Origin of the sequence: Leisingera sp. NJS204, from assembly GCF_004123675.1 — a bacterium.
GTDB lineage: Bacteria > Pseudomonadota > Alphaproteobacteria > Rhodobacterales > Rhodobacteraceae > Leisingera.
Window position 1 is genome coordinate 657,107 of record NZ_CP035417.1, and the last position, 222,376, is coordinate 879,482.

Annotated in this window: 228 protein-coding genes, 1 other RNA gene, 5 pseudogenes and 1 riboswitch (2 of these 235 cut by a window edge); of the genes and pseudogenes, 121 read left to right on the forward strand and 113 right to left on the reverse strand. The window is 62.6% G+C overall.

The genetic code is table 11. From position 1 onward, the window contains the following. A protein-coding gene (locus ETW24_RS03300) for a hybrid sensor histidine kinase/response regulator (RefSeq protein ID WP_129369733.1) crosses the window boundary here: on the forward strand, positions 1–110 show its 3' end. The gene continues 2,038 nt to the left of window position 1, outside the view; the window shows 110 of its 2,148 coding nt (coding positions 2,039–2,148); its start codon lies off the left edge, out of view; the stop codon is at positions 108–110. A 159-nt stretch (positions 111–269) separates the two neighbouring features. On the opposite strand, the gene ETW24_RS03305 is transcribed toward ETW24_RS03300, so the two are convergent. After that, positions 270–1,166 carry a LysR substrate-binding domain-containing protein gene (locus ETW24_RS03305; protein WP_129369734.1) on the reverse strand — a complete coding sequence of 299 codons (897 nt, stop codon included), beginning with the start codon at positions 1,164–1,166 and terminating at the stop codon, positions 270–272. Positions 1,167–1,305: 139 nt separating this feature from the next. Here ETW24_RS03305 and ETW24_RS03310 point away from each other — a divergent pair, with 139 nt between their 5' ends. Together ETW24_RS03310 and ltaE are read left to right on the forward strand one after the other, a co-directional pair. After that, positions 1,306–1,983 (forward strand): hypothetical protein, encoded by a 678-nt coding sequence (locus ETW24_RS03310; protein WP_129369735.1) that lies wholly within the window; start codon positions 1,306–1,308, stop codon positions 1,981–1,983. Beyond that, positions 1,980–3,029 carry a low-specificity L-threonine aldolase gene (gene ltaE / locus ETW24_RS03315; RefSeq protein ID WP_129369736.1) on the forward strand — a complete coding sequence of 350 codons (1,050 nt, stop codon included), beginning with the start codon at positions 1,980–1,982 and terminating at the stop codon, positions 3,027–3,029. Before ETW24_RS03310 ends, ltaE begins: the two co-directional genes overlap by 4 nt. Before the next feature lie 82 nt (positions 3,030–3,111). Here the strand turns inward: ltaE and recR are convergent, their stop codons facing one another. After that, positions 3,112–3,711 carry a recombination mediator RecR gene (gene recR / locus ETW24_RS03320; protein WP_129369737.1) on the reverse strand — a complete coding sequence of 200 codons (600 nt, stop codon included), beginning with the start codon at positions 3,709–3,711 and terminating at the stop codon, positions 3,112–3,114. A 183-nt stretch (positions 3,712–3,894) separates the two neighbouring features. Here recR and ETW24_RS03325 point away from each other — a divergent pair, with 183 nt between their 5' ends. After that, a complete protein-coding gene (locus ETW24_RS03325) occupies positions 3,895–4,386 on the forward strand; it encodes a GNAT family N-acetyltransferase (protein ID WP_129369738.1) in 492 nt (163 codons plus the stop codon). Positions 4,387–4,448: 62 nt separating this feature from the next. Here ETW24_RS03325 and ETW24_RS03330 read toward each other — a convergent pair whose 3' ends face one another. Both ETW24_RS03330 and ETW24_RS03335 read right to left on the reverse strand, forming a co-directional pair. Then, positions 4,449–4,793, reverse strand: a complete 345-nt coding sequence (locus ETW24_RS03330) for a YbaB/EbfC family nucleoid-associated protein (RefSeq protein ID WP_024088825.1) — start codon at positions 4,791–4,793, stop codon at positions 4,449–4,451. Between the two features lie 192 nt (positions 4,794–4,985). Next, entirely contained in the window at positions 4,986–6,794 is a 1,809-nt protein-coding gene (locus ETW24_RS03335; RefSeq protein ID WP_129369739.1) for a DNA polymerase III subunit gamma/tau, read from the reverse strand. Positions 6,795–6,988: 194 nt separating this feature from the next. On the opposite strand from ETW24_RS03335, the gene ETW24_RS03340 reads away from it, so the two are divergent. Further along, a complete protein-coding gene (locus ETW24_RS03340; RefSeq protein WP_129369740.1) occupies positions 6,989–7,519 on the forward strand; it encodes a protein-tyrosine phosphatase family protein in 531 nt (176 codons plus the stop codon). A 79-nt stretch (positions 7,520–7,598) separates the two neighbouring features. Here the strand turns inward: ETW24_RS03340 and ETW24_RS03345 are convergent, their stop codons facing one another. Together ETW24_RS03345 and ETW24_RS03350 are read right to left on the reverse strand one after the other, a co-directional pair. Next, positions 7,599–8,003 (reverse strand): hypothetical protein, encoded by a 405-nt coding sequence (locus tag ETW24_RS03345; RefSeq protein WP_129369741.1) that lies wholly within the window; start codon positions 8,001–8,003, stop codon positions 7,599–7,601. 110 nt (positions 8,004–8,113) lie between these two features. Continuing rightward, positions 8,114–8,336, reverse strand: a riboswitch (cobalamin riboswitch). Positions 8,337–8,354: 18 nt separating this feature from the next. Further along, positions 8,355–8,945 (reverse strand): TetR/AcrR family transcriptional regulator, encoded by a 591-nt coding sequence (locus ETW24_RS03350; RefSeq protein ID WP_129369742.1) that lies wholly within the window; start codon positions 8,943–8,945, stop codon positions 8,355–8,357. An 84-nt stretch (positions 8,946–9,029) separates the two neighbouring features. On the opposite strand from ETW24_RS03350, the gene ETW24_RS03355 reads away from it, so the two are divergent. Continuing rightward, positions 9,030–9,908 carry an alpha/beta hydrolase family protein gene (locus tag ETW24_RS03355; protein ID WP_129369743.1) on the forward strand — a complete coding sequence of 293 codons (879 nt, stop codon included), beginning with the start codon at positions 9,030–9,032 and terminating at the stop codon, positions 9,906–9,908. Between the two features lie 24 nt (positions 9,909–9,932). Here ETW24_RS03355 and ETW24_RS03360 read toward each other — a convergent pair whose 3' ends face one another. Genes ETW24_RS03360 through ETW24_RS03370 form a run of 3 tightly spaced genes read right to left on the reverse strand, consistent with a single transcriptional unit; the run spans position 9,933 to position 11,701 of the window. Next, entirely contained in the window at positions 9,933–10,400 is a 468-nt protein-coding gene (locus ETW24_RS03360) for an SRPBCC family protein (RefSeq protein ID WP_129369744.1), read from the reverse strand. A 57-nt stretch (positions 10,401–10,457) separates the two neighbouring features. After that, positions 10,458–11,441 (reverse strand): NAD(+) diphosphatase, encoded by a 984-nt coding sequence (gene nudC, locus ETW24_RS03365; protein WP_129369745.1) that lies wholly within the window; start codon positions 11,439–11,441, stop codon positions 10,458–10,460. Then, positions 11,438–11,701: a hypothetical protein gene (locus ETW24_RS03370; RefSeq protein WP_129369746.1), complete on the reverse strand. Its 264-nt coding sequence runs from the start codon at positions 11,699–11,701 to the stop codon at positions 11,438–11,440. Before ETW24_RS03370 ends, nudC begins: the two co-directional genes overlap by 4 nt. Before the next feature lie 75 nt (positions 11,702–11,776). Here ETW24_RS03370 and ETW24_RS03375 point away from each other — a divergent pair, with 75 nt between their 5' ends. Continuing rightward, entirely contained in the window at positions 11,777–13,636 is a 1,860-nt protein-coding gene (locus tag ETW24_RS03375) for a 5'-nucleotidase C-terminal domain-containing protein (RefSeq protein ID WP_164982680.1), read from the forward strand. 64 nt (positions 13,637–13,700) lie between these two features. Beyond that, an RNA gene (ffs, locus tag ETW24_RS03380) (signal recognition particle sRNA small type) lies at positions 13,701–13,799 on the forward strand. A 193-nt stretch (positions 13,800–13,992) separates the two neighbouring features. Here the strand turns inward: ffs and ETW24_RS03385 are convergent. Next, positions 13,993–14,826, reverse strand: coding sequence for a prephenate dehydratase (locus ETW24_RS03385; protein WP_129369747.1), 834 nt, complete (start codon positions 14,824–14,826; stop codon positions 13,993–13,995). A gap of 119 nt (positions 14,827–14,945) precedes the next feature. On the opposite strand from ETW24_RS03385, the gene ETW24_RS03390 reads away from it, so the two are divergent. Continuing rightward, positions 14,946–15,452 (forward strand): c-type cytochrome, encoded by a 507-nt coding sequence (locus ETW24_RS03390; protein ID WP_129369748.1) that lies wholly within the window; start codon positions 14,946–14,948, stop codon positions 15,450–15,452. 85 nt (positions 15,453–15,537) lie between these two features. On the opposite strand, the gene ETW24_RS03395 is transcribed toward ETW24_RS03390, so the two are convergent. After that, positions 15,538–15,774 (reverse strand): putative hemolysin, encoded by a 237-nt coding sequence (locus ETW24_RS03395; protein ID WP_129369749.1) that lies wholly within the window; start codon positions 15,772–15,774, stop codon positions 15,538–15,540. A gap of 217 nt (positions 15,775–15,991) precedes the next feature. Between ETW24_RS03395 and ETW24_RS03400 the strand changes: the two genes are divergently transcribed. From ETW24_RS03400 to ETW24_RS03415, 4 genes are all read left to right on the forward strand, one after another. Then, positions 15,992–17,917, forward strand: coding sequence for an extracellular solute-binding protein (locus ETW24_RS03400; protein ID WP_129369750.1), 1,926 nt, complete (start codon positions 15,992–15,994; stop codon positions 17,915–17,917). A 9-nt stretch (positions 17,918–17,926) separates the two neighbouring features. Further along, positions 17,927–19,012 carry a microcin C ABC transporter permease YejB gene (locus ETW24_RS03405; protein ID WP_129369751.1) on the forward strand — a complete coding sequence of 362 codons (1,086 nt, stop codon included), beginning with the start codon at positions 17,927–17,929 and terminating at the stop codon, positions 19,010–19,012. A gap of 3 nt (positions 19,013–19,015) precedes the next feature. After that, positions 19,016–20,122 (forward strand): ABC transporter permease, encoded by a 1,107-nt coding sequence (locus tag ETW24_RS03410; protein ID WP_129369752.1) that lies wholly within the window; start codon positions 19,016–19,018, stop codon positions 20,120–20,122. Positions 20,123–20,225: 103 nt separating this feature from the next. Further along, on the forward strand, positions 20,226–21,818 hold the full coding sequence (locus tag ETW24_RS03415) for an ABC transporter ATP-binding protein (RefSeq protein WP_129369753.1): 1,593 nt from the start codon (positions 20,226–20,228) through the stop codon (positions 21,816–21,818). A gap of 319 nt (positions 21,819–22,137) precedes the next feature. On the opposite strand, the gene hemN is transcribed toward ETW24_RS03415, so the two are convergent. Next, positions 22,138–23,493 carry an oxygen-independent coproporphyrinogen III oxidase gene (gene hemN / locus ETW24_RS03420; protein WP_129369754.1) on the reverse strand — a complete coding sequence of 452 codons (1,356 nt, stop codon included), beginning with the start codon at positions 23,491–23,493 and terminating at the stop codon, positions 22,138–22,140. Positions 23,494–23,554: 61 nt separating this feature from the next. On the opposite strand from hemN, the gene fnrL reads away from it, so the two are divergent. From fnrL to ETW24_RS03440, 3 genes are all read left to right on the forward strand, one after another. Next, on the forward strand, positions 23,555–24,295 hold the full coding sequence (gene fnrL, locus ETW24_RS03425; RefSeq protein ID WP_129369755.1) for a transcriptional regulator FnrL: 741 nt from the start codon (positions 23,555–23,557) through the stop codon (positions 24,293–24,295). A gap of 131 nt (positions 24,296–24,426) precedes the next feature. Then, entirely contained in the window at positions 24,427–24,636 is a 210-nt protein-coding gene (locus ETW24_RS03435; protein WP_129369756.1) for a hypothetical protein, read from the forward strand. A 362-nt stretch (positions 24,637–24,998) separates the two neighbouring features. After that, on the forward strand, positions 24,999–25,256 hold the full coding sequence (locus ETW24_RS03440) for a GlsB/YeaQ/YmgE family stress response membrane protein (protein ID WP_129369757.1): 258 nt from the start codon (positions 24,999–25,001) through the stop codon (positions 25,254–25,256). A gap of 82 nt (positions 25,257–25,338) precedes the next feature. Here the strand turns inward: ETW24_RS03440 and ETW24_RS03445 are convergent, their stop codons facing one another. Then, complete coding sequence (locus tag ETW24_RS03445; protein ID WP_129369758.1) at positions 25,339–26,178, reverse strand: universal stress protein; 840 nt, start codon at positions 26,176–26,178, stop codon at positions 25,339–25,341. A gap of 204 nt (positions 26,179–26,382) precedes the next feature. Between ETW24_RS03445 and ccoN the strand changes: the two genes are divergently transcribed. From ccoN to ETW24_RS03470, 5 genes are all read left to right on the forward strand, one after another. Beyond that, complete coding sequence (ccoN, locus tag ETW24_RS03450; RefSeq protein ID WP_129369759.1) at positions 26,383–27,993, forward strand: cytochrome-c oxidase, cbb3-type subunit I; 1,611 nt, start codon at positions 26,383–26,385, stop codon at positions 27,991–27,993. 14 nt (positions 27,994–28,007) lie between these two features. Then, entirely contained in the window at positions 28,008–28,736 is a 729-nt protein-coding gene (ccoO, locus tag ETW24_RS03455; RefSeq protein ID WP_129369760.1) for a cytochrome-c oxidase, cbb3-type subunit II, read from the forward strand. Positions 28,737–28,746: 10 nt separating this feature from the next. Further along, the gene (locus tag ETW24_RS03460; protein WP_129369761.1) at positions 28,747–28,959 is read left to right on the forward strand and encodes a cbb3-type cytochrome oxidase subunit 3; all 213 of its coding nucleotides are present in this window, start codon (positions 28,747–28,749) and stop codon (positions 28,957–28,959) included. Further along, positions 28,956–29,825 (forward strand): cytochrome-c oxidase, cbb3-type subunit III, encoded by an 870-nt coding sequence (gene ccoP / locus ETW24_RS03465; RefSeq protein WP_129369762.1) that lies wholly within the window; start codon positions 28,956–28,958, stop codon positions 29,823–29,825. Before ETW24_RS03460 ends, ccoP begins: the two co-directional genes overlap by 4 nt. A gap of 256 nt (positions 29,826–30,081) precedes the next feature. After that, positions 30,082–30,618, forward strand: coding sequence for a DUF4274 domain-containing protein (locus ETW24_RS03470; RefSeq protein WP_129369763.1), 537 nt, complete (start codon positions 30,082–30,084; stop codon positions 30,616–30,618). A 134-nt stretch (positions 30,619–30,752) separates the two neighbouring features. Here the strand turns inward: ETW24_RS03470 and ETW24_RS03475 are convergent, their stop codons facing one another. Both ETW24_RS03475 and ETW24_RS03480 read right to left on the reverse strand, forming a co-directional pair. Beyond that, positions 30,753–31,445 carry a DUF2270 domain-containing protein gene (locus ETW24_RS03475; RefSeq protein ID WP_129369764.1) on the reverse strand — a complete coding sequence of 231 codons (693 nt, stop codon included), beginning with the start codon at positions 31,443–31,445 and terminating at the stop codon, positions 30,753–30,755. A gap of 262 nt (positions 31,446–31,707) precedes the next feature. After that, positions 31,708–31,887, reverse strand: coding sequence for a hypothetical protein (locus ETW24_RS03480; protein ID WP_129369765.1), 180 nt, complete (start codon positions 31,885–31,887; stop codon positions 31,708–31,710). A gap of 98 nt (positions 31,888–31,985) precedes the next feature. On the opposite strand from ETW24_RS03480, the gene ETW24_RS03485 reads away from it, so the two are divergent. The 5 genes from ETW24_RS03485 to ccoS all read left to right on the forward strand — a co-directional run bounded on the left by ETW24_RS03485 (position 31,986) and on the right by ccoS (position 37,369). After that, complete coding sequence (locus ETW24_RS03485; protein WP_129369766.1) at positions 31,986–32,864, forward strand: LysR family transcriptional regulator; 879 nt, start codon at positions 31,986–31,988, stop codon at positions 32,862–32,864. Positions 32,865–33,095: 231 nt separating this feature from the next. Beyond that, a complete protein-coding gene (ccoG, locus tag ETW24_RS03490) occupies positions 33,096–34,529 on the forward strand; it encodes a cytochrome c oxidase accessory protein CcoG (protein WP_129369767.1) in 1,434 nt (477 codons plus the stop codon). A 3-nt stretch (positions 34,530–34,532) separates the two neighbouring features. Continuing rightward, positions 34,533–34,997 carry a FixH family protein gene (locus tag ETW24_RS03495; protein WP_129369768.1) on the forward strand — a complete coding sequence of 155 codons (465 nt, stop codon included), beginning with the start codon at positions 34,533–34,535 and terminating at the stop codon, positions 34,995–34,997. 5 nt (positions 34,998–35,002) lie between these two features. Next, on the forward strand, positions 35,003–37,180 hold the full coding sequence (locus ETW24_RS03500; RefSeq protein ID WP_129369769.1) for a heavy metal translocating P-type ATPase: 2,178 nt from the start codon (positions 35,003–35,005) through the stop codon (positions 37,178–37,180). 30 nt (positions 37,181–37,210) lie between these two features. Next, positions 37,211–37,369: a cbb3-type cytochrome oxidase assembly protein CcoS gene (gene ccoS / locus ETW24_RS03505; RefSeq protein WP_027257996.1), complete on the forward strand. Its 159-nt coding sequence runs from the start codon at positions 37,211–37,213 to the stop codon at positions 37,367–37,369. Positions 37,370–37,615: 246 nt separating this feature from the next. On the opposite strand, the gene ETW24_RS03510 is transcribed toward ccoS, so the two are convergent. The 3 genes from ETW24_RS03510 to ETW24_RS03520 all read right to left on the reverse strand — a co-directional run bounded on the left by ETW24_RS03510 (position 37,616) and on the right by ETW24_RS03520 (position 40,621). Then, a complete protein-coding gene (locus tag ETW24_RS03510; protein ID WP_129369770.1) occupies positions 37,616–39,238 on the reverse strand; it encodes a D-alanyl-D-alanine carboxypeptidase family protein in 1,623 nt (540 codons plus the stop codon). A 262-nt stretch (positions 39,239–39,500) separates the two neighbouring features. Beyond that, positions 39,501–39,827 carry a hypothetical protein gene (locus ETW24_RS03515; protein ID WP_129369771.1) on the reverse strand — a complete coding sequence of 109 codons (327 nt, stop codon included), beginning with the start codon at positions 39,825–39,827 and terminating at the stop codon, positions 39,501–39,503. Between the two features lie 80 nt (positions 39,828–39,907). Then, the gene (locus ETW24_RS03520) at positions 39,908–40,621 is read right to left on the reverse strand and encodes an HAD family hydrolase (protein WP_129369772.1); all 714 of its coding nucleotides are present in this window, start codon (positions 40,619–40,621) and stop codon (positions 39,908–39,910) included. A 106-nt stretch (positions 40,622–40,727) separates the two neighbouring features. Here ETW24_RS03520 and clpS point away from each other — a divergent pair, with 106 nt between their 5' ends. The 7 genes and pseudogenes from clpS to ETW24_RS24670 form a co-directional block, all read left to right on the forward strand. After that, positions 40,728–41,051, forward strand: a complete 324-nt coding sequence (gene clpS, locus ETW24_RS03525) for an ATP-dependent Clp protease adapter ClpS (RefSeq protein ID WP_129372831.1) — start codon at positions 40,728–40,730, stop codon at positions 41,049–41,051. A 12-nt stretch (positions 41,052–41,063) separates the two neighbouring features. Further along, positions 41,064–42,053, forward strand: coding sequence for a class I SAM-dependent methyltransferase (locus ETW24_RS03530; protein ID WP_129369773.1), 990 nt, complete (start codon positions 41,064–41,066; stop codon positions 42,051–42,053). Between the two features lie 115 nt (positions 42,054–42,168). Beyond that, positions 42,169–42,975 (forward strand): SDR family NAD(P)-dependent oxidoreductase, encoded by an 807-nt coding sequence (locus ETW24_RS03535; RefSeq protein ID WP_129369774.1) that lies wholly within the window; start codon positions 42,169–42,171, stop codon positions 42,973–42,975. A 15-nt stretch (positions 42,976–42,990) separates the two neighbouring features. After that, a complete protein-coding gene (hemF, locus tag ETW24_RS03540) occupies positions 42,991–43,884 on the forward strand; it encodes an oxygen-dependent coproporphyrinogen oxidase (RefSeq protein WP_129369775.1) in 894 nt (297 codons plus the stop codon). Between the two features lie 180 nt (positions 43,885–44,064). Beyond that, on the forward strand, positions 44,065–44,880 hold the full coding sequence (locus ETW24_RS03545) for a glycoside hydrolase family 25 protein (protein WP_129369776.1): 816 nt from the start codon (positions 44,065–44,067) through the stop codon (positions 44,878–44,880). Between the two features lie 83 nt (positions 44,881–44,963). Next, positions 44,964–45,155 carry a hypothetical protein gene (locus ETW24_RS24140; protein WP_134830672.1) on the forward strand — a complete coding sequence of 64 codons (192 nt, stop codon included), beginning with the start codon at positions 44,964–44,966 and terminating at the stop codon, positions 45,153–45,155. Between the two features lie 97 nt (positions 45,156–45,252). Then, positions 45,253–45,897 (forward strand): annotated as a pseudogene (locus ETW24_RS24670) (IS110 family transposase); the annotation flags it as partial. 240 nt (positions 45,898–46,137) lie between these two features. Here the strand turns inward: ETW24_RS24670 and ETW24_RS25310 are convergent. From ETW24_RS25310 to hemC, 14 genes and pseudogenes are all read right to left on the reverse strand, one after another. Then, positions 46,138–46,821 (reverse strand): hypothetical protein, encoded by a 684-nt coding sequence (locus ETW24_RS25310; protein ID WP_205877350.1) that lies wholly within the window; start codon positions 46,819–46,821, stop codon positions 46,138–46,140. 57 nt (positions 46,822–46,878) lie between these two features. Next, complete coding sequence (cobA, locus tag ETW24_RS03565; protein WP_129369780.1) at positions 46,879–47,625, reverse strand: uroporphyrinogen-III C-methyltransferase; 747 nt, start codon at positions 47,623–47,625, stop codon at positions 46,879–46,881. 11 nt (positions 47,626–47,636) lie between these two features. Further along, entirely contained in the window at positions 47,637–50,267 is a 2,631-nt protein-coding gene (locus tag ETW24_RS03570) for a nitrate reductase (RefSeq protein ID WP_129369781.1), read from the reverse strand. Beyond that, the gene (gene nirD / locus ETW24_RS03575; RefSeq protein WP_129369782.1) at positions 50,267–50,599 is read right to left on the reverse strand and encodes a nitrite reductase small subunit NirD; all 333 of its coding nucleotides are present in this window, start codon (positions 50,597–50,599) and stop codon (positions 50,267–50,269) included. Before nirD ends, ETW24_RS03570 begins: the two co-directional genes overlap by 1 nt. Continuing rightward, the gene (gene nirB / locus ETW24_RS03580; RefSeq protein ID WP_129369783.1) at positions 50,596–53,037 is read right to left on the reverse strand and encodes a nitrite reductase large subunit NirB; all 2,442 of its coding nucleotides are present in this window, start codon (positions 53,035–53,037) and stop codon (positions 50,596–50,598) included. The genes nirD and nirB overlap by 4 nt, the downstream gene beginning before the upstream one ends. A gap of 4 nt (positions 53,038–53,041) precedes the next feature. Next, positions 53,042–54,724 carry an ABC transporter ATP-binding protein gene (locus ETW24_RS03585; RefSeq protein WP_129369784.1) on the reverse strand — a complete coding sequence of 561 codons (1,683 nt, stop codon included), beginning with the start codon at positions 54,722–54,724 and terminating at the stop codon, positions 53,042–53,044. Between the two features lie 6 nt (positions 54,725–54,730). Next, positions 54,731–55,804, reverse strand: coding sequence for an ABC transporter permease (locus ETW24_RS03590; RefSeq protein WP_129369785.1), 1,074 nt, complete (start codon positions 55,802–55,804; stop codon positions 54,731–54,733). A 76-nt stretch (positions 55,805–55,880) separates the two neighbouring features. After that, complete coding sequence (locus ETW24_RS03595) at positions 55,881–57,248, reverse strand: CmpA/NrtA family ABC transporter substrate-binding protein (protein ID WP_129369786.1); 1,368 nt, start codon at positions 57,246–57,248, stop codon at positions 55,881–55,883. 263 nt (positions 57,249–57,511) lie between these two features. Next, positions 57,512–57,733, reverse strand: coding sequence for a hypothetical protein (locus ETW24_RS24145; RefSeq protein WP_164982651.1), 222 nt, complete (start codon positions 57,731–57,733; stop codon positions 57,512–57,514). Beyond that, entirely contained in the window at positions 57,628–58,170 is a 543-nt protein-coding gene (locus ETW24_RS25155; RefSeq protein ID WP_129369787.1) for an ABC transporter substrate-binding protein, read from the reverse strand. Before ETW24_RS25155 ends, ETW24_RS24145 begins: the two co-directional genes overlap by 106 nt. Then, positions 58,070–58,654, reverse strand: coding sequence for an ANTAR domain-containing response regulator (locus ETW24_RS03605; RefSeq protein WP_129372832.1), 585 nt, complete (start codon positions 58,652–58,654; stop codon positions 58,070–58,072). The genes ETW24_RS25155 and ETW24_RS03605 overlap by 101 nt, the downstream gene beginning before the upstream one ends. A gap of 175 nt (positions 58,655–58,829) precedes the next feature. Further along, positions 58,830–59,021: pseudogene (locus ETW24_RS25315) on the reverse strand (transposase); the annotation flags it as partial. Positions 59,022–59,159: 138 nt separating this feature from the next. Continuing rightward, positions 59,160–59,516 carry a hypothetical protein gene (locus ETW24_RS03615; protein WP_237456857.1) on the reverse strand — a complete coding sequence of 119 codons (357 nt, stop codon included), beginning with the start codon at positions 59,514–59,516 and terminating at the stop codon, positions 59,160–59,162. A 667-nt stretch (positions 59,517–60,183) separates the two neighbouring features. Further along, positions 60,184–61,143: a hydroxymethylbilane synthase gene (hemC, locus tag ETW24_RS03625; RefSeq protein ID WP_129369789.1), complete on the reverse strand. Its 960-nt coding sequence runs from the start codon at positions 61,141–61,143 to the stop codon at positions 60,184–60,186. 197 nt (positions 61,144–61,340) lie between these two features. On the opposite strand from hemC, the gene hemE reads away from it, so the two are divergent. Together hemE and ETW24_RS24150 are read left to right on the forward strand one after the other, a co-directional pair. After that, on the forward strand, positions 61,341–62,375 hold the full coding sequence (gene hemE / locus ETW24_RS03630) for a uroporphyrinogen decarboxylase (protein ID WP_129369790.1): 1,035 nt from the start codon (positions 61,341–61,343) through the stop codon (positions 62,373–62,375). Positions 62,376–62,490: 115 nt separating this feature from the next. Further along, entirely contained in the window at positions 62,491–62,628 is a 138-nt protein-coding gene (locus ETW24_RS24150) for a hypothetical protein (protein ID WP_164982652.1), read from the forward strand. A gap of 2 nt (positions 62,629–62,630) precedes the next feature. On the opposite strand, the gene ETW24_RS03635 is transcribed toward ETW24_RS24150, so the two are convergent. Both ETW24_RS03635 and ETW24_RS03640 read right to left on the reverse strand, forming a co-directional pair. Then, positions 62,631–63,716: a CaiB/BaiF CoA transferase family protein gene (locus ETW24_RS03635; protein ID WP_129369791.1), complete on the reverse strand. Its 1,086-nt coding sequence runs from the start codon at positions 63,714–63,716 to the stop codon at positions 62,631–62,633. Positions 63,717–63,760: 44 nt separating this feature from the next. After that, positions 63,761–64,621: a helix-turn-helix domain-containing protein gene (locus tag ETW24_RS03640; protein WP_237456861.1), complete on the reverse strand. Its 861-nt coding sequence runs from the start codon at positions 64,619–64,621 to the stop codon at positions 63,761–63,763. Between the two features lie 104 nt (positions 64,622–64,725). Between ETW24_RS03640 and pobA the strand changes: the two genes are divergently transcribed. Next, a complete protein-coding gene (pobA, locus tag ETW24_RS03645) occupies positions 64,726–65,907 on the forward strand; it encodes a 4-hydroxybenzoate 3-monooxygenase (RefSeq protein ID WP_129369793.1) in 1,182 nt (393 codons plus the stop codon). 263 nt (positions 65,908–66,170) lie between these two features. Here the strand turns inward: pobA and ETW24_RS03650 are convergent, their stop codons facing one another. Continuing rightward, the gene (locus ETW24_RS03650) at positions 66,171–66,845 is read right to left on the reverse strand and encodes an NAD(P)-dependent oxidoreductase (RefSeq protein ID WP_129369794.1); all 675 of its coding nucleotides are present in this window, start codon (positions 66,843–66,845) and stop codon (positions 66,171–66,173) included. Positions 66,846–67,062: 217 nt separating this feature from the next. Here ETW24_RS03650 and ETW24_RS03655 point away from each other — a divergent pair, with 217 nt between their 5' ends. The 11 genes from ETW24_RS03655 to ETW24_RS03705 all read left to right on the forward strand — a co-directional run bounded on the left by ETW24_RS03655 (position 67,063) and on the right by ETW24_RS03705 (position 76,859). Continuing rightward, positions 67,063–67,584 (forward strand): CoxG family protein, encoded by a 522-nt coding sequence (locus ETW24_RS03655; RefSeq protein ID WP_129369795.1) that lies wholly within the window; start codon positions 67,063–67,065, stop codon positions 67,582–67,584. A 111-nt stretch (positions 67,585–67,695) separates the two neighbouring features. Then, positions 67,696–68,655: an ABC transporter ATP-binding protein gene (locus ETW24_RS03660; protein ID WP_129369796.1), complete on the forward strand. Its 960-nt coding sequence runs from the start codon at positions 67,696–67,698 to the stop codon at positions 68,653–68,655. Next, positions 68,652–69,413: an ABC transporter permease gene (locus ETW24_RS03665; RefSeq protein ID WP_129369797.1), complete on the forward strand. Its 762-nt coding sequence runs from the start codon at positions 68,652–68,654 to the stop codon at positions 69,411–69,413. Before ETW24_RS03660 ends, ETW24_RS03665 begins: the two co-directional genes overlap by 4 nt. A 328-nt stretch (positions 69,414–69,741) precedes the next feature. Then, the gene (locus ETW24_RS03670) at positions 69,742–70,539 is read left to right on the forward strand and encodes a S49 family peptidase (protein WP_129369798.1); all 798 of its coding nucleotides are present in this window, start codon (positions 69,742–69,744) and stop codon (positions 70,537–70,539) included. Positions 70,540–70,710: 171 nt separating this feature from the next. Then, a complete protein-coding gene (locus ETW24_RS03675) occupies positions 70,711–71,667 on the forward strand; it encodes a calcium/sodium antiporter (protein WP_129369799.1) in 957 nt (318 codons plus the stop codon). Between the two features lie 33 nt (positions 71,668–71,700). Next, positions 71,701–72,477, forward strand: coding sequence for an SDR family oxidoreductase (locus ETW24_RS03680; RefSeq protein ID WP_129369800.1), 777 nt, complete (start codon positions 71,701–71,703; stop codon positions 72,475–72,477). A 299-nt stretch (positions 72,478–72,776) separates the two neighbouring features. Beyond that, positions 72,777–74,678 (forward strand): excinuclease ABC subunit UvrC, encoded by a 1,902-nt coding sequence (uvrC, locus tag ETW24_RS03685; RefSeq protein WP_441328126.1) that lies wholly within the window; start codon positions 72,777–72,779, stop codon positions 74,676–74,678. 72 nt (positions 74,679–74,750) lie between these two features. Continuing rightward, positions 74,751–75,362 carry a DUF922 domain-containing protein gene (locus ETW24_RS03690; protein WP_129369802.1) on the forward strand — a complete coding sequence of 204 codons (612 nt, stop codon included), beginning with the start codon at positions 74,751–74,753 and terminating at the stop codon, positions 75,360–75,362. Positions 75,363–75,491: 129 nt separating this feature from the next. Further along, positions 75,492–76,163 (forward strand): CDP-diacylglycerol--glycerol-3-phosphate 3-phosphatidyltransferase, encoded by a 672-nt coding sequence (gene pgsA / locus ETW24_RS03695; protein ID WP_129369803.1) that lies wholly within the window; start codon positions 75,492–75,494, stop codon positions 76,161–76,163. After that, complete coding sequence (gene moaD / locus ETW24_RS03700; RefSeq protein ID WP_129369804.1) at positions 76,163–76,408, forward strand: molybdopterin converting factor subunit 1; 246 nt, start codon at positions 76,163–76,165, stop codon at positions 76,406–76,408. The genes pgsA and moaD overlap by 1 nt, the downstream gene beginning before the upstream one ends. Positions 76,409–76,412: 4 nt before the next feature. Next, positions 76,413–76,859 carry a molybdenum cofactor biosynthesis protein MoaE gene (locus ETW24_RS03705; protein WP_129369805.1) on the forward strand — a complete coding sequence of 149 codons (447 nt, stop codon included), beginning with the start codon at positions 76,413–76,415 and terminating at the stop codon, positions 76,857–76,859. Positions 76,860–77,186: 327 nt separating this feature from the next. Here the strand turns inward: ETW24_RS03705 and ETW24_RS03710 are convergent, their stop codons facing one another. From ETW24_RS03710 to ubiA, 3 genes are read right to left on the reverse strand one after another with little or no spacing between them, the layout of a single operon-like run. Continuing rightward, a complete protein-coding gene (locus ETW24_RS03710) occupies positions 77,187–77,501 on the reverse strand; it encodes a hypothetical protein (protein WP_129369806.1) in 315 nt (104 codons plus the stop codon). Next, complete coding sequence (locus tag ETW24_RS03715) at positions 77,501–79,390, reverse strand: OmpA family protein (RefSeq protein WP_129369807.1); 1,890 nt, start codon at positions 79,388–79,390, stop codon at positions 77,501–77,503. Before ETW24_RS03715 ends, ETW24_RS03710 begins: the two co-directional genes overlap by 1 nt. A gap of 60 nt (positions 79,391–79,450) precedes the next feature. Then, positions 79,451–80,413, reverse strand: a complete 963-nt coding sequence (gene ubiA / locus ETW24_RS03720; protein WP_129369808.1) for a 4-hydroxybenzoate octaprenyltransferase — start codon at positions 80,411–80,413, stop codon at positions 79,451–79,453. Between the two features lie 12 nt (positions 80,414–80,425). Here ubiA and ETW24_RS03725 point away from each other — a divergent pair, with 12 nt between their 5' ends. The 5 genes from ETW24_RS03725 to ETW24_RS03745 all read left to right on the forward strand — a co-directional run bounded on the left by ETW24_RS03725 (position 80,426) and on the right by ETW24_RS03745 (position 84,835). Further along, on the forward strand, positions 80,426–81,151 hold the full coding sequence (locus tag ETW24_RS03725; RefSeq protein ID WP_129369809.1) for a 16S rRNA (uracil(1498)-N(3))-methyltransferase: 726 nt from the start codon (positions 80,426–80,428) through the stop codon (positions 81,149–81,151). Further along, the gene (locus ETW24_RS03730) at positions 81,151–81,807 is read left to right on the forward strand and encodes a hypothetical protein (protein WP_129369810.1); all 657 of its coding nucleotides are present in this window, start codon (positions 81,151–81,153) and stop codon (positions 81,805–81,807) included. The genes ETW24_RS03725 and ETW24_RS03730 overlap by 1 nt, the downstream gene beginning before the upstream one ends. A 252-nt stretch (positions 81,808–82,059) precedes the next feature. Beyond that, positions 82,060–82,587, forward strand: coding sequence for a hypothetical protein (locus ETW24_RS03735; RefSeq protein ID WP_129369811.1), 528 nt, complete (start codon positions 82,060–82,062; stop codon positions 82,585–82,587). 65 nt (positions 82,588–82,652) lie between these two features. Further along, a complete protein-coding gene (locus ETW24_RS03740; RefSeq protein ID WP_129369812.1) occupies positions 82,653–84,023 on the forward strand; it encodes a glutamate--cysteine ligase in 1,371 nt (456 codons plus the stop codon). 101 nt (positions 84,024–84,124) lie between these two features. Beyond that, positions 84,125–84,835 carry a GGDEF domain-containing protein gene (locus ETW24_RS03745; protein WP_164982682.1) on the forward strand — a complete coding sequence of 237 codons (711 nt, stop codon included), beginning with the start codon at positions 84,125–84,127 and terminating at the stop codon, positions 84,833–84,835. 220 nt (positions 84,836–85,055) lie between these two features. Here the strand turns inward: ETW24_RS03745 and ETW24_RS03750 are convergent, their stop codons facing one another. The 3 genes from ETW24_RS03750 to ETW24_RS03760 form a co-directional block, all read right to left on the reverse strand. Continuing rightward, the gene (locus ETW24_RS03750; RefSeq protein ID WP_164982683.1) at positions 85,056–85,472 is read right to left on the reverse strand and encodes a RidA family protein; all 417 of its coding nucleotides are present in this window, start codon (positions 85,470–85,472) and stop codon (positions 85,056–85,058) included. Between the two features lie 143 nt (positions 85,473–85,615). Next, positions 85,616–86,143, reverse strand: a complete 528-nt coding sequence (locus ETW24_RS03755; RefSeq protein WP_254695694.1) for a GbsR/MarR family transcriptional regulator — start codon at positions 86,141–86,143, stop codon at positions 85,616–85,618. 123 nt (positions 86,144–86,266) lie between these two features. After that, on the reverse strand, positions 86,267–86,740 hold the full coding sequence (locus tag ETW24_RS03760; RefSeq protein WP_129369814.1) for a YHS domain-containing (seleno)protein: 474 nt from the start codon (positions 86,738–86,740) through the stop codon (positions 86,267–86,269). A 421-nt stretch (positions 86,741–87,161) separates the two neighbouring features. Here ETW24_RS03760 and ETW24_RS24680 point away from each other — a divergent pair, with 421 nt between their 5' ends. After that, complete coding sequence (locus ETW24_RS24680; protein ID WP_254695695.1) at positions 87,162–87,332, forward strand: hypothetical protein; 171 nt, start codon at positions 87,162–87,164, stop codon at positions 87,330–87,332. Here the strand turns inward: ETW24_RS24680 and ETW24_RS03770 are convergent. From ETW24_RS03770 to ETW24_RS03795, 6 genes are read right to left on the reverse strand one after another with little or no spacing between them, the layout of a single operon-like run. Continuing rightward, positions 87,322–87,594 (reverse strand): hypothetical protein, encoded by a 273-nt coding sequence (locus ETW24_RS03770; RefSeq protein ID WP_129369815.1) that lies wholly within the window; start codon positions 87,592–87,594, stop codon positions 87,322–87,324. The genes ETW24_RS24680 and ETW24_RS03770 overlap by 11 nt on opposite strands. Further along, complete coding sequence (gene plsY / locus ETW24_RS03775) at positions 87,591–88,196, reverse strand: glycerol-3-phosphate 1-O-acyltransferase PlsY (protein ID WP_129369816.1); 606 nt, start codon at positions 88,194–88,196, stop codon at positions 87,591–87,593. The genes ETW24_RS03770 and plsY overlap by 4 nt, the downstream gene beginning before the upstream one ends. Continuing rightward, entirely contained in the window at positions 88,196–89,506 is a 1,311-nt protein-coding gene (pyrC, locus tag ETW24_RS03780; RefSeq protein ID WP_129369817.1) for a dihydroorotase, read from the reverse strand. Before pyrC ends, plsY begins: the two co-directional genes overlap by 1 nt. Then, entirely contained in the window at positions 89,503–89,886 is a 384-nt protein-coding gene (locus ETW24_RS03785) for a hypothetical protein (RefSeq protein ID WP_129369818.1), read from the reverse strand. Before ETW24_RS03785 ends, pyrC begins: the two co-directional genes overlap by 4 nt. After that, positions 89,886–90,419 carry a hypothetical protein gene (locus tag ETW24_RS03790; protein WP_129369819.1) on the reverse strand — a complete coding sequence of 178 codons (534 nt, stop codon included), beginning with the start codon at positions 90,417–90,419 and terminating at the stop codon, positions 89,886–89,888. Before ETW24_RS03790 ends, ETW24_RS03785 begins: the two co-directional genes overlap by 1 nt. A 4-nt stretch (positions 90,420–90,423) precedes the next feature. Further along, a complete protein-coding gene (locus ETW24_RS03795; protein ID WP_129369820.1) occupies positions 90,424–91,374 on the reverse strand; it encodes an aspartate carbamoyltransferase catalytic subunit in 951 nt (316 codons plus the stop codon). 206 nt (positions 91,375–91,580) lie between these two features. Between ETW24_RS03795 and ETW24_RS03800 the strand changes: the two genes are divergently transcribed. The 6 genes from ETW24_RS03800 to ETW24_RS03825 all read left to right on the forward strand — a co-directional run bounded on the left by ETW24_RS03800 (position 91,581) and on the right by ETW24_RS03825 (position 99,105). Then, positions 91,581–92,345, forward strand: a complete 765-nt coding sequence (locus ETW24_RS03800) for a uracil-DNA glycosylase (RefSeq protein ID WP_129369821.1) — start codon at positions 91,581–91,583, stop codon at positions 92,343–92,345. 15 nt (positions 92,346–92,360) lie between these two features. Continuing rightward, positions 92,361–92,960 (forward strand): metallophosphoesterase family protein, encoded by a 600-nt coding sequence (locus ETW24_RS03805; protein ID WP_129369822.1) that lies wholly within the window; start codon positions 92,361–92,363, stop codon positions 92,958–92,960. Beyond that, entirely contained in the window at positions 92,957–93,577 is a 621-nt protein-coding gene (locus ETW24_RS03810; protein ID WP_129369823.1) for a LysE family translocator, read from the forward strand. The genes ETW24_RS03805 and ETW24_RS03810 overlap by 4 nt, the downstream gene beginning before the upstream one ends. Position 93,578: 1 nt before the next feature. Beyond that, positions 93,579–94,121, forward strand: coding sequence for a molybdenum cofactor biosynthesis protein B (moaB, locus tag ETW24_RS03815; protein WP_129369824.1), 543 nt, complete (start codon positions 93,579–93,581; stop codon positions 94,119–94,121). 128 nt (positions 94,122–94,249) lie between these two features. Next, complete coding sequence (locus tag ETW24_RS03820; protein ID WP_129369825.1) at positions 94,250–95,704, forward strand: efflux RND transporter periplasmic adaptor subunit; 1,455 nt, start codon at positions 94,250–94,252, stop codon at positions 95,702–95,704. 5 nt (positions 95,705–95,709) lie between these two features. Continuing rightward, on the forward strand, positions 95,710–99,105 hold the full coding sequence (locus ETW24_RS03825; protein WP_129369826.1) for an efflux RND transporter permease subunit: 3,396 nt from the start codon (positions 95,710–95,712) through the stop codon (positions 99,103–99,105). Here the strand turns inward: ETW24_RS03825 and ETW24_RS03830 are convergent. Both ETW24_RS03830 and ETW24_RS03835 read right to left on the reverse strand, forming a co-directional pair. Continuing rightward, the gene (locus ETW24_RS03830) at positions 99,075–99,536 is read right to left on the reverse strand and encodes an NUDIX hydrolase (protein WP_129369827.1); all 462 of its coding nucleotides are present in this window, start codon (positions 99,534–99,536) and stop codon (positions 99,075–99,077) included. The genes ETW24_RS03825 and ETW24_RS03830 overlap by 31 nt on opposite strands. Beyond that, complete coding sequence (locus ETW24_RS03835; RefSeq protein ID WP_129372835.1) at positions 99,533–100,345, reverse strand: protein-disulfide reductase DsbD domain-containing protein; 813 nt, start codon at positions 100,343–100,345, stop codon at positions 99,533–99,535. The genes ETW24_RS03830 and ETW24_RS03835 overlap by 4 nt, the downstream gene beginning before the upstream one ends. Before the next feature lie 189 nt (positions 100,346–100,534). Here ETW24_RS03835 and ETW24_RS03840 point away from each other — a divergent pair, with 189 nt between their 5' ends. After that, positions 100,535–101,092: a YqgE/AlgH family protein gene (locus ETW24_RS03840; protein WP_129369828.1), complete on the forward strand. Its 558-nt coding sequence runs from the start codon at positions 100,535–100,537 to the stop codon at positions 101,090–101,092. Between the two features lie 369 nt (positions 101,093–101,461). Here ETW24_RS03840 and ETW24_RS03845 read toward each other — a convergent pair whose 3' ends face one another. Further along, positions 101,462–102,412 (reverse strand): L-threonylcarbamoyladenylate synthase, encoded by a 951-nt coding sequence (locus ETW24_RS03845; protein ID WP_129369829.1) that lies wholly within the window; start codon positions 102,410–102,412, stop codon positions 101,462–101,464. A 142-nt stretch (positions 102,413–102,554) separates the two neighbouring features. Here ETW24_RS03845 and ETW24_RS03850 point away from each other — a divergent pair, with 142 nt between their 5' ends. The 5 genes from ETW24_RS03850 to ETW24_RS03870 all read left to right on the forward strand — a co-directional run bounded on the left by ETW24_RS03850 (position 102,555) and on the right by ETW24_RS03870 (position 106,751). After that, positions 102,555–104,258 (forward strand): acyl-CoA dehydrogenase, encoded by a 1,704-nt coding sequence (locus tag ETW24_RS03850; protein ID WP_129369830.1) that lies wholly within the window; start codon positions 102,555–102,557, stop codon positions 104,256–104,258. A gap of 3 nt (positions 104,259–104,261) precedes the next feature. Further along, positions 104,262–105,308, forward strand: coding sequence for an MBL fold metallo-hydrolase (locus ETW24_RS03855; protein ID WP_129369831.1), 1,047 nt, complete (start codon positions 104,262–104,264; stop codon positions 105,306–105,308). A gap of 26 nt (positions 105,309–105,334) precedes the next feature. Next, positions 105,335–105,787: a DUF6173 family protein gene (locus ETW24_RS03860; protein WP_129369832.1), complete on the forward strand. Its 453-nt coding sequence runs from the start codon at positions 105,335–105,337 to the stop codon at positions 105,785–105,787. Between the two features lie 187 nt (positions 105,788–105,974). Then, positions 105,975–106,109, forward strand: coding sequence for an aa3-type cytochrome c oxidase subunit IV (locus ETW24_RS03865; protein ID WP_129369833.1), 135 nt, complete (start codon positions 105,975–105,977; stop codon positions 106,107–106,109). A gap of 24 nt (positions 106,110–106,133) precedes the next feature. Next, a complete protein-coding gene (locus ETW24_RS03870) occupies positions 106,134–106,751 on the forward strand; it encodes a hypothetical protein (RefSeq protein WP_129369834.1) in 618 nt (205 codons plus the stop codon). Between the two features lie 40 nt (positions 106,752–106,791). Here ETW24_RS03870 and ETW24_RS03875 read toward each other — a convergent pair whose 3' ends face one another. Together ETW24_RS03875 and ETW24_RS03880 are read right to left on the reverse strand one after the other, a co-directional pair. Then, a complete protein-coding gene (locus ETW24_RS03875; RefSeq protein WP_129369835.1) occupies positions 106,792–107,121 on the reverse strand; it encodes an AzlD domain-containing protein in 330 nt (109 codons plus the stop codon). After that, positions 107,118–107,846: an AzlC family ABC transporter permease gene (locus ETW24_RS03880; protein WP_129369836.1), complete on the reverse strand. Its 729-nt coding sequence runs from the start codon at positions 107,844–107,846 to the stop codon at positions 107,118–107,120. The genes ETW24_RS03875 and ETW24_RS03880 overlap by 4 nt, the downstream gene beginning before the upstream one ends. Positions 107,847–107,910: 64 nt before the next feature. Between ETW24_RS03880 and ETW24_RS03885 the strand changes: the two genes are divergently transcribed. From ETW24_RS03885 to ETW24_RS03900, 4 genes are all read left to right on the forward strand, one after another. After that, a complete protein-coding gene (locus tag ETW24_RS03885) occupies positions 107,911–108,783 on the forward strand; it encodes a formate dehydrogenase accessory sulfurtransferase FdhD (RefSeq protein ID WP_254695743.1) in 873 nt (290 codons plus the stop codon). Positions 108,784–108,919: 136 nt separating this feature from the next. After that, the gene (gene mobA, locus ETW24_RS03890) at positions 108,920–109,558 is read left to right on the forward strand and encodes a molybdenum cofactor guanylyltransferase MobA (protein ID WP_129369838.1); all 639 of its coding nucleotides are present in this window, start codon (positions 108,920–108,922) and stop codon (positions 109,556–109,558) included. Next, on the forward strand, positions 109,555–110,046 hold the full coding sequence (gene mobB, locus ETW24_RS03895) for a molybdopterin-guanine dinucleotide biosynthesis protein B (RefSeq protein ID WP_129369839.1): 492 nt from the start codon (positions 109,555–109,557) through the stop codon (positions 110,044–110,046). The genes mobA and mobB overlap by 4 nt, the downstream gene beginning before the upstream one ends. Further along, a complete protein-coding gene (locus tag ETW24_RS03900) occupies positions 110,043–112,175 on the forward strand; it encodes a molybdopterin-binding protein (protein ID WP_129369840.1) in 2,133 nt (710 codons plus the stop codon). The genes mobB and ETW24_RS03900 overlap by 4 nt, the downstream gene beginning before the upstream one ends. A gap of 151 nt (positions 112,176–112,326) precedes the next feature. On the opposite strand, the gene ETW24_RS03905 is transcribed toward ETW24_RS03900, so the two are convergent. The 3 genes from ETW24_RS03905 to ETW24_RS03915 all read right to left on the reverse strand — a co-directional run bounded on the left by ETW24_RS03905 (position 112,327) and on the right by ETW24_RS03915 (position 114,480). Beyond that, positions 112,327–113,358: a hypothetical protein gene (locus ETW24_RS03905; RefSeq protein ID WP_129369841.1), complete on the reverse strand. Its 1,032-nt coding sequence runs from the start codon at positions 113,356–113,358 to the stop codon at positions 112,327–112,329. Positions 113,359–113,379: 21 nt separating this feature from the next. Continuing rightward, a complete protein-coding gene (greA, locus tag ETW24_RS03910) occupies positions 113,380–113,850 on the reverse strand; it encodes a transcription elongation factor GreA (protein ID WP_129369842.1) in 471 nt (156 codons plus the stop codon). Positions 113,851–114,099: 249 nt separating this feature from the next. Next, complete coding sequence (locus tag ETW24_RS03915; protein ID WP_129369843.1) at positions 114,100–114,480, reverse strand: VOC family protein; 381 nt, start codon at positions 114,478–114,480, stop codon at positions 114,100–114,102. Between the two features lie 96 nt (positions 114,481–114,576). Here ETW24_RS03915 and soxR point away from each other — a divergent pair, with 96 nt between their 5' ends. The 4 genes from soxR (at position 114,577) to ETW24_RS03935 (ending at position 119,535) form a co-directional block, all read left to right on the forward strand. Then, positions 114,577–115,032 (forward strand): redox-sensitive transcriptional activator SoxR, encoded by a 456-nt coding sequence (soxR, locus tag ETW24_RS03920; RefSeq protein WP_129369844.1) that lies wholly within the window; start codon positions 114,577–114,579, stop codon positions 115,030–115,032. A gap of 193 nt (positions 115,033–115,225) precedes the next feature. Then, on the forward strand, positions 115,226–116,875 hold the full coding sequence (locus ETW24_RS03925; protein ID WP_129369845.1) for an electron transfer flavoprotein-ubiquinone oxidoreductase: 1,650 nt from the start codon (positions 115,226–115,228) through the stop codon (positions 116,873–116,875). A 136-nt stretch (positions 116,876–117,011) separates the two neighbouring features. Next, complete coding sequence (locus ETW24_RS03930; protein ID WP_129369846.1) at positions 117,012–118,724, forward strand: tetratricopeptide repeat protein; 1,713 nt, start codon at positions 117,012–117,014, stop codon at positions 118,722–118,724. Next, positions 118,714–119,535 carry a 4-(cytidine 5'-diphospho)-2-C-methyl-D-erythritol kinase gene (locus ETW24_RS03935; RefSeq protein WP_129369847.1) on the forward strand — a complete coding sequence of 274 codons (822 nt, stop codon included), beginning with the start codon at positions 118,714–118,716 and terminating at the stop codon, positions 119,533–119,535. Before ETW24_RS03930 ends, ETW24_RS03935 begins: the two co-directional genes overlap by 11 nt. 187 nt (positions 119,536–119,722) lie before the next feature. Here the strand turns inward: ETW24_RS03935 and ETW24_RS03940 are convergent, their stop codons facing one another. Continuing rightward, positions 119,723–120,721 (reverse strand): polyprenyl synthetase family protein, encoded by a 999-nt coding sequence (locus ETW24_RS03940; protein ID WP_129369848.1) that lies wholly within the window; start codon positions 120,719–120,721, stop codon positions 119,723–119,725. 57 nt (positions 120,722–120,778) lie between these two features. Here ETW24_RS03940 and ETW24_RS03945 point away from each other — a divergent pair, with 57 nt between their 5' ends. The 3 genes from ETW24_RS03945 (at position 120,779) to ETW24_RS03955 (ending at position 122,167) form a co-directional block, all read left to right on the forward strand. After that, entirely contained in the window at positions 120,779–120,994 is a 216-nt protein-coding gene (locus ETW24_RS03945) for a putative signal transducing protein (protein WP_129369849.1), read from the forward strand. Beyond that, complete coding sequence (locus ETW24_RS03950; protein WP_129369850.1) at positions 120,991–121,758, forward strand: tRNA1(Val) (adenine(37)-N6)-methyltransferase; 768 nt, start codon at positions 120,991–120,993, stop codon at positions 121,756–121,758. The genes ETW24_RS03945 and ETW24_RS03950 overlap by 4 nt, the downstream gene beginning before the upstream one ends. A gap of 235 nt (positions 121,759–121,993) precedes the next feature. Beyond that, positions 121,994–122,167 (forward strand): YdcH family protein, encoded by a 174-nt coding sequence (locus ETW24_RS03955; protein WP_024088941.1) that lies wholly within the window; start codon positions 121,994–121,996, stop codon positions 122,165–122,167. 128 nt (positions 122,168–122,295) lie between these two features. On the opposite strand, the pseudogene ETW24_RS03960 reads toward ETW24_RS03955, so the two are convergent. Together ETW24_RS03960 and ETW24_RS03965 are read right to left on the reverse strand one after the other, a co-directional pair. Continuing rightward, positions 122,296–122,571: pseudogene (locus tag ETW24_RS03960) on the reverse strand (EamA family transporter); the annotation flags it as partial. Next, on the reverse strand, positions 122,568–123,515 hold the full coding sequence (locus ETW24_RS03965) for a transcriptional regulator GcvA (protein ID WP_129369851.1): 948 nt from the start codon (positions 123,513–123,515) through the stop codon (positions 122,568–122,570). The pseudogene ETW24_RS03960 and the gene ETW24_RS03965, both read right to left, overlap by 4 nt. 112 nt (positions 123,516–123,627) lie before the next feature. Between ETW24_RS03965 and ETW24_RS24155 the strand changes: the two genes are divergently transcribed. After that, positions 123,628–123,789 (forward strand): hypothetical protein, encoded by a 162-nt coding sequence (locus ETW24_RS24155; RefSeq protein WP_164982684.1) that lies wholly within the window; start codon positions 123,628–123,630, stop codon positions 123,787–123,789. A 91-nt stretch (positions 123,790–123,880) separates the two neighbouring features. Here the strand turns inward: ETW24_RS24155 and phbB are convergent, their stop codons facing one another. The 8 genes from phbB to ETW24_RS04005 form a co-directional block, all read right to left on the reverse strand. Next, positions 123,881–124,603 carry an acetoacetyl-CoA reductase gene (phbB, locus tag ETW24_RS03970; protein ID WP_129369852.1) on the reverse strand — a complete coding sequence of 241 codons (723 nt, stop codon included), beginning with the start codon at positions 124,601–124,603 and terminating at the stop codon, positions 123,881–123,883. Between the two features lie 188 nt (positions 124,604–124,791). Continuing rightward, positions 124,792–125,967: an acetyl-CoA C-acetyltransferase gene (locus ETW24_RS03975; RefSeq protein WP_129369853.1), complete on the reverse strand. Its 1,176-nt coding sequence runs from the start codon at positions 125,965–125,967 to the stop codon at positions 124,792–124,794. 518 nt (positions 125,968–126,485) lie between these two features. Next, the gene (locus ETW24_RS03980) at positions 126,486–127,325 is read right to left on the reverse strand and encodes an EAL domain-containing protein (protein WP_129369854.1); all 840 of its coding nucleotides are present in this window, start codon (positions 127,323–127,325) and stop codon (positions 126,486–126,488) included. 128 nt (positions 127,326–127,453) lie between these two features. Further along, positions 127,454–128,386 (reverse strand): sterol desaturase family protein, encoded by a 933-nt coding sequence (locus ETW24_RS03985; RefSeq protein WP_129369855.1) that lies wholly within the window; start codon positions 128,384–128,386, stop codon positions 127,454–127,456. Next, positions 128,383–128,784: a hypothetical protein gene (locus ETW24_RS03990; protein ID WP_129369856.1), complete on the reverse strand. Its 402-nt coding sequence runs from the start codon at positions 128,782–128,784 to the stop codon at positions 128,383–128,385. Before ETW24_RS03990 ends, ETW24_RS03985 begins: the two co-directional genes overlap by 4 nt. A 122-nt stretch (positions 128,785–128,906) precedes the next feature. After that, positions 128,907–129,248: a hypothetical protein gene (locus tag ETW24_RS03995; RefSeq protein ID WP_129369857.1), complete on the reverse strand. Its 342-nt coding sequence runs from the start codon at positions 129,246–129,248 to the stop codon at positions 128,907–128,909. An 86-nt stretch (positions 129,249–129,334) separates the two neighbouring features. Next, positions 129,335–129,964 (reverse strand): hypothetical protein, encoded by a 630-nt coding sequence (locus tag ETW24_RS04000; protein WP_129369858.1) that lies wholly within the window; start codon positions 129,962–129,964, stop codon positions 129,335–129,337. A 60-nt stretch (positions 129,965–130,024) separates the two neighbouring features. Next, a complete protein-coding gene (locus ETW24_RS04005) occupies positions 130,025–130,588 on the reverse strand; it encodes a TlpA disulfide reductase family protein (RefSeq protein WP_205877351.1) in 564 nt (187 codons plus the stop codon). Between the two features lie 22 nt (positions 130,589–130,610). Between ETW24_RS04005 and argH the strand changes: the two genes are divergently transcribed. The 4 genes from argH (at position 130,611) to ETW24_RS04020 (ending at position 136,965) form a co-directional block, all read left to right on the forward strand. Beyond that, the gene (argH, locus tag ETW24_RS04010; RefSeq protein WP_129369860.1) at positions 130,611–132,005 is read left to right on the forward strand and encodes an argininosuccinate lyase; all 1,395 of its coding nucleotides are present in this window, start codon (positions 130,611–130,613) and stop codon (positions 132,003–132,005) included. A 36-nt stretch (positions 132,006–132,041) separates the two neighbouring features. Then, the gene (locus ETW24_RS24160; RefSeq protein ID WP_164982685.1) at positions 132,042–132,218 is read left to right on the forward strand and encodes a hypothetical protein; all 177 of its coding nucleotides are present in this window, start codon (positions 132,042–132,044) and stop codon (positions 132,216–132,218) included. Between the two features lie 825 nt (positions 132,219–133,043). Further along, complete coding sequence (gene lysA / locus ETW24_RS04015; protein WP_129369861.1) at positions 133,044–134,309, forward strand: diaminopimelate decarboxylase; 1,266 nt, start codon at positions 133,044–133,046, stop codon at positions 134,307–134,309. Between the two features lie 37 nt (positions 134,310–134,346). Next, positions 134,347–136,965, forward strand: a complete 2,619-nt coding sequence (locus tag ETW24_RS04020) for a TIGR02302 family protein (RefSeq protein WP_129369862.1) — start codon at positions 134,347–134,349, stop codon at positions 136,963–136,965. A 78-nt stretch (positions 136,966–137,043) separates the two neighbouring features. Here the strand turns inward: ETW24_RS04020 and ETW24_RS04025 are convergent, their stop codons facing one another. Continuing rightward, entirely contained in the window at positions 137,044–138,006 is a 963-nt protein-coding gene (locus tag ETW24_RS04025) for a zinc-ribbon domain-containing protein (protein ID WP_129372836.1), read from the reverse strand. A 217-nt stretch (positions 138,007–138,223) separates the two neighbouring features. Between ETW24_RS04025 and ETW24_RS04030 the strand changes: the two genes are divergently transcribed. The 3 genes from ETW24_RS04030 to ETW24_RS04040 are packed head-to-tail and all read left to right on the forward strand — an operon-like array spanning position 138,224 to position 140,543. After that, positions 138,224–138,901, forward strand: coding sequence for a cell division ATP-binding protein FtsE (locus ETW24_RS04030; protein ID WP_129372837.1), 678 nt, complete (start codon positions 138,224–138,226; stop codon positions 138,899–138,901). After that, positions 138,898–139,797 carry a cell division protein FtsX gene (locus ETW24_RS04035; RefSeq protein WP_129369863.1) on the forward strand — a complete coding sequence of 300 codons (900 nt, stop codon included), beginning with the start codon at positions 138,898–138,900 and terminating at the stop codon, positions 139,795–139,797. Before ETW24_RS04030 ends, ETW24_RS04035 begins: the two co-directional genes overlap by 4 nt. Then, the gene (locus tag ETW24_RS04040; RefSeq protein ID WP_129369864.1) at positions 139,794–140,543 is read left to right on the forward strand and encodes a lysophospholipid acyltransferase family protein; all 750 of its coding nucleotides are present in this window, start codon (positions 139,794–139,796) and stop codon (positions 140,541–140,543) included. Before ETW24_RS04035 ends, ETW24_RS04040 begins: the two co-directional genes overlap by 4 nt. Positions 140,544–140,643: 100 nt before the next feature. Here ETW24_RS04040 and ETW24_RS04045 read toward each other — a convergent pair whose 3' ends face one another. The 13 genes from ETW24_RS04045 to mdh all read right to left on the reverse strand — a co-directional run bounded on the left by ETW24_RS04045 (position 140,644) and on the right by mdh (position 153,682). Then, positions 140,644–140,952: an EthD family reductase gene (locus tag ETW24_RS04045; RefSeq protein WP_129369865.1), complete on the reverse strand. Its 309-nt coding sequence runs from the start codon at positions 140,950–140,952 to the stop codon at positions 140,644–140,646. Positions 140,953–141,071: 119 nt separating this feature from the next. Beyond that, on the reverse strand, positions 141,072–142,463 hold the full coding sequence (gene lpdA / locus ETW24_RS04050; RefSeq protein ID WP_129369866.1) for a dihydrolipoyl dehydrogenase: 1,392 nt from the start codon (positions 142,461–142,463) through the stop codon (positions 141,072–141,074). A 70-nt stretch (positions 142,464–142,533) separates the two neighbouring features. Beyond that, positions 142,534–142,803 (reverse strand): hypothetical protein, encoded by a 270-nt coding sequence (locus ETW24_RS04055; protein WP_129369867.1) that lies wholly within the window; start codon positions 142,801–142,803, stop codon positions 142,534–142,536. Positions 142,804–142,968: 165 nt separating this feature from the next. Then, positions 142,969–143,361: an MAPEG family protein gene (locus ETW24_RS04060; protein WP_129369868.1), complete on the reverse strand. Its 393-nt coding sequence runs from the start codon at positions 143,359–143,361 to the stop codon at positions 142,969–142,971. Next, positions 143,358–143,657, reverse strand: a complete 300-nt coding sequence (locus ETW24_RS04065; RefSeq protein ID WP_129369869.1) for a hypothetical protein — start codon at positions 143,655–143,657, stop codon at positions 143,358–143,360. Before ETW24_RS04065 ends, ETW24_RS04060 begins: the two co-directional genes overlap by 4 nt. A 157-nt stretch (positions 143,658–143,814) precedes the next feature. Continuing rightward, positions 143,815–145,332 carry a 2-oxoglutarate dehydrogenase complex dihydrolipoyllysine-residue succinyltransferase gene (odhB, locus tag ETW24_RS04070; RefSeq protein WP_129369870.1) on the reverse strand — a complete coding sequence of 506 codons (1,518 nt, stop codon included), beginning with the start codon at positions 145,330–145,332 and terminating at the stop codon, positions 143,815–143,817. Between the two features lie 12 nt (positions 145,333–145,344). After that, positions 145,345–148,296 (reverse strand): 2-oxoglutarate dehydrogenase E1 component, encoded by a 2,952-nt coding sequence (locus ETW24_RS04075; protein ID WP_129369871.1) that lies wholly within the window; start codon positions 148,294–148,296, stop codon positions 145,345–145,347. Further along, on the reverse strand, positions 148,293–148,754 hold the full coding sequence (locus ETW24_RS04080) for a DUF805 domain-containing protein (protein WP_205877352.1): 462 nt from the start codon (positions 148,752–148,754) through the stop codon (positions 148,293–148,295). Before ETW24_RS04080 ends, ETW24_RS04075 begins: the two co-directional genes overlap by 4 nt. 109 nt (positions 148,755–148,863) lie before the next feature. Beyond that, the gene (sucD, locus tag ETW24_RS04085) at positions 148,864–149,748 is read right to left on the reverse strand and encodes a succinate--CoA ligase subunit alpha (protein WP_129369873.1); all 885 of its coding nucleotides are present in this window, start codon (positions 149,746–149,748) and stop codon (positions 148,864–148,866) included. Positions 149,749–149,761: 13 nt separating this feature from the next. Then, positions 149,762–150,589, reverse strand: coding sequence for a glycosyltransferase family 25 protein (locus ETW24_RS04090; protein WP_129369874.1), 828 nt, complete (start codon positions 150,587–150,589; stop codon positions 149,762–149,764). A gap of 105 nt (positions 150,590–150,694) precedes the next feature. Further along, positions 150,695–151,219 (reverse strand): hypothetical protein, encoded by a 525-nt coding sequence (locus ETW24_RS04095; protein ID WP_129369875.1) that lies wholly within the window; start codon positions 151,217–151,219, stop codon positions 150,695–150,697. A gap of 4 nt (positions 151,220–151,223) precedes the next feature. Next, entirely contained in the window at positions 151,224–152,417 is a 1,194-nt protein-coding gene (sucC, locus tag ETW24_RS04100; RefSeq protein ID WP_129369876.1) for an ADP-forming succinate--CoA ligase subunit beta, read from the reverse strand. Between the two features lie 302 nt (positions 152,418–152,719). Continuing rightward, entirely contained in the window at positions 152,720–153,682 is a 963-nt protein-coding gene (gene mdh / locus ETW24_RS04105; protein WP_129369877.1) for a malate dehydrogenase, read from the reverse strand. Positions 153,683–153,839: 157 nt separating this feature from the next. Between mdh and ETW24_RS04110 the strand changes: the two genes are divergently transcribed. After that, positions 153,840–154,595 (forward strand): sulfite exporter TauE/SafE family protein, encoded by a 756-nt coding sequence (locus tag ETW24_RS04110; protein ID WP_129369878.1) that lies wholly within the window; start codon positions 153,840–153,842, stop codon positions 154,593–154,595. 90 nt (positions 154,596–154,685) lie between these two features. Here ETW24_RS04110 and ETW24_RS04115 read toward each other — a convergent pair whose 3' ends face one another. After that, positions 154,686–155,000, reverse strand: coding sequence for a hypothetical protein (locus tag ETW24_RS04115; protein WP_129369879.1), 315 nt, complete (start codon positions 154,998–155,000; stop codon positions 154,686–154,688). Positions 155,001–155,349: 349 nt separating this feature from the next. Between ETW24_RS04115 and ETW24_RS04120 the strand changes: the two genes are divergently transcribed. The 4 genes from ETW24_RS04120 to ETW24_RS04135 are packed head-to-tail and all read left to right on the forward strand — an operon-like array spanning position 155,350 to position 158,059. Further along, complete coding sequence (locus tag ETW24_RS04120) at positions 155,350–156,204, forward strand: HpcH/HpaI aldolase/citrate lyase family protein (RefSeq protein WP_129369880.1); 855 nt, start codon at positions 155,350–155,352, stop codon at positions 156,202–156,204. Positions 156,205–156,238: 34 nt separating this feature from the next. Further along, positions 156,239–156,787, forward strand: a complete 549-nt coding sequence (locus ETW24_RS04125; RefSeq protein ID WP_129369881.1) for an NnrU family protein — start codon at positions 156,239–156,241, stop codon at positions 156,785–156,787. 22 nt (positions 156,788–156,809) lie between these two features. Next, on the forward strand, positions 156,810–157,013 hold the full coding sequence (locus ETW24_RS04130; RefSeq protein ID WP_129369882.1) for a DUF1737 domain-containing protein: 204 nt from the start codon (positions 156,810–156,812) through the stop codon (positions 157,011–157,013). After that, positions 157,013–158,059, forward strand: coding sequence for a MaoC family dehydratase (locus ETW24_RS04135; RefSeq protein ID WP_129369883.1), 1,047 nt, complete (start codon positions 157,013–157,015; stop codon positions 158,057–158,059). Before ETW24_RS04130 ends, ETW24_RS04135 begins: the two co-directional genes overlap by 1 nt. A gap of 253 nt (positions 158,060–158,312) precedes the next feature. On the opposite strand, the pseudogene ETW24_RS25320 reads toward ETW24_RS04135, so the two are convergent. From ETW24_RS25320 to ETW24_RS04155, 4 genes and pseudogenes are all read right to left on the reverse strand, one after another. Continuing rightward, positions 158,313–158,589 (reverse strand): annotated as a pseudogene (locus ETW24_RS25320) (IS66 family transposase); the annotation flags it as partial. Between the two features lie 435 nt (positions 158,590–159,024). After that, the gene (locus tag ETW24_RS04145) at positions 159,025–159,921 is read right to left on the reverse strand and encodes an ABC transporter substrate-binding protein (RefSeq protein WP_368075941.1); all 897 of its coding nucleotides are present in this window, start codon (positions 159,919–159,921) and stop codon (positions 159,025–159,027) included. A gap of 89 nt (positions 159,922–160,010) precedes the next feature. Further along, complete coding sequence (locus ETW24_RS04150) at positions 160,011–161,378, reverse strand: sensor histidine kinase (RefSeq protein ID WP_129369885.1); 1,368 nt, start codon at positions 161,376–161,378, stop codon at positions 160,011–160,013. Next, positions 161,371–162,036, reverse strand: coding sequence for a response regulator transcription factor (locus ETW24_RS04155; protein ID WP_129369886.1), 666 nt, complete (start codon positions 162,034–162,036; stop codon positions 161,371–161,373). The genes ETW24_RS04150 and ETW24_RS04155 overlap by 8 nt, the downstream gene beginning before the upstream one ends. A gap of 106 nt (positions 162,037–162,142) precedes the next feature. Here ETW24_RS04155 and ETW24_RS04160 point away from each other — a divergent pair, with 106 nt between their 5' ends. The 14 genes from ETW24_RS04160 to ETW24_RS04220 all read left to right on the forward strand — a co-directional run bounded on the left by ETW24_RS04160 (position 162,143) and on the right by ETW24_RS04220 (position 173,903). Further along, positions 162,143–163,129 (forward strand): tripartite tricarboxylate transporter substrate binding protein, encoded by a 987-nt coding sequence (locus tag ETW24_RS04160; RefSeq protein ID WP_129369887.1) that lies wholly within the window; start codon positions 162,143–162,145, stop codon positions 163,127–163,129. A gap of 54 nt (positions 163,130–163,183) precedes the next feature. Continuing rightward, a complete protein-coding gene (locus tag ETW24_RS04165) occupies positions 163,184–163,666 on the forward strand; it encodes a tripartite tricarboxylate transporter TctB family protein (protein ID WP_129369888.1) in 483 nt (160 codons plus the stop codon). 1 nt (position 163,667) lies between these two features. Continuing rightward, positions 163,668–165,182 (forward strand): tripartite tricarboxylate transporter permease, encoded by a 1,515-nt coding sequence (locus ETW24_RS04170; RefSeq protein WP_129369889.1) that lies wholly within the window; start codon positions 163,668–163,670, stop codon positions 165,180–165,182. Between the two features lie 305 nt (positions 165,183–165,487). Continuing rightward, a complete protein-coding gene (locus ETW24_RS04175; protein WP_129369890.1) occupies positions 165,488–166,189 on the forward strand; it encodes a DUF1194 domain-containing protein in 702 nt (233 codons plus the stop codon). 194 nt (positions 166,190–166,383) lie between these two features. Beyond that, entirely contained in the window at positions 166,384–166,767 is a 384-nt protein-coding gene (gene sdhC, locus ETW24_RS04180; RefSeq protein WP_129369891.1) for a succinate dehydrogenase, cytochrome b556 subunit, read from the forward strand. 17 nt (positions 166,768–166,784) lie between these two features. After that, positions 166,785–167,156 (forward strand): succinate dehydrogenase, hydrophobic membrane anchor protein, encoded by a 372-nt coding sequence (sdhD, locus tag ETW24_RS04185; RefSeq protein WP_129369892.1) that lies wholly within the window; start codon positions 166,785–166,787, stop codon positions 167,154–167,156. Positions 167,157–167,174: 18 nt separating this feature from the next. Then, positions 167,175–168,980: a succinate dehydrogenase flavoprotein subunit gene (gene sdhA / locus ETW24_RS04190; protein ID WP_129369893.1), complete on the forward strand. Its 1,806-nt coding sequence runs from the start codon at positions 167,175–167,177 to the stop codon at positions 168,978–168,980. A gap of 11 nt (positions 168,981–168,991) precedes the next feature. Continuing rightward, positions 168,992–169,771 carry a succinate dehydrogenase iron-sulfur subunit gene (locus ETW24_RS04195; protein WP_129369894.1) on the forward strand — a complete coding sequence of 260 codons (780 nt, stop codon included), beginning with the start codon at positions 168,992–168,994 and terminating at the stop codon, positions 169,769–169,771. A gap of 119 nt (positions 169,772–169,890) precedes the next feature. Beyond that, positions 169,891–170,160 (forward strand): hypothetical protein, encoded by a 270-nt coding sequence (locus ETW24_RS04200; RefSeq protein WP_129369895.1) that lies wholly within the window; start codon positions 169,891–169,893, stop codon positions 170,158–170,160. A gap of 45 nt (positions 170,161–170,205) precedes the next feature. Then, positions 170,206–170,916 carry a ZIP family metal transporter gene (locus tag ETW24_RS04205; RefSeq protein WP_129369896.1) on the forward strand — a complete coding sequence of 237 codons (711 nt, stop codon included), beginning with the start codon at positions 170,206–170,208 and terminating at the stop codon, positions 170,914–170,916. A gap of 129 nt (positions 170,917–171,045) precedes the next feature. Beyond that, positions 171,046–171,198 (forward strand): hypothetical protein, encoded by a 153-nt coding sequence (locus ETW24_RS24165; RefSeq protein WP_164982686.1) that lies wholly within the window; start codon positions 171,046–171,048, stop codon positions 171,196–171,198. A gap of 47 nt (positions 171,199–171,245) precedes the next feature. After that, positions 171,246–171,443, forward strand: coding sequence for a hypothetical protein (locus ETW24_RS04210; protein WP_129369897.1), 198 nt, complete (start codon positions 171,246–171,248; stop codon positions 171,441–171,443). Positions 171,444–171,779: 336 nt separating this feature from the next. After that, entirely contained in the window at positions 171,780–172,949 is a 1,170-nt protein-coding gene (locus ETW24_RS04215; protein WP_205877353.1) for a type III PLP-dependent enzyme, read from the forward strand. A 99-nt stretch (positions 172,950–173,048) separates the two neighbouring features. After that, a complete protein-coding gene (locus ETW24_RS04220; RefSeq protein WP_129369899.1) occupies positions 173,049–173,903 on the forward strand; it encodes an urea carboxylase-associated family protein in 855 nt (284 codons plus the stop codon). A gap of 243 nt (positions 173,904–174,146) precedes the next feature. Here ETW24_RS04220 and deoD read toward each other — a convergent pair whose 3' ends face one another. The 3 genes from deoD to ETW24_RS04235 form a co-directional block, all read right to left on the reverse strand. Further along, on the reverse strand, positions 174,147–174,851 hold the full coding sequence (deoD, locus tag ETW24_RS04225) for a purine-nucleoside phosphorylase (RefSeq protein WP_129369900.1): 705 nt from the start codon (positions 174,849–174,851) through the stop codon (positions 174,147–174,149). A gap of 21 nt (positions 174,852–174,872) precedes the next feature. Beyond that, positions 174,873–175,190, reverse strand: coding sequence for an H-NS histone family protein (locus tag ETW24_RS04230; protein ID WP_129369901.1), 318 nt, complete (start codon positions 175,188–175,190; stop codon positions 174,873–174,875). A 117-nt stretch (positions 175,191–175,307) separates the two neighbouring features. Then, the gene (locus tag ETW24_RS04235) at positions 175,308–177,275 is read right to left on the reverse strand and encodes a protein meaA (RefSeq protein ID WP_129369902.1); all 1,968 of its coding nucleotides are present in this window, start codon (positions 177,273–177,275) and stop codon (positions 175,308–175,310) included. 205 nt (positions 177,276–177,480) lie between these two features. Here ETW24_RS04235 and ETW24_RS04240 point away from each other — a divergent pair, with 205 nt between their 5' ends. The 7 genes from ETW24_RS04240 (at position 177,481) to ETW24_RS04270 (ending at position 185,625) form a co-directional block, all read left to right on the forward strand. Next, a complete protein-coding gene (locus tag ETW24_RS04240) occupies positions 177,481–178,569 on the forward strand; it encodes an acyltransferase family protein (protein WP_254695696.1) in 1,089 nt (362 codons plus the stop codon). Between the two features lie 81 nt (positions 178,570–178,650). Beyond that, positions 178,651–180,081 (forward strand): 1-acyl-sn-glycerol-3-phosphate acyltransferase, encoded by a 1,431-nt coding sequence (locus ETW24_RS04245; RefSeq protein ID WP_129369903.1) that lies wholly within the window; start codon positions 178,651–178,653, stop codon positions 180,079–180,081. Positions 180,082–180,193: 112 nt separating this feature from the next. After that, entirely contained in the window at positions 180,194–181,480 is a 1,287-nt protein-coding gene (gene ccrA, locus ETW24_RS04250; RefSeq protein ID WP_129369904.1) for a crotonyl-CoA carboxylase/reductase, read from the forward strand. Between the two features lie 354 nt (positions 181,481–181,834). Further along, complete coding sequence (locus tag ETW24_RS04255) at positions 181,835–182,554, forward strand: helix-turn-helix transcriptional regulator (protein ID WP_129369905.1); 720 nt, start codon at positions 181,835–181,837, stop codon at positions 182,552–182,554. A gap of 93 nt (positions 182,555–182,647) precedes the next feature. Then, positions 182,648–183,289 (forward strand): acyl-homoserine-lactone synthase, encoded by a 642-nt coding sequence (locus ETW24_RS04260; RefSeq protein WP_129369906.1) that lies wholly within the window; start codon positions 182,648–182,650, stop codon positions 183,287–183,289. 63 nt (positions 183,290–183,352) lie between these two features. Further along, positions 183,353–184,891, forward strand: coding sequence for an ATP-dependent DNA helicase (locus ETW24_RS04265; protein ID WP_129369907.1), 1,539 nt, complete (start codon positions 183,353–183,355; stop codon positions 184,889–184,891). After that, complete coding sequence (locus ETW24_RS04270) at positions 184,888–185,625, forward strand: SDR family oxidoreductase (protein WP_129369908.1); 738 nt, start codon at positions 184,888–184,890, stop codon at positions 185,623–185,625. The genes ETW24_RS04265 and ETW24_RS04270 overlap by 4 nt, the downstream gene beginning before the upstream one ends. A 178-nt stretch (positions 185,626–185,803) precedes the next feature. Here ETW24_RS04270 and ETW24_RS04275 read toward each other — a convergent pair whose 3' ends face one another. The 21 genes and pseudogenes from ETW24_RS04275 to ETW24_RS04375 form a co-directional block, all read right to left on the reverse strand. Beyond that, positions 185,804–186,589: a TIGR02186 family protein gene (locus tag ETW24_RS04275; RefSeq protein ID WP_129369909.1), complete on the reverse strand. Its 786-nt coding sequence runs from the start codon at positions 186,587–186,589 to the stop codon at positions 185,804–185,806. A 2-nt stretch (positions 186,590–186,591) separates the two neighbouring features. After that, on the reverse strand, positions 186,592–187,515 hold the full coding sequence (locus ETW24_RS04280) for a sulfite exporter TauE/SafE family protein (protein ID WP_129369910.1): 924 nt from the start codon (positions 187,513–187,515) through the stop codon (positions 186,592–186,594). A gap of 287 nt (positions 187,516–187,802) precedes the next feature. After that, the gene (locus tag ETW24_RS04285) at positions 187,803–188,768 is read right to left on the reverse strand and encodes an ABC transporter permease (RefSeq protein WP_129369911.1); all 966 of its coding nucleotides are present in this window, start codon (positions 188,766–188,768) and stop codon (positions 187,803–187,805) included. Next, positions 188,768–189,862 carry an ABC transporter permease gene (locus ETW24_RS04290; RefSeq protein ID WP_129369912.1) on the reverse strand — a complete coding sequence of 365 codons (1,095 nt, stop codon included), beginning with the start codon at positions 189,860–189,862 and terminating at the stop codon, positions 188,768–188,770. Before ETW24_RS04290 ends, ETW24_RS04285 begins: the two co-directional genes overlap by 1 nt. Further along, positions 189,863–191,392 carry an ABC transporter ATP-binding protein gene (locus ETW24_RS04295; RefSeq protein ID WP_129369913.1) on the reverse strand — a complete coding sequence of 510 codons (1,530 nt, stop codon included), beginning with the start codon at positions 191,390–191,392 and terminating at the stop codon, positions 189,863–189,865. After that, the gene (locus ETW24_RS04300) at positions 191,389–191,742 is read right to left on the reverse strand and encodes a nuclear transport factor 2 family protein (RefSeq protein WP_129369914.1); all 354 of its coding nucleotides are present in this window, start codon (positions 191,740–191,742) and stop codon (positions 191,389–191,391) included. Before ETW24_RS04300 ends, ETW24_RS04295 begins: the two co-directional genes overlap by 4 nt. Positions 191,743–191,759: 17 nt before the next feature. Then, positions 191,760–192,755, reverse strand: a complete 996-nt coding sequence (locus ETW24_RS04305) for a BMP family lipoprotein (RefSeq protein WP_129369915.1) — start codon at positions 192,753–192,755, stop codon at positions 191,760–191,762. Positions 192,756–192,910: 155 nt separating this feature from the next. Next, positions 192,911–193,336, reverse strand: coding sequence for a GNAT family N-acetyltransferase (locus tag ETW24_RS04310; RefSeq protein WP_237455265.1), 426 nt, complete (start codon positions 193,334–193,336; stop codon positions 192,911–192,913). After that, positions 193,329–193,925, reverse strand: coding sequence for a tRNA (adenosine(37)-N6)-threonylcarbamoyltransferase complex dimerization subunit type 1 TsaB (gene tsaB / locus ETW24_RS04315; protein WP_129369916.1), 597 nt, complete (start codon positions 193,923–193,925; stop codon positions 193,329–193,331). The genes ETW24_RS04310 and tsaB overlap by 8 nt, the downstream gene beginning before the upstream one ends. Positions 193,926–193,946: 21 nt before the next feature. Beyond that, positions 193,947–194,513: a NifU family protein gene (locus ETW24_RS04320; protein ID WP_129369917.1), complete on the reverse strand. Its 567-nt coding sequence runs from the start codon at positions 194,511–194,513 to the stop codon at positions 193,947–193,949. A gap of 69 nt (positions 194,514–194,582) precedes the next feature. Beyond that, a complete protein-coding gene (locus ETW24_RS04325) occupies positions 194,583–195,182 on the reverse strand; it encodes a 2-hydroxychromene-2-carboxylate isomerase (RefSeq protein WP_129369918.1) in 600 nt (199 codons plus the stop codon). Between the two features lie 23 nt (positions 195,183–195,205). After that, positions 195,206–195,661: a universal stress protein gene (locus ETW24_RS04330; RefSeq protein ID WP_129369919.1), complete on the reverse strand. Its 456-nt coding sequence runs from the start codon at positions 195,659–195,661 to the stop codon at positions 195,206–195,208. Between the two features lie 313 nt (positions 195,662–195,974). Then, a pseudogene (locus tag ETW24_RS04335) lies at positions 195,975–196,838 on the reverse strand (branched-chain amino acid aminotransferase). A gap of 342 nt (positions 196,839–197,180) precedes the next feature. Next, on the reverse strand, positions 197,181–197,942 hold the full coding sequence (locus tag ETW24_RS04340) for a Phenylacetic acid catabolic protein (RefSeq protein WP_129369920.1): 762 nt from the start codon (positions 197,940–197,942) through the stop codon (positions 197,181–197,183). Between the two features lie 24 nt (positions 197,943–197,966). Further along, on the reverse strand, positions 197,967–199,040 hold the full coding sequence (locus tag ETW24_RS04345; RefSeq protein ID WP_129369921.1) for a 2Fe-2S iron-sulfur cluster-binding protein: 1,074 nt from the start codon (positions 199,038–199,040) through the stop codon (positions 197,967–197,969). Between the two features lie 10 nt (positions 199,041–199,050). Beyond that, positions 199,051–199,524, reverse strand: a complete 474-nt coding sequence (paaD, locus tag ETW24_RS04350) for a 1,2-phenylacetyl-CoA epoxidase subunit PaaD (protein ID WP_129369922.1) — start codon at positions 199,522–199,524, stop codon at positions 199,051–199,053. Positions 199,525–199,646: 122 nt separating this feature from the next. After that, complete coding sequence (paaC, locus tag ETW24_RS04355; protein ID WP_129369923.1) at positions 199,647–200,420, reverse strand: 1,2-phenylacetyl-CoA epoxidase subunit PaaC; 774 nt, start codon at positions 200,418–200,420, stop codon at positions 199,647–199,649. Beyond that, entirely contained in the window at positions 200,420–200,704 is a 285-nt protein-coding gene (gene paaB, locus ETW24_RS04360; RefSeq protein WP_014879084.1) for a 1,2-phenylacetyl-CoA epoxidase subunit PaaB, read from the reverse strand. Before paaB ends, paaC begins: the two co-directional genes overlap by 1 nt. Positions 200,705–200,777: 73 nt before the next feature. Continuing rightward, positions 200,778–201,755 (reverse strand): 1,2-phenylacetyl-CoA epoxidase subunit PaaA, encoded by a 978-nt coding sequence (gene paaA, locus ETW24_RS04365; RefSeq protein WP_129369924.1) that lies wholly within the window; start codon positions 201,753–201,755, stop codon positions 200,778–200,780. A gap of 23 nt (positions 201,756–201,778) precedes the next feature. Beyond that, positions 201,779–202,981, reverse strand: a complete 1,203-nt coding sequence (gene pcaF, locus ETW24_RS04370; RefSeq protein ID WP_129369925.1) for a 3-oxoadipyl-CoA thiolase — start codon at positions 202,979–202,981, stop codon at positions 201,779–201,781. 174 nt (positions 202,982–203,155) lie between these two features. Further along, positions 203,156–203,686 carry a GNAT family N-acetyltransferase gene (locus ETW24_RS04375; RefSeq protein WP_129369926.1) on the reverse strand — a complete coding sequence of 177 codons (531 nt, stop codon included), beginning with the start codon at positions 203,684–203,686 and terminating at the stop codon, positions 203,156–203,158. A gap of 127 nt (positions 203,687–203,813) precedes the next feature. Here ETW24_RS04375 and ETW24_RS04380 point away from each other — a divergent pair, with 127 nt between their 5' ends. Together ETW24_RS04380 and ETW24_RS04385 are read left to right on the forward strand one after the other, a co-directional pair. After that, entirely contained in the window at positions 203,814–205,439 is a 1,626-nt protein-coding gene (locus ETW24_RS04380) for a sulfatase-like hydrolase/transferase (protein ID WP_129369927.1), read from the forward strand. Between the two features lie 132 nt (positions 205,440–205,571). Continuing rightward, positions 205,572–206,222 (forward strand): GntR family transcriptional regulator, encoded by a 651-nt coding sequence (locus ETW24_RS04385; RefSeq protein ID WP_129369928.1) that lies wholly within the window; start codon positions 205,572–205,574, stop codon positions 206,220–206,222. 106 nt (positions 206,223–206,328) lie between these two features. On the opposite strand, the gene ETW24_RS04390 is transcribed toward ETW24_RS04385, so the two are convergent. Next, positions 206,329–207,039: a type 1 glutamine amidotransferase gene (locus ETW24_RS04390; RefSeq protein ID WP_129369929.1), complete on the reverse strand. Its 711-nt coding sequence runs from the start codon at positions 207,037–207,039 to the stop codon at positions 206,329–206,331. An 80-nt stretch (positions 207,040–207,119) separates the two neighbouring features. Between ETW24_RS04390 and ETW24_RS04395 the strand changes: the two genes are divergently transcribed. Both ETW24_RS04395 and ETW24_RS04400 read left to right on the forward strand, forming a co-directional pair. Then, positions 207,120–208,379 carry a cytochrome P450 gene (locus tag ETW24_RS04395; RefSeq protein WP_129369930.1) on the forward strand — a complete coding sequence of 420 codons (1,260 nt, stop codon included), beginning with the start codon at positions 207,120–207,122 and terminating at the stop codon, positions 208,377–208,379. A gap of 108 nt (positions 208,380–208,487) precedes the next feature. Beyond that, positions 208,488–209,777 carry a glutamine synthetase family protein gene (locus tag ETW24_RS04400; RefSeq protein ID WP_129369931.1) on the forward strand — a complete coding sequence of 430 codons (1,290 nt, stop codon included), beginning with the start codon at positions 208,488–208,490 and terminating at the stop codon, positions 209,775–209,777. Between the two features lie 191 nt (positions 209,778–209,968). Here ETW24_RS04400 and ETW24_RS04405 read toward each other — a convergent pair whose 3' ends face one another. Together ETW24_RS04405 and ETW24_RS04410 are read right to left on the reverse strand one after the other, a co-directional pair. Then, entirely contained in the window at positions 209,969–211,324 is a 1,356-nt protein-coding gene (locus ETW24_RS04405) for an aspartate aminotransferase family protein (protein ID WP_129369932.1), read from the reverse strand. A 47-nt stretch (positions 211,325–211,371) separates the two neighbouring features. Continuing rightward, on the reverse strand, positions 211,372–212,151 hold the full coding sequence (locus ETW24_RS04410; RefSeq protein WP_129369933.1) for an IclR family transcriptional regulator: 780 nt from the start codon (positions 212,149–212,151) through the stop codon (positions 211,372–211,374). Positions 212,152–212,346: 195 nt separating this feature from the next. On the opposite strand from ETW24_RS04410, the gene ETW24_RS04415 reads away from it, so the two are divergent. The 6 genes from ETW24_RS04415 to ETW24_RS04440 all read left to right on the forward strand — a co-directional run bounded on the left by ETW24_RS04415 (position 212,347) and on the right by ETW24_RS04440 (position 220,547). Next, positions 212,347–213,294, forward strand: coding sequence for a tripartite tricarboxylate transporter substrate-binding protein (locus ETW24_RS04415; protein WP_129369934.1), 948 nt, complete (start codon positions 212,347–212,349; stop codon positions 213,292–213,294). A 72-nt stretch (positions 213,295–213,366) separates the two neighbouring features. Beyond that, positions 213,367–213,897, forward strand: a complete 531-nt coding sequence (locus ETW24_RS04420) for a tripartite tricarboxylate transporter TctB family protein (protein WP_129369935.1) — start codon at positions 213,367–213,369, stop codon at positions 213,895–213,897. A 9-nt stretch (positions 213,898–213,906) separates the two neighbouring features. Then, complete coding sequence (locus ETW24_RS04425) at positions 213,907–215,526, forward strand: tripartite tricarboxylate transporter permease (RefSeq protein ID WP_129369936.1); 1,620 nt, start codon at positions 213,907–213,909, stop codon at positions 215,524–215,526. Next, positions 215,433–216,875 carry an aldehyde dehydrogenase gene (locus ETW24_RS04430; RefSeq protein ID WP_129372840.1) on the forward strand — a complete coding sequence of 481 codons (1,443 nt, stop codon included), beginning with the start codon at positions 215,433–215,435 and terminating at the stop codon, positions 216,873–216,875. The genes ETW24_RS04425 and ETW24_RS04430 overlap by 94 nt, the downstream gene beginning before the upstream one ends. 104 nt (positions 216,876–216,979) lie before the next feature. Then, entirely contained in the window at positions 216,980–218,212 is a 1,233-nt protein-coding gene (locus tag ETW24_RS04435; RefSeq protein ID WP_129369937.1) for a Tm-1-like ATP-binding domain-containing protein, read from the forward strand. A gap of 244 nt (positions 218,213–218,456) precedes the next feature. Further along, positions 218,457–220,547, forward strand: coding sequence for a 3-hydroxyacyl-CoA dehydrogenase NAD-binding domain-containing protein (locus ETW24_RS04440; protein WP_129369938.1), 2,091 nt, complete (start codon positions 218,457–218,459; stop codon positions 220,545–220,547). 186 nt (positions 220,548–220,733) lie between these two features. Here the strand turns inward: ETW24_RS04440 and rpe are convergent, their stop codons facing one another. Beyond that, positions 220,734–221,423, reverse strand: a complete 690-nt coding sequence (rpe, locus tag ETW24_RS04445) for a ribulose-phosphate 3-epimerase (RefSeq protein ID WP_129369939.1) — start codon at positions 221,421–221,423, stop codon at positions 220,734–220,736. A gap of 215 nt (positions 221,424–221,638) precedes the next feature. On the opposite strand from rpe, the gene phnC reads away from it, so the two are divergent. Then, a protein-coding gene (gene phnC / locus ETW24_RS04450; RefSeq protein WP_129369940.1) for a phosphonate ABC transporter ATP-binding protein crosses the window boundary here: on the forward strand, positions 221,639–222,376 show its 5' portion. It continues 81 nt past the right edge of the window; the window shows 738 of its 819 coding nt (coding positions 1–738); it begins with the start codon at positions 221,639–221,641; its stop codon lies off the right edge, out of view.

Genomic DNA, 222,376 nt, shown 5'->3' on the forward strand with positions numbered 1-222,376 from the left:
GCGGCTTTGCCATCAGCGCCGTGGCGGCGGGGTTTCCGGATCTGTCCCGGGTTCCGGTGCTGGACAAGCCGTTTACCAAGGAAAAGCTGTACAAGGCGGTTTTCACCTAAGGGCGGCGGCTTTGGCGCTGGCGGAAAGCTCCCGCGCCCGCATGTGCCCCTGGCGGGACCCCTTGGCGGCCTTGGGTCTGGCGCCGCGCTGGCGCGCGGCGGGATGCGCCCGGCAGAAACGTTGCATTTTGCTGCAGGATTATTGCGGGCAATGGCTGGTCAGCCTGCGCTAGGGCTGCTGGCGTCACGCAGCAGCCAGTCGCGGACCCGCTCGATCCGGCTGGTGCCCGTCTTGGCCTGGGGTGTCAGCAGATAATAGGCGCTGGCGGGGGTGCAGCGGTGCGGATGGGCCTGGATCAGCGTGCCCTCGGACAGCTCCCGGCGCACCAGCAGCTCCGGAAGAATGGCAACGCCATGGCCGTATTTCACTGCGTCGATCAGCATCTCGAACTGGCTGAACAACGGCCCGGTGGGGCGGGGAGTGAGGCTTCCGGTCTGATCCTCGAACCAAATCTGCCAGCTAAGCGGCCGGGTGCTGTGCTGCAGGGCCGGAAATTCCAGAAGCCCGGCGGCGGATGGCAGCGGGCCATCCAGCAGATCAGGTGCTGCAACGGCAATCAGGGTTTCCGGCATCAGCAGATCCGCGCGAAAGCCCGGCCAGGGCGGATCGCCCTGCACGATGGCCAGATCCACCAGGCTGGGGTCCACCTGGCTATTGTCCAGATAGGTGATGGTATTGATTGTCAGCCGCGGCTGCGCCTGTGCCAGCGTTGCCAGGCGCGGCATCAGCCAGCGGCTGCCCAGTGTCGGGTAGGTGCCGATATTGAGCGCGCCATATGGGTTGTCGCGGGTGCGCAAACGGTAAAATGTGGCTTCCAGCGCTTCCAATTGCGGTGCCAGCTCCTCCTGCAGCATCCGTCCGGCACCGCTGAGCTGCACCCGCTGGCGTTCACGCTTGAACAGGGTTTGGCCGGTCAGCGCCTCCAGGCTTTGGATCTGGCGGCTGAAAGCGCTTTGCGACAGGTTCATCTCCCGCGCTCCTCCGGCAAAGCTGCCGGCCCGGGCGGCAGCCTCGAAACACAAGAGGGCAGAGGTGGGCGGGATCTTGCGGCGCATGGCCCGCACTCTGCCATATGTTGCAATTTTTGCAATATAGTTTGCAAAATCTCGGCTTTTTCCCGGCCTCTTGGCCTGGCAGTATCGCATTCAAAGCATCATCCTCTTGCGATCAGCACAAAGAATGGGAACGCGCGACATGAGTTTTGAACCGCAGATCAACGACACCGATGTGCAGGCTGTCACCAGGGCCATGGGCACCCTGCCGGATTCTGCATCGGTGGCAGAGTTTGTGCCCGGACCGGGTATCCAAAGGCTGGAGTTGAAATTTGACATCGAAAAGCTGCAGGAAGCGCTGAAGGAGTGCCTGAAACGCGAGGCCTTTATGGGCGGCTTGCAGGACCAGGGCTTTGCCGCGCTGCCGCTGACCCAGCGGCCGGGCCAGACCGAATGGACCGCCAATGACCTGTCGGGCCGCTATTGGCTGCGCGCCGACAGCCGCTATGTCGAAGAGCCGCGCGAAGATCTGGTGCCGGAGGTGGATTTTTCCGAATTCAATCCCAAATTCGCAGGCACCTACTTCGAGCATGTGCACGCAGAGCTGGCCAAGCGGTTTCCGATCGGGCGCACGCGTGTGCTGTCCAAGGGGCTGTACAATTGCAACTCCTGGCACCGCGACCCGGAGCCGCGGCTGCATATTCCGGTGGTCTCCAACCCCGGCTCATTGTTCATCGTGAATCATCACGTCACGCATCTGCCGGCCGATGGCTCGGTGTATTTCACCGATACCCGCGGCTATCACACTGCGCTGAACGGCGGCGAAACCCGGCGGGTGCACATCGTGGCGGCGCTGGCTTATGATCAGGTGACGGAATGAGCCATTACGCAGGGCTTGCGGGCGCGGCGGGCGGCGGCGCCCTTTGCGATCTGCGCAGTGATACGCTGACGCGGCCAGATGCGGGCATGATGCGGGCGATCCAGGCGGCGGAGCTGGGCGACGACGTCTATGGTGAAGACCCGGCGGTGAACCGGCTGGAGGCTGTGCTGGCCGAGCGTCTGGACAAGGAGGCGGCGCTGTTCCTGCCCTCCGGCACGATGAGCAACCTGGCTGGTCTCTTGGCCCATTGCCAGCGCGGCGAGGAAGTCATCCTTGGCGCGGGCTATCACGTCTATGCCTATGAGGCCGCGGGGGCCTCGGTGCTGGGCGGGCTATCGCTGTGCCCGGTGCCGGTGCGGGACGATGGCGCGCTGGACCCGGAGGTGATTGCCGGGGCGGTCAAGGCGGATGACAGCCATCTGGCGGTGAGTCGACTGCTGTCGCTGGAGAACACCCATAACGGGCTTGCAGTGCCCCTGGCGGATATGGCGGCGGCGGCGGCGGCGGGCCGGACGGCGGGGCTGGCGGTGCATCTGGACGGCGCGCGGTTCTTTAATGCGACGGTGGCGCTGGGGTGTTCGGAAGCGGAGCTGGCCGGGCTGATGGATACGGTGTCCATCTGCCTTTCCAAAGGACTGGGCACGCCGGCCGGGTCGGTTTTGGCGGGGCCTGCAGACCTGATTGCCAAGGCGCGGCGCTGGCGCAAGATGCTGGGCGGCGGCATGCGGCAGGCAGGCGTGCTGGCGGCGGCGGCGCTTTATGCGCTGGAGCACAACGTGGCGCGGCTGGCGCAGGACCATGACCGCGCGGCGGAACTGGCGGATGTGCTGCGCGGTTTGGGGGCGGGGGAGGTTTCCCAGGCCACCAACATGGTGTTTTTCACTCCGGGGGACGGGCGCAATGATGCATTGCGGATGCATTTGGCATCTGAGGGCGTTGTAATCGGTGGCGGCAGTTCCGGCGCCATCCGCATGGTGCTGCACAAAGATGTGGATAACGGCCCATTGGACCGCGCGGTCCAAGGGCTAAAGAGTTTCTACTGCTGAAACCAAAGGCGGGCGTGGCTCCGGAAAATTCGAATTTTCCGGCCAAAATTCTTTGAAGAATTTTGCACGCCCGGCCGCACCGTCAGATTTCTTTCCGCGCCCTGAGCGCTGCAGAGATCGTGCCGTCATCCAGATAGTCCAGCTCGCCGCCGATCGGCACGCCCTGCGCCAGCGAGGTGAGCCTGACCTGCCCCTGCAACTGGTCGGCGATGTAATGCGCCGTGGTCTGGCCGTCGATGGTGGCGTTCAGCGCCAGGATCACCTCGCTGATACCTTCGGTTGCGACCCGGTCCGCGAGCCGCGGGATACGCAAATCTTCCGGACCCACGGCGTCCAGCGCCGACAGGGTGCCGCCCAGCACGTGGTAACGGCCCTTGAAGTCGCCTGAGCGCTCCATCGCCCAAAGGTCGGCGACATCCTCGACCACGCACAGCTCGCCATTGGCGCGTTCCGGGTCGGTGCAAAGCGGGCAGATCTCGCTGGTGCCGATATTGCCGCAGTTGAGGCATTCGCGCGCGGTGGCGGCGACCTCGGTCATCACATCGGCCAGGGGCGTCAGCAGCAGCGCCCGCTTGCGGATCAGATGCAGCACCGCACGGCGGGCAGACCGCGGGCCGAGCCCTGGCAGCTTGGCCATCAAGGCAATCAGGTCTTCGATATCGCTGGTGGAATTTCTGATCATGCTCCGGGCCTTTGTGTGCCTTGCAATATAGGCTGATTGCAGCAGTGAAGCGCAAGGGCAGGGCGGCAATATGTTCAGGGTTTGTTTTGCTTCGGCAACTGCAAGGGTAAGGGCAATTGAGCTGGCGGGCGGCAGGGCGTATCTGTTGCAGCACATCTTGCGCGGGAAAGAAAAGGGGCGGCAATGGGACGGCAGGACAACACCCAGCACCCGGTGCGTTTTGCCCGGCTGACCGGGATCGCGCCGCTGGAGATTGCCCGCCACATGTCAGATCCGCGGATGGCAGAGCATATGCCGCTGCTGACAGGCGCCTGGGACGAAGAAACTGCCAGAGACTTTGTTACCGCCAAGGAGAACTGCTGGCAAAGGGATGGACTGGGTCATTGGGCGTTTGTGCAGAAGGGGCAATATCTTGGCTGGGGCGGTTTTCAGAAAGAGGCGAACGAGTGGGATTTCGGGCTGGTCCTAAGGCCCGGCTGTTTTGGCCTGGGCCCGGCCATCGCCCGGCAAGCGCTGGCGTTTGCCCGCCGCGATCCGCGCATCCCTCATGTGACTTTCCTGCTGCCGCCGACGCGGCGCCATCTGCGGCCGCTGGCACGGCTGGGCGCGGTGCAAACCGATGAAGTGCTGTATGAGGGGCAGCGTTTTCTGAAATTCCGGTTGGAAACAGCTTGAACGAGGCAAAGAAAAAGGCGGCTCCTGACGGGCCGCCTTTAGATTGGCATCGCTGGCAGCGCTTAGAACGGCAGCTTGATGTCCTTGGGCAGACCCATGCTTTCGGTCAGCTTGGCCATCTCTTCCTGCGCCTTTTCCGCGGCCTTGGCCTGGGCGTCCTTAATCGCGGCCAGGATCAGGTCCTCGACCACTTCCTTGTCGTCGCCATTGAAGATCGACGGATCGATGTCCAGGCCTTTGAGGTCGCCCTTGGCGGACGCGGTCGCCTTGACCAGGCCGGCGCCGGCCTCGCCCGTCACCATTACATTGTGCAGCTCTTCCTGCATCTGGGCCATTTTGCCCTGCAGTTCCTGTGCCGATTTCATCATCTTGGCCATATCGCCAAGGCCGCCGAGGCCTTTGAGCATCTGTCATCTCCTGAGATTCCGGTTCGGGGCACAGATACGGGCCGCGAGGGCGTGAAACAAGGGGAGGATTGCCTCGGTGCCGGAGTTTAACACCCTTCCGCCCGGCCGACAGGCCGGGCAGCGCCTGACCTTCCCCCAAGGAAAGCGTCATCGCGGCCACCCAAGGTCAGGCGATGCCCGGGGTCGCTTTTGTCACCCGTCCTCGAACGGGTCCCATTCATCCTCCACCTCGGGCAGGGCCTCGGCGGCGACTTCGGCGGCCAGCTCCTGCGCCGTGCGGATGCGTTTGATCGTTGCCTTGGGAAAGCTTTCCAGCACCGCCTGCACCAGCGGATGCGCGGCGGCTTTCTCACGCAGGGCGTTCTCGGCGGCATCGCGGACCTCGGCAATCGTGGCTGCGTCGCCGTCCGGCGCGATCGACACCACCCAGCGCGCACCGGTCCAGTTCTGCAGCGCCGTGCCAAGCCGGGCCGCCAGGTCGCGCGGCGCTTGCGAGGATGGGGTGAATTCGATCCGTCCCGGCTGGTAGGAGACCAGACGCACGCCGCCCTCGACCTCGACCAGCAATTTCACGTCGCGATTGGTGCGGATCAGCTCGACCACATGTTCAAAGGACGGATAGCGCGCCAGTGCTGAGCTGACCTGCGGCGCCAGTGCCGCCATAGTGCCGCCGCCGCCATGTGCCACTGGCGCGCCGCCTGCGGGACCAGTTTGGCCGCCATGACCGGAAGCGCCGCCGCTGCCGCCTAAAGCCGGAGCGCCCATGCCCTGCATCGGCGCACCGCCGCCGGGGCCATTCGGCGGCGGAGGCGGGGTGTCCTTCAGCTTGCGGATCAGTTCTTCGGGGCTGGGCAGGTCGGCCACATGGGTCAGGCGGATCACCGCCATCTCGGCGGCCATCATAGCGTTTGGTGCCGCGGCGACTTCCTCCAGCGCCTTCAGCAGCATCTGCCACATCCGGGTAAGGACGCGCATTGCCAGCGCATCCGCCATCGCCTTGCCGCGGGCGCGTTCATCCGGGCTGACGGTGGGGTCTTCCGCCGCATCCGGCGTGATTTTCACCACCGAGACCCAATGGGTGATCTCGGCCAGATCGCGCAATACCGCCAGCGGGTCGGCGCCTTCGGCATACTGGCCGCTGAGTTCAGTGAGCGCGGCCGCCGCATCGCCGCGCAGGATCATGTCCATCAGGTCCAGCACCCGGCCGCGGTCGGCCAGACCCAGCATGGCGCGGACCTGATCGGCAGAGGTTTCACCGGCGCCATGGGAAATCGCCTGATCCAGCAGCGAGGTAGCGTCGCGGGCGGAACCTTCGGCGGCGCGGGTGATCAACGCCAGCGCGTCTTCGGCGATCTGGGCGCCCTCGGCGGTGGCGATCTTCCGCAAGAGCGCAATCATCACTTCCGGCTCGATCCGGCGCAAATCAAACCGCTGGCAGCGCGACAACACGGTCACCGGCACTTTGCGGATCTCAGTCGTGGCGAAGATGAACTTCACATGCGCGGGCGGTTCCTCCAGTGTCTTCAGCAGCGCGTTGAAGGCGCTGGTCGACAGCATGTGGACTTCGTCGATGATGTAGATCTTGTAGCGGGCCGAGGCGGCACGGTACTGCACGCTGTCGATGATCTCGCGGATGTCATTCACGCCGGTACGCGAGGCCGCGTCCATCTCCATCACGTCGACATGGCGGCCTTCCATGATCGCGGTACAATGCTCGCATTGGCCGCACGGGTCGGTGGTGGGGCCGCCCTGGCCGTCTGCACCGATGCAGTTCATGCCCTTGGCGATGATCCGCGCAGTGGTGGTTTTACCGGTGCCGCGGATGCCGGTCATAATAAAAGCCTGGGCAATCCGGTCAGCGGCAAAGGCGTTTTTCAGCGTCCGCACCATGGCGTCCTGCCCCACCAGATCGGCAAAGGTTTCGGGCCGGTACTTGCGGGCCAGAACCTGGTATTGGGATTGGCCGGATGTGCCGGAGGTGCCGCTGGGGGTATCGTTCATGATGTCTCGTACCGGATTCGGGATGCGGGGTGCTCCGCGTTGCGCGCAGGGTATTGAAGCGCAGCCCGTTCGTCCACCGCCGTTGGGCTGGTCCGGGGCCGCAAAAGAGCTTTGGGATTGCCTGCTTAACCGCTAGGCTGCAAAGGCAGGAGACTGCGGGGGAAATGCAGGAACGCAGCGGCTAAGGAGGCGGTATGCGAACTGAGGATATCCCGGAACCTGCGGCGCCGGACGGCGCGGCGCCGGCAGGCCTGACCATCCACGCGCTGTCAGCAGGCGGCGGTATTCTGGCGCTATGCCCGCTGCCCGGTGCGGGAGGCGATTACCGCAACGACCTGATCCAGATCTATCAGTGGAAACCGGGGCTGGTCATCTCAATGACCACCGAGGCCGAGCACGCAGCCGCAGATGTGCCGCGGCTGGGGATTGATATTCAAAGCATGGCCTGCCGCTGGCTGCATCTGCCGGTGCCGGATTTCCAGGTGCCGCCGCCCGCTGTGGCGGCGAAATGGACGGCGGCCAGCCGGTCTGCACGGCAAGCACTGGGCGGCGGCGGCCGGGTGCTGGTGCATTGCAGGGGCGGCTGCGGGCGGTCCGGCATGGCGGTGCTGCGGCTGATGATCGAATGCGGCGAATCCCCGGCGCAGGCGCTGGCCCGGCTGCGGGCGGTACGGCCCTGTGCGGTGGAAACCAAGGACCAATTGCACTGGGCCTGTTCACCGTAGAACAGCCGCCAGAGGCGCACTGCAAAGAGATACTGCACCGCCCGGCCGATAAGCCGGGCAGCATTCTTCAGGTATTCAGTTAAAGCGCCAGCATCTGTTCCGCCTGCCGTGCTTCGGCGGTTTTCGGCAGCGCCTCCATCAGCGCGCAGGGGCGGGTGTCCAGCTTGGACGCGGCAAAACCGATACCGTCGCGGCTCAGGATAGCATCGGCAAAGCGGTCCAGCCCCTCGCGCGGCGCCTCTTCACCGACGTCGCAATACAGCCGGATCCGGTCATGGCTGGCGGCAAACTGCGCCGGGCAGTTGCGCGGGCAGCCGTCCAGCGCGGTGGTGCCGGTGATCTCAAAATCCTCCTGGGTCAGCGGCTTGGCCTTGGTCATCGCTTCGGCCAGTTTGGCGATCATCCGCTCTGCCGCGGGGCAGGGGCGCCCCAAATACTTGCAATCTGTTGCCGCATAGAAATGCGTCTTGTCGGTCCACATCATATCTGCGCCCTCCGCGCGTGGCACGGGGGTTTGGGGGACAAGAGACCGGATGAAAGACGGATCACAGCCGCCGCAGCCATCAGACCCTGTCCGGACACCCCGCCCGGGTTCGAGTTACACGTCCGATGGCAGGTCTCCTGACTTGCGGGTCGTCGCTTTCCCGATCCTTCCCGGCCTCGTATTGAGGGGCCAGTGGCTCTATCGGGGTCGCTCGCCGCTTACAGTTGCGGGGGCAGTCTCGGACTTGGCCAGCTTGCGCGGGCCGTACCGTGTTCCCTTTTCATCCCGGACACAAGATTCTGTGGCTCGGGAACCATCGCCACAAGCGGTAGCGGCAGGACGCCTGAGTCGTCAATCGTTTTTCTGCATCTGCAAATACAGCCCGCGGATCACATTCGAGTCCCGCCGCACCCGTGCCAGCTGCCAGCCGCCCTGCAGCAGGATATAGAAATTCTCCGCCGCCGCGCGGGCCTCAGGTTCAGGCAGGCCCAGGCGGCGGGCGTGGCGGGTGGTTTCAGTAATCCAGCCCTCGAACAGATGCGCGGCGTGCTGGTGGAACGCCTCGTTCTCCGGCCCTTCGAACAGGGTGGCAGAGACCGGGCAGCCGCTCCATTTTCCTTGCTTGTCAAACAGTTTCGCCAGTTTGTAGCAGACCGTCTTGGCCCCCTCCCGGAAGGTGGGCGCCGGGGTGAAAGACGCCTCGATCAGCAGCAGCATCTGCCCTGACGCCCAGTCCGCCGCGGCCAGGGCCAGGTCGGATTTGCCACTGGGGAAATGGTGGTAGAGCGAGCCCTTGGGCGCCCCCGCCTCTGCCAGTAATTCCGCCAGTCCGGTGCCGCTGTAGCCCTTGTTGCGGAACAGGCCGGCAGCGGCGCGGATCAGCCGCTCGCGGGTCGGGGGCGGGCTGGTTCCGCCCGCCTTGGCTGTCGTCACGTCATTCATGGCGGCAGCTTGACAGCATTGGACCGATTGGTCCAGAGATGGATTGGACCAATCGGTCTAGGCCAATCGACTCAGGAGGTTGCCATGCTGGATAAAAGCGCAGGACATACCGCGGTTATCCGCGAGGAAGAACTGCAGTTTGCATCCGGCACCCACTTGCTGGCTGGGCGGCTGTACCACCCGGCGGGGCAGGCGCGGGCAGCAGTGGTGCTGAATGGCGCAACCGGGGTGCCGCAGCGCTATTACCGGCATTTCGCACGCTGGCTGGCAGCAGAGCAGCAGGTGGCCTGCCTGACCTATGACTACCGGGATTTCGGAGACTCGGCGCGGGGCCATCCGCGCCGTTCCGATGCGACAATGGCTCAATGGGCGCTGGAAGATCAGCCGGCTGCCCGGGCCGAACTGCAACGGCACTATGCGGGCGTGCCGTTGTGGGTGATCGGCCATTCGCTGGGGGCAATGCTGATGCCCCTGCAGGATGGCCTGAAGGACGTCGCCCGCATGATCGTGGTTGCGGGCGGCTTGGTGCATCACCACGATCATCCCTGGCCCTACCGCGCGCTGGCGCTGGCTTTCTGGTTCGGCCATGTGCCGCCATTGGTCCGTGCCTTGGGGTATCTGCCCGGGCGCGCGGTGGGGTTCGGGGCCGATTTGCCCGCCGGGGTGTACTGGCAGTGGCGGCGCTGGTGCACCACGCCGGGCAGCTACCTGCCGGAAACCGGCTCGGCCTTGCCGCGGCCCAAATGGGCAGACGCCGGCGTGCCGGTGGATCTGTATGCGATGGCGGATGACGACGTTGTGCCGCCTGCGGCCGTTTGGCGGCTGGGGGACGTCTTTGGCGATGTGCCGCAGTGCCGGACGGTGCTGGTGCCGCAGGAGGCGGGCGTGCAGAAGATTGGCCATCTGGGCGCCTTTGCCCGCGCCAACGCCGCCCTGTGGCCGCGGCTGCTGCCGCCGCAATAGCACGGCTTCCCCCAAACCTTGGAGTCAGGCGGAGCGGTTCAGCCGTTCTTCGGTGATCCGGGCATAGTCGGCCAGCCGCAGCTTGAACCGGCGGGTGAGGTTGCTGCGGGCCAGTTTCAGCGATTGCACCAGCAGCCGGCCGGTCAGGGTGGTGGGCGCCAGTTTCAATTGCACCGACATCCGGGTCCGCCGCGGCGACAGCGCCAGCAGCTCGATCTCCAGTTGGCCGTCCAGGCCGCTGCCGCTGCCGGTCAGCGCCAACCCGGTGACCGGGGTATAAGACGCCAGTGTCAGCCGGATGTCGCGCTGTTTGCCGCGAAACCGAAAGCCGATATCCCAGGCCAGGCCGTTTTCAGGATGCGCGGTATCGCCAGTCCGCTCTACGTCGATGCCGCGCCGCAGGGCCGAGCGCTCAAGCAGGCTGAAATCGGAGATCGCGCCAAAGACGTCGGCAATCGGGGCTTCGATATCTTCTTTGCTTTGAAATTCCATGCTCGCCTGCTTCAGTTGCGCCGCCGTGCTGCCGCGCTGTTTTTTGCAATATGCGCTTTAGTCCAGCGTGTCCGCAAGCCAGTTTCGGAGCAGAAAATGCGCAATTGCTCCCTGACGTGACGGCTTTAGAACCGGGTGTTCGCCTGCAAAGACCGTCATCATCTCCTGGCGGCTGACCCACAGCGCGTCTTCGATCTCAGCCGGGTCGATGGTGATGTCCGTGCTCAGCGCCTCGCCCGCGCAGCCGAACATCAGCGACATCGGAAAGGCCCAAGGCTGGCTGGACAGGTAGCTGACCGGCCCGACCTGCACGCCGGTTTCTTCAAATGTTTCGCGGCGCACGGCTGCTTCCAGCGTCTCACCCGGTTCGACAAATCCTGCGAGCAGCGAATACATCCCCTCGGGCCAGCCGGGCGAACGGCCCATCAGCACAGCATCGCCATGGGTGATCAGCATGATCACCACCGGGTCGGTGCGCGGGAAATGCGGTGCCTTGCAGGCGGGGCAGATGCGCTGCCAGCCGGCCTGCGCCAAATCGCTGGGCGCGCCGCAAGCTGCGCAAAACCGGTGGCTGCGGTGCCAGGCCAGCAGCGCCTTGGCGGTGGTGGCCAGTTCCGCCTCCAGCGGTGTGAGGCAGGTCATCACCCGGCGCAGCTCGGCAAAGGCATGGGACGCGGGCAGATCAGGGTGCTGCTGCTCGCTGGCATCGGCAAAACTGCTGAGCGCCTCCTGATCCAGGCCTTCGGGCTGCCAGCCGCTGATATCGCAGGCAAAACACGGCGCACCGCCAGGTGCCAGGCCAAGAAACAATGCGGCATCCTTGCAGTCAGCGGCCAGCGGATGCACCGGATCGGTCCAGCCCAGCCCGCAGGGCAGATCCGCATCCCTTTCGCGCCGGGTCAGCGGCTTGCCGCGCCACATCAGCAGCACCTGCGCCTCCGCGCTGTTCCAGGCCGCTTCCAGCGCAGCGGTATCCAAGCGCAGATGGGCCGCCCGCTCCAGCCCGCCGCCGCCGAAAGTCACTTGTTCTGCGTGTTTCATTGCGGCTCTCCTTTGGCTGGCTGCGGTTTTTTCGGGTGCCATGGATGAAATAGCGCCATCCATGGCAGTGTGCCGCAGGCGTTGCCAGCAATCGGCGGCGATCTGCGCTTGCCTGTCACTGCACCGCCACACCTGCCGGGCGGGAATTGCGGCTTTTCACTGCTGGACAGGGCGCGCCGGCCGGTTTGAAGCCTCGGCAGCAGGAAAAAATCAAATGCAATAAAAAGGGTTCTTTGCAAATCGTTAAAACGCTGATTCAAATAGCCTCAAACCAAGAACGGCACCAAACGGTGCGGGAAGGAGCAGCAGCAGGCGGTGTCAGCGGAATATCGGACATGACAAGCGGGGCGCGCGCCTCGCACTCCCGGACCACCACCGGGCTGCTGCACGTGCTGGCCACTACGGACCTGCACTGTAATCTGCTGAGCCATGATTATTATGCCGACCGCCCGGACGGGGCCATCGGCCTGTCCCGCGCTGCCACCTTGATCAACCGCGCACGGGCTGAGGCTGACCGCCTGGGCGCGGCCTGCATTCTGGTCGATAACGGCGACGGCTTCCAGGGGTCGCCGCTGGGGGACATCGTGCCGGGCGCCAAAGGCCCCCATCCTCTGGCGCGCGCATTCCGGTTTTTGGAATATGATGCCGTTGGTCTTGGCAATCATGACTTTGATTTCGGCCTGGAGGCGCTGGCAGGCGTCCTGAAAGACGTGCCATGTCCGGTGCTGTGCTCAAGCCTGACGGCGCGGCAGCCTGATCTTCGGCTGCCGTTTGTACCCTGGGCGGTGCTGGAGCGGGCGGTGCCTGGCTGTCCCGGTTTGCCACCGGTCCGGATCGGTTTGTTTTCGGTGCTGCCGCCGCAGACCCTGATCTGGTGCGGCAAGGCGTTGCAGCAGCAACTCGCCGCGGGCGGCATCGTTGAAACCGCCGCGGCCCAGGCCCGGCAGCTGAGGGCTCAGGGCTGCGATCTGGTGCTGGCGCTGGCGCATACCGGAATTGACAGCAATGCCGGAGCGGGCCGCGGCGAAAATGAGCTGGAGCAGCTTGCCGCACTGCCGGAAATTGATGCCGTTGTGGGCGGCCACACGCATCTGACGCTGCCGAATCCCGCGCATCCTTTTGCCAAGCCCGTCGTGATGCCCGGTGCGCATGGCTCGCATCTGGGTGTTCTGAGGCTGGATCTGGAGCATCGCAGCGGAGCCTGGCATCCTGCCGGCGGCTCGGCCAGCCTGCAGCCGGCGGGCCGCCACCAGCAAACCGGGGCTGCCCAGCCGCTGGTGCCGGAGAACCCTGGTTTTATGGAGGCGCTGGCAGAAGACCACGCGCGCACTTTGCAACGTATGCGTCAGCCGGCGGGCTACAGCTCGGTTGCGATGCATTCCTATTTTACTTTCTTCGCGCCGGATCGCGGCCTGGCACTGGTGGGCAGTGCCCAGGCTGCTGCAGTGCGGCCGTTGCTTGAGAGTGCCGGCGGAAAAAGCCTGCCGCTGCTATCGGCTGTTGCACCGTGCAAATTCGGCGGCCGCTCCGGGCCGCATTTTTATACCGACATTGCGGCCGGGGATCTCTGTGCCCGCAATATCGCTGATCTGCAGGTCTTCCCAAATGAGTTGCGGGTGGTCGAGGTCACCGGTGCACAGCTGTTGGACTGGCTGGAAATGTCGGCAGGGCTGTTCAGCCGGATCACGCCGGGCAGCTCAGGGCAGTTGCTGGCCGACCCGCAGCGGGCAGGGCATAATTTCGATGTGATTTTCGGGCTGAGTTATCAGATTGACCCAGTCCAGCCGCCGCGGTTTTCGGCAGCGGGCGTGCGGATCAACCCCGGCGCCCGGCGGATCCGGAACCTGTGCTGGAACGGCCGGCCGGTGGAGCCAGGCCAGCATTTTGCGGTCGCGGCCAACAGCTACCGGGTCAGCGGCGGCGGCAGCTTCAGCATGCTGCGCGAGGCCAAAGATCTGCCGCTGCCGCCGATGCGGATCCGCCAGGCAATCCGCGACTACATCGCCGGGCGGCTGCCCGCTGATCCGCTGGCAGAGGCGCCTTATCCCTGGCAACTGGCGCCGGTGCCCGGCACCAGCGCGGTTGCCGTTACCGGGCCGGGAGCCATCGGATATCTGGAGGAACTGCCTGCCGGGCTGGCTGAGCCGCGAGGGCACAACAGCGGCGGCTTTCTGGAATTGGCGCTGCAGCTTTAAAACGCAGAAGGCAGGACAGGCGGGGGCACTTGCCAATCCCGGCGGCGGCGCTTATATCGGGATTCGAGAGGTTGGCGCGGGCAGGCGCCTCGCCAACCTGGTCAGATCCGGAAGGAAGCAGCCACAACGAGCCCCGCTTGGGTCGATGTCCAGCCTCTCACTTTTCCCCGCCCCTCTATCACCCATCCGCATCACCCATCCGCGACGAACAGGCGCGCGCGGCAATTGACGGGTTTGATCCCGCCCGCCCCGCCGCGCTGACGCGCGGCGGGGTGCCGCTTCTTTCTGGTTTGAAATACCCCGGGGTGAATTGGCCGTAAGGCCAAGAGGGGCAGCGCCCCGCCCCGTCCCGTGCCTCAGAACCGCCCGTTGTTGGCGGGATAGACGCCGAGGATTTCCACATTGGTGGTGAAATAGCTCAGCTCATCCATTGCCAGCTGCACATTCGGATCTTCCGGGTGGCCTTCGATATCCGCATAAAACTGCGTCGCGGTGAAGGATCCGTCCACCATATAGCTTTCCAGCTTGGTCATGTTGATGCCATTGGTGGCAAAACCGCCCATCGCCTTATAGAGCGCCGCCGGGATGTTGCGGACCTGGAACACGAAGCTGGTGATCATGCTGTGGGCGCCGCGGCGGCGGAAGTCCGGCTCCGGCGACATGATCAGGAAGCGGGTGGTGTTGTCGCCGTTGTCCTCGATATGGCGGGCCAGCACCTCCAGCCCGTAGATCTCGCCCGCCAATTCGCTGGCCAGCGCCGCCACATGCTTATCTCCGGCTTCCGCCACATCCCGCGCCGCGCGGGCGTTGTCGGGGCTGATCCGGCCGGTGATGCCATGTTCGCGCAGAAAAGTCCCGCATTGCGGCAGCAGCACCAGATGCGATTTCGCCTCGCGGATGTCTTCCAGCCGGGCGCCCGGCACCCCCAGCACATTGATATGCACCCGCACAAAGGCCTCGTCGATGATGTGCAGCCCGCTGTGCGGTAGCAGCCGGTGAATATCGGCCACCCGGCCATAGGTGGAATTCTCCACCGGCAGCATTGCCTGTTCGGCTTCGCCGCTTTTGACCGCTGCAATCACGTCTTCAAAGGTGCGGCACGGCAGCACCTCCAGATCACGCCGGGCATTGCGGCAGGCCTCGTGGCTGTAGGAGCCAAGCTCCCCCTGAATGGCGATTTTGCGGCTCATGGGTGTGTTCCCCGTGCAAAACTTCAAGAATTGGGCGTTTCGTCGCGCTGTCTATACCTTGCCACTTTGAAGGGGAAGCCTTAGACAGCCACGCAGACAGCTAAATGGACCCGCGATTCATGTTTGACACAATGACCCTTACCAAAGCGACCGCAGGCGTCTGCGGCGCGTTCCTGGTTCTCCTGCTGGGCAAATGGGCCGCCAGCGGCCTGTATCACATGGACAGCCACGGTGAGGCGTCCTATGTGATCGAAGTCGCCTCGGCCGATGCCGCCGCCAGCGATGAGCCGGAAGTCAGCTTTGAAGAGCTGATGGCCGCTGCCGACGTTGCCAAGGGCGCCAAGGTTTTCAAGAAATGCTCTGCTTGCCACAAGCTGGAAGATGGCGCCAACTCGACCGGCCCGTATCTGTACGGCGTTGTCGGCCGCGATATCGCAGCGGCCCCGGGCTTTGGCTACTCCGGCGCCCTGACCGGCCTGGACGGCGACTGGACTGCCGAGGCGCTGGACGCCTTCCTGACCAAGCCGTCGGCCTATGCCGCGGGCACCACCATGTCGTTCTCCGGTTTGAAAAAGCAAAAGGACCGGGTGAATCTTATTGCCTATCTGGACAGCCTGGACGGCTGATCCGGACCGCTGTCCCAGCTATCGAATTAAAAAGCCGCTGCAGATTTGCAGCGGCTTTTTTGATGCGGGTATGAACCGGACCGCCTTAGGCCGGGTTGTTTTCCCGGTAATAGGCCAGCGCATCGCGCTCCTGGCCGTCCGGCAGGATGCAGACGCCGATAGTGCCCGCTTTGCCGCTGCGCAGCACATAACTGCCGCCGGTCTGCACGCAATACGCCTCTTCCGGGCTGCTGTAGACCACTTCCTCTTCCTGCTGGGCACAGGCGCTAAGCGCGGCGGCCCCGGCAACCGCAAGGGCGGCAAGTTTCATTGACGTCGGCATCGGCAAACTCCCTCGTTATATAACGCAATCGTGATGCGAGGCTGGCAGGCAATTTTATTGCGGGCAAGCGCCGCCTTGTAAAAGCATGGTTTTCGGCTGCTTTGTGCCAAGAGAGCCGGGGATATCACTTAATCTCAACTTGAATGTTACCGTCCCCGGCCATTAGCTTGGCAGCAGAAATCCGGGCCGAAGTTCCGGGCAAAGGAGGTCATGGCAGATGAACACCGCTCGAGCCGCGGCGCGCGTGCGCGCAAAAGAAAGGGTGACTCCGCTGCAGGCTGCGGCGGCATTGGCCCCGGTACTGTTACTGGGGCTTTTCCTGGCATTGGCTGCGGCGACGCTGGTCAAGGCGGAAGAGACTGTCATCAAGGCGCATGGTTTTGCTGAATTCGGCGAGTTGAAATACCCGCAAGACTTTGCCCGTTTCGACTATGTGAACCCTGAGGCGCCCAAGGGCGGTGAATTGTCGATTTCTGCCGTCGGCACCTTTGACAGCATGAACCCCTATACCCGGAACGGCCGTGCCGGGGCACTGTCCTCGGATCAGTTCGAAAGCCTGCTGGTGGAATCCTATGACGAGCCCGGCTCTTATTACGGGCTGATTGCCGAAAGCCTGGAATACCCCGAAAGCCAGGATTGGGTGATCTTCAACCTGCGCCCCGAGGCAAAATTCTCCGATGGCAGCCCGGTCACCGCTGATGACGTGGTGTTTTCCCACAATATCCTGCTGGATCAGGGGCTGAAATCTTATGCCGAAGCTGTGCGCAAACGCATCCCCAAGGCCGAGGCACTGGATCCGCACCGGGTCAAATTCCACTTCAGTCCGGATTTTCCCCGCCGGGCGATGATCACTCAGGTCGGCGGCACGCCGGTGTTCTCCAAGGCCTGGTTTGAGGCCGACCCCGAAAACCGCCGCCTGGATGAGCCGCGGCTGGATCCGGGCATCGGCTCCGGCCCCTATGTGCTGGAAAGCGCCGAGGTGAACCAGCGCATCACCTACCGCCGCAACCCGGATTACTGGGGCGCAGGGCTGAACGTGAACATCGGCCGCCACAACTATGACCGCATCCGGGTTGAATACTTCGGCGATGCAATTGCCGCGATGGAGGGGTTCAAGGCGGGCGTCTATACACTGCGCCCCGAGAACAACTCGAAAAGCTGGGCCACGTCTTATGACTTTGCCGCGGTGGATAAGGGCCAGGTGATCAAGGGCGAAATCCCCGACGGCAATGTGCCATCTGCCAATGGCTTTGTGATGAACCTCTTGAAGCCCAAGTTCCAGGACATCCGCGTCCGCGAGGCGCTGCAGCTGGCGTTCAACTTTGAGTGGACCAACGAAAGCCTGCAGTACGGGCTGTTCCGCCATCGCTCCTCTTTCTGGCAGGATTCGCCGCTGGCCGCGCAGGGCCTGCCCGAGGGCCGTGAGAAAGAGGTGCTGGAGGCGCTGGGCGATCAGATCGACCGTGCGCTGCTGACCTCGGAACCGGTGATGGCGCATAGCTCCAAGGCGTCGCGCCCCGGAGACCGCAAAAACCTGCGCCGGGCAATGAAACTGCTGGACGATGCCGGCTGGGCCGTCGGCGATGACGGGTTGCGCCGCAATGCGCAAGGCGAAGTGCTGAAATTGGAGTTTCTGGCCGACAGCCCGACAATTGAACGCATCGTGCAGCCCTATGTCACCAACCTGCGCACCATGGGCGTGGATGCGGTGCTGAACCGGGTCGATTACGCGCAATACACCAGCCGCCGCCGGGAAAAGGAGTTCGATATGATCTCCTCGGCCTACCGGATGTCGCTGGAGCCTTCGACCGGCCTGTACCAGTATTTCGGATCCGAGGCGCATGAATATTCGGTGTTCAACCCGGCAGGGCTGGCAGACCCGGCGGTGGATGCGCTGATCGGCAATATCGTCAACGCTAAAACCCAGGAAGACCTGCGCGCCAATGCCCGCGCGCTGGACCGGGTGCTGCGGGCCAAGCGGTTCATGGTGCCGGCCTGGTATCTGGATGTCAGCTGGATCGCCTATTGGGACATGTACCGCCAGCCGGACAACCTGCCGCCCTATGACACCGGCATGCTGGACCTGTGGTGGATCGATGCGTCCCGCGAGGCCGAACTCAAATCCGCCGGCGCGCTTCGGTAAGACAGAGACATGGCAGCCTATATCTTCAGACGCCTGCTGTTGGTGATCCCGACGCTGTTCGGCATCCTGCTGGTGAACTTTGCCCTGGTGCAGTTTGTGCCCGGCGGTCCGGTAGAGCAGATCATCGCCCAGCTGGAAGGCGGCGGCGACGTGTTCGAAGGCTTTGCCGGCGGCGGCGGCGATACCGGCACCGAGGCGATCAGCGCCAATGAAAACTACGCCGGCCGTCAGGGCCTGCCGCCTGAGCTGATCGAGGAACTGCAGCAGCAGTTCGGCCTTGATAAGCCGCCACTGGAGCGCTTCCTGACAATGCTTGGCAACTATGCCCGCTTTGATTTCGGCGAGAGTTATTTCCGCAAGATCGACGTGACCGACCTGGTGCTGGAGAAAATGCCGGTTTCAATCTCGCTAGGCCTGTGGTCCACGCTGATCGCCTATATGATCTCGATCCCGATGGGCATCCGCAAGGCGCTGCGGGACGGCTCGCGCTTTGACACCTGGACCAGCGGTTTCATCATCGCCGCCTATGCGATCCCGTCGTTCCTGTTTGCAATTATGCTGCTGGTGCTGTTTGCCGGCGGTTCCTACTGGCAGATCTTCCCGCTCCGGGGCCTCACCTCCGACAACTGGGATCAGCTGAGCCTGATCGGTAAGATCGGCGATTATGCCTGGCACATCGCGCTGCCGGTGCTGGCCTCGACTATCGGCGCCTTTGCAACGCTGACGCTGCTGACCAAGAACTCCTTTCTGGACGAGATCAAGAAGCAATACGTGATGACCGCCCGCGCCAAGGGCCTCAGCGAGAACCGGGTGCTGTACGGTCACGTGTTCCGCAACGCGATGCTGATTGTGATTGCCGGCTTTCCCTCGGTTTTTATCGGCGTGTTTTTCTCCGGCTCGCTGATCATCGAGACGATCTTCTCGCTCGACGGTCTTGGCCGGCTGGGGTTTGAGGCCGCGGTGGCGCGCGACTACCCGGTGATTTTCGGCACTCTGTTCATCTTCGGCTTGATGAGCCTGGTTGTCGGCATCGTCTCGGACCTGATGTATGTGCTGGTCGACCCGCGCATCGACTTTGACAAGCGGGAGGGCTGACTGATGGCACTTTCCCCCCTGAACCAGCGCCGCTGGAACAATTTCCGCAAGAATAAGCGCGCCTTCTGGTCGCTGATCCTGTTCACCGTACTGTTCACATGTTCGCTTTTTGCCGAGTTCATCGCCAACGACAAACCAATCCTGGTGAGCTACCGCGGCGGGATCTACGCACCGGTGTTCAAATTCTACCCCGAAACCCGTTTCGGCGGCGATTTCCAGACCGAGGCGATCTACAGCGACCCGGAGGTGGAATGCCTGATCCGCTCCGGCGGGATCGAGGACTGCTTTGACGAACCCGAACAGATCCTGGAAGAAATCGCCGCTGGCACCTATGCCGCGGAGGGGTTTCAGGCAGGCTGGACCCTTTGGCCGCCGATCCCCTACAGCTTCAACACCACCGTTGACCGTCCCGGTGCCGCGCCGCTGCCGCCCAATGGCCAGAACCTGCTGGGCACCGATGACACCAAACGCGACGTGCTGGCACGAGTGATCCACGGCTTCCGCTTGTCGATCCTGTTCACCCTGATCGTGACCGGTGCTGCCACGGTGCTGGGCATCCTGGCCGGTGCGGTGCAGGGTTTTTTCGGCGGCTGGCTGGATCTGGTGTTCCAGCGCATCATTGAAATTTGGAGCTCCACCCCGACGCTTTATGTGATCATCATCATGTTCGCGATCCTGGGGCGCGGTTTCTGGCTCTTGGTGTTCCTGATGATCCTGTTCGGCTGGACTGCGCTGGTCGGCGTGGTACGGGCCGAATTCCTGCGTGCCCGCAATCTTGAGTACGTCCGTGCCGCCAAGGCGCTGGGGGTCGGCAATATGACCATCATGTTCCGCCACATGCTGCCCAATGCAATGGTGGCAACGCTGACCATGCTGCCCTTTATCGTGACCGGCACTATTTCGGCGCTGGCGGGGCTGGACTTCCTCGGCTTCGGCCTGCCGTCCTCGGCGCCAAGCCTGGGGGAGCTGACGTTGCAGGCCAAACAGAACCTGGAGGCCCCCTGGCTGGCCTTCACCGCCTTTTTCACCTTTGCCATCATGCTGTCGCTGCTGGTCTTCATCTTTGAGGGCGTGCGCGATGCCTTCGACCCGCGGAAGACGTTTTCATGAGGATGCTGTCGAAGCACGGCAATAGGGCGAAGCCTGCCTGGGGAGGCGCAGCCCGGGCCGCAAGCGTCCCGGACGAAGAACGGGGCAATGGAGCCGCAAAAGAATGACCGCAAATTCCTCCCCCCTCCTGAATGTCCAGAACCTCCGCGTCTCCTTCCGCCAGGACGGCAAGGTGACAGAGGCCGTGCGCGGCGTCTCCTTCTCCGTCGGCCGCGGCGAGACGGTTGCCCTGGTGGGCGAAAGCGGCTCGGGCAAATCGGTCTCGGCGCTCTCCACTGTGTCGCTGCTGGGCGACAGCGCCATGGTGAGCGGCTCCGTCACCTACGGCGGCACCGAAATGGTGGGCGCCGATGAGAAGCACCTGATGGATGTGCGCGGCAATGACATCAGCTTCATCTTTCAGGAGCCGATGACCTCGCTCAACCCGCTGCACACCATTGAACGCCAGCTGGAGGAATCCATCGCCCTGCACCAAGGGCTGACGGGTCGCGCGGCGCGGGAGCGTATTCTGGAGCTGATGAACAAGGTCGGCATCCGTGACGCGGAAAGCCGGCTCAGCGCCTATCCGCATCAGCTGTCGGGCGGCCAGCGGCAGCGGGTGATGATTGCCATGGCGCTGGCCAACAAGCCCGACATCCTGATCGCGGACGAACCCACAACGGCGCTGGATGTGACCATCCAGGCGCAGATTCTGGACCTTTTGGCGGACCTTAAGAAAAGCGAAGGCATGGGGCTGTTGTTCATCACCCATGACCTTGGCATCGTGCGCCGCATCGCCGACCGTGTCTGCGTGATGAAGGACGGTGAAATAGTCGAGGAAGGCCCGGCAGCAAAGATCTTTGCCAATCCGCAGCACGCCTACACCCGGAAACTGCTGGCAGCCGAGCCATCGGGAACGCCTCCGCCGGTGCCGGATGACGCCAAAGAGCTGGTGGCGGCACAGGACCTGAAAGTCTGGTTCCCGATCCAGCGCGGCCTGTTGAAACGCACAGTCGGCCATGTGAAGGCGGTGAACCCGATGTCGCTCTCAGTGCGGAGTGGCGAAACCCTGGGTATCGTCGGCGAATCCGGGTCCGGCAAGACCACGCTGGCACTTGCCATCATGCGGCTGATTGCCTCCGAGGGCGCGGTCACATTCCAGGGGCAGGACCTGCGCAAATGGTCCACCCGCGACCTGCGTGCTTTGCGCAAGGATATGCAGATCGTGTTCCAGGATCCCTTCGGCTCGCTCAGCCCGCGGATGACCTGCGCTCAGATCATCTCCGAGGGGCTGGCGATCCACAAGGTCGACCAGCACCGCAAGCCGCGCGAGCTGGTGGCCGAGGTGATGCAGGAGGTCGGCCTGGACCCGGCAGCGATGGACCGTTACCCGCATGAGTTTTCCGGCGGTCAGCGCCAGCGCATCGCCATCGCCCGGGCCATGGTGCTGCGCCCCAAGCTGGTGGTTCTGGATGAGCCGACCTCGGCCTTGGACATGACGGTACAGGTGCAGATTGTCGAGCTGCTGCGCGACCTGCAGACCCGTTACGGGCTTGCCTATCTGTTCATTTCCCACGACCTCAACGTGGTGCGGGCGATGTCGCATCAGGTGGTGGTGATGAACCAGGGCGACGTGGTGGAGACCGGTGCGGCCGAGGCGCTGTTCACCAACCCGCAGGCAGACTACACCCGCAGGCTGCTGGCGGCGGCGGGTTAACCCGCCCCTGATTAACATTGTGGCAGGCTTTGCAGCATTTATGCGCACGCTGCCGGCGCAACGCCCACAAGTTGCGGCAGTGCGATTGACCAAATGTTTCGCGCGCGAAACATTGCGGCAGCGGTGCTGACCTATCTGTGTCACCCCGGAACAGGCGGAAACCTCCCGCGCCCGCAGGCCCGCCCGGCTGATGCCAGACGGGCCTTAGCGGCCTTGGGCCGGGCTCAGCGCCGCTGGCGCTGAGCCCGGCCCAACGGAAGCGCTGTGCCACATGGCGCAGCGGCGACGGGCGGGAGAGGCTGGCAATCCGGGAGAGATTTCAAACCGCTGTACTGTGGGCAGCCGTGCTGAGATCATAGGCGTCAAAGCTGCGGGCGATCATCCGGGTCAGCGGACGGGCCTCCTCGCGGATAGCAAGGCCTTGGGCGGACACCGAAAGCATGCCAGGGAAGGCGGCGCCGGCCTCGGCGAACATCCTTTCCAATCTTGCGGCAGGCACGGCAAAGCGCGACAGGATCTCCTCCCGGCTGATCCGGAAGTCGCACATCAACGCCTCGATCAGCCGCGCCCGCAAGAGATCTTCGCCGCGGAACCCGTGGCCGCGAGCAGTGGCGAATTGCCCGTCGCGGATAGCACGGATATAGGCCGATGTGCCCGGTGCATTCTGCGCATAGCCCTGTGGAAACCGTGAGATCGCCGAGGCGCCGACCCCGATCAGCACCTCCGCCGGGTCATTTGTATAACCTTGGAAACTACGCCGCAGCCGCCCGGTCCGCTGCGCCACCGCCAGCCCGTCATCGGGCCGTGCAAAGTGATCGATACCGACCTCCCGGTAGCCGTCCCACAGGAACAGCCGGCGGGCGGTCTCAAACAGCTGCAGCCGGGCTTCGGGCGTTGGCAGAGTGTCCGAGCGGATCATGCTTTGCCGCCCGGCCATCCAGGGCACATGGGCATAGCCGTAAACCGCCACCCGGCCTGGGGTCAGCGAAACGAGCTTTTGCACGCTGTCGGTCATTCCTGCCGGTGTCTGATACGGCAGCCCGTACAGGATATCGGCGTTCAGGCCGTCAATTCCATGGTTGCGCAGCTGTTCGATGGCCGTCCGGGTCGACTCGAAGCTTTGGATGCGGCCAATCGCCTGCTGAATGGTGCTGTCGAAATCCTGAACCCCGACCGTGGCATGGGTCATGCCGGACCCGGCCAGCGCCTCCAGCCGCCGGTCCCCGATCTCATTCGGGTCGATTTCAACCGAGAACTCCGCCCGGGGCGCCAGTGGAATGGCCTCTGCGATGGTGCTGGCCAGATCGCGGATCAGCTCAGCGTTCAGGATCGTCGGAGTGCCGCCGCCCCAATGCAGGCGCGACAGCGTCACGCCCTCTGGCAGCTGCTGCCGCAGCAGTGCAATCTCGGCCTTCAATACCTGAACATAGGCCTCCACCGGCGCGTCCGAGCGGGTGCCCTGGGTGCGGCAGGCACAGAACCAGCACAGCCTGCGGCAGTACGGTACATGCACGTACACGGAAATACTGCTGCCGGGGGCAACCTTTGACACCCAGCCGGAAAACCGGGCGGGATCCACTGCATCTCCGAAATGCGGCGCCGTCGGGTAACTTGTATAGCGCGGCACTTTGGCGTCGAATAATCCGAGTTCGGCCAATTGAGGTTTCTGATCCATTCCTTTAGTTTTAGGCACGCCGGACAGGCAAACCTTGACCCAGATCAACCGAGATCCCCTGATGCACGCTCCAGTATTGTCACAGTCCAGATGCGGCGACTGCCCGATCCGCCACCGCGCCGTCTGCGCGCGCTGCAACGCGGATGAGCTGGAGGAGCTGGATGCGGTCAAATACTACCGCACCTATGAGGCCGGCCAGCCGGTCATCTGGTCCGGCGATGTGATGACCTTTGTCGGGTCCGTGGTGTCGGGCATTGCCTCGCTGACCCAGACGATGGAGGACGGGCGCACCCAGATGGTGGGGCTGCTGCTGCCCAGCGATTTTGTCGGCCGGCCCGGACGTGAAGGGGCGGCATATGATGTGGTGGCGACCACCGACGTCGTGATGTGCTGCTTCCGCAAGAAACCGTTTGAAGAGCTGATGGAGCGCACCCCGCATATCGCCCACCGGCTGCTGGAGATGACGCTGGATGAGCTGGACGCCGCCCGCGAATGGATGCTGGTGCTGGGACGCAAGACAGCGCGCGAGAAGATTGCCAGCCTCTTGTCGATCATTGCCCGGCGCGATGCCTCGCTGACACCGCGCGGCGCCACCAGCCGCATGGTGTTCGACCTGCCGCTGACCCGCGAGGCGATGGCGGATTACCTGGGCCTGACACTGGAAACCGTGAGCCGGCAGATTTCGGCTTTGAAGAGGGACGGCGTTATTGAGCTGGAAGGCAAGCGTCACGTCACAGTGCCCGACATGCGCCGCCTGATGGAAGAGGCCGGCGACGACAGCGACGGCGGCTTCCTGGGCTAAGGCCGCATTTCCTGCAATCCCATATTTGTTCTCTACCAGCCAGCCCGCCACCCGTACCGCGGGGCTGAGCGGGCCTGAGGCGCGCAGGCTCCACAGCCGCAGGTCCCGTGGCAGGCTGGCCCGGATGTCAAATGCCGCCACCAGCTTGCCGCTGGCCAGCAGCGGCGCTGGCGATGAGCCTGCCGGATTGGGGGGAGCACGGTGCGGGTTATGCCCAGGCCATGTCGTATCTATCACAGGCACAGGCACAGGCGCAGGTGCCGGGCGGCATGATCGGGTTGCGCATCGGGACCTCTGAATTGGTGCGCCGCGGGGTGGAGCCAAAGCACGACGGCGCTTAGCGGAGCTGATGGCCCGTGGCCTGCGGCCAGAGGTCCCGGTGGCGCTGGCGGGGGAAATTGCAGAGTTCCGCGAGGCTTTTCAAGGGATGCACTACGTCCGCCAGGGTTAAGACCGGAAGAACAGGGAGGGGGCCTCCCGCGCCTGCGCGTGCCCGGCTGTGCCGGACCCGCTGGCAGCCTTGGGCGTGGCACCGCAAAGCGGTGCCACGCCCAACGGGAGGAGGCCCTTCAGCAAGAAGGGCGGACGACGGGCGGGAGCTGCGCCGCTTTGCAGCGCTTGCCGTCAGGTTCCTTGATGGCTGCAGGTGACCCGGTGCCGCGGGTGTGGTCTATTGGGGCAATCACAACAAACGGAGGCGGAAATGCAGTTTGGAAGCTTGATCGGGATGCTGATCGTGGGGGCGCTGGCCGGCTGGCTGTCAGGCAAGATCATGCAAGGACGCGGCTTTGGCATTCTCGGCAATATCATCGTCGGCGTGGTTGGCGCCTTTCTGGCGGGAACGATCTTTCCGGCACTGGGGTTTGCCGCGGGCGGTGGTTTCATCTGGTCGCTGATCCATGCCACCATCGGGGCGGTGATCCTGCTGTTCCTGATCGGCCTCATACGCAAGGCCGGGTAGGGCGCAGGCGGCGATTGACGAAAAAAGGCGCCCCTGCAGGGCGCCCTTTTTTGTTTGGCAAGATTGCTGACTGATGGGTTCGTCAATGCGCCATCAGCACCGGTACTTTGGCCTGTTCCAGCATGTTGCGGGTGGCGCCGCCAAGGATTGCTTCGCGGAAGCGGGAATGGCCGTAGGCGCCCATCACAATCAGATCAGCGGCGGTGTCCGCCGCATGGCGGTTCAGCACATCGGATACCCGGGTCAGTGTCTTGCTGAGCACATCTATCTCGCAGGCCACCCCGTGCCGGGACAGCATCTGCGCCAGCAAGCCGCCAGGGTCGGAGCGTTCCGGCCCGTGCTGCGGCGGGTCGATCACTGCGATACGAACCAGATCGGCGCCTATCAGGAACGGCATTGCCCGCCGGATCGCGGTCATCGCCTCGATGCTTTCGTTCCAGGCCACCAGAACTGTTTCGGGCTGGCGCATCGGTGCGGCATTGTCGGGCACCACCAGCACCGGGGCGCGGCCTTCGAACAGGGCGGCTTCGACAATCGGTTCGGCTTCGGCACGCTTGCCCGGGCCATAGGGTTTGCTCAGCACAACCAGGTCGGAAAAACGCGCCTGACGCGCCACATGGCGGCCGAGGTCGGCGATTTGGGCCACACCGCTGTCGGTGGAAAATGGCACGCCGGCCTGCTGCAGCGCGGTTTCGGCCTGGGCCTCGACCTGCTCGGCCTCTTCCTGGGCACGGGACAGGGTTTCCTGCAGGACCATCGCATTGGCGCCTGCGTAATAATAGCCGGTCTGGGTCCGGTCGACCCCAAGGCAGAGCGCATCGGCATGAGCGCCAAAGTCTTCGGCCAGGGCCGTAATCTGCGCCAAGGGCGCTGCTGCTGTTTCCGCAGCTGTGAGAATGGTAAGCAAGGACTTGTAGGACATTGGCACCTCTCGGCGGATGATGCGGCGCAGCCCGGATGGCCGCGATGCGGAGAATTTCGTTACAAGGGCAGATGTGTCACATGTTGCGTGGATATGTCTTGATGCAGATCAAGGTATCAAGGATGCGCCTTTTGCATGAAGGGCGCGGTCTAATAACGTTCCCGTATCCGCAGGATTCGCGGGGGCATGGCAAAGGGACGCAAGATGTCTAACTATATCAAGCTGATAGCGCTTGGTCTGGTCACGCTGTTTGCGATGATCGGGTCCAATTACGCGCGGGATCTGGCTTACCAGGTGCATGCGATCATCGTGATGATCGTGGCTGGCGGCCTGTTTCTTTATACTTTGCGCCACACCAACGAGCCGAAACCGGCAGTTATTGGTCTGGAAAATGAGTATTTCGACAGCGTGATCCGCGCTGGTACAATTGCAACCGCCTTTTGGGGCGTGGTCGGATTTCTGGCCGGGACTTTCATAGCGTTCCAGCTGGCCTTTCCGGCACTGAATTTCGAGTGGGCGCAAGGCCTGGCTAATTTCGGCCGCCTGCGTCCGCTGCATACCTCGGCAGTGATTTTCGCCTTTGGCGGCAACGCGCTGATCGCAACCTCGTTTTATGTGGTGCAGCGCACCTCCGCGGCGCGGCTGTGGGGCGGCAACCTAGCGTGGTTCGTGTTCTGGGGCTACCAGCTGTTCATCGTGCTGGCCGCGACCGGCTATCTGTTCGGCTCGACCCAGTCCAAGGAATATGCGGAGCCCGAATGGCACGTTGATCTGTGGCTGACCGTGGTCTGGGTCGCCTATCTGGCGGTGTTCCTGGGCACCGTGATCAAACGCAAAGAGCCGCATATCTATGTGGCGAACTGGTTCTACCTGGCCTTCATCGTCACCGTGGCGATGCTGCATCTGGTCAACAACATGACCATTCCGGTGTCCATCTGGGGTTCCAAGTCGGTCATCGTCTGGCCGGGTGTGCAGGATGCGATGATCCAGTGGTGGTACGGCCACAACGCTGTGGGCTTCTTCCTGACCGCGGGCTTCCTGGGGATGATGTATTACTTCATCCCGAAACAGGCCGAGCGTCCGGTGTTTTCCTACAAGCTGTCGATCATCCACTTCTGGGCGCTGATCTTCCTTTACATCTGGGCCGGTCCGCACCACCTGCATTACACCGCGCTGCCGGACTGGGCCTCGACCCTTGGCATGGTGATGTCGATCATCCTTTGGATGCCCTCGTGGGGCGGCATGATCAACGGTCTGATGACCCTGTCAGGCGCTTGGGACAAGCTGCGCACCGATCCGGTGATCCGGATGATGGTGATCTCGGTCGGGTTCTATGGCATGTCCACCTTTGAAGGTCCGATGATGTCGATCCGCGCTGTGAACTCGCTGTCGCATTACACCGACTGGACCATTGGCCACGTGCATTCCGGTGCTTTGGGCTGGAACGGCATGATCACCTTTGGTGCGCTGTATTATCTGGTGCCGGTGCTGTGGAAGCGGGAGCGGCTGTACTCGCTGAGCCTCGTCAGCTGGCACTTCTGGCTCGCCACCATCGGTATCGTTCTCTATGCCGCATCCATGTGGGTGACTGGTATCATGGAAGGCCTGATGTGGCGCGAAGTGGATGCCAACGGCTTCCTGGTGAACTCCTTTGCCGACACTGTGGCAGCGAAGTTCCCGATGTATGTGGTGCGCGGCCTGGGCGGGGTCATGTTCCTCGCTGGTGCGCTTATCATGTGCTACAACCTGTGGATGACTGTCCGTAAGGCCCCGGCAAAAGAAGCCAGCCTGACGGTTCCGGTCCCGGCTGAATAAGGAGCCAGGCAGCTATGTCCATTCTCGACAAACATAAAATCCTCGAGACCAACGCGACCCTGTTGCTGATCTGCAGCTTTCTGGTTGTGACCATCGGCGGCCTGGTGCAGATTGCACCGCTGTTCTACCTGGAAAACACCATTGAGAAGGTGGAGGGCATGCGCCCTTACACCCCTCTCGAACTGGCGGGCCGGGACATCTACATCCGCGAAGGCTGCTATGTCTGCCACAGTCAGATGATCCGCCCGATGCGCGATGAGGTCGAACGCTACGGCCACTACTCGCTGGCGGCAGAGTCGATGTACGACCGTCCGTTCCAGTGGGGCTCCAAGCGGACCGGGCCGGATCTGGCCCGTGTCGGCGGCCGCTACTCGGACGAGTGGCACGTCGACCACCTGCGCAACCCGCAGGCCGTGGTGCCGGAATCGGTGATGCCGAAATACGGCTTCCTTGAGCGTAAGCGGGTCGATGGCAAATACATCGGCGACGTGATGGCGACCAATGCGATGCTGGGCACGCCTTACACGGACGGGATGATCGAGGCCGCGCAGGCCGACTTCCGCGCCCAGGCAGATCCCGACAGCGACTATGACGGGCTGCTGGAGCGTTACGGCGAGAAGGTCAACGTGCGCAACTTCGACGGCCAGCCGGGGGTCTCCGAGGCCGATGCGCTGATCGCTTATCTGCAGATGATGGGCACGCTGGTCGATTTCTCGACCTTCACCCCGGACGCGAGCCGCTGAGGAGGGACAGATGGAATTCTACACACTCCTCAGGCAATTCGCGGACAGCTGGATGCTGCTGTTCCTGTTCACCTTCTTTATCGGTGTTGTGGTCTGGGCGTTCCGCCCGGGCAGCACCAAAGTTTACAAGGACACCGCCGACATCCCGTTCCGGCATGATGATGCACCGGCGCCCCGTGAAGATGCAGTCAAACCCGCCGGGACCAAGGAGGCGAGGGCATGAGCAAGAAATCGCAAAAGTTCGAAGGCGATCCGAACACCACCGGCCATGAGTGGGACGGGATCGAGGAATTCGACAACCCGATGCCGCGCTGGTGGCTGTGGACCCTGTATGCCACCATCATCTGGGGCGTTCTTTACACCATCGCCTATCCGGCCTGGCCGCTGATCAACGGCGCCACTGCCGGGGTGCTGGGCTGGTCGACCCGCGCCGACGTGGCGGCTGAAATCACCGCGGTGGAAGAAGCCAACGCGCCGGTCAACGCCAAGCTGGAAGCAACCGAGCTGACAGCCATTGCGGAAGATGCTGAGCTGAACGCCTACGCGGTGTCGGCGGGTTCTGCCGTGTTCAAGACCTGGTGCGCCCAGTGCCACGGGTCCGGTGCGGCAGGGGCCAAGGGTTACCCGAACCTGCTGGACGACGACTGGCTGTGGGGCGGTTCGGTGGAGGATGTCCACGCCACCATCACCCACGGCATCCGCAACGAAGACAGCGATGATGCGCGCTATTCCGAGATGCCTGCATTCGGCCGTGACGAGCTGCTTGAGAAAGAAGAGATTTCCCAAGTGGTCAACTATGTGATGTCGCTGTCGGGCGAGGCGCAGGATGCCTCCAAGGTTGAGGCCGGATCGGTTGTCTTTGCCGACAATTGTGCCTCCTGCCACGCGGATGACGGCACCGGCGACCGCAGCCAGGGCGCGCCGAACCTGGCCGATGCGATCTGGCTTTACGGCGGCGATTACGCCACCCTGAGCGAGACCGTGACCAATTCGCGTTACGGCGTGATGCCGGCCTGGAACACCCGCCTGACCGAGGCGCAGATCCGGGCGGTCTCGTCTTATGTCCACCAGCTGGGCGGCGGCGAATAAGCCGGATCCGGTTGATCAGAATGATGAGAGGGCTGCCTGCGGGCGGCCCTTTTTCGTAGATTTGTGGTGATGGGAAGCTCGGCAGCCAACCCGAAGCAGACGCCGAAACTCATTGCAGCGAAAGCCTGGAGCGAGCCCTTCTTGACCATTTACTGCGATGCAACCAATGTCGGCCTCAACGAATAACCCGGATCAGGGCGCTGAGTCGCTGTAGTTGGGTGGCTTAAAAACCGTTTAAAGCAGATTGGTCGATGACATGAAAAAGATGGATGCGCTCTTCAAGTATTGGGAAGATCCGAACTACGTGATCGTGCAGGCAGGGCAGCCCGACACAATCATTGATTGGTTGACTAAGCAAACACCGGAGACTTGGCACCGTGTAGTAATGACATGGAACTACGATCATGAAGATAAAGTCTTGTCTTGGATTTTGACCCAGGAGAAATGCGACAAAGGAACTGCAGCGCGCGTGTTTGACGTTGAAGGGCTTGGACATTGGCTTGGAGATGACACACTTGCGAGAGATCCAAATCACCTATGTTCGATCATTCTCAACAACTGGGGCCGATACGGGTCATGTGAGTTTAATCATAGTCCTCAAGATGAAAAAGAAATCCTAGAGCAAACGCAAAAGCACATGGCTAACGGAATGTATGTCGGAACCCCAATTCTGGAAGTAGTACAATATGTGGGTTCTCGCGACGCAGTTTCAGAATTTGAGGCTGAGGACGGGAAGATCGTGGTGGCATTTGACCACTGGACTAAAACTAACGGCATCGAAATCACGAATTGAAGCAGCTCAGAAGCGGACACTCAGCTGCCTCCGAAGAACCGCATCTTCGTCCGCTGAGCCACCAGCCGCAACAAGGCTTTGCTTAGGTCGCCTCCAGCGCAAAGCGGCTGTAGAGGTTCAGTGCGGGATGCCCCCTAGCCCATCGAAGTCATTGAGCTGCGTTTGCGGGCGCGGGCGGCGTCTGCTGTGGTGCTCCACCAGGCGATGCTGCCCCACAGCAGCACATAGAAAACACCGGTGCCAAGCACCAGCTCGCCGGGAAACGGGCCGATGTCAGCGCGGTCCACCGCTTGCTGCAGGGACAGGACAGCGGTTGGATGCACCACCAGTTTGCCCGCATAGGCCAGTGACTGGATCAGCAGGATCCAAAAGTAGTTGCGCCGGATCCGCCGTCCGATCGCAGTCATGACACTTACATGGTATTGGGGCCGCAGATAATCCGCGGCCAGAACGTCCTGCCAATGATCTTCCAGATGCAGGTCGCCTTCCTTCAGCATCGAGGTATAAAAATGCGTCTCCATCCAGCGGGCACGGGCGCGGAAGACGTTGAAATAGCGGTAGCGGCGGGCCTCCAGCATCAGGAAGAAGATGATCAGCACCCCCACCAGGATCAGCGGCAGGGGCGAGGCTTCGGGCGAGGAAAAGGAAATCGACAGTGCCACGCCCAGGGTGACGACCGACCAGTTTGTGGTGGTGTCCAACCGGGTGCGCCAGACGGTGCTGCGGTAGATCTCGCCCCGGTACAAATGCGCCAGGGCGCCGACTTCGGCCGCCGTCAGCGGTGCGCGGTCACTGGTGACCGCCTGTTCGCGCGTTTCGATGTTCATAAGGCCGAGCGTAGGTTTTTTCCCGGAGCCGGGCAATTATTTTGCGCCTTTTTGATCCGTGTCAAACTTTGCCGGCGGCAAACCGGGTAAAACCGCAGGTGAAAGAGATTGCTGCTTGGCTTAACAGCCCTCCTGGGCAGCATGATATCCCGCAAGGCCGACGTGCAGGCTGAACGGGGTCATGCGCCGGTTTTCCGATCTGTTCGCGCGTTTCCTGGAAAACCGGCGCTTTTTCTTTCTTCCCAAAGGTCAGGGTCTCAGGTCAGATGTTCTGCGGATGAATGCAGCGCGTTTTCGGCGGCCTTGCGGCGAGCCAGCGCATCAGCCGGGTGAACTTGCCTGAAGGGCGGGACAAGGGGCCGGGCGCAGGCAGGTCCCGCAGCCTTACACAGTCCTGCCGCGTGGCGGTCATCATCGAGCGGGCATAGATATCAATCAGCATTTCAGTGCCTCCTATCCTGGCGTCTGTTTCTGATACTTGCGTGAATGCGCGATTCCTGCGAGTTAATTGGAATTACGTTATGTAAGACTGGATTACATATGGATTGGCTGAACATGCCGCCATTGGCGGCGCTCAGGGCTTTTGCTGCCTTTGCTGAGACCGGGAATGTGGTGCGGGCAGGCGCGGCGTTGAATGTCAGCCACGCTGCCATCAGCCAGCAGCTGCGCGCACTGGAGGCGCATATGGGCGCAGCTTTGCTGGACCGCAGCGGCAGGGCGCTGGCGCTGACACCGGACGGAGAGCATCTGGCCCGTGCGCTGCATCTGGGGTTTGGCGCGATTGAGGCGGCGGTGCAGGAAATATCTGCCGCAGGGGCCGCCCGGCCGTTGCATGTGACCTGTACGCCGACGTTTGCCGCCCACTGGCTGATGCCGCGGCTGGCCGGGTTTCAGGCCGAGCATCCGGAGATTGATCTGGTGCTGGACCCGCGGGGCGAGATTGTCGAGCTGAAGCCGGGCGGTGTGGATATTGCCATCCGCTACGGCGACGGCAGCTGGCCGGGGCTGGAGACCGGGATGCTGCTGCAATCGCCGATGGTGGTCATTGCGGCGGGCAGTCTTCTGGACGGTCGGCAGGTGGCATCCCCGGAGGATCTGCTGGATCTGCCCTGGCTCGAAGAACTGGGCACCTCGGAGGCCTCGCGCTGGCTGGAATCGCGCGGCGTCACCGAGGCTTTGCGCGGGCCGCGCACCCGGCTGCCCGGCAATCTGCTGATGCAGGCGGTACGGGCGGGCCAGGGGGTGGCAGTCAGTGTGCGGGAGTTTGTTGCCGAGGATCTGGACAGCGGGCGGTTGCTGGAACTGTTCACCGAAGGCGCAGACCGGGGCTATCACATCGTGACCCGCCCCGGCGTGCTGCGCCGGGAGGCGCGCAAGCTGACCAGCTGGTTGCGGCGGCAGAAGAAGGAGGACCGGTGAAACTGGGGCATTCTGACGGAAATCTTCTTTGCAACGCCGCAATCGCTGCGCTGCGGCAACTTGCCCCTGGCGGCGCCGGGCGGGCAGGCATAGGTGGCGCTTTGACTTCGCAATGCGCTGAGATGGCGCCTGAAAACATGATTGTACGATACGCTTTTTGATCCACGTCAATGTTCTGGCATTATGCATCTGTGACAACGGCGCGAGACAGCCACAAGACGGAGAGTGTCCGTGAGCGATTCCAAACCAGCCCCGAGCCTGTACGCCGCCCAGGAGCCGATCTTCCCGCGGCGCGTGTCCGGCCCGTTCCGGAACCTGAAATGGTACATCATGGCGGTGACGCTGGGGATCTACTATCTGACGCCGTGGATCCGCTGGGACCGCGGGCCGAGCTTGCCGGATCAGGCCGTGCTTTTGGATCTGGCGGGCCGCCGGTTCTATTTCTTTTGGATCGAGATCTGGCCGCATGAGTTTTATTTTGTGGCCGGATTGCTGATCATGGCGGGGCTGGGGCTGTTCCTGTTCACCTCGGCGCTGGGCCGGGTCTGGTGCGGCTACACCTGCCCGCAGACGGTGTGGACCGACCTGTTCATTCTGGTGGAGCGCTGGATCGAGGGTGACCGCAACGCCCGGCTGCGCCTGCACCGGCAGAAGAAGATGGATTTCCGCAAGGCGCGGCTGCGGCTGACCAAATGGGTGTCCTGGTTGCTGATCGGTCTCGCCACCGGCGGTGCCTGGGTGTTCTATTTCGCCGATGCGCCGACGCTGGCCTATGATCTGGTGACGCTGAATGCGCACCCCGTTGCCTATACCACCATGCTGGTGCTGACAGGCACCACCTTTCTGTTCGGCGGGTTCGCGCGCGAGCAGATCTGCATCTACGCCTGCCCCTGGCCGCGCATCCAGGCCGCGATGATGGATGAGGATACGCTGACCGTCGGCTACCGCGAGTGGCGGGGTGAGCCGCGCGGCAAACCGCGCAAAACCGACGAGGCGGGCACCGTGCATGGCGATTGCATTGACTGCATGGCCTGCGTCAACGTCTGCCCGATGGGGATCGACATCCGCGACGGCCAGCAGATGGAATGCATCACCTGCGCCCTGTGCATCGACGCCTGCGACGACGTGATGGCCAAGATCGGCAAGCCGCGCGGACTGATCGACTATATGGCGCTTTCGGATGAGGCAGAGGAGCGCGCAGGCAAGCCGCCCAAGAACATCTGGAAGCACATCCTGCGGCCGCGCACCATCATGTACACCAGCCTTTGGTCGCTGGTCGGTGCGGGTCTGCTGTTTGCCCTGTTCATCCGTTCCGACATTGAATTGACCGTCGCACCTGAACGCAACCCGACCTTTGTGACGCTTTCCGATGGCGCGATCCGCAACACCTATGATGTGCGCCTGCGCAACAAGCACGGCGAGGACCGGGTGTTCAAACTGTCGATCAAGGGCGATCCGGCCATGCGGCTGCAGCTGGAGGGTACGATGTATCACTCGGTCAACGTGCCGGTCGATACCGCACTGCTGCAGCGGGTCTATATCGTGGCACCTAAGGGCTCCACCCCGTCGCAGGCCGGGTCAACCCCGGTTCGCATCTGGGTGGAGGATCTGATAAACGGGGAACGTGCCCACAAGGACACCAGCTTTAACGGCACGGGGGACTGAGCCATGGCGAAAAGCGAACGCGAATTTACCGGCAAACACGCCCTGATGCTGTTCTGCGGCGCCTTTGCGGTGATCATCGGGGTGAACATCGCCCTGGCAGTCAACGCGGTGAAGACCTTTCCGGGGCTGGAGGTGAAGAATTCCTATGTTGCCAGCCAGGAATTCGATGTGCGCCGTTCTGCCCAGGAGGCGCTGGGCTGGTCGGTCTATGCGTCTTCGCAAGGGGATCAGGTCAAGCTGGAGATCACCGATGCCGATGGCACCCCGGTGGAGGTCGCCAAGCTGAGCGCAACGCTGGGCCGGGCGACCCATGTGCAGGACGACCAGCAGCCGGAGTTCACCTTTGACGGCCAGGCCTATGTGGCGCCGGCCGAGCTGGGGCCGGGCAACTGGAATATCCGCATGGTGGCGCGGGCCAAGGATGGCACCGAGTTCACCCAGCGCGTGATCCTGCATGTGAAAGGCTGATTGCCATGACTGCCCAGATCCGCCCCTCGCTTGCGGCCTGTCCGGCCTGTGTCGCGGTCCCGCAGGACGTTGCTGAACAAGCTCCGACCGAGGCGCGGCTGGCGCTGTCCTTGCCCGGCATTCACTGCCAGGCCTGTATTTCAGCGGTGGAGCGGGAGCTGAACGCACACCCCGGCATTCATTCCGCACGGGTCAATCTGACACTTAAGCGGGCGCTGATTGAGGCCGAGCCGGACCTGCGCGCCGTGGATCTGATCCCGGTACTGCAAAGCATCGGCTACGAGGCGCACGAACTGGATCTGGCAGCGCTGGCTGCCACCCGGAACGACAAGGCGGGACGTGACCTGCTGATGCGGCTGGCGGTGGCTTTCTTTGCCTCGATGAATGTGATGCTGCTGTCGGTCTCGGTCTGGTCCGGAGCGTCGGATGCGACACGGGACATGTTCCATTGGATCTCTGCCGCCATCACCTTTCCCGCGATCATCTTCGCAGCACAGCCGTTTTTTGCCAACGCCTGGAGCGCGCTGCGGGTCGGGCGCCTGAATATGGATGTGCCGATTGTGCTGGCGCTGGTTCTGGCGCTGGTCACCTCGCTGTGGGAGACGTCGCTGTCGGGCGAACATGCCTATTTCGATGCCGCCCTGACACTGACGTTCTTCCTGCTGGCAGGCCGCTATCTGGATTACCGCACCCGTGCGGTTGCGCGCTCGGCCGCTGAGGAGCTGGCAGCACTGGAAGTGCCCCGCGCGATCCGGCTGCTGGACGGCGATGAATACGAGGTGCCGGTGGCGGATCTGGCGATTGGCGATCTGATCCTGGTGCGCCCCGGCGGGCGGATGCCGGTGGACGGTGCGATTGTCGAGGGGCGGTCGGAACTGGACCGCTCGCTGCTGACTGGCGAGACGCTGCCGGTCTTTGCGGAACCCGGTCTGGCGGTGTCAGCCGGCGAGGTGAATCTGACCGGCCCGCTGACCATCCGGGCGACTGCGGTGGGGGAGGATACCTCGCTGCACCGGATGACCGATCTGGTCGCCATCGCTGAATCCGGCCGCTCCCGCTACACCTCGCTGGCGGACAGCGCTGCCAAGCTTTATGCGCCCGGCGTTCATATCCTGTCGGCGCTTGCTTTTGCGGGCTGGTATCTGTGGACCTTCGACATCCGCATGGCGCTGAATATTGCCGCGGCAGTGCTGATCATCACCTGCCCCTGTGCGCTGGGTCTTGCGGTGCCTGCGGTGACCACCGCTGCCTCGGGCCGGCTGTTCAAGAAGGGTATGCTGATCAAACACGCCACTGCGCTGGAGCGGCTGGCGGAGGTCGATACCGTGGTCTTTGACAAGACCGGCACGCTGACAGCCGGCACGCCGCAAGTGACCAATCTGAGCGATCATGCCCGCGCCGATCTGGAGATCGCGCTGGCGCTGGCCGAAGGGTCTTCGCATCCGCTGTCGGTGGCATTGAGCCGCGCGGCGCGGGAGGTCGGGATCAAGCCGGCCAGCGTGCAGGAGATCGCCGAGGTTCCGGGCTATGGTGCCGAGGGGATGTTCCGCGGTGCCCGCGTCCGGCTGGGCCGCGCGGCCTGGGTCGGTGCCACGCAGGGCAGCCAGACCGCGGCCTGGCTCGACAGCGGGGCAGGGGCGGCTAAACCCTTCCTGTTTACAGATGCCCTGCGCCCCGGCGCAGCGGAGGCTGTTCAGGCGCTGAAGGAGGCGGGCAAGGATGTGCTGCTGGTCTCCGGCGACACCACAGGTGCGGTGGAGGATCTGGCCGGGCGGCTGGGCATCGCCAAATGGGTGGCCGAGGCGCTGCCGGCTGACAAATCCGCCCGTGTGCAGATGCTGACAGAGCAAGGCAAAAAGGTTCTGATGGTTGGCGACGGCCTGAACGACACCGCGGCGCTGGCGGCGGCGCATGTGTCAATCTCGCCTGCATCCGCGCTGGATGCGGCACGGGTGGCTTCGGATATTGTTCTGCTGGGGCAGGATCTTTCCCCGATTGCCGAGGCCTGCAGCGTGGCGCAAAAGGCAACCCGCCGGATCCGCGAGAATTTCCGTATTGCCACGCTGTACAACGTGATTGCAGTGCCCCTGGCGATTGCCGGGCTGGCAACACCCTTGATTGCGGCGCTGGCGATGTCTACCTCTTCCATCACAGTCTCTCTCAATGCGCTGCGGCTGCGATAAGCCGGCGCCAGCCACAACGGACCTGAAGCCATGAGCGTCCTTGCCTATCTGATCCCGATTTCACTGATCCTCGGCTCGGTCGGGCTGGCGGCGTTCTTTTATACACTGCGCAGCAACCAGTATGACGATCCGGAAGGCGACTCACGCCGGATCCTGAGCGATGAGTGGGACGACAAGCCCAAGCCGTGATGCGGGCGGCCTGCGCCTGTGTGAATAGCCAAACCCTCCCGCCCCTGCAGGTGCCCTGGCTGGCGCCAGAGCCCCTTGGCAGCGTTGGGCGTGGCACCGCGCAAAGCGCGGTGCCACGCCCAACGGCAGGAAGTCTTTTCGCAGAAGAGGCTGACGGCGGGCGGGAGAAGCTGGCTTGCTCGGTGTTTCCGGCATGAAAAAGGCGCCTCTGGGGCGCCTTTTGTTCTGCAGTCTGTGCCGTTCGCGTCAGGATGGGCCGATCGGCTTGCAGGTTACGTTGCGGGCATTCAGGCGGCGGCAGGCGAGTTCCGCCTGATCCTGGCTCATGCCGAGGAAATTGGCTTCGAACCCGCGCCGGGTCTTGGCCACCTTGCGCAAGGAGCCGTCCAGTGTTTCCAGCTCCGACAGGGCCGTGCGCAGCAGAACCTTCTCGGCCTGGTAACGGCTGGTGTAGAGGCCGACATTGACACCCCAGTAACGCCCGCCGGAAGTGGAAAGCCGGGTCACAACCACTGGTTCCGGTTCGGGCGAAGCGTTCGCAAGGGCCAGGCTGGCCGGGCGGGCCACGGGCCTCAGCCCGGTGAAGGGCACCTTTTGCACCGCAGCAATGACAGTGGCTGTTGCGGCTTGGGCTTGGGCTGGCGGCGCGGGTTCTGCCTCTGCTTCGGCGAGGGCAACGGCAATGCTGTTGCGGATGGCATCGCCCTGCACGGCACCTTCGGCACTGACGGTCTGGACATTTTCGATCTGCTCCGCTTGCGGTGCGGTTTGTGCCGTGTCCTCAGCAGCTTCGGCCGGCGGCGTCTGCAGGGCTTCCTCAAGTGCGGCTACCAGCACCGGCGACTCGGTGCGGCCCGGGCGCGTCTTGGGCCGCAGGCTGGTGTTGACCTGGCCGCTGACCCGGATGGTCTTGCCCGCAGCACCTTCGCTGCTGCCGCTGTCCCCGGAGTCTGCTACTACTACGCCTGCACCTTGGTATGCGGGGCGGCGCGGCTTGCGCAGGGCGGCACGCGAAGGGGCGCGGCGGAAGCCGAGATCCAGCAGTTCCGCCACTTTGGCATTGCGCGCGGTGGAGGATTTGCCGCCGAACACCGTGGCGATGATCCGCTCGTTGCCGCGCTTGGCCGAGGCCACCAGGTTGGAGCCTGCGGCGCGGGTATAGCCGGTCTTGATCCCGTCGGCGCCGCGGTAGCTGGCCAGCAGGCGGCGGTTGGTGTTGGGCACTTCGCGCACGCCGGCATGGGTCGTGCGGCGGGAGAACAGGTTGTAGTATTCGGGATAGTCATAAAGCAGGTGCCGCCCCAGCGTGGTCATGTCGCGCGCCGTCGACATATGCCCGCTGGCTGTGAGGCCATGGGCGTTCTTGAAGGTGGTGCGGCTCATCCCCAGCGCCTTGGCGGTGCGGTTCATGCGGCGGGCAAAGGCCGCCTCGGAGCCGGACAGCGTCTCGCCGATGGCGGTGGCGGCGTCATTGGCGGATTTCACGGCTGCGGCGCGGATCAGATAGCGAAAGGCAATCCGCTGGCCGGAGCGCAGACCCAGTTTCGAAGGCGGCTCGGCAGCGGCATTGCGGCTGATTTTGACTTTGGTCTCAAGCGTGATTTCGCCGTTCCGCACCGCCTCAAACGCGATGTAGAGGGTCATCATCTTGGTCAATGATGCGGGATGCAGGCGGGTATCGGCATTGCGCGAATGCAGCACTTCGCCGGTGCGGGAATCAATCACCATCGCCGCATAGGGCGCCGCAGCGGCCTGGTGCGGCTGGAGCGCCAGCACAAGTGCTGCGATAAGAAATACCGCGGCTGCCCTCAGGAACCGGGTACAAGAATCCCGGCCTGACGCCGGATTGACCTGCGTGATCACTGCCATGTTTGCCTCATGCCGCCGGTTTTCCGGCTGACGTTTTTGCCTGTGACCGAAAGCCTAACACAGGGTTACTGAGGAATAAACAGCGGTGACACACGCCATTCAGCGCTATGCGCGCCATCCTGCCGGCATCTTGTGGGGGTGTTCAGCGGCTCCTCTAGATGCAGTAAGTGCTAACAGAAGGTTACCGAAAAAAGTTGTGTTTTCCAGATCGCGCGTTGGCCGAATATCACCCCTGCAGGCCGTATAGACCGGGTCTGAGCCGTTAACCTGCGTGAAAATTGGTCACGTAGAAGGGAGTGGAATAGCTCAGGCCAAGGGAAAATTCGCAAGGCTGGGACAATTGCGCCTTGATGCGGGATTCGAGATCCGCCAGCAGGGCCTTGGAAAATGCTTCGTCCCGGTGCGGCTTGGTCAGCAGGGCCACAGTGATGGCAATGTGGCTGTGATGGAACTGCGCTGCCGGATAGGCCCGGCCCTTGCAGGCCCCGGCGCCGCTGTCGTGTTGCAGGATCACGGACTCGATCTCGGCCAGGATGGATTTGGCGTCGATTTCCAGATCGCTGGAGAATTTCAGTTCGGCATGCGGCATCTATCCGGCGTCTCCGCTTTGGGTCGGCAAAGGGATAGCTGGCCGGAACAGGTCCGTCCAGCATCCAATCCCCGGCACTGTCAGCAAAGGCTGTTTACCAAACCCGCCAGCCCGCTCAGATCGGCAATCTCGGTATAACGGGGGTTATGCTCGGGGGCTTCGGCGTGTTCGACCTCCCAGACCAGCCCATGCGGCACATAGGTGCCCCAGGCGCCGGCGCCGATGGCTGCAACCACGTCAGAGCGCATGGAATTCCCAACCATCATCGCGTGCGCTGCCCCGTCGCCGTGGCGGGCGAAGATGTCCAGATAGACCTCCGGTGTTTTCTCCGAGACCACCTCGACGCCGTCGAACAGCTCCCCCAGGCCGGATTGCGCCAGCTTGCGTTCCTGGTCCAGGAGGTCGCCCTTGGTGATCAGCACCACAGTGTAGCGGCCGGCCACGGCCTCAACCGCTTGGCGCGCATGGGGCAGCAGTTCGATGGGATAGGAGAGCATCATCTGCCCTGCAGTGATCAGTTCCTTGATCACAGATGCAGGCACCTGTTCCTGCGTCACCTCGATCGCGGTTTCGATCATCGAGAGCGTGAACCCCTTCACCCCGTAGCCATAGCGCCCCAGATTGCGCTTTTCGGCGTCCAGAAGCAGCCGTTCCAACCGCTCCGGGCCGACGTCGGCGGGGGTGTGATCCATCAGCAATTCGGCGAATCTTTCCTGGGTGACGCGGAAGAACCGTTCGTTGTGCCAAAGGGTATCGTCGGCATCAAAGCCGATTGTTGTCAAATTACGTATCAATCTGCGGGTCTCAGTCTCTTTTCCTAAACAGTATAGAGGCTATATAAGCGTCACAGGAAATTCCACGTATCAACGGATCAAATTGCTTATGCCGCTTCAGCACATCATGATGACCGACCATTCAGACGACGATATCGAATCTGGCGTCCTGACCAAGACGCGGCCGAAAACCAAGCGCCCGCCGCGCTATAAGGTGCTGCTGCTGAATGACGACTACACACCGATGGAATTTGTCGTCCTGGTGCTGGAGCGGTTCTTTGGCATGACCCACGCGCAAGCGTTCGAGATCATGCTGACAGTGCATAAGAAAGGCGTTGCCGTGGTTGGTGTGTTCAGCCATGAGGTGGCTGAGACCAAGGTGGGACAGGTGATGGATTTCGCCCGCCGCCAGCAGCACCCGCTGCAATGCACCATGGAAAAAGAAGAATAAAGAGGCCCTTAGATGTCCGTTCGCCTGTCATTGGCCGCCCAATCGGGCGGCTTTGCTGTTCCGTCAGAGGGCCGCATCGCCGTGTTTCATCCGCGCAGCGAGCACGACCTGTCAGCCCTGCCCAAGGAGCAGCTGCTGATCGTCCAGCCGCTGCGCCCCGACCACGATCATTTTGCCGCGCTGGGCTATGCCTGCACCCCGGCACTGGAGGCGGACGAGGCGCTGGCCGCTGCCGTTGTCATTATTCCGCGTGCCAAAGCGCTGGCGCGGATGCTGATCGCCCAGGCGGCGGCAGCGACACAGGGGCAGGTGCTGATTGATGGCGCAAAGACTGAGGGCATCGATTCGATTCTGAAAGATCTGCGCAAGCGTTGTGAACCCTCGGTTCCGGTTTCCAAGGCGCATGGCAAGGTGTTCTGGATCGACGGCGGCACCGATTTGTCCGAGTGGCTGCCGGCGGAGCCGCAGCAGGTTGAAGGCTTCACCACCGCGCCGGGCGTGTTCTCGGCGGATGGAATCGACCCGGCGTCCCGGATGCTGGCTGCGGCGCTGCCGCAGAAGCTGGGCCGTTGTGTGGCTGATCTGGGGGCGGGCTGGGGGTATCTGTCGGCTGAGGTGCTGACACGCGAGAGTGTCGAGGAGCTGCATCTGGCCGAGGCGGATTACCACGCGCTGGCCTGCGCGCGGCAGAATGTTGCGGACAGCCGGGCGCAGTTTCATTGGGCGGACGCCCGCACATGGAAGGCGCCGGGCACAGTGAACACCGTGGTGATGAACCCGCCGTTTCACACTGGCCGCACGGCGGAACCGTCGCTGGGTCAGGCGTTCATCGGGGCAGCAGCAGCGATGCTGGCGCCCTCGGGCAGCCTGTGGATGGTGGCCAACCGGCATCTGCCTTATGAGGTGGCACTGGGTGAACGCTTTGCCCAGGTGCGCGAGGAGGGCGGTGACAACCGTTTCAAGATCCTGCATGCGGCGCGGCCGAAACGGCGGCGCAAGTAACCGCGTGCGGGGCGCAATGCCGGTTTCCAAACCGGCAGGCCCGGTCTAACGTGCGGCCCTGAGTGCTACAGGCCAGATTTTTGCAGGCCAGATTGTTACAGGGGAGTGCCCTTACATGTCCTTTTCGATCTCCGGTAAAACCGCCATCGTGACTGGGGCGTCCAGCGGCATCGGCCTGGCGATAGGCAAGCAGTTTGCCGATGCCGGCGCCAATGTGATGTTTGCCGACACCCATGAGGCGCAGCTGGTGGCCGAACTGGGCGAGCAGGCCGAGGAAAGCAATATCCGCTATTTCGCAGGCGACCTGCGCGAACGGCTGACCATTGCCAATCTGCTGTCGGCCACTATCGATGCCTTTGACGGGGTGGATATCCTGGTCAACGGTGCGCGCCAGATGGTGGCAACTGATCCGCTGGACCCCGCCGATGACACCCTGGATCAGCTGCTGATGCAAAGCCTGCTGCCCGCCGTGCGCCTGTCGCAGCAAGTGGCCAAGCGGATGATCCGGCAGGGCGAGGAAGACGAGGACAGCAGCGGCCCGCTGGGCAGTATCATCAACCTGTCCTCCATTGCCGCGCGCCGCACCCACCCTGAGCTGATGGCCTATTCGATCGCCTCTGCCGCGCTGGATCAGGCGACCCGCTCCCTGTCGGTGGCGCTGGCGCCGCACAAGATCCGGGTGAACTCGATTGCCTTCGGCTCAGTGATGAGCGCGTCGATGCGGACCACCCTCAAGGACAACCGCAGCTACCGCCAGGATATCGAGGCGCATACCCCGCTGGGCCGTATTGCCTCGCCCACTGAACTGACCGAGACGGCGCAGTACCTGGCCTCTGACGCCTCTGGTTTCATGACCGGCCAGGTGCTGACGCTGGACGGCGGCCGCACGCTGCTGGATCCGGTGGCGGCACCGGTCCACTGATCAGAAAGACCCTGTATGACTGCTGAGATGAAGACCGAAAAGGCCCAGGCTGCTGCCTGGTTCCGGGACCTGCGCAACCAGATCGTTGCGGCGTTCGAGAGGCTGGAGGACAGCCACAGCGAAGGCCCGTTTGCAGATATGGCGCCGGGCCGGTTCGAGGTGACAGAGACCACGCGGACGTCGGATGACGGATCAGATGCGGGTGGCGGGCTGATGAGCGTGATGCGCGGCGGCCGGGTGTTTGAGAAGGTCGGGGTCAATATCTCCGAGGTGTACGGCACCCTTGGCGAAAGGGCGCAAAACGCGATGGCGGCGCGCAAAGGCATTCCGGGGATGAAGGACGATCCGCGGTTCTGGGCCTCGGGCATCTCATTGGTGGCGCATATGCGCAACCCGCATGTCCCGGCGGTGCATATGAACACCCGGATGTTCTGGACCCCGCACGCCTGGTGGTTCGGCGGCGGCTCGGATCTGAACCCCTGCATTGAATACGATGAGGATACCGCGCATTTTCACGGGCAGCAGAAGGCGCATCTGGATCCGCACGGCGCGGACCAGTATCCGCGGCTGAAAGAATGGGCGGATGAGTATTTCTACATCCCCCACCGCAAGCGCGCCCGCGGGGTGGGCGGCATCTTCATGGACGACCAGAGCTCTGGCGATTGGGCGGCGGATTTTGCTCTGACCCAGGATATTGGCCGCGCCTTCCTGCCGGCCTTTGTGCCGCTGGTCGAAAAACGCCGGGTGCAGGCGTATTCCGAGGCAGACAAGGATGCCCAGCTGATCCATCGCGGCCTCTATGCAGAATACAATCTGGTCTATGACCGCGGCACCAAATTCGGGCTGGAAACCGGCCATGACGCCAACGCGGTGCTGATGAGCCTGCCGCCCCTGGCGAAATGGGTCTGAGCCAGCCGCAGCTGTGACAAACTGAACGCGCCGCCTGCAAAGCGGCACGTTTCTTCCTGCGGCGGATTTATGCTGATTTCCCGCCTTCAGGCGCGACTTTGCGCCACCCTGCGCTAAGGTGAAAAACAACAGGCAAAGAAAACAGCAGTTTTTCACGAGGCGAGGCAGGGAGCAGATCACATGCGCAGATTGGTTCTGGGGATTCTGGCAATGGCACTGGCGGCGGGGTGCGGCGGGCCGCGGGACAGGGCGGTGAATGCGCCGGAAGTCACCCGCACCGAACCTGCCAATGGGCGGCTGTCCGGGTTGCGGACATATCCCCGGTTCGGCGACCGTGATCCGCATGCGTGGGAGGGGCGCAAGCCCTGGTCCTATCCGGTTCATGGCATCGACGTGTCGCGCTATCAGGGAGAGATCGACTGGCGCAGGGTGCGCCGCTCAGGCGTCTCATTCGCCTACATCAAGGCCACCGAGGGCGGCGATCACACCGACGCGATGTTCCGCGACAACTGGCGCGGCGCGCGGGCCGCAGGGCTGAAACGCGGCGCTTATCACTATTATTACTTCTGCCGCCCTGCGGCCGAGCAGGCGCGCTGGTTCATCCGCAATGTGCCAAGGGATGCAAACGCACTGCCGCCGGTGCTGGATATGGAGTGGAACCACCGCTCCCGCACCTGCAGAACACGGCCCGACGGCGCCAAGGTCAGGGCCGAGGCGCGCAAGTTCCTGAACATTCTTGAACGTCACTACGGCAAGCGCCCGGTGGTTTACACGACCGTGGACTTCTACCGCGACACCGGCATCGGGCGCCTCAGCGGCACCGAGTTCTGGCTGCGTTCGGTCGCGGGCCATCCGCGCAAGGTCTACCCGGGTGAAAGCTGGAGCTTCTGGCAGTATTCCGGCACCGGTGAAGTGCCGGGGGTGGCGGGCGACGTGGACCTCAACACCTTCCGCGGCAGCCCGGAAAGCTGGCTCAGGTGGTCGGGGCAGATCTAAAGCGTGACGCAAGGGGACATTGCCCCCTTGCGCCTTGGGCGCTCCTTGATGCCGGCGTCCGATCAGAAGGGAAAGCTCTAGCCTTGGACGGGCAAACACCGACGCGGGCCGCCGCTTTAGCCGTGGCAGGCACAAGCATTATCCCGGCAACCGGCCACGTGATTTATGCGGTTGCGTTCTCCACCTCGCCAGTTGTGGCGATCTACACGAAAACCGGTCGCTGGATAGAGGGCATTCTGGGCGTGTATTTCTGCTTTGCCAGCTACAACCCGTAACCTGCCGGGGTTGACCCCAATGGCAGGTGTGGGCTCGTTCCGGCTGCTTCCCTCAATAGGTTAAGCTTGGCCAATTTTTGCAGCCTGGAGGAATTGTATGGCAAAGAACGATTTTGATGAGCTGATGCCGGTTGGCTTCGATATGGAAGGCCAGTTTGTTTTACGCAGGAAAATCAAGCGGCTGGCGCTGCTTGCGACGTTTCAAGACCTGCCGCGCTGCATAGCCGGCATTGAAACCTGCATGAGTGCGCATTTTGTCAGCCGCTCGTTGCGCGGGCTGGGAATTGAGCCTCGGATCACTCCTGCGATCTAGGTGAAGCCGTTCAAAAAAGGTCAAAAGAACGACTGCAACGTTGCCAAAGCGATTGCGGAAGCGGCCCTGCGCCCCAACCTCAAGACAGTGTCCGGGAAGGCGCAAGATCAGCTCGACCTGCAGGCGTTACACCGGGTTCGGGCCTGCCTCGTGTTGCACCGGACGGCAACGCTGAAGCAAATCCGCGCCTTTCTGATTGAACAAGGTATTACTGTCAGGCGGTGTGCGGTTGCGCTGTGCAACGCGCTCCCAGCCATTCTCGGCAGCCTCAGTGAAAAGCTGTCCCTGCGCATGCGCAAGCTGATTGCCTGCCTTCAGCACGATTGGATATGACTGGACGAGCGGATCAAAATGACGGCTTCTGAGATCAAGGCCGTCAGCATATCCCGGACCGGCAGTCAGCGCCTGATGACCATTCCCGGCATTGGACGGCAAACTGGCCCGGATCGCCTGCAGCATCCTGAACTCCGGGAACGCTTTTGATTGGAAGGAAAAAGAAACAGCGGCTGCGATTTTATCAGACCTCAGCCGCAAACGGTGTTCGTAAACCTCAAATGCATGGAACGGAAAAAGACGCACCCAAAGTCTGAGAGACCAAATGGTCATCATCGATCCCGGTAGCACTAATGAGACAGCGGCGCGTGCGCACATCCAACAGGGCCGCGGCAATCAACAGGTCGATACACAGGCCGTATACATATCAGCGACTTCCTGAGAACGCGCAATTGAACATTTGCGAACTGCAGCCGGTACATAACCATGGGCTCTTCCGTCTCCTTCGCCGCTCCAGGCTTCCAGCAGGGGCGGCACGATTGAAGCAAACCCGCCCTGTTCAAGGAGAAGGAACCTGACGTGTTTCTTGAATTTGCTTCCTTTGTCCGGTGGCACGATAAACCCAATTGTATTCATAACCCCGCGGATCTGGTTCGAAGGCTCAATCGCAATCCTGATCAACCGGGAATGCGCGGCCACGTGAGTGCGGGTTGGCATGCTGTCAAACCCTTTCACACGCACCTCGCGTAAAAACCCGGCCTCGGCGGGATGGGTCAGGCCGTCAGCATCGTTCATGCCGGTCTTGTTTGCGGCCGGATCCAGCATTGCTTTGGCATGGCGGGCATCGTGACGGCCTTCGGCGGTGCAGTATGACGAAAGCGGCTCTAAGCGGTCCTTATAGGTGCGGATGCGCCCCGTAGTCCCGATGCGTTGGCTCTGGAGATGCATCATCGTTGGCCGTTTTCTGTATTTGATCCGAAAGCGGGTCGAACAATGCTTCAACAAACTCCATAACATCCGCAGAATCGAAACCCGCTGGAATATGACAGCCGAGAGCTTTCTGAATGCCGTCGGCGTCACTTCAATCCTGGTCTGGCTGCGGCCTTTGCCGACATAGCCTTGTTGCCAGCGGGAGCCTTACCCGGACCTGTGTTTGGGACATGTGATGAAAATAATAGCGCAGCCGGAGATCCCATGCTGATCTAGGGTTTCCGGGAGCGTGCTGATGCCACAAGACACTGTCCGTGCTCCCGGCTTGGAGACATCCACAGCTATCGTGACAGGAGTGGCGGAAGGCATGCCCTGGCGGAGCAGTCCGTCGCGGATCCGGGGTGCCTGTCCCACCGACATATAAAAGACAATTGTGGTTCCGGGCTTTGCATACCGGGCGCAGTCGGGCAGTGGGTCTCCGGCCCTGCATCTAGCGGTGGTCAGCACAAGCGTGTCCGACACGCCACGTTCAGTCAGCGGCAGGCCCGTCTGCGCCGCGGCAGCGCAGGCGGCGGTCACGCCGGGTATGATTTCCGTTTCAATTCCGGCCGCGCGGGCGGCGGTCAGTTCTTCGGCTGCACGGCCAAAGATGCCGGGATCCCCCGATTTCAGGCGCACGACACGCCGGCCCTTCAGTGCTTCTGCCACAATGACCGCGTTGATCCTGTCCTGCGGCCAGGCGTGGGCGCCGACGTGTTTGCCGACAAAGACCCGTTTGGCCGCAGCCGGGGCCAGTTCCAGGACCTCTTCATCAACCAGGCGGTCGTAGAAAACCGTGTCGGCCTGCTGCAGCCGTTGCATCGCGCGCAGAGTCAGCAGGTCGCGTGCGCCGGGGCCTGCGCCGACCAGGGCAAGCGTGCCCGGTGCGGTTTGATGTGCCGGAGAATCTGTCATTCGGAACCGTCCTATTCTGCGGCTTGCCTGAATGGGCGCCGCGCCAGCAAGTCAGCGATGTCAGGGCGGCAGGAGCCGCAGTTCGTGCCCGCCTGCAAGGCGGCGCCGACGTCTGCAACGCTCATCAGACCACCGTTCTCAATGGCGTGCAGAATGGTGTTGGCCCCTACGCTGAAGCAGGCGCAAACCACTGGGCCGGGGTCGGGCTGGTCTGCTGCGGGACTGCCGGTCAGCACCCCTGCCGCGCCGGTTCCCGGCAGGCCGGCCAGGTAGTCCCGGCTGACCGCCACCGGTTCCGGCGCTGTGAACAGTGCTGCCATGAACTTGCCATCCTGAAACAGGGCCAGCCGGGTAATGCCCTTGCACCTGTCTGTCATCATTTGCGCCTCGGCCTTCGGTAGGGCAAACAGGTCCCGCGCGGCGGCCTCCGGTTCCGAAAGGGAGGCCAGCCCGGCGAGTTCTGCACGGTATCCGGCCTTGGTGCGTGCCAGGGCCCAGTAGTCCGCCACCGGTTTCATCGGCAGGCGCGAGACTGCAAACCCGTACCAAGCTGGCTGCCAGCGTTCCGCCGCAACAACCGTTGCCTTGCTTTCGGGCTGTCCCGAAACCGGATCGACGGCGGCGGCGACAAGCCTGTCAATGCGGGCAGAGGGGGCGGTTTCGCCGGTCCAGTGTATTGGCACGAATAGGTCTCCGGGCTGCACATCTGCCGTGATCCGGGCGCGCAGGATGGCCTGCCCGTGCGGGCTGCTGAGGCGCAGCAGATCCGCAGGTTTCACCCCAAGCGCCCGGGCGTCCTGCGGATGGATGTCGGCAAAGGGCTCTGCCAAATGTCCCGACAGGCGCGGCGCCAGCGCGGTGCGTGTCATCGTGTGCCACTGGTCCCGGATGCGCCCGGTGTTCAGGCGGAACGGGTAGCGGCGGCCCTGCGCGGCTGCCGGAGGGCAGCAGCGGACCGGTAGCATGCGGGCCTTGCCGTCCGGGTGAAAGAACTGCCCGTCTGCAAAGAAACGGCCGCCTTGGCGGCTGCGGCTGACCGGCCAGCGCAGCGGGAGCAGATCGTCGTAGTCCTGGCCGGAGATCGCGGCGAGGCCGGAGATGTCGAAGTCCAGCCCGAAGCTGCCGGCAAGGCCGGACAGCGCTGCGTGCTCGCGGAAGATCTCTGCAGGTGTCTGATAGCCGAACGCCGCGCCCCAGCCCATGCGCCTGCCTGCGTCTGCCAGAATGTCCCAGTCGGCACGGGCCTGGCCGGGCGGCGGCAGAACGGCACGCTGGCGGCTGATTGTGCGGTCAGAATTGGTGACCGTGCCGTCCTTTTCCGCCCAGGCGGCGGCGGGCAGCAGCACATCCGCCAGCCGGGCGGTGTCGGTTGCGGCGGTGATATCGCTGACCACGGTGAAATCGCAGGCTTTGATGGCGGCGGAGACGGCATCGGCCTCCGGCATGGTGACGGCAGGGTTGGTGTGGATGATCCAGAGCGCCTTGAGCCGCCCGTCGCCCGCGGCGCGGAACAGGTCGACAGCCTTCAGGCCCGCCCGGTCCGGCATCGCGGGAGCGCCCCAGAACTCCTGCACCGCCGTGCGGTGGATTACATTTTCCAGATCCATGTGGCAGGCTAGCATATTGGCCAGCCCGCCTACTTCGCGCCCGCCCATGGCGTTGGGCTGGCCGGTCACCGAAAAAGGCCCGCTGCCGGGCTTGCCGACCCGGCCGGTGGCCAGATGGCAGTTCAGAATCGCATTCACCTTGTCTGTCCCGGACGTGGACTGGTTCACGCCCTGGCTGAAGATGGTCACCACTTTTTCCGTGCGCATCCAAAGGTTGCAGAAGGCTGCGATTTCGCTGTCAGACAGCCCTGTCACCGCGGCATCGGAAGCAAAGGCGGTTTCCAGCGCCTCACCGAGCCCATTCACGTTACGCAGGTAATCCGCGTCCAGCGCGCTGCCTTCGTAGAGGGCAGCCAAGAGCCGGTTGAACAGCGCCACATCGCTGCCGGCCCGTAGTTTCAGATGCATGTCGGCCTGATCGCAGCTCGCCGTGCGGCGCGGGTCGATCACCACCAGCTTGGTGCCGCGCGCCGCGCGCGCTGCCAGGATGCGCTGGTGCAGCACCGGGTGGCACCAGGCGAGGTTGGAGCCGGTCAGGACGATCAGATCGGCCTGTTCCAGATCGTCATAGGTGCCTGGCACGGTGTCGGTGCCAAAGGCGCGCTTGTGTCCCGCAACGGTGGAGGCCATGCACAGCCGCGAGTTGGTGTCGATGTTTGCCGAACCGAGAAAGCCCTTCATCAGCTTGTTGGCGACATAGTAATCCTCTGTCAGCATCTGCCCGGAGAGGTAGAAGCCGACGCTGCCCGGGCCGTGCTTTTCCACGGCCTGCCGGAACTTGGCGGCTACCAGATCAAGTGCGCTGTTCCAATCGGTGTCCTGCCCGTTCACCCGCGGCGCCAGCAGGCGGCCCTCCTGTCCCAGTGTTTCCCCCAGCGCCAGCCCCTTGGAGCAGAGCCGCCCGCGGTTGGCCGGGTGATCGGGGTCGCCGCGTACCGCCAGCCCGCCCATGCCGTCCGGACGCAGCAGCACGCCGCATCCAGTGCCGCAATAGGGACAGGTGGAGCGGGTTTCCTTGCAGCTGGCGCCCATCATCACGCCGCGCTCCGCTTGCCGATGGCTGCGCCGTCGATCAGCAGGCGGCCTGACTCAATGCGCAGCGGATAGGTCTCGATCCGGCCCGCGTCGGCGCCCTGCGCTTCGCCGGTGTTCAGATCGAACACCCAGTTGTGCAGCGGGCAAGTCACACTTTGCCCATGCACGATGCCTTCGGACAGCGGCCCGCCTTTGTGCGGGCAGCGGTCGTCGGCAGCGAGGACCTTATCCTCGGTGGTGCGGAACAGGGCGACGCAGCCGACGGGTGTTTTCACCACCCGCGCGCCGTGAAGGGGGATATCGCTGATGTGTCCGATGTCGATCCAGCTCATTCCGCAGCCTCCAGTGTCAGATTGGCAAGGGGGGCGTATTGCGCCCGAGTGATGCTGTCCTGCGCGTGTACGGCCCAGGGGTCCTTGCGGTAGATTGATTGCGACAGCTGAAACCGCTCCGCCAGCGCCTTGCGGTTCTCTACATCCTCCACGATCTGCTCCCTGATCCAGTCGAGGCCCACCTTGGCCAGCCATTTGTAGATCCGGTCCAGATACCGGGCGTTTTCGCGGTAAATCTGGGTCATCGCCGAGATCACTTCGATCGCCTCGTCCTCGCTCTCCACCTTGCACAGAAGTTCTGTGCCCTTAATCTCCATGCCCGCAGCACCGCCGATGTGGATCTCATAGCCGCTGTCGACACAGACCACGCCAATGTCCTTGCAGGTCGCCTCAGCACAGTTGCGCGGGCAGCCGGAGACCGCCAGTTTCAGCTTGTGCGGCGTCCAGGAGCCCCAGAGGTGCTTTTCCAGCTTGATGCCCAGCCCGGTACTGTCCTGGGTGCCGAACCGGCAATGGTCGGTGCCGACACAGGTTTTCACCGTGCGCAGCCCCTTGGAATAGGCATGGCCCGACACCAGCCCGGCCCGGTTCAAATCCGCCCACATCGCAGGCAGGTTCTCGCCCCTGACGCCCAGCAGGTCGATGCGCTGGCCGCCGGTCACTTTGACCGTCGGCACGTCGTATTTGTCGGCGGCATCTGCAATGGCGCGCAGCTCCTCCGGGGTGGTGATGCCGCCCCACATCCGCGGCACCACGGAAAAGGTGCCGTCCTTCTGGATGTTGGCGTGCTTGCGCTCGTTCACAAAACGGCTTTGCGGGTCGTCGCGGTATTCCAGCGGCCAGTCGGCCAGCAAGTAGTAGTTCACTGCCGGACGGCAGACATGGCAGCCGTTCGGGGTGGTCCAGCCCAGCTCCTGCCAGACAGCGGCCTGGCTTTTCAGCTCTTGCGACTTGATCAGGCGGCGGACATCCTCGTGCGTGTGGCTGGTGCAGCCGCAGATGGGCTGGGCCTGGGGCGCCGCATAGCCATCACCCAGGGTCACGGCCAGCAGCTGCTCCACCAGCCCGGTGCAGGTGCCGCAGGAGGCGCTGGCCTTAGTCTGTGCGCGGATTGCGCCCAGATCGGTGGCGCCGCTTTCGATGGCGCTGGTGATCTGCCCCTTGCATACGCCGTTGCAGCCGCAAATCTCCGCCTCAGGCGGCAATGCTGCAACGGCTGACAGAGGGTCCGCAGAGGCGCCCCCCTGGTAGGCCGGGCCGAAAATCAGCGTCTCTCGCATCTCCTTGATGTCCGCGCCGTCCTTGATCAGCCCGAAGAACCAGCTTCCGTCGGCGGTGTCCCCGTACATCACGGCACCAACCAGCCGGTCGTCTTCGATGACCAGCCGTTTGTAGATGCCGCGGGCGGGGTCGCGGAAGACGATATCCTCGCGGGTCTCGCCCCCGGCAAAGTCGCCCGCGCTGAACAGGTCGCAGCCGGTCACCTTGAGCTTGGTCGCCAGTTCCTTGACGGCAAAGGCATTCGGTGCGCCCAGCAGGCTGTCGGCAAGCACCTTGGCCTGATCGTAAAGCGGCGCGACCAGGCCAAACAGGTGGCCGTCAAACTCCACGCATTCGCCCACCGCATAGATATCCGGGTCGGAGGTCTGCATCTGCGCGTTCACCTCGATCCCGCGCGCCACATCCAGATGCGCGTCAGTGGCGAGGCGGGTTTCCGGGCGGATGCCCACCGCCATCACCACCAGATCGGCGCCCAGCGTCTCGCCGCTCTCCAGCAGCACCGCCTCGGCGCGGTCTTCGCCCAAGATCGCCTTGGTGGCGGCCTGGGTCTTCACGGTGATGCCGCGTGCCTCCAGATCCTTGCGCAAGAGGTAGCCCGCGGCCTCGTCCAACTGGCGCTCCATCAGGTGGCCCGTCAGATGCAGCACGGTCACATCCATACCGCGTTCGCTGAGCCCCGCGGCGGCTTCCAGGCCCAAAAGCCCGCCGCCGATCACCACTGCCTTGCCGCCCTTGGCAGCGGCATCGATCATCGCGTTGGTATCGTCCAGGTCGCGGTAGGAGATCACCCCCGGCAGATCGTGGCCCGGCACCGGGATGATGAAGGGAGCAGAGCCGGTAGCGATCACCAGCTTGTCGTAAGGAACATGCCCGTTCTCGCCCTCGACCACTTTCATCTCAGGGTCGATCTTCACCACATGCTCGCCGAACCGGCAGGTGATGCCGCGCTCCGCGTACCACGCGTCCGAGTGGGTGACGATATCCGCATAGGTCTTCTCACCCGACAGCACCGGGCTCAGCATGATGCGGTTGTAGTTGCCGCGCGGCTCGGCGTTGAACAGGGTGATATTATAGGCGCCGGGGTCGGCATCGAGCAATTGCTCGATCACCCGGCCCGAGGCCATGCCGGCCCCGATGATGACGAGTTTCTGGGTCATGTCCTTACTCCGCTGCAATTTTGGCGTCGGCCGGTTTGGGCTTGGGTTTTGCCCCGTGCTCGTATTCCTCCAGGAAATCGAGCACCTCCTGCCGGTAGGTGTAGTAATCCGGGTGCTCCAGCAGCGCCTTGCGGGTGCGCGGGCGCGGCAGGTCGACGCCGGTGATCTTGCCGATGGTGGCCTGGGGTCCGTTGGTCATCATCACCACCCGGTCGGCCAGCAGGATCGCCTCGTCGACATCATGGGTGACGCAGATCGCGGTCACCTTGGTGCGCGACCAGACTTCCATCAGCACCTCCTGCAGCTCCCAGCGGGTCAGGCTGTCGAGCATGCCGAAGGGTTCATCCAAGAGCAGCAGCTTGGGCGAGAGAGCAAAGGCGCGGGCGATGCCGACCCGCTGCTGCATGCCGTTCGACATGGCGTTTGCGGGTTTGTCCATCGCATCCGCCAGGCCGACGCGCTCCAGATAGTATTCCACCACGTCCTGCCGCTCCGCCTGCGACGCCTTGGGATAGACCTTGTCGACCCCGATGGCGCAGTTCTCCCGCGCGGTCAGCCAGGGAAACAGGTTTGGCGACTGGAACACCACGGCGCGCTCCGGGTTGGCGCCTTCTACGTGTTTGCGGTCGAGCTTGATCGCGCCCTTGGAAATCGGATTGAGCCCCGCCGCCATGGTCAGAACCGTGGATTTGCCGCAGCCCGAGTGGCCGATCAGCGAGATGAATTCGCCCTTGTTGATCTTGATGTTGAAATCCTCGACCACGGTCAGCGGTCCCTTCGGCGTGGGGTAGATCTTGTGCAGCTGCGAGAATTCCAGAAAGCGTTCCTTGGTCAGCGACTTAGAGGCCTCGGTCACTGCCGCAGGCAGCCCGTGGACCGGAATGACATCCGGCAGAGTTCTGGTGCTTTTGATTTTGGCCTCGATCCCTGCATCCATCAGGCAGGAGGTCACTTCTCTCCGCAGGCGCTTGAAGATCTCGTCGCTGTTCATGGCGGACCGCTCTCGCGGGCGCGGAATGGAAACCTTGAACGCCTCCCCCAGCGTGCCGTCGGGGTTTAGCGCGATGATGCGGTCGGCCAGCAGGATCGCCTCGTCCACGTCATTGGTGATCAGCACGCAGGTTTTCTTGTCCGCCTGCCAGATCATCTCGATCTCATCCGCCAGATTGGCGCGGGTCAGCGCATCCAGGGCTGACAGCGGCTCATCCAGCAGCAGCACCTCAGGGTCCATTGCCAGCGCGCGGGCCACATTCACCCGCTGCCGCATGCCGCCCGACAGTTCCGCCGGGCGGCGGTTTGCAGCATGGCCCAGGCCGACCATCTTCACGTAGTGGTCCACCTTGGCCTGTTTCTCCGCCCTTGCCATGCCGGGGAAGACCGTGTCGACCGCGAGGGAGACATTGCCGGTCACCGTCAGCCAGGGCATCAGCGAATAGCTCTGAAAGATCACGCCGCGTTCGGGTCCGGGACCGGAGATGCACTTGCCCCTGAAGGTGACAGTGCCCTGCGACGGCGTTTCCAGCCCCGCCATCAGTTTGATCAGCGTGGTCTTGCCAGTACCGGAGAAGCCCAGCAGGACAAGGAACTCGCCCTCCTCAACCTTCAGGTCGATATTGTTCAGGACATCGGTGCGGGCGGTGCCTTCGCCAAAGCTTTTGGAGACATTTTTGAACTCAAGAACGCTCATGGCGGATCACCTGTTGTTCGAAAAGGTAAAGAGCGACTGCAGCGCGTACATCACCCGGTCCAGCAGGAAGCCGATGATGCCGATGGTCAGCACCGCGACGATGATCTTGGCCAGCGACTGCGAGGAGCCGTTCTGGAATTCGTCCCAGACGAATTTGCCAAGCCCGGGGTTCTGCGCCAGCATTTCGGCCGCGATCAGCACCATCCAGCCGACCCCCAGCGATAGCCGCAGGCCGGTGAAGATCAGCGGCAGGGCCGAGGGCAGCACCAGCTTGGTGATCTTGGTATATGTGTTCATTTTCAGAACCTTGGAGACGTTCACCAAGTCCTTGTCGATGGAGGCCACTCCCAGCGCGGTATTGATCAGCGTTGGCCACAGCGAACACAGCGTCACGGTAATGGCGGAGACCAGGAACGACTTGGCAAACAGCCCGTCATTGCTGGCGTACAGTGCGGAAACGATCATCGTCACGATCGGCAGCCAGGCCAGTGGCGACACCGGCTTGAAGATCTGCACCAAGGGGTTGATGGCAGAATTGGCCACCGGCGACAGGCCAGCCAGGATACCCAGCGGGATCGCCACCGCAGAGGCGATCAGGAAGCCGAAGAACACGGTCTGGATCGAGGTCCAGATCTGCTGATAGTAGGACGGCGCGCCGGTATAGGGGATATCCTTGACCCGCTCCGGCTGGCCGCGGTCGGTAAAGCGTTGATTGCGGGCCTCCACCTTCTTGTAGTGGGCCTGTTTCTTGGCGGCTTTGGCCTGCGCATCCCTGTGCAGGTTCACGGTTTCAGTCCAGACAGCGGCAGGGCCGGGGACCGCCCCCAGCGAAGTTTGTACTTTGGGGGCCATCGTGGCCCAGAGCAGGAGAAAGGCCGCAATCGCGATGACGGGAACCGCCAACAGGCGCCAGATTTCCTTCATCTGCGCCTTGGGGTTGTCTCCTGCGGCGGCTTTCAGAACAGGGGTGATCCAGGTCAGGCCAAAAACCTGAAACCAGGCGTCCAGCTTGTTGATCCGGGTAAACAGCCGGGCGCGGCGGGCCTCGGAGCTGAGTGTGTCGGGGTCGACGGTGGTCATGGTGGGATCCTTTTCGAGGAATGCTGCGACAGGGCGGCGGCGGCCTTGGCTTGCCGCGCCGCGCACCCGTCCGGGGTCAGCCCTGAACGGCGCCGCCGGCGACGGTCTGGCCGGCCTTCAGGCCGATCGGCAGGCTGTCGATGTAGGCGTTGGGGGTTTTGCCATCAAAGGGGATGCCGTCGATGATGTCTGCGGCCGGGGTCGGGGCCTTGTATCCGTCACTGTCCCAGGGGAAGTCCGCAGCATCGGCAAGCCCTTCATCGACCAGCATTTTTGCCGCTTCCAGATAGATCCCGGGCTTGTAGACCGAGCGCGCGACTTCATCATACCAGCTGTCGGGTTTGGGCTCGACGATCTGGCCCCAGCGGCGCATCTGGGTCAGGTACCAGACCGCGTCCGAATAGAACGGATAGGTGGCGTTGTAGCGGAAAAACACGTTGAAATCGGGCACCGTGCGCTTGTCACCCGGTTCGTATTCAAAGGTGCCGGTCATCGAATTGGCGATCACCTCCGGGTCGGCACCGACGTAATCCGGGCGCGACAGGATCTCGACCGCTTCCGCACGGTTGGCGTTATCGTTTTCATCCAGCCACTGGGCCGCGCGGATCAGCGCCTTGACCACGGCGCGGGTTGTGTTGGGGTTTTCCTCGGCAAACTCTGCGGTGATCCCGAACACCTTTTCCGGGTTGTTTTTCCAGATCTCGTAATCGGTGATGACTGGTACGCCGATGCCCTTGAACACGGCCTGCTGGTTCCACGGCTCCCCGACGCAGTAGCCGGAGATGGTGCCCGCCTCCAATGTCGCAGGCATCTGCGGCGGCGGTGTCACCGACAGGAACGCCTCGGCGCCGATCTGGCCGGTCACATTTTCGGGCGAGTAGTAGCCGGGGTTAACACCGCCAGCCGCCAGCCAGTAGCGCAGTTCATAGTTGTGGGTGGAGACCGGGAACACCATGCCCATCTTGAACGGCTTGCCCTTGGCGTTGAAGCTCTCGATCACCGGCTTCAGATAGGCGGCGGAAATCGGATGCGCGATCCGGCCGTCGGCGTCTGTCGGGAGGTTCGGCTTCATCATTTCCCAGACCTCGTTGGACAGGGTGATGCCGTTGCCGTTCAGATCCATTGAGAACGGGGTCACGATGCGGGCTTTGGTGCCGTAACCGATAGTCGCGGCCAGCGGCTGGCCTGCCAGCATGTGGGCGCCGTCCAGGGTGCCATCTATCACCCCGTCCAGCAGCACTTTCCAGTTCGCCTGCGCTTCGAGGGTCACAAACAGCCCCTCATCATCGAAGAACCCCTGCTCATAGGCTACCGCCAGCGGCGCCATGTCGGTGAGCTTGATGAAACCGAAGGTCAGAACGTCCTTTTCCAGGTCGTGCATTTCAGCCAGAGCCGGCCCGGTCAGCGCGGTTGTGGCAGTTAAGGCGAGGACAAGTTTCTTCATCGGGTCGGTTTCCTTTTATTGCTGTGTCCGGCCCGAAGGCCGAATAGAAAAAGCCGCTGACACGCACCGCCTGAAAGTGTGGCGGCGGGTCGAGCGGCTTTGCTCAGTGAAACCCGGTCTTCGGGAAAATTCTCAGTCAGGCACCGTTGCCTGTCTGACCTCAGGCTGCCGGAGGAGGAGCAAGGCGGCAAAGACTTCTTTGCTCATGCAGCAAGAAATTCTGCGTTGCAGCATGATGGCTTGGAAAGCTGCCTGCTTTTTCATCAGGCCGCGGCCTGGGGATCAAAAACGCGGCCATCGAAGAACCGGTTCTGTAACAGGCTGGCCGCTGCCGATTCTCCGGCTGCCTGCAGCAGGGTGCTGATCGCGCCTTCCAGTGTCAAAGGGGCGCCGGGCATGTCGGCGCCGGTCCCGCGTAGGGCGTTGCGGTGCAGGTTGCTGTCGAATACCTGCCCGGCCTTTGCCAGTGCCGTCTTGCGGCCCAAGCCGTTCCTGTGTGCGAGCTGTAAGGCACTCCATTGCACCTGGCTCCGCCAGGAGAAGCCTGCGGCGCCGTCAGAAAGCAGATGAAACCGGATGTTTCGCGCTGCAGGCCCTGAGGTGTGACCGTGAGTATTCCCGGCAGCGCGCGCTCGAAGATTTCGGCGGGCAGATCGAGATGTCGCCGCGCGGCCAGCATATCCCGCAGCGACGACCAGGAGAGCGCGCGGTGCAGCTCCAGCGCCAGCTGTTGTTCGGCGGCAAAGCCCATATTCTGCGCGGCAATCAGCGGCGCCGCATCGGTCAGCGGGACATAGCCGCCAGGGATCCCCGTGCCGTGCTCATGCCAGCAGCCCTGCCGCGGTGACCAGCGCCTGCGCCACGTCTGGGACGCGCTTGTTCTGGTCCATCGCGGTCTTGCGCAGCAGCGCATAGGCCTCATCTTCGGCGATGCCGCGGGCCTTCATGACGATGCCTTTGGCACGGTCGATGACCTTGCGCTCCTCCAGGGCGCGCTTGGCTTCGGCAAGCTCGGTGCGCATCTGCTGAAACTGCCGGAACCGGGCAATCGCGGCGTCCAGAACCGGCTTCAGCCGGGCGGGCTGCAGCCCGTCGACTACATAAGCCGAGACACCGGCCTCCACTGCGGCAGCAGATAGCCCGTCCTCGCTGCGATCGACAAACATGGCCACCGGACGTTCCTTGGGGCCGGATGCCAGCGTCAGTTCCTCCAGCATGCCGCGCGAGGGATCTGCAATATCGATGAGGACAACATCCGGGTCACGCACCTGTATCCGGCGCGCCAGGCCTGAAGGTTCCGAGATGACCTGAATGTCGAAATCCCCGGCTTCCCGCAACCCGTCCACAATCATGAAGGCGCGTTCGCGGTCTGTTTCGACAACAACAATGGACAGGACACCGGGCATGCGGCAGAGCATGGAAAGGGCGGAAGATGTCTGTAAAGGCCACTGATGCGGCGCGATTTTCAGATAACGTGCTTACGCCGAAATTTTAGGCGAACAGCCCGAACCTTCGGCTTGGTAAAAAGAAACTGGCGGCAGCCAAACGCCGGCCTGCGGGAGGCTGCTTGAAGTTCTCAGCGCGGTGAGTGTAGTGCGATAGGTATGCCAGTCCGGCCCTGGGTCCGGCGAAGGGCTCCTTGGCAAACACGACCCAATCGATCCGGCGCAGCGGTTGCAGAAACGCGTCGAAGGCCGCGCGACCCGCAAGCCCGGCATGACTGCCGAAGAAGCGCGGCTTCCCGGCGACGTGCAGCCGGGCCAGCCCGATCAGTTGGGACAGTGCCTGTTCCGGCAAGAGTTGCAGGCAATGTGGTCATGCCCGCAATCTACACATCGCGGCATGGACGCCGAGCGCCTTTCTTGCGCTTCGCCGCGGTCAGATCGTCCAGCGGGCTCTCCGCCGCCGAGATCATGCCCTCTCTCGGCAGATTGCGGCGCACTCGACTGCCAGGTAATAGATGACGCGGATGTCCACGCCGCGCTCCAGCAGATGTGTCGCGAATGAATGGCGCAGCGTGCCAGAGGCGCGTCTTCGACACATCGTGTGCAGCGTCACTGGCTTGGTGCCATGATCAGGATGTGCTTGACCTCGTTGCCGCTCAGCACTAGCGGCACCTTCACCGGCATCATGAGTGTGGAACACTTCGGCCGCCAGGTCATGCCGCCGCAGCGTGATCCGGAACAGAACCTTCACCCCGGTGATGGTCTGGTTGCGGGTACAGAAACTCGACCCGCTCTCGATCAGATGCCGCTTGCAGACCCGCAAGTGGCTGGTTAGAGAACCAGTCCAAGTTTGCGCGGCGGCATACCGGCAGTTACCCGGGCGCGAAGGGGTGCCGTCGGTGTGGACTGTTGAACGGTCATGGGAAACTCTCTGTCGACCGAGGCGAAATCACCTCGGCCAACAGCACATACCCGACCTCCTAAACCGAGAAATAAACGCCGGTTCAGCCCGACACCGGCCACGCAGAGTCCCTATCGCGGAGCGATTTTGCACCCGGTGTCTAAAGCAGACTTGGGCGGGTTGCCTGTCTGCAAATACAGAGAACGTCAGGACTGTTCCGGATTGGGTAAATTCAGGGCTTCGGAATTGCTGCACCTTGCCTGAATGACCGCGTTTCCTTTTGCTATGCAGCGGGTGATTTTCGGCAGTGCGGCGGGTAGGCGCGCTGCGAGCGGGCGCATTGAGAATTCAGCACTTCCGCGCTGGGCGCTCTGACTGAATTCGCCGCGCAAGCGACGGACGGCTGCTCTGTTGAAATCGCATGAGCAAAGAGCGTTCCGATATTTGAGGTCTGCACGCTCTTTGCCCATGCTATCGTTGCGGCCAGATGGAGACCGAAGCAACACGGTAGATATTTTCAGCCAGATGAAGAGAGGCTCCTTTATTCTTCTGGCCTTAAATACCCCGGAGCGCGAGGCAGAGCCTCGCTTCAGGTTTTCCAGTCGAAGAACCCCTTGCCGGCTTTCTCCAATAGCTTTGCCGCCATTTCCCGGCCCAATTCCGCACCGTCTTCCACCGGGCAGGTCTGATCATCGTTGATCGCTTCGGAACCATCCGGGCGCAGCACTTCGCCGCGCAGGCGCAGGGTGGGGCCGTCGAGTTCGGCAAGGCCCGCAATCGGAGTCTCGCAGGAGCCGTCAAGCGCCGCCAGAAAGGCGCGTTCGGCGGCCAGGCGCTGGCCGGTTTCACCGTCATGAATTGCTGAGAGCATCTCGGCGGCGCGGCTGTCATCCGCGCGCCGTTCAATGCCGATGGCGCCTTGTGCCACTGCGGGCAGCATGTCGTTTGTTTCGATCGCTGTGGCAGGCACATCCGCCATCGCCAGCCGGTTGAGGCCGGCCATCGCCAGGAAGGTGCATTCCGCGACACCCTCGGACAGTTTGCGCAGCCGGGTCTGCACGTTGCCGCGGAATTCTACCACGTTCAGATCGGGACGGCGGTTCAAGAGCTGCGCGCGGCGGCGCAAGGATGACGTGCCGACCACCGCGCCCTTTGGCAGGTCAGAAAGTGATTTGAGAGACGGGGAAATGAACGCATCGCGCACATCCTCGCGCGGCAGATAGGTGTCCAGCGCCAGCCCCTCCGGCTGCAGCACCGGCATGTCCTTCATCGAATGCACCGCAATGTCGATGGCACCGGACAGAAGATCCTCTTCGATCTCCTTGGTGAACAGCCCCTTGCCGCCCAGCTCTTTCAGCGGCTTGTCCGCTGCGATCAGCGCCTGATTGTCGCCGGTGGTCTTGATCACCACCACCTCGAACGCCTCTTGCGGCAGATCGAAGGCGGCGGCCAGGCGGGCGCGGGTCTCATAGGCCTGGGCCAGCGCCAGCGGCGATCCGCGGGTGCCGATTTTCAGGGGCGAAGCGGGGGTGGGCAGGGTCAGTGTCATAAGAAGAAGCCTTAAATCAGTTTGCGCCCCGGAGGAAACCGGTTTTTGCCTTTCTCACATGCCTGGGGAGGCGGCATTGATATAGGACAAGGCGCTTGAGGGCAGGGCGCGCCAGATCGCCCCTGCTCTTGACATTCCGCCCCGCAGGCGTGACCTCAGAGGGCGATCTATACGGGCGATTGATAGCGAGGATGACCATGGGTGGACAAAAGAAGCTGCTGCGCGCATTGGCGGGTGAGAAACAGGATGTGCCGCCGATCTGGATGATGCGCCAGGCGGGCCGCTATCTGCCGGAATACCGCGCGACGCGGGCTGAGGCCGGGGATTTCCTGTCGCTTTGCTACAATCCTGAACTGGCCGCCGAAGTGACCCTGCAGCCGATCCGCCGCTATGGCTTTGACGCAGCGATCCTGTTTGCCGATATTCTGCTTATCCCGCAGGCGCTGGGGGCGGATTTGTGGTTCGTGACCGGCGAAGGCCCGCGGCTGTCGACCATCACCACCGAGAACGACTTTGCAAAACTGGGTCCGGTATCGGATATCCACGAGACGCTGAACCCGATCTATGAGACCGTCCGCATCCTGTCGCGTGAACTGCCGTCCGAGACGACGCTGATAGGGTTCGCAGGTGCACCTTGGACCGTTGCGACTTATATGATCGCGGGCCGCGGAACGCCGGATCAGGGGCCTGCCCACGCCCTGCGCGAGGAAAACACTGCCCTGTTCGAGGCGCTGCTGGCGCGGATCACCGAAGCCACCATTGACTATCTGTCCAAGCAGATCGAGGCCGGCGCCGAAGTGGTCAAGATCTTTGACAGCTGGGCCGGCTCGCTGAAGGGCGAGGCGTTCCAGAAATATGCGCTGGAGCCCTGCCGCCAGATCACCGCAGCGCTGAAGGAGCGCCACCCGGGCATTCCCGTCATCGGTTTCCCGCGCGAAGCGGGTGAGAAATACGTGGGCTTTGCCAAGGCAACTGGTGTGGACTGTGTGGCGCTGGACAACTCCGTTGATCCGGCCTGGGCGGCTGCCCATGTGCAGGCGGACGGCTGCGTGCAGGGCAATCTGGCGTCCCGCCACATGGTGACCGGCGGGCAGGACCTGGTGGATGAAACCCGCCGCATTGTTGATGCCTTCAAGAACGGCCCGCATATTTTCAATCTGGGCCATGGCATCACGCCGGATGCGGACCCGGACAATGTGCAGCTGATGATCGACACGGTCCGCGGCGGCTGAGCGGTTCAGCAGCGGCCCGGCCTTGTGCCGGGCGGCGGTTTCGGGCATCAGCGCAGCAGCACGCGCCGCGAATAAGGACATAACGGTGGATTACGGTAAATCTGGAGCACCCAAAATGGGCAAGAATAAACCTCGTCACGCCGAACATAATGCCAAGGGGACCAAGAAGAACCCCTTTGGCAAGCAGTCGGACAAGACCGAGCTGCTGAAGCGTATGAAAGCGGCAGCCGAAAAACCCAAAAAAGAAGACTGAGCCTACTTCAGGCCCAATTCCGCCAGGATTTCATCCGTATGCTGTCCGCGTGCGGGGATTTCCGGCGGGGTCCATTCCGGCTGATCTGAAAACCGCGGGGCAGGAGCAGCCTGCAGCACACCCTGCGCTTCAGCCCATGTGCCGCGGCTGTTCATCGGGTGCGCCCGGGCTTCTTCGGGGTTCAGCACCGGTGCCACGCAGGCGTCTGTGCCTTGAAAAAGCGCCGCCCAGTGATCACGCGCCTGGCTGGCGAAAATCCCGGCGAGGCGGCCTGTGAGCGCGGGCCAGAGGGTTTTGTTGAACTGCTGATGGAACGCTGGATCTTCGGACAGCTGCAGCTTTTCCAGAAACAGCGCATAGAACTTCGGCTCCAGGCATTGCACCGAGACATAGCCGCCGCAGGCGCAGGCATAGGTGCGGCTCCAATGCGGCCCGTCGAGCAGGTTTGCGCCGCGTTGCACACCGAAATTGCCGGCCTGCCGGATGCTCATCAAGAGGTTCATCATATGGGCCGAGCCGTCATAGATTGCAGCGTCCACCACGCAGCCGCCGCCGGTTGTTTTGGCCCTGAGGATGCCTGCCAGCATCCCGGCCACCAGATACATCGCGCCACCGCCGATATCGCCGACCAGCGTGGCGGGTGTTTGCGGCACATCGCCGGGGCATGAGGCATACCAAAGCGCGCCTGACAGCGAGATGTAGTTCAAATCATGCCCCGCGGCATGGGCCAGCGGGCTGTCCTGCCCCCAGCCGGTCATGCGGCCATAGACCAGTGCGGGATTGACCGCGCGGCAGGTTTCCGGGCCAAGGCCCAGCCGTTCCATCACGCCGGGGCGGAAACCCTCGATCAACCCGTCGGCGGTGGCGGCCAGAGCCAGAAAGGTTTCAGCATCAGCTGGCTCTTTCAGATCCAGCCCGATTGATCGTTTGCCCCGGTCCAACAGCGAGCGTTCCGGCATTCCGGGGGTGACGGTGCCGCCCTTGCGGTTGACGCAGATCACCTCGGCCCCGAGGTCGGCCAGTGTCATTGCGGCAAAGGGGCCGGGGCCCAGGCCTTCGACCTCGAGAATACGGATCCCTTGCAGCATTTCGGTCCCTTTCGTGATGCCCGGCTGGATCAGTCTGCGGCGGCTCAGCTGCCTTGGGCAAGCTGCTGGCGGAACTTCCGTGGCGGCAGTCCGGTGCCCTTGGCAAAGATCCGGCTGAAATGGGCCGGATCGGTAAAGCCCAGTTCATAGGCGATCTGCGCCGCGGTCAGGTTGGTGTAGATCAGCAGCCTCCGCGCCTCGCGCAGGACACGGGCGCGGACCAAGGCCGAGGCCGGCTGGCCGGTGGCCTGATGGGCGATGCGGTTGAGGTGGGTTGCAGAGACAGCCAGCGCGCAAGCGTAGTCCGCCAGCGGGCGCCGCAGGCGGAAGTCGCGCTCTACCAGCGCCTCGAACCGGGCAAACAGCGGGCTGGCGCGGGCCTGCGGATCTTCTCCCTGGGCGGCGGCGATGGCGCGGGCGGTCAGCGCGGTAACCGACAACGCTAGTCCGCGCAGCATCTGCGCGCGGCCAAAATCCTTGTTGCCGTATTCCCGGAACAGGCGCGCAGCCAGGCTTTGCAGCCCTTCGGGCAAGGGCAGGACGGCAGGCAGATCCAGCGGTGCGCGCATCCCTTCGCCCGGTGCCAGGCTCTGGTCCAGCAAATCCGAAGCGAGCGTGATCACCCAGCCGCCGGTGCGGTTGCCAAAGCGGAAGCCATGCACCACGCCGCGGGGCACATTGATCAGGCAGGGCGGGGACAGGGTGTGGCTGTTTCCGTCAAGATCCGCCTCTCCTGCACCGCCGGTCAGCACCAGTATCTGGTGCAGCCGGGCATGGCGGTGCGGTCTCAGTTCCCAATCATGCAGTTCGGAACGCGCGCGGATGGTCTCCACATGCAGAATATCAGCGAGTTCCGCGGTCTCGCCAAACAGGTTGTAGGTGTCGATGGAGGTTAGCGTCTGCATGTATGAAATGTACAAGAACTGGCGCGTTGGGTCCATTCGCAAAGATGTGTGCGCAGCGCATAACTGCACCCTGCAAGCACAAGTCGGAAAATCGGGGAACGCGCATGTCCACGCATCAGACGCAGGTTGTCATCATTGGCGGCGGGCCTTCGGGGCTGCTGCTGTCGCAGCTGCTCCATCGCCAAGGGGTCAGTTCAATCGTTCTGGAGAAGCACAGCCGCGCGTATGTGCTGGGCCGGATCCGCGCCGGGGTGTTGGAACACGGCTTTGTCAATCTGATGCGCGAGGCTGGCTGCAGCGGCCGGATGGACCGCGAAGGGGAGATCCACGAGGGGTTCCATATTGCCCATCAGGGGCGGCTGGACCGGATCGACCTGGCAAAACACACCGGCGGCGAGACGGTAATGGTCTACGGCCAGACCGAGGTGACCCGCGATCTGTATGAGGCGCGCGACGCGATGGGTGGTGAGGTTTTGCACGATGTGCAGAATGTGCAGCCGCATGCGCTGACGGATGCGCGCCCCTATGTGACCTGGGAGCAGGACGGCGCATCGCAACGGGCAGACTGCGACTTCATCGTAGGCGCCGACGGCTTTCACGGGGTCAGCCGCAAATCTATTCCGGCGGAGGTGCTGAAGGAATACGAAAAGGTCTATCCCTTCGGCTGGCTAGGGGTTCTGTCGGAAACGCCGCCGGTTGCGCAGGAGTTGATCTATGCACGCCATGAGCGCGGCTTCGCTCTCTGCTCGCTGCGCAGCCGGGTGCTGAGCCGTTACTACATCCAGGTGCCGTTAACGGACCGGGCCGAAGATTGGAGCGATGCGGCCTTCTGGGCAGAGCTGAAGCGCCGGCTGCCGGAACAGGTGGCAGGGCAATTGGAAACCGGCCCGTCAATCGAGAAATCCATCGCGCCATTGCGCAGTTTCGTGGCGGAGCCGATGCGGTACGGCAATCTGTTCCTGGCGGGCGACGCCGCCCATATTGTGCCGCCGACCGGTGCCAAGGGGCTGAATTCGGCGGCCTCGGACATTTACTACCTCTATCATGGCTTCCTGGACCACTACCTGCGGGGCGACAGTGCAGGGCTGGACCGCTATTCCGAAAAAGCACTGGCGCGGGTCTGGAAGGCGGAGCGGTTCAGCTGGTGGATGACCAACCTGCTGCATCGTTTCCCGGAAGGCTCCGAGACCGATCTGCGGCTGCAGCGGGCGGATCTGGACTATCTATTCTCTTCAGAGGCGGCGCGGGCCGCGCTGGCAGAGAATTACGTCGGGTTGCCGTATTAGGGGGGCTTCTCGCAGGAGCAAGACTATGCGCCGGCTATGAAGCGGCAGGCTCCCGCGCCTTTGCAATGCATCCTGGATGCAAGGCAAAGCCTTGGGCCCGGCGCCGCGCTGGTGCGCGGCGCCGGGCCCGTCTGCGGCAAGCCATTCTGGTAGATATTCAAACCTGGCCTGACTGTCTGACAAGCACAGATGCCGTTGCCGCCATTGCGCTACCGCTGCGTGCGCAGCACGCTGCCCGGCCCAACGCTGCCCAAGGTCCGGCGTCAGCCGGCCGCCAGGGCGGGGGCGGGAGCGCCCCAGGCAACAGTCAGTCTTTGGCTGGCAGGGCGCGGGTTTTCAGCCAGATCCAGCAGCGCGGCGCCGAAATCCGCAAAGGAGATCTGCGACACACCCGCTGCGTCTGTCAGCAGCGTATCGGTGCCAAGCTGGTATTGGCCGGTCAGCGGGCCCTCTGTCAGCAGCGCGGGCGGGCGCAGGCAGGTCCATTCCACCCCGGTTTCCTGCTCCAGCATGGCGTCTTGGGCCGCGCAGGCTTCGGCAATCAGGCGGGAGGCCTCCGGCAGAAAACCCGGTGCGCTCAGCACTGTGTGGGCGCTGCCATCCGCCAGCTTCAGCAAGGCCGCGCCGCCTGTTACCAGGGCCGGAACGCCGGCGTGGCGCGCGGCCTGCACCGCGGTGCGGGTCAGCGGAATCAGGTCCTCTTCGCGCCCGGCGGGCGGGCGCAGGGCGCTGATGACCAGATCATGGCCTGCTGCCGCGTTGACCGCGGCCTGCGGATCCGTCAGCAGATCCAGCGGCCGCGGAGTAACCAAGGGGCTGATTGCGGCAAGGGCTGAAGGCGTGCGCGACACGGCCGTTACCTGATGGCCGCGCTGTGCTGCGGCCTTTACGGCTGCACTGCCCACATCGCCGGTGGCGCCGAAAATGATGATCTTCATTGTATGCTCCTTGATTTATCTTTACGTCGAGATATAGCGGATAAATCTCGACGTAAAGATAAAATTGCAAAGGTTGACGCTGCGGCAGTTGCACCGCTCTACTGATCTGACCTGAGCGGTGCAGATCAGGGGCACGGGCCAATGCCGGCTTGGCAGGGGGCTGCGGTGCGGCTAGGTCTGAGAGGAACCGGAAACATACGCCAGGGAGGCCAAGCCCATGCAGATGAGTGACCAGAAGGAGATCGCCGCCGATCCCGCAACCGTCTATTCGGCGCTGCTGACGCCGGAGGTGCTGAAGGCATGTGTGCCCGGCGCGCAAGAGGTCACCGGCACGCCGCAAGAGGGGTTCGAAGCCACTGTCACGCAAAAAGTCGGCCCGGTCAAAGCCACCTTCAAAGGCCAGGTCAGCCTGTCGGATCTGGTAGAGAATGAAACGCTGACCATTTCCGGTGAAGGCAAAGGCGGCGCGGCCGGCTTTGCCAAAGGCGGGGCGGTTGTGACGCTGGCGCCTTCGGACACAGGCACGCTGTTGTCTTATGAGGTTGAGGCCAAGGTCGGCGGCAAGCTGGCACAGCTTGGCAGCCGCATTATCGACGGTTTTGCCAAAAAGATGGCGGATCAGTTTTTTGCCAATCTGCAAGCGCATCTGGCACCGCAAGAGGGCACCGAAGACGGCGAAGAGACCCAGGAAGAGGGCGAAAAGAAAGGCTGGTTCAGCAAGGTGACGGGCCGCGGCTGATCCCCGTATCAGCTCTGCGCAGGCGCACAGGCGCGTCTGCAAGGCGGGGGCTGGCAGTGTCGGCAGGCCGCCGTTAGGGTGGCCGGGATTTGAGAACATGCCGGAGGCACCATGGCGTCCATTCTGTCGATCCGCGACCTGCGCAAAGTTTACGACGGCGGGTTCGAGGCGCTGAAAGGCGTCTCGCTTGATATTGAAGAAGGTGAGATTCTGGCTCTGCTCGGCCCCAATGGTGCGGGCAAGACGACCCTGATTTCTACCATTTGCGGCATCACCACCGCGACCTCGGGCCATGTCAGTGTTGGCGGCTTCGACAATGTGGCCGAATTCCGCGCTGCGCGCTCGCTGATCGGGCTGGTGCCGCAGGAAATCACCCTGGAGCCTTTTGCCAAGGTGCATGACACGGTCAGTTTTTCGCGCGGCCTGTTCGGCAAGCCTGCCGATCCGGCGCGGATCGAGGATATTCTGCGCAAGCTGTCGCTGTGGGAAAAACGGGATGCCAAGGTAATGGAGCTGTCCGGCGGCATGAAGCGCCGGGTGCTGATTGCCAAAGCGCTGGCGCATGATCCGCGCATTCTGTTCCTGGATGAGCCGACGGCGGGCGTGGATGTGGAACTGCGCAAGGACATGTGGGCGATCGTGGATGAGTTGAAGGCCGGCGGCGTCACCATCATCCTGACGACACATTACATTGAGGAAGCCGAGGCGATTGCCGACCGGGTCGGTGTGATCACCGGTGGCGAGCTGCTGCTGGTCGAGGCGAAGGAACAGCTGATGGCCCGGATGGGGCAGAAACAGCTGGAGGTGCAGCTGACCACGCCGGTTGACACCATTCCGGAAGCGCTGGCGCAGCATGAATTGCAGCTGGTGAACGGCGGCGGTGCGCTGCTCTATACCTATGACACAAGGGCGGAACGGACCGGCATCACCACGCTGCTGAATGACGTGGCGCAGGCCGGGCTGGTGCTGGCGGATGTGCAAACACGGGAATCCAGCCTGGAAGATATTTTTGTCGGGCTTGTTTCGGGGGGTGGGGCTTCGGCCGGCGACGTTCAGGGGGACGCAGCATGAACTGGACAGCGGTCGCAACCATCTACAAGGCGGAAATGGCGCGGTTCTGGCGCACTTTTCTGCAAAGTTTCATCTCGCCGGTGTTGTCCACATCGCTTTACTTTGTGGTCTTCGGCAGCGCCATCGGCAGCCGGATCCAGGAGGTTGACGGGATCGACTACGGGGCCTTTATCGTGCCGGGGCTGATCATGCTGTCGGTAATCACCCAGAGCATCTCCAATGCGTCTTTCGGGATCTATTTCCCGAAATTCATCGGCAACATCTACGAAATCCTGTCGGCGCCGATCAATTTCCTGGAAGTGGTTGCGGGATTTGTCGGGGCGGCGGCAACCAAGTCGCTGTTTATCGGCGTGGTGATCCTGTGCACGGCGTCGTTGTTTGTGGATCTCTCCATCCAGCACCCGATTGCAATGGTGGCGTTTTTGGTGCTGACCTGCCTCAGCTTCTCGCTGATGGGGTTCATTATCGGCATCTGGGCCGGGAATTTTGAGCAGCTGCAGCTGGTGCCCCTGCTGGTGGTGACGCCGCTGGTGTTCCTGGGGGGCTCATTCTACTCAATCTCGATGCTGCCGCCGGTCTGGCAGACCATCACCCTGTTCAACCCGGTGGTCTATCTGGTATCGGGTTTCCGCTGGGCGTTCTTCGGCCAGGCGGATGTGCCGGTATTGCTGAGCCTCTGCGCAATCGGCGGCTTTACCCTGGCCTGCATGGGCGTCATCTGGTGGATCTTCAAAACAGGCTGGCGCATCCGGGCCTGATCCGGCGGCTGGATGCGGTGCGGGAGGCTCCCGCCCGCTGCGGGTGCCCGTTGGGCGCCCTCCCGGTTGGGCCCGGCACGCTGCGCGTGCCGGGTGTTGCGTCATTGACCGGCAGAGCACGCTGCGCCGCGCGGCAGCGCGGCGCCCGGCCCAACGGGAAGGCGGCTGCTGCAAGCAGCCGGCCTGACGGGCGGGAGCCTCCTGGCTTATTTGCCGGCTGCAAACCAGCGTTGCATTTATGCCCGCGGCTGTGCGGATTTTGCATTTCACGCCAATTCCCCGGGACGCGCACCTTGTTTCACCCCGGGCGGCTCTCTACATCGGCGCCATGAGATTTCGCCTGCCTTTCCTGAATAGACAGCCCTTGGTGGCAGTGGTTCGCCTGAATGGCGCCATCGGAATGCCCGGCCGCGGCTCGCTCAGCGATGCGGCCCTGGCACCAGTGCTGGAGCGTGCCTTCCGCAAGGGTAAACCCGCCGCGGTGGCGCTGGAAATCAACTCGCCCGGCGGCTCGCCGGTGCAAAGCTCGCTGATCGGCGCCCGCATCCGCCGCCTGGCGGTAGAACTGAACATCCCGGTCTACGCCTTTGTCGAGGATGTTGCGGCCTCGGGCGGCTATTGGCTGGCCGCTGCCGCGGATGAAATCTGGGCTGACGCCAGCTCGGTGCTGGGTTCGATCGGGGTGATCTCCGCCGGCTTTGGCGCCCATGTGCTGCTGGCCCGCCAGGGCGTGGAGCGCCGGGTCTATACAGCCGGCGAGAGCAAATCCATGCTGGATCCGTTCCGCCCGGAAGATCCCGAGGATGTGCAGCGTCTGAAAGTGATCCTGAACGACATCCACGCCAATTTCATCGACCATGTGACAGACCGCCGCGGCGCCAAGCTGCACAGCGAGGAAAACCTGTTCACCGGCGAGATCTGGCTGGCCCGCAGGGCCTTGGACCTGGGGTTGATCGACGGCATCGGCCACCTGAAACCCAAAATGCAGGAGCGTTTCGGCGACAAGGTCCGCTTCCGCCGCTACGGGCTTAAGAAGCCGCTGCTCAGCCGCTTGGGCATGCAGGTCGCACAGGATGCGCTGGCCGGGATCGAGGAGCGGGCGGAATACGCGCGTTTCGGCCTCTGACGTGCTGTTCAAGATTGTTGCACTTTTTCTGGTGGTGATGGCGGTGCTTGCCATGTTCGGCAAGCTGCGCTTCCCGGGCCAGAAACAGATCAATTCCAGGCGTTGCCCCTCCTGCGGCCGCTTCCGGATCGGCAAAGGCCCCTGTGCCTGCAAAAAAGGAGATCGTGGCAAATGATGCCATGGCTGTATTCGGCTTTGGGCCTGGTGATCCTGCTGCTGGCAGGCGATGCGCTGGTGCGCGGGGCGGTGAACCTCAGCCTGCGGCTGGGGGTGCCTGCGCTGATTGTCAGCCTGACGATCGTGGCCTTTGGCACCTCGGCGCCGGAATTGCTGATTGCCATCAGTGCGGTGCATGAGGGCGCTGATGGAATTGCGATGGGCAATGTGGTCGGCTCCAACACTGCCAACATTCTGCTGGTTCTTGGCATTCCCGCGCTGATGCGGGCCTTGCACACCAGCGAATGCAACACCCGCAAAAACTATGTCTTCATGCTGGCCGCATCGGTCCTGTTCATCGGTCTTGCCTTTTGCGGCACTTTCACGGTCTGGTCCGGCCTGATCCTGCTGGCAGCGCTGTCCGGGGTGCTGGGCGTGGCGTTTCACGAAGCCCGCAATCACCGGCGCAATGGCAACAACTGCGCCGCAGACGCCGGCCTGGAAGAGATCGAGGAAGCGGATCCGGACATGCCCTATTGGCGCGTCTGCATCTACCTGCTGCTGGGCCTGATCGGCCTGCCGCTGGGTGCCGATCTGCTGGTCGACAATGCCACCATCATTGCCCGCACCTACGGGATCAGCGAAACCGTGATCGGCCTGAGCCTGGTGGCGGTGGGCACTTCGCTGCCTGAGCTGGCGACCACTGTCATGGCAGCAATGCGCCGCCAGGCCGATGTGGCGCTGGGCAATGTGATCGGGTCCAACATGTTCAACCTGCTGGCCATCATTGGCATCGCCACCTTTATCGGCCCGATCAGTGTGGACCCGGAATTCCTGCGGTTCGATCTTTGGGTGATGCTGGCGGCCTCGCTGCTGCTGATCCCGTTTGTCTTCCTGAAACAGGACATCACCCGCATCTGGGGTGTCATTCTTACGGCGCTCTATCTGGCCTATATGGCCGTGCTGTTCTAACTCTGTCACTGCAGCGGCAGCAGGGAGGCGCAGATGCGGGCATTGGTGACCGGAGCGGGCAGGCGGCTGGGCCGGGCGATGGCGCTGGACCTGGCCGCGCGCGGGTATGACGTTGCCGTCCATTTTGCGTCCTCGGCGCAGGAGGCTGCGGATACAGCGCAGCAGATCCGCGCCCTGGGGCGGGATGCGGCGGTGCTGCAGGCGGATCTTTTGGACGAAGGACAAACGCAGGCCTTACTGCCCCGCGCGGCTGAGGCCCTTGGCGGGCCGGTCACTTGCCTGGTCAACAATGCCTCGGTTTTTGAGCATGACACGCTGCCCACCGCCACGCGGAACAGCTGGGACCGGCATTTGGACAGCAACCTGCGGGCGCCCTTCGTGCTGCTGCAGGCGATGGCCGCGCAGCAGGTGCCGCTGGTGCGGGATGCAGGCGGCGAGCCGCGTGCCTGGGGGCTGGCGGTCAACATGATCGACCAAAGAGTGCGCAAACTGACACCTGAATTCATGAGCTACACGCTGGCGAAGTCTGCGCTGTGGACACTGACACAGACAGCCGCGCAGGCCCTGGCGCCGCAGATCCGGGTCAATGCCATCGGACCGGGGCCAACCTTGCAGGGGCCGCGGCAAAGCCAGCAGCAGTTTGCCCGCCAGCGCGCAGCCACAATCCTGCAGCGGGGCGCGGATGCCGAAGACGTCACCGCGGCCCTGTCCTATTTGCTGCAGGCCAAGGCGGTCACCGGGCAGATGATCTGCACCGACGGCGGCCAGCATCTGGGCTGGCTAACCCCGGACAGCGACGGGCTGGAGTGACGCAAACAGGGACCAAAATGTCCCTTTCCCCGAAAGTTTTGCACCGGTTCACCTGCCGTCACGGAAGCGTTACAAAAACGCCTTTGTTTTCAAAACCTTGACAGGAGCTACGGAAAGTTTTCAGTAAAAACAATACCTTATCAAGTTGCCTAATTTTTAATCATTCGTCCAAAACCACCAAATAATAAGGGAAAAGGCGGGATAGCCCAAAGATATCTCCGTAGTTATCCACAGCTTCGGTGGATTTCCCTGCTCTTGATCCGGGCAGGCAAACATTGCAGCCAGGGGCGGGGAATCATATGTCTGGACGCATGACTGACCAGCCCGCCGCCCCCCCCGCGGATTCGCCCGCCGAAAAGCCCAGAACCGGCTATGCCGTGATCCAGGATTACCTCAGAACACTGGATGCATCGCCCGGGGTTTACCGGATGCTGGATGCCGACAGCCGGGTGCTTTACGTGGGCAAAGCGCGTAACCTCAAGGCGCGGGTGTCGAACTACAGCCGCCCCGGCAACAGCCCGCGGATCGAGCGGATGATTGCGCTTACAACCTCGATGATGTTTCTGACCACGCGGACGGAAACCGAGGCGCTGCTGCTGGAGCAGAACCTGATCAAGCAGCTGAAGCCCAAGTACAACGTGCTGCTGCGCGATGATAAAAGCTTCCCCAATATTCTGGTCGCCAAGGATCACGGGTTTCCGCAGATCAAAAAACACCGCGGGGCGCGCAAGCAGAAGGGCAGCTATTTCGGCCCCTTTGCCAGCGCGGGCGCAGTAAACCGGACCTTGAACCAGTTGCAAAAGGCGTTCCTGCTGCGCAACTGCTCGGATTCGATGTTCGAAGCCCGCACGCGCCCCTGCCTGCAGTATCAGATCAAGCGTTGCTCGGCGCCCTGCACCGGGCTGATTTCCGAGGCGGGGTATGCCGAAAGCGTGCGCGACGCTGAACGGTTCCTGTCGGGCCGTTCCACCAAGATTCAGGAGGAGCTGGCAGAACAGATGATGGCGGCCTCCGAGGCAATGGAGTTTGAGCGCGCCGCGGCGCTGCGCGACCGGATCAAGGCGCTGACCCAGGTGCAGTCCAGCCAGGGCATCAACCCGCGCGGCGTCGCCGAAGCGGATGTGATCGGCCTGCATATGGATGGCGGCCAGGCCTGTGTGCAGGTGTTTTTCATCCGGGCCAACCAGAACTGGGGCAACCAGGATTTCTATCCTCGGGTCGATGCCGACAACAGCCCGGCCGAGGTTATGGAGGCCTTCCTGGGCCAGTTCTACGGCAACAAGGAGCCGCCGCGGCAGCTGATCCTGTCGGATGCGATTGAAAACGCCGACCTGATGGAGGCGGCGCTGGGCGGGAAGGCTGAGCGCAAGGTCGAGCTGCTGGTGCCTCAACGCGGCGAGAAGACCGAACTGGTGGCCTTTGCCGTGCGTAATGCCCGTGAAAGCCTGGCCCGCCGCATGGCCGAAAGCGCCACCCAGACCAAGCTGCTGCGCGGGCTGGCCGAGGCGTTCGGGCTGGACGGCCCGCCGCAGCGGATCGAGGTCTACGACAACTCCCATATCCAGGGCACCAATGCGGTGGGGGGCATGATCGTTATGGGGCCGGAAGGTTTCATGAAAAACGCCTATCGAAAGTTCAACATCAAGGGCGATGACCTGGTGCCGGGCGATGACTTCGGCATGATGAAGGAAGTTCTGAACCGCCGTTTCTCGCGCTTGCTGAAAGAAGACCCGGACCGGGACAAGGGCCTGTGGCCGGATCTGCTGCTGATCGATGGCGGCGCGGGGCAGGTTTCCGCGGTGGCCGAGATCATGGCGGAACACGGCGTGCAGGACATCCCGATGGTGGGGGTGGCCAAAGGTGTCGACCGCGACCACGGCAAGGAGGAGTTCTACCGCACCGGTGAACGGGCCTTTGCCCTGCAGCGCAACGACCCGGTGCTGTATTTTGTCCAGCGGATGCGGGACGAGGCGCACAGGTTCGCAATCGGCACCCACCGCGCCAAACGGGCCAAAACGATGAGCGCGACACCGCTGGATGAGGTGCCGGGTGTCGGCGCCTCCCGCAAGCGCGCGCTGCTGGCGCATTTTGGCAGTGCCAAGGCGGTAAGCCGTGCCAATCTGGCCGACCTCAGGGCAGTGGACGGGATATCCGAGGCTCTGGCCGAACGGATCTACGACCACTTCCACGCGCAGGGGTAAGGGCGGATATTTGGGGGCCGGCCGGTTTCGTGCTAAATCTGCAGGGCAGCCTTTTTACTGCCCGGAGGAATTATGCCTGTATCCCTGACCATGAAATCCGTTGTCTACGACACCTATTCCGTGTCCGGCAAAACTCTGCCTGCCATTGCCAAGAGCATAAAAAGCAAAGGGCCGAAGGATCCGAACGACAACAAAAAGGTGGCGTTTTTGACCACCACTGAGCTGGAATGCCTGACCGCCAAAGGCAAATACGCCGCCGACGGCAAGCCCAAGATCGAAAAGAAAACGGGCTGGTTCGAGGTGAAGGCCAAAGTCTCGGCGCTGAAGCTGGTCCTGCATTCGACTATTCGCTGCCCGAAACGGTCAGTCAGCGGGCTGCCGCCGCGGGCGCTGATTGAATGGTACCGGTTCTATGCGTGCTGTCTGGTTCATGAAGCGCAGCATGTGGATAAGGCCAAGAAGGAATGCGAGAAAATCGCCAAGGAGCTGAACAAGCTGAAGGGAACCGGGCTGGCAGATACCGAGGCGGAGGCGCTGAAACTGGCCAAGGAAGACCTGATGCGGGAGATCAACAATCATATCTTTATCGACCGGGACCGGTTGAACGAGGTGCACCGGAAGTTTGACCATTCCACCCATCACGGCGAAACCAAGGGCGCGCTGCTGGATACGTCCATAGGGTGAGCAGGGCACGGCCCGCGTGTGTCAAAGGGCAGGTGCCGCCGGCTGTTGCGGCCTATCCCGGCCCGGCCATCGCCGAATTTTGATCAAGCCCGCTTTCCTCTTGCGAAACAGCCGGATAATGTGCGCGGCATGAAGTGGACCCTGCCGAATATCCTCACCCTGATGCGGCTCGTCGCAGCGCCTGGCCTGGCCGTGATGTTTCTGTATTTCTCCCGTCCCTATGCGGACTGGTTTGCGCTGCTGCTGTTTGTCACGGCGGCGGTGACCGACTGGTTCGACGGCTACCTGGCACGGGCCTGGAAGCAGGAAACCAAGATAGGCGCGATGCTGGACCCGATTGCCGACAAGGCGATGGTGGTGATCGCGCTGATGATCCTGGTGGGATATGCTGCTGAACACTGGACCCCCTGGCTGGTGCTGCCGGCCACGGTGATCCTGTTCCGCGAGGTGTTTGTCTCGGGCTTGCGCGAATATCTGGGCGACACGGCCGGCACGCTGAAAGTGACCAAACTGGCAAAGTGGAAGACCACTGCGCAGATGATCGCCATCGCTACGCTGTTTTCGCAAGGCATCTTCGAACATTATCTGGTGATGTCCTCATTCGGCATGGATGATCAGATCTACTCGCAGATCATCGCCGGCGAGTTGGAAGATCTGTTCGGGCTGCGCTGGAAAGAGGCCGGTGTGATCTGGACGGGGCGTCTGGGCTTGTGGCTGCTGTGGATTGCAGCAGCGCTCACCCTAATCACTGGCGCTGATTACTTGCGCAAGGCGATGCCGCATCTGAAGGAGGCTCATTGATGGATATTCTCTATTTCGCCTGGGTGCGTGAACGCATCGGCCTGCCGCGCGAGCGGGTGGAGACGTCGGCAGCCACCGTTGCGGATCTGGTTGAGGAGCTGCGCGCCCGTGAAGACCGCTATGCCGCTGCCTTTGCCGATCTTTCTGCCTTGCGTGTTGCCTTGGATCAGGAGCTGTCTGATTTCGATGCGCCGCTGACTGGCGTGCGCGAAGTTGCCTTTTTCCCGCCGATGACGGGGGGCTGACGCTATGCGAATCTCGGTTCAGGACGCACCGTTTGAACTGGGTGCCGAAAGCGACGCCTTTGCGGCCGGCGCCGAGGGCGCCGGCGCCGTGGTGACCTTTACCGGCGTGGTGCGCGATGCGGATCAGGGCGGGTTGCAGGCAATGGAGATCGAACATTATCCGGGCATGACCGAAAAGGCGCTGACGGCTATAGCGGAAGAGGCCGTGAAACGCTGGTCGCTGGCGGATGCACTGGTCATCCATCGCCATGGCCGCCTTGAACCTGGCGAGCGCATCATGATGGTCGCAACCGCCGCCCGTCACCGCAAGGATGCGTTTGAGGCGGCGGAATACCTGATGGACTATTTGAAGTCCCGCGCGCCGTTCTGGAAAAGGGAAATCCTGGCCAGCGGCGGCTCGGACTGGGTGGCGGCCAAGGATGCCGACGAGGATGCGCTGAAACGCTGGTGAACCGCGAACCTGGACGGGGGCGGCTCCCGCCAGGTGTTTAATCATCAGGAGATGATTTCCGCCTGTTGGGCCCGGCACCGCGCCTTGCGCGGCGCAGCCCGGTTGCAAATGGCGGCAGGCCCCGCGAACCCCGAACGGCTTCGCCTGGATACGCCGGTTTCATATAACATCAGACAGGGCTTGGAGGGCAGACTTGCCCGTTCAGGCCATATGTGAGCAGTAAGGCAACCGCCGTGCGCCGGCACGGCGCCACGCCCAAGCCTGCCCAGACGGTGCTGGCGCAGCCAGCGCGGGCTGCAGGCGCGGGAGTGCCCGGCTGCCCCGGCCTCAATGCGGGATCTGGTTGCGCAGCTCTTCGGCTTCGCGGCGGGCCTCGCGCAGGCCATCCATTGTTGCCCGCAGCTCGGCCTCGGTCTGGGTCAGCTGGTTGGTCAGCTCCGCCTCGCGCTGCTGCAAATATGTGATCGCCTGGTCGCGGGTTTCTTCGGCCTCATGCAGCTCCTGGCTCATCCGGTCGAGGTCGGCCACATCGCTTTGCCGCACCCGGGTGAAGCGGTGCACCAGCCAGTTGGCGAACCAGCCCAGGGCAAAGGCCGCGAACAGGATGATCGCGGTGGTGATGATGAACTCTGTCCTGTTCATTACTCTTTGGTCTCCTGTGCGTCTTCTGCGCTTTCGGCGGCCTCTTCGCCGTTGCCCGTATCAGCGGCGTCTTCCACGGCCGCAGGGCGGATCAATTTGAATTCAATTCGGCGGTTGGATTCGCGGCCGTCTTCCGTTGCGTTGTCGGCAATCGGCTCGCTTTCGCCATAGCCTTTGGCGGCAAAGGTCGAGGTGACCACCCGGCGCGCCCGCAGTTCGTTCAGCACCGACTGGGCCCGTGCCTGGCTCAGGTTCTGGTTCATCGCCTCGCGGCCCTGGCTGTCGGTATGGCCCTGGATTTCCAGCCGCACCGGTCCGCAGCGGCCAAGAACGCCGGCGATCCGGTCCATGGTTCCAGTGCTTTGCGCCGCGATGGTGGCCGAGCCGGGTTCAAAGGCAATCTTGGCCTCGCTTTGGGCGCTGGCAAGCTGCGCTTCGCAAAGTTCCGGCGGCAGCGGCTTGTCCTTGGGTTCGGGCGGCTTTTCATAGCTGATGTCGAGGCCGTAAGTGTCGGCCTCGCCCAGTTTGGCCGACAGGAAACGGGCGATCTCAGCCGGGGCGTCCTTGCGGTAGCTCATGCCGCGCAGCTCCAGATTGCCGGGCGTTACAGTGACTGCGCCGCGCTGCAAATAGGAGAGCGCTTCCAGCGCTGCCAGCACCCGCACCGGCCAATCGGCTGGCAGGTCGGCGACAACACGGGCTGCTGTGTGCACGTTGTCCGACCCGAACCGCGCCTTGGCATAGCTGTCGGCCACCATGCGCTGCGCCGCATCGGTAAGGCGGCCGCGCAGCTGCACCTGGCCTTCAGGGCTGAGAGTCGCGGTGAATTCAGGGATGCCGCCGGCGTCCCGGGTTTCCGGCACCGGCAGGACCGCGTGCAGCGCAAAGACCCGGGGCAGGGCGTTTTCCAGCTCGCCCGCCACATGGTCGAACAGCGCGCTTTCGGTGCCTTCTGCGGCGGCCAAGGTGATATCCGCATTGGCAATGGTCACCGTACCGCCGCCAAGTTCGGCCAGGCTTGCAATGCTCAGTTCCGCCGCGCGGGCCCAGTTGGGCGAGGGCACGCCCATGCCAATCACGCAATCCGCTTCCTCCTGCAGCCCGGCCTTGCGGGCGGCGGCCAGAATACGGCTGCGGCTTTCCTCGCTCTCGGCGGAGCAGGCATCGAATTCTGCGCCGTCCGGTCCCAAGAGAAAGCGCAGGGTGAAGGGGGTGATCACCGGGCGCGGTGCCGCGATATCAAGTGCCAGCCGCATGCCCGGCGGTGCCGTGCGGCCAAGCTGTTCCTCCAGCCGTGCCTTGGCGTCCGCGCTGTCGGAAATGGCGGTGACCGAGACATCCCCGGCCGCCACCGAAATTTTGGCACGCGGCAGCAGCTTCAGGGCTTCCACCGCAAACAGCATAGACTCCTGCCAGCCGTCAGGGATCGTGTATTTCGCTGTTTCCAGCAGATCTGCCACGTTCTCAGAACCTGCCAGCGTCTCAAGCTCCTTGACCAGTGCGGCGCGGCCGGAGCCTGCAGGGATCAGCCCGATAATCGAGATGCCGCTGTCATTGCGTAGAATTTCGGCAGAAAACCGCGGCGGTGCCAGGCCATCGGCGGGCGGCACGTCCATGCCATCAACGATCCGCGCCGCATCGACAACCGTGCCGGCCAGTGATTTGACCGAGAACCGGGTGGCCTCATCAGGGGCGGTGCCTTCCAGCAGCACCTGCAAACCGTCCGCAGTCACCTCAGCCCAAGTGTAACCGCCATCATCCAACGCCCGGCGCACACCTGTTTCTGTGCTCCGTTCCACCGCGGTGACGGCAAATCCGGCGGCAACAAGACTCAGCCCGGCAGCAGCGGCAAAGGCCAGACCCGGGATCAACAGCTTAGACAGGCGCATATGGCAGCATTTTCCCAGTTTGCGTTACAGGCTCTTACCCTGCGCGCGGCTGCGGTTCAATCACACGAACATGGCCAGCACAAAGAAGATCAGCGGAATCAGGCCGGTATCACGGTTGAGACGGAACAACTGCAAGAGTCTTTGCGTGTTTTCCGCGTCAAAGGCGCGCAGTTGCCAGGTCAGGTGCCAGCCCATCGCCCAAGGTGCCGCCAGCGCCAGCACCAGCGCCAGAACCGAGGCGCTGTCCTGGACTGCCAGGATCACCGCCAGCGCCATCAGGCTGACAAAGGCGACGATAAAGCGGCGCAGCCACATCGGGGATTGCGTGCCGAACAGCCGGGCGGTGGATTTCACCCCGATCAGCGCGTCGTCCTCGGTGTCCTGATGGGCATAGATGGTATCATAAAACAGCGTCCAGGCGATGCCCGCCAGATACAGCAGCACCGGCGGCCAGCCGAGGGTGCCGGTATGCGCCACCCAGGCCAGCATGGCGCCCCAGTTGAAAGCCAGCCCCAAAAACACCTGCGGCCACCAGGTGAACCGTTTGGCAAAGGGGTACACCGCGACAGGCAGCAGTGACAGGATGCCCATGGCAATGGCCGCCTGGTTGAAGGTCAAAAGGATCAACAGGCCCGCCAGGCATTGCAGCCCCATCCAGGCCAGCGCGCCCTTGACCGTGACCTGGCCCGAGGGGATCGGGCGCGAGCGGGTGCGCTCTACCTGGCCGTCGAAATTGCGGTCGGTGATGTCATTCCAGGTGCAGCCCGCGCCGCGCATCAGCCAAGCGCCCGCTGCGCAGCCGATGGCGATCCACAGGTCCTGCCAGCGCGGGTTCTGATCCGACAGAATGGCCAGCGCCAGCCCCCACCAGCAAGGGATCAGCAGCAGCCAGGTGCCAATCGGACGGTCAGCGCGCGATAGGCGCAAATAGGGCCGCGTCCACTCCGGCGCATAGGTGTCGACCCAGTTTCCCCGGACCGCATCCGCGACCTGACCCTCTGGCGCTGGCTTCTGGCCTTGCATATGTAGGACCCCATGAGTGCAAAAATCAGACTGTATGTAGAGCACCCTTTGGGGGCAGGGCAATCGGTTCCCTTGGATCGTGATCAGGCGCATTACCTGTTCGGGGTGATGCGGCAAGCGGCAGGGGCTGCTGTGGCACTGTTCAACGGCCAGGACGGCGAGTGGCTGGCCGAGGTCGCCGAGGCGGGAAAACGCGGCGGTACGCTTGTGTGCCAGCAGCAGACCAAGCCGCTGCAAATGCCGCCGGACCTGTGGCTGATGTTTGCCCCGATCAAGAAGGCACGCACCGATTTTATTGTTGAGAAGGCGGCTGAGATGGGCGCCGCCCGTATCTTGCCGGTGCAGACCGAGTTCACCAATTCCGAGCGCATACGCCGGGACCGGCTGCAGGCCCATGCGGTGGAGGCAGCGGAACAATGCGGCGGCACCTATGTGCCGGAGGTGGCTGAGCTGCAAAAGCTATCGCGCCTGCTGGACCAATGGCCCGCCGGGCGCCAACTGATGTTCTGCGATGAGGCCGAGGTGGGCAACGCGCTGCAACTGGCGGCAGAGACCCAAAAGGGTGCGCCCTGGGCCATTCTGATAGGTCCTGAGGGCGGGTTCTCGGAAACTGAGCGAAAACGGCTGCACAATCATACTCAGTCCCATGTGGTCAGCCTTGGCCCCCGCATTCTGCGGGCCGACACGGCGGCAGTTGCGGCGATGACACTTTGGCAACAGGTGCTGGGAGATTGGTGATGGACAAACCGCACCGCGAATTGCACCTGTTTTTTGCTGCGGAGAACTCTACAGCCGTAATCCTTTACCGGGCAAGCAGCAGCCTGCACCGGTTGATTTCCTGGGATACAAATGGCGACAAGATTGTGCCAGGGCAGTGGGTGAAGACAAGAGTGTACGGATTTGATTGTGCGTTATCGCCTGATGGCGAATATTTCATTTACAGCGCAATGCAAAAAGGCACACCGCATCTATTCTCTGCCGTTAGCCGCCCTCCGTATTTCACAGCGTTGGAGTTTTTCCCTGAGCTGACTGCGTACGACACAGGGGGATACTTTCTCGATAAGCGAGTGGTGACTTTCAAGCATATTGTCGATGATCGTGATGAAATTTTGCTTGAAAGTGGACTGGTCTTGAACCGGCAATTCCAAAATTGGGCGCATGCATACCGCCCGCGGGGAATTGGTTTGACCGGTTATGAGCGGGAAGAACTCGCCCGAACTATCGAAGTGAAACGCGGGAAAATTCCTGAGTTGCTGCAGCAGTACGAATGCGAAGGCGGCAAGCTTTTCCGCAAGACTGCTGGAGGCCTGGAGCTGCTGCTGGATTGTACGCTTATGGAGTTTGAGGCCATTCAAGCGCCATTTTCTGGATGTGCCAGGATGAGTAACTTCTAGAAGTTCAGGCTGGCAAAGCGCTAACCATCTTTGTCTTCCCTTAGACCCTCGAAACTGGTTCGTGTTAACATGGAAGGCGGCGTGGAGATTCCGAGCCGACGGAAGGCTGAACTGCTGGTGTCAGTGACACCTAGAATGACACAGCGGTCTGCAATCAGCCTGTCGGCCATTGCATCCGTTGTCCCGGCGCCACAAATAAGAAGGGCAGGGCAGGCAGCTTCGCCTGCCGAACGTTTTTTAGAGGCGAGACACATGAGTTTCATCCGCCCCGAAGCCCGCGCCGCCCTTTGGCAATGGCGCGAGGTCCTTGCTGCGGGACTGATGTTCCTGCTGGGGCTGAAATGGGCCTTCTCCGAAGCTGGTTTCACCGCGATCACCGGCTGGGCCTTTGTGGCCACCGGTCTTGTGACAGCTGTTATCGGCGCGCAGCGGATGCGCTTCCGGCGCGGCACCAGTGGACCCGGCGTCGTTCAGGTCGACGAAGGGCAGATCGCCTATTTCGGGCCGCTCACCGGTGGTGCCGTAGCGGCTTCCGAACTGGAGCGGCTGGCGCTGGATCAATCCTCAAAACCGCCGCACTGGCTGCTGGAGCAGCCCGGCCAGCCGCCGCTGGCAATCCCGGTGAATGCCGAAGGGTACGAGGCGCTGTTTGACGTCTTTGCTGCTCTGCCGGGGCTTAAGACCGAACGGATGCTGACCGAACTGCGCCGCCGCGGCCCTCACCAGGTCGTGATCTGGGAGCGCTCCTCCAGCCGGCCCGAACATCAGCGCCTGCATTGACACCGGCGGTGATTCCGCCCACGACTGACCCTTCATGACAGACCTAACAGGACGGAGTGCCAGGCATGTCCATTCCCCAGTCCGGCGGCGGACCGATCGAACGCCACGAACAGCTTGCCGAATATCTTGCCGACGGCTGCAAGCCCAAGGAAGACTGGCGCATCGGCACCGAGCATGAGAAGTTCGGCTTCTGCAAAGATACGCTGAAGCCGCTGCCCTATGAGGGCGAACGCTCGATCCTGGCCGTGCTGACAGGCCTGCGCGACGGCCACGGCTGGGCACCCTTGACCGAAGGCGGTAACCTCATCGGCCTGACCAAGGACGGCGCCAATATCTCGCTGGAGCCGGGCGGGCAGCTGGAACTTTCCGGTGCGCCTTTGGAAACCATCCACGAGACCTGCGACGAGGTAAACGCCCACCTGCGCGACGTGAAGGACATTGCCGACAAGATCGGTGTCGGCTTTATCGGTCTGGGCGCCGCCCCTGTGTGGCGCCATGAAGACATGCCGCTGATGCCCAAGGGCCGTTACAAGCTGATGGACGGCTATATGCAAAAGGTCGGCACCATGGGCACCACCATGATGCGCCGCACCTGCACCGTGCAGGTGAACCTCGATTTCGAATCCGAGGCTGACATGGTGCAGAAGATGCGTGTTGCACTGGCGCTGCAGCCGGTGGCAACCGCGCTGTTTGCCAATTCACCGTTCCTCGACGGCAAACCCAACGGCCATAAATCCTGGCGCGCCCGCGTCTGGCGCGATCTGGACGCCGACCGCACCGGGATGTTGCCGTTTGTGTTTGAAAAGGGCTTCGGGTTCGAGGCCTGGGTGCAATATGCGCTCGATGTGCCGATGTATTTTGTGTACCGCAACGGCGAATATGTGAATGCGCTGGGCATGTCGTTCCGCGACTTCCTGAAGGGGGAGCTGCCGGCGCTGCCCGGTGAAACACCGACGCTTAGTGATTGGGCCGATCACCTCACCACCGTTTTCCCCGAGGCCCGGGTAAAGAAATTCATCGAAATGCGCGGCGCCGATGGCGGCCCGTGGCGGCGTTTGTGTGCGCTGCCCGCTTTCTGGGTCGGCCTCACCTATGACCAGTCGGCGCTGGACGCCGCTTGGGACCTGGTCAAGGGCTGGGACGCGGAAACCCGTGATGCGCTGCGCGTGGCGGCCTCAGAACAGGGGCTGCAGGCCAAGGTCGGCGGCATCGACATGCATGAACTGGCGCGCGAAGCAGTCGCCATCTCGGAAAGCGGTCTGAAAGCCCGGCAGAAGCCCGGCGCCGGCGGGCTGGTGCCGGATGAGACCCACTTCCTGAACGCTCTGAAGGACAGCCTCGACACCGGCAAGGTCCCGGCGGATGAGCTGCTGGCGCGTTACAACGGTGCCTGGGACGAAGACCTCAGCCGGATCTACGGCGAGTTTGCCTATTGATCTGCACAGGCGGCCCCGGCGGGCCGCCTATACTTTAGATATATTGTCTTTCGGCAAAAAATTGCACCAGAATGATCCTTGGGGATAGTTTCGGGGACTTCATGCTGGCAATCAGAAATAGCAGCCAGAAATGGTTTTTTGTTGCCTGTGTGACTGTTGTTTCCCTGGCCGTGTCCTGGATAGTGACCGGTCTGACTGCGCCTGATGGGCTGAGCCGAGCTGCCTTGGTGCCTTCGACGCTGGCGCCGTTGCTTATCGCACCCGTTGCCTCGTATTGGGCGTCGTGCCGGCTGCTGGAAATCCACATTCTGAATGAGAAGCTGCTGAAACTGGCGGCGCATGACCAGATGACGTCGCTGTACAGCCGCGATCACTTCTTCCGGCTGATCGCCGGGCTGGGCAATGATTTTCAGGGCAGTTTTCTGCTGGCTGATATCGACCGGTTCAAACTGGTCAATGACACATATGGGCATCAGGCCGGCGACGAGGTTATCCGGTTTGTGGCGGGCGTGTTGAAAGAGAGAGTTCAGCCCGGAGGAATCGCGGCCCGCTTTGGCGGCGAGGAATTTGTTGCGTGCTTGCCGGATGTTTCTCTGAAGACCGCAATGCAAAAGGCCGAGGAGATCCGCCAAGCCATTGGTGCGCAGGCCCTGTCTGTTGGAGCGGAACACCTTCTGTGCTCGGTATCTATCGGGCTTGGCTATCACGACGGCAGCCGGACCGTGGAGGCAGTGCTGCGCGAGGCGGATGAAGCGCTTTATGCAGCCAAGCACGGCGGCCGGAATCAGGTGAAGTCGGCAGGCCGGTTTTAACTGCCCGAGGCATCCTGCCAGGGCGTCAGCAGCGGGCTGCATCGAACACCTCGTGGTCGGTAGCAGGCAAGGGACGCGTGTCGCAGTAGGCTGTTATCACATCCAGAATGTGAACTCCCTCCACGCCAGGTATGAAAAGTCCATCAAGAGCCTCGACGGCTACATACGGTGGCTGGAATTTCGGCTTGCGTGGCTTCAGCCAAGAGCCATCATCCAGGCATCAATCGTCTGACAGAACGCTAGTGTCGGCGACCACAGCATCTACTTCGATTTCAACGAGCCATTCCGGATTCACGAATCTATTGACCGCCATGATCGTATCGACAGGGCGCGCATCGCGGCAATATTCCTTACGGGCCTCGATTGCGTCTTTCCAATTGTCGATATCCGTCAGAATTACGCGCGTGCGGACAACATCATGCAAACCGGAACCGGCCTGTTCGAGTGCTGCCCTGATGATCTCGAAGCACTGTTTCGTCTGGGCGTAGACATCTCCTACGCCGACTGTTTTTCCATCACTGTCGACGGGAGCCGTACCACCAACTGAGATGAATGGCCCTACACGAACCGCACGACTGAAACCGACGATCTCTTCCATCGGGTTGCCGTTCGAAATCAGCTGACGTTTGATCTTCATCCCATCCGTTCCCCTATGAGCAGGATCAATGATATCCGAATGTAAGCTAAGAGTCCGCTTCGTCCTCAAAGTCGACCAACACCGTTTGCGGACACCCTCTTTTATCTTGCAATCGGGCCGCTCCCGCTCTGCATTTTTCCCATCTAAGTTGCTCCCGGCAGGAACCGCGCCACCTCTGCGCCCAGCTTCAGCACAGCCAGATGCACCGACCGGGGCAGGCGGGGGAAATCCGCGTACCAGTCGTCAAACATCCGCATCACCCGCAGGGTCTCGCCCATCCGGTCCTTGACTGCGTTGGGGGTGTTTTCAGCCTTGGCCTCTTTCATCACGCCGACCAGCGCCCGAAGGGTGGGGGCAAACTCGCGCTCGTGCCGCGCGGCCATCACCGCGTCGACCAGGTCGAACATGTCGCGGATCGAGGTGAAATGATCACGCCGGTTGCGCTGCTGGCGGCTGACCTTGACCAGCCCCTGCGCCTGCAGTTGCTTCAGCCCGTTGGACACGTTTGAACGCGCCAGCCCCAGAACCTTGCAAATCTCATCCGCGGTCATCGGATTTGTTGCGATATGCAGCAGCGCGTGGATCTGCGCCACCGACCGGTTCACCCCCCAGCGGGAACCCATCTCGCCCCAGTGAAGGATAAAGTTCTGCATTGCGGGGGTCAGTTTCATCACAGGATCCGAAATTTCTGTAATGATAGAAAATTGGAAAACCTGAGTCGTGTTAAATCAAAGAAATACCGGCGGCAGGTTGCCCCGCCGCCGGCTGTTCGCATGTGAGTGGTGGGTAATGTGTTACTGCTGCAATGCCGCCGGATCTTTGTCTTCGATATCTTCCCAGTTCACATCGGCCTTCTCAATGAAACCTGGGATGTCGCCTTCCCAGCGGGTCTGAATGTCTTTGGCGAGGTTCAAATACAGCTTGTCGTCGACGATTTTCCAAAGCGTCGGATCGCCGTCGAATTTAAAGCCCATGGCGGCGCCAAAGGCGCAGTAGCCGCCGTAGGCCGGCAGGTAGGCTTCCGGATTCTTTTCAAATTCAGCTTTGTTTTCTTCCGAAGCGAACCGGTACATCGCGTCATTGTGGAGTGCGGTGATCTTCCAGTTGCCCGGGGTCGGTTCCCCAACGGTGAAATACGCAACCGGGTCGTACCCCTGCAGGGCAAGGCCGGTTGAGGAGGCGTTGAGTTCTACACCGGCAGCCATAGCAGAAGTCGCCAGAGCAACCGAAAGCGCCACACCGCTCACCAGAGCTTTTACTTTGTTCATGGATCCCGTCCTTTCAATGCCGGCCGGGACTGCAGCGAATTTGCGCCCGGCTGGTGTTCCATAATACGTGCCGCGGTATGCTGCGGGTCACGGCACTGATGTGGAACGCCGGGCGATCACGTTCAAAACAACTCAATTTGAATGTGCATCAGACGTTGGCCCTCTGTGCATTCATGCGCAGAACGGGTGACAGCACCGCCGCCGGCAGGCAAAGTGGCCGCAGACAATATGGAGACAACAATGACACGTGGATTACCCAGCCGCCGCGCGGTTCTGAGCGGGCTGACGGCTTTTGCTCTTTTCGCAGCCCCGGCCAGCGCGCAAAACGTCAGTGGTGTTTACCGGGCCGAAGGGCGCAATCCCGACGGCAGCGCTTATTCCGGAACCGTGCAGATTTCAGGACAATGGCGGGACCGTGGACATGCAGTGGCAGATTGCCGGGCAATCCTATTCCGGCAGCGGTTCGCGCAATGGCGATGTGATCTGGGTGAACTGGGGCCAGACCCATCCGGTGGTCTATGTGCGGATGCCCAGCGGCGAACTGCACGGCACCTGGGGCAATGGCCGTGCGCTGGAACGGCTTATTCCGTGACCTGAAGCGCGAGCACAAAGCGGATCACTTTTTCCTTGGGCACTTCCCAGGGCTTCAGCTGCGCGCCAAAAGCCAGCCGGTACAGGTTGAGGCTGATGTAATCCCTGCCGCCGCGTTCATGGGCTACCAGCTTTTGGGCCTTGCCGCCGGCCAGATCCTGGCGGGTTACTGCGTAGTGCCGCCCAGCCGCAGAACCGTAAAAGGCACCCAAAGGCAGCGCATCAAAGGCGGCCAGAAACGCGTCCGGCCAGCCACGGCTCACTTCTGGCCGATCCGCGGTTCGGTGCCTGCACGCAATCGCGCGATATTGGCCGCGTGGCGGATGAAAACCACTGCCGCCAGCAGCACCGCCAGCACCGCCACAGGCTGAAAGCCCAGCACCAATGCCCAAACAGCGCCTGAGGCTGCAGAAACCAGCGCTCCCATCGAGGATATCCGGCTGGCTGCCGCTGCTGCCAGCCAAGTCAGGCAGCAGGCAATGCCAACCGGCCAGGCCAGCGCCAGCATCAGGCCCAGGAAAGTAGCAACCCCTTTGCCGCCCTTGAACCCCAGCCAGACCGGGAAGCAATGGCCCAGAAAGGCCATCAGCCCTGCCGCTTGCGCCGCATCCTCGCCGGCCAGGGAGCGGGCCAGCAGCACCGCCGCCGCGCCCTTGCCGCCATCCAGGATCAGTGTCAGTGCCGCGGCGGCTTTGCTTCCAGTGCGCAGGACGTTGGTGGTGCCGATATTGCCGGAGCCGATTTCACGCAGGTTGCCCAGCCCGAATGCCTTGGTGACGACCATGCCAAAGGGCACCGACCCCAGGCCGTAGCCAATCACCGCCCACAGGATCAGAACGGCGGCAGAGCTTTCCAGAACAGGCATCAGTCCCTCCGGTAGACGGGCTCACCCGCGACATATGTGGCCTCAACCCGCCCCTGCATCCGCTGGGTGTCAAATGGCGTGTTCTGCGATTTCGAGCGCAGTTTGAAACGGTCCAGCACAAACGGCACGTCCGGATCGAACAGGACCAGATCCGCAGGCGCCCCCTTGGCCAGGCGGCCGCTGTCCAGCCCCAGCCGTTTAGCCGGGTTCAGCGACATAGCGCGGAACAGGGTGGGCAGGTCCAGCAGTTCGGCATGATACAACCGCAGCGCCGCGGGCAGCAGGGTTTCCAGTGCGACAGCACCGGCGGCGGCTTCTTCAAACGGCAGCCGTTTGCTTTCTTCGTCCTGCGGCGTGTGCATCGAGGAAATGATATCGATCAGACCTGTGCGCACCGCTTCCACAACGGCCAGCCGGTCGTCCTCAGACCGCAGCGGCGGTTTTACCTTGAAAAAGCTGCGGTAGCCGGCCACGTCCAGCTCATTCAGGGTCAGGTGGTGGATTGACGTACCCGCGGTGATATCCAGCCCGTTGCCCTTGGCACGTTCCAGCGCGGGCAGGGCGCGGGCTGTGGTGATCTGGTCTGCATGATACTTGGCACCGGTCATTTCCAGCAGCGCGATATCGCGGTCCAACCCCATCCGCTCGGCCATTGGCGACACGGCCGGCAGGCCATAAAGCGCGGCGAATTTGCCGGAGGTTGCAGCCGCTCCGGCGCTCAGAACCGGTTCCTGCGGGTGAGCAATGACCAAGGCGCAGCAGGAGCGGGCATAGGTCAGCGCACGTTGAAAGACCTTGGTATTGCCGGTCACATGGTCGCAATCGGAAAACGCCACCGCGCCGGCATCCATCAGGAAGCCGATCTCGGTCATTTCACGTCCTGCGCGCCCTTTGGTCAACGCCGCCATCGGCAGCACATTCACCGGCGTATCCGCCTGGGCGCGGCGGGTGACGAATTCCAGTGTTTCCGGGCTGTCGATGGCAGGTGCCGTGTCAGGACGGGTGACAATGGTGGTGACGCCGCCCGCTGCCGCAGCAAGTCCTGCGGATTTGTAGCTTTCCTTGTGCCGCTCGCCCGGCTCGCAGACCTTGACGCCGATGTCGACGATGCCTGGCGCCAGGCATTTGCCGCCGCAGTCCTGACGGACCGCATCCTCCGGCCTGATGTTGTGCGCGCGCAGCAACCGGTCAGGATCGCCGGCGTTCTTTTCAATTGCCGCGATCCGCCCGTTCTGCACCAGCACCGCACCAGGCGCATCGGTGCCTGCCTCAGGATCAATCAGGCGGGCGTTGGTGAAGAGAGTGGTCATGCCTTGGCTCTTTCAATTGCGTGAAGCGTTGCAGCCGGGTTGGCCTGGTATTTGATCAGGTGTTTGTCGCCGGTCCTGGTGATCACCTGCACATAGCTGCCCATGGTGCGGGTGGTCTCGATTTGGGATAGCATGATATTGCGTTTCGCCGGGCCGGTAAGGGCCGTATCCGTCAGGATCCAGACCACCGCCAGCTCCTCGCTGGCCATATACCAGCCGCGCAGGGCGATGGCGGCCAGGCCGCCAACAGCGCCAGTCCAGATATGCGGGCTGTCCAGGAACCACAGAACCGCCATGGCGCCGCCCATGCCGATCGCCGCCATCCAGGCGTGAGCGCGGACATAGGCGCTGCGGTCCGGTTTGAATTCGGTCTGAGCCATCAAACCGTCAATGCCCAGACCAGCAGTGCGGCCAGCAGCATCACCACGGCAAACAAAGCAGCGCCGATACGGCGGGCTTGGGTGCGCGCCTGCCGCGGGGAAAGTTTCTGGGCGGAATTGGGCTTGGCGCTTTCGGCGGTTGCGGGCGGGGCGCTCCAATTGGTCTGCCGCTCGCCGTATGTGCCCGTCAGGGTGATCTGCTCCGCCGGGGTCAGCCGGGTTTCGGCGCCGTCAAAGGCGCGCGAGCGGATCAGCAGCACATGGCCATCCAGCGCGTCCAGCATTTCGCGGTCTTCCTCGACCTGCGTCCGCGGCACACCGCAGCCTTCGGTGAGGTACCCGGTCAGGCCGATGTCTTCCAGGTCGGAGACCGGAAAGATCTCCACCTGATCCATATCCAGCACCTTGATCCCCAGCACCTGCGCCAGCGCGCCGGGTTCCTTCAGGAATGCCGCCTGCTCAGGCCGCATGTCGAGTGCAAACAGCCGGATCACGCCGCGTTCGCCTGCCGGGATATGGATCACGCCCTCCACCTGTTCAGCCCGCTTTCGCCTGACGTTCGGCGCGCAGGTTGCGGGCCAGCAGGTCCATTGCCGCCATCCGCACTGCGACCCCCATCTCGACCTGCTCCTGAATGACTGAACGGTTGATGTCGTCGGCGAGCGTTCCGTCGATTTCAACTCCGCGGTTCATCGGGCCGGGATGCATGATGATGGCGTCGGGTTTGGCCTGCGACAGCTTGTCGGCGTCGAGCCCGTAACGATGGTAGTATTCACGTTCGGATGGGATGAAGCCGCCGTCCATGCGCTCTTTCTGCAGCCGCAGCATCATCACCACATCAACGTCCTTAAGGCCTTCGCGCATGTCGTCATAGATCTCGGCGCCGAATTCGGCGAACTGGCCGGGCACCAGCGTCGGCGGACCAATGAGGCGGATGCGGTTTTCCATTTTGCCCAGCAAGATCAGGTTGGAGCGGGCCACGCGGGAATGGGCAATGTCGCCGCAGATCGCGATGTTCAGCCGGTGCAGCCGGCCTTTGGAGCGGCGGATAGTGAGCGCGTCCAGCAGCGCCTGGGTTGGATGCTCGTGCTTGCCGTCGCCGGCATTCAGCACCGCGCAGTTCACCTTCTGCGCCAAGAGATCCACCGCGCCGGAATGCGGATGCCGCACCACCAGAAGGTCCGGGTGCATCGCATTCAGCGTCATCGCGGTGTCGATCAGGGTCTCGCCCTTTTTGATCGAGGAGGCCTGCATCGCCATATTCATGACATCAGCGCCAAGCCGCTTGCCTGCCAGCTCGAAACTCGCTTGGGTACGGGTGGAATTCTCGAAGAACATGTTGATCTGAGTAAGCCCCGCCAGCACATCGGAATGCTTCTCGGGCCGGCGGTTCAGGGCAACATATTCATCGGCAAGATCAAGGATCGCGGTGATCTCATGCGGTGTCAGCGGTTCGATGCCAAGCAGGTGGCGGTGTTCGAAGGACATATGGGGCAGCTCCGCTTGATTTGCGGGTTCTTATAGGCGGGGTGCACGCGTGCGGCAAGGCGTTGCGGCGGAGGCAGACGTTGCGCAGGCGAGGGGCCGGCCCCTCGCGCTCCCCGGAGTATTTCTGAAAAGATGAAAGACTTGAATTTACAAGATGGCCGCGGAGAGGTGTTCCGCTTGGGCTGCGGGCGGAGTAGCTTGGGCGAATGGAATCGGCATTGGATTACTGGAGCGCCCGGGCGCTGTTGGAGTGGCAGGCGGAGCTTGGCGCAACCGAGGCGCTTTGCGATGCGCCAGTGGACCGCTATGCGCTGGAGCAGTCTGCGCCGAAGCCGAAACCGGGCGCCGCCCCTGCGCCGCCGCCCAAGCCTAAGGAAGCGGACCCTGTTGATGTGGCACAGAAGGCCGCCAAGGGGGCGGCTTCGCTGCCGGCCTTGCGCGATGCCCTTGAGGGTTTCAGCCATTGCGACCTGAAACGCGGCGCGCGTAATCTGGTGTTCTCGGACGGGCAGGCCGGCGCACGGGTGATGATCATCGGCGAGGCGCCGGGCCGGGATGAGGATCTGCAGGGCAAACCGTTTACGGGCCGCGCCGGTCAGCTTCTGGACAAGATGCTGGAGGCCATCGGTCTTTCACGTGCCGAGAGCGTCTATATCACCAATGTGCTGCCCTGGCGGCCGCCGCAGAACCGCGATCCGCTGCCGGCCGAGATCGCCATGCTGGCGCCTTTTCTGGAGCGGCATGTGGCGCTGGCAGAGCCGGATATTCTGGTTTTGATGGGCAATATCAGCTGCCAGGCAGTGCTGGGCAAACGCGGCATTACCCGGCTGCGCGGGCAATGGGATCAGGCCTGGGGCAAGCCGGTGCTGCCGATGTTCCACCCCGCCTATCTGTTGCGCCAGCCGCAGCAGAAGCGGCAGGCCTGGGGTGATCTTCTTGAGCTGAAGGCACGGCTGGGCGCCCTGTCCTGACGGAGGAGGAGCCGCATGAAGATTCTCGCGTTTTCAGATCTGCATCTTTCAAGCAGCCACGCGGTGGAAATCGTGGCGGCCAGCGCGGGTGCTGATCTGGTGATTGGTGCAGGTGATTTTTGCAATATGCGCCATGGACTGGACCGGGCCGTGGCGATGCTGGCCGGGTTGAAGGCGCCGATGGTGGCGGTGCCCGGCAATGGTGAAAGCGCTGGTGAGTTGCGTGCAGCGGAGTTTCCCGGCACAACCGTGCTGCATGGCGAGGGCGTTGATTTTGAGGGGCTGCGTCTGTTCGGCCTGGGCTATGGCGTGCCTGAAACACCTTTTGGCAGCTGGTCTTGCGACCTAAGCGAAGTTCAGGCGGCAGCGATGCTGGCGGCCTGTGATCATGCGGATATTCTGATCTCCCATTCACCGCCCAAGGGGCTGGGGGACGTGACCTCGGGCGGGCTGTCCGTCGGCTCCATGGCGGTCCGGGCAGCGGCGGAGCGGATCCAGCCGCAATTGCTGCTCTGCGGCCATGTGCATGATTGCTGGGGCTTTCGCGGCAGCATAGGCAGGACGCAGGTGGCCAATCTGGGCCCTTTGGTGAGCTGGTTTGAGGTGCAGCCTTGATTGATGCGGTAACTTTGCTCGCCTTCATCCCGGCAGCGCTGGCGCTGAACCTGACACCGGGCGCGGACATGATGTTCTGTCTTGGCCAGGGGCTGCGCTCGGGGCGCCGGGCGGCGGTGGCGGCAAGTGCCGGGATTTCCGCGGGCAGCATGGTGCATGTGTCCTTGGCGGGGCTAGGGCTGGGGGCGGTGGTTTCCGCGATGCCTGCGCTGTTTGATCTGATCCGCTGGGCGGGTGTGGCCTATCTGCTGTATCTGGCCTGGGGCGCCTTGCACGGGGGGCTGGCGGCGGAGGGGCTGCCGCAGCGGCGCGGGGCCGGCGCTTTTCGCAGCGGGCTGCTGGTCAATCTGACCAATCCCAAGGTGATCCTGTTTGTGCTGGCCTTTGTGCCGCAATTTGTGAAACCCGAGGCCGGCCCGGTGCTGGTGCAGTTCCTGGTCTTCGGGTTGATCCTGGCCGTGGGTGGTTTCTTTATCAACGGGTTGATTGGTGTTTTTGCCGGCCAGGCCGGGCAGCGGTTGACCGGATCGCCGGTGTTCGCGCGCTGGCTGGGCCGGGTTTCGGCCGGAATTTTTGCAGGGCTGGCCGTACGGCTGGCGATTATGGAGAGGGCGTGAAATGTCCCGGATTGACGAAAGCATGGAATTCATCCCGGTCCGTATTGCGGTGCTGACGGTGTCGGACAGCCGCAAAATGGAAGATGACCGCTCCGGCCAGGTGCTGGTGGACCGGTTGCGGGACGCGGGCCACACCCTTGCCGGGCGCAAGATCATTCCCGACGAGCGCGCCGAAATCGCCGCGCAGCTGCGCGCCTGGATCGCCGACCGGGAGGTGGATGTGGTGATTTCAACCGGCGGCACCGGGCTGACTGGGCGGGATGTAACGGTGGAAGCGCACCGGGATGTCTATGAAAAGGAGATCGAGGCCTTTGGCACCGTCTTCACCCATGTCTCGATGCAGAAGATCGGCACCAGCGCGGTGCAATCGCGCGCCACCGGCGGCGTTGCGGGCGGCACCTATCTGTTTGCACTGCCCGGCAGCCCCGGCGCCTGCAAGGACGGCTGGGATGAAATCCTGTCAAAACAGCTTGATTACCGCCACCGGCCCTGCAATTTCGTGGAAATCATGCCCAGATTGGAGGAACATCTGCGCCGGAAGTAACCCCGCGCGGCGTGTAACCTCGTAAACCTGTGCGGAAAATCGTATATTTCCAAGCGGGCACAAGGCATTTGCGCTTTGGCTGGCCGCATCGGCGGTCCCGGCAGCATCCGCCACCGGAAGGGAGAGACATGCGCTTTTTGCGTCAGAGTGTGACTGGGGTGTTCCTGGCGGCCTTAACGGCAGCGCTGCTGCTTTATGCCGGGCAGCTGGTTTTCAGTGCGATTGACGCACAGCTGAATGCGGAGAAAAAAACGCCGCCAGTGCGTGAGCGGGTGTTTGCGGTCAATGTGGTGACGGCGGATCTGCAGACCGTGGCGCCGGAGCTGACGGCCTTTGGCCGGGTGGAAAGCCGCCGCGCACTGGAGCTGCGCACAGCGGTGGCGGGCCGGGTTGTGCACCTCTCTGAAGATTTCGAGGACGGCGGCGCGGTCCGCGCAGGTGAAGTGCTGGTGCAAATCGATCCGGCGGATGCGCAAGCCGCGCTGGACCGGGCCGAGGCCGACATGATGGATGCCCGCGCCGAGGAACGCGATGCCGGCCGGGCGCTGATCCTGGCACAGGACGAATTGCAGGCCACCCAGGACCAGGCGCAGCTGCGCGAACGGGCCTTTCAACGGCAAGTGGATTTGCAGCAGCGCGGTGTCGGCACCGCCGCAACGGTGGAAACGGCGGAGCTTGCAGCGGTGCAGGCACGCCAGGCGGTAATCTCGCGCCGCCAGGCCGTCAGCCAGGCAGAGGCGCGTGTGGATCAAGCAGCCACCCGCGTGGCCCGGGCGCAGCTCGCGCTGGACGAAGCGCAGCGCGAGCTGGACGATACAACGATCATGGCGGGTTTTGACGGGACTTTGCAGGCGGTTAACCTTGTGCAGGGGCGGCTGGTTTCGGCCAATGAAAAACTGGCGGATTTGGTTGATCCGGATCTGCTGGAGGCAGCGTTCCGGGTTTCCACTGCGCAATACGCCCGGCTGCTTGATGCCGGGGGCGATCTGCTGCGCGCGCCGGTGCGGGTGTCGCTGGATGCCGCCGGCGCAGGGTTAAGTGCAGCCGGGCAGATTTCCCGCGCCAGCGGGGCTGCCGGTGACGGGCAGACCGGGCGCTTGGTTTATGCCCGGCTGCAGGCTGCGCCGGGGTTTGAACCTGGCGATTTTGTCACCGTAAAAGTGACCGAGCCTGAGGTCGCGGCGGTGGCCCGTGTTCCGGCCTCGGCGCTGGGCGCGGATGGCTCGGTCCTTGTGCTGGGGGCTGAGGACCGGCTGGAGTCATTGGCCGTCGAACTGGTGCGCCGTCAGGGCGATGACGTGCTGATCCGCGGTTCAGGACTGGAAGGCCGCGAGATCGTGACCGGACGCACGCCGCTTTTGGGGGCTGGCATTAAAGTGCGCCCGCTGCGTCAGGGGGCCGGGGTGCAGGCGCTTCCGCAATTAATCGAGCTGACCGACGAACGCCGGGCCAGGCTTGTGGCGTTTGTCGAGGGCAGCAGCGTGATGCCTTCCGCAATGAAAGAACAGATGCTGCAGCAACTGGCCGAGGCCAGGGTGCCCGTCAGGCTGGTGACCCGGATTGAATCCCGGATGGGGGGCTGAGGGTCATGGTCCGCAAGCTCCCCCGGCCGGCCCGCGGGCTGTTCAGTTACTTCACCCGCCACCGCACCGCCGCAAACCTGCTGCTGGTGATCATGCTGGTGCTGGGCGCCGCAGCGATGCCCAACATGCGGACGCAGTTCTTCCCGGATGTGATTGTCGAACGCGTCACCGTCACCGTCGAATGGGAAGGCGCCGGCCCCGAGGACGTGGACAGCGCCATCGTGCAGATTCTGGAACCGGCACTGCTGGCCGTGGACGGGGTGGAGGAGACATCCTCCAGCTCGCGCGAAGGGCGGGCAACGCTGACGCTGGAGTTTGAGCCTGGCACGGACATGGGGCAGGCCACCGACGATGTGCAGGCCGCGGTCGACGGCATTACCACCCTGCCGGAAGAGGCGGAGGAGCCGGAAGTGCGCCGTGGCGCCTGGCGCGACCGGGTGACCGATGTGGTGATATCCGGGCCTGTGGCCGCCGGCCAGCTGGGTCTGTTTGCGGATGAGCTGGTGACCCGCCTGTTTGAGGCCGGCGTCACCCGCACCACCATCCGCGGCGTGGCTGCACCCGAGACTATCGTCGAGGTGCCCACCGCCAAGCTGATGACCCATGACATCACCATGCGCGAAGTCGCCGAGGCCATAGCGGCAGAGGTTGATGCAGATCCGGCAGGTGATGTCAGCGGCGCCAACGCGCGGGTGCGCACCGGCAGCGAGAAACGCAAACCCGACGAGCTGGAAGCCATTGTCCTGCGCACCAATGCCGATGGCTCGGTGCTGACCATTGCCGACGTGGCACAGGTGCGGGTCGAGGGTGTGGACCGCAACCGCTCGTATTTTGTGGACGGCAACCCGGCAATGTCGATCCGGGTGGACCGCTCGGACCAGGGCAATGCCATCCGCTTGCAGGGCCAGGTGCAGGAGGTGGTGGCCGAAATGCAGGCCAGCCTGCCGCAGGGCGTGACGGCGCAGCTGATCCGCACCCGCGCGGGCCGCATCACCGACCGTCTGGATATTCTGATCGACAATGGCCTGATGGGGCTTGCCCTGGTGCTGTGCCTGTTGTTCCTGTTCCTCAACACCCGCATTGCCTTCTGGGTGGCCATGGGCATCCCCGCCTCGATGTTTGCCGCCGTGGCGCTGATGTATGCTGCCGGTATCACCATCAATATGGTCAGCCTGTTCGGTCTGATCATCACCCTGGGGATCGTGGTGGACGATGCAATCGTGGTGGGTGAACACGCCGATTTCCGTGTGCGGCGGCTGGGGGAAAACCCGGTGCAGGCCGCCGAAAATGCGGCCCGGCGGATGGCGATGCCGGTTTTTGCGGCAACGCTGACCACTATCATCGCCTTCTTTGGCCTGACCTTGGTAGGCGGGCGCTTTGGCGAGCTGATCCGCGATATTCCTTTCACCGTGATCGCGGTGCTGGCGGCCTCGCTGGTGGAATGTTTTCTGATCCTGCCCAACCACTTGGCCCATGCCCTGACCCATGCCCAGGCGCGGCATTGGTATGACTGGCCGAACCGGATGGTGAACCGCGGCTTCCGCTGGCTGCGCGACAATGCATTCCGCCCGTTCATGGGGCTTGTGGTTCAGGCCCGCTATGCGGTGCTGGCCGGGGCGCTGGTGGTTCTGGCCGGCCAGGCGGCGCTGTTCATCAACGGCGACGTCAAATGGCGCTTTTTCAACGCGCCTGAACGCGGCTCCGTGACCGGCAATTTCGCCATGGTTGAGGGCGCCAGCCGCAGTGATACCCTGGCGATGATGCAGGAAGTGCAGCGAACCACCGAGGCACTGGGCGCGGAATATGCCGCCCGCTATGGCCGCAACCCGCTGGATTTTGTCATAGCCGAGGTGGGCGGCAATGCGGGCCGCGGCCTTGGCGGGGTTGAGGCCAAGGACACAGATCTGCTGGGCGGTATCGCGATTGAATTGATCGATGCCGACCTGCGCCCTTACTCCAGCTTTGCCTTTGTCGCCGAGCTGCAGGAACGGGTGGCGCGGCATCCGCTGGTCGAGACGGTCTCTTTCCGCGGCTGGCGGTCTGGTCCGGGCGGCGACGCGCTGGACGTGCAATTTTCCGGGCCCGGCGTGCAAGTGCTGAAGGATGCCGCGGAAGACCTGAAGACCGCGCTGCTGCGGTTTCCTGAGGTTTCAGCCGTCGAGGACAATCTGGCCTACGACAAAGAGGAGGTGATCCTCGACCTCACCCCGCAAGGCCAGGCGTTGAATTTCACCATTGGCAGCCTGGGACAGGCGTTGCGGGCGCGGCTGAATGGTATTGAGGCCGCGACATACCCGGATGGGCCGCGCAGCGCCAAGATCCGGGTGGAGCTGCCTGAAAATGAGCTGACTGCCGATTTTCTGGAGCGCACGCTGATGCGGGCGCCAAGCGGGATCTACGTTCCGCTGGCCGATATTGTCTCGGTCACCCAGCGCACCGGGTTCTCCACCGTGCGGCGGGAAAACGGTATCCGGGTGATCAGTGTCTCGGGCGACATCTCAGAGGACGACCCCGCCCGGGCTGAAGCCGTGATGCAAGCGTTGCAGCAGGAAATCCTGCCGAAGATCGCCAGCGAGCGGCAGGTGGAATGGACCCTGTCGGGCCTCGCCGAGCAGGAGCAAACCTTCCTGCAGGAGGCAGGCACCGGGCTGATCCTGTGCCTCACCGGCATTTACCTGGTGCTGTCCTGGATCTTTGCCAGCTGGACACGGCCGCTGGTGGTGATGGCGATCATTCCCTTTGGCCTGGTTGGTACGATTTGGGGCCACTACATGTGGGAGGTGCCGCTGAGCATGTTCACCGTGGTGGGGCTGCTGGGAATGACCGGGATCATTATCAATGATTCGATCGTGCTGGTGACGACCATCGACCAATATGCGCAGGACCGCGGTTTGGTGCCGTCGATCATCGATGCGGCGGCTGACCGGCTGCGGCCGGTGATGCTGACCACTATGACAACTGTTCTGGGGCTGGCGCCCCTGCTGTTTGAGCGCTCGCAGCAGGCTCAGTTCCTGAAGCCGACGGTGATCACATTGGTCTATGGCCTTGGCTTTGGCATGTTCCTGGTCCTGCTGGTGGTGCCTGCACTGGTCGCCATGCAGCGGGACCTTTCACGCCCGATGACCTCGCTGCGCCGGGCGTTGCGGCGCGGTGCAGGGGGGCTGCGCTGGCTGGTGCTGGGCACCGCGCTGGCACAGCTTGGCTGGCTGGTGCTGACGCTGGGCTGGGCCATGGCCACCGGCGTGCTGCATCCGGCACTGCGGGCGTTTCCTGCGCTGGCAGCAATGGAGCCGGTGCGCGCCGGACTGCTGGCCTGCATTGCGGGGGCGCTGGTTCTGGCGCTGCTGGCCTATCTGGCCGGAGGCATTGCCTACCGGTTCAGTGCCCGCCAGCGGGTCTGAGCCAGCCGGGCCACATCCGCCACCTGTTCCAGCAATTGCAGGCCGCGGCTTTCGATCTCAGCAATCGGGATCCATTCGGCCTTTTCAGCATCATCATCCGGCACCGGCTCGCCGCTGATATAGCCGCACAGGACCACGGTAAGCAGATACTGGCGCTGTGCCGTGCCTGCCGCATCGCGGGAAATCACATCCACATTGGTGAGGTATTCCAGCGGCTTGGCAATAACTCCGGTTTCCTCCTGCAACTCGCGCGCGGCGGCCTGCAGGGCGGTCTCTCCCATCTCGACATGGCCGCCGGGAAACCCCCACCAGCCCGCATTCGGGTCCTTGCCGCGCTGCACCAGGATGACCTGGTCCCGCCCGTCGAAATGGCGGCAGACCACGGCAATGGTGCCCAGGACCGGACGCAGAGGGCTGCTGGCGGTGCTCATCCGGCGCTGCAGCCCTGGATGTCCACCGCGTGGTTCTGCCCCAGCACCGTGATCCGCAATTGCGAGCGGTCAATGGCATAGGCGTTGCCGTCAGCTGGCAGGAATTCAGTCTCAGCCACCAGCAAACCGCCCTCGCGGCGGGTGGTTGTCTCGCCGGCGTAGAGTTTTGGATTGCCGGGCTCGATCACCGCAACCTCTTCGCCGCCGGCGGACGGCATCGAGATGCGGGCGGTGACTTTCATCCCGTATTCAGACGGGCGCAGGCTGCAGGCGGCATGGCGCACACCGGCTTCTTTGGCCGACCAGGGGCGGCTGGCCATCGCAGCGGCAATTGCCGGGTTACGGCCTGCGGCACTGCCCAGCTGCTGGTCAAAGCTCAGCTCGGCCGGCACGCAGACATCCTTGCAGACACCCAGCTGCATCCGGCCTTTCAGGCGTACCGGCTTGCCGGGCTTCTCCGGGGTGATCTCCACCGGCAGCACCAGCTGATCGTGATAGCCGATGGTGCGGTAGCCGGAGGTTTCAAAAATCTCGGGTGCGGGCCAGGTGATCGACAGCCCGCCCACATTGCGCGCACCGCGCCACGAAAAACTGGGCGGAATGCCGGCGTCGCCGGGCGCGCGCCAATAGGTCTTCCAACCCGGCTGCAGCTTGATCCGCAGCGCCCCCATATAGGTGCCGCGCGGGGTGATGCCGCCGTCAAGCACCTCAATCTGCACAATCCCGTTGTCAGCGGCGCCAGCAAAGACCGGGGCGCCCGCTGTCACGGCAAGCAAGGCCGCCAGGGCGGCAGCGTGTCTGTTTTGCATCGGTTTCATGCCTTGATACATGCGCTTGGCGGCAGGGTTTGCCAAGTCACGTTCGGGTCATTGTCTTGGAGTAAGGGCAGGTTTGCGGCAATTTTGCCGGAGGCTTCACCGGACATGGCCTTTGCACCTCTTGCGTGACAGGCAGGGGGACGTCATGGTGGAGGCAGGCAGCAGGAAAGATGGAATTTCATGGATCTGACTGGCAAGCTCTTGATTGCAATGCCCGGAATCGGCGACCCAAGGTTTGAGCATTCGGTGGTTTTCCTGTGCTCCTACGGCGAGGAAGGGGCGATGGGTCTCATCGTCAACAAGCGCGCGGAAGGGGTGGCGCTGGGGGATCTTCTGGAGCAGCTGGACCTGGGCGAAGACGGCAGCGCGGCCGCGGCACTGCCGGTGCGGTTCGGCGGCCCGGTGGAGACCCAGCGCGGTTTTGTGCTGCACACACCGGATTACGAATCGGACGTGAGCTCCCTGAAAGTGCCGGGCGGGTTCTCGATGACCGCGACGCTGGATATTCTGGAAGACATCGCATTGGGGCAGGGTCCGCAACAACTGCTGGTGCTGCTGGGCTATGCGGGCTGGGGGCCGGGGCAGCTGGAATCCGAGATTGCCATGAACGGCTGGCTGACGGCCGACGCCAGCCCGGATCTTGTTTTCAGCCTGGCGGACGACAGCAAATGGGAAGCATCGCTGAAAACCCTTGGCGTCGATCCGCTGACACTGTCAGCCAGCGCAGGCCACGCCTGAGCGGCAGATAAGATGCACTGCGCCGTCTCAACCGGGTGCTCCCGCCCTTTGTTCCATTCATCATAGATGACCGGAAAAAGGTTGGGCGTGGCGCCGCGCAAGCACGGCGCGCCTCCCGCTGAGGCGGGGCCCGTCCCGGATTTCCTGCCGGGGCTGGTTTCCAGGCCGGAAGGGCGGAGGCTTTCATCAATTGGAAACGCTGCAGTGGCGGTGGTTGTGCTTCCTTGGCGGAAGTAAATCAGCGGCTTGGGTGCATGGCTGGGCCGCGCCGCGCTTGCGCGGCGCCATGCCCAACGGTTTGGCACCCATCTTTGATGGGTTTCAAACGGGCGGGAGTGTTCTGCCCTGTGGGTCAGGTGCTGGGACGGCTCAATCCCTTGGCGCGGCGGCGCGGCGGAGACGGTCGTTGATGGCTTCACCCAACCCGTGATCCGGAACCGGCGCCACCGCGATGGGTTTGCCAAGGGAGTCCAGACGGTGCAGATGGCCAAAGAGATTGGCGGCGGCCTCAGCCAGATCCCGGCTTTCAGAAAGGTTCAGGTCGCACACCCCCGGTCCGAAGCCGAGAAAAAGCCCGCCTTCGTCTGGCGCGCTGGCGTTCAGCCGGACAGGCGCGCCGGGGGCGTAATGCGACAGCAACTGGCCGGGGGCGGTCAGCGGGTCGTTCACATCGCGTACCGCCAGTTTGCGGCCTAGCACCGCTTCGATCTCTTCTGCTGCCAGCCCGCCGGGACGCAGCAGCATCGGCGCGGGGCCTGCAAGTCCGGCAATGGTCGACTCCAGCCCGACACGGCAAGCGCCATCATCAAGGATCGCGGCAATGCGCCCGTCCAGGCCTGCCTGCACATGGGCCGCCGTGGTGGGGCTGATCTTGCCGGACGGGTTGGCGGATGGGGCGGCAACCGGGCCGTCCAATGCCTGCAGCAAGGCCTGGCCAGCAGGGTGGGCCGGAACGCGCACCCCCAAAGTTTCCAGCCCGGCAGTGACCAGCGGCGAAATCCCGTGGCCAGCACGCAGCGGCAGCACCAGGGTCAGCGGGCCAGGCCAGAAAGCCTGGGCCAGCTGCTCTGCCGCCTCATTCCACTGAACGTAGCGCTGCGCCGCCTCGGCCGAATGCACATGCGCGATCAATGGGTTGAAGGAGGGCCGCCCCTTGGCCTCATAGATTGCGGCCACAGCCTCGCCCTTCCGGGCATCGGCGCCGAGACCATAGACTGTTTCGGTGGGAAAGGAGACAAGTTTGCCCTCCCGAAGCAGTTGGGCGGCCCGGGCAATACCGGTTGCCGTGGCGGCAAGGATTTCTGTGCTTTGCAGGGGCATTCCGGGTGACGCGGCGTTTTGGTTGATTGAAATGAGCGTCCGATTAGGTAATCGGTCAAGCCAATAACCATAATAGGCCCGTGCCGGGAAGCCAAGGCTGCCCGTGCCAGGACGCCCCTTAAATGACCGCCAGAGGACGCCCATGACCTTCCGTGCCCCCGTTTCCGAGTATGAGTTTCTGTTGAACCATGTTGTCGGCTATGATGCCATCCCGGCCACAGACCGATTTGCCGAGGCAACGTCAGACATAGTGAGCGCCATCCTTAACGAGGCTGGCAAAATGTGCGGCGAGGTGATGGCCCCTTTGCAGCGCAACGGCGATCTGACCCCGGCCTTTTTGGAAAACGGCGTCCTGCGGACCTCGCCCGGTTTCGGTGACGGGTTCAAAGCCATCGCCGAGGGTGGCTGGATCGGTATGAGCGCGCCGGAGGAACACGGCGGCATGGGGCTGCCGCTGACCGTGGCCACTGCGGTGAACGAGATGATGGCAGGCGCCTGCCTGTCGCTGCAGCTGGCCCCCTTGATGAGCCAGGGCCAGATCGAGGCGCTGGAGCATCATGCCTCGGATGCGATAAAGGAATTGTACCTGCCCAAGCTGATCTCCGGCGAATGGTCCGGCACCATGAACCTGACCGAGCCGCAGGCCGGTTCGGACGTAGGCGCGCTCAGCTCCAAGGCGGTGCCGAATGGCGATGGCACCTATGCGGTCAGCGGCCAGAAGATCTTTATCTCTTGGGGCGATAATGATTTCTGCGGCAATATTTGCCATCTGGTGCTGGCGCGGCTGCCGGACGGCGCGCCGGGGACCAAAGGCATTTCGCTGTTCCTGGTGCCGAAATACCTGCCGGATGCCGACGGCAACCCGGGCACGGCAAATGACCTTAAGGTTGTCAGCCTTGAGCACAAGATGGGCCTGCACGGCTCTCCCACTTGCGTGATGCAATATGACGGCGCCACCGGCTGGCTGGTCGGCGCGGAGCATGGCGGCATGGCGGCGATGTTCACCATGATGAACAATGCCCGTCTTGGCGTGGGCGGGCAGGGCGTTGGCGCCGGTGAGGGCGCCTATCAGCACGCGCTGGCCTATGCGCTGGAGCGCAAGCAGGGCCGCAGCGCCAGCGGTTTCATTGCCGACCACGCCGATGTGCGCCGGATGCTGATGGAAATGAAGGCAGACCTGTTTGCCGCCCGTGCGATCCTTTTGGCCTGCGCGCAGTCGATCGACATGCAGACCGCCACGGGTGAAAGCGGCTGGGCGGCGCGCGCGGCGTTCCTGACGCCGATTGCCAAGGCGTTTGGCACCGACACCGGAATCCGGGTGTCTGAGACCGGGGTGCAGGTGCATGGCGGTATGGGCTTTATTGAGGAATCCGGTGCCGCGCAATATTACCGCGACGTGCGGGTGACAGCGATCTACGAGGGCACTAACGGCATCCAGTCGATGGACCTGGTCGCGCGCAAGATGATGGATGGCGGCGACATGGGTTTTGCCCTGATCGACGAGATCGAAGAGCAGGCCGAACGGGCCCGCGCCACCCATCCGAACATGGCGGAATCTGTCTGGCAGGCTTGCGAGTCCTTGCGTGAGGCCACCGAATGGCTGGTCGCCCAGCAGGATATGCAGGACCGCTTTGCCGGCTCGGTTCCCTACCTGCGGGCCTTTGCCCGGGTGCTGGGCGGCCATTACCATCTGGCAGCAGCGATGGCGGACCAGGGCGGCCCGCGCGAAAAACTGGCGCGGTTCTACATCACCCGGATGCTGCCCGAACATGCCAGCCTGCTGGCCCATGCGCAGGCCGGCGCTGCGGGCACTTTTGCCCTCAGCCTTGAAGAACTGGCAGGTTGATCTGTGACTGATATCCCCGACGTCTCGCCCCGCACCCCGTGGGAAGAACCGCCTGCGCAGGGTGAAGCCATAGAGGTGGCCGAGGGCGTCCTTTGGATGCGACAGCCGCTGCCGATGAAGCTGGATCACGTCAACATCTACGCGCTGGATGACGGCGATGGCTGGACGGTGATCGACACCGGGTTCAACACCCGCAAAAGCCGCGCGATTTGGGAAAGCCTGATGGCCGGCCCGCTGAAGGGCAAGCCGGTTACCCGCGTTGTCGGCACCCATCATCACCCGGATCACATTGGCCTGGCCGGCTGGTTCCAGTCGCAGCATGGCGCCGAACTGATCACCACCCGCACCGCCTGGCTGTTTGCCCGGATGCTGACCCTGGACGTGCAGGACACCTGGCCCGAGGAAACGCTGGCCTATTACCGCAGTGCGGGTATGGACCAGGCGTTTTATGACAAACGCGCCAGCGACCGGCCCTTCAATTTTGCCGACACCGTGTACCCGATGCCGCTGGGCTTCACCCGCATCAAACAGGGGGATGCGATCCGCATGGGCGGGCGCGACTGGGACGTGCATATCGGCAACGGCCACGCGCCTGAACACGCCACTTTCTGGAGCCGCGATGACAATCTGGTGATCACCGGCGATCAGATCCTGTCAACCATCAGCCCCAACATCGGCGTCTACGCGACCGAACCGATGGCAGATCCTTTGGGCGAATGGCTGGAAGCCTGCGAGCGCCTGTCGAAACTGGCGCGTCCCGATCATCTGGCCTTGGGCGGGCACAAGCTGCCGTTCACCCGGCTGCCGCTGCGGATGCAGCAGCTGATCGGCAATCACCACGGCGCGTTGGAACGGCTGATGGATCATTTGTCCGTGCCGCAGACTGCTGCCGATTGCTTTGCGCCGCTGTTCAAGCGCACAATCGGCGAAGGCGAGTACGGGCTTGCGCTGGTCGAGGCGGTGGCCCATGTAAATCATCTGTACCACACCGGCCAGGTGGACCGCTGGAAACGCGGCGACGGTGCCTGGCTTTATCAGCGCAAGGGGTGATGCACCCCGCATTCGGGGGAGACACCATGAGCGACGAGATTTCGACCAGCGCCGAGGCGGCAGAGGCGGCGGTGCTGCCCTGCGTGCACGAAGTCCATGCCGACCCCGACGCCTGTGCGGGCCTGCGCAAGGTTCCGGAAAAACTGCAAAAGCAGGATGCCGCCAAAAGCCCGGCACGCTGGGCCTATGAGCGGCTGATCCTTTATATCCAGAATTTCGAACAGCAGCTGGACAGCGAGCACGAGGTTGCGATGGGCTTTGCCGGCGGCAATGCCGGGGTGCTGCGGATCGAAGGCATGGGCTATTACGATCCCGATATCATCACCTTTTACGGCAGCGAAGGCCCCGGCGCGCGCACCCAGCTGGTGCAGCATGTCAGCCAGCTGAATGTGATGCTGCGGGCGGTGCCCAAAGCGCGGGAAGAAGCCCCGGCCAACCGAATCGGATTCCGCCTCGCTTCGGATCTGGAGCAGGAATAAGCTCAGGGGAAGGGCCTGGGCGATTCGCCCGGGCGCCGTGCCGGGGCCGGCCGGACGCCATGGGTGCGGGTGTTGTTGCGGAATTCGCCGCGTATTTCTGACAGATGCGCCCGAATGACGTGGTGACAGAGGGCAGCAAATCCAGTAATCACAGGGAAAATGCACGTGAATTCGAGGGAAAACTCACATGGCTGAACATCAGCACGGCACCATGGACACCGCGGTTCAGGAAAAAGTCTATAACGGCTTTCTGACCTTTATCACCCGCTCCTGCATTGCCCTGGTTTTCTTTGCGCTGTTCCTGGCGGTTTTCGCTACCTGATTTCCGGTTCAAGGAGCGCGCGCCTTGCGTAATCTGCTGTGCCTTGGCGCGGTCCTGCTGGCACTTGCGGGCTGCGCGGCGCCTCAGCAACCCAATGCGGATGCTGAAACGCTGGCGCGGGTGGCCTACCGCCAGCCCGGCCCGGCGACCCTGACCCTTTACACGATGATCAACAACCGCACCGGGCGGGGCGGCCATGCGTCGCTGATGATCAACGCCTCCGAGCGGGTGATTTTCGATCCGGCAGGTTCGTTCTATGCCTCAGTGGTGCCAGAGCGGAATGACGTTCTTTATGGTATCACCCCTGCGGTGGAAAAGGCCTATCGCGGCGCCCATGCCCGCAGCACCTTCCATGTGGTGGTGCAGCAGGTCGAGGTAACGCCTGAGCAGGCTCAGAAAGCTTACCAGTTGGCGGTGACCAATGGCCGTGTGCCGGGCGCCTATTGCGCCCAGGCCACCATCGGCATCCTGCAGCAGATCCCCGGGTTCGAAAGCCTGAATCGCACCTTTTACCCGGAAAAACTGTCGGCCCAGTTCGGCCAGCTGCCCGGCGTGGTGACGGACCGCTACTATGAGACCGACAGCGCCGACCTGCAGGCAGGCCTTGCCAAAGGCGACGCCGCGCTGAGCGCTGCTGAATAGCACTTCCGCCCGGATACAAGCCGCAGGCGCCGGGCGGGCGCTAGGCGGCGAGGTACAACAGCAGCAGGCACAGCCCGCCGGTGCCCAGGCCGATCAGCACGTTGCGGGTCAGGTATCCGGCTGCAAAGGTGGCGGCCGCGGCGGCAAGATGTATCAGGCTGGGATCTCCGCCAGTCGGGGAAGGCCAGACCACCAACGGCGCCACCAGTGCCGGGATGATCGCCACGGCGGTATAGCGCAGATGCCGCATCAGCCATTCCGGAATGGGCTTGCCGCCCATGAACCCGATAAAGGCAAACCGCAGGGCATAGCTGCCAACCGCCAGCCCGATGATCACCGTCCACAGGATTGGTGCAGGAATACTGATCATTTTGCGCCCTCCGCCTTGGCCTTTTGCCGCTCCAGCCAAAGCTCCGCCTGGGCACCTGCGATCATGCCCGCAATCCCGGCCACGATCAGGCCGAGGTTATAGGGCAGGGCCGCAGCCGGCAGTGAGGTGGCCACCGCCACGAAACAGGCGGCCACATGGGCAGGCGTGCGCAGCATCGGGCCGATCATCGCCAGAAACGCCAGCGGCAGCACAAAATCCACCCCCCAGCTTTCGGGGATGCGGGTGCCGACCAGCGCCCCGACCGCGGTGGCAACCACCCAAACCGGGGCAATGATACCATTGGTGCCAAAGAAGTATGCCATGCGCTGCGGCAGCGGCATCTCCGGCTCGCTCTCGAACTTGACGATGGACAGCGCATAAGACTGATCGACCATGAAGTAGGCCGCCAGTGCGCGCTGCCACATCGGCGCGTCACCCAAGTAGGGCGTCAGCGAGGCCGAATACATCGCCATCCGAAGGTTCACCGCCAGCGCCGAAATCAGGATGATAATCAGCGGCGCGTTCTCCTGCATCAGCTGCAGCGCAGTGAACTGGGCCGCCCCGGCAAAGACCGCCAATGAAAATGCAAACGCCTCGGGCACGATCAGCCCGGCCTCTGCGGCCAGCACTCCGAACAGAAAGCCAAAGGGCGAGGCCATGAAGATGAAGGGCGCGCTGTCGCGAAACCCCTTCCAGAAGGCCGATTTGGTGGTGGTGATTGCCATCTGCGCGTCCTAGATTGCGTGCATCCGGCCTACGGGGATGGCAGAAGGAATGCAATTGGTGAGTATGGATATCACGTCAGAATATCTGATCGCGCCCGGCGTCGCCGACCCGCGGCTGACCCGCGCCGTCACCGGGGTGGACCAGAACGGCGAAGCCAGCGACATCTCGGTGGTTGAGGAGCGCCCGCTGACCATCTTCCTGAATTCCCAGGAAATTGTCACCGCGATGACCATCGGCGACTACCCGGAATACCTGGCGCTTGGCTTTCTGCGCAATCAGCGCATGCTGCTGGATGGGGATGAAGTCACCCGCGTCGATTATGACGAGGATCTGGAAGCCGTGGTGGTCCGTACTGCGGTGGAAACCAGTCACGAGGAAAAGCTGAAGAAAAAGACCCGCACCTCCGGCTGCGCGGTCGGCACCGTCTTTGGCGACATGATGGAGGGGCTGGAGGACGTGCAACTGCCGCAGGCCGAGGTCCGCACTTCCTGGCTCTATGCGCTGGCGCATAAGATCAACCGCACGCCCTCGCTGTATCTTGAGGCCGGCGCTATCCATGGCACTGTTCTGTGCCAGCAGGACCGCCCGCTGGTCTATATGGAGGACGTCGGCCGCCACAACGCGGTAGACAAGATCGCAGGCTGGATGCTGTCGGAGCAAGCAGAGGCCGCGGACAAGATTCTTTATACCACCGGGCGGCTGACCTCGGAGATGGTGATCAAGACCGCGATGATGGGTATCCCGGTGCTGGCCTCACGTTCCGGCTTCACCGCCTGGGGTGTGGAGATCGCCCGCGAGGTCGGCCTGACGCTCATTGGCCGGATGCGCGGCCAGCGGTTCATCTGTCTAGCGGGCGAGGAGCGGCTGCTGCGCGACATGGATCCAAAAGACGCGCCGGTTGAGGAGAAAAAGCATCGCAGGAAGAGCGCGGAATGAGAAACTGGCTTGTTAACACTAAAGGCAGCGCCCGGCCCGGCGGGGTGGAAGCGAAGCGCCCGCCCCGTGGGGGGCGGGACGGGCGCTGCCTGGCCTTTCAGCCAGGCGGAAGCTTTTCCGTTCAGGAGGTGCCGGAATGACCCAACCCCTCGGTGTAATCCTCGCAGGCGGCCTTGCCACCCGGATGGGCGGCGGCGACAAGGGACGGCTGCAAGTGGGCGGCCAGAGCCTTTTGTCTCGCGTGGTGGACCGGCTGGCGCCGCAGGTCGCGGGCCTGGCGCTCAACGCCAATGGCAACCCGGAGCGGTTCGCCGATCTGGGCCTGCCGGTGATTGCCGACTCGATCGAGGGCTTCGCGGGTCCATTGGCTGGCGTGCTCGCGGGCCTCGACTGGGCGGCGGAGCAGGGCGCGGAGATCATCGCCACAGCCGCCGCCGACACCCCTTTCTTCCCGCTGGATCTTGTGACCCGGCTGACCGCCGCGGCAAAAGGGATGGACCAGCCGCTGGTTATGGCCACCACCCCGCGCACCGGGGACGAGGCACTGAAATCCGGCGGCGGCAAGCGCGTGAACCGGCACCCGGCCTTCGGCCTCTGGCCTGTTGCTCTGCGCGATGACCTGCGCGCGGCGCTTGAAGGCGGTTTGCGCAAGGTGGTGCTGTGGACCGACCAGCATGGCGGCCGCGAGGCGCTGTTCGAGGCCGATCCCTTCGACCCGTTCTTCAACATCAACACGCCGGAAGATCTGGCCAAGGCAGAGGCGTTGCTGAAATGAAGATCTACGGCGTCACCGGCTGGAAGAACAACGGCAAGACCGGGCTGATGGAGCGGCTGGTGGCTGAATTCTGTGAGCGCGGCCTCACCGTTTCCACCATCAAGCACGCTCATCATGCAACGGACGTGGACCAGCCTGGCACCGACAGCTACCGCCATCGGCAGGCCGGCGCGTCGGAGGTGGTGCTGGCCTCGGCTGGGCGCATCGCAATCATGCAGGAGCTGCGCGATGCCGCAGAACCGCCGCTGGCAGAGCTGCTGGCCCGCCTGCGTCCTGTCGATCTGGTGCTGGTCGAAGGCTACAAGCGCGAACCCCACCCCAAAATTGAGGCTTTCCGGCAGGAAGCAGGCACCGAACTGATCGCCCCGGAAGACCCGAACATCCGGGCCGTTGCCAGCAACACCGGGATGGCGCTGGACCGCCCGGTTTTTGATCTGAACGATACGGCAGCGATTGCGGATTTCATCCAGATAGAACTGGGGCTGTGACCCGTTTTGATACTGTTCTCACCGTCGATTGGTCTGCTGCCAAGCGCAGGCCCCGGCGCCAAAGCAAGGATGCGATCTGGCTTGGTGTGGCGCGCGGCGGAACCGCGGAACGGCAAATCTACTGCCGCAGCCGACAGGAGGCAGAAGTCTGGATCAGCAGCTTCCTCGACGCGGAACAGGCCGCGGGGCGGCGGGTTCTAGCCGCTTTTGATTTTCCTTTTGGCTATCCGCGCGGATTTGCGCGCCGGATCACCGGATCCGATGACCCATTTGCTTTTTGGACCTGGCTGGAAGAGCGGATCGAAGACTCTGAGGACGGAACCAACAACCGGTTTGAAATAGCCTCTGAAATGAACCGGCTGTTTACCGGCCCCGGCCCGTTCTGGGGCAAACCTGATGAGAAGACCTGGCCGGACATTCCCTACCGCAAAGCCGGTATAATCTATAAAGACGTGGCAGAACGGCGCAACGCGGATCTGGCGGCCAAGGCGGCCTCCTCCTGTTTCCAGCTGTTTTTCAATCCGACTGTTGGCAGTCAAATCCTCATGGGGGTGCCGGTTTTGCAGCGGTTGCGGCGCCGGCACAGGGCCGCTGTCTGGCCTTTCGAAAAGGTTGAGACAGCACAAACTGTTTTTGCAGAAATATGGCCAGGTTTGATCGAGCCTGCCGTTAAGGCCGCAATGGCTGTTGCGGGCCGGGACGAAATACGCGACCGGGTGCAAATGCGGCTATTGTCGCAGGCGCTCAGCCGTCTGCCGGCCGGTGAGCTTGCCGGAATGCTGGCTGCTGTACCTGAGGAAGCACAAGAGGAAGCTTGGATATTGGGCACGGGATACGAAGACCGCTTGAACGCGCTGGCAGCGGATGAACCGGGCAGGCTGACACCGCCGCCGCTCAGCAATGATTGCTTTGCCCTGCCTGCAGGCGTGGATTGGACCCCGGTGGATGACGCGCTGACCCTGCTGCGGGACAGGCTGGGGCCGGTCACCGGAGTGGAAACCCTGCCGCTGGCAGACGCCCTTGGCCGGGTGCTGGCAGAGAGTGCAGTGGCCAAACGCTCCAACCCGCCGCTGCCGAACACGGCGGTGGATGGCTACGGCTTTGCCGGCGGCAAGTCGGAAGGCCCGCATGTGCTGCCGCTGGTGCAGGGAAGGGCGGCGGCAGGCGTGCCCTTTGATGGCACCGTGCCCGCAGGCAGCGCCATCCGCGTTCTGACCGGTGCCGCGCTGCCGGATGGCGTGGACACGGTGATCCTGGAGGAAGACGTCAACACCGATGGGGCGCAGATCGCTTTCAACGGTCCGCTGAAACAGGGAACAAACACCCGCAAGGCTGGTGAAGACGTCTGCGCGGGTGACGTCATCTTGCCTGCAGGCCGGGTCATATCACCCGCCGATCTGGCTCTGGTCTCGGCCACAGGTCTGGCGGAGCTCGCGGTCCGTCTGCCATTGCGGGTCGGTGTGCTCTCCACCGGCGATGAGCTGGTCGAGGCAGGAGAACCCGCAGGCAATGGGCAGATCTTTGACGCCAATCGTCCGATGCTGCTGGCGCTGATCCGCCAGCTGGGATTTGTACCTGTTGATCTGGGAAAAGCTGCGGATGACCGCGAAGCCTTGCGGGCGGATCTGGACGGCGCCGCCAAACAGGCTGACGTTATCCTGACCTCGGGCGGTGCTTCCGCCGGGGACGAGGACCATATGTCGGCATTGCTGCGCGAAGCGGGCGCGATGCAGGAATGGCGCATCGCGCTGAAACCCGGCCGCCCTCTGGCGCTGGGCATGTGGCAGGGCACGCCGGTCTTCGGCCTGCCGGGCAACCCGGTGGCGGCTCTGGTCTGTACCCTGATTTTTGCCCGCCCGGCGATGGGGCTGATGGCGGGCGCGGGCTGGCAGGTGCCGCAGGCATTTGAAATACCGGCGGCCTTTGAAAAGCGCAAGAAACCGGGCCGCCGCGAATACCTGCGGGCACGGATGCGGAACGGCAGCATTGAGGTGTTCAAATCCGAAGGCTCCGGCCGCATCAGCGGCCTCAGCTGGGCGGAGGGGCTGGTGGAGCTTGGCGACGGCGCCGCAGAGATCAAGCTTGGCGACCCGGTCCGCTTCATCCCTTACAGCAGCTTCGCCATGTAAACAGGGCGCTCCCGCCCGCGGCCCGGCGCATCAAAGATGCTTGCCCGCCGTTGGGCATGGCGACGTGCTGCGCCCGGCGCGCTACCGCCCCGCCGCTTCTTTCTGGTCAAAAACACCCGCGCTGCAGGCCGCGGCCCGAAGGGCCGCCTTCTCAGTCGAACGTCCCGGCCACCCGGCCCAGCAGCATGAAGGCCCGGGCAGTGCGGGTGTTGCCGAGAGCGGAAATCTCGCCGTCGGTCGCTTCAGCTTCAAACTCCGCGAACATCTGATCAAACCGGCGCAGGAAATGATGCGCGGCATCGCGGAAAATCGGGTCCTGTTTCATCCGCGCTGCCGTCAGCGCCAGCGAGGTGCGGTCGCGCACGCCGCCAAGCGGGGCCACGGCACGGCCGCGCGCGCCTTGGGCAAACTGGCGCCAGATCTCAGGGCGGGCCATATCAGGGCGCAGGTCATCCATATAGATGCCGTCTTGGCTGAGCAGGGTCAGCACATCCTGCGCTGCCTGAATCACCTGGGCGGCCTTGCGGTCCTGCAGGGCCGCGCGCAGGGCGGCGAAACCGTCCTGATCCTCCGCCGTCTCCGGGAAATTCAGGGCCCGGATGAAATGTTCGGCCGGCAGCGGCGGCGCGGCATCTTCGGCCTGGGTGCCCAAAGCCAATGATCCTTGTTCGGCCGCCGCCAGCTCGGCCGCTTCGGCAGGAATTGCCGGGCGCACCGGATCGCGGCGGCTGGTGTGGAAGGTGGCCAGCGCGGTTTCGGTCTTGCGGGTCGCCTCGGCGATCTCCTCCAACCGCTTGGCCATCGACGGCTCAGCCACCGCGGCATGCTGCTGCGACTGTGCCTGATAGGTCTGGCGCAAGCCGTCAATGGCGGCCTGCAGCTGTTCGCTTTCCTCCCGCATCACCCGGGCCGAGCGCGCGGCAGAGGCGGCAACCCACAGCATCGCCAGCGGCAGCACCAGTGCCAGAACGCCGGTGATCAGGTCAGCCCATTGCGAAAGCCCGGAATCCGGCGGTGCAAAGACAAAGAACCCGACCGCCGCCAGAAGCCACAGAGCACCCAAGGCAATGGCCGCCAGCTCGGCACCGCCCAGCCCGTTGCCCGCAGGCCCGTCAAGGCGCCGCAACGGGCGATTGCCGCCGGGGTTCGGGGTGGAGCCGGGACTGCTGCTGGAGCCTGTCATGAACACTCGCTGCTTTGCGGATCAGGAATAGACGATCTTGAGAATTTCATATGCGCGGATGCCGCCGGGGGTGCGCACTTCCACACTGTCGCTTTCGTCCTTGCCGATCAAGGCACGCGCAATCGGCGATTTGATGTTCAACAGACCCGCTTCGATGTTGGCCTCGTGTTCGCCAACGATCTGCCAGGTCTTTTCTTCGTCGGTGTCCTCGTCCACCACGGTCACCTTGGCGCCGAATTTGATGGCGCCAGCCAGCTTGGCCGGGTTGATCACGTCGGCCAGCGACAGGATGCCTTCCAGCTCCTTGATGCGGCCCTCGATAAAGGACTGCTTCTCGCGCGCCGAATGATACTCGGCGTTCTCCGACAGATCGCCGAGCTCACGCGCTTCGGCAATTGCCTGAATGATCGCCGGGCGTTCGACGGATTTCAGGTTCTTCAGTTCGCTTTCCAGCGCGGCGTGACCCGTGGGGGTCATCGGGATCTTTTCCATGAGATTGGTCCAGGTCGCTATTATGGTTTTTCTTGTCAGTATGAAAACCGCAGCCCCGCAGCATAAGCCGCGGGGCCTCCGGTCCGGTTGACAATTACCTGACCCAATCCTGCACCTGATTTCAAGTGCGCGCGGGGCTTGCCGGCACGCAATTCCGCCTAAGCGGGCGGATTGCGGGACTTTTCCACAGAATTGCGCGAAAAAATGCCGCGTAGGGGCCGCTTCGCAAGCCCCGCCTGCCATGGAATATCAATCATATTGCACCGCCTCGTATTCGATGCCGTTCTCGTCATGAAAGTAAAACCGGCGGCCCGGTTCATAGTCACCGTGGTTAATCGGTGTGAAACCCGCGGCCTTCACGGCAGCTTCGGTTGCGTCCAGATCCTCGACGATCACCGCCAAATGGTTCAGCCCGCCGACAATGCCATAGCTCTCCGGCGCATTGCCCGCGGGCGTGCGTGGCGTGTAAAGCGCAAGATAGCTGTCTTCCCCGCCGGTATGCACGGTGTAGCCGCCATTCTTGGCCTCACCCTCCCAGCGCACATGCCAGCCGAAAACCTCTTTCATCCATTTCGCAGTGGCATTGGGGTCGGCCACGGTGACGTTTGCATGTTCAAGAACTGCGCTCATTGGAAATCTCCTTCTCGCCTGAGCAAATCTGTTGATACGACTCACTCTAATTTCTAAACCTAACTTTAGCTCAAGCAATTTTTCAGGGAGTGCGCCATGCCGTCATCCGCCGGGATTTCCATTGGTTATCTGGCAGGCCGCACAGGTCTTGCCGTGTCCGCGATCCGCTATTACGAGGCGCAGGGGCTGGTGGAGCCCTGGCGCAATGCGGGCGGGCAGCGGCGGTTCCACCGCGCCGACATCCGGCGGATGAGCTTTATCATGATTGCCCAGCAGTTCGGCTTTTCGCTGCCGGAGATCCGCGGTTTCCTGCAAAGCCTGCCGGGCAGCCGCACCCCCACCAAAGAAGACTGGGCGCGGATTTCGGACAGCTTCCGCAGCCATCTGGACCAGCGAATCGAAACCTTGATGCGGTTGCGCGACAATTTGGACGGCTGCATTGGCTGCGGCTGTCTTTCGCTTCCGAATTGCAAACTGTACAACCCCGAAGACAAGGCTGCACAGAAGGGGCAGGGACCCCGATACCTGATGGGAGACCGGCCCGAGACATGAGCTGCGGCGGAAAATGATCCTTGAATGACGAAATTGGACGCACTTTTTGTCTCAGTTGCCTGTTTTACAGGTGTTTGACGCGGAGTTTGGATTGACCGGCAGGTCTGCCAAACGCTAAGCAACCGCGAAATAATATTGCGCCCACGCACCATTGTGGGGCCGGTAGCGAACAAAAGCCAAGGAGCGCCGCAAAATGGCCGAGATTGAACGCGAAGCGATGGAATACGACGTGGTTATCGTCGGGGCCGGCCCTGCCGGTCTGTCTGCGGCCATCCGCCTGAAACAGCTGGACGCCGACCTTGAGGTCGTGGTCCTGGAAAAAGGCTCGGAAGTGGGCGCGCATATCCTGTCGGGCGCGGTGCTGGACCCCTGCGGCCTTAACGCGCTGATCCCCGACTGGAAGGAAAAAGGCGCGCCGCTGAACGTCGAAGTCAAGGAAGACAATTTCCTGATGCTGGGTGAAGCCGGCCATGTCCGCATTCCCAACTTCCCGATGCCGCCGCTGATGAACAACCACGGCAACTATATTGTCTCGATGGGCAACGTCTGCCGCTGGATGGCGGAACAGGCCGAGGAAATGGGCGTTGAGATCTTCCCGGGCATGGCGTGCTCGGAACTGGTTTACGGCGAAAACGGCGAAGTGAAGGGCGTTGTTGCGGGCGAGTTCGGCAAGAACGCCGACGGCACTCCCGGCCCGTCTTATGAGCCGGGCATGGAGCTGCACGGCAAATATGTTTTCATCTGCGAAGGCGTGCGCGGCTCGCTGGCTAAGGAAGTGATCAATAAATACGATCTCGCCGCCGGCAAGGAAGTGCAGAAATACGGCGTCGGCATGAAAGAGATCTGGGAGATCGACCCCGCCAAGCATAGCGAAGGCACCGTTACCCACACCATGGGCTGGCCGCTGGGCGCCAACGCGGGCGGCGGCTCGTTCATCTACCACCTGGACAACAATCAGGTTTATGTCGGCTTCGTGGTGCACTTGAACTACAAGAACCCGCATCTGTTCCCCTACATGGAATTCCAGCGTTTCAAACATCACCCGGTGGTGGCCGAGCTGCTGAAGGGCGGCAAGCGCGTGGCTTATGGCGCCCGCGCAATCACCGAAGGCGGCTGGCAGTCAATGCCGAAACTGGTTGCCCCCGGCGTGGCGCTGCTGGGCTGTTCTGCCGGCATGGTCAACGTGCCGCGCATCAAGGGCAACCATAACGCGATGCTGTCGGGCAAGGCTGCGGCCGAAGCTGCTTTTGATGCGATCAAGGCAGAACGTTCCGGCGACGAACTGGCCGCCTATGAGACCGACGTGCGCGACGGCGCCATCGGCAAGGACCTGAAGATGGTCCGCAACGTCAAGCCGATGTGGTCCAAATGGGGTCTCACCGCCTCGCTCGCTTTTGGCGGCCTGGACATGTGGACCAACAACCTGCTGGGCTTCTCCTTCTTTGGCACCCTGGGCCACGGCAAGAACGACGCCGAAGCAACCGAGGAAGCCTCCAAGCACAAGCCCATTGATTACCCCAAACCCGATGGTGTGCTGTCCTTCGACCGGCTGACCAACGTGTCTTTTGCGATGACCAACCACGAGGAAAGCCAGCCCTGCCACCTGCAGCTGGGCAATGCTGACACTCCGATCCAGGTCAACCTGCCGAAATTCGCCGAACCAGCGCAGCGCTACTGCCCCGCCGGTGTATACGAGGTGGTGGAAAAAGACGGCCAGCCAGAGTTCGTGGTCAACTTCCAGAACTGCGTCCACTGCAAGACCTGCGACATCAAGGACCCGTCCCAGAACATCACCTGGACCACGCCGCAGGGCGGCGACGGGCCGAACTACCCGAACATGTGATCGGAATTTCAGCTTTTCGGCGCGGTTTTGCCGGAATTTATGGGGCGGCCCTCGGGCCGCCCCATTGCGTGTTGACGGGCGGCGCACTACGCTTTCTTAGAAGAGCAAAGAGCAGTAAATCGTAAAGGGGTCCCGCGTGCCCGTATCCATTCTTCGCACCCTGTCCTGTGCGGCCCTGGTGGCCGCTTCCGTGCCTGCCGCGCAGGCGGAAGGGCTGGCCGGCTCATATCTGGCCGGACGGGCCGCAACCTATGACAGCGATTTTGCTGCCGCGGCTCTGTATTACACGCAGGCCCTGGCCCGCGATCCGCAGAACCCGCTGCTGATGGAAAACGTGGTCTTTGCGCAGCTCGCCATGGGCAAGGCTGAACTGGCGGTGCCGGTCGCCGCAAGGCTGCTACAGGCCGGTGCCCGCAGCCAGGTGGCCAATATCATTATTGCAGGCGGCCATGCCGCAGATGGTGATTTCCAGGCAATCCTGGACCGCGACGCCGAACAAGAAGCAATCCATCCGCTGGTGGACGGTTTGCTGGAAGGCTGGGCGCATATCGGCAACGGCTCCGTTTCCAGCGCGCTCAAGACCTTTGAACGGCTGGCCGAAGATGGCAGCCTGCGGCCCTTTGTGCTCTACCACCGGGCACTTGCACTGGCCTCGGCCGGTGACTACGGCGGGGCCGAGGCGCTGTTTGCCGCCGAAGATGGCCGCCTGGCCACACTCAGCCGCCGGGCGGCAGTTGCAAGGGTGCAGATCCTGTCGCAGCTGGGCCGCAGCGATGACGCCCGTGAAGCGCTTAATGCAGCCTTCGGCAGCCGCCTGGATCCCGGGCTGGAAGCCATGGATGCGCAGCTCGCCGCCGGGGAAACGCTTGCCTACACCATCGCCCCCAGCCCGCGGGAGGGGGTGGCTGAGGTGTTCTATACTCTTGGCGCGGCGCTGAATGGCGACACCGCCAACGATTACGTGCTGATGTACGCCCGCATGGCGGCCTCACTGCGCCCCGATCATGTGGACGCAATCCTGCTGAGCGCCGGTCTGCTGGACCAGCTGGGCCGCTACGAGCTGTCGGTTGCGACCTACAAGCAGGTGCCCAGCGGTCATCCCGACTATCACGCCGCTGAAATGGGCCGCGCCGAGGCGCTGCGCCGCGCCGCCAAACCGGACGCGGCAATCGAAGTTCTGGAACAGCTGGCGCGGGACTTCCCGGAACAGCCCAGCGTCTATGTCAGCCTCGGCGATCTGCTGCGCCAGCAGGAAGACTACGCGGGTGCTGCCGGCGCTTATGACAAGGCGCTGGCCAATACATCCGAAGACTCCGGTACCCGCTGGTTCCTCTACTATGCCCGCGGTATCTGCCATGAACGGCTGGACCAATGGGACCAGGCCGAGGCCGATTTCCGCGCCTCGCTGGAACTGGACCCGAACCGGCCGCAGGTGCTGAATTACCTGGGTTATTCGCTGGTTGAAAAAAGCAGCAAGCTGGACGAGGCGCTGGAAATGATCGAACGCGCCGTCGCGGCACGTCCTGATTCCGGCTTCATCGTCGACTCCCTGGGCTGGGTGCTTTATCGCATGGGCCAGTTTGACGATGCGGTTGCCCATATGGAACGCGCGGTTGAGCTGATGCCGGTGGACCCGGTGGTCAATGACCACCTGGGCGACGTCTACTGGGCCGTGGGCCGGGAGCGTGAAGCAGAATTCCAGTGGAAGCGGGCGCTGTCTTTTATCGATCCGGAAGACACCGATGGCGAAGCCGACCCCGAACGCATCCGCCGCAAACTGGAAGTAGGCCTGGACGCAGTTCTGGCCGAGGAGGGCGCTGAGCCCCTGAAGGTCGCCAATGGCGGCTGAGGTCTTTGCACCTGCCAAGATCAACCTGACCCTGCATGTGACCGGCCGCCGCGACGACGGCTATCACCTGCTGGATTCGCTGGTGGTCTTTGCCGATTCGGGTGATCTGCTGCAGCTTGATCCAGGACCTGAGCTGGCGTTGGATGTCTCCGGCCTGTTTGCGGGCGGCGTGCCGGCGGATGAGCGCAACCTGGTTTGGAAAGCCGCCGCGGGGGCAGGCTGGACCGGCCGGATCGGTCTCGACAAACATCTGCCCCATGGCGCAGGCATCGGTGGCGGCTCCTCGGACGCCGCTGCGGTTCTGCGGGCACTTTCCGGGCAGGGCTGCGGTATTCCCGATGATTTGCCGCTGTCGCTTGGCGCTGATGTGCCGGTCTGTATGGCGGCCCGTGGGTCCCGGATGCAAGGGATCGGCGAACAGGTCGCGCCGGTGGAGCTGCCAGAGCTGCATGCGCTGCTTGTTAATACCGGCGCACATGTCCCGACCGGGCAAGTGTTTTCCGAACTTGCCTCCCGTAACAATTCGCCGATGCCGCAGGACATTCCGGCTTTCGCCTCCGCTGAAGACTGCGCCGCGTGGCTTGGCGAACAGCGCAACGACTTGGAGGCCCCGGCCACCAGTGTTGCGTCGGAGATCGAACGGGTTCTGTCAGACCTGCGCTGCTCCCGCAACGCGCTGCTGGCCCGCATGTCCGGTTCCGGCGCCACCTGTTTTGCGCTCTACCCATCAAGGAAAGCCGCGCATTTTGCAGCCTATGAAATCGGGGCGGAGCATCCCGAGTGGTGGTGCAGTGCAGTCACTTTGACCTGAAGCACTGCGCGCGGTGGAACACGGGCGCTCCCGCCCGCGGCCCGGCGCATCAAAGATGCTTTTCCGCCGTTGGGCCGGGCGCCGCGCTCACGCACGGCGCGGTGCCGTCCTGCTGCTTCTTTCTGGTCCTAAATACCTCCGGGGGTGAGGCCGGAATGGCCGAGGGGGCAGCGCCCCCTTTACCCGGTCAGTTCAGCCGCGAAACCACATAGCCGGCCAGATCGCGCAGCATGCTGCGGATCTCGTGATCGGGCAGGGCGTCAAGTGCCGCCTTCGCCTTTGCTGCCCAGCCATTGGCGTCTTTGCGGGTGGCCTCCAGCGTGCCGTACTTTGCCATCAGTGCCAGCGCTTGCTCCAGGTCGCCGTCTTCCTGCTTGCCCTTCTCGATGGTGCGGGTCCAGAACGCGCGCTCTTCGTCTGTCGCCTGCGCCACCGCTTTGATCACCGGCAATGTCAGCTTGCGTTCGCGGAAGTCGTCACCGACATTCTTGCCGGTGGCCTTGCTGTCGCCCTGATAGTCCAAAAGGTCATCCGCGATCTGGAAGGCAATCCCCAGCGCGTCGCCATAGTCAAACAGCGCCTTCACCTGTGCCTCGGAGGCTCCGGCGATCACGCCGCCCACTTCCGTCGCCGCCGAGAACAGCGCAGCGGTCTTGCCGCGCACCACCTGCAGATAGATGTCTTCACCGGTTTTCAGGTTCGAGGCTGCCGTCATCTGCAGCACTTCGCCCTCGGCAATGGTGGCCGAAGCATTGGCCAGGATATCCAGTACCCGCAAGGAACCGGTCTCAACCATCAGCTGGAAGCTGCGGGCAAACAGGTAGTCGCCGACCAGAACCGAGCTTTTGTTGTCCCAGAGCAGGTTCGCAGTAGGCCGCCCGCGCCGTTGGGCGCTTTCATCAACCACGTCGTCATGCAGCAGGGTCGCGGTGTGGATGAATTCCACCGTGGCGGCCAGCTTCAGATGGTGATCGCCCTGATAGCCGCACATCTTTGCTGCCGCCAGAGTCAGCATCGGCCGCAGGCGCTTGCCGCCGGCCTCAACCAGATGCGCGGTCACCTCGGGGATGCGCGGCGCATGTTGCGAGGCCATCCGCTTGCGGATCAGCACATTCACTGCGTCCAGTTCCTGGCTCAGCGTGGCGGCCAGCATTTCATGCGGCTTCCTGGTCATCACTTGGTCCATCACTTTCCCGCTCGCAAGGCTCGACAAGGCCGGGGCCTTGCCCTTAGATCCAATCCTATGAAAGAGCTTTTGCGCAGCAGCGATCCGACGATCATGGCCTTTGCCTCCGCCCTTCTTGAGGGTGAGGATATAGACTGCTTTCAAATGGACGTAAATATGAGCATCCTGGAAGGCGGGATCGGAATTTTCCCGCGCCGCCTGATGGTGCGCGCGGATGACTATGACGATGCGCTGGTGGTGATGCGCGACAATGAAATCCCGCTGGGCCGATGACCGCTTTTGCGGAAGACACGCTGAGCTGCAACGGCTTTCTTGGCGGCAGGGTGCGGCTGTGGCAGCCCGTCAAGGGATACCGTGCGGGGGTGGATCCTGTGCTGCTGGCAGCGGCAGTCCCGGCAAGGCCAGGCGAGGCGGTTCTGGAACTGGGCTGCGGTGCCGGTCAGGCATTGCTGTGTCTTGCGGCGCGGGTGCCGGATCTGCAACTGGCGGGGGTTGAGCTGCAGCCGCCGTACGCGGAGCTGGCCCGGTGCAATGCTGCGGAAAACGATCAGGAGATCGAGGTGTTCGAGGCTGATTTATCGGCGTTGCCGGAGGTTCTGAAACAGCGCCAGTTCCATCACGTATTTGCCAATCCGCCTTATTACAAACCGGGCGCCCATAGTCTGGCGCGCGATGCCGGCAGGCAGGTCGCGCTGGGAGAGGGCACGCCGCTGGCAGACTGGATCAAAACCGCCGCCCGCCGTCTGGCGCCGAAAGGATACCTGCACATGATCCAGCGCGCCGACCGGCTGCCGGACATGCTGGCGGCCTGCAGCGGCGGCCTTGGCTCGGTCGAGGTGCTGCCGCTGGCCCCGCGCCAGGGACGGGGGGCCGAGCTGGTGATCTTGCGCGCGCGCAAGGGCGGCCGGGCGGATTTCCGGCTGCATGCGCCGCTGATTCTGCATGAGGGTGCCCGGCATGAGCGGGACGGAGACAGCTACCACCCGCAAATCCGGGCTGTTCTGCGCGAGGCGGCGGCCTTGCCTTGGCCGGTTTAACGGGGGTTTTCCAGCGCCGCGAATATAGGGGTCAAGCTATCCGCATTCAACTTATGCGGACTGTTGTCCGGCGGGTTTCTGCCATAATGCGCTTTTACCTGCGGCAAAATGCGCGGCGCATGGCCGATACGAAAATTTCATGACAAAAATACTGCGGCTGCGGCGTGACAGACGTAAAAACTTGTGGTCCACTCTTTGGTGTCAAACACATCTAGCTCAACGAAGGAGGGTTGCCATGAGCCTTAGCTCGCATCTGACCGAACTTAAGAAGAAGCACGAGCATCTGAGCATGGAAGTGGAACAGGCCCAGCGATCGCCCAGTACCGACGGTCTGGAAATCGCATCAATGAAAAAGCAAAAGCTCAAGCTGAAAGAAGAGATTGAGCGTCTGACGACTGAACTGGTCTGAAGAGTTTCCGCCGGAACGCATCCCGGCACTGCACATCGGAGGGTCTGCCCGGCGCGGCGGCCCTCTTTTTATTTGGCGGGATCAGGATTGCGGGATCAGCTTGCCGAACCGGCCCTGACCGCAATCAGCGCCCCGCCCATCAGCCGCGACAGCACCGAATAGCCGGACCAGGTCAGCGCGCACAACAGCGCCAGCCCGTAGGTGGGAAGATACTGCGCCTCAAACCCGCCGCTGCCCGCAATGATGGTCGCCGCCCCGGCAAAACCTAAGCCAGCGCCGATGGTGAAGCACAGCGCATTCAGCAGCAAGGGCGGGACGGGCGCGGTTCCGACGGTCAGCAACACTAGAAGCGACCACAATAAAACAGCGATGAAGCCGATGGCGGTCGCACGGGATTTGGTCATGGCGGCGGGATGTCCTCAACCGGGATGATGTCAAAAGCCTCCGAGACGTAGGCGGTTTTTTCAATCTCGGTAACAAACCAGTCGCGGAACGCCGCGATCGGCGGCCGCGTTTCGGTGCCGGGCGCGCAAAGAAACCGGAAATGCGCCTTGGTCTCAATTGCGGTCTTGAACGGCGCCACCAGCCGGCCGGCATGCAGATCGGTGACCGCCATGCCGCGCCTGCCCAGAGCCACGCCGGCCCCCGTGACAGCGGCGTCGATTGCATGGTCGGCTTGCGAGAAATGCGAGCCATGGGTCGGTTTGAAGTCGATGCCTTGGGTGCGGAACCAGGCCGGCCAATCGCAGGGCGGGTCCAGAAAATCGATGGATTCGTCAAAGATCAGCGGCGCCTCCATCAGGCTTTCCGGCGTGGTATAGCGCTCGGCCAGCTCCGGCGACATCACTGGCGTAACCCATTCCGGCGGCACTCGCAGCACATAGTAACCCTCATCCGGGCCATAGCCGAACCGGATTGCCACATCGACGTCATCGCGGACAAAATCCAGCATCCGCAACGTGGCCGAAAACCGCAGGTCGATCTCGGGATGAGCACGGGCAAATTCATACAGCCGCGGCGCCAGCCATTTTGCCGTCAGCCCCGGCCCGGCGGTCACTGTCAGCGTGGTGTTGTCCTGCAGGCGGCGCACGGTGCGCCAGGCAGCGGTCAGCGCCTCGAACCCTTCCGCCGCTCCGGGGGCCAGTGTCTTTCCCGCCTCAGTCAGCTCTACCGCGCGGTTCAGGCGGCGGAACAGGGGCTGGCCCAGATGCTCTTCCAGTGATTTGATCTGAAACGACAGCGCCGCAGGGGTCACATTCAGCTCCTCCGCCGCCTTGGCAAAGGACATGTGACGGGCCGCGGCATCAAAAGCGCGCAGGGCGGTGAGGGGGGGCAGACGGTCAGACATCTCACACAAGTACAGCTTAACTGAACCTGTGCAAAGTCTCGTTTGTGTGTTTGACGGAACGTCTTCATATTGGGTGCAGGTAAAGGATACTGATCCGAAAAGGAGGCCGAAGATGCTGGAATACTCTGCTGATGCCGCCGTGAAGTCTGCCATGGCCCGTGCCCATGCCGAGCGCGGACAGGTGCTGAAAAATGCGCTGAAACTGGCCTGGACCCGGCTGTTTGGCGCACGGTCTGTGCCAGCCCTCCGCCCCAAGATTTCCCGCTGGGCCTGAGCGCGCTCTGTTTCGAGAAAAGGCACTTACGGGATAGGAAAAGGGCCGGTCCAAATGGACCGGCCCTTACCGTTTCTTCTGATGTGAAAGATCAGACGAAGAACTGCGCGCCGTTGGCGGAGATGGTCGAGCCGTTGATGAAGCCCGAGTCGTCAGACGCCAGGAAGGCGACGCAGCGGGCAATCTCTTCCGGCTCGCCCAGACGGCCGGCAGGGATCTGGCCAATGATCGACTCGCGTACCTTTTCCGGCACCGCCATCACCATTTCGGTCGCGATATAGCCGGGGCAGATGGCGTTGGCGGTGATGCCTGCACGCGCACCTTCCTGGGCCAGTGATTTCACGATGCCCAGATCGCCCGCCTTGGTCGCGGCATAGTTCACCTGGGCGAACTGGCCCTTCTGGCCGTTGATCGAGGAGATCACGACAACGCGGCCGAACTTACGCTCGCGCATGCCGGGCCAGACCGGATGAACGGTGTTGAAAACGCCGGTCAGGTTGGTGTCGATCACTTCCTGCCACTGCTGCGGCGTCATCTTGTGGAAAGGCGCGTCGCGGGTGATGCCGGCATTGGCGACCACGATGTCGATCGGACCCAAATCCGCTTCGACCTTGGCAATGCCGGCGGCGCTGTCTTCGTAGTTGCCAACATTCCACTTATAGGTCTTGATGCCGGTTTCGTCGGTGAATTTTGCCGCGGCTTCGTCATTGCCGGCATAAGTGGCGGCGACATTGCAGCCCTGCGCCTTCAGCGCTTGGGAAATTGCTGCGCCGATGCCGCGGGAGCCGCCGGTGACGAGTGCAGTACGTGCCATTCAAGAATCCTCCAGTATTAGTCTCTTGGTAATCTTGCTACAGTTTTCATTTTGCGGGCGCAACAATATTGCGTGGTGATTTTTCTGCGGTGCCGCGAGAAAATTGTCGCACCCACAGTATATACTTGTTTTGTAAAAGAAAAAGGACGCCGCAGGGGCGTCCTTCACTTTTTGCGGTTTTGTGCCGGTTACGGGCGTTCAACGCACAAGGCAACGCCCATGCCGCCGCCGATGCACAGGGTGGCCAGGCCTTTTTTGGCACCGCGGCGTTTCATTTCGAACAGCAGCGTGTTCAGCACCCGGCAGCCCGAGGCGCCGATCGGGTGGCCGATGGCAATGGCGCCGCCGTTCACGTTCACAATCGACGGATCCCAGCCCATGTCCTTGTTCACGGCACAGGCCTGCGCGGCAAAGGCCTCGTTGGCTTCGACCAGATCCAGGTCGCCAACCGACCAGCCGGCCTTTTCCAGCGCCTTGCGCGAGGCATAGATCGGGCCAACGCCCATGATCGACGGGTCCAGGCCGGCCGTGGCATAAGACGCGATGCGGGCCAGCGGCTCGATGCCGCGCTTTTCGGCTTCATCGGCGCTCATCAGCAGGGTGGCGGCGGCGCCGTCGTTCAGGCCCGAGGCATTGGCAGCGGTGACAGACCCGTCCTTGGCAAAGGCCGGACGCAGTTTCTGCATCGCTTCCATGGTGGCGCCGTGACGGATGTATTCGTCCTGGTCCACAACAATGTCGCCCTTGCGGTGCTTGACGGTGAAGGCGGCGATCTCATCGGCGAATTTGCCGGCTTTCTGCGCCGCTTCCGCCTTGTTCTGCGAAGCCACGGCAAACTCGTCCTGCATCTCGCGGGAGATCTGCCACTGCTCGGCCACGTTCTCGGCGGTCTGGCCCATGTGGTAGCCGTTGAAAGCGTCCCACAGACCGTCGCGGATCATGGTGTCGATATATTTCATATCGCCCATCTTCTGGCCGGCGCGCAGATGTGCTGCATGGGGGCTGAGGGTCATGTTCTCCTGGCCGCCGGCGGCGACGATCGAGGCATCGCCCAGCATGATGTGCTGTGCGCCCAGTGCCACGGCGCGCAGGCCCGAACCGCACACCTGGTTAAGGCCCCAGGCGGCGCTTTCCTGCGGCAGACCGGCGTTGATATGTGCCTGACGGGCCGGGTTCTGGCCCTGTGCGGCGGTCAGAACCTGGCCAAGGATGGTTTCCGAGACTTCGGATTTGTCCACGCCGGCCCGCTCCACCACAGCTTCAAGCACGGCTGCGCCCAGATCGTGGGCAGGGGTGTTGGCGAACGAGCCGCCAAAGGAGCCGACGGCGGTGCGCGCGGCGGATGCAATTACAACATTGGTCATTGATTTCTGGTCCTCTGCCATCAGTTCAGGTCTTCCGGGGATCTTTGCGCGCGGGATGCGAAATCGGGCGCGCAACAATCTTTCCCGTATCCTCCGGGTGCCGACATAATCTATTGCTGCATGTGCAGCAATTGACAGGGTGTCTCAGGGGGGGCCGCAGAGTCAACCGCCAGAAACGCCTCGCGGCACAGGATTCCCGTCAGCCGGAGGAGAACCTTCCGCAAAGCAGCGAAACAACACGCAAACTGCGTCAGCACCCTGGTCTTTGATTGCGCTGGAATAGCAGGGCTGGCAGGTCAGGGACTCTGATGTGAATACGATAGAGGCAGCGCACGGAAACCTTGCCCTTCTCAGGACGCTTTTGCGGCGCCTCGGTCGGGTTGGGGCTGGGCCGGGCAAGCAGCTTTCCTGCCCTCAACTGCGTCCTGAACATCCTCGCACCGTGAATGGGGGCCATGTGAACCTGCTGATCAGGGAGGTTTCCGCGACCGTCCGCGGTGTCAGCTCCCCTGGCGTGCTCAGCTTGCCTCCCGGCGCTGCTTCATGTCTTCAATCCAGGGCGGCGAGACGGAAGGCGCGCCAAACAGGTAACCTTGCAGGCAATCGACGCCGTTTTCGACCAGGAATTCCGCATCCTCCTGGCTTTCCACCGATTCCGCGACGGTGAACATGTCAAATTGCTTGGCAATGCCGACCAGAGCGCGGACAACGGACTGGTTGTCATGGCTGGTGTGAATACCGCGCACGAATTGGCCGTCGATCTTGACCGCATCAAAGAAGAACTGGCGGAAATGGCCGATCGCGGTGGTGCTGGCGCCGAAATTGTCCAGCGCAAAGGCAATCCCGTGCTGTTGCATCCGCCCCATGAAATCCGTCACCAGTTCCGGTGCCGCCATCGCCGAAGCCTCGGATATCTCCAGCACCAGCCGCTCGCCCAGTGTTGCGTCGCGTTTCAGGAACCGGTCCAACACGTTTACCCAGCGCTGATAGCCGATGGAGCGGGCCGACATGTTCACAGACAGGCGGATCCGCGGGTATTTATCCAGCGCCCGCAATCCATGCTGCAGGGCAAGGCAGTCCATCTCGCGGCCGATTTCCTTTTCTTCGACCACATGCATGAATTCCCGGGCGGGAATCACCCGGCCAGTCGGATCCAGCACCCGGATGTACCCCTCGTAAAACGCCACCCCATGCGGTGCCATTGCCTGCATGACGGGCTGATAGGCCAGCACGGTCTGATTGTGGCGCACCGCATCTGCAACCATGTCCAGGGTGGAGCGGTCGCGGCCGGTCACCGCTGCATTCAGCGGGTTTTCAGAGCCTTCGGGTAATTCTGCATTGGCGTTGAGTTTGGTCATGTGCTGCTGGGGCCCTGTTCCGGCAAAGGTGTGGCACAGTATGGTGCTCCCGGCAGTTTCACGCAAAAGGGTTGAAGCGGAATTAAAGTTCGAATTTGAATGATCTGCCTGATGCCGCCGCGGTAGGCTTAGCCGTCAAAGCCGGGGGTGCCTGCATCTTCGGGGTGGCGGGCGAGGTGGTCTGCCTTGATCCCTGCTGAGGTGCTGCGGCTGCCATCGTGGCTGTAACCCGGCGGTGCAAAAGCATAGAGAAACCGTTGTTTCCAGTTGAGGCCGGGCTGGGCTATGTCTTTGAAAATGCCCGCCCATTCATGAAAGGCGACGCGCAGCGGATTGAAAGTGGCGATGTTGTGGACCAGGCCGAAATCGGGGCGGTCGTGATCCTGCTCGGGCACAAAAGTGCCGAAAATCCTGTCCCAGATGATGAAAACGCCGGCATAGTTGCAATCCAGATAGCGGGCATTGCGGCCGTGATGGGCGCGGTGGTGGCTGGGGGTGTTCATCACCGCCTCGAACCAGCGCGGCAGGCGGTTTACTGTCTCGGTATGAATCCAGAACTGGTAGATCAGGTTCAACCCGCCGCAAAACAGCACCAGCGCGGGATGGAACCCCAGCAGCACCATCGGCGCCTTTACCACCATCATGAAGGTGAAGGTCCCGGTCCAGGTCTGCCGCAGGGCGGTTGTCAGGTTGTAGTGCTGGCTGGAGTGATGATTCACGTGGGACGCCCAGACCCAGCGGATCCTGTGGCCGAAGCGGTGCACCCAGTAATAGCGCAGATCGTCCAGCACAAAACATACCAGCACTGCCCAAAGGGACGTGCCCATGTCCAGCGGCGTGATCCGCCACAGCAGCATCAGAAAACCCCAGGCGGCAAAGCCCAGCAGCAGCCCTTCGGCGACGCTGCCCGCGCCCATGATCAGCGAGGTGACCGCATCGCGCGTCTCATATCGCCCGCCGCGCCGTTTCAAGGCGATCCACAACAGTTCGGCCAGAATGGCGGCGATGAAGAACGGCACTGCCAGCTGGGTGGCATCGGGGTAAGAGATTGTTCCGGTCATACGGCCTCCTGAGCGGCGGCGGCGATCATCGCCTGCCAGTGGGCGCGCTCGGTGCCCGTCAGTGCCAAAGACAGGGCCGGGGCGCTGAAGTCTTTGAAGTCAAAGCGCAAACCGGCCGGGCTTGGGGACACGGCGGCAGCGTGCAGATGCCGGGCCACGGTGTCAGCGCCAAAAGCCCAGACCAGGCCCGGGCCGCTTTGGGCCGCAATCAGCGCGGCATGGCCGCCTGCCGCGGGCAGCACATCGCGGATGCTGTCGCCGGGGCAATGCCGCAGCCAGGCTTTGCGCGCAGTTTCCGTGGTCAGCACAGCGCGTTCAGACCGTCCCGACAGATGCAGGATTACGGCAATTGCGGATATCCCGCCCGCAACCAGGGCCAGCAGCAGTTCAAGCGGCATTTTGTCCTCCCGCAGGGCAGACTGGCGGGAGGGCAGGCACCTGTCAAAGGTGGCGTGGGGTCAAGCGGATCCTGTCCCGCCTGCAGGGAAGGGCGGGTAAACCGCGCGCCGGCGCTTCTGGATTAAACCGTGGCAGCCGTGCGCTGCGGCTTTGCCAGAACCTGCATCTGCACCACTTGTTCAACAAAAGGCACCAGCCCTTCGGGTCCTGAAGACCGGTCCTTCAAATGGATGCAGACGTCCGGGCGCAGCGCCGCAATGATGCCGATGAGGTCGCCGCGGATCTGGTCGTCCAGGCCCGCGCCCATGATCACGCATTCGATACGCGGTTCGGTTTCCAGCTGGCGCACCACCTCGGGCTGGTCATGCGCGCCCAGCCAGTGGATCGGCAGATGGTCCAGCTCCTCAGCCACATTGCCAATCACATGCGGCAGCTTGCCGATCAGTAACACAACAGGTTTCATTTTACTCTCCACCCTACATACAGGCGCCGTTTCGGGACGTCCCTCAAGGAGGAAGTAGCGCAAAATCCTGCCGGGTCAGGGGGCGGCTACGGCTGGGTTATATGGATAACACGGCAATTGTCGCGTTTTTGTTCAATAACATTCTGAACAAAGAACGCTGTGTTATCCCGTGCTGTATTTGAGACGCCCTGCCGACAGAATTTCAGGGCACCAGCGGTTGCCTCGATTTCCGTATCTCGGTTCCAAACATGGCCCGTGTCGCCGTTCTCTGTCATCGCAAAGGCGCCGTATTTCCCTTTGACTTGCCTTTGTTGGTATTTCCGGAAGGCGATGTTTCCGTGCTGGCTTAGGGTTGTGCCGTCGTCGGCCGCTGGCTTCTTTGGGGTGATCGTTGCATGGAGTTTGCACTGCGACGGCTGTTGTGATTTCAACCGGCAAGACTTTCTTGCATAGTAAACTGCAAGCTCAAGGCTTGTAGTTTCTGCAATGCTGCCTACTAGATCCTCCTCGAGGTTGACAAACATCGCAGCATAGAAATCAGCGTGTTTTTTGAAGGAGGAGAATTTCTTCTTGGCATCCCCTTTTAAGCGGAAAGAAGAGTGAACCGTCACCTTGGAACGATATCCCTCGAGCAGGACTTCTTCTGCTTGAAGGGAAGCCGTGTTTGTAAATAGCACAGTTGCAATCGCCGCGATGCCTGCAATGAATCTAGTCAAAGTAGTCTCCTGGAGCCGGTAGTCCGGCCCCAAGCTACTCATTTGACTGTCAATCGCAAGCTACTCTGACGCGATCATCGCCTTCACGATCTCCTTGGCGCTGTCCGAGTTCCACTCGGCATCACCCAGCAGCCGCGCCACTTCCTTGCCGTCGCGGTCCAGAAGCACCGTGATCGGGAGTCCGATCACCGCCATCTCGCGCGCCAGTGCCTGTTTCGGGTCCTGGTGGCGGGGCAGGTTGCTGATGCCGTTCTCGTCAAAGAACTTCTGGATGCCCGCGGGAGAGTTGCGCCCGGTGGCAATGGTCAGTACTTCGAAATCCTCGCCGCCGAATTCCTCCTGCAGCTCGGCCAGCTGCGGCATTTCCTTGCGGCAGGGGGCGCACCAGGTGGCCCAGAAGTTCAATAGCACCACCTTGCCCTGGTAATCCTCCAGGCTGGCTGTGCCGGCACCGTTGGCCAGTTCAAATGCGGCGGCGGATACATCCCGCGGCTCGGAATGCACGACTAGGCGGCGGAGGCTGTCTTCACGCAAGCCCTCCAGTTGCGCCTGATCCGCGGCAACCGCGGCATTTGCACCCAAGGCGAGGGCCATATAAAGGGAAAGCTGACGAAACAGACGCATATTATCTCCGGGGTTCCACACCATGACAGATCAATCCTCGAACCAGATGTGGGGCGGCCGCTTTGCCGCAGGTCCCGACGCGATCATGGAGGCGATCAATGCCTCGATCGGGTTCGACAAGCGGATGGCAGCACAGGACATCGCAGGCTCAAGGGCCCATGCGGCAATGTTGGCCGCAGCAGGCGTTATTACGGATAATGATGCTGAGGCCATTCGGGAAGGGCTGCTCACCGTTTTGTCAGAGATCGAGGGCGGAACTTTTCAGTTTTCAACCGCACTTGAAGACATCCACATGAACGTGGAGGCGCGGCTGAAGGAAATCATCGGTGAGCCTGCAGGCCGTCTGCACACGGGCCGCTCGCGCAATGACCAGGTGGCAACCGATTTCAAACTTTGGGTGCGGGACCAGCTGGATGCGGCGGAATCGGGTCTGCTGGCGCTGATCCGGGCGCTTCTGTCGCAGGCTGAGGCGGGCGCTGACTGGGTGATGCCGGGCTTCACGCATCTGCAGACTGCGCAGCCCGTCACCTGGGGCCACCATATGATGGCCTATGTGGAAATGTTCGGCCGTGACCTGTCCCGCGTGCGTGACGCCCGCGCACGGATGAACGAATCGCCTCTGGGTGCGGCGGCGCTGGCAGGCACGTCTTTCCCGATCGACCGCGACATGACAGCAGAGGCGCTGGGCTTTGACCGCCCGGCAGCCAACTCGCTGGATGCGGTCAGCGACCGCGATTTTGCGCTGGAATTCCTGTCTGTTGCCTCGATCAGCGCTGTGCATCTCAGCCGCTTTGCCGAGGAGCTGGTGATCTGGTCCTCGGCCCAGTTCCGGTTCGTGACCCTGTCGGATCGCTTCTCCACCGGCTCGTCGATCATGCCGCAAAAGAAGAACCCGGATGCTGCTGAGCTGATCCGCGCCAAGGTGGGCCGCATTTTCGGTGCCAATACCGCGCTGATGATGGTGATGAAGGGGCTGCCCTTGGCCTATTCCAAGGACATGCAGGAAGATAAGGAACAGGTCTTTGATGCTGCCGACAACTGGATGCTGGCGCTGGCGGCGATGGAAGGCATGGTAAAAGACATGACCGGCAACCGCGAAAGTCTGGCGGCGGCGGCCGGCTCCGGCTTCTCCACTGCCACCGATCTGGCCGACTGGATGGTGCGGGTGCTGAAGGTGCCGTTCCGCGACGCCCATCATGTGACCGGCACGCTGGTTGCGATGGCCGAAAGCCGCGGCTGCGACCTGCCGGACCTTTCGCTTGCAGACATGCAGGGTGTCCATGCAGAGATCACCCAAGATATCTTCACTGTGCTTGGCGTTGAGAATTCGGTAAACTCGCGCATGTCTTATGGCGGCACCGCGCCGGCGCAAGTGCGTGCGCAGATCGCCCGCTGGACAGAGATGCTGGCAAGCTGAGGCCGAGAGGCGCGGCCCGCGGCAAGGAGGCAGATAATGCGCAACATAATCTTTGCATTGCTTGGTCTGGCGGTTCTGGCCGCCTGCGGTGTCGATGGCGAACCGGTCCAGCCGACACTGAACGCCGGTGTCGGCGTCGGGGACAGTGGTGTCCACGTGGGCGGCGCGGTCGGGCTGCACAAGGGGCCGGTCAGTGTTTTCCTGGGGTTCTAGCAGCCCGCGCACTTGACGCGGTGCCCGTGACACACCACCTCTGAACCGTCCCTGCCGGCCGCTGGGACGGTTTTCATTTGGGGATTTTGTGATGAAAGCTGCAGTTGTATTTCTGTGCCTGATTGGGCTTGCAGCCTGCGATACAGGACCGCAGGCATCTAAACCGCTGCAAAAGCAAGAACCCGCAGCGACCGGGGTGTCGGTTTCCGGATATGGCCGGGTCGGGGTTTCTCATACGTTTTAAGCGCAAGCCTTATTGCCGTTTGGCCCTTTGGTCCGTCCGGTTGCTGTTTTCTGCTGTCCGTTCTGCAATAAATTGCTGAGCTTCAGCAGTAAGGAATGGCGCCGCCGCCATGGAGGCGGGACGGGAGGTTCCGCCCGCACGCTGAACTTTGTCTCTGCGTGCCCTTGCCAAAGGGCCCGGTTCCAATGTGCCGTGGGTGTCAGGCCCATCGGTGACCGCGATCAGAAGGCATGATGGCATCCGCCGTTTGAAATCACGTTAGGACGGGGTGCGCCGGCCGCGCAACGCCGCGAATGCTGCGTTTGCCGCAGCCGTTTCGCAGTGAGTATTTCGGGAAAGATGAAGGCTGGCTTTCGGTGTTTTCATCTTTCCGCAAATACTCAATTCCCGGCGCACGTGCGGAATGAACCGCCTGCAGGTTATGACGCAGCCCGCCGCGCGCCAGCGCGGCGCCAGGCCCAACGGGCGCGGGCGCATCTTTGATGCGTCTGCGGCGGGCGGGAGGGCCGCTTTGTGTCTGCCAGGGCGCGCGGAGCGGAATCATTTGATCCATCTGCCCCTTTTGCCCTAAACGCGGAGCCATGGATCATTTTCTCTACCGCGACGGCGCGCTTTTCGCCGAAGACGTTCCCATCTCCGAGATCGCCGCGGCGGTGGGCACTCCGTTCTATGTCTATTCCACCGCAACTCTGCTGCGCCACTTCCGCCTGTTTGACGAGGCGCTGGAGGGCACTGAGCACTTGGTCTGCTATGCGATGAAGGCCGCCAGCAATCAGGCGATCCTTAAAACTTTGGCCGGGGCCGGGGCGGGCATGGATGTGGTCAGCCAGGGCGAATACCTGCGGGCCAAGGCCGCAGGGGTTCCGGGGGACAGGATTGTTTTTTCCGGCGTCGGCAAGACGGCAGAGGAAATCCGGGTGGCCCTGACCGGCGACATCCGCCAGTTCAACGTCGAATCTGAGCCGGAAATGGAAGTGATCAGTGCCGTGGCGCTGGAGCTGGGCCTTGTTGCCCCCATCACCATCCGGGTCAACCCGGATGTGGACGCCAAGACCCATGCCAAAATCGCCACCGGCAAATCCGAGAATAAATTCGGCATCCCGATTGCCCGGGCGCGGGACGTCTATGCCCGCGCCGCTGCCTTGCCAGGGTTGGATGTGGTCGGGATTGACGTTCACATCGGTTCGCAGCTGACCGATCTGGAACCGTTCCGGCTTGCCTATCAAAAGGTGGCGGAGCTAACGCAGATCCTGCGCAGCGAAGGCCACAACATCCGCCGCCTTGATCTGGGCGGCGGTCTTGGCATTCCCTATGAGCGCTCCAATTCCGCGCCGCCCTTGCCGGTGGAATACGGCCGGATGGTCAAGGAGACGCTGGGCCATCTGGGCTGCGAAATCGAGATTGAGCCGGGGCGGCTGATTGCCGGCAACGCGGGCCAGCTGGTGTCCAAGGTGATCTATGTGAAATCGGGCGAAGGCCGTGATTTCCTGATCCTGGATGCTGCGATGAACGACCTGATCCGCCCGGCGATGTATGAGGCGCATCACGATATCGTGCCGGTGCAGGAGGCTGCGCCAGGTGCCGAGAGCCAGCCATATGACATTGTCGGGCCTGTTTGCGAAACCGGCGATACCTTTGCCAAGCAGCGCGACCTGCCGCCCCTGGCGGCGGGCGATCTGGTTTCTTTCCGCAGTGCCGGTGCTTACGGCGCGGTGATGGCGAGCGAGTACAATTCGCGCCCGCTGATCCCCGAAGTGCTTGTGCATGGGGATCAATTTGCGGTTATTCGCCGGCGGCCGGACTATGAAGAGATGATAAACCGCGATACCATTCCGGAGTGGCTCTGACGCGATCCGGCGCGGGCCATCATAACGTGAGGCCCGTATGTCCTTGTTCCGCCGAGATGACCGGCAGGCCGATCCGGTCCTGAAACGCCTGCGCTGGCCTGTACTGCTGACGCAGGCCTCACTTGTGGCCGAACGTGCGATGCGGGCCTTCTGGCCGCTGGCCTCGGTGCTGATGACGGGGCTGGCGGCGCTGATGCTGGGCTTGCATTTGCTGCTTCCGGAAACAGCGGTTTGGGCTGGTTCAATTGTTATTGTTGTGAGTGCCGCAGCTGCCGCGGGCTGGGGCGCCTGGAGGTTCAGCTGGCCAGCCCGGGGCGAGGCTTTGGCGCGTCTGGACGAAACCCTGCCGGGGCGGCCGGTTGCAGCGATGCTGGACACCCAGGCTGCCGGGGCAGAGGATGCCGCCTCGATCGCCTTGTGGAACGCGCATCAGCGCCGGATGGCTGAGGCCGCGGCACAGGCACGGGCGCCTGCACCGGATCTGAACGTTGCCGCAGCGGACCCTTACGCGTTGCGGTACATTGCGGGGCTGTTTCTGGCGGTGGCGCTGCTGTTCGGCTCGATCTGGCAAGCAGTGTCGATCAAGGAGCTGGGAGCGGAGAGCGCAACCGTCCTCAGCGGACCGGCCTGGGAAGGCTGGGCAGAGCCGCCCGCCTATACCCGCCTGCCGGTTCTGTATTTGAACGATCAAGCCGGAGGCATCTTGAAACTGCCGGAAGGCAGCCGCGTCACCCTGCGGTTCTATGGCGAGGCGGGGGCGCTAAACCTGACGCAGAGCGTCACAGGCCAAAGCACAGAACAGCCGCCGGACTTGGACGGTGCGATCGAATTCGATGTCATCCGCAGCGGCTCAGTTTCAATTGATGGCTCCGGCGGACGCAGCTGGCAGGTGGAGGTGATCCCGGATCATCCGCCCAAAGTCGCGGTTGCGGGCCAGCCGGAGCTGGAAAACGACGGCTACACAACGCTGGCCTTTGCGGCTCGCGATGACTATGGCGTCGCCGCGGGTCAGGTCCGGATTGCACTGGATCTGGCAGCGGTGGAGCGGCGCCACGGCCTGGCCGCAGAACCCGACCCGCGCGAGGCGCTGGTGCTGGATCTGCCGCTGCCGTTGTCAGGCTCGCGCAAGGAATTCACCGAAAAACTGATCGAGGATTTCGCCCGGCACGCTTGGGCCAACCTGCCGGTGGTCTTTACCTTTTCGGCGGTGGATGAGGCCGGACAATCGGCCGCAGCGGCGGGCTTTGGCACCGAGCTTGTCACCCGCCGTTTCTTTGATCCGCTGGCGGCTGCGGTGATCGAGCAGCGCCGGGATCTGCTGTGGTCGCGCGCAAATGCGCCGCGGGTGGCGCAAATCCTGCGCACCCTGTCGCACCGCCCCGAAGACCTGTTCCGCGACTATGGCGGTTACCTGCGGCTGCGCACCATCCTGCGGCGGCTTGAAAGCTATACCGTGCAGGGCAGCATTCCCGAGCCGCAACAGGCGGAAATAACCGCGGCGCTGTGGGATCTTGCGATCCAGCTGGAAGAGGGCGACGTGGGCGATGCGCTGGAACGGATGCAGCGGGCGCAGGAACGGCTGAGCCAGGCCATGCGCGACGGTGCCAGCGATCAGGAAATCGCCCAATTGATGCAGGAGCTGCGCGAGGCGACCCAGGACTATATGCGCCAGCTGAGCCGGCAGGCAGAGGCGAACGGCGAGGTGATGGAGCCGGGCGAGATGCCCGAGGACATGATGACCCTCAGCCAGGATGACCTGCAAGCGATGATGGACCGCATCCAGGAGCTGATGGAGCAGGGCCGCATGGCCGAAGCCGAGCAGGCGCTGCGCGAGTTTCAGGAAATGATGGAAAACATGCGGATGACCCGCGCGCAGCAGGGGCAGGGCCAGGGCGACGAGGGCCGCCAGGCGATGGAGGGGCTTGGCGAAACCCTGCGGGAGCAGCAGGGGCTTTCCGATCAGGCCTTCCGCGACCTGCAGGAACAGTTCAACCCCGGCGCCCGCAGCGGCGAGAGCCAGGGCAACGAAGGCCGTGACGGCGGTCTGGGCCGCGGCCAGAGCCATCAGGGCGGGCAGGGCGGTGACAGCGGCCAGGACGGGCAGGGCAGCGACGGCGCCGACAGCCGCAATCCCGAAGGTTCCGGCCCTGATGGCCGCGAGCAGCCGGGCGCGGCCGGCTCGCTTGCTGACCGCCAGCAGGCCCTGCGCCGGCAATTGCAGCGCCAGCAGGAGGGATTGCCCTATCTGGACGGTGAGGCCGGCGACGCCGCCCGCGAAGCCCTGGACCGGGCGGGCCGGGCGATGGAGGGCGCTGAGGACGCGCTGCGCGGCGGTGATATGGCCGAAGCGATTGACCAGCAGTCCGAGGCGATGGAAGCACTGCGCGAAGGCATGCGCAACCTAGGCGAAGCACTGGCACAGCGCGAAGACGGCCAGCGCAATGGCCAGGGGCAGCCTTCGGCCACGGCTGAGGGCGAGCGGCTGGACCCGCTGGGCCGCAGCAATGGATCGGTGGACGATGGCGGCAAGGTGGGAGAGGGCAATGCCTATCGCCGTGCCTGGAACCTGCTGGAGGACATCCGCCGCCGGGCAGGAGAGCGTGAGCGCAGCGAGCGGGAGCGCAATTACCTGCAACGGCTGCTGGACAGGTTCTGAAACCCGGCCGCCAGCGGCAACCGGATGTCTTAAACGCCAGGAAAAGAATGCTGACCGGATGGTGTTACTGGGGCGGCGTTACTGGGTGCTGGTCAGGGATCTGACCTGGCCATCCAGCCACAGCCGCATCTGATCCACCCAGCCGACATAACTGCTGAGTGCCGGATCCGCTTGCGGCAGTTTTTCCGAGATCAGCGGCGCGTTGTCATAGACCATGACCAGCATCAATGCGGCAATCACCGACAGTGAAAACCCGCGGGCAAAGCTGCTTTTGCGCCGCACCGGCGGTTCTTCCGAGGTGGCCTGCGGTGCAGGGGCCGCACTGCCTGCAGAGCGCAAAGTTGAATTGATTTCTTCGATATCCGGCAGCAATTCCTTGCGCGAGCCGGTTTCAGCTGCGGCCAGCTGGCGCGGGTCTTCACCGCGGATACGGGCCATCCGGTCGCGGGCCTGGCGGCTGCGGCGGGCGGCCTCGTCTTCCGGCGTTGTGGCTTCTTCGAGGCCCAGATCAGGCTGCGTTTCCAGGCTGTGGCCCTCTGCCGCCCGCAGCGAGGCTTCGCGCTCGGCCTCCTCGCGCAGGATATCGGACAAGGCAGGATCCAGAGCACGGGTCCGTTGCGGTGCTGGTGCCGCCGCGGGCTCCTCGTCCGCGGCCTCCGTTTCATGCGCACCCGGCTGGCCGTCCGGATCATCCTCTGCGCGGGTCTCCGGTGCGCCGGCTGCTGGCTCCGCCGGATCCTGCGGCTCCGGAACAGGTGCAGGGGCGGCGTCCGGGATTTCACCTGTGGATTGGTCCGGGGTTTCGCCTGGGACGTCTCCGGGCATGTCCGGCTCAGGGTGTTCTGCTGCTTGCGAAAGTGCTTCGCCGTTTGCGCCCGTGTCCGGCGCGTCTTGCCCAGCGGTGCGTGCTGCAACAGCCCCCGCTGCCGCCTGAAACCAGGTCTGGCCGCAATTGGAACACTGCACATCCCGGCCTTCGTCGGGGATCACGTCCTCGGGAACTTCGTACTGGGCTGCACAATTCGGGCAGGTCAGGCGCATCATGCTCTCCTCGGCACCATCCTGCCGGCCAGCAGGCGGCAGGTTGTTTTTCAAGGGATTATATGCAGGCCGGCGGTCCGGTGAAAGAGTCAATTGCCGTTGCTGCCCCGGCGCGGCGGCGGCGGGGGTTTCCTGGCAACAGAGCCCCATTGAAACTGCTGATCCCTTGGGGCAAAACACCGGAGCGCCATTTTTGCGGCGCAATCGGGGGGCAGCGGTGATCGAGCTGGAGAACGTGGGCTATAATTACGGCGGCGGCGAGCTGCTGGATGCGGTGTCAGTGCAGCTGGCGCCAGGTTCTTTTCATTTCCTGACCGGCCCGTCCGGCGCAGGCAAGACGACGCTCTTGAAACTGTGTTATGGCGCGCTGATGCCGACCTCGGGCCGGGTGCGCGCCTTCAATATGGATGTAAAGGGGCTGGACCGCGATCAGATGGCCCATCTGCGCCGCCGCGTCGGGGTCGTGCACCAGGATTGCCGGTTCCTGGACCATTTGCCGGTGATTGAGAATATCGCCCTGCCGCTGCTGGTCTCCGGGCGGGAGCTGACGCATGAGGAACCCAACCTGCGCGAGCTGCTGAATTGGGTCGGCCTGTCCGAACGTGCCCATGCGCTGCCGCCGGAATTGTCGGGCGGTGAGCGGCAGCGGGCGGCGCTGGCCCGGTCAGTCATCCTGTCGCCGGATGTGATTATCGCGGATGAACCGACGGGTAACGTGGACTGGGAAATGTCGCAGCGGCTGCTGCAGCTGCTGGTTGAGCTGAACCGGATGGGCAAGACCATTCTGGTGGCAACCCATGATCTGTCGCTGATCCGGGCGGCCAAGAACCAGGTGCAGGCCCGGGTGCTGCGGATCTCCAACCGGCAATTGCAGCTGGCGGGGGCGGACCTATGACCGAGGGCAAACTGCGCAAGCTGATCCTGGGCGATACCCAGGCCAACCGGGTGGTGCCGCCAAGCGGCTTTACCGCCCATCTGACGCTTTTTGTTTCCGCCGCGATGGCCTTTCTTGCTGTCTTTGCGCTGGCGCTGTCGATGGCCTCCGGGCGGCTGGCAGACCAATGGGCCTCAGAGCTGGCGCGGGCTGCAACCCTGCGCATCAACGCGCCGGCAGAGCAGCGCGCGGCACAGACCGAGGCGGCGCTGGAAATCCTGCGCCAGACACCGGGTGTGGCTACCGCCCGCGCGCTGTCGGGAGAGGAGCAGGCGGCGCTGCTGGCGCCCTGGTTCGGCTCCAGCCTGCCGGTTGGCAGCCTGCCGCTGCCGCAGCTGATCGAAGTCACAAGCGAGGATCCCGGATATGACGCTGCCGGGCTGCGCCTGCGGCTGCAGGCCGAAGTGCCGGGCGCGGTTCTGGATGACCATACCCGCTGGCGCGCGCCGCTGGTCGATGCCGCCCGGTCGCTGCGCAGGCTGGCCTGGGTGTCGATCCTGCTGATCGGCAGCGCAACGGCGGCAATGATCACCCTTGCCGCCAATGCGGCCCTTGCCGCAAATGCGCAAGTGATCGAGGTTCTGCGGCTGGTCGGGGCGCTGGACAGCTATATCGCCCAGGCTTTTATACGCCGCTTTACTCTGCGCGCCTTAAGCGGCGCTGCAGCGGGGGTGGCCCTTGGCATGATTGGCGTCTGGCTGATGCCGGAAGCCTCGGATGAAGGCGGCTTCCTGACCGGTCTCGGCTTTCAGGGCTGGGGCTGGCTGGTACCGCTGGTGATCCCGGTACTTGGCGCGCTGGTGGCTTTTGCCGCCACCACCCGTGCCGCCACCAAACGTTTGGGAGCACTGTCGTGAAAAACCCGGTTCAATGGCTGCGTTCAGCGGTCTTTCTGCTGCAGATGTATCTGGCAATGCTGGTGCTGGGGCTGTTGTTTGCTCCTTGGGCCGCAGTATCCCCCAAGGGTGCGCGCACGGCCTGTAAGTCTTATGCGCGCTGGGTCCTGTGGACCGCGCGCTGGATGGTTGGCATTCAGACCGAAGTCCGTGGCCAGGTGCCCTCTGGGGAAGTGATTGTCGCCGCCAAACATCAAAGTTTCCTGGATATCCTGATCATCTTCAATGCTGTACCCTCGGCCCGCTTCATCATGAAGCGCGAATTGATGTGGACCCCGGTGATCGGTGTTTATGCCAAGCGTCTGGGCTGTGTGCCAGTCAACCGCGGCCGGCGCGGGTCGGCCATTGCCAAGATGGTCAAGGATGTCGCCGCGCAAAGCCGCGAGCCGGGCCAGCTGATCATCTATTCCCAAGGCACCCGCGTGGCCCCCGGTGCCCGCAAGCCTTACAAGATAGGTACTGCAGTGCTGTATGAGGGGCTGAGCCAGCCCTGCGTGCCGGCCGCCACCAATGTCGGCGTGTTCTGGCCGCGCAAGGGTATTTACCGCAAGCCTGGCCTTGCAGTGGTGGAGTTCCTGGAACCGATGCAACCGGGGAGCAGCCGCGACGATTTTATGGCGCAGCTGGAAATGCGGGTAGAAAGCCGGTCGGATGATCTGATGCGGGAAGCCGGGTTTGACCCGGGCACGGCTGAGCAACGGGCCTGACCAGCCGGAGCGGGACTCCCGCCGGGGCCAAGAAAATTCGAATTTTCTTGGCAAAATTCTTTGAAGATTTTTTTGCCCGGCGGGTGCCGGGCGGGCTGCATCAGCGCAGGACTTCGCCTATCAGAACCTGCGGCTGGACGTCCGTAAAGTTCGCAATGTCGTCCAGAGCCGGCCCTGCTGCCTGCATCGCGGTATCCATGGCCGCCTGATCGGCAAAGGTCATCGTGGCGATAGCAAAAAACGGCGGCGGGACATCCGGTCCGCCCGCCAGCCCCCTCGTCACCACAATTGACTGCAGATGCGGCCCGAGGTGCTGGTCCACAACCTTCATGTGGGTGTCAGCGTAATAGGCATAGTCGAATGTTTTTCCGTCACTGACGGGGTAGATGACTTGTAAAGAAACGGCCATAGCGGTGTCTCCTGCGGGGTGAAATCGAGGCTCAGTAAAGAGCGGATCGCCAGCCGTGCCAATCGAAAAAGGGCAGCTGCGGTGAGCTGCGCCTTGTTATGTTCGGTGACTCGCCAGGTTTAGCTGTGAATCGGCCCGTCGCCGCAGGCCAGGGCAGCCTCGCGCACCGCTTCGGAATAAGTCGGATGCGCGTGACAGGTCAGCGCCACATCTTCGGCGGAGGCGCCGAATTCCATCGCCACACACAGCTCATGGATCATGTCGCCCGCGGCCGGACCGATGATCGCAGCCCCCAGGATGCGGTCGGTTTCCTTGTCGGCGATGATCTTGACAAAGCCGCCCTCGGCCTGGCCGACGGCCTTGGCCCGCGCATTGCCCATGAACATGAATTTACCGGTCTTAACCTTCTTGCCCTCTGCCTTCAGCGCGTCCTCGGTGGCGCCCACGGTGGCCACTTCCGGCGTGGTGTAGACGACACCCGGAATGACGCCGTAATTCACATGGCCATGCTTGTCTGCAATAACACTGGCAACTGCCATGCCCTCATCCTCGGCCTTGTGCGCCAGCATCGGGCCTTCGATCACGTCGCCGATGGCATAGACGCCGGGCACATTGGTGCGCCAGTGATTGTCCGTGGCGATCTGGCCGCGTTCGGTCATTTTGACACCCAGCGCGTCCAGCCCCAAGCCATCGCTGTAGGGCTTGCGCCCGGTGGCAACCAGCACCACATCGGCGTCCAGGGTCACCTCATCGCCGCCTTTCTTGGGCTGGTATTTGACCTTGGCCTTGGTCTTGGTGGTCTCCACCCCCTGCACCGCAGCGCCCAGGATGATATTCAGCCCCTGCTTTTCAAGGATCCGCTTGAAGCTGCGCTGCACGTCCTTGTCCATCCCCGGACAGACCGCATCCATGTATTCGACCACGGTCACCTCAGATCCCAGACGGGCATAGACCGAGCCCAACTCCAGCCCGATCACACCTGCGCCAATGACGGCCAGCTTCTTGGGGATCTTCGGCAGCTCCAGCGCGCCTGTGGAGGAGACCACGATCTTCTCGTCGATCTCGACGCCCGGAATGGAGGCGGGGACCGAGCCGGAGGCGATCACGATGTTCTTTGCCTCATGCACGTCGTCGCCGACCTGCACCTTGCCCGCCGCAGGGATTGAGGCCCAGCCCTTGATCCAATCGATCTTGTTCTTCTTGAACAGGAACTCGATGCCGCCGGTGTTCTGGGTGATGACCTCATCCTTGTAGGTCTTCATCTGGTCCCAATCGACCGACGGCGATTTGCCCTTGAGGCCCATATGGGCAAAATTGTGCTCTGCCTCATGCAGCAGGTGGGTCGAGTGCAGCAGCGCCTTGGACGGAATGCAGCCCACGTTCAGGCAGGTGCCGCCGAGGGTTTCCCGGGCCTCGACCACAGCTGTCTTCAGTCCCAGCTGGGCGCAGCGGATGGCGCAGACATAGCCGCCGGGGCCGGCGCCGATTACGATGACGTCATATTGGGACATGGGTTGGTTTTCCTCTGTTCTCCCCGGTTCCGTTTGGCGGAACACGCATTAGGGGATAGTGGTCTTAGGATCAGACGGGGGTCAACATCTTGATCGAGATATTGGTGACCCCGTCGCGTTCTAGGTGCATAGCGAGCTCTTCCGATCCGAAAAAAGCACGGGCCTTCTCCGGATCGGTGATCGCGAACAGCGCCACGGCGTGGTTTGTGCGGTCCGGATCGCTCCATACGTTCATGTCGGTGATGCCTGCGGCCTGGCGGTTGGCCTTGTCCTGCCGGAAAACGGTCAGCCAAGCGGTGAAATCGGCCACATCGGCCTGCCAGAGAACATGGGTTGCCATTGGGGTTACTCCTTTATCCGTTCTGCAGGCAGAGTGCACTGCTTTGGCAAGGGAGCGCTTTGATGCCACTCAAGAAAGGCGGGTGCTGCCGCAGTTTCCGCAGAATTGCGGCGCTGGGCCCGGCTTGGGCGGAGCCAATTTGAGTATTTTGGGAAAGATGAATGGTCATGCGAGGAGCACCCCCGCGAGCATCGCAGCAAGGCCGCTGGTGGCGATGAGCCAGATTGCGGTGCGCAGATAGGGCACGCCGCTGAGGTAGGCGGGCAGGTAGAGGGCGCGGCCCCCGAGATAGGTGTATATCCCGCCGGTGATCAGGGCGCCTTGCAGGCTGGCCAGTTCCGCGACCAGCGCCAAGCTGATGAAGATCGGTGCGGTTTCCAGGAAATTGGTGAAGGCGCGCCGCGCCCGGCCCGCCAGCGCGCTGCGGGAGACGGATGTGTCGCGCGGGCCTGCGGTCCAGGCGTTGCCGACCGAGAGCTTCAGCAGGAAGCTGTCGAAGCTCACGTGGATCAGGCCGAGGATCGAGAGGCAGACAAGGCCCCAGAGCGGGAGGGTCATTGGGTTGAACTGCATTCAAGTTTGACACTCTTGACTTCTTCCCGGCGTCCATTGACAGCACTTATGATGCTGAAAATAGCTATTCCCATCAAAAGCCCGGCACCAAATGTTGGTTCGCCTTTGTTCGGCCCCTCAGCTGTCACCCAACCCAACCAGTTAAATGCGATTGAGGTGAGCACCATTACAGAGAAAAATATGGGTACGACTACTAGGAAGAAACTCCAATGGCGGGATTTTCCGGTCAGAAAGAGGTGTGTGCCGCAGGTTCCGCAAAGGTGAAAATCGGTCTTGTTCACACCCCTCCAAGGGTTGGTCCGCATCATAGCCAGCGTTGACTGAATGCGCCCGCAATCGGGGCACTTTATCCCGCACCAGCGCGCCCAATAGCTGGGTCTTTCACCAATTTTGGGCGCGCTGATTTTGTAGGGCTGGCTAGGCTTTCCCCTCAATGGATTACAGATCCATCAGCAAACGGCGCGGGTCTTCCAGCGCTTCCTTGACGCGGACCAGGAAGGTCACGGCGCCTTTGCCGTCGACGATGCGGTGGTCATAGCTCAGCGCCAGATACATCATCGGGCGGATTTCCACCTTGCCGTTTATCGCCATCGGGCGGTCCTGGATCTTGTGCATGCCCAGGATGCCGGACTGCGGCGGGTTCAGGATCGGCGAGGACATCAACGAGCCGTAGACGCCGCCGTTGGAGATGGTGAAGGTGCCGCCCTGCATCTCGGCCATCGACAGCTTGCCGTCGCGGGCGCGGGCGCCTTTTTCGGCAATCGCTTTCTCGATCGCGGCAAAGGACATCGCGTCAGCATCGCGGATCACCGGCACAACCAGGCCGGTCGGAGTGCCTGCGGCAACACCCATGTGTACGAAGTTTTTATAGACGATGTCGGTGCCGTCGATCTCGGCATTGACCTCGGGCACTTCTTTCAGCGCATGGCAGCAGGCCTTGGTGAAGAAGGACATGAAGCCCAGTTTCACGCCGTGCTTCTTCAGGAACAGGTCCTTGTACTCATTGCGCAGGGCCATCACCTCGGTCATGTCGACCTCGTTGTAGGTGGTCAGCATGGCAGCGGTGTTCTGGCTGTCCTTCAGGCGCTTTGCGATGGTCTGACGCAGGCGGGTCATCTTTACCCGCTCTTCGCGCGCGGCATCATCTGCGGTGACCGGGCCGCGCACCTGGGCCGGTGCCGGGGCTGCCGGAGCGGCAGGCGGTGCGGTCTTGGCGGCGGCCACGGCGGCAGCAACGTCTTCCTTCATGATGCGCCCGTCACGGCCGCTGCCGCTGACTTGCGACGCATTGAGGCCTGCCTCGGCCATCGCCTTTTCCGCCGACGGGGCGTTGGCAATATCCTTGGACGCCGACGCGGTGGCAGCAGCCGGGTTCTGGGCGGCGGCAGGTGCGGAAGGGGCCGCGGAAGATCCGGTTGCGCCGCCAGCGATCACGCCCAGCTGTGCGGCAGCCTGGACGGTGGCGCCCTCTGCGGCGATGATCTCGGTCAGCACGCCGGCAGCCGGGGCGGGCACTTCTACCGACACCTTGTCGGTTTCCAGTTCGCACAGCATTTCGTCCTGCGTGACGGTGTCGCCCACCTTTTTGAACCAGGACGAAACGGTGGCCTCGGAGACTGACTCGCCAAGCGCGGGAACCATGACCGGCACCGGTGCGCTATCGCCGCCGGAGGGCGCAGCAGCAGGAGCCGGTGCTGCAGGGGCAGCGGCAGCACCATTGGCCTCGGACAGGGTGGCCAGCAGAGCGTCGACGCCGACAGTCTGGCCTTCACCGGCGACGATCTCGCCCAGGGTGCCTGCGGCAGGCGAGGGCACTTCGACCGTCACCTTGTCAGTCTCCAGCTCGCAGAGCATTTCATCGGCATTGACGGTGTCGCCGGGTTTCTTGAACCAGGTGGCCACGGTGGCCTCGGTCACGGATTCGCCCAGGGTGGGTACGCGGACTTCGGTTGTCATGTCTCTTTATCCTCAGATGCTCAGCGCTTCGTTCACGAGGGCTGCTTGTTGTGCTTTGTGCTGGCTGGCCAGACCGGTTGCGGGCGAGGCCGAGGTGGCGCGGCCTGTATAGACCGGCCGGGTGTGCTTGGCCTTGATGCGGGTCAGCACCCATTCGATGTTGGGTTCAATGAAGCTCCAGGCGCCCTGGTTCTTGGGCTCTTCCTGGCACCAGACCATTTCCGCCTGTTTGAAGCGTTCCAGCTCCTTCACCATGGAAATGGCCGGGAACGGATAGAACTGCTCGACCCGCATCAGATAAACATCGTCGATGCCACGGGCATCGCGTTCTTCGAGCAGGTCGTAATAGACCTTGCCCGAGCACATGACGACGCGCTTGATCTTGTCATCCGCCACCAGCCGGGTGTCGGAGTTGCCGTGCTGGGCATCATCCCATAGCACCCGGTGGAAGCTGGAACCGGTGGTGAACTCTTCCGCCTTGCTGACCGCCAGCTTGTGGCGCAGCAGGGATTTCGGAGTCATCATGATCAGCGGCTTGCGGAAGGTGCGGTGCAGCTGGCGGCGCAGGATGTGGAAATAGTTTGCAGGCGTGGTGCAGTTGGCCACAATCCAGTTGTCCTGGCCGCACATCTGCAGGAAGCGTTCAAGCCGGGCGGAGGAATGCTCAGGGCCCTGGCCCTCGAACCCGTGCGGCAGCAGGCACACGAGGCCCGACATCCGCAGCCATTTGCTCTCGCCCGAGGAAATGAACTGGTCGAACATGATCTGCGCGCCGTTGGCAAAATCGCCGAACTGGGCTTCCCACAGGGTCAGCGCGTTGGGTTCCGCCAATGAGTAGCCGTATTCAAAGCCAAGCACCGCATATTCTGACAGGGCCGAGTCGATCACGTCGTATTGCGACTGGCCCGCGCGGATGTTGTTGAGCGGATAGTAACGCTCCTCGGTCTCCTGGTTGACGATGCCGGAATGGCGCTGCGAGAAGGTGCCGCGGGTGGCGTCCTGGCCCGCCAGGCGCACCGGGTAGCCCTCCAGCAGCAGCGAGCCGAATGCCAGCGCCTCGCCCGTCGCCCAGTCAAAGCCCTGGCCGGTTTCAAACATCTTGCCGCGGGCATCCAGGAAACGGCCCACGGTGCGGTGCATCGGGAAGCCGTCGGGCACCCGGCTGAGCGAGGCGCCGATCTCTGACAGGGTTTCCGGAGCGATCGCGGTGCGGCCGCGCTGGTAGTCGGCGTCTTTCTTATCCAGATGCGACCAGCGCCCGTCCAGCCAATCAGCCTTGTTGGGCTTGTAGTTCTTGCCGGTCTCAAACTCTTCGTTCAGATGCGCCTGGAAGGCGGCCTTCATGTCCTCGATCTCGCCTTCGGGGATCAGGCCATCCTTGACCAGCCGGTCGGTGTAGAGCGTCAGCGTGGTTTTGTGGCCCTTGATCTTCTTGTACATCAACGGGTTGGTGAACATCGGCTCGTCGCCTTCGTTGTGACCGAACCGGCGGTAGCAGAAGATATCGAGCACCACATCCTTATGGAACTTCTGGCGGAATTCGGTGGCAACGCGGGCGGCATGGACCACCGCCTCCGGGTCGTCGCCGTTGACGTGGAAAATCGGCGCCTCAACCACCAGCGCATTGTCGGTGGGATAGGGGGAGGAACGTGAAAAATGCGGCGCAGTGGTGAAACCGATCTGGTTGTTCACCACGATATGCATGGTGCCGCCGGCCTTGTGGCCGCGCAGGCCCGACAGCGCAAAGCACTCCGCCACCACGCCCTGGCCGGCAAAAGCCGCGTCGCCATGCAGCAGGATCGGCAGCACCTTGCTGCGGTCCTTGTCACCCAGCTGGTCCTGCTTGGCACGGACCTTGCCGATCACCACCGGGTTCACCGCCTCAAGGTGCGAGGGGTTGGCGGTCAGGCTGAGATGCACATTGTTGCCATCGAACGCGCGGTCGGACGACGCGCCAAGGTGGTATTTCACATCGCCGGAGCCATCCACGTCTTCGGGCTTAAAGCTGCCGCCCTGGAATTCGTTGAAGATGGCGCGGTAAGGTTTCTGCATCACATTGGCCAGAACCGACAGACGGCCGCGGTGCGGCATGCCGATCACGATGTCGCACACCCCCAGCGCACCGCCGCGTTTGATGATCTGTTCCATCGCCGGAATGAGGCTCTCGCCGCCGTCCAGGCCGAACCGCTTGGTGCCGGTGTATTTGACGTGCAGGAATTTCTCGAACCCTTCGGCCTCGACCATCTTGTTGAGGATCGCCTTACGGCCTTCGCGGGTAAAGGTGATTTCCTTGTTGTAGCCCTCGATCCGCTCTTTCAGCCAGGCGGATTGCTCGGGGTCGGAGATGTGCATGTACTGCAGCGCAAAGGTGCCGCAGTAGGTGCGCTTCACGATGTCGACAATTTGCCGCATGGTGGCAACCTGCAGCCCCAGTACATTGTCGATGAAGATCGGCCGGTCCATGTCGCCGTCAGTAAAGCCGTAGGTCTTGGGGTCCAGCTCCGGGTGGGCAGAGGCGGCACGCATGCCCAGCGGATCCAGGTCCGCTGCCAGATGGCCCCGGATCCGGTAGGCACGGATCAGCATCAGCGCCCGGATCGAGTCCAGCACCGCGCGCTGCACCTGATCGTCGGTGACCTCGACGCCCTTGGCGGAGGCCTTTTCCCTGATCTTCTTGCCTGCGCCCTTGGTCTCGGCCGGGGTCGGCCATTCGCCGGTCAGCGCGCCGGTGAGATCATCATCCAGCGCCGGCGGCCAGTCGTTGCGCGCCCAGGACGGGCCTGCAGCCTCAGCCTTTACGTCCAGTTCTGCATCGCCCATCTGGCGGAAGAACTCGGCCCAGGCGGCATCCACCGCGTTGGGGTCATTGGCGTATTGGGCATAGAGCTGCTCCAGATACTCCGCATTGTGCCCCTGCATGAAAGAGGAGGCGCGGAAGAGGTCGTTAGGGCTTTGTTCGGTCATTGGGGTGCCTCGTGCGGGTTGGGACCGTATTTGTTCTCACCTGGCTGGGATTTCTTTGAGGTAAAGAAAAGGAACAAAACGAGCGGGATCATTGCGGCTGCGAAACCTATTCCACTTTGGAGCTGCTGCAGATTGGGTAGAGCTTTCAGTGCGAACATCAGGATTGCGAAGAGTGCAAATGGCACAACAAATATTGTACTGGCTGTTATGCCTACATCGTGCAGACGCCGCGAAAGTGCAGCGAAAAACGGTATGGCGAACAATCCAGTAAAAAGACTAAAGAACCAGGGGTATTGGTGTCCGAGGTAGAAATAGACCCCAAAGTGAATTTTGAAACTGCCTTCGGGCTGATCCGTAGTCAGATTCAATCCAACGAACTGGACAAGTGCCAAAACCAAAACAAAAAACCAAAACTCGCTTCGGGCTGCGCGCCCGCCGAATTGTGCATAATTGCCCATGCAAGTTTTGACTGAGGCCCAAAAGCCCATTGCTGCACCATACCTTTTCTTGCGAGTTTGCCGCGCTCGCTCAAAACAAAGCTAGCGCGGCAAATCCAGTTTCTTTGACTTACTTGCCGATCGCTTTCAGAACCGCTTCACCCAGGCCCGCCGGGCTTTCGGCAACGACGATGCCTGCGGATTTCATCGCTTCGATCTTGTCGTCAGCACCGCCTTTGCCGCCGGCGACAATCGCGCCCGCGTGGCCCATGCGGCGGCCCGGAGGGGCGGTGCGGCCGGCGATGAAACCTGCAACCGGCTTGGAGCGGCCCTTCTTGGCTTCGTCAGCCAGGAACTGGGCGGCCTCTTCCTCGGCAGAGCCGCCGATTTCGCCGATCATGATGATGCTTTCGGTTTCGTCATCGGCCAGGAACCATTCCAGCACGTCGATATGCTCGGTGCCCTTGATCGGGTCGCCGCCGATGCCCACACAGGTCGACTGGCCAAGCCCGACGTCGGTGGTCTGCTTCACCGCCTCATAGGTCAGGGTGCCGGAGCGCGACACAACACCAACCGAACCGCGGCGGTGGATATGGCCGGGCATGATACCGATCTTGCAGGCGTCCGGGGTGATCACACCGGGACAGTTGGGGCCGATCAGGCGCGACTTGGAGGTCTCCAGCGCCCGCTTCACCCGCATCATGTCCAGCACCGGAATGCCTTCGGTGATGCAGACGATGACTTCCATTTCGGCGTCGATCGCCTCGAGGATGGAATCCGCGGCAAACGGCGGCGGCACGTAGATCACCGAGGCATTGGCTTCGGTCACATGCTTGGCTTCATGCACGGAATTGAAGACCGGCAGGTTCAGATGCGTCTGGCCGCCTTTGCCGGGGGTGACGCCGCCGACCATTTTGGTGCCATAGGCGATGGCCTGTTCAGAGTGGAAAGTACCCTGCGAGCCGGTGAAGCCCTGACAGATAACTTTGGTGTTTTCGTCGATGAGGACTGCCATGATGTCGGTTCCTTCAAGCGGTATGTGTCTGTTGGTTCTGCGGTGTGGCCAAGGATCGGCCGTCGAAGCGGATTTTTTCGAGGGTGGCCCGCCCCAGGACCACACTGGGAAATACTCTGAAGCCGCCGCGGAATTCATAGATCCCGCGCCGGAGTTTCTGGCGGATCAGCGGCCAGCCCTTGGGCCGGTGGCGCGCCGGGCCGATGGCATGTTCGCCGGGGGCCTCGTTGCCCTGTTCGGCCAAGGCCGGCTGGACCTGATAGACCTTGACGGCGCGCGCAGGTTTGGAGGCGTCGAAGTTGAACAGCAGGTTGTCCAGGGTGATCTCAAACGGGCGGCTGTCCAGAAGGTGCTGCGCTGCGCGGCGGGAGACCGCATAGGCTGCACCGCCCGCGTGGCGCGACAGCATCTGGCGCACCTCGCGGCCCATGTAGGTAAAGCCATCCTTGCCAAGCGCCACCTGCAGCTTTTTGGCCCGCCAGCGTTCGAATTTGACGATGCCGGCATCCTGCGGCCACCAGGACAGGTCGTTCAGCCAGGCGCCGGTGTCGGGCGACAGGAAAACATCGTCCTCCAGGATCAGCGCCACATCGGCGTCTGACGCCAGAAACGCCTCCCAGGCCTTGGCATGGCTGAGAGTGCAGGCCATGTCCTTGGTTTGGAAATAGCCCCAGTTGCCCTCAGGCGCGCACTGCTGCAGCATTTCCTCGCGGCTGACCTGTGTGCTGTCTACCGCATCGATGCGCGCAGCCGTAAGCCCGCACTGATCCAGCTCTTGCTGCATCAGTGCGGCCCGGCCTGTGGCCTGTTGCAAGCCTATGAGGTAGACGGATGCTTTCATTGGACACGAGCCTCAAAAGCGAAACGTGCGTTAATTGGGTGGGACTGCCCAATTGGTTTCCATACATCTGTGCTTAGGAGGTGTGCCATAGCGGTAATCTCAGGGTCAGTCCGTCAAAAGTATCAGCTGGCTTTTTTCCCGGGCGTTATAGGATTGGCTCCAGGAAAAAGATGTCTCACCTAAAGTGATCTGAGTGTTTGTTCCGTCAAAAAAACCCAGTTCTTCGCGGCCTTGTATGCTGTGCATTTTGCGGAAAAACGCCTGCGAGCTGACTATGGCCACATTGTTTTCTGCTGTCCATTCCACGCCGCATCTGGCCGATTTGTTCTTGAACTTTCCGATAACGAGGTTCTGGCGACTGCCAGGCTTTGTGTAGTAACCGTGGCCTTTTCCGTGGACTATGTAGGAAGCATTTTTGCTTTTCTTGAAACCGCGAGCTGCAGCCAGGCTTTTAGCCTTGGCAAGGCCCCCCTCCCGCCCGGCGCGCAAGCAAATGCTGTCATACAGCGCAAAGGCTTCTGAGAAGTCTTGCTGACCCAGGCGGGCAACAGCCGGATCTGGCTCTTCCGGCGTTACACACGCCGAAAGAGCCATGCCAGCCACGCAAAGTGCAATAACTGTTCCTTTCACGGTTTTACCCCTTCACCGCTTTCACGATCTTCTCCGCGCCGTCTTTCAGGTTGTCGGCGGCGATCACGTCGAGGCCGGAGGTGTTGATGATCTCCTTGCCTTTCTCGACGTTGGTGCCTTCCAGGCGGACCACCAGCGGTACTTTCAGGCCGACTTCCTTCACTGCGGCAACCACGCCTTCGGCGATGACATCGCAGCGCATGATGCCGCCGAAGATGTTGACCAGGATGCCTTTGACCTGCGGGTCCGAGGTGATGATCTTGAACGCCTCAGTGACCTTCTCCTTGGTGGCGCCGCCGCCCACGTCGAGGAAGTTGGCAGGCTCGGCCCCGTAGAGTTTGATGATGTCCATGGTGGCCATCGCCAGGCCGGCACCGTTCACCATGCAGCCGATCTCGCCATCCAGCGCGATGTAGTTCAGATCGTATTTCGAGGCTTCCAGCTCTTTCGGGTCTTCCTCGGTGGTGTCGCGCAGCTCGGCCACGTCGGCGTGGCGGTAGACCGCGTTGCCGTCAAAGCCGACCTTGGCGTCCAGCACCTTGAGGCTGCCGTCGTCCGCCACGATCAGCGGGTTGATCTCCAGCATCTCCATGTCTTTCTCGACGAAGGCTTTGTAGAGCTGGCCCATCAGCTTGACGCATTGCTTGACCTGCGCGCCTTCAAGACCGAGCGAGAAGGCGATGCGGCGGCCGTGGTAGGCTTGGTAGCCGGTGGCCGGGTCGACGGAGAAGGACAGGATCTTTTCCGGGGTGGCGGCGGCCACTTCTTCGATATCCATGCCGCCCTCGGTGGAGCAGACAAAGGAAATGCGCGAAGTCTGGCGGTCTACCAGCAGCGCCAGGTACAGTTCGGTCTGGATGCCGGAGCCGGCCTCAATATAGATGCGGTTCACCTGCTTGCCCGCCGGGCCGGTCTGATGGGTGACCAGGGTGCGGCCCAGCATCTTCTTGGCTTCCTCGGCGGCTTCCTCAACCGACTTGGTCAGGCGCACGCCGCCCTTTTCGCCGGCGTCGGCCTCCTTGAAAGAACCCTTGCCGCGGCCGCCTGCGTGGATCTGCGCCTTCACCACCCAGAGCGGGCCGTCAAGTTCACCTGCGGCGGTTTTGGCGTCTTCGGCTTTCAGCACCACTTTGCCGTCTGACACCGGAGCACCGTAGCTGCGAAGGAGGGCTTTGGCCTGATATTCGTGGATGTTCATCTGAAACTGTCCCGTCTGGCTGCAATTGTCTGGCTTCAATAGGCCGTCTTAAAGCCAAGTGTTAAAGGCTTTTTTGACAGGGTGCGGGGAAATGATGAAGATTTTCGAGTTTTGTGATCACGGTTTTTGGGGGTGTGATCACAAATTATCGGAAGCTTAACGGCGGTGATTCGAACCTGGCAGCTATGGACCGCTACCGCCGTATCATGGATCAAAAGCGTCAATCGCCGGTGTGGTCGTACCGGAGCAAAAGAAAAGGGCCCGCCGAAGCGGACCCCCTTATTAGTTCAAGGCTGAAAGGCTCAGGCCAGCGAGCCGTCGATGCCTTTGCAGGCCTCGACCAGGCCCTTTACCGCATTGACCGAGTTGTCGAACATGACTTGCTCTTCCTCGTTCAGCTGGATGTTCACGACTTTCTCGATGCCGCCGGCGCCGATCACGGTGGGCACGCCCACATACATGCCCTTCACGCCCAGCTCGCCGTCGCAATAGGCCGCGCAGGGCAGCACGCGCTTCTGGTCTTTCAGGAACGCCTCTGCCATTTCGATGGCGCTTGTGGCCGGCGCATAAAAGGCAGAACCGGTTTTCAAGAGGCCGACGATTTCTGCGCCGCCGTCACGGGTGCGCTGCAGGATCGCGTCCAGACGTTCCTGGGTGGTCCAGCCCATCTTGACCAGATCGGGCAGCGGGATGCCGGCCACGGTGGAATAGCGCACGGAGGGCACCATGGTGTCGCCATGGCCGCCCAGCACAAATGCAGTGACGTCTTTCATGGAGACGTTGAATTCTTCGGCCAGGAAATGGCGGAAGCGGGCGGAGTCCAGAACGCCGGCCATGCCGCAGACCTTGTTCGCGGGCAGGCCCGAAAACTGCTGCAGTGCCCAGACCATCGCGTCCAGCGGGTTGGTGATGCAGATCACAAATGCGTCCGGCGCGTGGTCGCGGATACCTTCGCCGACCGACTTCATCACCTTCAGGTTGATGCCCAGAAGGTCGTCGCGGCTCATGCCCGGCTTGCGCGGCACGCCTGCGGTGACGATGCAGACGTCGGCGCCTGCGATGTCCTCGTAAGACTGGGTGCCTTTGAGGCTGGCGTCGAAGCCTTCGGAAGGACCGGATTGTGCGATGTCCAGCGCCTTGCCTTCGGGGGTGCCTTCGGCGATGTCAAAGAGCACGACGTCGCCGAGTTCCTTGAGGGCTGCGAGATGTGCAAGGGTGCCGCCGATCTGACCTGCGCCGATAAGGGCGATTTTGGGTCGTGCCATTGGGAATGTCTCCGGTCCGGTTGAAATTTCCTGATGCCTACGGCGTAACGGCCCGCCGTGCAAGGGTTCCGCGCTGCGGCAAAGGGTTCGGTATACTTATGTATGCTGCGCTGATATCGCTAAAGGGCGTGTAATTCAGGGCTTTCGGAGGCGGGCAATGGCGGCATTTGACGCTATGTTTTTCGTTTTTGCCATCCCCGCGGTCGTTTTTGCGGGCGTGTCCAAGGGCGGTTTCGGTTCCGGCGCGGCCTTTGCATCCGCGGCGATTCTGGCGCTGGTGATTGAGCCGGGCGCTGCATTGGCGCTGATGCTGCCGTTGCTGATGCTGATCGATCTGGCAGCGCTGAAGCCATATTGGGGGCGCTGGAACCTGCGCGCCTCGTTGCTGCTGATTGCCGGGGGTTTACCCGGAGTGGCGCTGGGGGCCTGGCTGTATGCGGCAGTGAATGACGAAGCGATGCGGGTGCTGATCGGTGCCGTTTCAGTCGGTTTCGTGCTGTGGCAGCTGCGCGGCCGTTTTGGAGTAAGCCTGTCTTCCGGAACACCGTTTTCATCCGGGTCAGGGGCGCTGGCCGGGCTGGCAGTGGGCTTCACCAGTTTTGTCAGCCATGCGGGCGGGCCGCCGGCTGCGGTTTACCTCCTCAGCCTGAAGTTGCGGAAGACCGAGTATCAGGCCAGCACGGTTCTGATCTTCTGGGTTATCAATCTTGCTAAGGCGGTGCCCTATGCCGGGCTTGGCCTGTTTACACGTGAAACGCTGCTGCTGGATCTGATGCTGGCGCCCTTTGCGCTGCTGGGGGCGTGGCTGGGGGTGAGGCTGCACCACAGCATTCCGGAGCGCGGGTTCTTTGCGCTGACTTATGTGCTTCTGACCGCCACCGGAGCCAAGCTTATTTGGGACGGGCTGACCTGATACCTGTGTCAGGAGCAGCCCGCCGTGTCGTTTGCGGCCACTGTAACCGCAGCCTGGAAACCTGCCTCAATAGCTGCTCAGGATACTTGTTCAGGCGTCGCTGTCGGTGTCCGGCAGTGCTTCTGCGAGCACTTCGTAAGACTGGCCCGATGCCACCAGGCAGGTCATGCCGTTGGGGGTCGTGACTGTGATGGTCCAGCTGCCGGTCTTGCCGGAGGCAAAGGTTTCCATCACCATGCCCTTCTGGCCCACGCCGATGCTTTGACGGCTTTCGCCGTATTTTTCGGCCAGCCGTTTGATCACCGTATCGCGCGGGGCGCAGTTACGGCTTTGTGCGGTGGCAGGTGCAGCTGCCAGGGTCAGTGCGGCAAAGGCTGCCGGCAGTGCGAATATTGACATTTTCATCTTGTTTTACCCTTTCCGGAACGGCCGGACAGAGCCGGGTGCCTGACGGCAGCCCCCGGTACCCCTGTGCGGGCCGGTGTGTAACGCAATTCGAAATGCAGGCCCCATGCCTGCGGGCATCAGGTGCGGCCTGGGGCGGCGGCAGGGGTCCTGTGCCTTGGTATCTATCAGTTTGGCAATCAGGTGCTGATAAGTGGTTAATCCTGCGGGCGCCTAAAAAACACTAAATATATCAGTATCTTGCTGCGTACGCGGAGAAGCTTACGCTGCGCTGCGGCGGAATTGTACTTGAAAGTATACAATCGAATCTGTACCGCTTTACGCAACAAAATAACTTTGGAGAGCCTTGATGGACCCGCGCACGCGCCCGTACCGTTCGGTTTTGTACATTCCCGGCTCCAAGCCGCGTGCACTGGAGAAGGCCAGAACCCTGCCGGTGGACGCTGTGATCTTTGATCTGGAAGACGCGGTGTCGGTGGACGAAAAACCCAATGCCCGCGCGACTTTGACCCAGGCGCTGGAGACGGGCGGCTTTGGCGCCCGGATGAAGATCGTGCGGATCAACGGGCTGGATACGCCGTGGGGGCGTGAGGATGCGAAAGCGGCGGCACAAATGGACTGCGACGCGATTCTGCTGCCCAAGGTGAATACACCTGCGGATCTGGATGCGCTGGCGGAAATCACCGGGGACATTCCGCTGTGGGCGATGATGGAAACCCCGCGCGGCATGCTGAATGCCGCCGCCATCGCGGCGCACCACAAGCTGCAAGGCATGGTGATGGGCACCAATGATCTGGCCAAGGAATTGCAGACCCGTTTCCGCCCCGACCGGCTGCCGATGATGGCGGGGCTGGGCCTGTGCCTGCTGGCTGCCAAGGCCGAGGGGCTGGTGATTGTCGATGGGGTCTATAACGCTTTTAAGGATGTTGAGGGGCTGGCCGGGGAATGTGCGCAGGGCCGCGACATGGGATTTGACGGCAAGACACTGATCCATCCGGCGCAGGTGGAGGTGGCCAATGCCGCCTTTGCCCCGACGGAGCGCGAGGCCGAGACTGCCCGCCGCCAGATCGCCGCATTTGATGAGGCGCAAGCCGCAGGCCAGGGTGTTGCCGTGGTCGATGGCAGGATAGTCGAGAACCTGCATGTGGTTACGGCGCGTGAAATCCTGGCAAAAGCGGATGCAATCGCCGCGCTTTCGGCCTAGCTGTTTCCCTGGCTGACAGCATTTGGAGACTGATATGGCGTTACTGATCCTTGGCATCCTGTTGTGGTGGGGCGGCCACCTGTTCAAACGGCTGGCACCGGAGGCGCGCGCTTCCATGGGCAACGGCGGCCGCGGTGTGGTTGCGCTGGTGCTGGTTGCCGGCGTGGTGCTGATGGTGCTGGGCTACCGCAGCATGGAGTTCATCCACATCTGGGCGCCGCCGTCCTTCATGGTGCATATCAACAACCTGGCTGTGCTGATCGCCATCTGGATGATGAGTCCGGCGCCAAAGAAAGGCGCGCTGCTGAACGGCATGCGCCACCCGATGCTGGCGGGCTTCAAGCTTTGGGCTGCAGCGCACCTGCTGGTCAATGGCGACCTGGCGTCGATCATCCTGTTCGGCGGTTTGCTGGCCTGGGCAGTGGCTGAGGTGATCGTGATCAACCGCTCCGAACCGGACTGGCAGCCGGGCCCCAAGGGATCCATCGCCAAGGACGGGATGTTCTTTGCCGCTTCGATTGTTCTGATGGGGGTGATCGGCTACGTCCACGCACTGGTCGGGCCTTCGCCCTTTCCGGGATAGGGGCTTTGCAGGGTAGGATGCTATGAAACTTTACCGATTTTTGTCCGAAGACGACACCTCGGCCTTTTGCCACAAGGTCACGCAAGCGCTGAACAAGGGCTGGGAGCTGCATGGCAGCCCGACCCAGGCTTTTGATCCCGTGAAGGGGATCATGCGCTGCGGCCAGGCCGTGGTGAAAGAGGCGGACGGGACCTACACCCCTGAGACCAAACTGGGAGAACACTGATGGCCAAGACCAGCCCGGCCAAAACCAATCCGGGACGCTTTTTCGAAGACTATACCGTTGGCGAGGTGATCCGCCATGCGGTGCCGCGCACGGTGTCGGGCGGCGAGCGGGCGCTGTATCATGCGCTTTATCCGGCGCGCCATGCGCTGTATTCTTCGGATGAATTTGCCCGGGCCGCTGGTCTGCCTTCGGCGCCGCTGGATGATCTGGCGGCCTTCCATGTGGTGTTCGGCAAGACGGTGCCAGACATTTCGCTGAATGCGCTGGCGAACCTTGGTTATGCCGAGGGGCGCTGGCTGCTGCCGGTCTATCCCGGCGACACCTTGCGCTCAGAATCCGAAGTGATTGGTCTCAAGCAGAACTCCAATGGCAAATCCGGTGTGGTCTATGTGCGCACCCGCGGGTTGAACCAGCGCGATGACTGCGTGATGGAGTATGTGCGCTGGGTGATGGTGCGCAAAGGTGATCCGGACGTTCCGGCGCCGGAAACGGTGATCCCGGAATTGAACAAGGTGATCCCGGCGGACCAGCTGGTGATCCCGGCCGGGCTGGACTTCCGCAACTACGATTTCACCCTGGCCGGCGAGCCGCACCGCTTGGGCGACTACGCGGTGGGCGAGACCATCGACCATGTGGATGGCGTCACCATCGAGGAAGCCGAGCACATGATGGCGACCCGCCTGTGGCAGAACACCGCCAAAGTGCATTTCGACAATACTGCCCGGCCCGACGGCACCCGGCTGATCTATGGCGGCCATGTGATTTCAATGGCGCGCGCGCTTAGCTTCAACGGGCTGGCCAATGCGCAGATGATTGCGGGACTGAACGGCGGTGCGCATGCCAACCCTTGCCTGTCGGGTCTGACCGTGCGGGCCTGGTCCGAGGTGCTGGACAAGGCCGATACAAGCGCGCCTGGCGTTGGTGCGATCCGGCTGCGGCTGGTGGCGACCAAGGGCGGCGCGCCGTTTGAGCTGAAGGGCGAGGATGGCAAATACCTGCCGGACGTGCTGCTGGATCTCGATTACTGGGCGTTGATGCCGAAGTGACGCAAGGGGGCTTTGCCCCTTCGCGCCTTGGGCGCTCATCCTCAGGGTTTACGTTTTCGTCATTGCCGTTGATGCGGCCGGTGCCAGATTGAGGGCGGCCGGTTTTCCGGGGAGCCATCCAGGGGACTGGCGGTGGGTGGCCGACCCCTGGAAAGACCTGACGCCGTCGGCATTGCGGTCGTAAAACATCCCGCCAGCCGCCGCGCCATATGTCCGGCCATCCGAACGGCAGATGATTGCGCAGCAATCAATGAGAGGAGGCCAGCGGCCCTAAAAGCGCGGTCGAGCGGCCAACCCAATCGGTCAGCGTCGAGCGATCCAGATCGCCCCTTCGCGGGCATAGGTTTGCGACTGCCGGTACAGCGGGCAGTGACCGGTGTTCTTTCGGGGCTTGCGCCGCCCCACATCGGCGGTCCCCTTCGAACTTGCTGACCAGGACATGTGCCAAAATGCCAGGACCGGGACGCCGCGCCCGAGGGGCGTGACGGCAGCACGGATTGAACGATCCGGCCGCAATCGGCACAGGCCATGTGTTACCCGGCAGGCGGTTTGCATGGCAAATCTGCCGAGAGGGCGCGGGCGGACAATGCGGTTCACCAGTGAGCCTTGCGGGCGCCATTGGTTCCAGACCCAAGGCGACCGCGGCCGTCCAGCAGGCTTTCTGCTGAGTTGCAGCCCACGTCACCGATGCCGCCATTGACCCCCGGAATGGGATGCCGAAGCCAGACCGTCCTTTTGCTGCGCGGTGTTTGAACCCGAAAGGTGCCGGACAGAGCCACCATTCGCTGCGGACAGGCCAATGGCAGCTATCCTGAGCGAAGCGCCATGGGGAGCCAGCGCTATTACATTGATCTCGCACTGCCGAAATAGTTCCTCCCAATACCGCCCAAAAAGCCAAATGAACTAGGGAGATGCGCGCTGGCGGCACCAACGCGTCCAAGTCGCCGGCAAGACTACTGGCAAGACTACTGGAAAACGGCGCTTTCCCACTCTTCGAGAAATGTCCGCCGCTTCAGTTTGTCCAAATAGGTAAGCAGCGCGGGTTCCAGAGCAATAGCCGACTGGCGAACACTGTCTTGCGCTGAGCCAAGGGGCGGCAGCTTGATGTGTTTTTCGCCAGCCTTGCTGGATTGCAGGAAGATCAGGTGGCGGATGAACGCGGCTGCAATCTGGGGGTTTGGTGCGTCTTTTGAAATGAAGACGGTCCGCATTATTGTAGTCGGAAAATCGGAAGGCAGGATGATCTGCAAACCATCATCCGGATTGGGGCGCGCCGCAGCATAGCTGCCAAGCACGTTATAGGCAACTGCGATAGTACCATTGGCGAGGTCATCGATCATCTCGCCCGAACAGCAATAGAGGCGCACGCCCAGGCTTCCCATCACTTCCGTCAACCTCCAGTAGGTCTCGGAGGCGCGAGCATCCTGGGTGGCAAACAGATATCCGACGCCGGACTTGCGAACATCATAGGTGCCGATCCGGTTGCGGAAGAAATCCGGCCGATCACGCATGGCCTGGATCAATGCCTGCCTGGTTTTTGGAACTTCATGTCCGGAAAAAGCCGCGCGGTTTATCACAATGGCAGCGGGTTCGGTGGTGAAGGCAAAAAGACTTTGCCGCCATTGTGCCCAATCAGGGACTTCCAGCGCCGGAACGGCACGGGCGTAGCCATCATTGGCAAGTTTGAGCTGAAGATCCATCGCGCTGGAGACCGCCAGATCGAACGCCTGCGGCGCCTGCCGGATCAACCTGTCTACTTCGACGGTTCCGGTGACCAGATATTCAACCGAGACATTCGGGTTCACCGCTAGAAAACTGGTAATGATTGGGGCGATGAACGAGGTGTCGGTGCTTGAAAGCACCCGCAGGGTCCGGGTCGCGGATTGCCCTTCAAAGACTTGCCGGTCTTCCCAGTCTTGCGCGGCCGCCAGCAACGGCCAAAGACAGATGATTACGCCGAAAAGATAACGCATGCGCCGCCTTCCGGTCTATTTGAAAGATCCAATGTCCCGCCATGCGCAACCGCCACATCCCGCGCGATCGTCAAGCCAAGCCCGGAACCGATGATGTTTTTGGCGTTTGCACCCCGGGTAAAACGTGACGCCAGGGTGCCGATCTCGTCCGGAGGGAAACCTTGCCCCTGGTCGCGGACTTCAACCTGCGCCCGGGGTCTCGACCTGATGCGGATATGAATGACAGTTTCGCTTGGCGCGTATTTGAGCGCATTGTCGATGATGTTGCGGAGGGCGTTCTGAAGCAGGATCGGGTCGCCTGAAATCGGCACCGTAGTTTCGGTATCCAATCGCAGCTCTACATCTTTCATCTCAGCCACCGGTGACAGGCGCTGCACAAGTTCCTTCGTCAGATCACCCAGGTCAAGGTTCTGGCGTTCCAGATGATCGGCGCGAAATGTAATCATCGCATGATCCAGCAGCTGTCCGGCAGCGCGCGAACTTTCGTCGATTGCGCGCACCATGGCCCTTAATGCCTGGCGGTTTTCCTCCTTGCCGACGCGCTGCAAAGTTGCCTCGGCATGGGACCGGACCGTGGCCAGTGGCGTGCGCACCCTATGGGCGGCTTCGGCGATGAAATCTTCGGATTGCTGCAGGGAGTGGTCGAGGCGTGTCATAAACCTGTTCAGAGAGGAGACCAGCGGGGCCATTTCCGACGGCACCGGCTGCGAGACCGGCCGCAGGTCCTGCGGCCCGCGGCGGGTCACCGACAGGGCAAGCCGCCTGAGCTGTCCAATGGTTGTGGAGGTTGCCCAGAACGACAGCAGTGTAGCCAGCAGAAAGAACCCCAGACCAAAAATTGCGACGTTGCGGGAAATCACGTTCAGCGTTCCGGCCAGAGCATCCTGGGTCTGGGCAATTGAGACCGTAATCCGGGTTTTGGCATCTGCCCCGATCAAGACACGCGATGCCGTGGCCAGGCGCATTTCGGCACCGCGGAACGCAATAGTCTGAAAGCCGGCCCTCTTTCCGGGCGGTATTTGCAAGCGCGGCAGGTCTTCATATCCCGACAACACGGTGTCATCCTGATAGATCGCATAAAAAATCCGGTCATCGGATGCCGTCGCCAGCATGGCGAAAGACGCATAGGGAAAGTCGATTTCAACGGCGCCGTCACGCAGGATGGCCGCGTCCAGTATTGATGTCACCGAGGCGTTTATGATGTTGTCCTGACCTCGCTGTGCAATTTGCGCCGCATAGCTCCGCGCCACAAAAAATAACAGAATGGCAAGCAGTGCAGCGCCGCCGATCAGGGTGATCGCCAGGCGGTTCCGCAGCGATCCTGAAACACGGAACGCATCACTCATGGTCCAACCGGTATCCAAGACCGCGATGGGTGGTGATCTTGAGGCTGGAGTTTTCAAGATGTTTGCGAAGCCTGCCTATATACACTTCAATCGCGTTTTCCGACACGTCCTCATCGTAGGAAAAGAGGCTGTCGGCCAGCTTCTGTTTCGGGAAAATCCGGCCAGGAGAATTGATCAGAAGTTCAAGCAGCCGCAGTTCACGATTGCGCAGGTTGACGGTCTCGCCGCCAACCGCGAGGCGGCCTGCCACCGGATCAAAGGTCACGTCGCCGATGCGCAATACGGTTTGCGCAGTACCGGTCTTGCGTCGCAGCACGGCGCGGCAACGCGCCTGAAGCTCGGCGTGGTCAAAAGGTTTGGTGAGATAATCATCCGCTCCGAGATCCAGCAGGCTGATTCTGTCGGAAACCTGGGAACGCGCGGTCAGAACGATAACAGGTGTGTCCTTCTCCCGGGCACGGTGCTGTTTGAGAAACGTCCGGCCATCCCCATCCGGCAGCATGATATCCAGCAGAATCAGATCATAATCGCCAACTTCGGAATAAGTGATGGCATCCCGGATTTTACACGCATGGTCAACCACATGACCGTCAAATTTCAACCGTGAACAAATCGCATTTGCCAGGTCGGCATTATCTTCGATCAAGAGAAACTTCATCAGGATTTACCCCGCTTTTTGCGGCGTGACAGGTCTGTGTCAGGTTGGCGTGTTTGAATGTCTCAACTGAGCCGTCTTGCGGACAGTTGTCAAATGGGAGGAAAAAATGACGACATTCAAAATCGGCCGTCGCGTCCTTATGGCGGCCGCTGTTGCGGCGCTTGGTCTTGGAGCGCCGGCATTTGCGGGCGAAGAACCAGTCCTCGACAGTATTCATTTTCTGATTCCAGGCGGTGCCGGCGGCGGATGGGACGGCACAGCCCGCGGCACTGGCGAGGCCCTGACCAAGGCTGGGCTTGTCGGCAACGCATCCTACGAAAACATGTCCGGGGGCGGCGGTGGCAAGGCCATCGGCTATCTCATCGAAAACTCTGAAAGCAACCACGGCACTTTAATGGTCAACTCGACACCCATCGTGATCCGGTCACTGACAGGTGTGTTTCCGCATAACTTCCGCGATCTGACCTTGGTTGCCGGAACAATCGGTGATTATGCCGCGCTGGTCGTTGGCAAGGACAGCCCTATCGACTCGATGGAAGACCTTTTGGCCGCCTTCGACGCCGATCCGCGCGCAACTGCGATTGGCGGTGGTTCGGTTCCCGGCGGCATGGATCATCTGGTCGCCGCGATGGTGATGGAAGCGGCGGGCAAGGATCCGCTGGACGTCAAATACATTCCGTACGATGCGGGCGGCAAAGCCATGGCCGCGCTTTTGTCGGGTGAAATTGCAGCCCTGTCGACCGGTTTTTCGGAAGCAGTGGACCTGGCGGCTGCGGGCGAGATCAAAATCATCGGGGTGACATCCGAGGAGCGCGTAGCGGCAGCGCCGGATGCAATGACGATGAAAGAACAGGGCATCGGTACGACATTTGTGAATTGGCGCGGTTTCTTCGGCGCGCCGGGGCTGCCGGCGGACAAGGTCACCATGTACCAGGCGGCACTTTCAAAGATGTATGACACGCCGGAGTGGGAGGAAGTCCGGGGCCGTAACGGCTGGGTCAACATCCACAACTCGGGCGATGCGTTCAAAACTTTCCTGGAAGAGCAAGAGCAAGTCATCGGCAATTTGATGAGAAAGCTGGGCTTCCTGTGAAGCCTGGACTGGCAGAGCGGGTGATCGCTCTGCTCGTTGCAACGGGAGGGGAAAATGGCACTTGATCGATGGATTGCACTGATATTGCTAGGTATTTGCCTGACCTATGGCTTTACCGCCTGGTTCACGATGGATATGGGGCTTGCACCGTTCATGCAGCGCAACCCGATCTGGCCAAGCACCTTTCCCAAAGTGCTTTCAATCCTGGGCGTGCTTGCCTCGCTGGCTGTTCTTCTGGGGCTCGAAAAGGGCGACGTGACGATTGGCGAAATCGATTACCGGCGGCTGGGCGAATACAAGCTAGGGCAGGCCATCCTGCTGCTGGCGCTGATGGTTGCCTATGCGCTGTGCCTGCGGCCGCTGGGCTTTATCGTTTCAACCGCTGCCTTTCTGATCCTCGGCTCGTTCGTTCTGGGAGAGCGCAAGTGGCATATCATGATCATCGTTGCGCTGATCGCCACATTGGTTGTCTGGTACCTGGTGCAACAGGTCCTTGGCATTTACATGCGCCCGCTGCCGGGCTTTTTCGGAGGCTGATATGCTCGAAGGACTTCTCATCGGTCTGCAAACGGCGTTCTCAATCCAAAATCTTTTGATGGTGATCGGCGGTTGCCTGATCGGTACTTTTATCGGCATGCTTCCCGGTCTTGGGCCAATGTCGATCATCGCCATCATGATTCCGGTGGCGATTTCAATGGGCGATCCATCGGCGGCATTGATTTTGCTGGCCGGTGTCTATTACGGGGCCATTTTTGGCGGTTCAACCTCGTCGATCCTGCTGAACGCTCCAGGCGTCGCAGGAACGGTAGCTTCGAGTTTTGACGGATATCCGATGGCCAAGCAGGGCAAGGCCGGCAAGGCCCTGACCATTGCTGCCATTGCCAGCTTTTGCGGCGGCACCGTGGGGGCGCTGCTGTTGATGGTTTTTGCCCCCGCCCTGTCCTCGGTCGCGCTTCTCTTTCACTCGGCTGAGTATTTTGCACTGATGGTCGTCGGTCTGTCGGCGATTGCGGCCTTCGCTGGCACCGGGCAGGTTGCCAAGGCTCTATTGATGACTGTGCTTGGCCTGATCATGGCGACAGTAGGGGAGGGCGCACTGTTTAACCTGCCGCGCTTCACGATGGGGATCATGGATCTGCAATCCGGCTTCGGTTTCATCACTCTTGCCATGGCGATGTTCGCCCTGCCCGAAGCGCTCTTTCTGGTGTTGAAGCCAAAGGAGACACATGACGGCAGCGATGACGAGATCAAGGATTTGCGGATCAACCGTACCGAGGCCAAGGCGATCGCACCAGTGATTGGCAGGCAGTCGCTACAAGGGTTCTTCATCGGAGTTCTGCCAGGCGCAGGCGCCACGATCGCCAGCTTTCTTGGATATGCGGTCGAACGTAACATCGCAACCAAGGACGAGCAGGCTGAATTCGGCAATGGCTCGATCAAGGGCCTTGCCGCCCCGGAAACAGCCAATAACGCCGCCTGCACCGGTTCATTTGTGCCTTTGCTGACCCTGGGCATTCCCGGTTCGGGCACGACCGCGATTCTGCTGGGCGCGCTCATCGCGCTGAACGTAACACCCGGCCCGCGTTTGATGATTGACGAACCGCAGGTGTTCTGGGCAGTGATTATGTCGATGTTTATTGGCAATCTGGTGTTGCTCGTACTGAACCTGCCGTTGATCCCCTACATCGCCAAGGTGCTTTTGGTTCCGCGCAACTACCTGATCCCCTTCATTCTCTTTTTCACGCTGATGGGGGCGTATATCGGTCAAAACAACGCGACCGAATTGCTGATCCTGGTGGGGTTCGGCATCTGCGCCACGGCACTGAGGTTTGCGGACTATCCACTTGCCCCCCTGCTTATCGGGTTCATTCTCGGCGGCATGCTCGAAGATAATTTCGCCCGTTCGATGCAGCTCTATGATGGTGTTTCGTTCATTTGGGAACGCCCGATTACAGTCGGCCTTCTCGTGGTCGCGGGACTGCTTGTCGTTCTGCCCGGTTATCGGGCAAGGCGGGCCGCATTGCGTGCCTCAGGCATAGCTGATGGTGACTAGCCGGCGAATTTTGGAACCTGGTCTGCCTCCGCAGGTCAGCGCTACGTACCAGTTCGAGCATGCCGCAGAAAACGTAGTTGGGGCTCTTGCCGGTTTTCTCTGCGTAGAAGATGAGCGGCTGCTCTGCTGAAAATCGCATGGGCAAAGAGCGGTCCGGTATTTGGCGTCAACACGATCTTTGCCCCTGCTTACGGAGCGAACAGGTGTTGATCAAAGCAACACGGCAGAAATTTTCAGCCGGATGAACAGAGGAGGCTGGCAGAAATGTGATGACCCTTGGCGCGATTGCCGCTTAAGCTGGCTGCATGCGGGTTTTGCAGCTTCTGGTAATCTCGGCGCTCTCCCTCTGGCCGTTGCGGGCAGCGGCCTGCGATCTGGCATTGGTGCTGGCGGTGGATGTCTCCGGGTCGGTGGATGCCAAGGAATACCGCATTCAGATGGACGGGCTGGCGGCAGGGCTGCGCGACGGGCTGGTGTCAGAGGCGCTGGTCAAGGCGCGCGCGCAGGTGCTGTTGGTGCAATGGTCCGGCGAGTCACGGCAGGAGGTGACGTTGCCTTGGGTTCCGGTGCGCAGTTTTGCCGATGTCGAGGCATTGGCCCGGCAGATCGAACAGGCGCCGCGGCCCTGGCGCAATTACTCCACCGCGGTGGGGGAGGCGCTGTTCCTGGCGCTGGATCAGTTTTCCTCAGTGCCGGACTGCAGGCGCAGGGTGATCGACATTTCCGGCGACGGATTTTCCAACGAAGGTGTTGAGCCGCGCGAAGCGCATGGGGCGCTGTCCGCCCTTGGGGTGACAGTGAACGCCATCGCCATCGAGCAGAGCGAACCGGATCTGACAGCCTATTTTTTTGAAAACGTGATCCGCGGCGACGGGGCTTTTGTGGTCACCGCCTCCAGCTTTGACGACTACCCTTCGCGGATCCGCAAAAAGCTGGTGCGGGAGGTTGCCAAGCAGACCGCTGCGCTGCCGCCCGAGGCAGACAGGAGGGCGCTGGCTTTGCAGTGATTTGCAGATTGCCTTGTGATTCTGCAAAAATTTTCCAATTTGTAAATTTGTGATCACTAATTATTTGCTGTGATCACAAGTCGTGGCCTTTTAGCGCCAACAGAGCAATTTCCCGTGTTTTTTAACACTTCCTTCGGGTGACACGCCGTAAAAATCGGCTAAAACGTCGTCAGCCAACCTGAAAAGGAGCCAACATGGCCGATGTCAATCGGGGCAACCGCCCGCTTTCGCCGCATTTGCAGGTCTACCGGCCGCAGCTGACCTCCCTGACGTCGATCCTGACCCGGATCACCGGCAATGCGCTGATCGTCTCGGCGCTGCTGATTGCCTGGTGGTTCCTGGCCGCCGCAACCTCGCCTGAATACTTCGCCATTGCCAATGGCGTGCTGACCAGTTGGTTCGGCGATCTGGTGATGACCTTGTCGGCGCTGGGTCTTTGGTATCACACGCTTGCAGGTATCCGGCACCTGATCTGGGACAATGGCTATATGCTGGATCTGGACCAGGCCGAGAAGCTGGGCTGGTTTGTGATCACAGGATCAGTGATCCTGACCGTTCTGACCATCATTATCGTCTAAGCTGAAGGACACACGCGATGCGATTTCTGACTGACCGCAAGCGCGCCGTTGGCATGGGCGCTGCAAAATCCGGAACCAGCCACCATTGGGCGATGCAGGTGAGCTCGGTTGCTCTCTTGATCCTGGTGCCGCTGTTTGTCTTCACCTTCGGCTCAGCGCTGGGCGGATCTTACGAGGAGATCACCGCCTATTATGCGCGCCCGTTCCCGGCGCTTGTGGCGGCGCTGACCATCTGGGTCGGCATGATGCACTTCAAGTCCGGCGCCCAGATCATGATCGAAGACTATGTTCACGGCGTCAAAGGCCGCCTGACGATCATTCTGGTCAACTGCCTGTCTTATGCCGTCGCCGCGACCAGCGCCTATGCGCTGATCCGCCTGGCCCTGTAATCTCCGAGGTTTCCATCAATGGCTGCTTACGAATACGAAACACATGAATATGACGTGGTCGTGGTTGGCGCCGGCGGGGCTGGCCTCCGCGCGACGCTGGGCATGGCGGAACAGGGGCTGCGTACTGCATGCGTGACCAAGGTGTTCCCGACCCGCTCCCACACCGTGGCGGCGCAGGGCGGTATTGCCGCCAGCTTGGGCAACATGGGTCCCGACAGCTGGCAGTGGCATATGTATGACACCGTCAAGGGCTCCGACTGGCTGGGCGACACCGACGCGATGGAGTATCTGGCGCGCGAAGCCCCCAAGGCGGTTTACGAGCTGGAACACTATGGCGTGCCGTTCTCGCGCACTGAGGAAGGCAAGATCTACCAGCGCCCGTTCGGCGGCCACACCACCGAGTTCGGTGAAGGCCCCGCCGTGCAGCGCACCTGTGCCGCCGCTGACCGCACCGGCCACGCGATCCTGCACACGCTTTATGGCCAAAGCCTAAAGAACAACGCCGAATTCTATATTGAGTATTTCGCCATCGACCTGATCATGTCCGACGACGGGCAGTGCCAGGGCGTGGTGTGCTGGAAGCTTGATGACGGCACCATGCATATCTTCAACGCCAAGATGGTGGTGCTGGCGACCGGCGGTTATGGCCGCGCCTATTTCTCCGCCACTTCGGCGCATACCTGCACCGGCGACGGCGGAGGCATGGTGGCCCGTGCCGGCCTGGCGCTGCAGGACATGGAGTTCGTGCAGTTCCACCCGACCGGTATTTACGGCTCCGGCTGCCTGATCACCGAGGGCGCGCGGGGCGAGGGCGGCTACCTCACCAACTCCGAAGGCGAACGGTTCATGGAGCGCTATGCGCCCCAGTACAAAGACCTGGCGCCGCGCGACTATGTTTCCCGCTCGATGACGATGGAAATCCGCGAAGGCCGCGGTGTGGGCGCCGAGGGCGACCATATCCACCTGAACCTTTCACATCTGCCCGCCGAGGCGCTGGCGGAACGGCTGCCGGGCATTTCCGAGAGCGCCAAGATCTTTGCCGGTGTGGACGTCACCAAGGAACCGATCCCGGTTCTGCCCACCGTGCACTACAACATGGGCGGCATCCCGACCAACTATTGGGGCGAGGTGCTGAACCCGACGGCTGACGATCCGACCGGTGTTGTGCCGGGCCTGATGGCCGTGGGCGAGGCTGGCTGTGCCTCAGTGCATGGCGCCAACCGGCTTGGCTCCAACTCGCTCATTGACCTGGTGGTCTTTGGCCGTGCCTCGGCCATCCGCGCGGGCAAGGTTGTGGATCCTGAGGCGGCGAACCCGGTGCTGAACACGGCTTCTGTTGATAAGGCGTTTGACCGTTTTGATGCCCTGCGCAATGCCAAAGGCAGCATCCCGACTGCGGATCTGCGGCTGGAGATGCAGAAATGCATGCAGGCCGACGCCGCTGTGTTCCGCACTGCGGAAACCATGGCCGAAGGCGTCGAGAAGATGACCGCGATCGCCGCCAAGCTGGACGACCTGCAGGTGACCGACCGGTCGCTGGTCTGGAACTCCGACCTGATGGAAACGCTGGAGCTGACAAACCTGATGCCAAGCGCGCTGGCCACCATTGTTGGCGCCGAGGCCCGCAAGGAAAGCCGCGGCGCCCACGCGCATGAGGATTTCTCGACCCGCGACGATGAAAACTGGCGTGTCCACACCGTTTCCCGCGTGGCGGGCAACAAGGTAGAGCTCAGCTACCGTCCGGTGATCACCGACCCGCTGTCCACCGAAGAAGAAGGCGGCATCAGCCTTGCCAAAATCGCGCCCAAGGCGCGGACGTTCTAAGGAGACAGATCATGGTACAATTCAGCCTCCCGAAGAACTCTAAGATCACCACGGGCAAAACCTGGCCCAAGCCGGACGGCGCCAGCAATGTGCGCAAGTTCAAGATCTACCGCTGGAACCCGGATGACGGCCAGAACCCGCGTGTCGATACCTATTTCCTGGACATGGACAGCTGCGGGCCGATGGTGCTGGACGCGCTGATCAAGATCAAGAACGAGATTGATCCGACCCTGACCTTCCGCCGGTCCTGCCGCGAAGGGATCTGCGGCTCCTGCGCGATGAACATTGACGGCATCAATACGCTGGCCTGTATCTATGGCATGGATGAGATCAAGGGTGATGTGGCAATCTATCCGCTGCCGCATATGCCGGTGGTCAAGGACCTTATTCCCGACCTCACGCATTTCTATGCCCAGCATGCTTCAATCATGCCTTGGCTGGAAACCAAGACCAACCGCCCCGCAAAGGAGTGGAAACAGTCGATTGAGGACCGCAAGAAGCTGGATGGGCTTTATGAGTGCGTGATGTGCGCCAGCTGCTCGACCTCCTGCCCAAGCTACTGGTGGAACGGCGACCGGTACCTTGGGCCCGCAGCCCTGCTGCATGCTTACCGCTGGATCATCGACAGCCGCGATGAGGCCACGCCTGAACGTCTGGATCAGCTGGAAGACCCGTTCAAGCTTTACCGCTGCCACACCATCATGAACTGTGCCAAGACCTGTCCCAAGGGTCTGAACCCGGCCAAGGCGATTTCGCATATCAAGCAAATGATGGTCGAGCGCAGCGTTTGATATGCAACACGACTGATCCGCAAGGATCCGCTGTCCAGCAGCGATGAAAATTGCACCACCCCCGGTTTCCTGCGAAACCGGGGGTATTGTTTTTCCCCAGGCAAACGGCAGGCACAGAAATGAAAACCATCTTTCCGGCCATTGCGGCCTTAAGCATTCTTTCAGGCTGCTTGTCGGCGGCAGACAATGACCGCTTGGGCGCGCAGCTTGCGGCCACCGACGCCCGCATCCCCGGTTGTATCGACGCGGCAGGCATTACCGGGCAATACCGGGTGCGGACCGAGTTCCTGGGCCATGGGGCCGGGGCAATTGTCTTGCGGACCGTGCAGTCCGGGCAAAATGTGACGGACGGGCAGGCGGCGCAGGCAACCTCCTGCATTAACGCCTGACGCAATCGGGTTGAGGTTCGGTAGAGCCGCCCCTAGGCTGCAGGCATGCAACCACATGTTTTTGCCATTCTTTTAGCCGGGCTTGCCGGTCTCGCCATGCCGCTGGGCGGCTTCCTTGCCTGGTGCGAGCATATCCGCAACCCGATGCTACGGGACGAAGTGCTGCACACCATCGGGGCCTTTGGCGGCGGGGCGCTGGCCTCGGCAGTGGCGCTGGTGCTGGTGCCGGAAGCGGCCGGGGTGCTGCCGCCCGCTTGGGCGGTTGGCCTGTTTGCCGCTGGCGGAGCGGTGTTTTATGCGGTCGATACGCTGTTACAGCGCCATGGCGGCAGCAGTGCATTGCTTCTGGCGATGCTGCTGGACTACCTGCCGGAGGCGATGGCGCTTGGCGCAATGCTGGTGGCCGATGCTGCCACTGCCAAGTTGCTGGCGCTGATGATCTTCCTGCAGAACCTGCCCGAAGGCTTTGCCGCCTTCCGCGAAGTCTGGAATGGCAGCAGCCCGGCCTGGCATGTGTTGCTGGCCTTTCTCGGGCTGGCCGCGCTGGGGCCGGTCTGCGCGCTGGCAGGACTTGTTTGGCTGGCGGACGCCCGCGCCGCCTTGGGGGCGATCATGATCTTTGCGGCTGGCGGAATCCTCTATCTGTTGTTTCAGGATATCGCGCCCAAGGCCCATTCCAGCCGCAGCAGCGTGCCGGCACTGGGTGCGGTTGCGGGATTTGCGCTGGGGCTGGCCGGGGAGCTTCTGACCGGCTGAGACTTTCCCGCCGGGTTTGCAATGCGGTGCCTGCATGGCGCCTTTGCACAATCATCTGCTGCAGCGGGTTTGGCCTGCGCCTATCCTCCTCCGCGAGGGAGGATATTGCCAGACTATGGAGGCAACCAGATGAACCCCGTGAAACCAAAAAAGAAGCAGGCCGCACAAGACGCACTGGAAGCGCTGGAGCAAGCCTTCGCCTATTACACCCCGGAACCGCTGCCGGCGGTTGAGGAGGCTGACCCCGGCGAATGGGTGATCGAATACTATCAGGCGGCTTGAGGTTCATAGCGGTTGAGCTTGCTGCTGCCGCCGCATAGACAAGGGCCATGCCCCTATTGCTGCTGCTTCTCCTCGCCGGTGTGTTCGGCTATTTCCTGTGGCGCCGCAGCGCCTCCGGTCTGACCCGGAATTGCCGCTGGCGCCAGCAGCGCGCCAAAAGTCAATGGCGCTGCAGCTATTGCGGCGCGGTTGCGCCGGGCGGGGAAGCCCCGCGGATCTGCGGCAATCCGCAGCGTAAGCCCTAGGGAAACTCTCCCGCGCCCGCAGGCGCACCGGCTGCGCCGGAGCGCCTTCCGTGCGGCCTTGGGCCCGGCACCGCGCCAAGGCGCGGTGCCGGGCCCAACTGCGGCGGGGCTTTGCAAAGCCCTTGAAACAGGCGGGAGCGCACCGGTCTGCCGGTCTGCTGCAGGCATGGCAAAGAAAACACTTGAACGACTCAGGCACATGCCCGATATGGACGCCCAAGACGCCAACGCACGCGCCTCTGGCGAAAGGGGTTACGCCCCTACGGTTACGTAGCGACGGTAACGTCTCTGACAGAACTGAGCGGTCATATATGGCCGGGTCTTTTGGAGATGACCATGAACGCAAACGTAGCCGGGCTGGCTGCCCGTAATTGCGAAACTGTATCCCGCACTTCGAGCTTCATCGCCGCAAGCCGGTTCGAGCGGCCGACATTGGTGGTGGACGCCGAAGCGGTTGCCGCAAAATACCAAGCATTGGCCCGCGGGCTGGGCCGCGCCCGCATTCACTATGCGGTCAAGGCCAATCCGGCAGCTGGCATTCTTGAGCGGCTGGTGCAGGAGGGATCCAATTTCGACGCGGCCAGCCGGGCGGAAATCGAAATGTGCCTGGCGGCGGGGGCCGCGGCCAGCCGGATCACCTTTGGCAACACCATCAAACGGCCTGCCGACATTGCCTTTGCCCACAGCATCGGCATCACCCATTTTGCCGCCGATGCGCGTGAGGAGCTGGATAAGCTGGCTGCCCATGCGCCGGGTGCCAAGATCTGCCTGCGGCTGATTGTTGAGGCCAGCGAAGCCGATTGGCCGCTCAGCCGCAAATTCGGCTGCACGCCGGAAAAGGCGCTGAAGCTGATGGATTATGCTGCCGCCCGCGGCTTGCAGGTCGAAGGCCTGTCTTTCCATGTCGGCTCGCAAACCCGCGAACCGCAGATGTGGCAGGGCACGCTGGAGCAGGTGGCGCGGGTCTGGCGGCAGGCGCATGAGGCAGGCCATAAGCTGAACCTGCTCAATATCGGTGGCGGTTTTCCGGCCTCTTATGGTTCGGACATGATGCCGGCCGAAGATTACGCCCGCGCAGTGATGGCGCAGGTTGGCGCGTATTTCGGCGATGTGCCGGAGATCATGGCCGAACCGGGCCGCGGGTTGGTGGCCGAGGCAGGCGCCATTGCCGCCGAGGTGCTGCTGGTCTCGCGTAAGCATGACGATGACTTGCACCGTTGGGTCTATCTCGATATCGGCATGTTCTCGGGTTTGGCCGAAACCATGGGCGAGGCGATCCGCTACCGGATCACCACGGACCGTGACCACGAGAACACCGGCCCCTGCATTCTTGCCGGACCTTCCTGCGACAGCGCGGATGTGCTGTACGAGCGCAAGCCCTACCAGCTGCCGCTGGGGCTGAGGGGCGGGGACCGCGTGGTGATCCATTCCTGCGGCGCCTATACCTCGACCTATGCGTCGGTCGGCTTCAACGGCTTCCCGCCGCTGGATGTTGTGGTGATCTGACGGTTGTGATGCGGCCGGGTGTTCCGGCCGTTGCGGCGGGGCTTGCAAGCCCGCGGCGATGCGGTCTTGATGGGGCAAACAGACAGGAAGGCTTGCCCCATGACCGACATACCCGCAGCCCCCGCCGATGCGGAGGCCCGCCGCGCCGTCCAGCCCGTGGTCTGCTATCCCAACGAGACCCTGCCTAAGCCCGATCTGGCACTGTATCATCAGGCCCGGCTGGGCGCAGTGAAAACCGGCGAGGTGCTGGCGCAGCCCCGCGAAGCCGCTTGTTTTGAGGTGCCGGCCGGGCATTTCTTCCGGATCAGCTCAGTGGAGGGGCCGCAGGTCGGCGACCTTAACCTGTGGAACAGGAACGACCTGAGCGAGCGGTTCTATTCCGGCAAGACCCGTGCCTTGCATGGCACCCATATCACCACGGGCGAGCGGATGTGGACCAGTTTCCCGCATCTGCGCCCCATGGCCACGATTACCGCAGATACCTTGGGCTGGTACGGGATCGATGATTTCGGCGGCTCGGTGCATGACGTGATCGGCACCCGCTGCGATCCTTACACCGGCAACCTGCTGGCCGGCAGCCAGTACCACCACTGCTGCCATTCCAACCTGACACGCGCATTGGCGGAACATCTCGGCCTTTCCCTGGCGGAGGCGGAACCGCATGTGCATGACGTGCTTAACGTCTTCATGTGTACCGGCTTTACCCGGGATACCGGCCAGTACTTCATGAAGGCCAGCCCGGTGCGGCCCGGTGATTATCTGGAGTTCTTTGCCGAAATTGATCTTCTCGGCGCCCTCAGCGCCTGTCCCGGCGGCGATTGCTCGGCTGAGCATTCCAGCGATACCGCTGCCTGCCATCCGCTGCTGGTCGAGATCTTCGCACCCGCAGCAAGCGCGCTGAAGGGCTGGCAAAGCCCGCCCCGCAATGGTTATGACCGCAGCCATGGCCGGTAGCGGTCAGAAAAGGAAAGCTGCAGTTTCACCGGAAGCGCCAATATTGGCGTGAATTCTGGGGAGATAGGGATTTTCTGGAATGCAGCGGCGTCACACGCGTTCAGCCTTAAGGGCACCATGAGGCAATGCAGGCAGAGAATGCATTCAAAGTGGCTCTTGGCCGCATTGGTCAAAAATTCAGGCTGGCAATAAAAAGGGCAGAGGAAAACCGCTGCCCTTACTTTTTAATGAATTAAAGCGACATCAGGAAAATGCGGCTTCCAACGCAATTTCCACCATGTCGCCAAAGCTGCGTTCCCGCTGATCGGACGGCAAGGCTTCGCCGGTGCGCAGATGGTCAGACACCGTCAGCACTGCCAGAGCCCGGCAGCCATGCCGGGCCGCAAGCGTGTAAAGCTCTGCGGCTTCCATCTCCACGCCGAGAATGCCGTGACGCACCATCTGTTCATTCAGATCGGGGCGCTCGTCATAGAACACATCTGACGAGTAGATGCCGCCGATATGTGTTGCGCCATCACGTTTCGCCGCAGCTTGCGCCGCCGCCTGCAGCAGGCCCCAATCAGCGCAGGGGGCAAAGTTCAGCTCCCGGAAGATGCCGCTGGAGGGGCTGTTCAGAGTGCTGGCAGTCATCGCCAGAATCACTTCGCGGACCTTGACCCTGTCCTGCATGCCACCGCAGGAGCCGATGCGGATCAGCGTCTTGGCGCCGAAATCACGGATCAGCTCATTGACGTAGATCGACAGCGAGGGCATCCCCATGCCGCTGCCTTGAATGGTCACCGGATGCCCGTTCCAGCTGCCGGTGTAGCCCAGCATGCCGCGCACTTCGTTAACCAGTTTGGCGTCTTTCAAAAATGTCTCAGCAGCCCATTTCGCCCGGTAGGGGTCGCCAGGCATCAAAACAGTTTCCGCAATATCGCCTTTTGCAGCGCCAATATGAATGGTCATGGTTTTGCTCCGCGGTCAGGTTCAGATTTCCAGGTCGGAAATATCCATACCTGCAGTCAGCGCAGCATGCACCCAATGCGGTTTGCGGCCGCGGCCGGTCCAGGTTTCGTCATGGTTGCTGGGGTTGCGGTATTTGGGGGCCGCTTTGTTTTTCTTTACGCCCTGGCGCGAAGCACCGGCGATTTCGTCCAGGGAGAAGCCGTATTTCGCAGCCGCTTCTTCAGCCGCTTTCAAAGCTTCCTGGCGTTCGCGCAGTTCTGCTGTGCGCAGCGCTTCTTCCACATCGCTTTGCAGCTGAAGAAGTTCTTTTCTGGTCATTGCCGAAAGATCGAGGGTCATTCTGCACTCCACATTAAATGACATACCGGAAGCCCCGGTATGTCATTCCTTATGGCGCAAATGCCAGACGCGTTTCAGCATCTTTTTGGAAATTCGCGGAAAATTGCCTAAGAAAGATCAATTTGCTGCAATTTCCGGTGGCCTTGCCAAGTTCACAATGTCGCTCATAATTGAATTGAGCTCAAAGTCTTTGGGGGTGTAAACGCGAGCCACGCCCATGGTTTTCAACCTTGCCGCGTCGTCATCGGGGATGATCCCGCCGACAATCACCGGGATGTGGCCAAGACCGGCCTCTTGCATCCGGCTCATCATTTCCTCGACCAGCGGCAGGTGGCTGCCGGACAGGATCGACAGGCCAACCACATGGGCGTCGTCTTTTTGCGCGGCTTCGACCAGCTCTGCCGGGGTCATACGGATGCCGTCATAGGTGATGTCCATGCCGCAATCGCGGGCACGGAAGGCGATTTGTTCGGCGCCGTTGGAATGGCCGTCCAGCCCCGGCTTGCCAACCACAAATTTGATCCGGCGGCCCAGGACGTCGCTGACCGCATTCACCGCATCGCGCAGGTCGTCCAGTCCTTCGGTCTTATTGGAAACGGACGCCGACACGCCGGTCGGACCGCGGTAGGTGCCGTGGACCTTGCGCATCTCCTCGGCCCATTCGCCGGTGGTGACGCCAGCCTTGGCAGCGGCGATGGACGGCTCCATGATATTGGCGCCGCTTTTCGCCGCAGCCCGCAGGGCGGCTAGTGCAGCTTCGACCGCCGCAGTATCGCGTTCAGCGCGCCAGGCGTTCAGGCGGTTGATCTGCTCCTGCTCGACTGCCGGGTCCACAACCATGATGCCGCCGTCTTCGGTCTGCAGCGGCGAAGGCTCGCCCTCGGTCCATTTGTTGACGCCGACCACAACGGTCTCGTTCTTTTCAATCCGGTTCAGACGCTCGGCGTTGGAGTCGACCAGGCGGCCCTTCATGTACTCGATCGAGGCGACGGCGCCGCCCATCGATTCCAGGTTGGCCAGTTCGGCCCGGGCGCCGTCCTTCAGCTCTTCGACCTTGGCATCCACCGCCGGGTTGCCATCGAACAAGTCGCCATACTCCAGCAGATCGGTCTCATAGGCCAGAATTTGCTGCATCCGCATCGACCACTGCTGGTCCCAGGGGCGGGGCAGGCCAAGTGCTTCGTTCCAGGCGGGCAGCTGCACCGCGCGGGCGCGGGCTTTTTTCGACAGGGTCACCGCCAGCATCTCGATCAGGATGCGGTAGACGTTGTTTTCCGGCTGCTGTTCGGTCAGGCCCAGCGAGTTGACCTGCACGCCATAGCGGAAGCGGCGGAATTTCGGATCGCCCACGCCGTAGCGGTCGCGGCAGATCTCATCCCACAAATCGACAAAGGCGCGCATCTTGCACATCTCGGTGACAAAGCGGATGCCCGCATTCACAAAGAAGGAGATCCGCCCGACCATCGCCGGGAAGTCTTCCGGCGCGATGCGCGGCTTCAGCTCGTCCAGAACCGCCTGGGCGGTGGCCAGTGCAAAGGCCAGCTCCTGCTCCGGCGTGGCACCGGCCTCCTGCAGGTGGTAGGAACACACGTTCATCGGGTTCCACTTGGGCACGTTGGTATAGCAATACTCGGCCACATCCGCGATCATCTTGAGGCTGGGTTTGGGCGGGCAGACATAGGTGCCGCGGCTCAGGTACTCCTTGATCAGATCGTTCTGCACCGTGCCCTGCAGTTTGGCGACATCCGCGCCCTGTTCCTCGGCCACCGCGATGTAAAGCGACAGTAGCCAGGGCGCCGTCGCATTGATGGTCATCGAGGTATTCATCTGCTCCAGCGGGATCTGATCGAACAGCGCCCGCATGTCGCCCAGATGGCCGACCGGCACGCCGACCTTGCCCACTTCGCCGCGCGCCAGCACGTGGTCGCTGTCATACCCGGTCTGTGTCGGCAGGTCGAAGGCCACCGACAGGCCGGTCTGTCCCTTGGCCAGGTTGGCGCGGTACAACGCGTTGGACGCCGATGCCGTGGAGTGGCCGGCATAGGTGCGGATCAGCCAGGGGCGGTCTTTTTGCATCTGCGGCATGTCGGGCCTCGCGAGTCAGTGTGGCGGTAATTTTATTTCGTCACGCAGATGTAAACTGCAATTTTCGACCCATGTCAATTCGCTGCGTTGCGGCATTTCCCTTAGCGGTATCAATTTCTTCAGTTTCTCCAAAAGGTAGATTGCGGCAAAGCCGCCTCCCGCATAGGGTCCGCGGTATTTATATCTAATTTTCATTGAGGGCATTATGGCTGAAACCAGCAGGCTGACCGAATTTGACGGGTTGCGCGCCATTGCCTTGCTGTCCGTCGTTCTGTTCCACTACTTTCAGCGTTTTCCAGAATTCTACCCCTATGGGGACAGCCTTCTGCCCGTGGCGGGTTACGGCTACCTTGGTGTTCACCTGTTCTTTGTCATTTCCGGTTTTGTCATTTCGGTCTCGCTCAGGTCCGGAAGCGGCTTGCACGTGTTTCTGTTCAAGCGCCTGCTGCGGCTGTGGCCGCCTCTGGCGGTCTGCGCGGTCATCACTTTTATGGCTATGCACCTCGTCGACAGCGCATTCAGCAACTCTGTGCAGACCGGCTTCAGCGGCTTTGCGGCATCGCTAAGCTTTATCCCCCCAGCCTTCTGGCGGTTCAATTTCGGCTTCGACGGCTACATAGACGGGGTGTACTGGACATTGACCTGTGAAGTGCTGTTTTACCTCTGGGCGGCGGTTTTGTTTGCAGTCTTCGGGCCCCGCCGGTTTGCCGAAGGTGCAGCCCTGGTGCTTTTGGCCGGGCAATCTGTCTTGTTAGCGGCGGACTTCATTTTTCCGGACCTTGTGCCTTTGCAACTGAACATGCTGCTGCTCGTGGGCTACGCGCATTTGTTTGCGGCCGGTGTCCTTTTTGCCCAGGTATACAGCCATGGCGCCTGCACCCGTACGCTTGCGCTGCTGGGGGCAAGTTTTGCGGTGGCGCTGGGCATGGCGCAGGACACGGGAGAGGCTGCAATACTGACGCTGATCTACCTGATTGTTTCCGCCTGCGCCTGGCGCCTGCCTGCGGCGCGGCTGCTGGGATGGCGGCCTTTGTCCTGGATCGGGCTGGTCAGTTATTCGGTTTATCTGCTGCACAACAATATCGGTATCACGCTGTTGTCCCTGTTACCCCCAGGCCTGCCCGGCGCGGTGTATCTTGCCAGCGCTGCGGGGGTGCTGGGCGGGATAGTGCTGCTGTCCTGGGGTGTCTTCACCTGGGTCGAGAAGCCCTCGCAATCTCTTGCCAGACGATTGGGTGCGTGGTTCCAGGAGCCCAGACCGGCGGATGTGCCGGACGGCCTGCAACGGGAGTAATGCGCGGCAGCATTGCGGCAGGACCGGTGCGCGCCTTCAATTTCCCTTGTAACACCCTGCGGCCTGCGCAACTGTCCTGATATGACGCAAACCGTGGAAATTCCGCTGTGGTTATTCATGCTGATCGTGGGCTTCGCCGCGGTGACTTTTGCCTCGCATTTTCTGTTTCCTTCGGTGCGCTGGTTTTTCCGGCGGCGTCTGGAGCGCGCGGTGGCGCGGCTGAACAAGCGGCTTGAACGCCCGATTGAGCCGTTCAAGCTGGCCCGGCGCCACGACATGATTCAGCGGCTGATCCACGATCCGCAGGTCGCGCAGGCAGCGGCGGATCACGCAGCGGCAGAAGGTATTCCCGAAAACGTGGCGTTTGAACAGGTGCGCCGCTATGCCCGCGAGATCGTGCCCGGGTTTTCCGCTTTTGCCTATTTCGGCCTCGCCATCCGCGCGGCGCGGCTGTTGTCCAATACGGTCTACAGGGTGCGGCTGGGCCATCAGGACGAGGCGGCGCTGCGCGCCATCGACCCAAATGCAACGGTGGTCTTTGTGATGAACCACCGTTCGAACATGGACTATGTGCTGGTCACTTATCTGGCGGCGGATCGCACGGCGCTGTCTTATGCGGTGGGGGAGTGGGCGCGGGTCTGGCCGCTGTCACGTCTGATCCGGGCGATGGGCGCCTATTTTATCCGCCGCCGTTCGCGCAATGATCTCTACCGCAAAGTGCTGGCCTCCTATGTGCGGCTGGCAACCCGCGGCGGATCCACCCAGGCGATGTTTCCCGAAGGGGGCCTAAGCCTGGACGGTGCCATTGCTGCACCCAAGCTGGGCCTGCTGAAGTATATTGTCGAAGGTTATGACCCGGAGGGGCGCGATGTGGTCTTTGTGCCGGTGGCGTTGAATTACGACCGGGTGCTGGAAGACAGGATCCTGACCTCTGCTGCCAAGGATGGCGATCGCAGGTTCCGGGCCCGCATCGGCCTGGTGGCGCTGCGGCTGCTGCGGCTGTTGTGGCTGTGGATGACCGGGCGTTACCACCGTTCGGGCTATGCCGGAGTGAACTTTGGCCGCCCCCTCAGCCTGGCCACGTTTGGCGCCGGGCGGGACGGGGACATGACCAAGCCGCTGGGGCGTGAATTGATGGCACGGATCAGCACCATTGTCCCGGTTCTGCCGGTGCCGCTGATTGCCGCCATCCTGCAGCAGCACGGTCCCCTCAGCCGTGCCGCGGTTGAGCATCAGCTGGCGGATCTGATTGCGGCGATGCCGCTGGCCCATGTCCACATGCCGCGGGAAAACCTGGCCTATGCCGCGGACGCAGGGCTGAGGCAGCTGGCGCGGCGCGGTCTTATCACCGAGAACAACGGGCGGTTCAGCCCGGTCGCGGCGCGGCGCGATCTGCTGGCCTTCTATGCCAATTCGATCCGCCACCTGTTGCCTCGAAACGGTCCGAACGCGGATGGCGGCGACGGTTTTTCTGCACCTGCCAAGGACAATGCTGCATCTGCAGGGTCATAAAGTTACCCATACTTGCCAAAAGAGGTTGCAATATTACCTTCTCAATCCTATCCCTCAGGTAACCGCTGCGATTCTGCACCGCGGCAATTGACAGGATGCAAAGGAGGCCATCATGGCATTGGATACCCAGACTGACGTCATGTCGTACGAGGCGCCCGAGAAAGATCTCTATGAGATGGGCGAAATGCCCCCGATGGGATATGTGCCCAAAAAGATGTACGCATGGGCGATCCGCAAGGAACGCCACGGCGAGCCGAACACTGCGATGGAGCAGGAAGTGGTCGACGTGCCCGAGCTGGACAGCAACGAAGTGCTGGTTCTGGTGATGGCGGCGGGCGTCAACTACAATGGCGTCTGGGCCTCCCTCGGCACGCCGATCTCACCCTTTGACGGCCACAAGGCGCCTTATCACATTGCCGGTTCCGATGCTGCCGGCATCGTCTGGGCGGTCGGCTCCAAAGTCACCCGCTGGAAAGTCGGCGACGAGGTGGTGATCCACTGCAACCAGGACGACGGCGACGACGAGGAATGCAACGGCGGCGATCCGATGTTCTCGACCAGCCAGCGGATCTGGGGCTATGAGACCCCGGACGGTTCGTTCGCTCAGTTCACCAATGTGCAGGCCCAGCAGCTGATGCCGCGCCCCAAGCACCTGACCTGGGAAGAAAGCGCCTGCTACACGCTGACGCTCGCCACCGCTTACCGGATGCTGTTCGGCCACGAGCCGCATGACCTGAAGCCGGGCCAGAACGTGCTGGTCTGGGGCGCTTCGGGCGGCCTGGGGTCTTATGCGATCCAGCTGATCAACACGGCCGGCGCCAACGCCATCGGCGTGATCTCGGATGAAAGCAAGCGCGACTTTGTCATGGGGCTGGGCGCCAAGGGCGTTCTGAACCGCAAGGACTTCAATTGCTGGGGACAAATGCCCACAGTGAACACCCCCGAATACGCTGCCTGGTTCAAGGAAGCGCGTAAATTCGGCAAAGCGATCTGGGACATCACCGGCAAAGGCGTAAACGTCGACATGGTGTTCGAACATCCCGGCGAGAGCACTTTTCCAGTCTCGACTTTCGTCTGTAAAAAGGGCGGCATGGTTGTGATCTGCGCGGGCACCACCGGCTATAACCTGACCTTTGACGTGCGCTACATGTGGATGCATCAGAAACGTTTGCAGGGTTCGCATTTTGCCCATCTCAAGCAGGCCGCGTCTGCAAACAAACTGATGGTCGAGCGCCGCCTGGATCCCTGCATGTCCGAAGTCTTTACCTGGAACGATCTGCCGGAGGCGCATATGAAGATGCTGCGCAACGAGCACCTTCCCGGCAACATGTCGGTACTGGTTCAGGCGCCGAAGACCGGCCTGCGCACCCTTCAGGATGTGCTCGACGCCAAAGGCTGATTTGCCGGCGCGTCCAGGATGGACTGAAATCTCCCCGCGAATCACATATGTGCTTCGCGGGTTTTTTTGTAATTTTATCCGTTTCAGGAAGTTAACCGCTGCGCCCTCCCTATTTCTGGGGAGGCGCGGTTCGCAGGCCGCGAAATTATGTTGTTGGTGTTGCGCTCCCGGCGCAATACCCGCGCAATCGGATGCCTGGCAGCAGTAAACTGCCCAAACCCTTGAGGTTGTCATTGACCGCACAAAGCCCCGCACTGCAAAAGAACAACAGTTGTCTGCAACGAACCCCGAGACAGCCTTGCTGGTTGTGAATAGCCGGATCGGGCAGGCTCTGGACTGAACTGGTATACGGCAATGGCACATAAGGCAGAGTTGGACCGCATTCTGGAGGCGCTTGACGCCACCAAGACCCTTGACGGGCTGCAATTGATTATTGACCAGGTGCGCGGCGTGTTCGGGGTTGATCATGCCATGTATCACTGGGTCGACAGCGCCGGCGACCACTACCATTTCGGCACCTATCCGCAGGCTTGGGTCGAGCGCTACCAGGAAATGGCCTATGTGCGGGTCGATCCGGTGGTGGCCGGCTGCTATCAGCGGTTCCACCCGGTTGACTGGAAGCGGCTGGACTGGTCGCCGAAACCGGCTCGCGAGTTCCTGAAAGACGCGCTGGAGCATGGGGTCGGCAACCAGGGCTACTCAATTCCGATCCGCGGGCCGAACGGGCAATTTGCGGTGTTTACCGTCAGCCATAATTGCGACGACGAGACCTGGGAAAAGCTCACGGAACGCTGCAGCCGCGATATGATCCTGATGGCACATTATTTCAACCGGAAGGCGCTTGAGTTTGAGCCCAGCCGCAGCCCGGAGCAGGCTCAGCCGCTGTCGCCGCGTGAAGTGGACGCCCTGACATTGCTGGCTATCGGTTACAGCCGTGCACAGGTGGCAAAAACCCTGTCAATCTCCGAGCACACGCTGCGTGTCTATATTGAAAGTGCCCGGTTCAAGCTTGGTGCAATCAATACGACGCACGCCATTGCCCGGGCCATGACACTCGGTTTTATTGTAGTTTAACGTCAGAGTGTGACGGTCTTTGTAAATACACTCTGAAATTGCATTTCGCAGGCGTAATCTGTCCCCACTGATCTACCAGAAGGGGACTAATCAATGCTTCGCTATATCTACGGCCATGATCTTCACAACCATGCAGACCTTGCACACACAATGTTCCGCGACCGTGCGGATCAATTCCAGGCCCGGCTGGGCTGGGAGGTGCAGGTGGACCGCAAGGGGGAGGAGCGCGACCAGTACGACCAGCTGGATCCGCTCTATGTGGTCTGGGAAATGCCGGATGGCAGCCATGGCGGCTCGATGCGGTTTCTTCCGACCACTGGCCCGGTGATGGTCAATGACGTCTTTCTTGACCTGGCCGGCGGGGTGCCGATCTGCAGCCCGCTGATCTGGGAATGCACCCGCTTCTGCCTGTCACGCGACGCGGGCGTCAATGTGGCGGGGGCGCTGACCCTGGGCGGGGTCGAGATCATGCGCAATTTTTCCGTCGCGCATTTCGCCGGGGTCTTTGACCGGCGCATGGTGCGGATCTACCGCAGCCTCGGCTTCAGCCCGGACATCATCGGCACCCAGGGCGAAGGCCGTGAACGGATCTGCCTCGGCCTGTGGGAATACACGCCTGAGGTCTATCTGAACGTCGCCTCCAAGGCCGGGATTGCCCCTGATCTGTCGCAGCTCTGGTTCGATCGGTCCTTTGGCAGTGCCAGTGCAGCAGCACCCATGGCTCTCACCGGCTGATTGAGGCGAAATCCGGGGCCGGATCCTCTGGCGGACCCGGTCCCGCGGCTGTAGGGTCGCGCAATGACAGCTCTGCCCGTACAGTTCTCCGACGACCAGGCCACCGCTTTTGACAGCGTGACCGAACTCCTGCGCAAGGCAGGGGTGGATCTTGATGACGGGTTGCTGCACCCGCCCCGCGGCGACGCCGGGGTGATGGCAGTGATCGGCAAGGCTGGATCGGGCAAGACGCTGCTGCTGGCCGAGCTGTACAAGGCGCTGGAGCAGGCCGGGGTCGAGGTCGTCTCCGGCGACTATGAAAGCCGCAAGAAGAGCGACGACCGCCGCACCCTGGCGATCCTGGCGCCAACCAACAAGGCCGCCAGCGTGCTGCGCCTGCGCGGCGTGCCCGCGACCACCATTCACCGCATTCTTTACACACCGGTCTATGACCCGGAATACGAACGCATCGCTGAATGGCTGGCGGGGCAGGGGGACAAGCCCGAGATTGAAGGGCTGACCGAGGAAGCCCTGGCCCGCGCGGCTGCGTTCTTTGAGAAAAACAAATCGATCCCCGGCGCCCTGGCGGCCGCGGGCCTGCGCGGCTCGGACTTCATCACCGGCTGGAAACGGCGTGAGGAGCCACTGGACATCGGCTTTGTCGACGAAGCCTCGATGCTGGACGACCGCCAGTTCGAGGACCTGAAGGAGATTTTCCCCAATCTGGTGCTGTTTGGCGACCCGGCGCAGCTGGCCCCGGTCAATCAGTCAGGCTCAATGGTGTTTGATACGCTGCCGGAGCCGCAGCGCCTGATCCTGAACCGCATCCACCGGCAAGAGGCTGGCAATCCGATCCTGGATCTTGCCCACGCATTGGCCGACCCGGAGCTGCGGTTCGAGGATTTTGAGCGGATGATCGAAGACACCGCCCGGCGCGACGACCGTGTGGTTTGGGGCCAGCGGGTTGAGGTTGACCTGATGGCGCGCTCACCGGTGCTGGTATGGCGTAACAACACAAGAATCCGGCTGATCAATGCCTTCCGGAATGTCCACGGCGCTCCGGAGGATGCGCTGATCGCCGGAGAGCCATTGATTTGCGACGGTATCGAACTGCCGATGAAACACCGCAAGAAACGCTTGGATCTGGAGGCCCGCGGGCTGATCAAGGGCGCCCAGGTGATCTTTCTCGGCGCCGGCCGTAAACCCGGATTCTCCCGCTTGCATGTGATGGGGGCCGAGGATCCGCAGGTCTCTGCGGCCTCTATCGTGAAAATCGAAAAGCCGGACGAGGAAGAGCCGTTCATCCCCTACGCCGCCCGCATGGGCGCCACTTTCCTGCATGGTGCGGCGGTGACCATCCACAAGGCGCAAGGCTCGCAATGGGACACCACTCAGGTGTTTGCCCCGGATATCTATGCCGCCGCCCGCATGGGCCGGGTCGAAGCAGGCCAGCCGCTGTGGAAGCGCCTCGCCTATGTGGCGATCACCCGGGCGCAGGAGCGGCTGATCTGGGTGGTGCGCAACCGATTGGCCAAACCGTCGGGCCCATTGCAGGTGGATGACCTGAAGGCGGTGCCAGCCGCCGCGCTGACGCTGGAGACGCAGGAGAATACCCCGGCATGAGCAAATCCATCCTGATCACCGGCGCCAGCTCAGGCATCGGCCGTGCCGTCGCAGAACTGTTCCTGACGGAAGGCTGGCAGGTTGGCCTGCTGGCGCGCCGCGCGGACAAGCTGCAGCAGGTGGCACAGGGCCGCACGGGCGCCCATGTGCTGCCAGCGGATGTGACCGACCCGGCGGCTGTGGATCATGCGGTGAACAGCTTTGCCATGGCGGCGGGGCGGCTGGACGTTCTGTTCAACAACGCTGGCATCTTCACCCCGCCCGGCACCATTGATGAAATCCCGTTGGAAGACTGGTTTGCCTCCGTCAATGTGAACCTCACAGGCATGTACCTGACCGCCCGAGCGTGTTTCCGACAGATGCGGCAGCAATCGCCGCAGGGCGGGCGGATCATCAACAACGGCTCAATCGCCGCCCATGTCCCGCGGCCCCATTCGGCGCCTTATGCGGCCACCAAGGCAGCGATCACCGGCCTCACCAAAAGCCTGTCACTGGACGGCCGCCCCTTTGATATCGCCTGCGGCCAGATCGATATCGGCAACACCAGGACCCCGATGGTCGAAGACCTGAGCCAGCGTCACGCCGTCGCCAACCCTGGTGCCGAACCGATGCATACATTTGCGGTGGAGGATGCAGCAAACTCAGTGCTGCATATGGCAAGTTTGCCGCTGGAGGCGAATGTTCAGTTCATGACGGTGATGGCGGCCAAGATGCCCTATATCGGCCGCGGCTGATGTCTCCCGCCCGTCACCGGCGCATTGGATATGCGCCGCTCCCGTCGGGCGTGGCGCTGCGCTGGCGCGCTGCGCGCCTCCGGCGGGAGTACTTCCGCAAAGAAGGACCAGGGGGCTTCTTTCTGGTCAAAATACCCCGGGGTGAATTGGCCGTACGGCCAAGAGGGGCAGGCCCCTCTTACCGGTTCCGAAGCAGGCTGAAGGCCGCGGAGGCGCCCCAGCCGGAGGCGATCGCAATGGCCAATGCCATCAGGCCATAGAGAAACGGTTGCTCGCGGGACATCGAAAACAGGAACCGTTCCAGCCCCACTTTGCGCACATCGATTGTGGTCTCGTAACTGGACACAACCTCGCCGCCGCGGGTCAGAAAGATGCGGGTCTGGTAATCGCCTTCAGTCAGGTCCGCCGGCATTTCGATGGCGGTGCGGAACAGGGTCTGCTCATCCACTGCGACAGTGTTTTCCCGCAGCGAGTAGAGCCCGTTGTCCTCGCGGATGCGCACCACCGCGTCAGCAAAGGACTGGGCGCCGCGGATGTGCATTGCCGCACCGACCGATCGGATGGCCCGTTCGATGGACACCCGGAAACGCAGATCTTCGGTATCCGTCAGCACCTGGGCAAACGGTGCGCTGGTGGCTACCGCATAGAAAGCCGGGGCCGAGTCGACCAGCACGCTGTCCACATTGACCCAGATGCCCAGTTTCTTTTCCTTGCGGCGCACCATGACTGCCGGGGCAGGGCCGGACACTGTGACGATCACTTCCAGCGGATCCTCCGACGGGATCGGGCTTTCGCGCTTCACCGCGCCAAAAATCAGAATCTCCGAACCATCGAAAGTGGCGGTGATCGCAACGCGGTCCTGGCTGAGGCCCAGAACAACTTCTTCCTTGGCGGCCTGGGCCGCTGACTGCGGCAGCAGTGCCAGGGCGGCAGCTGTGAGGGCGGACATAAGCAGCTTGCGCATGATCAGTGGCCTCCCGCAGCGCCAAGCGAGTACAGCTCAGCCGGTTGCAGCAGCAGCTCAAGCCCCAGCTTGACGCAGACGATGATCACCATCAGCGCCAGCAGGATGCGCAGCTGTTCGGCCTTGAGGTAGACACCGATGCGGGTGCCGATCTGGGCGCCGATCACGCCGCCGACCAGCAGCAGCACTGCCAGAACGATGTCCACCGTATAGTTGGTGGTGGCATGCAGCATGGTGGTGAAAGCGGTGACCGTGATGATCTGGAACAGCGAGGTGCCAACAACCACTTTGGTCGGCATGCCGAGGATGTAGATCATCGCAGGCACCATGATGAAACCACCGCCGACCCCCATGATCGCGGCCAGAATGCCGACGCAGATGCCGACCAGCACCGGCGGGATCACCGAGATATAGAGGCCCGAGGTGCGGAACCGCATCTTGAATGGCAGCGCATGCACCCAGCTGCGCTGGCGCCGTGCTGCAGGGGCCGCGCCGCCCGCTTTCTTGGATTTGCGGATGGCATTCAGGCTTTCGATGAACATCAACGCGCCGACCACACCCAGGAAGACGACATAGCAAAGCTTGACCAGCAGATCGACTTGGCCAAGCGCCTTGAGGTAGTTGAACACCACCACCCCAAGCGCCGCGCCCATCAGGCCGCCGGCCTGCAGCACAAGTCCCATCTTGATATCGACGGTGCGCCTTCGGAAATGCGCCAGCACCCCGGAAAAGGACGAGGCGACAATCTGGTTCGCTTCCGTGGCCACCGCCACGGCCGGCGGGATGCCGATGAAAAACAACAGCGGTGTCATCAGAAAGCCGCCGCCGACTCCGAACATGCCCGAGAGAACCCCGACCATTCCCCCGAGGCCCAGGAGAAGGAAGGCATTGACCGAGACCTCAGCTATGGGAAGGTATATCTGCATGGTCCTTGTTAAACCGCAGTTCGTTCAGAAATCAATGATCTATGCCGCTCTGCAGCGTGCAGGACTGATTTGACGCATCAAACTGGACTTATCGCTGGGTTTGCGGAACGGGGACAGGCGGGACGCTCCCGCGCCCGCAGGAGATGGCTGCGCCAATCCCCTTGGCGGCCTTGGGCCGGGCACCGCACTGCGTGCGGAGCAACGGGGGCCTGCTGTGACGCCTCTGAGGGGCAGAAAAGGAAACGCCCGGCGCGGGGCCGGGTGTTTCAGCAGGGCAGACGCAGGGCTTAACGCTCCTTGACGTAAGGCTCGCCGCCAGCGCGGGGCGGAATCGCCTTGCCGACAAAACCTGCAAGAATCACCACCGTCAGCACATAAGGCAGTGCGTCCATCGCCTGCACCGGAATGGTGATGCCGCCCAGTTCGATGTTTTGGAACCGCAGCGCGACGGCCTGCAAAAGGCCGAACAGCAGGCAGGCGCCCATCGCGTGCCAGGGCCGCCACTTGGCGAAGATCAGCGCCGCAAGCGCGATGAACCCGCGCCCCGCTGTCATGTCCTTGACAAAACCTGCCTGCAGGGCGGTGGCCAGATAAGCACCGGCAATGCCGCACAACAGGCCGCAGATCATCACTGCCGCGTATCGCAGGCCAACAACCGAGACGCCGGCGGTATCTACCGCCGCCGGGTTTTCCCCCACCGCACGCAGGCGCAGTCCAAAGCGGGTGCGGAACAGCACCCACCAGGTGGCAGGCACCGCCAGAAAGGCGATGTAGACCAGGATTGAATGCCCCGATAGCAGCTCGGAATAGACCGGTCCCAGTCCCGGCACGCCGGACAGGCTGTCGGCAAAAGGCAAGGAGACCGGGCCAAACCGGCCGCCGCTGATCAGCGACGGTGTGCGGCCGCCCTGCTGGAACCAGTCCTGTGCGATCAGCACGGTCATGCCTGCCGCGAGGAAGTTGATGGCCACGCCGGAAATCAGCTGGTTGCCGCGGAAGGTGATCGACGCCACCCCGTGCAGGCCCGCCAGCACCAGCGAGGATCCGATACCGGCCAGCAGCCCCAGCCAGACATTGCCGGTGACGGCAGCGACAGCGGCGGAAAAGAAGGCTGCCATCAGCATCTTGCCTTCCAGGCCGATGTCAAAAATGCCTGCGCGTTCGGAAAAGAGGCCCGCGAGGCAGGCCAGCAGCAGCGGCGTCGCCAGGCGGACGGTGGAATCCAGCAGTTGGATGATCGTCAGGAAATCCATCAGCTCCGCCCCTTCCGCGCCGCCAGGAAGATCTTTTCAAGCGGCATCCGAACCATGTTGTCCAAAGCGCCAGTGAACAGGATCACCAAGGCCTGGATCACCACAATCAGCTCACGCGGGATCGAGGTCCAGAGCGCCAGCTCGGCGCCGCCCTGGTACAGGAACCCGAACAGGATCGCCGCCAGGAATACGCCGAACGGATGGTTGCGGCCCATCAGTGCCACCGCGATGCCGATGAAACCGGCGCCTTCTGTGGCATTCAGCACCAGCCGTTCAGCCTCGCCCATCACATTGTTGACCGCCATCATGCCGGCCATCGCGCCGGAGATCAGCATCGCGATCATGACAGTGCGCACCGAAGAAATGCCGGCATAGCGCGCGCCCGGTTCCGATTTGCCAAGCGAGCGGATTTCATAGCCCAGCGGCGTGCGCCAGATCAGCAGCCAGATAAACAGGCAGGCACCGACGGCAACCAGCAGGCTGACATTGGCCGGTGCCGATTTGGAAAAGCTGATGCCGACCGGGGCCAGCAGCTCATGCAAAGACGGCAGATGCACAGCTTCGGGAAACCGCGCGGTGGCCGGATCCATCGAGCCTTGGGGGCGCAGCACATTGACCAGCACATAGTTCAGCACCGCTGCTGCAATGAAGTTGAACATGATGGTGGTGATCACGATATGGCTGCCGCGCTTGGCCTGCAGATAGGCAGGGATCGCAGCCCAGGCGGCGCCGAAAATCCCGGCGCCGAGGGCGGCAAAGACCAGCGCCAGCGACCAATGCGGCCAGGGGATCAGCAGGCAGACCAGCGCCACGCCAAGCCCGCCCAGCATCGCCTGGCCCTCGCCGCCGATGTTGAACAGGCCTGCATGGGCAGCAACCGCCACCGCAAGGCCGGTGAACATGAAGTTGGTGGCATAATAGAGCGTGTAGCCCCAGCCATAGGTGGACCCCAGGGCGCCATCGACCATCAGTTTGACCGCGGCGACCGGGTCTTCGCCAATCCCGAGGATCACCAGGGCTGACAGGATCGCGGCCAGCAACAGACTGATCAGCGGGATCAGGACCACATCGGCCCATTTCGGCATCTTTTCCATTTACGCGGCCTCCCCCGCGACACCGGCCATCAACAGGCCCAGCTCTTTTTCGTCGGTCTGATCGGCGGGGCGTTCCCCCATGATCATGCCGTCAAACATCACCGCAACCCGGTCCGCCAGCGACAGGATTTCCTCCAGCTCGACCGAGACCAGCAGGATCGCCTTGCCCTGATCGCGCAAGGCCACGATCTGCTTGTGAATGAATTCAATGGCGCCGATATCGACGCCGCGGGTCGGCTGGCCGATCAGCAAAAGCTCCGGGTTGCGCTCAATCTCGCGCGCGACGACGATTTTCTGCTGGTTGCCGCCGGAAAAGCTTTTGGCGGCCAGCCAGGGATCCGGCGGGCGCACGTCGAACTTTTCCATCTTGGCTTCGGTATCCGCCCGCAGGGCGGCATTATCCAACAGCAGTCCGTTTTTGTAGGCCGGATCGCGGTGATAGCCAAAGGCCACGTTTTCCCAAGCGTGGAAGTCCATGATGAGGCCCTCGCGCTGGCGGTCCTCCGGCACATGGCCGATATGGGCGTCCCGCCGCGCACGTGCATCCGCGCCATGGCCTTGAAGCGGCAAAGTGGTGCCATGCAGTTTGATGCTGCCGCTGCCCGCGCGCATGCCGCCCAGAACCTCCAGCAGCTCCGACTGGCCATTGCCGGCAACCCCTGCGATGCCGACAATCTCGCCTGCGCGCACCGTCAGGTTGATACCCTTGACGCGTTCAACGCCGGCTTCATCCACCACCCGCAGGTTTTCAATCTCAAGGATCGGCGCCCCGGGCCGGGCGGGCACCTTATCCACCCGCAGCAGCACCTTGCGGCCGACCATCAGCTCGGCCAGGTGTTCGGGGCTGGTTTCAGCCGTTTTGACGGTGGCTGTCATCTGGCCGCGCCGCATCACTGACACCGTGTCGGTATACTCCATAATCTCCCGCAACTTGTGGGTGATCAGGATGATGGTTTTGCCTTCGGCGCGCAGCCGGTCAAGGATGCGGAACAGCTGATCTGCCTCGGATGGCGTCAGAACGCCAGTCGGCTCGTCCAGGATCAGGATCTCGGCCTTGCGGTACAGCGCCTTGAGGATTTCGACACGCTGCTGCATGCCGACGCCGATCTCGTCGATGCGGGCGTCGGGGTCCACAAACAGCTCATACTCCTCCTCCAGCGCCTTCAGCTCCTTGCGGGCGCGGCGCAGAGAGGGCATCAGCATGCCGCTGTCCTCGGCGCCCAGCACGATGTTCTCCAGAACGGTGAAGTTCTCCACCAGTTTGAAATGCTGGAACACCATGCCGATGCCGGCAGCAATCGCCGCCTGGCTGTCGGGGATCGCAGTCCGCTGCCCCTTGATCCAGACCTCGCCTTTGTCGGCCTTGTAAAACCCATAGAGGATCGACATCAGCGTTGATTTGCCGGCGCCGTTTTCCCCGATGATCCCGTGAATGGTTCCGGGGGCGACGCTGATCGAGATGTCCTTGTTCGCCTGGACCGGGCCAAAGGCCTTGGAGATACCTTTGAGTTCAATGGCGGGGGCGGTCAATCGGGCTCTCCCATGCCTGTAAACCCGATCAGCCGCACCACTTTGCCGTCTTCAAGATCAGCAAAATACTGGCCGCGCACCATGCGCTTGCCATCCTTTTCGAAATCCACCGTGGCGCGCACGTGGCCGTGGTGTTCCGAGACGGCAACCACCTTGGCCGCGGCACCGGGCATCATCGCGCTGAACTGCGCAACATATTCCAGATAGGCATCGCGCCCTTCGATTGGGGCAGGAGAGTTGGGATCGGAGTAGTAAAAACGAGGCCCGATGGCCGCGTCCGTTTTTGAAGCGCGGCCTTCAGGCGTTGGGTCGCCCCAGGCCGCAAACAGAGTGTGAAGTGAATCCGTCATGGCCTGGGGCTTTCTCTTTAGAAGCTCAGCGCGGGGCAGCTGTCATCCGCCATGTAATCGTGCACCTTGATCTCGCCCGAGGCGATCTTGGCGGCAGCTTCATCCACGGCGGACTGCATCTCAGCCGAGACCAGGGAGGCGTTGTGCTCGTCCATGGCATAGCCGACACCGCCATTGGACAGGCCCATGACAGAGAAGCCGGTCTCCATGTCCGCGCCGTCGGTGAAGGCCTCAAACACGGCGTTGCCGACCTTCTTGGTCATCGAGGTCAGCACTTTGCCCGGATGCAGGTGGTTCTGGTTGCTGTCCACGCCGATCGACAGAATGCCTTCATCGGCCGCGGTCTGCAGCACGCCGACGCCAGTGCCGCCTGCCGCGGCATAGACCACGTCAGCGCCTTGGCTGATCTGCGCCTTGGTCAGCTCTGAGCCTTTGACCGGGTCGTTCCAGGCCGCCGGGGTGGTGCCGGTCATGTTGGAAATCACATTGGCGTCCGGATTGGCGGCCTTGACCCCTTCGGCATAGCCGCAGGCGAATTTGCGGATCAGCGGGATGTCCATGCCGCCGATAAAGCCGACGGTGTTCGATTTCGACGCCATCGCCGCCATCATGCCAACCAGATAGGAACCTTCGTGCTCGTTGAACACAACCGAGCGCACATTGTCGCCCTCAACCACCATGTCGATGATGGTGAATTTGGTGTCCGGGTAATCGGCTGCCACCTGGCCCAGGGCATCGGCAAAGGCAAAACCCACCATCACGATCGGGTTGGCGCCGGCCTCGGCAAAGCGGCGCAGCGCCTGTTCGCGCTGGGCTTCGGACTGCAGCTCGATCTCGCGGTAGCTTTCGCCGGTTTCCGCGGCCCAGCGCTGGGCGCCGCCGTGTGCTGCCTCGTTAAAGCTTTTGTCGAACTTGCCGCCCAGGTCGAAGATCAGCGCAGGCTCGGCCAGTGCGGCGCCTGCGGTCAGGGCCAGCGACGCGGCTGCGCCCATCAGCGATTTCATCAGGGTCATCAGGTTAACTCCCACTGTCATTATTGTTGGATGCAGCGGGGGTTCTCCGCTGCCCGGCCCCGTTCAGGCCTTAAAGGGTGCGGCAATTTAGCCTGCAGGTCGGGGAGGGGGTCAACCGCTTTTTGACCAAATGGTGCGGAATCCGCGCAACTGGCCTAAGGTAACGCTTTACGCATCAGGATCGCGTCCGCTGCGGCGGCACCCTGGCGGAGGTAGTAGCCCTTCCGGCGGCCGCACTCCGCGAATCCGCCGGCCCGGTACAGTGCCTGCGCCGGGGCATTGTCCTCGGCCACCTCAAGGAAGGCTTCGGCGGCCCCGCGATCCCGGACGGCTGATTCCCACTCGGCCATGCAGCGCCGCGCCAATCCCTGGCGCTGATGCGCGGGATCGGTGGCAATTGTCAGCAGTTCCGCCTCATCCGCAATTACCCGAACCAGGGCAAAACAGCGCGCATCACCGGCGGCGAAAACCAGCGGGCTGTCCAGCAGGGAGGCGAATTCAGCAGCGCGCCACGGGCGGGACCGGGTAAAGGCCGCGGCATGGGTCGCGGCCATCTTCTTTGGTGTCAGCGGTTCACTCATCAATCAGCGCAGGCGGAACATCACTGGACGGCGCCGCATCTGCAGCACGCAGGTACAGCGGTGCAGGCGGATCAGTCACGGTGCGGAACCGTGCAGCGGCAATGCGCGCAACAGCTTCGGCAATCCCTGCCGGGCTTGCCACGGGCGCAAAGGCCAGCCCGGCACCGCGGGCGGCATCTTCAGCCTCCTGGCGCGGCATCAGACGCGGTGCTTCGCCGGGCAAGGCGGCATAGACCTGATCGCGCGGAGCGGGCACGGCGGGCAGGGTGCCCTCGGCGGCGCGGGCCTCAAACCCATCGACGCCCACCGTCGGCACCTCCAGCCCCAGCGCCAGGCCGCGGGCGGCGGAAACGGCGATGCGGATGCCGGTGAAATTGCCGGGGCCGATGCCAACACCAATCGCATCCAGATCCTGCCAGACGGCGCCGCCTTCGGCCAGCACCTCCTCCAGCAGCAGCATCAGCCGCTCAGCCTGGCCGCGGGTCATTTCCTCAAGCCGGGAGGCCAGCACTGCGTCGCCGCGCAGCAAAGCGGCCGCACAATGCGCGGCCGATGTGTCAAAACCCAGAACCAGTGGTTCGGACGTCATGGTTTGTCCTTTCGCAGCCAATCAGACAGCAACCGGGCGCACCTCGGTGACTTCCGGGATGTAATGGCGCAGCAGGTTCTCGATGCCCATCTTCAGTGTCAGGGTCGAAGACGGGCAGCCGGCGCAGGCGCCCTGCATATGCAGATAGACCACACCGCGGTCAAAGCCGTGGAAGGTGATGTCGCCGCCGTCCTGGGCCACCGCCGGGCGCACGCGGCTGTCCAGCAGCTCCTTGATCTGGTTGACGATCTCTGCGTCCTCGCCGGAATGTTCGGCATGGCCCGAGGCCGGGTCGGCAGAGCCGTCCGCCATCACCGGCTGGCCGGACTGGTAATGTTCCATCACCGCGCCCAGGATGGCGGGTTTGATATGATCCCACTCAATGCTGTCCGCCTTGGTCACGGTCACAAAGTCGTTGCCGAAAAACACACCGGTCACGCCGTCTACCGCAAAGATACGGGAGGCCAGCGGCGATTTGCCAGCGGCATCAGCACTGGGGAAATCAGCGGTGCCTGCTTCCAGAACGGTCTGGCCCGGCAGGAATTTCAGCGTCGCCGGGTTGGGCGTGGATTCAGTCTGAATGAACATGTCGGGTCTCCGTTAAGCGTGCCCCCGATATGCGCTCTGCGGCCCGCCAAGTCAAGATTTGGAACTATTCTAAATCGTTCGGGCTGCGGCGTGATCCAAAGCCTGTTCCAGCCGGTCGTCGCCCCAGAACAGTTCTGTGCCGCTGGTGAAGCTGGGCGCGCCGAAAATGCCTGCGACACTGGCCGCTTCGGTCTGTGCGCGCAGTGCCGATTTGATTTCAGGCGATTGCGCGCGGTCCAGCAGGTTCGCATCCAGTCCAGCTTTGTGCAAACAGTCCAGCAGAATGGGTTCAGCGGAGATATCGGCCCCGTCGCCGAACTGGGCCAGATACACGGACTGGGCAAAGGCTTGGATCCGGTCCTGTTCCGATGCGGCCAGCGCCAGCCGTGCGGCCATCAGCCCGTTTTGCGGAAACGGATCCGGGTGGCAAAAGGGCAGGCCGCGGGCTGCGCAGATCCGCTGCATGTCGCGCCACATATAGCGCCCTTTGGCCGGATAGAGGTTGAACGGCGACGTGTCCCAGCCCTGGGCGGCAAAGATAGGACCCAGCAGAAACGGCCTCCAGATAACAGCAATGCCGCGCGCTTTGGCGGCGCTGCTGATCCTCATTGCGCTGAGATAGGAGTAGGTGGAGGCAAATTCGAACCAGAAAGCGACACTGCGTTCCATTGGCTTTGCCCCCCAAAAGACTGTCAGGTGATGGCTTCCAGCTTTTCTTTCGACAGATCGCCCGGCACAATCGTGATCGGCACCGGCAGGGCGCCGGATGTTTTGGTCAGCTGAGTGACCAGCGGTCCCGGTCCTTTGCGCCCGGTGCCGGCACCTAGAACAAGCACGCCGATTTCCGCGTCGTCCTCAATGTACTTCAGAATTTCGGGCACCGGTTCGCCTTCGCGGATCACCAGATCGGGGTCGACGCTTTGGCGGTCGCGCATCCATTTGGCAAAGACTTCGAAATGGGCGTGGATCCGCTCGCGCGCCTCTTCCCGCATCACTTCGCCGACACCGATCCAGTGGTTGAACTCGTCGGGCGGGATGACTGACAGGATGGTCACGCCCGCGCCGGTATGCGCTGCCCGCATCGCGGCAAAGCGCATTGCGTTCAGGCATTCGCGGCTGTCATCCAGGACCACTAGGAATTTGCGCATCTTCGCTCTCTCGTTGTTCCGCCGCGGATCATGAACCAAGCAGGCGCATCAGGCAATAGAGCCACAACTGCTTGGCCGTTGCGTTCATCTGGCTCTAGGCATACCGCCAGTCAGGCTTGAAGGGGCGCTCCCGCTCCCGCAGGATTTTCCGGCTGTGCCGGAACCCCCTTGGCGGCATTGGGCCGGGCGCCGCGCAGATGCGCGGCGCGGCACCGTGCGCAGGCACGGTGCAATGCCCAACCGCTTCACGGGCTTTTGCAAAAAAGGTCGCAGGCGGACGGGAGCCTCCGCCAGCAGCGGTGCGCGCAGAACGTTATCGCTGGCCGGACGCCCAGTCCCAGTACATTTCGCGTACCCGCTTGGCCACGGGGCCGATCTGATACTGGCACCCGTCAAAGGCGGTGACTGGGGTGATCTTGCTCATATTGCCGGAGAGACAGACCTCGTCGGCCTCTTCGAAGTCCTGATAGCCTAGCACGCACTCATGTACCTTGATACCGTCTGCGCGCATGTGGCCGATGTGGCGGGCACGGGTGATGCCGGCCAGAAACGTGCCGTTTGGGATCGGAGTGAACACCTCGCCATCGCACACCATGAAGACATTGCTGGTCGCGGTTTCCGCCGCATTGCCCATCGCATCCAGCGCCAGCGCATTGGAGGACCCTTTGCTGCGTGCCTCCCGCAGCATCCGGGCGTTGTTGGGGTACAGGCAGCCGGCCTTGGCATTCACCACCGCGTTTTCCAGGACGGGACGGCGGAAGCGGGTGCGGGTGAGCGTTGCCGCAGCAGCTCCCGGCGCCATCGCGATTTCCTCCAGACTGACCGCAAAGCAGGTGCTGTCCGCCTTGGGGGCGATCAGGGTTTCATCCCCGCCGGCCGCCTAGTACATGGGCCGGATTTAGACCGTAGCACCTGGCGCAAACGCCTCCAGCCCTTCGCGGACGACCTCCACCATCTGCTCTGCCGAAAGCGTTGGTGTTATCATCAGCGCCTGGGCCGAAGCATTGGTGCGGGCGCAGTGCAGGTCCAGATCCGGGGTCGCCCCGTCAAAGAGCCGGGCGCCGTCAAACACCGAAGATCCCAGCCACATCGCATGATCCTCGGCCCGCAACACCGCCAGGTTGCCATCATGCCATTTGCCTTCGAAACAAGTCCGGATGGTGCTGCCCGCGGCCATTTCATCGCTCTCGCTTCACGCGGCGAAACCCAGGCAAAGTTGGCGCGGCCGTTCAGGCAGGCTTGCGTTCCAGATGGCTGAAAGAGCGGCCTTGAGATGCGTAAGTGTCATGTTTTTCAGTGCTTTGTGCGGCGTTCGTCGCGGACCTGAGGTGGCGTCTTGCAGGTCAGTATTGCTGCCCATTTGTTTCGCGCGCGAAACATTCGGACAGTAATGCTGACCTGATCAGCTTTTACCTGTGCTGCCGGCAGGGTCCTGCGCGCCGCAAGGCGCTCCCGGCCCAACCGGGCAAGCGCATCTTGATGCGTGCAGGCCCGGACGGGAGTGCCTGGCTCCGGTTTGCTACGCAGCCGGTTTCAGCCCGGCCTTGTCAAGAATGGCCCCGGCGTCCTGCTGCCATCGGGCTTTCAGCCCGGCATTCGGGGTGCGGCGCAGCCCCATGGCCTTGAGCCCTTCGAACTTCTCCGAGGCCTCCTGGCCAAAGCTTGCGGCGACCCGCGGCCACCAGTAATCTGCCAGCTCCTGCAGGGCATCGGCACCTTGCGCCTCCACCAGCACCATCAGGCCTTCTTCGGCCAGTTCAGCATGGTGCGCCTCGACGGGCAGAATGGCGCGGAAGGCTTCGGCCAGCGGCTGGTAGGAGACATGGGACAGCTCCTCCAGCTGCAGTGCCACCGCACGGCCCATCAAGAGGTTCATCATCACCGCATCGGCCCAGCCTTCCAGCGGGTAGTTGAACACGGCAAGCCGCATGTCGTGCTTGGTCCGGCTCTGGCCGATATCCGCGCCGCGTTCCAGCCGGGCGGTCCAGGGGTGGTGGTCGGCATAACGCTCAATATCCGCGCCGAAGTCGCCCATGATGCGCAGGACTTTTTCGGCGCTGTCGTTTTTCTCCAGCACGATCCTGGCGGCGGCGATGCGCGCCTTGATGCCCGGACCTTCGTTGATGATGTCGGCAAAGCCGGCGGCCCCTGCCAGTTCGCTGTCGACAAAGGTTGCCATCATCTTCATCAGCTCGGCGCGGTAGCGCGGCGGCACGTTGGAAGGGTTGCTGAGCACGCCGCCCTGAGCCAAGTAGTTCTCAATACTCATGTCATCAGTCATGATCCGTTCTCCCTTGGGCAGGCGTTACTGGTCGTAATCGACCACGACGTTGTCAGTGACCGGATAGGCCTGGCAGGACAGCACATAGCCCTTCTCTACTTCGTAATCCTCCAACGCATGGTTGGCGACCATCTCGACCTCGCCCTCCAGCACCTTGCAGCGGCAGGTGGAGCAGACGCCGGCCTTGCAGGCGTAGGGCGCATCCATTGCGTTCTCCAGCGCTGCATCCAGCAGGGTCATGTCCTTGCCCATGTCGATGGTCTGGGTCGCGCCGTCCAGGGTAATCGCAGCCTTGGTCTGATTGGCGCTGCTGGCAGCATCACTTGCGGCGGCCTTGCGTTTGGCGCGGCCCGGCTGGGCAGAGGCGAACAGCTCAAACTTGATCTGGCTGTCGTCCAGACCGGCAGTGCGCAGCGCGGCGGCGATGCCCAGCATCATCGGTTCCGGGCCGCAGATGAAGGCGGTGCCGACCGATTTGATATCTATCCAACGCTCAAACAGCTGGGCGCATTTCTCCTCGGTCACCAGACCGGTGAACAGGTCGATCTCCTGGGCGTCCGTTTCCAGCACATGGATCACGTTGAAGCGGCCCATGTAGAGGTTTTTCAGATCCTCCAGCTCCTCGCGGAACATGATCGTGTTCACACCCTTGTTGGCGTAGACCAGTGTGAAGGAGGCGTTCGGCTCTGCCGCCAGCGTGGTCTTAAGGATCGACAGAACCGGGGTGATGCCGGAACCGCCGGCAAAGCCCAGATAGTGCTTCTCGGCCGCCTCATTAAGCGGGGTGAAGAAACTGCCCATCGGCGCCATCGCCTGCAGGGTGTCACCTGCTTGCAGATCAGTATTGGCCCAGGTTGAGAAGGCGCCGCCGTCGACGCGTTTGATGCCGACCTGCAGGATGCCTTCGTCACGGCCGGCACAGATCGAGTAGCTGCGGCGCAACTCCTCGCCGTCAAAGTCGCGCCGGAAGGTCAGATACTGGCCTTGGGTGAAATTGAACGTCTCCGCGGCGCCGCCTGCGGGCTTCAGGGTGACGACCACCGCATCGCGGATGGTTTTTCGGACGTCGGTGACTTCAAGGTCGTGAAAGCGCGCCATCAGGGTCTCCTCAGATGCACTTGAAATAATCAAAGGGTTCTAGGCAGTCCTGGCAGCGCCAGTGGGCCTTGCAGGGAGTCGAGCCGAACTGGCTGACTTTGGTGACTTCTGTACTGCCGCAGTTGGGGCATTTTTCCGGGCCGCCTGCGGCCTGGGGCGGGGCGATGCCGTAATCCTCCAGCTTGGCGCGGCCTTTCTCGGACAGCCAATCGGTGGTCCAGGCGGGGGATATTTGGGTCTTCAGTTTCAGATCGGTGATGCCGCGGTCCCGCAGGGCGGTTTCGATATCCAAGGCGATCACAGTAGTTGCCGGGCAGCCGGAGTAGGTCGGGGTGACGCTGACCACGAGGGTTTCCCCTTCCCAGGCCACATCGCGGATGATGCCCAGATCCACCAGCGAGATCACCGGGATTTCCGGATCCGGCACGGCGTCGAGCCACTCCCAGATCTGGTTGATGCTTGGCTGAGTTGTCACTTGGCTCATGCGGTTTATCCTTGCTATGCACCGCCCGGACGATAGGCCGGGCAGCCCCCGACCTCCCCCACGGGAGGGGGCTTCACCCCCACCCGAGGCCGGGGGGCGCCCTCAGTTCTTTGGCTGTGGCCTTACCACTTGGCGCCGGGATAGGCGCGCTGCAGCCATTGCATCTGGGTCAGCAGATGGCCCAGATGTTCCGTGTGCATGGCACCGGTGCGCCCGCCCTTGTGGGCGAAACGGCTGTCCGGGACGGCGAGCGTTGCGTCGCCCAGGATGCGGGAGACCAGCGCGTCATATTCCTCGCGCAGGGAGGCCGGATCGGGTGCGATGCCCGCTTTGACCATTTCGGCGTCCACATCGTCGGACTGGAACATCTCGCCCACATAAGGCCACAAATAGTCCAGCGCTTCCTGCATGCGCCGGTGGCTTTCCTCAGTACCGTCGCCCAGGCCCACCACGGTATCGGCGGAACGTTCCAGGTGATAGGCCACCTCTTTCGAAGCCTTCTCAGCAATCGCGGCAACGCGTTCGTCCGAGGATTTCATCAGCCGGCCCAGCTGGATCGAGTGCCAGGCGTCAAACAGGAACTGGCGCATCAGGGTGCGGCCGAAGTCGCCGTTCGGCACCTCCACCAGCAGCACGTTGCGGAAATCCCAGGCGTCACGCAGGAAGGCCAGGTCGTCGGCAGATTTGCCGTCACCTTGTACCTCAGCCGCGAGGCCGAGCCACATCTGGGTCTGGCCGATCATGTCCAGCGCGGTGTTGGCCAGTGCAATGTCTTCTTCCAGCACCGGCGCATGGCCGCACCATTCGCTGACCCGGTGGCCGAGGATCAGGGTGTTATCGCCCATCCGCAGCAGAAACTGGGTGAACGCCTCGTCCTTGTTAAGCGGGGCGGTCATTACATTGCCCCCACTTCTTCGGGGATGTCGAAGAAGGTCGGGTGGCGGTAGACCTTGGACTCGGACGGCTCATAAAGCGGGCCCTTGTCGCTGGGAGACGACGCGGCGATGTGGTTGGCTTCCACCACCCAGATCGACACGCCCTCATTGCGGCGGGTATAGACGTCGCGGGCGTTCTTGATCGCCATTTCGGCGTCCGGCGCGTGCAGGGAGCCGACGTGGCGGTGGCTCATCCCGTGCTGGCCGCGGATGAAGACTTCCCAGAGGGGCCATTCGTTTTTCATGTCTTAAATCCTCTTGGCTGAGGGGGCGCCGCCGCAGTGTTCAAGAACGGGCAGAGCGCCGGAATGCTTGGGGTTATTCGGCAGCGTGCTTTTGCGCGGCCTTCTTTTTAGCATGCGCCAACAGTCCGTCGCGGACCCAGGCGCCGTCGTCCCAGGCCTTGTTGCGGGCGGCAAGGCGATCCACGTTGCAGGGGCCGTTGCCCTTGATCACGTCAAAAAACTCGGACCAGTCCGGGTCGGTGTAGTCATAATGGCCGCGTTCCTCGTTCCACTTCAGGTCCGGGTCGGGGACGGTGAGGCCAAGGTATTCGGCCTGCGGCACAGTCTGGTCGACGAACTTCTGGCGCAGCTCGTCGTTGGTGTTCATCTTGATCTTCCAGGCCATCGACTGGGCGGAATGGACCGAGTCCTTGTCGGACGGTCCGAACATCATCAGCGACGGATACCAGAGGCGGTTCAGAGCATCCTGGGCCATTTTCTTTTGCGCCTGCGTGCCCTCGGCCATCTGGCGGATGGCGTCATAGCCCTGGCGCTGGTGGAAGCTTTCTTCCTTGCAGACGCGGATCATCGCGCGGGAATAGGGGCCGAAGGAGGTTCGCTGCAGCGGCACCTGGTTCATGATTGCGGCCCCATCGACCAGCCAGCCCACCGCGCCGATGTCGGCCCAGTTCAGTGTCGGATAGTTGAAGATCGAGGAATACTTCATGCGGCCGTCCAGCAGCATTTCGGTCATCTCGTCGCGGGACACGCCCAGCGTTTCCGCCGCACAATACAAGTACAGGCCATGCCCGGCCTCATCCTGCACCTTGGCCAGCAGGATCGCCTTGCGTTCCAGCGTCGGCGCGCGGGTGATCCAGTTGCCCTCGGGCAGCTGGCCGACGATTTCGGAATGCGCGTGCTGGCCGATCTGGCGGATCAGCGTCTTGCGGTAGCCTTCGGGCATCCAGTCCTTGGGCTCGATCTTCTCGCCCGCGTCGATGCGCGCCTGAAAGGCGGCCAGCTTTTCCGGATCGTCCTGGGTCGCTTCGGATTTGACCATCTGAGCATACATGTCTGGGACCTCCCTTGGGTTTGTTACACGCGTTCCAGGATCAGGGCGGTGCCCTGTCCGACGCCGACGCACATGGTGCAAAGCGCATAGCGCCCGCCGGTGCGTTGCAATTGATAGGCAGCGGTCAGCACCAGCCGGGCGCCGGACATGCCAAGCGGGTGGCCCAGTGCAATTGCACCGCCATTGGGATTAACATGGGGCGCGTCGTCGGCAACGCCAAGTTCGCGCAGCGTCGCAAGCCCCTGCGCGGCGAAGGCCTCGTTCAGTTCGATCACGTCCATCTGGTCGATGGTCAGGCCGGTGCGGGCCAGAACCTTGCGGGTGGCGGGCACCGGGCCGATGCCCATGATGCGCGGCTCAACCCCGGCAGCGGCCATGCCAACGATGCGGGCCATGGGCTTCAGGCCGTTTTTGGCAGCGGCAGCCTCATTCGCCATCAGGATCGCCGCAGCGCCGTCGTTGACGCCGGAGGCATTGCCGGCCGTCACAGTCTTGTCCGGTCCGTTGACGCCCTTCAGGCTTGACAGCTTTTCAGCCGAAGTGCCGGGGCGGGGGTGTTCGTCGGTGTCCACCACCAGCGGATCACCTTTGCGCTGGGGGATTGTCACCGGGGTGATCTCGCCGCTGAAAATGCCTGCCTCATGTGCTGCGGCCCAGCGGGCCTGGCTGCGGGCGGCAAATGCGTCCTGATCTTCGCGGGAAATGCCATAATCCGCCGCGACGTTGTCGGCAGTCTGCGGCATGGAATCGGTGCCGTACATCTCGTGCATCTTCTTGTTCACGAAGCGCCAGCCGATGGTGGTGTCATAAACCGCATTATCGCGGGTGAAGGCGGAGGTTGCCTTGGGCATCACAAAGGGCGCGCGGCTCATGCTTTCAACACCGCCGGCGATGGCCATGTCATAGTCGCCCGCCTTGATACCGCGCGACGCCATGCCGACCGCGTCCATGCCGGAGGCGCAAAGCCGGTTGATGGTGGTGCCGGGCACGGTGGCAGGCAGGCCTGCTAGCAGGGCGGCCATGCGGGCCACGTTGCGGTTGCTTTCGCCGGCCTGGTTGGCGTCGCCCAGGATCACGTCATCCAAGGAACCCCAGTCCGCATCCGGGTTGCGAGCCGCCAGGGCGGCAATCGGCAGAGCAGCAAGGTCATCGGTCCGCACCTGGCTCAGCGCGCCGCCGTAGCGGCCGATCGGGGTGCGGGTGGCATCGCAGATGAAAGCATCCATGGGTGTTCGCGTCTCCTGTGGCGGCGGCAGGGATAAGCCGACCGTTGGGTCGGTGATACGCTGGAAGATGATTCGCGGCAAGTTAAATGTAACGGAAAAATTCCAGGATCTGAAATTGTGTAACGAGTCTCGCAGATTTCAATCCTTCGCCGATACATGCGCTGTGATCCGGTTTTAAAAATCAATGCAGTGCAGGACGTCGTTGGGGCAGCGTCTGTCCTGAACCTGAAAATGAGTGAGGCCCGATTTCTTAAAGCCGCGGCTGAGATAGAAGGCGATGGCGCCTTTGTTTTCTGAGTTGGTGGCCAGCCACGGGGCGTCCCAGCCGTTGGTGCGGCACGCCTCGATCCCTGCAGCAAGCAGGGACTGTCCCAGGCCCTTACCCTGGTGCCGGGGCTGCACGTAAAGCGTGGAGATCTCAGTTTCTGAGCTGCTGCCGCCTGGGCACGGGTTGCCATGTGACACCCGGATGTAGCCGTCTATTCCTTCCCTGTTTTCTGAAACAAGCAGCGTTTCTGCAGGTTGGTTCACAAGATCAAGAAAGTGTTCGCGGGTGAATTGGCCAAGCGCATAGTCCGCAAAGATACTGCTGATGCCTTGGCGCAAATATGTGCCAATCCACACTTCGATGGAGAGCGCCGCCAGACAGGAGGCGTCTTCGCTCCGGGCTGCGCGGATGGTTCCGGGATCGGGTGTATCGTTCATGTTGTGTCTTGCCTCTGGAAAAACTGCGGGCAGGGAGTGCGCCGCGGGGGCTTGGCTGTTGAGGTAATTCATCCTCGCCATTTTGCTTCACGTGTTCAATAATCCCGGAACTTACCGGGAGGCGCCGATGAACATCCTCTACATCATGTTCGACCAGCTGCGGTTCGATTATCTAAGCTGCGCTGGCCATCCGCATCTGCACACGCCCCACATTGATGGGCTGGCGGCCAAGGGCGTGCGGTTCACCCGCGCCTATGTGCAATCGCCCACCTGCGGCTCGTCGCGGATGTCGAGCTATACCGGGCGCTACCCTTCCAGCCACGGGGTGCAGTTCAACAGCTACCCCTTGCGGGTGGGGGAGTGGACCATGGGCGACCACCTGCGCAAGGCGGGCATGGGCTGCCACCTGATCGGTAAGACGCATATGGTGGCGGACGCCGAAGGGATGCAGCGGCTGGGGCTGGCGCCGGACAGCGTGATCGGTGTGCGCCAGTCGGAATGCGGGTTCGACCCGTGGGTGCGGGATGACGGGCTGTGGGCGGAAGGGCCGGATGGATTCTATGACCAGAAACGCAGCCCTTATAATGAGTACCTGAAGGAAAAAGGCTACCCCGGCCAAAACCCCTGGAAAGACTTTGCCAATGCCGGCGCCGAAGGCAAGGAGATCGCCTCGGGCTGGTTCATGGCAAATGCGGATAAGCCTGCCAATATCGCCGAGGAAGACAGTGAAACCCCTTGGCTGACAACTCAGGCGATGGCGTTCATCGATCAGGCCGACGGCCCTTGGTGCGCGCATCTCAGCTATATCAAGCCGCATTGGCCCTATATCGTGCCGGCGCCGTATCACAATATGTACGGGGCGGAGCATGTGCAGCCAGCTGTGCGCTCGGACGCGGAACGCGACGCGGCGCATCCGGTGTTTGAGGGCATGATGAACAACCCGATCGGCAAGACCTTCAGCCGGGACGAGGTGCGAAACAAGGTGATCCCCGCCTATATGGGGCTGATCAAACAGGCCGACGACCAGATGGGCCGTTTGTTTGCCTGGCTGCAAGATACCGGCCGGATGCAGGACACGATGATTGTAGTGACCTCGGACCATGGCGATTATCTGGGCGATCATTGGCTGGGCGAAAAGAACCTGTTCCATGACCCCTCCATCAAGGTGCCGCTGGTCATCTATGACCCGTGCGCGGAGGCTGATGCTGCACGTGGAACAACCTGCGATGAACTGGTCGAGGCGATCGACCTGTTGCCGACTTTCCTGGAGGCGGCGGGCGGCGATCCGGCGCCGCATATCCTGGAGGGGCGCTCGCTGATGCCGTTCCTGCGCGGTGAAACCCCGGCCTGGCGGGGTTATGCAATTGCCGAGTTCGACTATTCCACCATGCCGCTGTGCGAAAAGCTGGGGCTGGAGCCCAAGGATGCGCGGCTGTTCATGGTGGCGGACAAGCGCTGGAAGTTCATGCATGCCGAAGGCGGGCTGCGGCCGATGCTGTTCGACATGGAATGCGACCCGGAAGAACTTGTGGATCTGGCCAAGGGTGACGCGCATCAGGAGGTCATTGATCTGATGTATGACCGGCTGCTGGAATGGGGCCTCAGGATGTCGCAGCGGATCACCCTGTCGGATGCGCAGATCAAGGCGCGCCGGGGCAAGTCAGGGCGCAAGGGCATCCTTCTGGGGGTCTATGAGGCGGATGAGGCGGCGCCGGAGCTGACAGAGAAATACCGCGGGCCGGTGCCGCAATAACCGCCCCGGGCTTTTCATCTTTGCACAAATACTCCGGGGGAGCCCGCAGGGCGGGGGCAGGCCCCCCCTTTGCGCGTTGCCTTGCAAGGAACGCAGGCATAAATAGGCCGCAAACGCATCAAGGGCGGCGCAATGGCAGGTCAGACAGAGCAGGTTCTGAACGCAATCCTTCAGGACATCGAGGCGGGTCGGCTGGTGCCCGGCGCGCCGCTGGAGGAGAGCGAGCTGGTGGACCGTCACGGTGTTTCCCGCACGCCGGTGCGGGAGGCCTTTATCCAGCTGGAAGCAATCGGGCTGATCAAACGGCTGCCGCGCAAGGGGGCGGTGCTGTTCAAGCCGACGCTGGAGGAGTTTCTGGCAATTCTGGAAGTCCATGCCCGGCTGGAGGGCCAGGCGGCGGCACTGGCGGCACGGCGGCTGTCTCCGGTCCAGGCCAGGGAGCTGGAGGCGGCGGTTGCGGCATGTGAAAAGCATGCAGCGGAAAAGGGCGACGGTGATCCGGCGGGCTATTACCAGCTGAACCTGCGGTTTCATGCCTGTGTGGCCGAAGGGTCGGGCAACCCCTTTCTGGTCGAGATGATCAAGACCAATGCGCGCAAACTGATGGCCTATTACCGGGCGCGCTACCGTTATCCCGGCGCCATTGCCCAATCCGCCAAGGAACACCGGGAGATTGCTGTGCTGATCACTGCCCATGACCGTGAGGAAGCAGAGGCGGCGATGATATCCCATGTTCAATTCGATCAGGTCACGGTGATGGATCTGCTGGCCGCGCTGGGCTGAGACTGCGGTGAACGGGGCCTTGCGGCCCTGTGCCTCCCCTCTCGGCGGCAAAGCCGGCTGCCGGGCAGCGGGAGGGGGTATTTTTAACCAGAAAGAAGCTGCAGGGTCAGGGTTGCAGGGCCTGCTCGAAGAAGCGGGCGAGGCTTTCGGCAAAGGCTTGCTGGTCTGAGCACCCGGCTAGGCTGTCCAGCGCGCGGGCGTATGCTTCGGGGCCGAGGGTCTGCTGCATTTCTTTGGTCAGCGCGGTAATGAAGTCATGCGTCATTTCCGGGTGGTGCTGGGTTGTAAAGATATGGCTACCCAGGGTGAAGCCTGTGTTGCCACCGCCGCTTGCGCTGAATGCGGCGGCACCCATTGGCAGCTTGCGGACGCATTCGCAGTGGGAGCCGTAAAGCTTCACCTCATCCGGCAACGGTGCAGCCCAGTCCGGGCGGTTCAGCAATTTGTTGCGGGTCAGCCCGTGCACCCAGCCGTCAGGGTTGAGATCCAGGCCGCCGCCAAGGGCCAGCGCGATGGCCTGATGGCCGAAGCAGGCGCCGAACAGCGGGAATTTCCGGGCATGGGCGTCGCGGATCAAGTCCAGCAGCTGTACCACCCAAGGCGTGCCGGAGCGGACCGAGGCCGGGCTGCCGGTGATCATGGCGCCGTCGAATTCAAACAGATCCTGCGGGAAATCTCCGTCTTTCACGGCAAACACCGAAGTACGCCAGCCTGGCCGGGCTATCCGGATCAGATCGGTGAACTTTTCCCCGTCCTTTGGATGCCTTTGGGCAAATTCGCTATCGTCGGTGTTGGTCATCAGGATGGCCAAGTGCATGAGAGTGCTCGCAAGATTATCATTTACATATTTACGATCATTATTAATATACATACGTAAGCAAGCTAGGGAAGCCCGCAATGACAGTTTGGACCCCCACCGATGACGGCTATGCGGATCTGAGCAGCCATGATGCCTTTGCCGATGGTGCGCCGCACAATACCTTTGCGCGGCTGCGGCGCGAGGATCCGCTGCACTGGACCGAATATGCAGGTGGTGCGAATTTCTGGTCGGTCACCCGCTATGAAGACATCACGGTGATGAACAAGAACACCGAAGTGTTTTCCTCTGCCCGCGGGATCCGGATGGAGGATCAGTCCTACGAGGAATACCTGGCGCGGCGCACCTTTCAGGAAACCGATCCGCCGGATCATTCCAAGGTGCGGATGAAGCTGCTGAAGGCGTTCTCAAAAACCACCATGGCGCAGTATGAACAGGATATCCGCGGCCTTTGTGCGGAGATTCTGGATCAGGCGCTGGCCAAGGGGGAGTTCGACGCCACCAAGGAGATTGCCCGGCAGCTGCCGATGCGGATGCTGGGCCGGGTGGTGGGCCTGCCGGAGGCGGACCTGCCGTGGCTGGTGGAAAAGGGCGATGCGCTGATTGCCAATACCGATCCGGATTTCACCTCGCATGTGCTGGACAAGATGCAGACGGATGAGTTCCGGATGATGCCCTTCAATTCCCCCGCCGGAGCGGAGTTGTACGTCTATGCCAAAGAGCTGATGGAGGCGAAAGCGCGCAAGGGGGATACATCCGGCGTGCTGAACCTGATCCTGGAGCCGGCCAAGGATGGTTCGGTCATTACTGAAACCGAGTTCCGCAATTTCTTCTGCCTGCTGGTCGCAGCGGGCAATGACACCACCCGCTATTCGATTGCCGCCGGGATCCAGGCGATGTGCCATCAGCCGGAGCTGCTGGCGCAGATGCAGGCGGGCGGCGCGGTATGGGAGACCGCGGCAGATGAGATCATCCGCTGGGCCACGCCTGCGCTGTATTTCCGCCGCACCGCGACGCGGGATGTGGAGATGCATGGCAAGACCATCCGGCAAGGCGACAAGGTGCTGTATTGGTTTGCTTCGGCGAACCGGGATGAAGGGTATTTCGAAGATCCATTTCACGTGAATCTGCACCGCAACCCGAACCGCCATTTGTCGTTTGGCCAGTTCGGCCCGCATGTCTGCCTGGGTATGTGGCTGGCGCGGCTGGAGGTGACGGTGCTGTTCCAGGAATTGGCCAAACGGATCACCCATATCGAGGCGGCGGGGCCGCACAAGTTCCTGCGCTCGAACTTTGTCGGCGGAATCAAGACGCTGCCGGTACGGGTGAAGGCTGCCTAGCAAATGGGCTGTAGCACAGGAAAGACTCCGCAAAAACCGCTAAATATGTTAAGTAACACGGTACGGGAAGCGATGCGAAGACTGACCAACAGCGAAGGACCTTGAGCCATGAAGACCCGCCTGCGCGCGATGTTTTGCGATCACCTCAGCATCATGCGGGGGAAATACCTGCCGAATTCCAAGATCGGCGATGACTCGACCCGGTTCTGCCGGTCGGTGTTTGGCACCCATTACGACAGGGACCTGCTGGATGCGCCGGGCGCGATGGTGAAACAGGGCCTGCCGGACATGGAGCTGAAATGGCTGCATGACGATATCCGCGACAGCTGGCATGCCTCGACCAAGGTGGTGCTGGGGGATTTGTATGATGATGAGGGTCAACCGCTGCCGCTGTGCCCGCGCTGGGCGCTGAAGCGGGCGGTCGCGGATTGGCAGAAGCATGGGCTGAAACCGAAGGTTGGGATCGAGCTGGAGGCCTTTGCCCTGCAGGCGGATGATCGCGGGCGGCTGATGCCCTATGATGCGCCGGGCGGGGTGGTTTACGGTACCGGGCCGTTTGCCGATCCGTTGCGGTTCAATGACCGGATCTGGGCGATGGCGGATGACATGGGGTTTTCGCTCGACATGATCACCGCCGAATTCGACAGTCCGCAGTTCGAATACACGCTGACCTTTGATGACGCGGTGAAGGCTGTGGATGACATTGTACTGTTCCGGCTGATGGCGCGGGAAGTGGCGCTGGAATACGGCATTGTCCTGACCTTTATGCCGAAACCAGTGGCTGAGGCCGGCGGTTCGGGCATGCATATCAACTTCTCTTTTAATGATGAGGCGGGCGGCAATGCGCTGTCTGCGGGGCCGCGGGGCGGACCGGAGCATATGAATGACCTGGCGCGCCGCTGCCTGGCGGGGCTGTTGCATCACCACAAGGGGCTGGCGGGGCTGATTGCGCCAACCGCCAACAGCTATATGCGGCTGCAGCCGGGATCGCTGTCAGGGTATTGGAGGAACTGGGGCGGCGATCATCGCAATGTGACCACGCGGATCAGCTCCGAGGGCGGCGCTAAAGCGCGGCTGGAGCACCGGATGGCGGATGCTTCGGCCAATCCCTATACTGCGGTGGCGGCTGTGCTTCATGCTGCACGGTTGGGGGTGGAGAACAGCCATCAGCTGCCGCCGATGGAAACTGGTGACGGCTTTGACCGGACTGACGCACGCGACGGCACGGCGGCTGATCTGAAAGGGGCCGTGAGTGATCTGGAGAAGGACACCGTTCTGGCAGAGGCTGTCGGGCCGGAACTGGTCGCCAACCACGTCTTCATGAAACGCAAGGAAGTGCGCAAGACCCGTGACCTGGAAGGCGACGGCATGCGTGATTTCTACGTGCATTTTATCTGATATTCGCGAAAGGGCTCCCTGCAAGGGACATGGAAACGGGCGCGGCTGCGGCAGCTGCGCCCGTTTCCGTATCACGCCACCGCGCCGCGTCAGCGGCGCTGCCGAAGGCGCGGGCCCGAAGCAGATGCTTCGGGCCCGCCATGGTATCCGGTGGCGCCGCTGGCGCGGCGCGGTGGCGTCCGGCGCGGGTGTCAGTTCACCGCCGCCAGGCCTGCGTCCAGGGCAGAGAGGATGGTTGCCGCCTCGGCCGCGCTCAGCACCAGCGGCGGGGAGAGGATGATGTTGGGGCCGGAGACCCGCACCATCGCGCCGGCCTTATAGGCGGCTTCCTGCAGTATGCCGGTGGTTTTCTTGTCAGCCGGCGCCTTGGTGGTGCGGTCAGCGACCAGCTCCAGCGCGCTCATCAACCCATGGCCGCCGCGGACATCGCCGATCAGCTCGTATTTCTGCTGCAGCTCCAGCAAACCCCGGTGGAGCTGAGTGCCGCGGGCGGCGGCATTTTCGGGCACGTTCAGGCGCAGGGTTTCTTCTAGGCAAGCCAGCGCTGCTGCAGCGCCTACGGGATGGCCGGAGTAAGTGTAGCCGTGGCCGATGGCGGCATTGCCGGTGGTGTCCCTCTCGAAGACTTCCGTCATGTGATCGGCGATCATCACGGCACCAAAGGGGAAGTAACCATTGGTGATCGCCTTGGCCGTCGCCATCATGTCGGGCTGCACGCCCCAGTGGCGCGAACCGGTCCAGGATCCGGTGCGGCCGAAGGCGGTAATGACTTCATCTGCGATCAGCAGGATGCCGTTTCGCGAACAGATCTCGCGCACGCCCGGCATAAAGCTGGAATGCGGCGGGATCACCCCGCCGGCGCCCAGGACCGGCTCCATGATGAAGGCCGCGATGGTGCCGGCGCCCTGGAAAGCAATCTCATCCTCCAGCGCCTGCAGGCAGAGCTGGGAGAGGCGTTCGGGGTCGGTCTCATTGAACGGATTGCGGTATGTATAGGGTGCGGGGAGCTGGAAGCAGCCGGGCAGCAACGGTTCGTACTGGGTGCGGAAATTTGCATTTCCGTTCACCGAGGCGCCGCCCATGTGGGTGCCGTGATAGCCCTTTTTCAGGCTCAGGAACTTTGTGCGCCCGGCCTCGCCGCGGATTTTGTGGTACTGGCGGGCCAGCCGCAAGGCGGTCTCGACCGAATCCGAGCCGCCGGATGTGAAGAAGGCGCGGGTGAGGCCATCGGGGGCGAAGAACTTGCGCAGTTCCTCGGCCAGCTGGATTACCTGGTCATTGGTGGTGCCGCGGAAGGTGGAGTAATAAGGCAGCACGTCCAGCTGCGCAGCAATCGCGTCCTTGACCGGCTGGCAGGAGAAACCAAGGTTCACGTTCCACAGGCCGCCGACCGCATCCACTACCTCATGCCCGTCGATATCGGTGATCTTCACCCCTTGGGCGGAGGTGATGATGGCAGGCGGGTTGGCCAGGCTGTCGCCGGGATGCGCCATCGGGTGCCAGAGGGATCTGGCGTTGTGCTCTTTCAGAAAGTTGGAGTCTTTCATGGGGTCAGCTCCTGGATGCGGCCCGCGCCGGGGCCGGAGAGGGGAAATCAGGCGGTGCGTTGCTGCGGAAAATCCGCAGGCGGCGAGCCGCCGATGCGATGGGTGAGAGTGACGCCCGCGCGGCGCAGAGCTGCGAGAATCCGTTGTTTTTGTTCCGGGGTCATGCGGGAAACCGGCGCGGCCACAGCGAGCGCGCCGATCACCTGGCGGTCGGGGCCAAAGACCGGCACCGCGTGGGAATGCACATCCGCCTCGAACCCGCCGATGGATTGGGCCATTCCGGTGCTGCGGACTTCTGCCAGCTGGGTGCGGATCTCCTGCGGATCGGTGATCGTGTCACATGTGTGGGCCTGCAACGGCTGCGCCAGTGCCGCGTCAGCAAAGCAGGGGTCGGCATAGGCCAGCACCGCCATGCCGGAACTGGTGCCGTGAAAGGTCAGCACTTCGGCGTCCTCCATCATCACTTTGGTTGCGTGGCGCGGGGAATAAGCATGCGACAGCGAATTCAGCTGGCTCCCCTGCAATAGCGACAGGTGGGTGGTTTCGCCGGTCTCGTCGCTCAGATCGCGCAGCACACGGCGCGAGACCGAAAGTATCGGAACCGCCGCCTCGCGCAGGGCAGCCAGGCGCAGAACCTGTGGCCCAAGCCGGTACATGCGGTCGCCATCGGTCTGTTCGACGAAACCTGATTCCTGCAGCTCGCTCATCAGCCGGAAGACAGTGGCCTTGTTCATGCCGGACAGGCGAGTGAGGTCGCTGAGCCCGATTCCGGTCCGGCCGTGATTGAAATATGTCAGTAATGACAAGGCTTTGGATACCGTTCCCATGGGCCTGTCCGTTCTCCCTGTTTGGTCTTGGCAGGTGGTGCCTTTGGAAAAAGACGCACCTTTGATGCAATTTTGTTGACAGATAAGCGGACTGCCTGTCAATCTAAATTCAAACCAACGGTTCGAATAATGAACCATCGGCGGAGGCCGGTAAGGAAACTGGCGGAGGCCGGTAAGGAAACTGGGAGGAAAACGATGAAACTCAAAACCCTTATGAAAGGTGCCGCCGCAGCAGTGGCGCTGGGGCTGAGCGCGGTTGCCGCGCAGGCCGAGTATCCGGAGAAGCCGGTGAATTTCATCGTGCCCTGGCCGCCGGGTGATCTGGAGGACGTGCTGACGCGGATGATCGCCGAGGATTTTCAGGCCGAATACGGTGTTGCGGCAGCGGTGGTGAACAAGCCGGGCGGCGGCGGCGGGCCGTTCCCTGGCGCCATTGAAGTCGCCAATGCGCCAAGCGACGGCTACACTGTCGGCTCCTTTGTGATCGGTGTGCCGGTGATGGGCCACCAGATCGACATCCCGCCGCTGACGCCCGAGAAATTCGACCCATTGGGGATTTTCCTGACCTATCCCTTTGTGATCGCCACCTCCGGCGATGCGCCCTACAGCACGATGGAAGAGCTGGCGGGTTATGCCAAGGAAAATGACGTGGCGCTGGGCCATTTCGGCGATGTTCTGACCCCGACCCAAGTGACCAAGGCCTATGCCAAGAACGCTGGTTTCGAGTGGGGCTCGGATGCGGCTTTTGATGCGCTGGACTGCAACACGCTGGCTTCGGGCGATGCGGATGTGATCAACACCACGCTGCAGCTGGTGCTGCCCTGCCTGGATCAAGTCAAGGTGCTGGTCGCGATCACGGACGAACGCATCCCGCTGGCTCCCGACGCGCCGACCATCGGCGAGCTGGACGAAAGCCTGAACATCGCGCTGTGGAACGGTCTTTTCGTGACCAAGGACACCCCGCAGGATGTGCGCGACAAAATCATTGCGGTTGCGGAAAAGGCCGTGATGAGCGAGCGCGCCCAGAATGTTGCCAAGGAAACCGGCGCGCTGGTCTATTGGCAGGGCGCTGATGACAGCGCGGCACGGGTGTCAAACGACATCAGCACCATGGCCCGCATCAGCGGCCTGCTGTCGGAGTAATCCTCCCCTCCGCATCGGGGTCTTGAGGGACCCCGGTGCCTTTTCAAATCGCGCGGACAATGAACAACTCACATGCCTTCGGAACGTGAACACCGCTTTGCCGGACCACGGCGCGGACAGCTGGTTTTTGCCCTGTTTCTGGTGGCGGCGGCGCTGCTGCTGCTGGCACTGATTGGGGATCAGACCGCTTGGGTCAGTAAAACCAAGCTGTTCGCACAGCCGCGGTTCTGGCCCGCTGTCGCGGTTGGCGGCATGGTGCTGATGGGCGGCTTGCATCTGTACAAACTGCCCTGGCGGCGGGTCAGCCGATATGACCTGCGGGAGGTCAGGCGCTGGGCACAGGTGCTGGAGTTTGCCGGCTGGTTCATGGGCTATGTGCTGCTGGTGCCGATCATTGGCTATCTGCCCGTGACGCTGGCTTTCATGCCGCTTCTCAGCTGGCGGATGGGCTATCGCAGCCGCTTCATGCTGTGGATCAGCGCGGCTTTTGCCGTCGCTGTGGTGGTGCTGTTCAAGGCCGTCCTGTCGGTCAAGATTCCGGGGGCGATGCTATATGAGCATCTGCCGGGGCCAGTCCGCAGTTTCTTCATTCTCTATCTCTAGGCGCCTCATATGGATCTGATCTTTTCCGCCATAGAAATCCTGATGCGCTGGGACGTGGCGCTGGCGTTGCTGGCGGGTTCTGTCGGGGGGGTGCTGATCGGCGCCATTCCCGGTGTCGGACCGGCGGTTGCCATTGCGATCCTGCTGCCCGCGACGTTCTCGATGGATCCGATTGTGGGCCTGACGGTACTGCTGGGGATTTACGGCTCCTCCATGTACGGCGGCGCCATTCCGGCGATCCTGATCAATACGCCTGGCACCGCGGTCAACGCGCTGACCACCTATGACGGCTATCCGATGACGGCGCGGGGTGAGCCGCAGCGGGCATTGAGCCTTGCCTATTCCGCGAGCTTCTTTGGCGGCATCTTCTCGGTCATCTGTCTGATCCTGTTTGCCCCGGTGCTGGCCAGGATCGCACCGATGTTCGGCTCGCGCGAGATATTCCTGGCGGCTCTTCTTGGCCTGATCCTGGTTGTGGTTGCCCATCGCGGCCAGGCGCTGATTGCCGGTGCCTTGGCCTGTTTCGGGATTTTCCTGCAGACCATCGGGCTGGAGCCGGTGAAATACACCCAGCGCTACACATTCGGGCAGGATTTCCTGGGCGGCGGCATCAACCTGATCGTGGTGGTGCTGGGGCTGTTTGCCATCTCGCAGGCCTTTGTGCTGCTGACGGACGAGGACGAGAAGGTCCGCATGACCCGCCTGCGCGGCGGCATGTTCCAGGGCCTGCGCGAACTGACGCGCCATCCGCGTGTCGCAGGGGTTTCGGCCTCCTTCGGCGTGCTGATGGGCATGGTTCCCGGCGTCGGCGAATTCACTGCCCAGTTCATGTCATACACCTATGCGCAGAAAACCTCGAAACGTCCGCAGGACTTTGGCAACGGCTCCTCCGAGGGGCTGATCGCGGCCGAGACCGCCAACAATGCGGTGCCGGCCGCCGCCATGGTGCCGCTCCTGGCGCTGGGCATTCCGGGTGAGGCGCTGACGGCGATGATGCTGTCGGTCTTTTATGTGCACAACGTGGTGCCGGGGCCGGGACTGTTTCAGAACGACATGGATTTTGTGGTGGCACTGTACCTCGCGCTGCTGGTGCTGAATGTGCTGGTGCTGCTGTTCTTGCTGTTTGCTACCAAGTCGCTGATCCAGGTGGTGCGCATCCCCAACCGGTTTTTGGGCGTCTGCATCCTGACGCTCAGCTTCGTCGGGGTCTATTCCTTGCGCAACTCCGCCACCGACTGCGTGATGGCGGCGGCGTTTGGTATCCTTGGCTATGTGCTGAAACGCCTGTCGCTGCCTGCGGTGCCGATCATCCTGGGTATGGTCCTGGGCGGCATTATGGAGGTGAAACTGCGCGCCGCAATGGCGCGGGTGAAAGAACCCTTTGATTTCATTGACCGCCCGGTGGCGTTCATCCTGTTTCTACTCATCATCATCGTTCTGGCGGTCCACATCCTGCGGGTGCTGAAGGACCATAAGGAACTGAAGGAGGCCGAATGGCAGACCAACAGCGCATCGACAAGCTTCGGCAGCTTGATGTGGCGCCGCAAAAACTCTTTCTTGAAGGATCATGGCAAGCGGGTTCGGGCCAGACACTCGAAGTTGCTTCGCCGGTTGACGGATCTGTTCTGACCACGCTGCAGGGCGCCTCTGCAACAGATGTTGAAAACGCCGTGGCTTCGGCGCGGCGGGCATTCGACGACCGCCGCTGGGCGGGACAGCCCCCCGCCGCACGGAAAAAAGTACTGCATAGGATTGCAGACCGGATAGACGCCGAGGCGGTTGAGCTGGCGGTGCTGGGCGTGCGCGACAACGGCACCGAGTTCAACATGGCCTTGAAGGCTGAACCGGGATCGGCGGCGGGCACGTTCCGCTATTATGCCGAGGCGCTGGATAAGGTCGCCGGGGAGGTCGCACCGACCGCGCCGGATGTGCTGGGGCTGGTGCAGCGGATGCCGGTTGGCGTGGTGGGCGCCATCGTGCCCTGGAACTTTCCGCTGATGATTGGTGCGTGGAAGCTGGCGCCGGCGCTGGCGATGGGCAATTCGGTGGTGCTGAAACCGGCTGAAACCGCCTCGCTGACGCTGCTGCGGCTGGCAGAGATCTGCTCGGAAAGCGGGTTGCCGGATGGGGTGCTGAACGTAGTGACTGGTGCAGGTGCTGAAACCGGCGCGGCGCTGGCCGCCTCGATGGATGTCGATGTGCTGGCATTCACCGGTTCAGGCGCCACTGGACGCAAACTGCTGGAGGCCTCGGCGCGTTCCAACCTCAAACGCTGCTATCTGGAGCTGGGTGGCAAGTCCCCGAATATCGTCTTTGCGGATGCGCCGGATCTGGCCAAGGCGGCCAAAGTGTCTGCCGCTGGCATCTTTCGCAATTCCGGGCAGGTTTGTATCGCGGGCTCCCGCCTGCTGGTCGAGGCCTCGGTTCACGACGCGTTTGTCGAAATGCTGCAGGCCGAGGCCGAAGCGCTGCGGGTGGGCGATCCGCTGGACCTCAGCAGCCAGGTCGGGGCGGTGAATTCGGAAGACCAGCTGCGCCGCAACCTGTCTTTCATGGACATGGCGCGGTCCGAGGGCGGACAGGTGGTGACCGGTGGCGTGCGCATTCTGGAAGACACCGGCGGCACCTATATGTCGCCGGCGATCGTCACCCAAGTGGCGCAGGACCACGCGCTGTTCCAGCGCGAGGTGTTTGGGCCGGTGCTGGCGGTCACCAAATTCGAAACCGAGGAGGAGGCGCTGAGCCTGGCCAATGCCACATCCTATGGCTTGGCGGCTGGGGTCTGGACGGAAAACCTGTCCCGGGCGCACCGGATGGTCGCAGGTATCCGTGCCGGGGTGGTGCATGTGAACACCTATGGCGGCTCTGACAATACGGTGCCGCTGGGCGGTGTCGGCCAGTCCGGCAACGGCCATGACAAGTCGCTGCATGCACTGGACAAATACACTGACCTGAAAACCGCGTGGATACAGCTGTGATGCAGGTTTTGCGGCGGCAAAACCCGCAGCCTCCGGCGGGAGTATTTGGGGAAAGATGAAGGGGCGGCCTGGCTGCAGAGCGCAGGCCAAGGGGAGGACGGTATATGACGGTCAAAACGATTCTGGTTGCCGGGACATATGACACCAAGGATGATGAGCTTGGCTACCTGGCGCAGGTGATCCGCGGGCAGGGCGGCAAGGTTCTGACGATGGATGTCAGCGTGCTGGGGGATCCCGGCCAGCCAGCGGATGTCAGCAAGCATGAAGTGGCAGAGGCCGGCGGCAGCACTATCCGGGCGGCGATCGGCACTGGCGATGAAAACAGTGCCATGCAGATCATGGGTGCAGGTGCCGCGGCCCTGGCGCTGGAGCTGTACCGGCAGGGGCGCATTGACGGGGTGATTGTGCTAGGCGGCACCATGGGCACTGATCTGGCGCTGGATATATGTGCGGCGCTGCCCGTGGGGGTCCCCAAATACATCGTCTCAACTGTCGCATTTTCCCCCTTGATGCCGCCTGAGCGGATCCCGGCGGATGTGCAGATGATCCTCTGGGCGGGCGGTCTGTTTGGGTTGAACACGATCTGCAAGGCGTCCCTGTCGCAGGCCGCAGGCGCGGTTCTGGGCGCGGCGCGGTCGGTGGAGCCGCCAAAACGGGACAGGCCGCTGATCGGCATGACGTCGTTTGGCAAGACTGTGCTGCGTTACATGGTGGCGCTGAAACCAGTGCTGGAAGCGCGCGGGTTTGAGGTTGCGGTGTTTCACGCAACCGGCATGGGCGGGCGGGCGTTTGAAAGCCTGGCCGCTGAGGGCGCCTTTGCTGCGGTGATGGATTTCGCGCCGCAGGAAGTGTCGAACCACTTGTTCGGCGGGCTGTCGGCGGGAGCGGACCGGATGACCAATGCCGGGCGTTCAGGCACGCCGCAGCTGGTGGCGCCGGGCTGTTATGACCTGGTGGATTTTGTCGGCTGGCAGGAGACGCCCGTGCAGTTGAAGGGGCGGGAAACACATGCCCACAACCGGCTGCTCACCTCCGCGATGCTGGATGCTGCCGAGCGGCGGCAGGTTGCGCAGGCGATTTGCGGCAAACTGGCCACTGCAGAGGCGCCGGTGGCGGTTCTGCTGCCTGCGGGCGGTTGCAACGAGTGGGACCGCCCCGGCGCGCCTTTGCATGACGGAGAAGGGCTGGCGGCATTTTGCGATGAAATGCGTGCCTCCTGCCCGGAAAATGCGGTGCTGCATGATCTGGACTGCCATATCAATGATGCTGCGTTTTCCGGCAAGGCTTTGGAAATTCTGGACGGCTGGATTTCCAGCGGTGTGGTGAAGACTGGCTGAACAGCGAATCCCCTTGAACTCTTGGCTGTGCCTCTTGGTGGGGAGTTTCAAGAAGCTTTCAATTGACCGATATTCTGTTACGTAATGGGCGGCATGTCCGGCTTTGGCAGCGCCCGGGCGTTTCAGACGCGGGGTTTGCAGGCCATTGGCGGCCATTGGGGCTTGGCGCCGGTTTGGCTGCCGTGCCTAATCGGATGAGAGCCGGGCGCAGCTGCTGCCGCACCGGGAAAAAGAGGATGACCGGATGAGTGAAACCATAGCGTATGAGCGTGTAGGCGATGTTGCTGTTCTGAAGGCGCAGAATCCGCCAGTGAACGCGCTGGGTGCTGAAGTGCGCAAAGGGTTGCTGGCCGGGATCGAACGCGCGGAACAGGACGGTGCCAAGGCGGTACTGATCTATGGCGAGGGCCGGACCTATTTTGCCGGTGCCGACATCCGTGAATTCGGCAGGCCGCCGCAGGAGCCGCAGCTGCCCGACCTGTGCAGCCGGATCGAGGCCTCGCCGCTGATTGTGGTGTCCGCGATGCATGGCACGGCATTGGGCGGCGGGCTGGAGGTGGCCTTGTCCTCGCATTACCGGATTGCGGTGCCGTCCGCCAGAATGGGCCTGCCTGAAGTGAATTTGGGCATTCTGCCCGGTGCGGGCGGCACCCAGCGGCTGCCGCGTTTGGCCGGAACCGAAGCGGCTCTGGAGATGATCACCAGCGGCCGGCATTTCGGCGCCGCGGAGGCGCTGGAAAAGGGCATTATCGACAAAATCGAAGAGGGGGATCCGCGCGGGATCGGCCTGGCTTATGTGCAAGAGCTGCTGGAGCAGGGCGCCCCGCGCCGGGCCGTTGGGGAAATGCCGGCGCCGGAAGCGGTGGACTTTGATGCGGCCTATGCAGCCACGCTGAAAAAGGGGCGCGGCCAGCTGTCGCCGGCCACGGCTGTGCGCGCGGTACAGGCGGCGGCTGAGGCGGAGAGTTTTGCGGCGGGCCTCAAGCGCGAGCGTGCGCTGTTCATGGAGCTGATGGGCTCTGATCAGCGGCAGGGGTTGATCCATGCTTTCTTCTCGGAACGCGCGGTCAGCAAACTGCCGGAGCTGGAGGGCATTGCGCCGCACGAGGTGGCCTTGATGGGGGTGATCGGCGGCGGCACCATGGGGGCGGGAATCGCCACCGCAGCGCTGCTGGCGGATTTGCCGGTGGTGCTGATAGAGATGACCGATGACGCTACGGCTGCGGCACGCGGCCGGATTGAAGGCAACCTGAGAGGGGCCTTGAAGCGCGGCAAGATCACCGAGGCGCAGTATGATCGGCTGACCGGCGAGGCGCTGACTGTGGCGACGGATTATGCTGCGCTGGCGCAAGCGGATCTGGTGGTCGAAGCGGTGTTTGAGGACATGGGTGTCAAGCGCGAGGTCTTTGGCAAGCTGGATGCCATTTGCAAACCGGGCGCGGTGCTGGCGACAAACACGTCTTATCTGGATGTGGATCAGATTGCCGCCTCGACCTCCCGGCCGCAGGATGTGATCGGGCTGCATTTCTTCTCGCCCGCGCATGTGATGAAGCTGCTGGAAGTTGTGGTGGCAAAGGAGACTGCGCCAGAGGTGCTGGCGACTGGTTTTGCCCTTGGCAAGAGGCTGAAGAAGGTCGCGGTGCGCTCGGGCATCTGCGACGGGTTCATCGGCAACCGAATCATGAACGCCTACCGCAAAGCGGCGGAATGTCTGGTGCTGGATGGTGCCTCGCCTTATCAGGTGGACGCGGTTGTGACCGGTTTCGGCTTTCCCATGGGGCCGTTTGCCATGGGCGATCTGGCCGGGCTGGACATCAACTGGGCAGCCCGCAAGCGCCGCGCCCCGACCCGCGATCCGCGTGAACGGGTGCCGCGATTCTACGAAATGCTCTGCGAGGGCGGCGATTTCGGCCAGAAGACCGGTAAAGGCTTCTATATCTACGAGGATGGCACGCGCGGCGGCGTTCCGAACCCGGAAGTGGCCGGGCTGATTGCCCGGGATCAGGAAGAGCAGGGTGTCACCCCGCGGGATTTCCCGGACGCGGAGGTTTTGCGGCGCTACATGTGCGCCATGGTCAACGAGGCCGCCAAGGTGGTGGGCGAGGGCATTGCCCGCCGTCCGCTGGATGTGGATATGGTGATGCTGTTCGGCTACGGCTTCCCGCGCTTCTGGGGCGGGCCGCTGAAATGGGCGGATCTGCAAGGGCTGGATGGGATCCTGGCCGACATTCGGGCCTATGCGGCAGAGGATAATTTCTTCTGGCAGCCCGCGCCGCTGCTGGAGCAGCTGGCGGCGGAGGGCAAGTCCTTTGACACACTGAACAAAGGCGGCTGAATAGGCAGGCGGGCGCCCTTCCGGCCCGTCGAGGGCCATCAGGGCGCGGCCCGGCTGTGCCGGGCTGGACGCGCAAACGCTGGCCGTATCACGAAAAAGCGCCGCGCGGTACGCGCGGCGCTTGGCCCAACAAGAGCGGCGCATCTTTGATGCGCCTGGCGATTGACGGGAGAATCTCAGTCCGATTCAGGTCCAGGTGCCTTCGGTGGCAGTACGGATCTTGCGGATGTTTTCGCCGTAAACCGTGGGATCGTTGACCGAACCGCCTTTGAATACGGCAGAGCCTGCCACCAGCACGTCGGCGCCGGCCTCAGTGACCAGCGGCGCGGTGACAGGGTCCACTCCGCCGTCGATTTCGATATGCACCGGGCGGTCGCCGATCATCGAACGCAGGCTGCGGATCTTGGCGGTCATGTCGATGAACTTCTGGCCGCCAAAGCCGGGGTTCACGGTCATAACACAGACCAGATCGGTCAGGTCCAGTAGATGCGCCACCGCTTCCGCCGGGGTGCCGGGGTTCAATGCGACGCCTGCCTTCATTCCGGCCCCGCGGATCGCCTGCAAGGTGCGGTGGATGTGCGGTCCGGCCTCGATATGGGCGGTCAGCACGTCGGCGCCGGCATCGGCATAGGCGTCGATATAGGGATCAACCGGCGCGATCATCAGATGCACGTCCATCACTGTCTTCACATGCGGGCGGAATGCCTTCACCGCTTGCGGACCAAAGGTGAGGTTCGGCACGAAATGCCCGTCCATCACATCCACATGCACCCAATCGGCACCCTGGGCTTCGATGGCCCGGATCTCCTGGCCGAAATTGGCGAAATCGGCAGAGAGGATCGAGGGCGCGATCTTGATCTTGCGGTCAAAGGACATCTGGCAGCTTCCTTTTGCAAAGGGAATTGAGGAGTCGAAGGCCGTATAGCCCGTCCCGGCCCCTGTGGACAGGGGCAGAATGCGCAGCAGGCCCGTAACTCTGTGCTGCACGCCCACGGGTTGCGCGGCCCGGCGTTACAAAACTTTCACGGCAGCGACACATGAGGTTTGAGCAAGCGCATTAGGCAGGTCCCGAACGAAGAGGGAGCGCCCCGGTGCTGCGCATAGACAAACTGACAAAACGGTTCGGCGGCAAGATTGCGGTGGATACCGCCACGCTGGACATCGACAAGCCCTGCATGATCGGCATTATCGGCCGCTCCGGTGCAGGCAAATCCACGCTTTTGCGGATGCTCAACCGGCTGGAAGACGCCAGTGACGGGCGCATTCTGTTTCAGGGTCGTGAAATCACAGGCCTGAACGGCAAGGACAAGCGGGCCTGGCAGTCGGACTGCGCGATGATCTTTCAGCAGTTCAACCTGGTGCCGCGGATGGATGTGGTTTCCAACGTGCTGCACGGCACGTTGAACCGGCGTAACGTGATGGCGACGCTGTTCAACCTCTACCCGATGGCGGATATTCACACGGCGATTGATATCCTGGACCGTCTCGGCATTGCCGAACACGCCGCCAAGCGCGCCGAGGCGCTGTCGGGCGGTCAGCAGCAGCGGGTGGCGATTGCCCGGGCGCTGATGCAGGATCCGAAGATCATTCTGGCGGATGAACCGATTGCCTCGCTCGACCCGATGAACGCCCAGACCGTGATGGAGGCGCTGCGCCGTATTCACGAGGAAGACGGCCGCACGGTGATTGCTAACCTGCACACGCTGGATACTGCGCGCCGCTACTGCGACCGGGTGGTCGGAATGCGTGACGGGCGCATCGTCTTTGACGGGCTGCCCGCGCAGCTGACCACCGGCGTTGCCCGCGAGATTTACGGCGCCGGGGATGAG

Coding starts and splice junctions, on each gene's coding strand:
- ETW24_RS03305 (WP_129369734.1), bottom strand. CDS start 1,166: ATGCGCCGCAAGATCCCGCCCACCTCTGCCCTCTTGTGTTTCGAGGCT.
- ETW24_RS03310 (WP_129369735.1), top strand. CDS start 1,306: ATGAGTTTTGAACCGCAGATCAACGACACCGATGTGCAGGCTGTCACC.
- ltaE (WP_129369736.1), top strand. CDS start 1,980: ATGAGCCATTACGCAGGGCTTGCGGGCGCGGCGGGCGGCGGCGCCCTT.
- recR (WP_129369737.1), bottom strand. CDS start 3,711: ATGATCAGAAATTCCACCAGCGATATCGAAGACCTGATTGCCTTGATG.
- ETW24_RS03325 (WP_129369738.1), top strand. CDS start 3,895: ATGGGACGGCAGGACAACACCCAGCACCCGGTGCGTTTTGCCCGGCTG.
- ETW24_RS03330 (WP_024088825.1), bottom strand. CDS start 4,793: ATGCTCAAAGGCCTCGGCGGCCTTGGCGATATGGCCAAGATGATGAAA.
- ETW24_RS03335 (WP_129369739.1), bottom strand. CDS start 6,794: ATGAACGATACCCCCAGCGGCACCTCCGGCACATCCGGCCAATCCCAA.
- ETW24_RS03340 (WP_129369740.1), top strand. CDS start 6,989: ATGCGAACTGAGGATATCCCGGAACCTGCGGCGCCGGACGGCGCGGCG.
- ETW24_RS03345 (WP_129369741.1), bottom strand. CDS start 8,003: ATGATGTGGACCGACAAGACGCATTTCTATGCGGCAACAGATTGCAAG.
- ETW24_RS03350 (WP_129369742.1), bottom strand. CDS start 8,945: ATGAATGACGTGACGACAGCCAAGGCGGGCGGAACCAGCCCGCCCCCG.
- ETW24_RS03355 (WP_129369743.1), top strand. CDS start 9,030: ATGCTGGATAAAAGCGCAGGACATACCGCGGTTATCCGCGAGGAAGAA.
- ETW24_RS03360 (WP_129369744.1), bottom strand. CDS start 10,400: ATGGAATTTCAAAGCAAAGAAGATATCGAAGCCCCGATTGCCGACGTC.
- nudC (WP_129369745.1), bottom strand. CDS start 11,441: ATGAAACACGCAGAACAAGTGACTTTCGGCGGCGGCGGGCTGGAGCGG.
- ETW24_RS03375 (WP_164982680.1), top strand. CDS start 11,777: ATGACAAGCGGGGCGCGCGCCTCGCACTCCCGGACCACCACCGGGCTG.
- ETW24_RS03385 (WP_129369747.1), bottom strand. CDS start 14,826: ATGAGCCGCAAAATCGCCATTCAGGGGGAGCTTGGCTCCTACAGCCAC.
- ETW24_RS03390 (WP_129369748.1), top strand. CDS start 14,946: ATGTTTGACACAATGACCCTTACCAAAGCGACCGCAGGCGTCTGCGGC.
- ETW24_RS03395 (WP_129369749.1), bottom strand. CDS start 15,774: ATGCCGACGTCAATGAAACTTGCCGCCCTTGCGGTTGCCGGGGCCGCC.
- ETW24_RS03400 (WP_129369750.1), top strand. CDS start 15,992: ATGAACACCGCTCGAGCCGCGGCGCGCGTGCGCGCAAAAGAAAGGGTG.
- ETW24_RS03405 (WP_129369751.1), top strand. CDS start 17,927: ATGGCAGCCTATATCTTCAGACGCCTGCTGTTGGTGATCCCGACGCTG.
- ETW24_RS03410 (WP_129369752.1), top strand. CDS start 19,016: ATGGCACTTTCCCCCCTGAACCAGCGCCGCTGGAACAATTTCCGCAAG.
- ETW24_RS03415 (WP_129369753.1), top strand. CDS start 20,226: ATGACCGCAAATTCCTCCCCCCTCCTGAATGTCCAGAACCTCCGCGTC.
- hemN (WP_129369754.1), bottom strand. CDS start 23,493: ATGGATCAGAAACCTCAATTGGCCGAACTCGGATTATTCGACGCCAAA.
- fnrL (WP_129369755.1), top strand. CDS start 23,555: ATGCACGCTCCAGTATTGTCACAGTCCAGATGCGGCGACTGCCCGATC.
- ETW24_RS03435 (WP_129369756.1), top strand. CDS start 24,427: ATGCCGCCACCAGCTTGCCGCTGGCCAGCAGCGGCGCTGGCGATGAGC.
- ETW24_RS03440 (WP_129369757.1), top strand. CDS start 24,999: ATGCAGTTTGGAAGCTTGATCGGGATGCTGATCGTGGGGGCGCTGGCC.
- ETW24_RS03445 (WP_129369758.1), bottom strand. CDS start 26,178: ATGTCCTACAAGTCCTTGCTTACCATTCTCACAGCTGCGGAAACAGCA.
- ccoN (WP_129369759.1), top strand. CDS start 26,383: ATGTCTAACTATATCAAGCTGATAGCGCTTGGTCTGGTCACGCTGTTT.
- ccoO (WP_129369760.1), top strand. CDS start 28,008: ATGTCCATTCTCGACAAACATAAAATCCTCGAGACCAACGCGACCCTG.
- ETW24_RS03460 (WP_129369761.1), top strand. CDS start 28,747: ATGGAATTCTACACACTCCTCAGGCAATTCGCGGACAGCTGGATGCTG.
- ccoP (WP_129369762.1), top strand. CDS start 28,956: ATGAGCAAGAAATCGCAAAAGTTCGAAGGCGATCCGAACACCACCGGC.
- ETW24_RS03470 (WP_129369763.1), top strand. CDS start 30,082: ATGAAAAAGATGGATGCGCTCTTCAAGTATTGGGAAGATCCGAACTAC.
- ETW24_RS03475 (WP_129369764.1), bottom strand. CDS start 31,445: ATGAACATCGAAACGCGCGAACAGGCGGTCACCAGTGACCGCGCACCG.
- ETW24_RS03480 (WP_129369765.1), bottom strand. CDS start 31,887: ATGCTGATTGATATCTATGCCCGCTCGATGATGACCGCCACGCGGCAG.
- ETW24_RS03485 (WP_129369766.1), top strand. CDS start 31,986: ATGGATTGGCTGAACATGCCGCCATTGGCGGCGCTCAGGGCTTTTGCT.
- ETW24_RS03495 (WP_129369768.1), top strand. CDS start 34,533: ATGGCGAAAAGCGAACGCGAATTTACCGGCAAACACGCCCTGATGCTG.
- ETW24_RS03500 (WP_129369769.1), top strand. CDS start 35,003: ATGACTGCCCAGATCCGCCCCTCGCTTGCGGCCTGTCCGGCCTGTGTC.
- ccoS (WP_027257996.1), top strand. CDS start 37,211: ATGAGCGTCCTTGCCTATCTGATCCCGATTTCACTGATCCTCGGCTCG.
- ETW24_RS03510 (WP_129369770.1), bottom strand. CDS start 39,238: ATGGCAGTGATCACGCAGGTCAATCCGGCGTCAGGCCGGGATTCTTGT.
- ETW24_RS03515 (WP_129369771.1), bottom strand. CDS start 39,827: ATGCCGCATGCCGAACTGAAATTCTCCAGCGATCTGGAAATCGACGCC.
- clpS (WP_129372831.1), top strand. CDS start 40,728: ATGATGACCGACCATTCAGACGACGATATCGAATCTGGCGTCCTGACC.
- ETW24_RS03530 (WP_129369773.1), top strand. CDS start 41,064: ATGTCCGTTCGCCTGTCATTGGCCGCCCAATCGGGCGGCTTTGCTGTT.
- ETW24_RS03535 (WP_129369774.1), top strand. CDS start 42,169: ATGTCCTTTTCGATCTCCGGTAAAACCGCCATCGTGACTGGGGCGTCC.
- hemF (WP_129369775.1), top strand. CDS start 42,991: ATGACTGCTGAGATGAAGACCGAAAAGGCCCAGGCTGCTGCCTGGTTC.
- ETW24_RS03545 (WP_129369776.1), top strand. CDS start 44,065: ATGCGCAGATTGGTTCTGGGGATTCTGGCAATGGCACTGGCGGCGGGG.
- cobA (WP_129369780.1), bottom strand. CDS start 47,625: ATGACAGATTCTCCGGCACATCAAACCGCACCGGGCACGCTTGCCCTG.
- ETW24_RS03570 (WP_129369781.1), bottom strand. CDS start 50,267: ATGATGGGCGCCAGCTGCAAGGAAACCCGCTCCACCTGTCCCTATTGC.
- nirD (WP_129369782.1), bottom strand. CDS start 50,599: ATGAGCTGGATCGACATCGGACACATCAGCGATATCCCCCTTCACGGC.
- nirB (WP_129369783.1), bottom strand. CDS start 53,037: ATGACCCAGAAACTCGTCATCATCGGGGCCGGCATGGCCTCGGGCCGG.
- ETW24_RS03585 (WP_129369784.1), bottom strand. CDS start 54,724: ATGAGCGTTCTTGAGTTCAAAAATGTCTCCAAAAGCTTTGGCGAAGGC.
- ETW24_RS03590 (WP_129369785.1), bottom strand. CDS start 55,804: ATGACCACCGTCGACCCCGACACACTCAGCTCCGAGGCCCGCCGCGCC.
- ETW24_RS03595 (WP_129369786.1), bottom strand. CDS start 57,248: ATGAAGAAACTTGTCCTCGCCTTAACTGCCACAACCGCGCTGACCGGG.
- ETW24_RS25155 (WP_129369787.1), bottom strand. CDS start 58,170: ATGAGGCCTATGCGCTGCTGCGCAAGACCGCGATGGACCAGAACAAGC.
- ETW24_RS03605 (WP_129372832.1), bottom strand. CDS start 58,654: ATGCCCGGTGTCCTGTCCATTGTTGTTGTCGAAACAGACCGCGAACGC.
- hemC (WP_129369789.1), bottom strand. CDS start 61,143: ATGACACTGACCCTGCCCACCCCCGCTTCGCCCCTGAAAATCGGCACC.
- hemE (WP_129369790.1), top strand. CDS start 61,341: ATGGGTGGACAAAAGAAGCTGCTGCGCGCATTGGCGGGTGAGAAACAG.
- ETW24_RS24150 (WP_164982652.1), top strand. CDS start 62,491: ATGGGCAAGAATAAACCTCGTCACGCCGAACATAATGCCAAGGGGACC.
- ETW24_RS03635 (WP_129369791.1), bottom strand. CDS start 63,716: ATGCTGCAAGGGATCCGTATTCTCGAGGTCGAAGGCCTGGGCCCCGGC.
- ETW24_RS03640 (WP_237456861.1), bottom strand. CDS start 64,621: ATGCAGACGCTAACCTCCATCGACACCTACAACCTGTTTGGCGAGACC.
- pobA (WP_129369793.1), top strand. CDS start 64,726: ATGTCCACGCATCAGACGCAGGTTGTCATCATTGGCGGCGGGCCTTCG.
- ETW24_RS03650 (WP_129369794.1), bottom strand. CDS start 66,845: ATGAAGATCATCATTTTCGGCGCCACCGGCGATGTGGGCAGTGCAGCC.
- ETW24_RS03655 (WP_129369795.1), top strand. CDS start 67,063: ATGCAGATGAGTGACCAGAAGGAGATCGCCGCCGATCCCGCAACCGTC.
- ETW24_RS03660 (WP_129369796.1), top strand. CDS start 67,696: ATGGCGTCCATTCTGTCGATCCGCGACCTGCGCAAAGTTTACGACGGC.
- ETW24_RS03665 (WP_129369797.1), top strand. CDS start 68,652: ATGAACTGGACAGCGGTCGCAACCATCTACAAGGCGGAAATGGCGCGG.
- ETW24_RS03670 (WP_129369798.1), top strand. CDS start 69,742: ATGAGATTTCGCCTGCCTTTCCTGAATAGACAGCCCTTGGTGGCAGTG.
- ETW24_RS03675 (WP_129369799.1), top strand. CDS start 70,711: ATGATGCCATGGCTGTATTCGGCTTTGGGCCTGGTGATCCTGCTGCTG.
- ETW24_RS03680 (WP_129369800.1), top strand. CDS start 71,701: ATGCGGGCATTGGTGACCGGAGCGGGCAGGCGGCTGGGCCGGGCGATG.
- uvrC (WP_441328126.1), top strand. CDS start 72,777: ATGTCTGGACGCATGACTGACCAGCCCGCCGCCCCCCCCGCGGATTCG.
- ETW24_RS03690 (WP_129369802.1), top strand. CDS start 74,751: ATGCCTGTATCCCTGACCATGAAATCCGTTGTCTACGACACCTATTCC.
- pgsA (WP_129369803.1), top strand. CDS start 75,492: ATGAAGTGGACCCTGCCGAATATCCTCACCCTGATGCGGCTCGTCGCA.
- moaD (WP_129369804.1), top strand. CDS start 76,163: ATGGATATTCTCTATTTCGCCTGGGTGCGTGAACGCATCGGCCTGCCG.
- ETW24_RS03705 (WP_129369805.1), top strand. CDS start 76,413: ATGCGAATCTCGGTTCAGGACGCACCGTTTGAACTGGGTGCCGAAAGC.
- ETW24_RS03710 (WP_129369806.1), bottom strand. CDS start 77,501: ATGAACAGGACAGAGTTCATCATCACCACCGCGATCATCCTGTTCGCG.
- ETW24_RS03715 (WP_129369807.1), bottom strand. CDS start 79,390: ATGCGCCTGTCTAAGCTGTTGATCCCGGGTCTGGCCTTTGCCGCTGCT.
- ubiA (WP_129369808.1), bottom strand. CDS start 80,413: ATGCAAGGCCAGAAGCCAGCGCCAGAGGGTCAGGTCGCGGATGCGGTC.
- ETW24_RS03725 (WP_129369809.1), top strand. CDS start 80,426: ATGAGTGCAAAAATCAGACTGTATGTAGAGCACCCTTTGGGGGCAGGG.
- ETW24_RS03730 (WP_129369810.1), top strand. CDS start 81,151: ATGGACAAACCGCACCGCGAATTGCACCTGTTTTTTGCTGCGGAGAAC.
- ETW24_RS03735 (WP_129369811.1), top strand. CDS start 82,060: ATGAGTTTCATCCGCCCCGAAGCCCGCGCCGCCCTTTGGCAATGGCGC.
- ETW24_RS03740 (WP_129369812.1), top strand. CDS start 82,653: ATGTCCATTCCCCAGTCCGGCGGCGGACCGATCGAACGCCACGAACAG.
- ETW24_RS03745 (WP_164982682.1), top strand. CDS start 84,125: ATGCTGGCAATCAGAAATAGCAGCCAGAAATGGTTTTTTGTTGCCTGT.
- ETW24_RS03750 (WP_164982683.1), bottom strand. CDS start 85,472: ATGAAGATCAAACGTCAGCTGATTTCGAACGGCAACCCGATGGAAGAG.
- ETW24_RS03755 (WP_254695694.1), bottom strand. CDS start 86,143: ATGAAACTGACCCCCGCAATGCAGAACTTTATCCTTCACTGGGGCGAG.
- ETW24_RS03760 (WP_129369814.1), bottom strand. CDS start 86,740: ATGAACAAAGTAAAAGCTCTGGTGAGCGGTGTGGCGCTTTCGGTTGCT.
- ETW24_RS24680 (WP_254695695.1), top strand. CDS start 87,162: ATGCAGTGGCAGATTGCCGGGCAATCCTATTCCGGCAGCGGTTCGCGC.
- plsY (WP_129369816.1), bottom strand. CDS start 88,196: ATGCCTGTTCTGGAAAGCTCTGCCGCCGTTCTGATCCTGTGGGCGGTG.
- pyrC (WP_129369817.1), bottom strand. CDS start 89,506: ATGACCACTCTCTTCACCAACGCCCGCCTGATTGATCCTGAGGCAGGC.
- ETW24_RS03785 (WP_129369818.1), bottom strand. CDS start 89,886: ATGGCTCAGACCGAATTCAAACCGGACCGCAGCGCCTATGTCCGCGCT.
- ETW24_RS03795 (WP_129369820.1), bottom strand. CDS start 91,374: ATGTCCTTCGAACACCGCCACCTGCTTGGCATCGAACCGCTGACACCG.
- ETW24_RS03800 (WP_129369821.1), top strand. CDS start 91,581: ATGGAATCGGCATTGGATTACTGGAGCGCCCGGGCGCTGTTGGAGTGG.
- ETW24_RS03805 (WP_129369822.1), top strand. CDS start 92,361: ATGAAGATTCTCGCGTTTTCAGATCTGCATCTTTCAAGCAGCCACGCG.
- moaB (WP_129369824.1), top strand. CDS start 93,579: ATGTCCCGGATTGACGAAAGCATGGAATTCATCCCGGTCCGTATTGCG.
- ETW24_RS03820 (WP_129369825.1), top strand. CDS start 94,250: ATGCGCTTTTTGCGTCAGAGTGTGACTGGGGTGTTCCTGGCGGCCTTA.
- ETW24_RS03825 (WP_129369826.1), top strand. CDS start 95,710: ATGGTCCGCAAGCTCCCCCGGCCGGCCCGCGGGCTGTTCAGTTACTTC.
- ETW24_RS03830 (WP_129369827.1), bottom strand. CDS start 99,536: ATGAGCACCGCCAGCAGCCCTCTGCGTCCGGTCCTGGGCACCATTGCC.
- ETW24_RS03835 (WP_129372835.1), bottom strand. CDS start 100,345: ATGCAAAACAGACACGCTGCCGCCCTGGCGGCCTTGCTTGCCGTGACA.
- ETW24_RS03840 (WP_129369828.1), top strand. CDS start 100,535: ATGGATCTGACTGGCAAGCTCTTGATTGCAATGCCCGGAATCGGCGAC.
- ETW24_RS03845 (WP_129369829.1), bottom strand. CDS start 102,412: ATGCCCCTGCAAAGCACAGAAATCCTTGCCGCCACGGCAACCGGTATT.
- ETW24_RS03850 (WP_129369830.1), top strand. CDS start 102,555: ATGACCTTCCGTGCCCCCGTTTCCGAGTATGAGTTTCTGTTGAACCAT.
- ETW24_RS03860 (WP_129369832.1), top strand. CDS start 105,335: ATGAGCGACGAGATTTCGACCAGCGCCGAGGCGGCAGAGGCGGCGGTG.
- ETW24_RS03865 (WP_129369833.1), top strand. CDS start 105,975: ATGGCTGAACATCAGCACGGCACCATGGACACCGCGGTTCAGGAAAAA.
- ETW24_RS03875 (WP_129369835.1), bottom strand. CDS start 107,121: ATGATCAGTATTCCTGCACCAATCCTGTGGACGGTGATCATCGGGCTG.
- ETW24_RS03880 (WP_129369836.1), bottom strand. CDS start 107,846: ATGGCAATCACCACCACCAAATCGGCCTTCTGGAAGGGGTTTCGCGAC.
- ETW24_RS03885 (WP_254695743.1), top strand. CDS start 107,911: ATGGATATCACGTCAGAATATCTGATCGCGCCCGGCGTCGCCGACCCG.
- mobA (WP_129369838.1), top strand. CDS start 108,920: ATGACCCAACCCCTCGGTGTAATCCTCGCAGGCGGCCTTGCCACCCGG.
- mobB (WP_129369839.1), top strand. CDS start 109,555: ATGAAGATCTACGGCGTCACCGGCTGGAAGAACAACGGCAAGACCGGG.
- ETW24_RS03905 (WP_129369841.1), bottom strand. CDS start 113,358: ATGACAGGCTCCAGCAGCAGTCCCGGCTCCACCCCGAACCCCGGCGGC.
- greA (WP_129369842.1), bottom strand. CDS start 113,850: ATGGAAAAGATCCCGATGACCCCCACGGGTCACGCCGCGCTGGAAAGC.
- ETW24_RS03915 (WP_129369843.1), bottom strand. CDS start 114,480: ATGAGCGCAGTTCTTGAACATGCAAACGTCACCGTGGCCGACCCCAAT.
- soxR (WP_129369844.1), top strand. CDS start 114,577: ATGCCGTCATCCGCCGGGATTTCCATTGGTTATCTGGCAGGCCGCACA.
- ETW24_RS03925 (WP_129369845.1), top strand. CDS start 115,226: ATGGCCGAGATTGAACGCGAAGCGATGGAATACGACGTGGTTATCGTC.
- ETW24_RS03935 (WP_129369847.1), top strand. CDS start 118,714: ATGGCGGCTGAGGTCTTTGCACCTGCCAAGATCAACCTGACCCTGCAT.
- ETW24_RS03940 (WP_129369848.1), bottom strand. CDS start 120,721: ATGGACCAAGTGATGACCAGGAAGCCGCATGAAATGCTGGCCGCCACG.
- ETW24_RS03945 (WP_129369849.1), top strand. CDS start 120,779: ATGAAAGAGCTTTTGCGCAGCAGCGATCCGACGATCATGGCCTTTGCC.
- ETW24_RS03950 (WP_129369850.1), top strand. CDS start 120,991: ATGACCGCTTTTGCGGAAGACACGCTGAGCTGCAACGGCTTTCTTGGC.
- ETW24_RS03955 (WP_024088941.1), top strand. CDS start 121,994: ATGAGCCTTAGCTCGCATCTGACCGAACTTAAGAAGAAGCACGAGCAT.
- ETW24_RS03965 (WP_129369851.1), bottom strand. CDS start 123,515: ATGTCTGACCGTCTGCCCCCCCTCACCGCCCTGCGCGCTTTTGATGCC.
- ETW24_RS24155 (WP_164982684.1), top strand. CDS start 123,628: ATGCTGGAATACTCTGCTGATGCCGCCGTGAAGTCTGCCATGGCCCGT.
- phbB (WP_129369852.1), bottom strand. CDS start 124,603: ATGGCACGTACTGCACTCGTCACCGGCGGCTCCCGCGGCATCGGCGCA.
- ETW24_RS03975 (WP_129369853.1), bottom strand. CDS start 125,967: ATGACCAATGTTGTAATTGCATCCGCCGCGCGCACCGCCGTCGGCTCC.
- ETW24_RS03980 (WP_129369854.1), bottom strand. CDS start 127,325: ATGACCAAACTCAACGCCAATGCAGAATTACCCGAAGGCTCTGAAAAC.
- ETW24_RS03985 (WP_129369855.1), bottom strand. CDS start 128,386: ATGACCGGAACAATCTCTTACCCCGATGCCACCCAGCTGGCAGTGCCG.
- ETW24_RS03990 (WP_129369856.1), bottom strand. CDS start 128,784: ATGCCGCTTGAACTGCTGCTGGCCCTGGTTGCGGGCGGGATATCCGCA.
- ETW24_RS03995 (WP_129369857.1), bottom strand. CDS start 129,248: ATGAAACCTGTTGTGTTACTGATCGGCAAGCTGCCGCATGTGATTGGC.
- ETW24_RS04005 (WP_205877351.1), bottom strand. CDS start 130,588: ATGCGTCTGTTTCGTCAGCTTTCCCTTTATATGGCCCTCGCCTTGGGT.
- argH (WP_129369860.1), top strand. CDS start 130,611: ATGACAGATCAATCCTCGAACCAGATGTGGGGCGGCCGCTTTGCCGCA.
- ETW24_RS24160 (WP_164982685.1), top strand. CDS start 132,042: ATGCGCAACATAATCTTTGCATTGCTTGGTCTGGCGGTTCTGGCCGCC.
- lysA (WP_129369861.1), top strand. CDS start 133,044: ATGGATCATTTTCTCTACCGCGACGGCGCGCTTTTCGCCGAAGACGTT.
- ETW24_RS04020 (WP_129369862.1), top strand. CDS start 134,347: ATGTCCTTGTTCCGCCGAGATGACCGGCAGGCCGATCCGGTCCTGAAA.
- ETW24_RS04025 (WP_129372836.1), bottom strand. CDS start 138,006: ATGCGCCTGACCTGCCCGAATTGTGCAGCCCAGTACGAAGTTCCCGAG.
- ETW24_RS04035 (WP_129369863.1), top strand. CDS start 138,898: ATGACCGAGGGCAAACTGCGCAAGCTGATCCTGGGCGATACCCAGGCC.
- ETW24_RS04045 (WP_129369865.1), bottom strand. CDS start 140,952: ATGGCCGTTTCTTTACAAGTCATCTACCCCGTCAGTGACGGAAAAACA.
- lpdA (WP_129369866.1), bottom strand. CDS start 142,463: ATGTCCCAATATGACGTCATCGTAATCGGCGCCGGCCCCGGCGGCTAT.
- ETW24_RS04055 (WP_129369867.1), bottom strand. CDS start 142,803: ATGGCAACCCATGTTCTCTGGCAGGCCGATGTGGCCGATTTCACCGCT.
- ETW24_RS04060 (WP_129369868.1), bottom strand. CDS start 143,361: ATGACCCTCCCGCTCTGGGGCCTTGTCTGCCTCTCGATCCTCGGCCTG.
- odhB (WP_129369870.1), bottom strand. CDS start 145,332: ATGACAACCGAAGTCCGCGTACCCACCCTGGGCGAATCCGTGACCGAG.
- ETW24_RS04075 (WP_129369871.1), bottom strand. CDS start 148,296: ATGACCGAACAAAGCCCTAACGACCTCTTCCGCGCCTCCTCTTTCATG.
- ETW24_RS04080 (WP_205877352.1), bottom strand. CDS start 148,754: ATGGGCAATTATGCACAATTCGGCGGGCGCGCAGCCCGAAGCGAGTTT.
- sucD (WP_129369873.1), bottom strand. CDS start 149,748: ATGGCAGTCCTCATCGACGAAAACACCAAAGTTATCTGTCAGGGCTTC.
- ETW24_RS04090 (WP_129369874.1), bottom strand. CDS start 150,589: ATGAAAGCATCCGTCTACCTCATAGGCTTGCAACAGGCCACAGGCCGG.
- sucC (WP_129369876.1), bottom strand. CDS start 152,417: ATGAACATCCACGAATATCAGGCCAAAGCCCTCCTTCGCAGCTACGGT.
- mdh (WP_129369877.1), bottom strand. CDS start 153,682: ATGGCACGACCCAAAATCGCCCTTATCGGCGCAGGTCAGATCGGCGGC.
- ETW24_RS04110 (WP_129369878.1), top strand. CDS start 153,840: ATGGCGGCATTTGACGCTATGTTTTTCGTTTTTGCCATCCCCGCGGTC.
- ETW24_RS04115 (WP_129369879.1), bottom strand. CDS start 155,000: ATGAAAATGTCAATATTCGCACTGCCGGCAGCCTTTGCCGCACTGACC.
- ETW24_RS04120 (WP_129369880.1), top strand. CDS start 155,350: ATGGACCCGCGCACGCGCCCGTACCGTTCGGTTTTGTACATTCCCGGC.
- ETW24_RS04125 (WP_129369881.1), top strand. CDS start 156,239: ATGGCGTTACTGATCCTTGGCATCCTGTTGTGGTGGGGCGGCCACCTG.
- ETW24_RS04130 (WP_129369882.1), top strand. CDS start 156,810: ATGAAACTTTACCGATTTTTGTCCGAAGACGACACCTCGGCCTTTTGC.
- ETW24_RS04135 (WP_129369883.1), top strand. CDS start 157,013: ATGGCCAAGACCAGCCCGGCCAAAACCAATCCGGGACGCTTTTTCGAA.
- ETW24_RS04150 (WP_129369885.1), bottom strand. CDS start 161,378: ATGAGTGATGCGTTCCGTGTTTCAGGATCGCTGCGGAACCGCCTGGCG.
- ETW24_RS04155 (WP_129369886.1), bottom strand. CDS start 162,036: ATGAAGTTTCTCTTGATCGAAGATAATGCCGACCTGGCAAATGCGATT.
- ETW24_RS04160 (WP_129369887.1), top strand. CDS start 162,143: ATGACGACATTCAAAATCGGCCGTCGCGTCCTTATGGCGGCCGCTGTT.
- ETW24_RS04165 (WP_129369888.1), top strand. CDS start 163,184: ATGGCACTTGATCGATGGATTGCACTGATATTGCTAGGTATTTGCCTG.
- ETW24_RS04170 (WP_129369889.1), top strand. CDS start 163,668: ATGCTCGAAGGACTTCTCATCGGTCTGCAAACGGCGTTCTCAATCCAA.
- ETW24_RS04175 (WP_129369890.1), top strand. CDS start 165,488: ATGCGGGTTTTGCAGCTTCTGGTAATCTCGGCGCTCTCCCTCTGGCCG.
- sdhC (WP_129369891.1), top strand. CDS start 166,384: ATGGCCGATGTCAATCGGGGCAACCGCCCGCTTTCGCCGCATTTGCAG.
- sdhD (WP_129369892.1), top strand. CDS start 166,785: ATGCGATTTCTGACTGACCGCAAGCGCGCCGTTGGCATGGGCGCTGCA.
- sdhA (WP_129369893.1), top strand. CDS start 167,175: ATGGCTGCTTACGAATACGAAACACATGAATATGACGTGGTCGTGGTT.
- ETW24_RS04195 (WP_129369894.1), top strand. CDS start 168,992: ATGGTACAATTCAGCCTCCCGAAGAACTCTAAGATCACCACGGGCAAA.
- ETW24_RS04200 (WP_129369895.1), top strand. CDS start 169,891: ATGAAAACCATCTTTCCGGCCATTGCGGCCTTAAGCATTCTTTCAGGC.
- ETW24_RS04205 (WP_129369896.1), top strand. CDS start 170,206: ATGCAACCACATGTTTTTGCCATTCTTTTAGCCGGGCTTGCCGGTCTC.
- ETW24_RS24165 (WP_164982686.1), top strand. CDS start 171,046: ATGAACCCCGTGAAACCAAAAAAGAAGCAGGCCGCACAAGACGCACTG.
- ETW24_RS04210 (WP_129369897.1), top strand. CDS start 171,246: ATGCCCCTATTGCTGCTGCTTCTCCTCGCCGGTGTGTTCGGCTATTTC.
- ETW24_RS04215 (WP_205877353.1), top strand. CDS start 171,780: ATGAACGCAAACGTAGCCGGGCTGGCTGCCCGTAATTGCGAAACTGTA.
- ETW24_RS04220 (WP_129369899.1), top strand. CDS start 173,049: ATGACCGACATACCCGCAGCCCCCGCCGATGCGGAGGCCCGCCGCGCC.
- deoD (WP_129369900.1), bottom strand. CDS start 174,851: ATGACCATTCATATTGGCGCTGCAAAAGGCGATATTGCGGAAACTGTT.
- ETW24_RS04230 (WP_129369901.1), bottom strand. CDS start 175,190: ATGACCCTCGATCTTTCGGCAATGACCAGAAAAGAACTTCTTCAGCTG.
- ETW24_RS04235 (WP_129369902.1), bottom strand. CDS start 177,275: ATGCCGCAGATGCAAAAAGACCGCCCCTGGCTGATCCGCACCTATGCC.
- ETW24_RS04240 (WP_254695696.1), top strand. CDS start 177,481: ATGGCTGAAACCAGCAGGCTGACCGAATTTGACGGGTTGCGCGCCATT.
- ETW24_RS04245 (WP_129369903.1), top strand. CDS start 178,651: ATGACGCAAACCGTGGAAATTCCGCTGTGGTTATTCATGCTGATCGTG.
- ccrA (WP_129369904.1), top strand. CDS start 180,194: ATGGCATTGGATACCCAGACTGACGTCATGTCGTACGAGGCGCCCGAG.
- ETW24_RS04255 (WP_129369905.1), top strand. CDS start 181,835: ATGGCACATAAGGCAGAGTTGGACCGCATTCTGGAGGCGCTTGACGCC.
- ETW24_RS04260 (WP_129369906.1), top strand. CDS start 182,648: ATGCTTCGCTATATCTACGGCCATGATCTTCACAACCATGCAGACCTT.
- ETW24_RS04265 (WP_129369907.1), top strand. CDS start 183,353: ATGACAGCTCTGCCCGTACAGTTCTCCGACGACCAGGCCACCGCTTTT.
- ETW24_RS04270 (WP_129369908.1), top strand. CDS start 184,888: ATGAGCAAATCCATCCTGATCACCGGCGCCAGCTCAGGCATCGGCCGT.
- ETW24_RS04275 (WP_129369909.1), bottom strand. CDS start 186,589: ATGCGCAAGCTGCTTATGTCCGCCCTCACAGCTGCCGCCCTGGCACTG.
- ETW24_RS04280 (WP_129369910.1), bottom strand. CDS start 187,515: ATGCAGATATACCTTCCCATAGCTGAGGTCTCGGTCAATGCCTTCCTT.
- ETW24_RS04285 (WP_129369911.1), bottom strand. CDS start 188,768: ATGGATTTCCTGACGATCATCCAACTGCTGGATTCCACCGTCCGCCTG.
- ETW24_RS04290 (WP_129369912.1), bottom strand. CDS start 189,862: ATGGAAAAGATGCCGAAATGGGCCGATGTGGTCCTGATCCCGCTGATC.
- ETW24_RS04300 (WP_129369914.1), bottom strand. CDS start 191,742: ATGACGGATTCACTTCACACTCTGTTTGCGGCCTGGGGCGACCCAACG.
- ETW24_RS04305 (WP_129369915.1), bottom strand. CDS start 192,755: ATGACCCTGATGAAATCGCTGATGGGCGCAGCCGCGTCGCTGGCCCTG.
- ETW24_RS04310 (WP_237455265.1), bottom strand. CDS start 193,336: ATGAGTGAACCGCTGACACCAAAGAAGATGGCCGCGACCCATGCCGCG.
- tsaB (WP_129369916.1), bottom strand. CDS start 193,925: ATGACGTCCGAACCACTGGTTCTGGGTTTTGACACATCGGCCGCGCAT.
- ETW24_RS04320 (WP_129369917.1), bottom strand. CDS start 194,513: ATGTTCATTCAGACTGAATCCACGCCCAACCCGGCGACGCTGAAATTC.
- ETW24_RS04325 (WP_129369918.1), bottom strand. CDS start 195,182: ATGGAACGCAGTGTCGCTTTCTGGTTCGAATTTGCCTCCACCTACTCC.
- ETW24_RS04330 (WP_129369919.1), bottom strand. CDS start 195,661: ATGCGCAAATTCCTAGTGGTCCTGGATGACAGCCGCGAATGCCTGAAC.
- ETW24_RS04340 (WP_129369920.1), bottom strand. CDS start 197,942: ATGACTGATGACATGAGTATTGAGAACTACTTGGCTCAGGGCGGCGTG.
- ETW24_RS04345 (WP_129369921.1), bottom strand. CDS start 199,040: ATGGCGCGCTTTCACGACCTTGAAGTCACCGACGTCCGAAAAACCATC.
- paaD (WP_129369922.1), bottom strand. CDS start 199,524: ATGAGCCAAGTGACAACTCAGCCAAGCATCAACCAGATCTGGGAGTGG.
- paaC (WP_129369923.1), bottom strand. CDS start 200,420: ATGACCGCCCCGCTTAACAAGGACGAGGCGTTCACCCAGTTTCTGCTG.
- paaB (WP_014879084.1), bottom strand. CDS start 200,704: ATGAAAAACGAATGGCCCCTCTGGGAAGTCTTCATCCGCGGCCAGCAC.
- paaA (WP_129369924.1), bottom strand. CDS start 201,755: ATGTATGCTCAGATGGTCAAATCCGAAGCGACCCAGGACGATCCGGAA.
- pcaF (WP_129369925.1), bottom strand. CDS start 202,981: ATGGATGCTTTCATCTGCGATGCCACCCGCACCCCGATCGGCCGCTAC.
- ETW24_RS04375 (WP_129369926.1), bottom strand. CDS start 203,686: ATGAACGATACACCCGATCCCGGAACCATCCGCGCAGCCCGGAGCGAA.
- ETW24_RS04380 (WP_129369927.1), top strand. CDS start 203,814: ATGAACATCCTCTACATCATGTTCGACCAGCTGCGGTTCGATTATCTA.
- ETW24_RS04385 (WP_129369928.1), top strand. CDS start 205,572: ATGGCAGGTCAGACAGAGCAGGTTCTGAACGCAATCCTTCAGGACATC.
- ETW24_RS04390 (WP_129369929.1), bottom strand. CDS start 207,039: ATGCACTTGGCCATCCTGATGACCAACACCGACGATAGCGAATTTGCC.
- ETW24_RS04395 (WP_129369930.1), top strand. CDS start 207,120: ATGACAGTTTGGACCCCCACCGATGACGGCTATGCGGATCTGAGCAGC.
- ETW24_RS04400 (WP_129369931.1), top strand. CDS start 208,488: ATGAAGACCCGCCTGCGCGCGATGTTTTGCGATCACCTCAGCATCATG.
- ETW24_RS04405 (WP_129369932.1), bottom strand. CDS start 211,324: ATGAAAGACTCCAACTTTCTGAAAGAGCACAACGCCAGATCCCTCTGG.
- ETW24_RS04410 (WP_129369933.1), bottom strand. CDS start 212,151: ATGGGAACGGTATCCAAAGCCTTGTCATTACTGACATATTTCAATCAC.
- ETW24_RS04415 (WP_129369934.1), top strand. CDS start 212,347: ATGAAACTCAAAACCCTTATGAAAGGTGCCGCCGCAGCAGTGGCGCTG.
- ETW24_RS04420 (WP_129369935.1), top strand. CDS start 213,367: ATGCCTTCGGAACGTGAACACCGCTTTGCCGGACCACGGCGCGGACAG.
- ETW24_RS04425 (WP_129369936.1), top strand. CDS start 213,907: ATGGATCTGATCTTTTCCGCCATAGAAATCCTGATGCGCTGGGACGTG.
- ETW24_RS04435 (WP_129369937.1), top strand. CDS start 216,980: ATGACGGTCAAAACGATTCTGGTTGCCGGGACATATGACACCAAGGAT.
- ETW24_RS04440 (WP_129369938.1), top strand. CDS start 218,457: ATGAGTGAAACCATAGCGTATGAGCGTGTAGGCGATGTTGCTGTTCTG.
- rpe (WP_129369939.1), bottom strand. CDS start 221,423: ATGTCCTTTGACCGCAAGATCAAGATCGCGCCCTCGATCCTCTCTGCC.